Below are 230686 nucleotides of genomic sequence, written 5' to 3' on the forward strand. Positions count from 1 at the left end.
CAATCGAGATTGTAAGGTAGCTTGATAATCTAGGTTAAACCGCTCTCCTTCTACCACCTTGGTGTCTCTAACCGATTCGGACAGCGCCGTTTCGGTTAGGTTGACCAGATAGATAAAGCGGCTCAGCTCAAAGATGGCGAAGCTGGTTAATATCATCAACATAGAGCCGAGGGCAAATTCGATGGAAAACACGCCACGTTGGTTGTAGGCCAATTTCATGAGCGGCTCCTCATAACTGCTGCAATTGAGTGAGTACGCCACTCAATTCCGTGTCTGGATAGAGCTGACGCAGCAGACGATGAGCACGGGACAGCTCGCCACTTTTGGCCCATGCAAGAGCAAGATTGGCTTGAACTTGTGGGTTGTCAGGGTGTTGCTCATAGAGTGGTTCTAACAATTTAGCTGCTTGTTGATAATGTCCCTGGGCCATCTCCACCATGGCAAGGTTGTTCTTTACCATTAGAGGGTCGCTGCCTAGCAGCCGAGCTTGATTGAACGCCTCAACAGCAGGCTCAAACTGCGCCGTTTGGGTATAAGCCATCCCGAGCTGCAACCACAGGTCGCCGCTGTTTTGACCTAAGGCTAGCGCTCGTTGCAGCGCATCGATTCCAGCGGCGTAATCTTGTTTGCGGTTGAGTAGCTTACCAAGCAGAAGTAGGCTTTGCGCCGTTGGCTCTGCGTCAATTCGGTGTAGGTGGTTGAGGTAAAACTCACTGGACTCAAGATCGCCAGCGTCATAGAAACTCTGAGCTAGCGCCAGTAGGATTTGCGGATCATCTGGGTGTTGCTGCAGTTGCTGTTGGTAGTAATCCGCCAGTCCTTGATGGTTTTGAGCCTTAATCAATCGAGTTACTTCGCTGGACTTCGGGGCTTGGGTACTGGCGCAGCCGGTAAGCAGTAGGGGTAATATCAGTGCTGGGATTAGTGCGTATTTGGCGATCATTGGGTTAGCTCCAGACTGAGTTGAACAATGCCAGGCGCCAAAATCAGTACCACGATGGGGAACATGATCAGTAAGATCAAAGGGACGCTCATTTTTGCGGACAGCTTACCGATCTTTTCCTCCATGCTTAGGATCTGCATGCGTCGCATATCCTCGGAAAGATCAGATAACACCTGGGCGATGGAGGTGCCGTATTGCAGGTTTTGAATTAGGGTGAAACAGAAGCTGCGCACCTCTGGCGTTGGCAGCCTTAGGCTCAGGTCATGAAGGGCTTTCTCTAGCCCTTGAAGAGAGGCGGCATCAGAGGTACGGCGAATCTGATAGCAGAGATCTTTATCGAAGCTTTCCAACTCCTCGCCTAGGTAGCGGAATGAGGCTTCGATGGTCATCCCGGTCTGTACGCAGACCGCCATCATGTCGAGCATGTAGGGCAGTTGTCGGGCGGTTTTTTTAATTAGCCAGCGCTTTCTTGATTCTAAAATGAGATCCGGCACCACGATGAAAAAGATCAACAACGTTGGCCCAAGCATCAGTTTTTGCTGCATCTCTAAATCGACGATGGCCAGCAGCAGTAAAGACAGCAGTAGCATGGCGTATTTGGCTGGCATGAAGTATTTGGCCAAGCCACCTTGATAGATGCCTGCTTCCAGCAGTTTCTTCTGGACGTCACTCTCTTGATTGCTGCTTAAGTTACCTATGGTTCGCTGCAACCAAGACAGCTTTGATGGCTGCTGCGAATGCAGATAATGGCGTACGTGAGAGTGTTTGGCCTGTTGGCGAACCAATTTGGTGGTGATCAGTGCCAATAGGACCCCCAGCAAAGTTGCAATGGCGAGATAGGTCATGCGCGCACCCCTCGAACCAGCAGCCAGATAATAGTAAGGCCCAATACTTCAGAGCCCAGCACGTAAAACAGGATCCAGCGCCCCTCTGGGTGAAACAGCACAAATTGCAGGTTTTCAGGGCTGACCAGCTGCATAATCCCCATAAAAGCGAAGGGCATGATGGCAACCAGTTTGGCGGACAGGCGCGCCTCTGAGGTAAGTGCCATCTTTTTCTTCTCCATGGCTCTGGAGTCCACCAACACTCGAATCAGTCTGGCCATCACCTGCTTCAGCTGGCCGCCGCGACTCATGTTGGCGCGAATGGTGACCACAAAGAACAGATAGGATGGGTAGGGGAAGCGCTTAGTTGACCGAGCGAATACGGTTTCCGGAGGCTCACCCAATTTAAGGCGTTGCCCCATGTATTTGAACTCTCGACCGATGGTGTTATTGAGGGTCTCGCCCACATAGATGATCGCTTGGGTAATACTGTCACCGGCGGTGATGGCGCTCATCATGATGTTGAGTGCATCGGGGAAGGTCTGCTCGAATTTGTTTTTTCGACGCTTAAGCAGGAATGACCAACCCCAGATGAAGCCGCCCACGGCAACCACCGTCGGAAAGACGATGGGAGACAGCATTAGCCAGCGCTGATTGACGTAGGCAGCGGCAAAGAACACCAAGGCAACAAAGGCAGAAATCTTGTACCACGCACCATCGCCCAGCAGATCAAGTACAGGGTCGGCTAGGTTGCGTAGCTTCACAATCCAGCGATTATCACTCAGCGCTTTGAGGTTTACCGCCAGAGGCGCGGACTCTTTTTCTGTTTCTTTGACTGCCAGATAAGCCTTTTTGGGATCTGGCTTCTGTTTGTGGTGCAGTATCAAGGCGATGCCGCCAAAGATAAGGGCGAGATAGAGACTCATTTCTGACTCCCGTTAAAGGCCTCAAGCAGTTCATCCTGAAGGCCATAGTAGCTTGCTTGGCGCATCAGCATGGAGCGCTGCATGATCCCCGCAGACAGAAATTGACCGCTGATCTTCTCTTGACTTTGGATGTCATCAGATTGGAAGCGGAACAGCTCTTCCATGACGGGGTTATCGCCCTCAATGCCGATCAGTTCGGCGATGCTGGTGATCTTGCGGCTGCCATCGCGCATACGACTGACCTGAATCACTAGGTGCACCGCTGAGACGATGGTGCGGCGGATGGCAGTCAGTGGCAGGTTGAGGTTGGCCATCATCACCATGGACTCAATTCGAGCTAGGGCATCGCGAGGGGAGTTGGCATGCAGCGTTGACATCGAACCGTCATGGCCTGTGTTCATTGCCTGCAGCATCTCGAACGCTTCTGGCCCTCGGCACTCACCAAGGATGATGCGGTCGGGGCGCATCCTTAGAGCGTTGATCACCAAAGCACGCTGACTGATGGCGCCGGTGTTTTCAATGCTGGGTGCTCGGGTCTCCATGCGTACCACATGGGGCTGCATCATTCGCAGTTCGGCGGCATCCTCGATGGTGAGAATACGTTCATCTTCGGCGATGTACTGGCTCATGGCGTTCAGTAGGGTGGTTTTACCCGAGCCGGTGCCGCCGGAGATAACAATATTGAGGCGGCAACGCGCGGCGATCATCAGCACTCTTGCCATCGACTCTGACATGGTGCCGAATTTAACCATGTCTTCGAGGCTGATTTTTTGTTCTCGGAACTTACGAATGGAGATGGTGGTGCCATCAAGGGAGATCGGCTTGAGCACAATGTTGACTCGGCTGCCGTCATCCAATCTCGCATCCACCATGGGGGAGGATTCGTCCACACGGCGCCCCACTCGAGAGGCGATACGTTGGGCGATCTCAATTAATTGGCGCTCATTTACAAAAGAGAGTTCAGAACGATGCAGCTTGCCGTCGCGCTCAAAGAAGATGTCGCTGGCACCATTGACCATGATGTCGGTGATGCTGTCATCTTCCATCAGTGGTTGCAAAGGCCCGAGACCCAGTAGCTCATCCACTAGGTTTTTAACCAAGCCGTTGCGCATGATCGAGGGCACTGGGCTGTGGTAGTTTTGCGCTAACACGGCTACCGCGGAATCGATCTGATCCGTTAACTGAGCCCGATCCATTTCAGCGATGGCGCTGGCGTCCAGGGCTTCAAAGATGCGCGCTCGAAAATCGGCGTAGATGGTTTTGCTGCTGCTCACCGTCGAAATACCTCTTTAAAGCGGCTTAAAGGGTTGCTACCGGTCTGAGTAACCTGACCGTTAATCAACTTAAACAAGCTGGTAAGCGGTTGCTGCTTGCCTGACTCTTGCTTATGCAGTCGATGGCCCTCTAGCAGTAAGTGGGAGAACTGCTTGTTGTAGGGAAGAATGACATCGACTTTACGGTCCAGGTATTGAGCCATCTCCTCCATGCTGAGAGGAAAGGCAGACTCGGGCCGGTGATGATTAGCCACCAATAACACTCGAGTCTCTTCACTGCTGCCGAGCTTGAAGTTGCTCAAGGTGTTGAGCATCTGCTGGGCGTTTCTCAGCGCACTGACCGACGGGTCGAAAACAAGCACAACGATGTCGCTTCGGTCGACGATTTGATTCAAATTGAGGGAGAAGTCCACCGATGCGGAGAAGTCTTCAATGATGAAGTTGGCGTGGCGCAAAAGCAGATCACACAGGGTGTGGGTGTACTCGGTCAGATCCCCTTGCTCGGCGCTTCCAGTAAGCGCCAATAGATTTAAGTGCTTATTGATGTTGGCTAGGTAACTGTGGGCAGCATCGGCATCCAGCTCGTGCAACTGTAAGCTGATGTTTTTTACATCCTGCTTCATTAGGTTTTTCTTACCGAGCAAGATATCGATGTTGCTGAAGTGGTACTTATGATCGACTAACAGAGTTTGCGATCCCGATGAGGCCAGCGCCGACGCCAGTTCAGTGGCGATAAGGCTGGTACCAACGCCACCGCGACAACCCACCACAGAGATGCGCTTGGCTTTACGATTGTTGCTTACTCCAGAGAACTTCTTTTGGTTTTGGTGTACGTGGCGGAGAAAGTCGGTCAACTCCTGCTTTCCCACTGGCCAGAACAGATAATAGAACCCCATCTCTTTGAGTGAACGCAGGGTGGTGATGGCGTCCTCTTTGCCAATGACCACCATCCCTTTATGGTTAGGCAGTTGACTGGCAAATCGACGCGCGTCTTCAACCACATTGCTGGACTGATTTAGCTCAACGATGATCAGATCGTTGAGTTTGTCGGCTCCCAGTTGCCCTTGGCCCTCTTTGTGGCAATCGGGCTCGGGCCAGCCTTCGAAACGGCACACCTCTTTGACCAATTCCAGACACTGCTGGGTTTGATAGAACAGTGAGCAGCCACTGGGACCATTGCTCTGTTTTTCGGTTTCGTTAGAGACGCTGATCGCTTTGGCGAGATCAAACATGACTATTGCTCCTTGGCCTGTAGAGAGGACTTGGTTAACTGCTTTTCTGGGTTAACCAATTGCGCCGCCAAGTTGGCGTTTGTGCTGCAACCTAGGGAGGTTACCGCACGGTCATAGCGCCAGTTTCCACAGGGCTGGGATTTTGCATGCCACTGACTGATGGACAGCACTCGAAGGCCTTGGGTTTGACTTTGCTCAAACACAATGCGAGCCGGGTCGACCTCTAATGCCAACAGTTGATGCTCAAGCGCTTTGGCCCAAGGGGTTTGCTGCGGACCATGGCGTAGAGTGAGGGTTGCTTGGCTTGAAAAGTGAGTCAGCAATCGAGCCAAGGTTTCATCGCTGGCGCCATTGTTGCCAAATTCGAAGTCTTGAGTTTGTTGATAGATCAGGGTTTCTGCACCCGGTGGATCAAAGGCGTGATCGGCACAGGCGGTCAGCAGTAATGTGCTAAGCAGCGCGATAAAACGTAAAGATGAGCGAATCATTGAATAAATCCTCCGCGCTGCAAGAGATCCAAGGCCAACGCTTGGGATTGGGTATCGTTGGGGTTTTCGGTAACCGTGTTGAGCCAGCGATCTAGGGTGTTGCTGCGGTCAATGTGAGGCAATACGATGTTGCTCGCCTTGGTGGGCTGCACCAGATTGACCGTGGCCACAATCACTAACTCGGTTTTCACCCTTGAGGTTTTTGCATTACGGAACAGGGCACCAAAGTAGGGAATGTCCCCAAGTAGGGGCACGCGTTTTAGGTTCTCCACCTCTTCTGAGCTCATTAAGCCGCCCAGCATAAAGCTGTCACCATCGGCCAGCTCTACTGTGGTCATGGCTCGGCGGGAGCTAAGTTGGGGTACCTCAATGCCAGCGGAGCTGACGTAGCCACTGATGGCGCTTACTTCAGGGGCAATCTGCAACCTAATTTTGTTGGGGCTGTGCACTTTGGCCGTGAGGTCCAAACCAATACCAAACTCTTTAAAGCTGATGTTGGTGGTGTTGTTGTTGGTGACGATGATGGGCACTTCGCCGCCAACGAGGAAGCTGGCGGATTCACCAGACATCACCGTTAGGTTGGGCTCCGCTAGCACCTCGGCAATGGAGTCGTCCCCAAGAGCGGTAACCAGCGCGCTAAAATCCGGTGCCTTCAAATCATCGAAGCGGAAACTGCCAGCGGCATCGCCGATGCTGGACCAGTCAACGCCAAGGGTTTCACCAAACTCATCGCTGACCTGGGCTACGGATACTCGTACGTTAATCTGTTGCGGTGAAAACAGTTCTAGGCCTTCGATTATGCCGGGGTAGGTGTATTTTCGGAAAAAGGCATTGTCTTCACTTTCAATCATGCCATTTTCAAACTCGTAGCTTTCAGATTGCTGATAGCGAAGCTCTTTCTCTCGTCCAAGTAGCCCGGCTACCAGCGCGTAGATCTCATCTCGTTGGGCTTCGGTGAATACGGTGCCTCGTACTGCAACCTGCTCGGCGACTGCATCGAGATGAATGGTCAGCTTGGGGTAACGAAGCTCTATCTGCTTGGTAATGTGAGTTAACGGCAGCTCCACGTGGATCAATCGCTGCTGCAGTAGTTGCCCTTGTTTGTCGTAGATCATCAATCGAGTCTGGCCTGCTGCAAGACCAAATAGCACCAGTTGACGGTCGTTGATCACCTTATAGTCGGCGACGTTAGGTTGGCTGATAAAGACGGTGCCAATGCTCTGCTCAAAACTCAGATTGACGGCATCGTTGACGGACAGTCGCTCTGTTTCAGCGCTCGCCGGTACAGAGAGAAGGAGCAAACACAGCCCCATAAAAATGAAAGCGCGCATTAGAATACGTTTCCTAAAATCGAGATGTCTGAGCCGTTATCGGTATTGCCGCGAAGCTCAACCACACCGTTGTAGTTTTTAATGACGTCGCTGACCTCTGCGCCAGGGATAGTGCTGAACGGTGAGCTGCGGTAGATCTCGATGTGCATAGTGCGCTGAGCCAGCGCTAACCGAGATAGCACCTGAGGTTGAACCTCGATCACTACGGTCGCACTCAACTCGTCTGGAGAAGCAACGCGAGGATTGACGGCGCCGGTTAAGCTCTTGTCCAATGCCATCACCTTGACGTGATTCAGTAATACCTCAGCAGCTACCCCTTCGAAGTCGGTAATGCTGTCGTCGGTTTTGGACAGGTTCTTATTGGGAGAGCTGACGGCCAATACATCGATGTGATCGCCTGGCTGGATGTAGTCATCAATGAGGTTTTTGGCTGAGACCGTCAGCGGATAGAGTGTCATCCCCTTGGTGGTCAGCAGATCAAGGTAGCCATCGTCGCCGGGGCGCCGTAAATCGCTGTTAAACACCCACTCCCCAGGGCTCATGTCTCGAGCAACCAAGGTGGTGTCATCGATATCGAGTTTGACGTTATCACTGACACCAAGCAGCCTCGCTTCGGTTTCCGGCAGGTTGACTGGCGTGAGTTGCCTAGTGTTGATTTTGTGGCCAGCGGTGATGGCCGTTGAGGCTTGCCAAAGCGTGAGCATCTTTACTTCAGGTTTAGCAACAACCTGAACCGGTGGCGGTGGCTCCTGATTTTGGAGTAGGTCTAAAATCCCTAGTAGGCCGAACATGACCGCGACGAAGGCGATCACAAAGGTCATTTTTGAGCTCATAGCGTGGTTCGCTTGTATTATTGTGTCAGGCTTACAATGCCTAATTGCCATCCAAGGCCGAGAATGATGGCGATGCCAAAGGGCAATCCCTGAAGTTGAGGCTTGGGGTGTTTTCCAGTTAGCCGTTGCCAACGTCTTTTTGTTAAGACGCTCAGCGCGACGATACCGCCAAACAGTCCCACCCATACCATGCCGTGAATGAACGTCATAGGCTCAAACAGCAGGCTCATTGCCATCAGTAATTTGGCGTCTCCGCCGCCCCAAATCTGTGTAACCCAAAGTCCCACTCCAAGGAGACTGGCGATGCCAAGGCTCAGTAAAACAGCAGGTTGGGTTAAATAGAGCAGAGAATAGATGCCGCTTAGGCTAAAGATGACCAGCAGCACCGAATTTCCAATGTGGCGCCGCGTCAGATCCGTTGCCATTACCCAGAAGCAAGCGCTAGCAAGCAGAATAGAGAGCGGGATCTGCGCGGCGTTCATGGTTTAGCTACCGCCAGCCGCGCCGCCGTTGTTGTTAGCGCCAAGGGTGGCAGCAATTGAGTCAAATGCTTGCTGAAGTTCGCCTAGGAACTCGCCGTCACCGGTTCCCAATACGGTTGCAAGTAGGGCTGCCATGGCTACGCCAATCAGGCCATATTCAATGGCGGTAATGCCGCGTTGGTCGTTCTTAAAGGTGGTTAGCAAAGCTTGAGCTTGAACAACGTACTTAGTCATGATTCATCCTTGTTACAATTTGTGTTTAAAGTGCATAAGGGATACTAAATCCAGTTAACTAAGTGTGAAAATTACTTACCATTAGTCAGGCTTATGGATGCGAGGGAAAGCAGAGAAATGCCAATGCCCCCTAAAGTTCGGGGGGCGACCCGTCGTGTTAGGCGATGGCCAACTGAGAGGTAGGGGAGAGCTGGGTAATGCGTTTGAACAGCCAGCTGCTGGCATCATGAAATTGGTAGCCCGGTTGCCAGAACATGCTTGCGCGCCAACTGAAGTGGGACACGCGGTCAAACTCAAATTGGATTGGCACTAAACGCCCTTTCTCTATGTCGTATTGCACAACAAATTCAGGAAGACAGCATACGCCAATGCCACCGCGGGCAAACTGCAATAGGGTATTAAGATCTTCTACTTGCCACACGGCAAGGTGCTGAGTGAGAGATTCAATGCTGCCACTAGGAAGGTTGCTGGGCATCACGATTCGGGAATGGTTGAGGCTGGTGTAGTTGATGGGTTTGGGCAGATGCTGCAGCAATTGTGGCGATGCCAGCCAACGGCAATCTACTTCAAACACATCTAAACTGCTCATTTGGGCGCTGTTATTGCCACTATTGATGCCGAGCATACCATCGATCTGCCCCGCTTCCAGTAAAGCAAATAGCGAGGGACTTGCCTGCTGGGCAATGGTGAGTTCAACTTCTGGAAAGTGAGATGAGAACTCGCTGAAAATGCCAACCATCTCCGGCTTAAACACCAAGGGATCGATACCAATGCGAAGTTTAGGTTCAGGCTGATTATCAAGAGTTTGCGCTTGATGAGAGAACTGCTCCACCTGAGCTAACATCAGTTTGGCTTCTTTTAGGAGTCTCTGTCCCCGAGGGGTTAATTTGGGTAGCTTTCCTGAACGGCAGAAAAGCTCGAAACCAAGGTCGATCTCCAAATTTTGAATCTGTTGGCTAATGGCCGCCTGAGTTTTTTTGAGCCTTTTTCCCGCAGCGGTAAATGAGCCAGCCTCAGCGGTTATTACGAATGCGCGAATGGCTTCGATTTGCAGTTTCATCCTTAACTATCCATACGTTAGACAAGCCCTTGTCTATGGGGGGTTTATGTGTGCTGAATGCGATAGCTGTTCAAACACCTAAAACTCAGTTCCATTTTTTGAATTGCATTTTGCAAATGGCCTAAGCACTTTTTACTACAAATTTATATTTATTAGTGACTTATATTGTTGGCATGAAACTTCCTATTGAGCAAGCAGTAATCACCGTTCATGGGAGAGTGCCGATGCGAACTCATTTACTGCCTCTACTGCTGTTGGGAGCCCCAGCTTTCGGGCAACCTTTCAGTAACTGCCCGACAGAAGCTTATCTGTATCAATCCAGCACCGTGGTGTACGGCGTGGATTTGGTGACGGGAGCCTACAACGTGCTAAGCAGCGACTTGGGGATTCCAAACAACGTTAATGGCGTTGGATTTAACGAAACTGACCGCTACATCTACGGCTTTAGTAAAGAGTTTAAAGACGTGGTTAAGATGGGGCAGGACTACCAAGCGACTCGTTTGAATGTCACCGGATTGCCTGCTGGGATTCACTTCTATGTGGGTGATGTGGCCAACAACCATTACTGGATTTACCACAAGAGGCATGGACTCTACTCCATCAATTTAGACAGCAGTGCGCCGAATTTTGCCCAGGCAGAAAAGAAGGTTGGCGCTGACACCAGCATGAACCTCACCGATTTTGCCTTTCATCCTGGCGATGGCGAGCTCTATGCGGTCGACAATACCAACGGCAACCTGTATCAGATCGACACTGGTGATGGCAGTCGTCAAATTGTGGGTAACGCTGGGGTAACTGGTACCTTTGGTGCTGGCTATTTTGAGAAAAGTGGTTACTACTACATCAGCCGAAATCAAGATGGCCACATCTTCCGTTTGGATCTCCGAAATCCTGATCAGCTAAATCCCAATGCAGAATTTTTTGCCTACGGGCCTGCGTCAAATCAAAATGACGGAGCCCGTTGTGCCAGCGCCCCCATTCAGTCATCTACGGTGGATTGGGGCGATGCCCCGCAAAGCTACGGAACTCGACAAGAGGACAATGGCGCTCGTCACGGCATCAACGATTCAGGCCCTCGATTGGGAGCCCTAATTGATGCCGATTACGATGGATTTAGCTCCCCTTGGACCGATGACAGTGATGGTCTGGATGACGAAGATGGCATCGCTTTGGTGACCGATCTCAAGCAGGGTCAAACCGGTTTGATCCGAGTGGATGTGCAGCGAGCGCCTGGTTATCTGCAACTGTTTGTCGATTGGAATCAGGATGGAGATTTCGATGATGGTGGTGAGCAGGTTTATCAGGATCAATGGCTTGAAATTGGGGCTACGGCACTGGCCGTGAATGTACCCAATTCCGCTAATGGCGGCTTAACCTACATGCGAGTGAGATTAAGTTCTCAGGCCGGTTTGGGAAGTGGCGGTGGTGCTGCCGATGGCGAGGTGGAGGACTATCGAGTCGCCATTTCGTCGGTGGATACCACTTATCGTCATTATCCGTCGGAGTCCAGTTTTGCGACCGTGGCATTTGAAGATCGCTGGCCGATGCGTGCTGACTACGACATGAATGACGTGGTGATGAATCTGCGTTTTACTGAAACCATTCGCGAAGGCAAAATCGAAGGACTGGCTGTTACAGGGCAGTTAAAAGCCATTGGTGCTTCTTTGAAAAATGGGTTCGGCATTCAATTGCCGGGCATTTTTCGCGGCCAAGTCAACTCTGAGAGCATCAGCTTCTCGGTCAATGGCGAGTCGCGAAGTTCTGATGGCATTCTAGAGTCTGGCCAAACCCAAGCAGTGTTGATTGTCAGTGAGGATCTCAAGTCAGAGCTCAGCATGAGCTGTCCTTTCTACCGAACCGTTCGTGGTTGTGCCGATGACGGAGTGTTTAATTTCGAGTTGGCATTAGACTTTGCTAGCCCTATCGATCCAGGCGCTATGCCATCGGCCCCATTTGATCCCTTTATCTTTGCCACTCCTGGTTACGCACGGGCTGGGTTTGGGTCGGTACCGGGACGGGGGCTGGAAATTCATCTACCTGGATACCCACCTACGGACAAAGCCAATTTGAGCTACTTCGGTCAACATGACGATACCTCGTCTGCGGCCAGTAATCGGTATTATCTCAACAGCAACGGCTTGCCATGGGCATTGGAGTTTTCGAGCAGCTGGCATTACCCTGCGGAGTATCAGGATCTGCTCAAAACCTACCCAAAATTTGAAGATTTTATTCGCTTTGACGGTGGTCAATTTACCGATTGGTTCTACATCCAGAACGCCAATGGCGACAAACTGTATCAATAGAGAGGGCGGTTGCAATGATTCAATTAACTAATAGTAAGTTGCAAAAACTGATGCTGGTTCTGTTGGTGGCCTTCGGCGTGAGCGCCTGTGGCGGTGGAGGTGGCGGCGGCGGAGATTCTTCGACCCCTGAAGCACCGGCTCCCATCGATGACAGCAGTGGTAACGATGACACCGATACAGACGACAATTCAGGAGGGGAGAGTGAGCCTGAGGCTGAACCTGAAACACCTGGGCTGATTGAGCCGGATATGATTACAGAAGAACTGATTGCATCTGATGTCATGGATTTCAAAGCCAGCGAACCGGTAATGGTGAGCATCAATATGGCTTCAGGTGAGACCGCTTACGCTTCTGTGTATATGGAGTTTAGTGAAACGCCAGAGGGTTACCTACCCAGTTATCAGCAGCGAATGGTTAGCGGCCCGCTGACCAACGGTCAACTTGAGTTGTTAGTTTCTGTAGGAAAAGAGCGAACACACCTTCTGATAGAGATCTGGTTTTATGACCCTCAAATTGCGCCACTTCAAAAAGTATTTGCGCTAAATTCCAACAGGTTGGAGTGGGAAATTTAGAGAACAGACGAGTTAAGGAAATTGAAACAACGGGGTCGATTATCGGCCCCGTTTCGCAGACAATGGAGGATAAGTTTCAGCATAAAAGGAAGTAACATGGCTAAGGTGGCGTTTATTGGACTTGGTGTAATGGGGTACCCCATGGCGGGCCACCTGCAGGTTGCAGGGCATCAAGTTACGGTATACAACCGCACCATCTCCAAGGCTCAGCAGTGGGTTCAGCATTATGGTGGTGAGCTGGCAGCCACTCCTAAAGAGGCTTCTCAAGGGGCTGAAGTGGTGTTTGTATGCGTGGGCAACGATGACGACCTGCGTCAGGTAGTATTAAACGATGACGGCGTGCTTGCCGGTTTAACTCCGGGGTCGGTATTGGTTGATCACACCACCGCCTCGGCAGATGTGGCCCGCGAATTGGCGGCGCTGGCGGCTGAGCTGGGCGTCGGTTTTGTCGATGCGCCGGTATCCGGTGGCCAAGCCGGTGCGGAGAACGGTGTGCTTACCGTGATGGCTGGCGGAGAAGTAGCCAGTTTTGAGCGGGTGGCGCCCATTATGGAGTGCTATGCTCGCTGCGCTGAACGATTGGGTCCAGTGGGCTCAGGCCAACTGTGTAAGATGGTGAATCAGATCTGCATCGCCGGTGTGGTGCAGGGGCTGGCGGAAGGGATGCACTTTGCTCAGCACGCAGGCTTAGATGGTGAAAAGGTGCTGGAGGTCATTAGCAAAGGCGCTGCGCAATCTTGGCAGATGGAGAATCGCGGCAGTACCATGCTCAAAGACGAATATGATTTTGGGTTTGCGGTGGATTGGATGCGCAAAGATCTGGGGATCGCTTTGGATGAAGCGCGAAAGAACCAAGCTCAGTTGCCGGTAACGGCGTTGGTGGATCAGTATTATGCCGATGTTCAGCGCCTTGGGGGCAATCGACTGGACACCTCATCGTTAAAGCTGAGGTTGCCTAAACCCTCAAAACCGTAATCCCAAAACAAAAATGCCGGTCTGTGTGACCGGCATTTTTTATTGGTGTTCAATTAGGAGTTGGCTTTGTAGGTTTCCAGTTCAACCTTGCTCACCGTGCCTAGCGCATCCGCGGAGCTGTGAACCAAGCTGACCTGACCTTTATCGCTTTCCACCAAGATCGCACGTTTGATCTCACTGAAGCTGATGCCCATACGAGCCATGCCATTCAGCGCCATCTGCATTGGCGGCAGGCTTGGGTTGTAGGCGGCGTTTTCCGCATAACGACCCACAAAGACTTGGCCTTTGTTGGTTTCAAGTACGATGGCGGCAGGTGTGTGGCTGTAAGGCGCGTGAGAGGCATTGGCCTCACGCAGGGCCCGCTGAACCAATGCGTCATCATTGTCTAACAGCATTTCATGGTCGTTACCGTCGAGCAAACCGTCTTCGATGTCGAGATCTTTGGGACCAAACGCATATGGAAGGTAATGAGTTAGAGGCTGTGGCTGCTGCTCTGGCAAGCGAATGGTCAGCCCTTCGTTGTTGTTCAGTTCGGTCATGAACTGGCGGCAATGACCACAAGGGGAGTAGTTAACGGTGATGCCCACCAGCTTGCGTTCTCCTGCAAGCCATGCGTGGCTGATGGCCGATTGTTCCGCGTGGACGGAGTGGAACAGCGCTTCGCCAACCAACTCCATGTTCGCACCCATGTAAGCATCGCCAGATACTCCGTGGGCGATGGCACCAACGTAGAAGTTGGAGATGGGGGCGTTAGACATGGTGGCAGCGATAGGGAGCAGAGCCAAGTAAAGCTCAGTGCCCTCTAGCCCAGACTGATCACTCAGGGTCTTGATCTGCTCGGCAGTAAGATGACCGGCAAACTGATCCCTTAGCATCGGCTCAATGGCGGTGGCCAGAGCCGGTGGCAGTTGAGTCAACGCCTTTTGAAAACGAGTACTCATCCTAAATCCTCAAATTATGGAACTGAATTACAGTTTAGGCAGTTTAACAAAATTTGATGTGACCGGGGTCACGCCCATCAGCAAATTTAGAGCATCTGGGCGCAACCGCCATCGGTTATAGGGATTGCAGGTAGTTATAGAGGGCTTTGAGAAGCGACATGCGCTGCTCATCTTGTTGATTTTGTTCGGCCAACTGTTCGAGATGCATCACATAATCGGGATTATTGATGCGTTCGTTACAGTGTTGCTGCCAACGAGCGAGCTCCACTTCCGACAAAGTGTTCGGAAAATTACGAGCTCGATAGCGGAAAAACAGCGTTGGTAAGCGCGGATCGTGAAATTGCGGTTCCAGTGCGGCTAGGTTTTGTGGGGCGGTACTGCGTACCAGCTCCATCTGGCTGCGATCTGCATCGCTGAAAAAGCCACCGTAGAGCTGCTGATCCACGTCGCGGTCGTCTGCTCCGTCCCGCTGCTCGGTATAGATTGCCGTGAGCTTTTCACGAATCTGCTGTTGGTGTTGTCGAAGCAGCTTGAAGTTGTCTCGACAGCGCTGCTTGTCGATGCCCAAACGCTTTGCTTGCTCATCTTCTAAAGTGGCCGCTGGGGCGATAAAGGGACTTTTGTTAAAGTGCAGCAGCTTAATGGGAACTCGTGGTTCGCCAGGCTCCAGATTCTTACTGGGGGTGTATAGCCGCTGCTTAAGTCGCTCTGCATCCCACTCGATAAGTGGACTGATATCTTGATGCATATCGACCACCACAACGGCATTTTTGTTTTCTGGATGCCAAGCCATTGGCGCCACGAGGGAGGCGCAGCCGTGCTCTGCGGAGAAGCGAGAGCTAACGTGCAGCAGTGGCTTGAGAGCCAGAACATCCACCAGCTTTGACACCGCTTGTTTGCGGCGCAGGCTGAAGTACCAATTGAACAGTTTTGGCTGCTTCTCTTTGATGAGTTTGGCCAAAGCGATGGTGGCTTCAACGTCAGAAACTGCATCGTGAGCTTTGCCATGATCCAAGCCATTGGCCGCGGTCAGGTGTTCGAGTTTAAAGCTTGGCTTGCCATCATCTCGAAGAGGCCACTCAATGCCCTCCGGCCGCAGCGCATAACAGGCGCGAACCAGATCAATGATGTCCCAGCGGCTGTTGCCGTTCTGCCACTCTCGAGCATAGGGGTCAAAGAAGTTGCGATACAGGCTGTAACGGGTCACTTCATCATCAAAGCGGATGGAGTTATAGCCAACGGTACAGGTGCCAGCAATGGACATCTGGTCATTAACCTTGCGCATGAACTCGGCTTCCACATCGCCCAAACGATTGGCCCGCTGAGGCGTGATGCCAGTAACAAACATCGCTTCTGGAGCGGGCAGGTAGTCGCCAGGCAGTTGGCAGAAAAGCTCGATCGGCTCGCCGATGGGGTTTAAATCCATGTCGGTACGAATCGCAGCAAACTGGGCGGGGTGATCGCGGCTGGGGTCTGCCCCCCATGTTTCATAATCGTGCCAGAGCAAGGTGGGTTGGTGTTGGCTCATGCTAACCTGTAATTTCAATCATTTGGGCTGAGTATACACCAATCCTGAAGTCTGCTGATGGCGGGGCGCGTGAAAATACGTACCCAATGAACGGCCGTTTTGAGTTGGTGTCGCGTCAAGTGGGAAATGTTGTCCGAAAGTTGATCTGAGTTAATTTGCCTACGTGGTTAAGTTGTTAGTATCAAAAATTAAAACTGTGTAGGTGACATGGATGGAGCACTTTCGAGATATAACCAGCTTTCACTCTATTGGTCGTGTTATTGATGGGCGACCAAAGTCATTAAATGATGTTGTCGATTACCTTAACTTTTTAAGTCAGATTATTTTCTGTGATACGGTATCAGTATCCGTTCTTGGTCCGAAGGAGATCACCGACGGGACACTCGATGTAGTGAATAAGTTGATAGCAATGGGGGTTCCACCAGAATTTGTTTCAAAATATTCTTATCCAGAGCAATCAGAGCGAATTCTTCAGAGAAACAGAATCTCCAATAATTTAATGCATGAGTGGCATGTTTGCTTTCCGATGCTTGAGTCAGCTAAAAAAGAGGAATTCCCAAAGGGATATTTTGAGATGCTGTCTGGTACAGTAGATATTTTTAAAGATGTATTTATTGAAGGGAAACCGGTATCGAATTATAAAAGTGAAATTATCTCTTCACTCGATGACGATGAATATAGCTACATGATTGGACTTATGTTTTCCAACGAGAATTTAGTTAATATAATAAGGAAGAATTTTAAAGAGAGAAACATTCAAGATGAGCATCTGTATGATTTTATTTCTAAATCAAGGAATAAATATAACTTATTATTATCTGAAGATTTAAAATTGGCCTTTACACCGACAGCTGCAAGAATGTTAAAAAATACCGAGACTGCGCATACATTAATTGATTCTTATAAGGAAAAAATGAAGGTTGATCCAAAGCAGGAGATGGAGTCGCTAAAGGTAACCGGTAAACAGTATGAGATCTCAATTCCAAGTGCCATCCATATGTTGTTGTCTCAAAATTCGACATCGGCTAGAGCGCTTATGGATAAAGCATTGAAGACTCGGGAAGCGTTGGGCTGGTATCGAAAGGAGGTGCTATCAGATTACAATACATTGAGGTTCTCGGGTAACCCTGAAGACGAAATCAAGTTGTCGAATCTCTTGAATGCCTCATATCGAGATATCACTTCTATATTGTCTGCCAATCAAGGGATCAGTAAGAGTTCGGTGTTTGGATATTTCTCTGTTGATCTATCTAGCTTTTCGTCAATGACTGGAAGTGGAAAAATGTTGGTAAGCTTTTTACAGTGGGTACGAAGTAAAGCTATATTTAGTCGAAATAAAGAAAGCTACTTGCTTACTCAAGAGCTTATTTACTATATGTCGAAGTCTGAACATGAGTACCAAGTTGCGATTCAGAAGTTGTATGTGGATCTAGGCGGTGACTTTGGAGATCTTATTTTAGGAAATTAGTCTGAATTTGATTCCGTGTTGGTTGGCGGTGTTCCTATCGTAATCACTGTCACCAACACTGAGAATTTCTTCTCTGTTAATCTTTCTATCTCTTATTATTTTTTCAATTATCTCAGATTTAGAGTCATACTTTAACGATGTTGTTATTACACGAATACCTTCAATATCGATATTGCATTTTTTGAGCTTTTCTAATGTCGAGGATAAAAAGTTTCCTGAAACTATGACGATTTCACATCTGGAGTCTTTAGCCTTGGTAAATAGCTTAAATCCGTCTTGATGAGTTTTCCAATCTGTTACCATACTGAAGTCTTCAAGTGCCGACTCTAATTCAGCGAATGCCGTGTTCTTGTTACTATCGTCAAAGACTGTATTAATGACGCTTGCAAAGGTGCGCTCTGAATAATGAACAAAGTTTCTCTGTGTTGGCTGTCCAAGTAATTTTTCTACTTGATCAAAAAAAAATGGGATCTCTTCTGAATTTGAGTGTACGAGAGTGCCATCAACATCGAATACAACAAGTTTTATAGAGCCCATTGCCAAATTCATATCGCCTATCCAATCTGTGCCTCTCGGCTCTATGATAATGATTTTGCGTCGCTTTGCTAGGGTAAGCTCTCCAACCTTAGTTAGGCTGGAGAGGGGGCCCTATTTGGGATTGAATAACAGCGCTTGAGCAGGAGCTGGGGTGATGTGGTAGAAATTACGACGCAGCAGTTCTGGCAGGCGCTCTAGAATCCGTGACTTTAAGGCCAATTTGGTTAAGCGTAACTGCTTTGCCAGTTGATTATCGTCAAAGGAGGCCATGGCTGGCAGGGCCACCGGAGCAAAGCTGAGGTGCCAAGGTTTGTACTGAGAGCCGCCCAATTGTTTGCTGTAAGGACGGAAAAAACCGAATCGAGTTTGGTTGTCTTCTAGCCAGCGTGATAGGCGACCGTTGGTGGCTCGACCCTGGTATTCGCCATGTTCCAACTTCAACCCCTCGCGGCTAATGGCATTGCCGTCGAAGAAGTCGATGTCGGTTCCCCAGTGGTGACGAGACGTGCCGGGTAGTGCAGACCAAGCGAATACGGCTCTGAGCAGCTCGTTATCGCTGATGGTTTCCAGATTGAGTGGATGCCCCTCTTCGTCGATAAGCGGACGCTTGCCCATGACTTTGCCGTTGTAGATGCTGAGCTGATCATCAAAACTGCGCCAACTGTTGGCGCACTGTAGGTCAAAGCCTGCGGTTCGAGCCGCAGCTTGAAGCTGCTTAAATGCCTCAGCGGTGCGAGGTTCAAGCTGATGGCCATCGACGTCGATAAGGTGGCTTTGGTCAAGCCCCATAAGTTGCGGTTGGCTTAGCAATCTCGCCTCTCCAATATTGTTTTCTGGTAGTCTGCCTGAGTTTAACGATTTGGCATAGCCTTGAAGGGAATTGTTTTTTATAAGCCTCTGATTTAATGGCGTTCAGTCTATTGGGGTTGAGTAGAAAAATTCTTCAAAGGGGGAATTCTTGTTACCATAGTGTCAATTTCCTTGTGTTGGTGGAGTCCATGTCTGAGCTGAAGCACTTTATTATTGGCCGCCGAGGTCGTAAGTACTTCGAGTGTCAACTGGACGGTAAGTACAAAGCCAAATTGGTTATCAACCACATCAGTGACGGTTTTGAGTCGGAGCAATCGGTGTTCGTGGAGGTAAATGACCTCAGCCAGTTTACCAAGTTCGGTAACCGTCTAAAGTTTGAGCCCCTGCGGCAGGTGTCGGAGAACGCTGTTGTGGAGTCACAGCGTCAGGCTGAGCTTCGCGCACAGGCCACCAAATGGTTATGTCTAGCAGAAGATGATGCCAGTGATGGCAAGCACAGCACCAATGCAATAACGAAAGCGATTGAGCTTGCCGCAGCCCACCCAGTGCTTGGGGCGCGTTTGGCGCAGCTGAAAAATCAGATTGAGCTGAATCATCAACAGCACCAACAACAGCGTTTAGAGCAGAAACGGCTTAAATTCGCCAAGCGCAGTCAGAGCGCAGAAGATGGGCCGAAACTCAGGGCGCTGTTCCCCTTAGATGCCCTGCCTAAATTTGCTGTGGCCGTGGAGTTTGACGCTCAGCAGGTGGAATTTGTCGGCAAGGGCAAGGCGTTTGAGATTAAGGCCCATCATGTCAATCAACACGGCGCTAGGCTCGCTCGCCATTTAGGCGAACAAGGCTGTTATTGCTACTACCGATTGATCCTTTAAACTACCATTCCCATAAAAAGTCGTGTTAATGGGCACCACTTTTACGGGGCTGCTTCTCTTGTTATCCATCACCACCTGTTATTGAGAACCTTATGTTCAAGTTATTTGAAAGCCTGACACGGCCTTTTCCTGTGGAGGAGCCATCTCAGCCACCGGCGAATCTGTTGGCGTTTTGTCGCCATTACACCAAAGGGTTTGAGTGGCCATTGATTATCATGGCGCTGCTCAGTGCCAGCATCGCCATTGTTGAGGTTTACCTGCTTGGGTTTATGGGGCAACTGGTGGATATGTTGGCCAGCCACAACCCACAGTCATTCTGGGCCGAGGAACGCAATACGCTGATCTGGATGGGAGTGGTGGTGTTGGTGGTGGTGCCAGTGCTGTCGGTGTTTCATTCGCTGCTCATTCATCAAACGCTATTGGGGAACTACCCAATGTCGATCCGTTGGTTGGCTCATCGTTACTTGCTAAAGCAAAGCATGAGTTTCTATCAGGATGAGTTTGCTGGCCGCATCGCCACCAAGGTGATGCAGACCGCGTTATCGGTGCGCGAAACCGTGATGAAATTGCTGGATGTGCTGGTGTATGTGTCGGTGTATTTAACCTCGATGTTGGTGATGATGGGGCAGTCGGACCTGATTTTGATGCTGCCCATTTTGCTCTGGCTATTGGCGTACATCGGCATTCAATGGTTTTTTGTGCCGCGCATGAAGCAGGTGGCGACACAGCAAGCGGATGCCCGTTCGATGATGACCGGTCGTATCGTCGACAGTTATTCCAACATCACGACGGTGAAGCTGTTTTCCCATGCTGACGCTGAGGTGGAGTATGCCGAAACGGGCATGCGTTCATTTTTAAAGACCGTCTATTCTCAGATGCGTTTAGGTACCTGCTTTGGCCTGAGTGTGGATGGCATTAACTATCTGCTGCTGTTCTCGGTGGCGGCGCTTTCCATCGGTTTATGGATGAATGCGGCGGTCAGCATCGGTGTCATTGCGGTCGCGATTAGTTTGGCGCTGCGTCTTCAGGGCATGTCGAAATGGATCATGTGGGAGATCAGTGCCCTATTTGAAAACATCGGTACGGTTATCGACGGCATGAATACCCTATCTAAGCCGGTGGCCATTGAAGACAAACACGATGCCAATACCTTGGTGGTGGGGCAGGGAGCCATTGAGTTTCGTGACCTTAGTTTTCAATACGGTAAAGATGAGAAAGTCATTGAGCACTTTGATCTGAACATTAAGCCGGGAGAAAAAGTGGGATTGGTGGGCCGCTCTGGTGCGGGCAAGTCCACACTGGTGAACTTGATGCTGCGCCTGCATGAGCTTCAGGGAGGCTCAATCTGCATCGATGGCCAAGATATTAAGACGGTCACCCAGCAGTCTTTGCGGGCTCACATTGGCATGGTGACTCAAGACACCTCTTTGCTCCATCGCAGCATTCGTGAAAATATCCTGTACGGCAAACCCGATGCCACTGAGACGCAGCTGGTTGATGCGGTTCGTCAGGCTCAAGCCGATGATTTTATTCGTGGGCTGGAAGATAAAGAGGGCAATCGAGGCTTCGATGCTCAGGTGGGCGAGCGGGGCATTAAGCTTTCCGGAGGCCAGCGTCAACGTATCGGCATCGCTCGAGTACTGCTCAAAGACGCGCCGATATTGGTGTTGGATGAGGCAACCTCAGCGTTGGACTCTGAGGTGGAAGCGGCGATTCAGGAGAGCCTGTATCAGTTGATGGAGGGGAAGACGGTGATCGCCATTGCCCATCGGCTTTCGACCATTGCAGCGATGGATCGCCTGGTGGTGATTGACCAAGGCCGCATTGTTGAGCAGGGCTCTCATCAGGAGCTGTTGGAGACCGGTGGTATCTATGCGCAATTGTGGCATCACCAGACAGGCGGTTTTCTGGCGGAAACCTAAGTTAAGAGCGCTTCCCAAACAAAAAAGCGGCGAGATGATTCTCGCCGCTTTTTGCGTTTAGCCGCTGATTATTGTCGCGTTTGGGATTTGTCCGCAGGCATTGCAATGCACAAATAGAGCCCGGCCAACGACAACACCGATAGGAATATGATGCTGCCTCGAAGCGCGCCGTAGAGGCTAATTAGGCAAGCAAGAGACGCTCCTAGAGGTACAAGTGCCAATGCCCTTCGGGAGTGCTTTTCACTGAAGCTGCCCTGCTGATTAACGATGAGTAAACCGATGATCGCCAGCGCGATGGCGGCAATCATCAAAGCCGTTGTGATCATGTTTGCTCTCCTTGCTGTTGAGGTGCCACATCCGGCTGACTCTGATTGAGTTTACCCACGGTGCTCCAGCGCCAATGTCCCCACAGTAGCAGTGGCGCTAGGCCAAATAGGGTGAGGTTAACGCCCGTTGAAATGTAGTGCTGTGTATCCGCCATATTGAACGGGTGACTGCCACTTAATAGGGCGTCCAAGGGAAGCACCGTGACCAGCAGCAGTGCGGTTAGATTGACCATGATGGTGGTCAGTTTGGCGCTGTTTTTCCACACCATTGCGATCAGGGTGAGCAGTGCCCAACTGCCGAAGAAGCTGCCCATAATTATGGGGTTGGGTGCGGCGTCTATCCAAACGTAATTTAACATTAGCTGTACAGGGAACAGCAGGGCACAGGCAACCACCAACCCACCGCAACTGCCGAGAATAAGCCGGTTGAAGCGTAGGTAGGTATTGCGGCTGTATTTGGGGTTAGCGGCATTAACGCCTCGTTCAAGCCACAACATCAAGCCTGTGATCGGCAGTAGTGCGGTAGATAGCCCCAGTATTGCCCAAAAGACTTTGACGATGATGCCGCCGAAGTTGCCAAAATGCAGCGGTCCCATGAGATCCAGAATCTTGCCCGACACGCCTTCAATTTTTCCAAACTGACCATAGGCGTCTAAGAACTCACCGTTGTTGCCTTGATACTGCATTCGCAGTGGGTGCATCTGCTCGGCTTCAAGCAGATTAAAGTAGAGCATGGCGTTTTCATCACCATAGCCAAGTACGTTGATGTTGGTGACATAAGCGCCTTGCTGGTAATTCTGGGCGTGAGTTAGTGCTTTGGCCAAGTGGGTTGGCTGATGCACGTGAGTTAATACCGGATCCGGCATGGTATTGAAGGTTTGAAGCAGCTTATCCTGATCCCCTTCGAAGCTAACGAAGGCCGCGGCTGGCACCAAAATCACCAAAGCCAAACCTAAAAAGGCTCCGGTAAAGGCGATAACGCCATGGAACAGCATGCCCCATATGCCCATCACCTTATGGCCATCGTTAAGCAGCAGGGTTTTGGTTTTTTTGGTCCGGAAGGTGAACATCTGCTTAAGCACTTTCCGGTGAACCACAAAACCTGTGATGATCGACAGCATCAGCGTAAGCCCCAGTACCCCGGTAGTCAGAAGTCCCCAAGGGCGCCCCATGTGCAGATCGGCGTGGAAACCCACTAAGAAATCCGCCATGTCCATGTCGTAATTTTCAAATAGCGAGCGCAGCTCTCCCTCCTTGCGCTCGATCAGCTCCAGCGTATGGGGATGAATCTTAAACTGAATGGCGACCGCAGGCTGCTGGGGAACCGTGCCCTCTTTGTGATCTTCAAAGCGGATATAAAGCTCGGCAGCACTTCGAACCCCTGGTAGGGCTACCTGCACCATATGCAGGTAGTTTTCCGGTACCTGCTGAGCGTATTTGTCCACCAGAGTTTCAATTTGAATTGGAGTCAGCTGCGCCGGAGTGCGGATGTCGTTATTGGCCCAGATCTTAAGCTCTGGACGACCAAAGACCGAGACAGCACCGGTAAAGGCGATAACAAACAGTAAGATACCGGTTACTAATCCGACCCAGCTGTGGAGAACGTACAACTTTTTAATGTTGATGCTTTTCATATTAAGCCTTTGCCATTAACAGTTGATAGGCGATGAGCGCCCCATGAATGCCCATAAGCCCGAGCATAAGCACCAGAGGCTGCCACCACTTTTTGGCCATGTAACAGTAGATGACTAAGGCACACCAGATAAAAGGAAACAGCAGAATAGGCATGGCTATCTGATCGGCCTTATTCAAAGGCATGTAAACCGTCATGCCCGGAATCAGCACCGTTGCGGTAGCCAGTGATAGAATCACCGCGCAAAACAGCCTGACTCTGGGCCTTGAAAAAGTGGATTGCGTCGACATAGGATTCTCCTTGTTGCGGGTTAGTGGGCGTCCCTGCTCCACTAACCGTTAGCCTTGTTAGAACTGGTAGCTGATGCGGGCACCGTATTCACGTGGCTCGCCAGCTCGTACCAGCCAAGAGTTTCCGTCCAGACCTGGAGCATTGGTGGTCAGGTAGAATTCATCCGTTAGGTTGGTGATGTAGGCGTCAAGCTTGATGTTGTCGCTGAAAAAGTAGCCAGCGGATAGATCAACCAAGGTGCGAGATTCAAGCTTGGCGGTGTTTTCAAAATCGGCGTAGCTTTCATCTTGGTAACTGACGGTGGTGCCAACATAGAGCTTGTCGGTGACAAAGTAGCGACCACCTACAGTGGCGCTGAGCTCAGGGCTGAAAGCAAAACGGTTGCCGCTGTAATCGGTTTGGGTGCTGCCATCTTCAATCACAAAGTTCTTAAACTCGTTCTTCGACAGGCCCATGTTGGCAAACAGCATCAGATCTTCATTGGGGTTGTAGCTTAGCTCTAGCTCGGCACCGTAGATCTCCGATTCGCCCGCGTTTTCAGTGACGCAGTTGATGGTGCTGCCATCGATGCAGCGCGTGACCTGCTGATCGGTCCAATCACCAAAGTAGGCGTTGGCGTTGAATGTCAGGTCGCCGTCTAACCATACAGAGCGAAGTGCAATCTCAAAGTTGTTTAGGTATTCCGGATCGTATTCAGAGCGAGTTCCCGCGGCGTTCAACTCTACTCCACCGGCGCGGTAGCCACGCTTGTAGAAAGCGCTAAGAGACAGGTCGTCACTAAACTTGTACGTGATGCCAAGTTGGGGCAGCAGCGCGTTATAGTCGACACTTTCCTCCGGGTTGACCACGGGCACCAATTGGCTGGCGAGAACCTGATTTACCTGAGTGACTCCCGCTTCCACCAGTGCGCCGCTGCCGGGTTGCAGCATTTCTGCCATCTTACCGGCGGCCACAGGATCGGGCAGGCTGCTTCCCGGTGCCAATGAGTTCATGACCGCAGTGGTGTATTGCTGCTTTTCGTGGTCAAAACGCAGGCCTGCATTGATGGTGATGTTATCGGTGAGGTAGTAGTCCCACTCAGTAAACAGGGCTACGTTTCGGGTTTCACCGTCGTAGGGCTGCAGTACGTTGACCTCAAGCAGTTCTGGGTAGAACGGCAGCAGAGAGCCGGGAACTCCAAGCGCAGCCGGTGCCAAGTTAATTAAGCCGGTGGTGTTGTTAGTCAGATCCACCTCGGTGTAATAGAGGCCGATGACCCCCTGAGCACGGTCACCGCGGTAGTTCAGTCGCAGCTCCTGAGCCCAGTTTTTATCTTCGGCTGTGCGCCCTCGGAAGGCATTGCCGCCCTCTGGGCCTTCATCATCGTCGTCGAACCGGTCGTAATCGCCTTTGATGTAGGAGGTGATGCTATCGAGGCTCAGGCTGTCGTTGATGCGGTAGTCGATGTTGATGGCCGCAGAGTAGGCATCATAGTGCTCTTGGGCGACCAGATTGGCCGAATTTTGACGGCTTTCAAGGCCGGTGAGATCAGCTCGATAGATATCTTGGCCTCGCTCAGATTTGGCGTACTGGCCCATAACATTGATGGCCAGATCGTCAGAGGGCTCAATCAAAAATTGGCCGCGAATGGTTCGGCTTCGGCGAGCATCGTAGTCATCATCACCTAAGGTGACGTTTTCCATGTAGCCGTCGGTTTCGTCGTATTGGGCGGTCAGGCGCAGTGCCATGTTATCGGCTACCGGCAGGTTGAGCATGCCTTCAACAGATTGACGACCATCGTTGCCGCCACCCACACGCACAGCGCCTTCGGTCTCACCGATTACCGGCCGTTTAGTCTGTACCACGATGGCACCAGCGAGGGCATTTCGACCTACGTTAGTGGATTGTGGGCCTCGGAGAATTTCCACTTGCTGAACATCCCACAGCTCTTTGGGGCCAAACCGGTTGGCAAAACCGGTGTAGGCAACGCCATCGATGTAAAGGGTGCCCATGGCACCGCTGCCGCCGCCGGTGGCGGCTGAGTTTTGGGTAATGCCTCGAATACCGAAGTTTTCGCCATTACCGAAATCGTAGGCGTTCGCGGTTTGGTTAAAGATGTCTTGAAACTGAAATAGGGGCATTACCTCAATCATGTCGTCGGTGACGACGGCAATGCTTTCACTGGTGTCTTGGAGCGTACGCTCCAGCTTTTGGCCTATGACGGTAATGACCTCTGGATCATTATTGGTATCAGCCCAAGCAGAAGTGGCGAGTGCTGCGGAAACTAATATGCCAATTTTGCTTTTATTCATGGCTTTACAATCCCTTATGTAAGTTACTTCTTTATAATTTTGATTGCGGAATCTTAATGTAAACGATAAGGGTTTGCACTAGGGTTTGCGGTTTTAGGTGTGAATCGTGTGAGAGAATCGCAATTCTTCTGTTAAGAGCCTGTCCTGATTATGGAAATTACCTGAGTGTCTCTGCTAGCCCTTTATGGGTATTTTCCCTTTTGAATCATGTGCTTCTGGGGTTTTCTTCACAGTTTCTTTGATGCCAAGTCGTGCTTTTCAGCGGCAGGTGCAACACTAATGACAGATCGGATTGATTGTGGAAATGAAACGGGTGAACTTCTCAACACTGATGGCCGCATCGGCCCTATTGATTACTGGTGCTGTGCAGGCATCTTCTGAGCCTGCCAAGTTGACGCAGGCGGTAGACGCCATTACCGCGAGTTGGTCGTCCACTGAAACCAATCTTGAGCGGCATGATCTGCTGGCCGAGCGTCCTGCCCTAATTTGGTTGTGGGCTGGTTCTGGCTACGACAAGCAGTTCAACTCTCCTCGCGGTCACCAACTGGCGGTGAGCGACGTCACCACCATTTTGCGTACCGGTAGCGGCGAAAAATCCGCAAGCTGTTGGACCTGTAAAGGGCCAGGCTCTGCAAAATTGATTGATGAACTTGGGGAGAATGGATTCGCCAGTCGCAGTTTTGCTGAGGTGGGCAGCGACATGACCGTTTCCGTAGGGTGTAAAGACTGCCATGCGGAGGGGGATTATGCGCTTCAGCTGCCTCGTCCTCATGCTCAGAAGGCGATGGCCAAAATTCACATGCCTTTTGCGGAGCAGAATAAACGGATGCAAGGAGCTCAAACCTGTGGTCAATGTCATGTGACCTATTACTTTCAGCCGGAGCAGGCCAATCGAGTAAACATCCCGTGGATTTTTGGTAGCAGCGCCGATCTGATCGAAAAGTATTACGATACTCGGCAGTTCTATGATTGGATTCATCCCATCTCCGGAGCGCCGATGGTGAAAGCTCGCCACCCTGAGTTTGAACATTGGAGTCGCAGTGCTCACGCAGAGTTGGGGGTCACTTGCATTACCTGCCATATGCCGGAGCAGAAAGACGCCAATGGCCGCGCTTTTCACGATCACAATGTGAGTCATACGTGGCAGAACTTTGATGGCGCGTGCAGCGGCTGTCATGACAGCGAAACCCAGCTGAAACAGCAAGTCGCGAACCGAAAGCAGCAGATCAATCAGGCTCGCACTGAAGTGGAAGCGCTGTTGGTTAAGGCTCATGCGGAAGCAGGGGCGTTGACTGAGGCCCGAGTGAGCTTCAGCGAAATGGGGGCGGCGTTAATGGACATTCGTCATGCTCAGTGGCGCTGGGATTTTGCGACCTCCTCCCATGGAGTCCATGCCCACAACCCGAAAGAGGGACTTGAGCTGTTGGCGGTGGCCAAACGACAGGCCACGATGGCCAGAGCCCGTCTTGAGGTGTTATTGGATAAGTATCCTGACGCCAAAGTGGTCTATCCCGATCTGTCCTCAAAGGCGGCCGCCCACAAGGCGATTGGTTTTGATGAGGCCAAAGCCCAAGCTCAGAAAGAGGCGTTTTTGGCTGAGAAGGTGAAGGGCAAATGGCCAAGTGTAACAAGCTTGAGTCAAAGCCAGTCACAATAGAGGTGAGGCCGCATTCGTATGCGGCCTTTTTAATTCTGGTATTTCAGCAGCGTCATTAGTGGTTAATTATGGGGCTGATTTAATCAGCTCTCATACTGCGTTAGTAAACCTCACTTTAGAACCCCTAGAGCTTCGCTTTACTGCCTTGTCTGAGAACCGATTAACTTCAGCTGAATGAGCGGCTCATTAGTGTGATTGGTATTAAAGGGCCGCGATCGACGCGGCCCTTTCTGTTAATGCGGAATGTTGCGTTTAAGCACCAGATAACCAATGACGGCGGAGATGCCGGAGCCCAGCAAGATCCCTAAGCGTGACATGTCTGAGAAATTGAGCGTTCCGGCTTCAAAGGCTAGAGATGAGACAAACATCGCCATGGTAAAACCGATGCCACACAGCATGGCAACGCCAAAGAGTTGTACCCAATTGACGCCCGTTGGCAATTTCGCCAAGTTCAGTTTTACGGCCAGATAGCTAAACCCAAGGATGCCTAAGGGTTTGCCGATCACCAAGCCTAAAGCGATGCCCATAGGCAGCGGTGAAAATAGGTCACCGATGGCCATATTATCGAAATTGACGCCGGCGTTGGCGAAGGCAAAAACGGGCAAAATCAAAAAGGTGCTCCACGGATGTAACTGATGCTCTAGGTACTCCGATGGGCTGTGGCCGCTTTCATCCCTCGGCAATGGAATTGCAAAGGCCAACACCACGCCCGCTAAGGTGGCGTGCACACCAGATTTCAATACGGCGACCCACAGTACGGTGCCCATCAACATGTAGGGCATCAAATTGCGAACGCCCAAGCGGTTCAAAATAAACAACCCTGCGATGGCCACCGCAGCGATCACCAAGCTAATGGTGGAAAGCGGGCCGCTGTAGAATAGGGCGATGATAATGATGGCAAGTAGGTCGTCGATGATCGCCAACGCCAGCAGAAACACTTTAAGTGCCAGAGGTACGCGGCTGCCTAATAAAGCCAGCACTCCCAAAGCAAAGGCGATGTCTGTTGCTGCAGGAATGGCCCAGCCATTGGAAGCGGCGCTGCCTGGGGCATTAAGGCTTAAAAAGATAAGGGCTGGCACCAACATGCCGCCGATGGCTGCGATGCTGGGCAGTGCGGCTTGGCTGACACTGGAGAGTGTGCCTTGCAGCAGTTCGCGCTTGACTTCTAAGCCGATCAACAGAAAGAAAAACGCCATCAGCAGGTCGTTAACCCACAACAGCAGCGGCTTGTGAATGTCCAAATGACCGATACGTACCTGCATCGGCATATCTAAAAAGGCGTTGTAGACCCCTTGCAATGGCGAGTTGGCCATCAACATCGCGAGCATGACCATCAAGATCAGGATGATCCCGCCAGCAGAAGGCTGATTGAAAAAGTTCTTAATTGCAGTGGTCATCAAAGGCTCCTTACTTAAGGCGCTCCAGTCTAACCAGCACATCGCAGAAACAATATCCGAATTTATTTATGATTTAATTCGGGATTTTCGATGTTTAAAGGTTTTGTTATCGGATTAGTCGAGCTCTATAACTGGTAAGCATAGGATTTATTGTAAAAATCTGCTCAATTTTGCTTTTGTTTAGGGCTTGGATTCGAGCAGGAGCTGGAGGTTGAAAGTTTGGGGAGCAGTGCAGTGAGTCGCTTGAAGAACGTGAGTAATCCTTGCCAATGCGCACCGTCAGCACGATACAGTAATTCGTTGAAGGCACTCTCAATATGTTGAAACTCTTCGGTTAATTCTGGCCAGCGCTGCTTGGCCGCGCTCATAACCTGGTTCAGAGAGTCGTTGGCGGGTGTGGTAAGGCCCGCGCTGACCATTGAGCGGTGCAATCGTTGCCAACCAAGGGTGGCCAGGGCTATTATCAGCCTCAGTTTGACAGGCTCAGAGCCTTTAGTGCGTCGATACAGATACAAAAGGGCGCTCACCAGCATCAGTGACAACAGGGCAAGCTGCCAATGGCGAGGAGTGCCAGTTAGCTGGTGCCACAGTGCTTTTAACGGTTGTAGATCTTGGTTTAATTGCTGCCAACTGCTGCTTGAGGTCAGCCAGTGGGAGGCGGAACTGTGGCTAAGCCATTGTTGCCAGCTTTGAGTAAGCTGATGCCAGTCAAAGTCCGCTGGATCGGTTTGTGGTCGATTGATCTCGCCGACGGTGGAGGTTGGGTCCAGCTGAATCCAGCGACCTGTGACCCAGGCTTCGACCCAAGCGTGGGCGTCTTTCTGCTTGACCACGATTTCGTTATCGTTGATTTCGCCGCCATAATAGCCCACGACCATCCTAGCCGGGATTCCACTGGCTCTAAGTAGAACCACCAAGGCGCTGGCAAAGTGCGCACAAAAGCCCTCTCGACTTTCAAATAGAAAATCGTCGATCTGATGGCTGCCCAAGAGCCTAGGGGAGAAGGTGTACTGAAAGTCATTTTGCTGAAAGTAATTCATTAACCACAGCACCCTTTCACTGGTGAGCGGCCGGTTTTCCATGGCGAGCTTCGCCAGAGACAGGGTTTGTGGGTTCATGCCATCGGGGAGTTGCAGATAGTAGTGATCGCTTAATCGCTTTAGGCGATCTGCTTGAGGTAAGTAGGAAAATCGTGGCGATTGTGTGGCGCCATATTGACGCCGCCACTGCTGTCCAATCAACGCAATCGCCGCGTCATTGAGGTTGTGGCTTCCTTTTAGATTGGGGTAGTTGTCCTGACTGTGATCCCAGTGCGTGATTCGGTAGGTCACCGGTTGCGCCTGAGTGGAGAATTGCGGCTTAGGGAGCGGGGCGGCGATGGCCGGCGGTCCATGCCACTGTTTGCCATCGAAATGGGTTAACAGGTAGACCCGCCAATAGAGCTCAGTGGGATCCGGTGCTTGAGTGAATTGGGCAACGAAAGCCAGCTCGTCGGATTGGTTGAGCTGGCTGATGTCACCAAGCTCTAACCGTTGACTCAGGCCTGTGGTTGCCGCGGAGTGTTGTAAGTTAGCTGACCACAACAGCTGCGGCTTGGGCAGAACCATGAACAGCACTAGGGTGAGAGGTACGCTGATCGCCATCAACTTGATGGCAAACTTAAGGTTGGCTGTTGCGCTCTGGGCGCGATGAAGGCTAATGAGTACCGCTAAACTCAGCAGCATCAGCGCCAGGGCGGATAGCAACTTCAGAGCCGAATATTGGTGTATTAGGCTTAGGGTAATCAGGAAAAACGCCACCAACACTAAGGTCAACATATCGCGGCGAGAATTGACCTCAAGGGACTTAAGGCTAAAGCCCACAGCGATCAGTATTGCCAGTGCCGGAGCCATGCCGTGGCTGATGGCGTAAGGCAACAATCCCAGGCTGGCCCCCAAGGTTAAAACAAACAGAGCTGGGCCAGATGGTCTGGGCAGCTTATTGAGGTAGACGCCGAGTTGCCAGCACACGGCACCGTTCATCAGCAGCAGTGTCCACCACGGCGCGATGCCAATGAGGTGAATAATCAGCATCTGCTGAGTCAGTAGCAGCCAGCCTTGAGTCTGGCGATAGGCCCTCATGACTCCGTCGCCTTAGTTGGGATTTTGGCCAACAGGTCAAGGCACTGCTTTAGGTGACCAGCGCCTAGGTTTGGGGGAATCAAAGGCGTCTGTTGGTGGGGCGTTCTCAGGCCGAATGGAATCCCCTGTTGATGGCACTGAAGCAGCTCTGTGGTGAGTTCGCTAAGGTGGCGTTCTAATTGGTGGTGCTCAGTGCAAAGCTCGAACTCCGCAGGTTCAAGGACAGAGCTGAAGGTCTTCGATTGCAGCCCTTTGCCTTGAGAGAAGGGTTTCCAAGCAATGCGACTAAGGGACTCTCCCGGCTTCCAAGGGGCTAAGACATCCAGTTCATCCAATTCATCTTTGGTTTGTTGGGCCAGTTTCGGCGTTGACGATGGGACAAATTTGGGCGATGGCCAAACCCACAGCAGTTGTTCAATTTCCATCAGCACCTGAACTTTGCACAGACCCAAAGGGTATCTGGAACTGACATACAGAGGGCTGGGCTTGAGGGCGCCGCGGCGTATGGTCTGCTGTTTAAGGAGCAAAGGTTGCCAGTGTTTACCTAGCTGGAGAAACCGATTGTGGTACTGCGGGTCGAGCTTAAGTTGGATCTGATGTCCTGTGCGGCGGTGACGTACCGAAAACTCCAACTGGCATGGGGCACCGGCGTGGGGGCTTTGATAGCCAATGAGGCGAATGTGCAGGCCATAAAGGTTGTAAGCACATAGGAACCAACAGCTGATGAACAGGCTAAGCATCAATAGGGCGAGCAGCAGAATCAGTGGATTTTGGTAGCTGCTGCCAAACAGATACATGACGATACTGAGACCCAAAAAGAAGATGCCAAATCGGGTCGGCATGACCTTGAGCTCAAGCAATCCCAAGCGATGTTGCCAGAGCGATGTGCTGTGCATTAGCGTATCGGGTTGACCAGCTCAAGCAGCCCTTGAGCTAGGTGTCCTGAACGGTTGTTGGTTAGGTTGCTTGAGAGGGAGTAATTGGCAGAACCGTTGTCTAGGCGATGCTCGGTAACGGCGACAAACACCGCTTGCACATCATCCGGTGTCACAAAATCACGTCCGTGGAGAAAGGCCCAACTTTTGGCACAAGCAAACAGCGCTCGACTGCAGCGCGGAGACAGTGGCGCGCACTGCTGCTGACGACTGAGCTGAATCAGCTCCAACAGGTAATCGAGTACCGATTCCGCCATGTGGATCTCTGAGGCGGCCTGCTGCCATTGGCGCAACGTAGCAACGTCTATCTGCTGCGTCAGCGTTGTGCTGTGATCTGCAAGATGCTCTCCTTTTAGCAGTTGGCGCTCCGCCTCCACGCTGGGAAAACCAAGGTGAATTCTCATGGTAAAGCGGTCTAGTTGAGACTCGGGCAGGGGGAACGTGCCACTTTGCTCCTGTGGGTTTTGGGTGGCGATGACGAAAAATGGGCTGGGTAACTCTCGGGTTTGGCCTTCGCAACTGACGTTGGCCTCCGCCATGGCTTCCAGCAGGGCACTTTGGGTCTTTGGGCTAGCGCGGTTTATCTCATCGGCCAACACCACCTGATTAAATAGCGGTCCAGGATGAAACTCAAAGGATTGGCTGCTGGGATTGAGAGTGGCAAAGCCGGTCAGATCCGCGGGCAGCATATCGGCGGTAAATTGCACGCGTTGGTGGCTAAGGCCCAAGGTGGTGGCCAGCGCCTGTGATAGGGTGGTTTTGCCTACGCCGGGAAGATCTTCAATCAGAAGATGGCCTTTGGCGATCAAGCACGACAACGCCAAGCGAATCGCCACGGGTTTGTCTAAAAGTACCTGCTCCAACTGGGCGATGACCCTGTCTATCTGCTGTTTCAAAGCATCCTTCCTAAATGGTGAACACAGCTGATAATAAGGGTAGTCAAATTACCGATTATTGGTGAGGGTTGGCCTCTGTTGTGTGGGTGTCATCGGTTTAAATCTAGCTCCGTGATGATGATGGCAATGACGCTGCTGGGCTCATTCGCTTTTGAAACCACTGCTTAACGAACGCCAGAAATAGGGTCAGTCGGTAGGGCTGGTGTTTACGAGTGGAGTAGAGGGCGTAGATCCCTACCTCAGGAAAGCTGGCCAGCTCTGATAGAGGCATAAGTGCGTTGGAGCGCGCCGCCTCTTCGGCAAAGATGCTGGGCACCAGCCCAATTCCCATTCCCATTTTAAGAGTGCTTAGTAGCGCATCGGTGCTGGAGACCACCAGAGACCAAGGTTGTCGATTGCTGATGACTTTGCCATTGACCTGAAGATGCCAGACATCACCATATCGGCCACTCCCCATGTGGATGCAATCGTGTTGGTCTAATTCCTGAAACTGCTTTGGGGTGCCCTTGGCAGCGAGATACTCAGGGGCGGCATAAAGGCCAAAACTGGTGGTGCCCAGTTTGGTGGCGATCATCGACGAGTCTTGCAGGTCAAATGACAGGCGAAAGCTCAGATCGATCTCCTCTTCTATCAAACGGGTTTGGCCATTGTCGAGAATAAGATCGAATCGAATCTGCGGGTGCTGTTGTCGAAACGCTTGAATGATCTGAATCAGGTTGTGGCTAAGGCCATCGGGAGCACACAGACGAATCAGCCCTGAGGGATTTTGCTGGTGGTCGCTGCTCAAAGAGTCTTCTAATTGAGCAATCTCATTGACGATCCTTTTGGCCCCTTGGTAGTAGTCTTTGCCTCCCGGGGTGAGTTGCATGCTTCTGGTGGTACGGCTGAGCAAGATGAAGCCCAGCTCATCTTCCAGTTTGGCGATCTGCCGACCAACGATGGCTGGCGTGACGCCTAGGCTGCGAGCGGCTTTGGCAAAGCTGCCTTTCTCTACCACGCTGCAGAACAGCTTCATGGTTTTGCATTTATCCATTCGATACTTTTTGTATTTTATGAAGTGACTTTTCGCTCAATTGTTGCTCAAGGTTATATTAATTAGGCTGTGCTTTACCAACTTTTGTGAAGCAGGAGCCTAGGATGAAACTCACTAAAGCCTCAATTTTGATGTCAGCGTCGCTGCTATTAGCGACGGCCTCTTCCACCCCATTGGCGGCGGCGCCCGACTTTGATCCAAGTAAACCGGTGATGACAGAGCTCAAATCTGGCGTATATCAATACTCGCAATTTTTTTACAACAGTTTGGTGGTGGTGACCGATGAGGGGGTGATTGTCACCGACCCGTCCGGAGAGGTGCGTGCCGAGGCGATGTGGGAGGCCATCCAAGCACTCACGTCCAAGCCGGTAAAGTACGTGATCTATTCACACGACCATTTTGATCACTCCCGAGGTGGGCAGATCTTCAAAGCCCAAGGGGCGGAGTTTGTTAGCCAAGAGAAGTGTACCGAGCTATTGAGTCGCGATTTAGAGGACCGAGTTGTCGAGCCGGACATCACTTATGAAGATAAGTACGCCATTAAGCTGGGGGACAAGCAGGTGGATCTGCACTATTTCGGCCCTAATGACGGCGACTGCATGAGCGTAATCCACATGCCAAAGGAAAAGGTATTGCTGGCCATGGACTGGCACCTTCCGGGTTACGTCAACGAACCGTATCGGCTCAACACCCACAACTACGTTGCGATATTGAATACCTTTGAGCGCACTTTGCAACAGCTTGAGTTTGATACCGTCATCAGCGGTCATATGCCTAGCTCGTCCCCACAGGCGTTTCAGGAAGACCATCGTTTTCATAAAGCGTTGTTTGATGCGGTTTGGTCTGGCATTCAGGCGGGAAAAACCACGGAAGAGCTAAAAAAGAGCATTAAATTGCCGGAATTTAGCCATTGGCGTGGCTATGAGGAGAACCTGCCCGCTCACATTGAGCGTATGGCGTACTCCATCTGGCATGGCAACTAAGCGGGTGCATTGATGAAATTGTATGTCTTTGATAGTTGTCCCTACTGCACTCGGGTGAGAAGCTTTTTGGGGCTGACTGCGCTTAAGGTTGAGGTTGTGCCCTTGGTTTTTGGCGAGCGGCCATTATTAGCTATGCGCGAGTTGGATCGCTTCACGGTACCGATGTTGGCGAGCTTTGGCGTTGAGGGTAAGCCCGAACTGATGACAGAGAGCCTGGAGATCATTCGGCATCTGGATAATTTGGCAGAGCCGCAGCTTGACCGTTATCAGCTCAGTGGCCCAGTTAGCGTGGCATTGGCGTCGATGCGAGTGGTATCGGCGCGTCTGCTTTATCCGAGAATGCCGAATTATCAATTGCCCGAGCTGGGCTCTATTGATGCCTTGGCCCAGTTTGAGTCCTCCAGGGTTGAGCTGATAGGTCAGAGCTTTGAACAGGCGCTAAACCACACTCACGCCTATTTATCGGAGCTTCAACCACTATTGGAAACGCTGGAATCGGTGCTGAATCTTGAGCCCCTACTGAATCTGCAGCGTGGCGCTACCATTGACGATCTGGCGGTGTTCTCCGAGCTTCGAAACTTAACCATGATTACCGAGCTCCGTTGGAGTTGTGGGCTCAAGGCTTACCTAGATCGGATGAGTCAGCTGACTCAGGTGCCATTGTATGGAACGCTTCTCATACAGGAGGCTGGATGCAAATAAAGAAGCTGATGGCATTGGCGGTGGTATTCGCGCTGGTGCCTTTGGGACCGATGGCGATAGACCTTTATCTGCCGTCGTTTCCCCAAATGATGACCGTATTTGAGGCATCTGAGCCTCAGATTGGGCAGACCATTAGCCTCTATGTGCTGGCCCTTGGTGTAGGACAACTGATCGCAGGGCCAGTTTCTGATCGCAAAGGACGAAAGTTCTCTGCCATGTTGGGGGTGTTCTTTTATGGATTAGGCAGCGTTTTGGTGTTGTTCTCATGGTCTTTAGAGGGGCTTTATGGGGCTCGTATGATTCAGGGGCTGGGAGCGGCCTTTACCATGATTACCGCCATGGCTTGGATTCGAGATAACTATCAAGGCGCAGAGGCGGGGCGCTGGTTGAGCTACTTAGGAGGCGTCACCAGTGCGGTGCCAACGGTCGCCCCGCTTTTGGGAACTCTGCTGGCAAGCTACTGGGGGTGGCAAGGCGGGTTTTGGGTGATGGCGTTATTGGCAGCCCTGCTGTTTGCGATGGCTTATTTTTGCTTCGATTCTCCGAAGCCGTGCCAGCCAACCATCGAGGTGGTCAACTCCCAGCAACTGAAGTGCCGCGTTCGAGACATTCTCAGCGACCGACGCTTTTTGACTTACTCCCTTGCCAATACGTTGAGTTTTGGTGGGCTTTTGACCTACATCTCGGTGGCTCCCATCGTCGGTTTGACTCAGGGTGGCTTGTCTCAATGGACGTTCTCGTTGATGTTCGGCGGCATTGGTGGGCTGCAGATTTTATCCAGCCTATTCGCCCCGTGGGTGATAAACCGGTTAGGGCGTCGGCGTACGGTTCGCTTTGGAGCCAGTGTGATCGCTTTAGGGGGAATCGGGTTGCTGTGGGTGGATGAGGTTTACGGCTTTTTTGTGCTGGCGGCCATGGGAGCCGCAGGCTTTAGCTTATTGTCAGGCTCGGCAACGTCATTGGCTTTGGAGTCGTTTCGACACTGCGCCGGCCTAGCTAGCGCCATTGATGGCTTTGGCCGAATGATTGGGGCGGCGGTATTGGTGGCCCTTGCTACGAGTTTACTGGGCTCTGGTGCAATGACTTTGGCGGCAGTATTGCTGTTATCGGTGATTACGGTGGTGGCGATAACACTTCAAGGGCGCCAGGGTGAACCTGCCCACGAGAGGTAAAACTGCGGCCCCTCGCAGAACGCCTTGGGGCCGCAGAACAGGTCAAATTTCTCTATTTTAGACTGGCTTGATGGTCGGTAATGAAGCGCTCCATGGCTTGTTGTGCCCGCGTTTCGGCCTGCTGATACGCTTCGCCTTGGGCGATGGGCTCAATCACCTCGTAGTAACACTTCACTTTGGGCTCAGTGCCTGATGGTCGAATGATGACTCGGCTACCGCCTTCAAGGTGGTAGATAAGCACATCGCTGGCGGGCAGGTCGATGTTATCCACTTGCCCATCGGAGTGAGTGAGGGTGCCTTCGGCGAGATCGGCAACGGAATCGATGGCTTTACCTGCGATGGTGGTTGGTGGCGACTGTCTGAGCTGAGCTCCGATGGCCGGCGCACTGGGATCCAGCGCGATGCTGCGCTGGGCATTGAGGTGAATGCCGTGTTGCCGATACAAGCTTTCCAGTTGATCCCAGATGGTTTTTCCTTCGGCGGCCAGTTCAGCGGTAAGCTGGGCAAATACCACTTGAGCGGACAAACCATCTTTGTCCCACACGGTGGTGCCAATGGTGTAGCCAAGCGCCTCCTCATAAGCAAATAGGAATTGCGCCTCGGCCGTTTGTTTCTGCATGGCAACGTTAGTCAGCCATTTAAACCCGGTTAAGGTTTGGTAGTAATGTGCGCCATGAGCGGCGGCAATTTTGCTCAGCAGTGTCGAGGAGACAATGGTGTTGCCAACCAACTGCTTGCTGGCGTCGGTTTTACTCAGCAGGTAGTGACCGAATAGGGAACCCACCTGATCACCGGTAAGCATCTTGTAGTCGCCACTTTCGGTGCGCACGGCAACCGCAAAACGGTCGGCGTCAGGGTCGTTGGCACAAGCTAGGGTGGCGTCATGCTGTTTTGCTAACGCCATCACCATGTCCATGGCGCCAGCTTCTTCGGGGTTGGGGAAATTTACTGTCGGGAAGCTGCCATCCGGGTCTCGCTGCTCAGGGACGCTGTAAACCTTGTCAAAGCCAGCGTCAGTTAGAAGGGTCTCTGCCATGTTGGCTCCCACACCGTGCATGGCGCTGTAACTGAGCGAGATCCCTTTCGGATTGCTGTGATGGTTTAGCAAAGCGGAATCATTTAACGCATCACGATAGGCCTGGTAGTAATCCGCTTTTAACCATTGAAGCAGATGTTTCGCTTCGGCATCGGCTTTCGATAGAAGGGGAATGGGTTTGGTGGCCGCAATGTCGATCTGCTCGGCAATGTGCGCATCCTGAGGAGGAATAATTTGGGCACCGTTGTCCCAATAGACCTTAAAGCCATTGTATTCTGGCGGGTTGTGGCTGGCGGTGACTACTACTGCAGCCACGGTATTCAGATGGCGTACGCCAAAAGCGACAATGGGGGTGGCGGCGACGTCGTGGGTGAGATAGCTTTTAATTCCCAATGCGGCCAGTACCAACGCGGTGTCTTCGGCAAATTGCTTGGAGTCTGGGCGGCCGTCGTAGCCGATGACCACGCCGCGCTCTTTGGCGTCGCTAAAGTGGTTCAGAAGGTGTTGGCCTAGACCAGCAGCGGTTTCCTGAATTACCAAGCGGTTCATGCGGTTAGGACCTGCGCCAACCTTGCCCCGTAGGCCTGCGGTGCCGAAGGCAAGACGGCTACTGAAACGGCTTTCAAGCTCCTGCTGTTGGTGGTTGTCCAGAAGTTGTTTTAACTCTTGACGTGTTTTCGGGTCTGGATCTTTTGCTAGCCAGTCATGTACCTGTTGCATTGTGCTTCACCTATAGTCGAATTATCGCGTAAACCTGTGGATCAAGGTCGTCCGTTTTAGTGTAGCGATGTTTCGTGATATCAATTACCTAATTGATAATTATTATCATTATGAGGGGTGTTAGGTAAACAAAAAAATGAGCATTGGGACAATCGCTTCCTTAAATGGGTGAGCGCCGGTTTCCCTTGGGTGATAATACGTTGGCTAGGATAACGGCCTTCAAGCAAGTCAAATGCTTGAATGCGTGGTGGCGCTGTGTTGGCGCTCTTTGGGGTAAACTGGCGCCGAACTGCCTAAAACGTGGCTAGATGTCACCTAAAATACCGACTCAACGACAGTGAGTACGACAACCACTAGTTTTAGGTTCACAGACAATCACGGCACCTCAACAGCTCTTAATAACGGCGATTGCGCTCAGTGTCTGTGGCCAGCACCGCGTCTCGATCATCAAGTTTTTGATAGATAAGCTGATAGCTCAAGATGGCTTTGACGTAATCTCGAGTTTCTCGAAACGGAATGGTCTCAACAAATTGATCCATCTCCAGTCTGCCATCGCTCTGTTTAAGCCAGCGTTTTACTCGATGTGGGCCGGCATTGTAGGCCGCGGCCGCGAGAATGCGGTTGTTGTCGTAGCGCTCTAGGAGCTGCTTGATGTAGGCGCTACCAAGGCGAATGTTGTAGTTAGTTTGATACAGCCCCTTGGCTCCAGGGTACTTAGCCCCAATTTGGCGAGCCACCTGTTTGGCGGTGCTGGGAAGAATCTGCATCAAACCGTAGGCGTTGGCGCCGGAACGGGCCAAGGGGTAGAGAGCGCTTTCTCGCCGAGCGATGGCGCGAAGTAGGGTATCGTCCACACTGCGCATTTCGGCAAATTGGGCAAAATCGTCACCGTAGGCGTCCGGGAAGCGCCACGGCACCGCGTTCCAATCTTTGGCGGTGATGGTGCCCTGTACGCTCAAAAAGTGCCAGCCTCGCTGAAATGCCAGTTGGGTCATGGCTTGTTGAGTAGGCTTGTCTTGACGCAGCAGCTGCCATCGCCATTCGCGTTTGGCTTCCTCGTACCACTCTAGGGCCAGCAGTTCGTCTATTCGCTGTACGCTTTCTAGTGTGGCGACCTGCTGGGACAGTTGTGGTTCGATGGTGGGGAGCTCTTGATTTAGCTGATAGGGCAAGCCCAGTTGCTGAGCCGCGCTAAAGCCGTAAAAGCTGCGCTCTTGGGCCAGACTTTGCAGTTCCGCTTGAGCCTCCTCGGTGAGTCCCAACTCGTCCATGGCTCGGGCGCGCCAATAGCGCCAACTTGAGGCTCCGGTGTCTTCAATTTTGGCTAACCAGAAGTTAATCGCCTTCCAATCGGCATCGGCGATGAGCTGGCGAGTTCGAAGAACAATGAGCTCATCGTTGGCGGCCTCTACCATGTAGGCTTCGATGCGCTCATTCCAGAGGTTGTCGGCCAGAGCGTATTTAATCAGGTAGCGCAACGTAGCTAGGCGCTGCTCGCCTAAGGCGTGTTCCCAACTGGGAAACTGCTTTAAGGCATAAGCGGGATCTTTGCGAGCGATGCGCTTTAGCGCCAACTCAGCCATCTGTACGCCATAATCTTTGTGGCGTTTGATGGTGCTGCGCTGGCGTATCTCTTTGGGGTGGCGATACAGGCGCACCAGCAGGTCGCCACGGTCGCGCCAACTCTTGGAGAGCAGGGTGTTGAGGTAGGAGAGCCTTGACCCTTGGCGATCACGATAGGTTAGCAGCATGCGCTCCCAAATCAGCTCGTTACCGCGCTTTCCGGCTTTGCGCCATTCTCTGATCAGCGGGTCACAGGCTTTGGGTAAACTGCGAGAGGTTAGCCAAACCTCTTCGGCACCTTGCCAAGCCAGTTCAAACTGACCCTGTGAGCGTTTGGCTCGATAGTAATAGCACTTGAGCTCGGTGCTGTGCGGGGGCTCTTTACTTACTGTGAGAAAATCCTGCCACCGTTTTCGCTGCCCCATCGCTTTAAGAAATCGATGTTTGTAGGTGTCGTAAAGGGGACCGCCGGAAAAGTTCGACAACACTTCGATGCCCTGACGGCCGTTAAGGCCTACGAGCTGTTTACTTCTAAGCTCAAATTCGAGATAGGGCAGAAGCGGGTAGTCTTGCAGCTGCTTTTTTAGCTCTTGATAACGGTGGGTTTTGCCTTTTTCTACTGCGCTAATAGCCGCTTTGAACGCATCCCTTTGCTGAGAAGGAGCAAGTTGGGCGTTGGCCAGTATGGGCATCATCAGTAGCAATAAAAACCACATCCGTTGCATTATGACTCCTTTATCTCATTGCCCGCTCTATTCCTTAGCGAGCTCGGTTTCTGCCAGCGCGTTGTCCAGCAGTTGGGTATTTGGTTTTTTGCTCGGGGTGGCCCCTAACTGCTTCATCTGCTCCGCTTGTTTGAGTAGGTTGCCTCGGCCCGAAGAGAACTTCGAGACGGCTTTGTCGTAGCTGCCTTGAGCGGTTTCTAGAGCTCGGCCCACTTTCAACAGGTCGTCAGAGAAGCCCACCAATTTGTCGTACAGCTTGCCCCCTTGGGTGGCAATCTCCTGTGCATTTCGGCTTTGGTACTCAAAGCGCCACAAATTATTGATGGTGCGCAGTGCTACCATAAGGTTAGTTGGTGAAGTCAGAAGAATGTTCCGCTCCAATGCAAAATTTACTAAGTCGGGATCGGATTCAATGGCGGTGATGAAGGCCGGTTCAACGGGAATGAACATCAGCACGTAGTCTAAAGTCCTAACCCCTTGAAGCTGCTGATAGTCTTTCTCGCCCAATCCTTTGATGTGGGCTTTGACCGAGGCCAAGTGATCTCTAAGTCCACGTTGGCGTTCATCGTCGGTTTCGGCGTTGAAGTAGCGCTCATACCCCACCAGAGAGACCTTGGAATCGATGATGACGTCTTTGTCGTCGGGCAGATGCACGACCACATCCGGCTGATAACGTTTGCCGTCTGTTTGGGTCAGCGCCGCTTGCGTCTCATATTCGTGGCCTTCTCTAAGTCCAGATTGGGTCAATAACCGGCTGAGAACGACCTCCCCCCAGTTGCCCATCACCTTATTGTCGCCTTTGAGTGCCTTAGTCAGATTGAGGGCATCCTCACTCATGCGCAGATTCAGCGCTTTCAGATCGTCCAGTTGATGTTTGAGAGCGAAGCGCTCTTTGGCTTCATTGGTGTAGCTGTCTTGAACCTGCTTTTTAAACCCTTCCAGTTGCTGCTGCAGCGGGGTTAATACCGCATTGAGTTGGCCCTGATTCTGGTGTTGGAACTGCTGACTCTTCTGTTCAAAGATGCGATTTGCTAGGTTTTCAAACTGTTCCGACTGGCGCTGTTCGCTCTGTTGCTGTTGAGCCAGGGTGGTGCGCAGTCCCTCTTCTCGAGCTCGGGCGTCCGCCAGTGCCGAGTGCAGGCGGTTAAGCTCGGTCTCTTTGGCTTGCAACTTGTTGTCCAGCAGTGCGTGGGCTTCAGACAACTGTTGATGGCGCGCGAGGGCCTCGACGGCGTGGTGTTCAGCTTGGCGACGCGCCTTGGCCTGAACCGCCCAGCCAAGGGCAAAGGCGATAACTGCGCTGGCGAGTGTCGCCAGAATGAGAGTGGGATCAATTACCATAATGAAGTTACCACCTGAATCGGAACGCCTAATTTGGCATGGGGTGCCAGCGCTGGCAAGGCGTTGGCGGTCAAGCGCTCAAAATCACTGCAACTTATCAAAAATCGTTGGTTAACTGCGCTATCTGTAAAGAAAATTGGAACCTTGTGAAATCCTTTATCGTATTGAAAGGTCTTATGGGTATAGGACTTCGGGCTAAGGATTCGATATGAACAACAAAATTGCGCCTTCGTGGAATAAATTTACCGACAAAGACGTCACCCCTGAGCAGGTGTTTTTGGACCGCCGCCGGATCTTAAAGCAGCTTGGTTTTGTGGGGGCGGGCAGTTTACTGTCGTCTACCGCCAATGCGGGGGCGCTGGATTTTCTTTTCGGCGAAAAAGAGCAGGCCGCCTTCGCTCGCAGTGCACTACAACATACAAAAAACACCCAGTATGACGCGCTGTATACCGGAACCTTAACGCCGGAAGATAAGGTCATCAGCCACAATAACTTTTACGAGTTTGGCACGGCCAAAACCGACCCGAAACGCAACGCGCAGGAGTTTAAGGTCAACCCCTGGGAGCTGGTGATCGATGGTGAGGTGGATAACCCCATCAAGCTTGATTACGACCAGTTGTTTAAAATCGCCCCCTTAGAGGAGCGGATTTACAACTTCCGCTGTGTTGAGGCTTGGTCGATGGTCATCCCTTGGCTTGGCATCACCTTGGCGGATCTGATTAAGGCCGCCAAACCCAATAGCCGAGCGAAATACGTGGCCTTTGAAACCCTGTACGATCCCAAACAGATGCCCGGTCAGGCGTCCAGATTCATGGGAGGCGGCATTGATTACCCCTACGTCGAGGGTCTTCGTATTGATGAGGCGATGCACCCGTTGACCTTCGTTGCAGTAGGCCTCTATGGCAAAACGCTGCCGCCGCAAAACGGCGCACCGATTCGATTGGTGGTGCCTTGGAAATATGGCTTTAAGTCAATTAAGTCCATTACCCGCATCCGACTGGTAGAAAAGCAGCCACCGACCACTTGGAATATATTGGCCAGCAATGAGTACGGTTTTTATGCCAACGTAAACCCGGAAGTGGATCACCCTCGCTGGTCACAGGCTTCAGAACGTCGCATTGGCGAAGGGGGCATTTTGTCGGCGAAACGCATTCCAACTCAGATGTTTAATGGCTATGCCGATGAAGTGGCGTCTCTGTACAAAGGCATGGATTTACGACGTAACTACTAAAGGCACAGTATGAAGTTATTGGCGAGCAGAGGCCAAATGTTGGCCTTTAAAACCCTGTTGCATCTGGCGTGTGGCTTACCCTTGCTGTGGTTGTTTGCCGCCGTGGACCAAGGTGCGCTTGGGGGCGATCCGGTGCAGTACATCATCCATTTCCTTGGGATGGGCACCCTCAATACCCTAGGTGCCACACTGCTGCTGTCACCTCTGGCTCGCCAGTTTAAGCTGGGGGCGCTGCTGCAGGTCCGCCGTCTGCTTGGATTGTGGTGCTTTGCTTATGGTGCCCTGCACGTGGCCGCGTTCATCGCTTTTGATCTTCTGTTTGATTGGATGTTACTTGCTACCGAGGTGGTTAAGCGCCCCTATATTGTCGTGGGCTTTATCGCGTTAGTGGTACTCACTGCGCTGGCACTCACTTCACCCAAAGCCGTGCAGAGGCGCATGGGGCGGCGCTGGCAGAGCCTGCATCGCTGGGTTTACTTGGTGGCAGTTTTGGGGCCGGTGCACTTTTGGTGGTCGGTAAAATCCGGCAATCTTGAGCCGGTTATCTATCTGCTGGCGGGCATCGGTTTGTTGTTATGGCGCCCTTGGGTGCGGCAACGGCTAACCAAGGGAAAACCCGCTGCTAAAGCGGCTCGAAAAGCCCTATGAGCCAAGGCCCCACCAACGGATGAGATCCGATGCCAGCCATCGCGCTGGCATTTTGTTACCAAGGTTAACATTCCCTGTTATCTTGATTGTGATTCTGTTTTACTGAAACTGAAATTTTCAATATCGCATCTCAGGGAAGCAATAATAATGAAAAAACAGCTTATTGCGGTGGCGCTGCTGTCCGCACTGGGGCTGGCTGGATGTCAGTCTCAATCTGTTGAAACGCCTAAACCTGCCCCATGTCTAGCCGAATGCCAATCTCAGAAATTTGATGTGGTTAGCCAAGGATTTGTGGACGACCTTTGGCAGCTGTCTCCAACTTGGGCCATGTACAGTGGTTTCTATAAGTATGCTGATCAGCTTGTGGTGCCAGACGCGCAGGCACGCCTTGCACAGGCCCAGTTTATAGCTAAGTGGCGAGCCCAATTGGCACCCTTCACCAAGGCACCTTTAACCGCCAGCGCCCGCATTGATATGGCGCTGATCACCAATCTTCTCGATAAGATGGAGTGGGAGGCCACCCGCTTTAAATCTTGGCAGTGGGACCCATCCGGTTACAACGTCGCTGGGCCGTTTGCTACCTTGATGAACGAAACCTATGCCGATGAAGATACCCGTCTGCGAGCCATCTTAGGGCGCATGGAGCTGGTGCCTGAGTATTATCAGGCGGCTCGCAATAACATCAGCGACCCTACACTGGAGCATACCGAACTGGCGTTGCTGCAAAACCAAGGCGCGCTGACCGTCTTTTCCGACAAGATGCTGGCAATGGCCAACGCCTCAGGCTTAACGCCGTCGGAGAAGGCACTGTTTGAAACCCGCTATTTCGAAGCTCGTCAGGCATTGCAGAGCCACATCGGTTGGTTGGAAACCAAGGTGGCGGAGCTAAAGCGAGACGGAGCGCGCTCCTTCCGCATTGGCGAATCTCTGTATGAAGAGAAGTTTGCCTTAGATATCCAAGCGGGCATGACAGCCAAGCAGCTCTATCACAAGGCCTTAGAAGATAAGGCGGTGGCGCAAAAGCAGATGGTAAGCATTACCAAGCAGCTGTGGCCTAAGTATTTCCCAAATCAGGCGATGCCAGCGGACTCCCTCAAAGCGGTTCGCACATTGATCGATTACTTGTCGGTTAAGCATGTGAAGCGGGATGAGTTTGTCAGCGAAGTGCGTAAGCAGATCCCTGAGTTGGTGCAGTTTGTGAATGACTCCAAGCTGGTGACTCTGGATCCTGATAAGCCGCTGGTGGTACGGGAAACCCCAGCTTACATGCGCGGTTTTGCTGGAGCATCGATCTCCGCCCCTGGCCCATATGATAAGAACGCCAACACCTACTACAACGTCACGCCGTTAGATGGCATGTCTGATGAGCAGGCGGAGAGCTATCTGCGGGAGTACAACCACTGGATTCTGCAGATTCTCAACATCCACGAAGCGATTCCGGGGCACTATACCCAGCTGGTTTACTCCAATGAGTCACCGAGCCTGATTAAGAGCCTATTTGGTAATGGTGCCATGGTGGAGGGCTGGGCGGTGTACGCTGAGCGCGTTATGTTGGAGCAGGGCTATGGTGGCTTTGAGCCAGAGCTGTGGCTGATGTACTGGAAGTGGAATCTGCGCGTTATCACCAACACCATCATCGATTATGAGATTCAGGTGAAGGGCATTGATGAGCAGCAGGCAATGTCGTTGATGGTTGACGGAGCCTTCCAGCAGCAAGAGGAAGCGGCCCAGAAGTGGCGCCGAGCGACCCTAAGTCAAGTTCAGCTGACCTCCTACTACGCCGGTTTCCGTGAGATCTACGATTGGCGAGAAGAAGATAAGGCGCGTAAGGGAGAGCAGTTTGATCTGCAGCGCTTCCACGAAACCTTCCTAAGCTATGGCTCTGCACCGGTGAAATACATCCGAGAACTGATGTTATAGCATCTAGATGCCCAACCCAAAAAAACCGGAGCCTCAGTGCTCCGGTTTTTTATCGGGAATTATCGCAAACTTTGCAGTGAACGTGCTGCAATTGGGATTAAACCTGCTGGAATGGGTAGACGCTGCCCAACTGCAACAGCTTGGTTAGCTCATCCAAAGCGGTCAAGGACTCATCCAGCAGGGCTGGATCGCGCAGATCATTGATGGTCAGGCGGTCGCGATAGTGGTGTTTCACCCATTGGCTCAAGGCTTGATGGGTGTCATCGCCAATCAGCGTGGCGGAGTTTACGCCGGCCAGTTCCGCTTCGGTCAACGCAACACGTAGGCGCAGACACGCGGGGCCGCCGCCATTTTGCATGCTCTGTTTGACGTTGAAGTACCGTACCTGTTTGATGGGGTGATCCCCTTCAACCAGTGACTGCAGATAGCGGTGTACCTGTTCGTTTTCCTGACACTCGGTGGGGGCAATGATTGCCATCTCATTGCGGCCAGTTTCAATAATTTGGGTATTAAACAGATAACTTCTTACGGCATTTTCGATGCTGACATCGCTGGTTGCCACTTTAATGAAATGCAGTGGGCTTTCACCAAATTTCTGTTTGATTTCTGCCAGCTTACGGTCGCTATCGAGGAAGGCCTGCTCATGATAGAACAGCACATTTTGGTTGCCCACGGAGATTACGTCGTTGTGGAATACCCCTTGATCGATCACCTCTGGGTTTTGCTGAATGTAGACGGTGTGATCATCAGATAAGCCGTGCAGTCGGGCGATGGCTTGGCTGGCTTCCAGAGTTTGACGTGCAGGGTAGCGACTTGGTTTAGGTTTGCTGGCGTCGCTGCCATGCTGACCGTAAACAAACAACTGAACCCCCTGTTTGCCATACTCGGTGCACAGGCGGGTGTGGTTGGCGGCACCTTCGTCACCGAACATTTCGTGGCTTGGCAGAGGCTGGTGATGGGCAAAATACTCAGGGTCACGGAAGGTGGCTTTGAGAATATTTCCGGTGACTTCAGGCTCAATGGCACGGTGGAATTTATTCACCAAATTGGCTGGGGTGAAGTGCACTTTTCCGTCTCGGCTGTCGGCACTTGGTGATACGGTGGCGGCGTTGGCGGTCCACATGCTGGAGGCGGAATAACAGCTCATCAGCAGGTGAGGAGCTTGCTTAAAAGCTTGCTCTAACACCTGACCGTTGCTACCACTAAAGCCTAGGGTGCGCAGCGTTGCGATGTCCGGGCGCTGTTGTGGGGCGAGTACCCCTTGAACCAAGCCAAGCTTGGACACGGCCAACATTTTTTCTAATCCTTGCAGGGCGGCAGCCTGAGGGTTAGAGATGGCGGAAGCGTTAGATTGAGAAGCGACGTTACCGAAGGAAAGGCCCGCATAGTTGTGGGTTGGGCCGACGAGGCCATCGAAGTTTGCTTCAAATGAGCGCATGAACAAATCCTTATTCTAGTTATATTTTTTATCTTCGCTGTGCCACAAAGATGACAAAAATGTGCGGTAAAGAATGTCAACAGTATAAAGGTCAAAATGTGATGAACAAGTGGCAAAATTGGCCTCGAAAGGCACAAATGCATAACTATTGCTTGCGTTGCCGCTCTCATTGCATTAGTAATTTTTTTAGATGCGAATCTAGTCCAAAAAAGTTTTTATTGGACAAATTTCGACTAACCAGTGGCTTCAAAGGGGGCTAAGGCTTGAAACTGACCAGTCTTCCCTCTATATATGGAGCCCATTACATTGAATCCGCTCGCAAATAGGTGCCAAGTCCCCAATCATGGCTAAATCTCTGGTAATCGTGGAGTCGCCAGCAAAGGCGAAGACCATTAACAAATATCTCGGCAATGACTTCATCGTGAAGTCCTCGGTCGGGCACATTCGTGATCTGCCAACCTCTGGCAGTCAGGGCACGACGACCGTGCCTGCAAAACCCGCCGCAGAAGTTCGAAAGATGTCGCCAGAGCAGAAGGCTGAGTACAAGCGTAATCGCGAGCACCAGAGCCTGATTGCCCGAATGGGGATCAATCCCGAGCAAGATTGGCAAGCCAATTACCAGATTCTTCCTGGAAAGGAGAAAGTGGTAAAGGAGCTGCAAACCTTGGCGGCGAAAGCCGACCACGTCTATCTCGCAACGGATTTGGACCGCGAAGGGGAAGCGATCGCCTGGCACCTGCAAGAGGTGATTGGCGGTGACGAGCAGCGCTACCGCCGAGTGGTGTTTAACGAGATTACCAAATCTGCCATCAAAGACGCGTTTGCGAAGCCGATGGAGCTTAACAACGCTCGAGTGAACGCTCAGCAAGCGCGCCGTTTCCTAGACCGAGTGGTGGGCTTTATGGTGTCGCCACTGCTGTGGAAGAAGATTGGCCGTGGTTTGTCAGCGGGTCGAGTTCAATCGGTGGCGGTTCGCCTTCTGGTGGAGCGAGAGCGTGAGATTCGCGCCTTCATTCCCGAAGAGTTCTGGGACATCCATGCGGATCTAACCTGTTCGGCCGATGCCCTGCGCATGCAGGTGGCTCGCTTCCAAGGTCAGAAGCTAAGCCTAACCGACAAGCAGCAAGCCGATACCGCCGTCGCCGCCCTACAGGCAGCTAACTATGTGGTCAGCGGCCGTGAAGATAAGCCAAGCAAGAGCAAGCCTCAGGCGCCGTTTATCACCTCGACCCTGCAGCAAGCCGCCAGTACCCGCTTGGGCTTTGGTGTTAAAAAGACTATGACCTTGGCCCAGCGCTTGTATGAAGCCGGTTACATCACCTATATGCGTACCGACTCCACCAACTTGAGTAAGGAAGCGGTAGCCAATTGCCGTGATTACATCAAAGAGTGGTTAGGTCCTGAATATTTGCCAGACGCACCCAAAGTGTATGGCAGCAAAGAGGGCGCTCAAGAGGCTCACGAAGCGATTCGTCCTTCAGACGTAACGGTGAGCCAAGATACCCTCAAAGGCATGGAGCGTGACGCTGAGCGCCTGTATGACCTTATCTGGCGTCAGTTTGTGGCTTGTCAGATGAACGAAGCCCTGTACGACTCCACCACCTTGACCGTGACCGCTGGCGATTACGAGCTGAAAGCCAAAGGCCGCATCATGCGTTTTGCCGGTTGGACCAAGGTTCAGCCACCGCTGCGCCGTAAGGGTGAAGAGGATCTGATTCTGCCTGCGGTTAAAGTGGGCGATACCCTGAGCCTAGATAAGCTGGATCCAAAGCAGCACTTCACTAAGCCGCCGGCACGCTTTAACGAAGCGTCACTGGTTAAAGAGCTTGAGAAGCGTGGCATTGGCCGTCCATCTACCTACGCCTCTATTATCTCGACCATCGTCGATCGTGGTTACGTGAAGGTGGAAAATCGCCGTTTCTTCGCCGAGAAGATGGGCGAGATCGTGACCGACCGTTTGGTGGATAACTTCGAGAACCTGCTGAACTACGACTTTACCGCCGAGATGGAGCAGACTCTGGACATGATCGCTGACGACCAGCGTGACTGGAAACAGGTACTGAACGAGTTCTACGGCGAATTTACCGACCGTCTTGACCACGCCGGTCTGCCTGCGGAAGAGGGCGGCATGAACGGCAACGAGATGGTATTGACCGACATCCCGTGCCCAACTTGTGAGCGCCCAATGGGCATTCGCACCGCCACCACAGGGGTATTCCTTGGTTGTAGCGGTTACAACCTCCCGCCAAAAGAGCGCTGCAAGACCACCATCAACCTGACTCCTGGTGAGGAAGCGGTGGCAGTAGACGCTGGCGAAGACATGGAAACCGAAGCGCTGCGCTCTAAGCGTCGTTGCCCGGTGTGCAGCACCGCCATGGACAGCTACCTCATCGACGAGCAGCGTAAACTGCACGTGTGCGGTAACAACCCAAGCTGCAAAGGTTACGAGATTGAGAAGGGCAGCTTTAAGATCAAAGGCTATGATGGCCCGATCATTGAATGTGACCGCTGTGGCGCCGACATGGAGCTGAAAAACGGCCGTTTCGGTAAGTACTTTGCGTGCACCAACACCGAAAATTGTAAGAACACCCGTAAGCTGCTGAAGAGCGGCGAGGTGGCTCCGCCGAAGGAAGACCCAGTGCAACTGCCTGAGCTGCCTTGTGAGAAGTCTGAGGCGCACTTCGTGCTTCGCGATGGCGCTGCCGGTCTGTTCTTAGCAGCCAGCACCTTCCCGAAAAGCCGTGAAACCCGCGCGCCAAAGGTAGAAGAGCTGCAGCGCTTTAAGGATCGCATCTCGCCGAAGTTCCATTATCTGACGGATGCGCCAGCCAAAGATCCTGAGGGCAATCTGGCTGTGCTCAAATTCAGCCGTAAAACCAAAGAGCAGTACGTGGCCACCGAAGTAGAAGGTAAAGCCACAGGGTGGACGGCTAAGTTTGTGGAAGGCAAATGGGTGGAGGAGCAAACCAAGAAGCGTGCTCCTGCCAAGAAGAAAGCCGCTAAGAAGTAACGCCTTAGTTTGAATACAAAAAAGCCCGCATTATGCGGGCTTTTCTATTAGTGCTGCTGCCGATAGGCCACGAGGTCTTCAATGGTCAGAAGCGGCATTTGATGAGCCTTAGCAAACTCCACCAGTGCCGGTAAACGCATCATTTCTCCGTCGTCATGGTTGAGCTCACAGATCACCGCTGCGGGTTCTAGGTTTGCCAGACGAGCCAGATCCACCGAGCCTTCGGTGTGGCCTCGGCGAGACAATACCCCGCCAGGCTCAGCGCGCAGGGGAAAGACGTGGCCCGGTCGAGCCAGATGCTCAGGACGAGCCCCTTCTGCCACAGCGGTGCGCACGGTAACGGCCCGATCGGATGCAGAAACCCCAGTAGTGACGCCCTCTTTGGCTTCAATGGAGACGGTGAAGGCCGTCTGGTTGCGACTGCTGTTGTCAGCCACCATTGCAGGCAGCGCCAGCTGTTCGATGCGCTCAGGGCTTAGGCACAGGCAGACAATGCCTGAGCCGTGGCGAATGAGCAGGGCCATCTGTTCTTTGGTGATGGTTTCAGCGGCGAAGATGACATCGCCTTCGTTTTCTCTGTCTTCATCATCCACAAGAATGATGCCTCGACCGTGCTTTAGGGCGTTAATCGCCGCATCCACACGAGAGTGAGGGGTTCCAATAAGTAGAGACTGATTCATGGTAGGTCCTTAAAAATACATTAGTTACCAGAATCAGGGCATCAGGAATAGGACACAGCAGGCGGCTGTGTCCGGCAGACGGCAAGAGGCCATCGTGCGGACGTACTTTTCCCCTAAACGGGGTTGTTACGCCTATCCTCTTTCATCCGGACTGTAACCGTCGGCTCTGGCATCTCACCAGATCTGCTGACCCTGCCCATTGGCAGGCGCTCGCGGGCTCGCTTTGAGTATAAGCATACCGCCGGTGGGGAGTTTCACCCCGCCCTGAGAATAGTTGCCCTAAGGCTCTGGCATGCTAACGCTTGAGGAGAGAGGCGGCAACAATGGCGGGGAAATTTGGTACCGGAGTCTCAATCTGGAATGGGGGCAGAAACAGAAAGGGCCCCGTAGGGGCCCTTGATTACCATTTTTTCTTTGGCTGGAACAGAATGTCGAGGTCGTCGGCTTTCTTTTCTTTCTTCTCGGCTGGCTCTTTGCTGCCTTCGATGATCTGCAGCAGTTGATTGGTCTTGTCCTGCATCTTGGCTCGGTACTCTGGCGAGGCTAGAACCTGGTTGTTCAGGGCCAAGGTGATCTTGGATAGCAGCATCTTGGCTGAGCCAAATTGGCGAGCGTTAACCAAGTTAGTGGCACGTTTCATCAGCACTTCGATGTGGATGCGCAGCTGCAGCTTATCCACCTTCATCTCCTCCTCTGAGAAGATGTCGGCATGCATGCGGCCTTTGTTGTGCTCGAAGCGCAGGATAGGTTTTAGCTTCTTTAGAGTTTGAATCAGTAGTAGCGTCTGTTTCTCGTTGCTAGGCAATTGAAACATATCGATGGTTTCGGTACCGATGTTGTTCTCTTTCAGTACCTTAAGCTGTCCTTCCGTGTGCGCAATTCGACTGTCGATCTCATTCATCTTCGGATTGAGAGACTTGGCGGTTTTCAGCGCTTCAAGGATACGTTGGTTAAGCGTGGTCAGCAGCGCATTGCTCATAGGCAGCAACGCCGCTTGAGATAGGATCTGCTCGGTTTCTTCGATGATTGCCCTTTGGCGCGCCAGCTCCTTGCGCTTAGTGGCTTCCTTGGACTCGTGGTGTTGGTACACCAAATTAATAGCAACGATCACCAATAAGGCGACCAAGGCCATAACCAAAACGGCAAAAATTGACATGCGATAGCAAACAGTTAGAACTTTTCTACATGCTACACTATTGTCCTATTAAGTGCATCCTAACCCCCTCTTTCTGTTCATATTCCATTTGTCATGTAAATTGCTTTACTATATAACTATATGGAATTTAGAAAATAACAAGGAACTCCAACTCATGAAGCTGCAGCAGTTGCGCTACATCGTTGAGGTACTCAATAACAACCTCAATGTCTCAGCTACCGCGGAGAGCCTTTACACCTCTCAGCCGGGGATCAGTAAGCAGGTCAGAATGCTTGAGGATGAGTTAGGCATTCAGATTTTTGGACGCAGTGGCAAGCACTTGACCCATGTCACCCCTGCTGGTCAGCAGGTGATCGACATCGCCTCTGAGGTGCTAGGCAAGGTAGAGAGCATTAAGAAAGTGGCTCGAGAATACACTCAGCCAGACCGAGGTGATCTGAATATTGCCACAACCCATACTCAAGCTCGTTACGCTCTACCATCGGTAATTAAGGGGTTCATTGAGCGTTATCCGCAGGTGAATCTGCACATGCACCAGGGAACGCCGGATCAGATCTGTGAAATGGCGGTTCGTGGCGATGCCGATTTTGCTATTGCGACTGAGGGCATGCACATGTATCACGATCTGCTGATGCTGCCTTGTTACGATTGGAATCGCTCCATCGTGTTCCGTAAAGATCACCCATTAGCGTCCAAAAGCCAGATCAGCCTATCGGATGTCGCCGAATTCCCGCTGGTAACTTACGTATTTGGCTTTAACCGCAGCAGTGCCCTAGAGAAAGCGTTTAACAGCAATAACCTTGAGCCAAGAGTGGTGTTCTCAGCCACCAGTGCCGACGTGCTTAAAACCTATGTTCGTTTGGGCTTAGGGGTGGGAGTGATGGCCACCATGGCGCTGGACGAAGTTGAAGATAAAGACTTGGTTGTTGTGGATGCATCGCACCTGTTTGAAGCCAATACCACGAAGATCGGATTTAGAAAGGGCAGCTTCTTAAGAAGTTACATGTTCGACTTTATGGAAAGGTTCGCACCACACCTGACTCGAGACCGAGTTGAGCACGCGCAGCTGCTTCGGGATCAAAAGCAGGTTGATGAGATGTTCTCAAGCATAGAATTGCCGATGAGATAGTGCGGAAATATTGAAGGAAAAAGGGGCCGTTGGCCCCTTTTTTTGTAGAAATTACTCGCCTCGGTAGCGACAACCTGCGGTGCAGGTTTCCTTAATTTCAACCATGCTAAGTTGTGGAAGCAGCGGTTTTAACTCGTTCCAGATCCACTTGGCTAAGACTTCGCTGGTGGGGTTTTCCAGCCCCGGAATGTCATTAAGATAGTGGTGATCTAGACGGTCGTAAATCGGCTTAAAAGTCGCTTTCAGGTCGCCAAAGTCCATGATCCAGCCGGTATGTGGATCCACTTCACCGCTGATGTAGATGCGTACTAAGAAAGAGTGGCCATGAAGGCGGCCGCATTTGTGCCCTTCGGGTACGTGGGGCAGGCGGTGGGCGGCTTCAAAATAAAACTCTTTGTATATCTCTGTGGACATAACGGACTCCAAGATTTTTTGCGGGCGCAAGTGTGTCAGAAGCGAGTATTTGATGCAACCGCAGTCGGTTCTGATATGCTGGCAAAAGATTAACTAAGGAGAGAAATATGATTCGCAGTACGACGGTTGCTTTGGTGGTTGCCAGTTCATTTTTGACCATGGGCTGTGGAGGCCCTGAGGCAACTTGGGTGCATGATTCTAAAGATAATCAGGCTTTTATGCAGGACAGAGACATCTGTAACCGCCAAACTGATGACAGTGCCGCTGACTTCAATGGCCGATTCGAGACCTGCATGAATGGCCATGGATGGCGTTTAGAAGCCCATTAATCGTTAATTTGTGGAGAGCGATCATGACTAAGCGTGCCAAGTTAACCGATTCTGAGCAGCAGGTGTTGCTTCATCAAGGAACTGAGCGCCCTTATAGCGGTCGCTTTCACAGCCATAAAGCGCAAGGTCAGTACCTGTGTCGCCAGTGTGGCAATCCGCTTTATGATGCCTCCAGTAAGTTTGATTCCGGTTGTGGTTGGCCTGCCTTCGATGAGGCCAATGGGGACGCGGTGTCCACTCGGGAAGATGCCGATGGCCGCCGCACCGAGATCATCTGTGCCAATTGTGAAGGGCATTTAGGGCATCGGTTTGAGGGGGAAGGATTCACCCCAACCAACATGCGCGATTGCGTAAACTCGCTGAGTTTGGCATTTGAGCCTAAGGCCTCTGAACAATCTGAAGAGACGCTGATTGTTGGCGGCGGCTGCTTTTGGTGCATTGAAGCGATATTCCAGCAGATCATCGGCATCAAATCAGTGGTGAGCGGTTATGCGGGTGGCCAGTTAGATAAGCCCAGTTATCGTCAAGTTTGCGGTGGCGATACCGGACATGCTGAAGTGGTCAAGCTCACGTTTGATCCCAATGTGATAGACCTCCAGTCTGTTTTGGAGCTGTTTTTTGCCGCGCACGACCCAACGACGTTGAACCGTCAAGGGGCCGATGTGGGCCCACAATATCGCTCTTTCATTCAGTGCAGCGAGTCTCAATATCCCATCATTGATGATTATATTCAGCGTTTTCAGCGAAGCGGTCAGATTGATGGCACCATAGTGACCGAGGTGGTGGTAGGCGAACGCTTCTTTCCTGCCGAGCAGGAGCATCAAGATTACTACCGTCAGCATCAGCAGCAAGGTTACTGCCAGATGGTGATTGATCCTAAGCTTGGCTCGATTTTTCAGCGGTTTGCAGACAGGATCAAACCAAACCTCTAGTCTACGCTTAATCGTAGGATGCGAAATTAGCTAGGGACGGAATATGCAGGGAATCATCTTTACCGAGTTTTTAGATCTGGTGGACACCGCCTTTGGGCCAGAAGTCACCGAGGCGCTGTTTGATGAGGTTGAATTGCCCAGTGGCGGCAGTTATACCCGAGTGGGCAATTACGACCATGAAGAGATTGTCTCTCTGGTGGTGGCGTTAAGCGATAAAGTGAAAACTCCGGTGCCAGAGCTGCTTTATACCTACGGCTACCACCTGTTTCCAAAGCTGATGGACCATTACTCCGGCCGCATGTCTGGCTGCAAATCTTGCTTTGAATTTTTGTATGCGGTGGAAAACGAAATTCACACCCACGTAAAGAAGATCCATGCCGACGCCGAGGTGCCAACCTTTGAGTTCCCACAAAACAGTGCTGAGGTGATGGAGGTTATCTATAACTCTCCCCGAGGCTTAGCCGACGTGGCCCACGGATTGATCGCTCGCTGTGCGGATCATTACAACGAATCGTTGGGAATCAAGATGACCGATTTGAGCGGAGACAATAAGACTCGAGTCAGCTTTCTGCTAACCCATCAGAGCGCTTAATATGTCCGACATCTGGCGCAAGCGTTATGAGCGGGAACGCCGAGCGCGGCAGGAAGCCGAGCAACTTCTTGAAGATAAGAGCCTTGAGCTTTATGAACTGAATCAACAGCAAGCTGGTGAGATTCGCCTGCGGCAAAAATTCGATGTTTACCTGCTCGGCACTGCGCGCTCCTTGTTGGCCGCCAGCGTCTCCTCACCTTTTGACAGCATCAGAGCCACCTTAGAACAGTTGCTCGCAACCCAAGGCGTTGCCTGGGTTGGGCTCGAATGGGGGCGAGGTCGAAAATTGTGCCTACCCACACCCAATGCAGGCCCATGGCCCAAAATCGACTGTAAACACTTGGATTCCAGCTTCGAGCTACTGTCTCGGCATGGATTTACCCGTGGCCTTCAGGTCGCTTCAAAGGGGGTTCGTTTGATTGTGGCCGATGGCGGTCACGCCCCCTATTCCAAATTGCAGCAGGAGTTCTTCCGAGATTTGGTGTCGCTTTACGGGGCGTTTTACGACAACTGGTTGGCGTTTAACCAACTGCAACAGGCTGAGCAGGAGACCCATCGGATGTCGACCCTGCGCTCACGCTTTTTGGCGATGGTGACCCATGAACTCAGGACGCCGATGAATGGGGTGCTAGGCTGCGCCGATCTGTTGGCATCCAGTAAATTGGATGCGGAACAAGCTCAATTACTCAGGGTACTGACGCAGTCAGGCAAAAGCCTGTTGGCGCTTATTAATGATGTGCTGGATTACAACAAAATTGACTCTGATCAGTTCTGCCTTGAGTCAAAACCGGTAGACATCAAAGCCCTGTGCATGGATTGCATAGAGATTGTTCGTCCATTGGCGAGTGAAAAGAGTATGGAGATTAAGTGCCAGTTTAAAGGCGAGTTTCCCCCTGCGGTGCTGATTGACCCGAGTCGCTATAAACAGGTGTTACTGAACCTGCTTGGTAATGCGGTCAACCACAGCGACAAAGGGGGCGTGACTCTGGGCTTAACGATGAGCCAGGAGGGGCGGCGAGTTCAGTTGATCACCTGGGTGGAAGACTCAGGCCCTGGCATCAGTGATGATTTTCAAAAACACCTATTTGATCCCTTCACCCAAGAGACCAGCTCTAAAAAAGGCACGGGCCTTGGGCTGTCCATCAGCCAAAAGCTGGTTCGCCGTTTAGGGGGTGAGCTGGAGGTATTCAGCGAGTTGGGAATTGGAACCCGTTTCTACTTCGCGCTGGCGCTAGAGCCTGCCACGTTAGCCGCTTCTGAGTCGATAAAGGAATCTTCGACCAAGCAGGGCAACATTTTGGTCGCGGAAGACACCAAAGCAAACCAGTTGGTGGTGCGTTTGATGCTGGAGAAAGCCGGCTGTCAGGTCACCATCGTTGAGAATGGTCAACAAGCCCTCGAGCAAGCTCAGGTTAAGCCTTACGACCTCATTTTAATGGATTGCTCCATGCCTGTGATGGACGGCTATGAAGCCACGCAAGCGCTACGTGACAATGGCTGTGACGTGCCCATTTTGGCATTAACCGCGACCACCACCGCTGAGTCCCATCAGATGTGCATGGCATCTGGGATGAATGACGTGCTTCACAAACCCATTCAGAAAAGCTCTTTGCTACAAGCCATCAATCAATGGCTGTAAAGCCAACTATCCTTAGCCTTTTACTTCGGAGTCCACGCCAATGAAACGCTTTCTTTCAATGTTAATGCTGGCCAGCGCATTGCTGCTGCCCTCCACCTCGGCAATGGCAAATTTGCTGGAAACGCTAACCTCTCAACTGGGTGTCAGTGAGCAGCAAGCGCAAGGGGGATTAGGGGCGCTGTTGGCAACGGCGCAGCCGAACCTGTCTAGCGAAAACCTGTCGGCTCTTGGCGGCATCATTCCTAACATGGATGGGCTTTTGGCTACGGGCACCAAGTTGTTGTCATCGGGTGAGAGCTCGGATTCCGGTTTCGGCAGCATGCTGGGGCAGGTGATGGGAGACAGCGGCAGCTCTCTGCTGGGCTTAAATGATGCCTTTTCTAGCTTGGGTCTCGACAGCGCCATGGTTGGCCAGTTTAGCCAGATACTGCTGGATTACGTCAACTCTGAAGGGGGCCAAGCCTTGATGCAGCAGCTCAAAGGGGCACTGCTTCCTTGATGACGATAAAGGGGCTTTTCGGATGATGCCGACAAAGCCCCTTCAATGAATGCCTGTCTTTTAAAAATTCGTGTCTTTAACACATCTCTCTAGCATCACACATCCTAGCCCTACCTACTTTACCGCTATCGTCCCCCCATTTGTTTACCTGTTCGGCTGGCGCCGTGAAGAGACCGTTACTCTTGGACGGCACTAAATCGTCTGCTTTGTGCCCAAACCTGCCATTCTCACTGAACCCGAACAACGTCTTGCCGGCGAAGGCCGGTATCCAGTGCCCTTGTACTTAAGGACGGTTTCTACGGCTCAGCTCAGAATGGGATTCTATAAGAGATCACTGCGATTCAAGACTTCTATGTTTTACCCTAAGAATGTATGGCGCTTGATCTAAGCCATTGTTTTTTATATCTAACAATGTAAGTTAGTCGCATTGTCGTGCGTTAAGTGACCGTAGACGGTCACCTACAGGATTTGGCGTTTACTGTGAATTCTCAGTAATACACTGTTAGCTGTAAAAGGAGATACCGTGGCAGTTGGTGAAAATACCGTTAATTATATTGAAATCATTAAGGCTACAGGTCCTTATTTAGTGGCTATGGTAGGAATGTTCTTTGGGTTTTTCCAATTTAAAAAAACAATTCAATCTCAGAAAGAATTAGCCAAAATCTCAAAAGAAAAAGATATTGAAATTGCGAACATTCAAAATATATCTGTAAGAAACATGGAAGCCATGAAAAATCGTCAATTAGCTATATCGAAATTACAAGAAGTCTATAGCCCAATGTATGCGAAAATTGAATCTCTTTTGCATGTTTATTGTGGTCTAGTTACAAAGAAACAACCTGCTAATGTGATTAAAAGCGATTTGGAAAAAATGGTAATTGATGACTATCTACTTTTAACAACCGAGAAGCATAAATTAGTTTTAGCTGAAGCAATAGCAATTTGCCAAGTTTTACAAGATCACAAAGCGTATGAATTAGCCGTAAAATTGGACTTTAAAATCATTGAGGTTTTGTCATTATTTGATTTTACGGGTAATTCCTGTGGAAGCGAGCATATAGACAAGCTTCGAGAAGTACAAAAAGATTTGGGGCTTTTATATGTTTCGTTTTTTTACAGAGTCGCAAATTTGAATGAATACAGCTAACAAGTAGTTTAAATGGAATAAAAACAGTTGGCTATCGCTTCGCGATTATAGCCAACCATCTTATCCGCTTAACGAGGCGTTATGTCTTTAGGAATTTATGAGTTTATGAATTTATTAAGTGATTGTATGCTTGGAGGCAATCAGTTGCGTACGTATAACGAACGTGGTGAGCTGTTTCCAGATCCGAACCTTATATTTAACATTGACCATATGTGTGCTTTTGTATCGATGGAGTTGAAACAGTGGCAACTACACGCGAGTAAAGTAGATGAGGATCTACGTTCGAGTAACACTACTCAAAGCACAAGAATCATGTTTGATGAATTTAACATGCGCTTATATCTAAAAAGCTTGTTAAGTGTTTGCACCTACTATGTTGCTTGAGTTGAAGCAATTGATAAGCTTATGCAGCAAATGTATCGAATAAACAATCAATATCGATTTGGGCTAAAAAAGCCCAAGCTAAAGGATAAAGTCGATATGAACTTTCACAATAAAGTAAAGTTTATACGAGACAAATCATTTATTCACCAAGACTCTAAGGAAATTTCTAACCCTATGGATAAGAGAACCGCAATGGACTGGACTTTACGCGTCTCATCTAAGCAGGGCAGTTCTACAACATGTGAGAGTTATCGGTTTGGTGATGGTGGTTGGTTTGTTGAAGTCAATGGATTAAGAACTCAATCTTCAATCGATATTCAAGTAACCGGATTCAGCGACTTCTGTAATAAAGCAATTGAGCAACTTAATGTAAGAAGAAAGCGAGCAAGTGGGTATTTTCAGTCCTTGTCAGAAGCAATGGGTGTGATCAAAGCATAACAAAGGCATCAAGGTGACTTGTTAGATTCGGCAGTTTTGGTATCGAGTTTAGCGCGCTTGGTAAGTTAGTCGAGGCGCACCTCATGCCAAGCGTTACTCCATCCACCCAATGACCGCTGTTGGCCGGTTGTGCCCTCCATGCTTTAACGTTGCTCATGCATTGATAAACGTCTTGGCCTTATTAATTCAGGATGTTGTCAGCCGGATGATGAGGGCTTGTGGTAGGCTTGAATCTGCGTATCCAAGGCGGTTGATGTCACCGTTTCAACCATGGCCGTAGCGAAGGTTAACTTTATGAATAATAAAATAGAGTCAGTTTTAGTCGTGTGCATGGGCAACATCTGCCGCAGTCCTACGGCTGAGGCGGTATTTCGTCAGCGTTTTTCTGAAGCCGGGTTACAGGTTGAGCTCGATTCCGCGGGAACCATCGCCCATCATCAGGGAGAGCGTCCCGATGCCCGCTCCATGGAGGCAGGGCGAAAGCGCGGCTACGATTTTGGCCAGATGCGAGCGCGTCAGGTTGTTAGCGACGACTTTGAGCGCTTTGACCTGATTCTCGCTGCTGACCGCGACAACCTATCCGACCTTAAGCGTCGCTGTCCTGCAGAGCATCAACATAAGTTGGGTCTGATTCTTGGCGACCAAGAGGTTCCTGATCCCTATTATGGTGGCGACAGAGGGTTTGAGCTGGTTTTAGATCTGATTGAAACCGCTGCAGATAACCTAATCCAGCGCCTGCAAAAGTAGGCTGACTAAGTGTAAACATAAGCCTTGTCATTAAAACCAAAAATCCGAAGCCAGTGCTTCGGATTTTTGTTGTGCGTTCGGCGCAGGTGCCGCCAGAGACTGAGGTTTTACCTTTACTCTTCGGTTTCCGCCTTTGGCTGTGGCATGCGGCGAATTTGCACCACCATGCCTAAGCGTGGGTGGTCAAAGTAGTGCACCTCGCGGCTACGAACCCGTCGGCTTTGCTTCATCTCGATGATGCTCAAAAACGGCTCGGTCTCCACCTGCTGTTCCTGTTCGGTCGCCAGCTCTAGGGTGTCATTGACGGCGGAGTTTAAGCTGCTCTGCTCAGCTTCTTCGGCGGTAAGCTGACGAGTAATAGGCCGCTCTATCTCTTCTCTAAGCTGCAGCTTTGTATCGATATAGAGGAAGTGATTCAGGTAGATGCGCAGCCAGCCATCCAATTCCCAAACCGGATCTGTTTGGGCCGAATAGGGCACTAATGGCCAGCTGAAATCGAACTGGGAGAAGGCGCTGTCTTGAGCTGGACGCAGGCGGCCATCGGCAAAGAAGCGCTCGCCGAAGTTGTTGCCACTGTATAACCGGTACGCTTGGCTGTTGCCGCGGCTGTATACCGGTTGCTTCCAGACCGAATGCAGTTTCAGCTTCATGCCTTGGCGCTTAAGTTTGTTGAGCGCGGCGGTAAACTCCAGTTCTGAATCATCCAGCAAAAACGGTTTGCCCAGCAAAGGATCGCCGGGCAAGTTTGAGGTCACCACATTGGGTAATTGAGAGGGAAGCTGCGGCTTTTGCGGCGCGGCTGGCTCAGGGCAGGGCTCCTGATTCTGCCAGCTGTATGGATCGCATTCGCTCAAGGCGCCGGTCAATGAGGTGAGATCAGGCATCATCGCCGGCCCAAGAAGGTCGAACGTGTGGCTGGTCTTCACTGGCGCTTTGTCTTCCGGCCAAGTTTCACTGGAACTTTGTGGTCGCTCAAACACCGCCACTTCAACTTCAAACCAGGTGGCAAGCTCGGCGTTGGCCGGTGCGGCAAGGGCACTGGCCAGCAAGGTTAATGCGACAAACGTCTGTCTAATCATTGATTTCCCAATAAAGTGAGCAGTTGCTCCAAAGTATCTAGACGAGCTTTGGCTTCCTGCTGCTCATCTTGATAACGCAATTTAGTCGGACCATCCATTCGGTAGCGTCCCGGATCTGATTGTAGCAAACCAATGACGATTTCCGGAGTCACTTTGGTGTCTGGGCCGAACTCAATGCTGCCGCCTTTGGTGTGGCCATCGATACGTCGAATGCCCAGGGCCATCGCCTTAAGTTTGAGTGCGGTAACTCGTAATAAGTTCTCGGTGGCGTCCGGCAGTTTGCCAAAGCGGTCCACCAATTCAACTCGGGTTTCCATCAGTTCATCGCCATTGTTGCAGGAGGCGATGCGTTTGTAGATAGCCAGACGGGTGTTGACGTGGGGAATGTAATCATCGGGCAGCAGTGCAGGCAGTTTCATCTCCACTTCGGTCTGCTCGGCGAGAATCTGATCCAGAGACGGCTCTTTGCCCGCTTTGAGGGCGGCAACGGTCTGCTCCAGCATGTCCATGTAGAGGCTAAAGCCCACTTTGGCGATGTGGCCACTTTGCTCATCGCCCAGCAGTTCACCGGCACCTCGAATCTCCAGATCCTGAGTGGCCAACATGAAGCCCGCTCCCAAGTCTTCCAGTTGCGAAATCGCCTCCAGACGTTTCTGAGCGTCTTTGGTGAGCTTCTTGGTTGCGGTGAGCAGATAGGCGTAGGCTTGATGGTGAGAGCGGCCTACGCGGCCTCTGAGCTGGTGCAGCTGCGCCAGACCGAAGCGGTCGGCGCGCTCAATGATGATGGTGTTGGCACTGGGGATGTCGATGCCGGTTTCGATGATGGTGGTGCACACCAACACGTTGAAGCGCTGGTGGTGGAAATCGCTCATCACCCGCTCCAGCTCGCGCTCTCGCATCTGGCCGTGGGCGATGGCAAAACGAGCCTCAGGAACCAGCTCAGCCAGCTCTTTGGCGCAATCTTCGATGGTTTCCACGCTGTTGTGCAGGAAGTAAACCTGACCACCACGCATGATCTCCCGCATCAGCGCTTCGCGGATAAGCTCCCCCTGTTTGGGGCGTACGAAGGTTTTCACCGACAGTCGACGGGCTGGCGGAGTGGCGATGATGGACAGATCTCGCATGCCCGACATCGCCATGTTGAGGGTACGCGGAATTGGCGTCGCGGTCAGGGTTAGAATGTCCACTTCGGCGCGCAGCGCCTTGATCTGCTCTTTTTGACGCACTCCAAAACGGTGCTCTTCATCGACAATCAGCAGGCCGAGATCGGTAAATTTGATCTCTGATTGCAGTAGCTTGTGGGTGCCGATGAGGATGTCGACCTTACCTTCGGCCAGATCCGACAACACCTTTTTCTGTTCGCTGGCGGTCTTAAATCGAGACAGCACTTCGATGCGTACTGGCCAGTCGGCAAAGCGGTCGCGGAAGTTATCGTAGTGCTGCTGCGCAAGCAAAGTGGTGGGCACCAGTACGGCGACCTGCTTACCGCCGCTAACGGCCACGAAGGCGGCGCGCATGGCCACTTCGGTTTTACCAAAGCCTACGTCACCACACACCAGGCGATCCATGGCGTTGCTGGTGCGCATGTCTCGCACCACGGCATCGATGGCGTTGTGCTGATCGATGGTCTCCTCAAAGGGGAAGGAGGCGGAGAACTTGGTGTATTCAACGTCATCCAGCTCAAAGGCAAAGCCGGGTTTGGCTTCACGGCGAGCATAGACATCCAGCAGTTCGGCGGCCACATCACGTACTTTTTCGGCGGCTTTGCGGCGGGCTTTGTCCCAGGCTTCAGAGCCCAGCTTGTTGAGGGTGACTTCGCTGTCTTCATTGGCGTGGTAGCGGCTGATGAGGTGCAGCGCCGACACCGGCACATACAGCTTGGCGTCGTCGCGATACTTTAGCACCAAAAATTCGGTGCTCATGCCACCGGCATCCAGAGTTTGTAGCCCTTGATAGCTGCCCACCCCGTGTTTGAGGTGGACCACTGGTTGGCCGACTTTCAGCTCGGCCAGGTTTCGAATGAGGGTATCGGAGCTGACCGCTTTGCGGGCGCGGCGGCGTTGACGCACTCGGCCACCCAAAAGCTCCTCTTCACAGACGATGGCAAGTTTCTGCTTGTCCAGCACCACACTGTTGGCCAGTGGCGATACCACCAGGCCGATGGGTGCATCACTGTCGAGGAACTGATCCAGATGCTCGAAGGGCTGAATGTTGAGCTGCAAAGGTTTGAGCAGCTCCATCAGCGCTTCGCGGCGACCGTCGGTTTCCACACTAAACAGGGTGCGTTTAACTTCAGACAGGCGGGTTGCCAGTGCTGACGTGGGCTGTTTGAGCTGATGGTTTACGGCGATGTCACCAATGGCGGTAACCCCCGCTTGTGGCTGTTTGGCAATTTCGCTGATCTCGTCGGTCAGCTGAATTCGGCCATGGGGCTTCATCAGTGAGAACAGCTCTTCTGGGCGCATAAACAGCTGCTCAGGTGGCAGTAGCGGCCGCAGTGGGTCGACGCCATAGTTCTCATAGCGGTGCTGAGCGTCCACCAGATACTGTTCGGCGCTGGCCTGAATGTCACCGGTGGTCAGCAGCTGTACCTGCTCAGGCAGGTAATCGAACAGGGTCGCGGTTTCGTCAAAGAACAGTGGCAGGTAGTTGTCTACGCCGCCGGGCATCAAACCTTTGCTGATCTGCTGATAGACCGATTCTGACTCGTTGCTGATGCGGTTGAAGTGCTGACCCCAGTGGCTACGAAAGCGTTCAATGGCTTTATCGTTGGTGGGGAACTCGCGCGCGGGCAGGAGGCGAATCTTATCTAAGGTGCCGCCGCTGCGCTGACTGTCCACATCGAAGGTACGGATCGATTCCAGCTCATCGTCGAACAGATCCAAACGCAAAGGTTCGTCGCTGCCCATGGGGAACAGATCAATAATCGAGCCGCGCACCGCAAACTCACCGTGCTCATACACTTGTTCCACATGGTGGTAACCGGCTTGGGTTAGGTTGTGCTTGAGGCTGGCAACGTTGATGGTTTGCCCGGGCTCCAACAGCAAGACTTGGCTGGCCACGTAATCGACTGGCGATAGCCTGACCATGGCGGTGTTCACAGGCACGATGACCAAACCTGAGGTTAGGTTGGGCAAGTGGTACAGGGCTTCTAAGCGCTGGGATACGATGTCCTGATGAGGCGAGAAGCTGTCGTAGGGCAGCACTTCACGATCTGGGAACAGGGTGACATCCAGATCCGGGCACAGGTAACTGAGCTCCTGCTCAAGGTGCAGCGCACTGGGCGTATCTTTGGTTATCAGCAGACTGACGCCTTGGTGTTGGCGTACCAGTCGGCTGATGGTGAGGCTTAAAGCGCAACCAAGCAGGCCGGTTAGGCGGCGCTTGGTGCCTGGGCCAGCTTTCGCTGGCGACAGTGGGGAGAAACGACTCATATTACAAACTTGTGTTGTTCTCCGGCGAACACCGCCGAAGGCTTTCGAATGTTAATCCGCCTGTTGGCGGCGGGCGGCGGCTCGAGCGCGCAGGTGGCGCTGTTCTACCTGTAAGCTAGCGTGCACTAACTGCTCCTGATCACCATCGCTAATGCTGGTGAAATCCAGGTGCCAGTGGTAGCGGTCTTCAACCTGCTGACAGTCGATCACCTCGGCGATGGCGTAAACGGCGATGTTCTCTTCGCTTACCAGCAGCTTGATCTCCAATACCGTTCCCACCTCGATCGCCTGTTGGTGGCTGACTTTTACGCCACTGCCGCCAAAGCTGACCCCTTTGCAGCGGTAGTGGGCTTCAAGGGAGTTGGCCAGCTGCATCTGCAGGACCAGATCGATTTTTCGATTTTGCAGATTCAGGTATTCCGCTAACTCGGCGGTTTCCTGTTTGAGGTTGCTCATCAGTGGCAACACCCGCTGTTCAACTTGATTGACCTGAGCCATCAACTGGAAGGCGCTGGGCATCATGGCGATCAGGGCATCGTCGTCCACCAGCTTGAACTCTGGTTCGATTGGGTCGGCCAGCAATAGAAAATCGCAGGCAACGCTGAAGAAGTTCTGGTGCTCGTTTGTCATGGCGGCGCTTGTATCCAGTGGGTGAATAACTTTATTATCCGATAACTTATGTATTTGGCAAATGGTTAAATGTCACCCTCGGTCTCCCTGTTCATCGGTTTGCGCTATTGGCGTGCCCGAAAAGATACGCAATTTGTCTCCTTTATTACCTTTTTTTCTGTGGTTGGCATCGCTCTGGGTGTGGCGGCCTTGATCATCGTGACCTCGGCCATGAATGGTCTTGAGGGCCGTCTTAAGCATCGGCTGTTGGGCACGGTACCGCAAGTGGTGGTAACCCCAAGCAAGCCAGTGAGCGATTACCAACCTTTGCTTGACCAAGTGGCGAACCATCAAGGGGTGCGTGGCGGCGTGCCTTTGGTGGCGACCGAAGCGATGTTGCAGGGGGATGGCCAGTTGTCTGCGGTTCAGCTGCTTGGGGTTGAGCCGGCGCAGGAACTTGAGTTTTCTGGCATCGGGAACCACATGCTGCAAGGCTCCTTGGCGGATCTCACCCCAGGGAAGTATGGCATCGTACTTGGCAGCAAGTTGGTGCGGGATCTTAATCTGATGCTTGGTGACCGCATCAAGGTGATTTCCGCTACCGGTGCCAGCTACGGGCCGATGGGGCGTGTCCCCAGCCAGAGAAACTTTACCTTGGTTGGGGTGTTTGAAATTGGTGCTCAGGTGGACGGCGCCTTGGCGTACATCCACGTGAACGACGCCGCCAAATTAACCCGAATCGGCAGTGGTAAAGTTTCGTCATTGCGTCTTTATCTCGATGATGCCTTTGCGGCTCCGCAAATTGCCCAAGAGCTCAAAGCTCAGTTTGAGAGCGCTGCGGATACGGTGAACATCAGCGATTGGCGTCAGCAGTACGGCACCTTGTTCAGCGCGGTCAAGATGGAGAAGAACATGATGGCGCTGCTACTGACGCTCATCATCGCCATCGCGGCCTTTAACGTGGTGTCGGCGCTGGTGATGATGGTAACCGATAAAACCGCCGACATTGCCATCTTGAAAACCATGGGGCTTGGCCGTGCTCAGGTGATGGGAGTGTTCTCGGTGCAGGGGATGACCAGCACGGTTCTCGGGGTACTCATTGGTGGCGCGGTCGGTTTTGTGGTGGCGCTGAACCTGCAAAATGTGCTGTCCGCGCTGGGGATCTGGCTGCTGCCTCCTGGACAGGCGCTGCCGGTGATCATCAATTACGGTCAGATTGCGACCATCATGCTTGGGGCGCTGCTTCTGAGTTACTTGGCCACCCTCTATCCCGCCTGGCGGGCATCTAAGATTCAACCTGCTGAGGCGTTACGTTATGAATAAGCCACTGCTTTGCTGCCAAAATCTGGGCAAAGTTTACAACGAAGGCAAACTGGAAACTCGGGTTCTGACCGACCTGAACCTTGAGGTGCATGCCGGCGAGTTGCTGGCGATTGTCGGCAGCTCAGGCTCTGGGAAAAGTACGTTGCTGCACATTGTGGGAACCCTTGATACGCCAACGGAAGGTAAGGTTGAATTTCTGCAGCAGGACCTGTTTGCCATGGGCGACAGTGCCCGTACCCGCCTGCGTAATCAGAAGTTGGGTTTTGTGTATCAGTTCCACCATCTGTTGCCAGAGTTCACGGCGCTGGAAAACGTGATGATGCCTCTGCTGATCGCGGCCACCAACAAAGGCGAAGCGAAGCGCCGAGCCCAAGGTTTGCTGCAGCGAGTGGGGCTGGGGGAGCGAATGGATCACAAGCCATCGGAGCTCTCCGGTGGTGAACGTCAGCGGGTGGCCATCGCCCGAGCGCTGGTGAATAACCCCGCGTTGGTGTTGGCCGATGAACCGACAGGAAATCTGGATGAGCGCACCGCCGCCGAAGTGTACAGTTTGATTCGCGAACTGGCGAAGGAGCAGGGCACCGCCTTTGTGGTGGTGACCCACGATCGCGAGTTGGCGGCGAAACTGGATCGGCAGCTGATGATGCATGGCGGCCGTTTGCAGGAGTCTCTATGAATCAGTTTGCCTTAGCCTGGCAGCTGGGCTGGCGCTTTCTTCGGGCCAGAAACAACAATCAGTTTATCTCTTTTATCTCCCTGTCTTCGATAGTCGGTGTGGCTCTTGGGGTGCTGGTGTTGATTGTGGTGCTTTCGGCCATGAACGGCTTTGAGCGGGAGCTTAAGCAGCGATTGCTGGCGGTGGTGCCCCATGCTGAATTGGTGGCGGTAGACAGCCCGATTCCTGACTGGCGCGCCATGGCGGCGGATGCCGAGCAGGAGGATTCAGTGGTTGCCACTGCGCCTTTTACCTTGGTGAATGGACTGTTGATGAAGGGCGAAACCCTCAAAGGGATTAGCGTTCGCGGCATTGACCCTGAGCTGGAGTCCAAGGTGTCTGCAGCCAGTGATTACATGAGCGACGAGGCCTGGCGGTCTCTGGCGACGGACAATCGTCCCTTGGTGCTGGGAAAGGTATTGGCGAAAGAGCTTGGGTTGGAGCTGGGTGATAAAGTAACCCTGCTGGTTCCTCGCGCTTTGCATGAGGGGCGCAGGCCTCCTAAGCGGGAGGTGTTTACCTTAACCGGCGTGTTTGATCTTGGCGGCGAAATCGATCGCACCACTGCCTTTACCAACCTTGGCTCTGCGTCCACCATTCGTCAATTTGGCGACGGTGTCGGCGGCGTTCGGCTGGCGCTGGCGGATGTGTTTGATGCCCCATCAACGGTGCGCCGAATTGGCTATCGTCAAGATCACTATCTGTATCTCAACGACTGGACCCGCACTCAGGGGCACCTCTATTCCGATATCCAGTTGATTCGGATGCTGATGTACGTGGTGCTGGTGCTGATGGTGGCGGTGGCCAGCTTTAACATCATCTGCTCTTTGGTGATGTCGGTTCGGGATAAGCGAAGTGAGATCGCCATTTTGCGTACCATGGGCTTGGGACGAAAAGCGGTACTGCTGGCTTTCGTGATTCAGGGGGCGTTGACGGGACTGACGGGCTGCCTTATTGGCGCTGTGCTTGGCAGTGCGCTGGCGTGGCGTTTATCAAGCTTGTTGGCGTATCTGGAGCAGCTATTCGGCATCACCATCCTCTCTGGGGAGGTGTATTTTATCGATTTTCTACCCTCTGAGCTTATCTTAAGCGATGTGCTGACCGTCAGTGCCATCGCCTTTGTGGTTACCCTCATCGCGTCGCTCTATCCCGCGTGGCAGGCGGCCAAACAGGAGCCAGCCAGAGCGCTAAATTGATAATGTTTTGCTTTGTTTAGAGATATAAAAAACAAAGGGCGCCGAATTGGGTGCCCTTTGTCGTTATTGGTTGCAGATTAGCCACCAAAGCGGCGGCGCTGTTTACGGCGTTTGCGCCAGTTAAACAGAATGGAGTACTTCCACAGGCTGTTGATCACAAAGTAGGTGAAGATGGCACTGGCAACGCCTAAGACGAGGCAGCCCAGTAGGAAAGGTTCGCCGATCTGCCCCAAGCTCTGCTCAAGCCACTGCCAGCTCAACTCGAAGTTAAACGCTTGCAGCTCGTTGCCTAATAGTTTGGCTCCCACCACGTAAGCCAGATAGAACATCACCGGCATGGTAACTGGGTTGGTAAACCACACCGTCACCACGGCCAGTGGCAGGTTGACTCCCATCAAAATGGCCGCGCCAGCGGCAAGTACCATCTGGAACGGAACTGGAATCCAGGCCACAAACATGCCCGCCGCCAGTGCACCGGCGGCGCTGCGACGATTGAGGTGCCAGATCCCCGGTCGATCGATAAGGTCGCCGAATATCTTGAGGTATTTGTGTTTCTTGAGTGCGTCCGGGTTCGGCATCAGCCGTTGTAAAGTCTTCTTTGGCATAGTGCTGCAAAATCGCCTAAACAGTGTCAGGTGAATCAATTTCTATTGGGTTGGGTCATGGTGATGGCATCGGCACTGTTTTGGCCGAGGCTGCTGACCCATCCAGAACTCATTTTATTATTGTTGGTTTCAATCTTAACCGTCAGACGCTGGCCACTAGTGGGCGGTGCGCTGCTGGCGGTGTGTTGGTTTAGCTTCCATGCCTCGTCTCAAGTCAAGCAATCGGATGCCTTGGTTGAGGGTGTTTACACCTTTGAGGCCAGGTTGCTGTCGTTGGTGGACAGCGAGGCACTATACCAGCGAACCGATTGGCGGGTCGAGTCTGTTGGTGAACAGTCGCAAAAATTTCACCTACCCAAACACCTAAAGCTTAGCATCGACAGTCAGGTTGATTGGCAGTTGGGGCAGCGATTTCGATTAACGGCGAGGCTGCAGCGACCCAGCACAACCTTGAATCAATATGGGTTTAATGGCTGGCGTCATGCCCTGTCCAAAGGCATTGGTGCCAAAGGGCAGATTATTGCTGCGCAAAGACTTAGTGCGGAGGTGGGGTGGCGTCAGCCGTTGGCACAGCAGCTGCTGACGGCTACCTCAGAGTTACCTCAAGGGGATCTGCTGCGGGCGCTGGCGATGGCTGACCGGCGGGGGATTGATAGCGAGCGTTGGCAGCAGCTTAGGGCCGCGGGATTGTCTCATTTAATCGCCATCTCTGGGCTGCACCTTGGCACCATCGCAATGTTGACCTTGGTTGTGGGTGGCTGGGCCTGTCGGTTAACGCCCTTTGGGCAAGGTGGACGCAGCTGGGCTTGGGTGTTGCTGCTGTCGGCGGTGGCGGTCAGTGCCTATGCGGCACTGGCCGGTCTGAGTATCGCAACACAGCGGGCGCTGGTGATGACGTTGGCTGGACTGGCGCTGGTGGCCAGCGGCCGCTTTAGTCGCCCGTGGGAGCTTTTGCTGCGAGCCTGCGCGTTGTTGCTGCTGTGGCAGCCTCTGGCGGTGCTAAGCCCCGGCATCTGGCTGTCTGCTGGGGCGGTGGCCTCAATTTTGTTGCTGCTGTGGGCGAAGCCGACTTGGGTTCAAGGGCCGGTGCTAACGCTGGTCTGGATTCAATTGGGATTAACTTTGACCCTGTCTCTGGTGCAACAGGCGTGGTTTGGGTCGGTAACTCTACACGGACTTTGGGCCAATTTACTGATGGTGCCTTGGGTGACATTAGTTGCCTTACCATTGACGCTACTGTCCAGTCTTCTGCTGTGGTTAACCCCCAGCGGTTTGGGCCTGTCCGAATGGCTACTGTGGCTGGCAGACTGGAGCCTGTGGCCAGTCGCCAAGGTGGCTGCCGTTGCTGCGAATTTGCCCGGTGCCCAGTTGGTGTTGCCCATTGCCATAGGGGCATTGATGTTGGTCCCCGTAGCCCTTTGGCTCATTTGGCGTCGTCCTTTAGGCGGGGCGGTGTGGTTAGGGGCGGCGTTGTTGTTACCGTCGCTGATTTCCTTACTGCCTGAAGCGCCCCAGCGGTGGCGAGTGCACGTATTGGATGTGCGGCAGGGGTTGTCGGTGGTGGTGGAGCGGGGCGCTAAGGCACTGATTTATGATACTGGAGCTGGGTTTCCCTCGGGCTTTAACTACGTGGATGCGGTGGTGGCGCCGTTTATTAAAGGCCGTGGCATTACGCAGGTGGAGTGGTTGGTGGTCAGTCATGGGGATAATGACCACGCTGGCGGCAAAGAAGCGGCCATCAGGCAGTGGCCGGATATTAAACTGATTGAAGGCCAAGGCTGTTTGTCGGCACCTCAGCGGTGGCAGGGGCTCGATTTACGCTGGCAAAAATCGCCCCTAAAGGGCAATAACGGTTCCTGCGTGCTGCGCATTTCCGGCGCTCACCATTCAATATTATTGCCCGGTGATATCGAGAGAGCCGCTGAAAAGCAGCTGCAGTTTGAGCCAGCAACGGTGCTGGTCTCCCCCCATCATGGCAGTCGCAGTTCCTCTAGTGGGCGCTGGGTCGCGAAGGTAAGCCCTCAAGCGGTGGTGCATCCGGCGGGAAGGGGCAATCGTTGGCAGTTTCCTCACCCACAGGTGGTGGCGCGATATCAAAAGGTGGGAGCAAAGCAGTGGACCACCGGCCAGCAGGGACAGGTGAGCTTTACTTTTGGCCAGCCACAATGGCAGGGACAAAGTTACAGCGAACACCTTGCTCCCTATTGGTACAACAGACTTAACTGGTAGATGGTTGAATTAATGAACAAACGCACCCATTACGTTGGTATCTACCGCCTGAGTCAGTAAAATGACCCCTTATATTTGAATATGGTTAACATTATGAGCGCCAAAGACAACAGCGCAGAGAAGGGCCAGACGTGGGCGAGTTTCAAACGCCTGTGGCCATACGTTTCTCCCTATAAGGCCGCTTTTGCTGTCTCCATCATCGGCATGATCATCTATGGTGGTGTGGATGCGGGCATGATCTATCTGGTTCAGCCGCTTATCGATGATGGCTTGAATTCCGGTCGCAGCGACGTATTGCGAATGGCGCCATTCATTGTGGTGGGGATGTTCCTGCTGCGCGGTGTGGCCAACTTTGTCTCCAGTTACTGTTTGGCATGGGTCAGCCAGAACGTGGTGATGTCCATGCGTCAGAGGCTGTTTGAGAAGTACCTTAGCCTGCCGGTGAGCTTTTTTGATACCCAGAGCCATGGCGATCTTATCAGTAAGCTGACCTTCGATACCGAGCAAGTGGCTCGGGCCAGCAGCAGTGCATTGGTTAGCATGATTCGAGATGGTGCCACCATCATCGGCTTGCTGTTCATCATGTTTTATCAGAGCTGGCAGTTGTCGCTGATCTTCTTCATGGTGGGCCCTGTCGTCGCGGTAGTGATCACCATCGTTAGCCGCCGTTTCCGTAAAATCTCCAAAGCGATTCAACAGGCCATGGGCGGCGTTACCACCGCCTCTGAGCAGATGATCAAAGGCCACAAGAACGTGATTGCGTTTGGTGGTCAGGAGATTGAGTCTGAGCGTTTTGCTCAGGTGAACAATCGCACTCGTCGCCAGAACATGAAACTGTCGGCTGCCCAGGCCATCAGCCAACCGGTGATTCAGATCATCGGCTCCTTCGCCATTGGCGTGGTGCTGTTTGTGGCCAGTTTTGACTCCATTTTGTCGACCTTAACTCCCGGTATTTTTATCACCATCATCGGTTCGATGATGGGCCTGATGCAGCCGGTAAAACACCTAACCAAAGTCAACGCGGACTTTCAGCGAGGCATTACTGCGGCGAATTCGGTGTTTGCGGTGTTGGATCTGGAAGATGCCAAGAACACTGGCACTCACACCGTAGAGCGAGTGAAGGGCGAAGTGGTGTTGGACAACGTGGAGTTTGTTTACCCTAACTCCAACAAAGATGAGCCAGCCCTAAGTGGCGTTTCCATGACCATTAAGGCCGGTGAAACCGTGGCCTTGGTTGGCCGTTCAGGATCGGGTAAGAGCACCATCTCTACTCTGCTTCCTCGATTTTATGACACCACTGACGGTGAGATTCGTATCGATGACATCAACGTCAACGAATACGAACTGGGTAATTTGCGTAGCCACATTGCCATGGTGTCCCAGCAGGTCACCCTGTTTAACGACACCATTGCCAACAACATTGCCTACGCCTGCGAAGGGGTAACCCGCGAGCAGATTGAGGCAGCGGCGGAGGCGGCCTACGTGCAGGAGTTTGTTAACGACTTGCCTGACGGCCTGGATACCATGGTGGGTGAGAACGGAGTCCTGCTGTCCGGCGGCCAGCGACAGCGGATCGCCATTGCTCGAGCGATTCTCCGTGATGCGCCAATTTTGATTTTGGATGAGGCCACCTCAGCTCTGGATACCGAATCGGAACGTGCCATTCAGTCAGCTCTGGATGTGCTGCAAAAAGGCCGGACTTCGCTAGTGATCGCTCACCGACTCTCTACCATCGAAAACGCCGACGTCATCATGGTGGTGGATAAGGGCGAGATCATCGAGCGAGGCTCCCACAGTGAGCTCATTGAGAAGCAGGGCGCCTACTTCCAGCTTCACCAACTGCAGTTTGGTGACAATGACTGATTGGATTCAGCGGGCGTGGCAGCAGGGGCACCCTCTGCTGTGGCTGCTATTGCCGTTTAACCTTCTGTTTATCGCCATCGCGACCTTGCGTAAGTGGGCGTTTGCGTTGGGGCTGAAAAAGCAGCAAAAGCTGCCTGTACCTGTGATTGTGGTGGGCAACCTAAGTGTGGGTGGCAATGGCAAAACGCCAGTGGTTTTGCATCTGGTTGAGCTGCTGGCAAGGCAAGGTCGCCGCGTTGGCGTGATTAGCCGCGGCTATGGCGGCCAGTCAGACAGCTGGCCTCAATGGGTGGATGCCAACAGCACACCGCGTCAAGTGGGTGACGAGCCTTGCTTGATTGTTCAGCGCACCGGCGTTCCCATGGCCGTGGGCCCAGATCGTATTGCGGCGGCCAAGCTGTTGCTTGAGCGTGCTCAGGTGGATGTGATTGTTTCCGACGACGGCTTGCAGCATTACCGCTTAGGGCGAGACATCGAGTTGGTGGTGGTGGATGGTGAGCGCCGTTTTGGTAACGGTTTCCGACTGCCCATGGGGCCGCTACGAGAGCCAAAGGGTCGCCTGAAAAGCGTCGATGCCATCATCTGTAATGGTGGCCAAGCTCCCAGCGGTGAGTTTGCGATGACCTTAAGCCCCAGCGCTTTGACGGCGGTGGATGGTGGCGCGCAGCAGCCGGATCTTACGCAAGGTGCGGTGGCGATGGCGGGCATTGGCAATCCCCCGCGCTTTTTTGAGGCGTTGACCCAGCAGGGAATTACCCTGAATAGCCAACACGGATTCGGTGATCACCATCCTTTCACCGAGTCTGAGCTAGGGCAACTGGCGCAGGCGCCTGTGCCGCTATTAATGACTGAAAAAGATGCGGTTAAGTGCCGCAGCTTTGCGAAAGCTCACTGGTTTTACCTACCGGTAACTGCTAATTTGTCGGAAGAATTTGACCGCTTATTGCTGTCTCGACTAAAGGAAATTGATCATGGCGTTCGACACTAAATTATTGGAAATCATCGCTTGCCCAGTATGTAAGGGCAAGTTGGAGTTTAACTCCGCAGACCAAACCCTGATCTGTAAAGCTGACCGTCTGGTTTATCCTATCGACGAAGGGATTCCGGTATTGTTGGAAACCCGTGCGACCGAGCTAAAGGAAGACTGATTCATGTCATTCGTGGTGGTGATTCCGGCGCGCTACGCTTCGAGCCGGTTACCGGGCAAACCCTTGGCTGACATCGCGGGTAAACCGATGATCCAATGGGTGGTGGAAAAGGCCAAAGCCAGTGGTGCTCAAAAGGTGGTGGTTGCCACCGATGACGTGCGGGTTGAGCAGGCAGTTAAGGAGTTTGGTGGTGAGGTTGTGATGACTCGCGCCGACCATAACTCTGGCACTGAGCGGCTGGCGGAAGTGGTTGAGCTGTTGAACTTGGCTGACGACCAAATTGTGGTGAACGTCCAAGGAGATGAACCTCTGATCCCCGCGGCCAACATCGCACAGGTTGCTGAGAATCTTGCCGCCAGTGGCATGAAGATGGCAACCCTGGGTGTTGCCATCACCGACGGTGAAGAGATGCATAACCCGAACGCGGTGAAGGTGGTGTGTGATAAGTCTGGTAAAGCCTTGTATTTCTCTCGTGCCAGCATCCCCTTTGATCGCGATGGCTTTGCGCAAGATGCCAATGGCGTGAGCCCTGGTGCACTTCGCCATGTCGGCATCTACGGTTACCGTGCTGGTTTTATTCGGCAATACGTAAGCTGGCCAGCCAGTCCGCTTGAAGCGATTGAGTCCTTGGAGCAGCTTCGTGTGCTCTATTATGGTGAAGGAATTCATGTGGCCGAGGCCCATGAAACACCGCCAGCGGGCGTTGATACCCCAGAAGATCTGGCCAGAGTGCAGCGGATTCTTGGCTGATGTTGATGCCGGTTTAGCGAATAAAAAAGGTGACCCTAGGTCACCTTTTTTATTGCTGTGATTATCGCGGCCAGGTTTCTTCGATGGCGTGGTCGAGGCTATCCATAAAGCGAGTGCCAAGACTGTGCTCACCTAGAAAATGAGCGGTGCCGTAGAGGTAGCAAAGGATCAGCACCACGGCGAGAATGGCCCCTCGCCAAAATTTAACGCCGAACAGCAGCTGAAAGGCGATGCCAGAGAGTAGGATGGCAATCAGGTAGCTCCAGCCACTGGATAGGTGATTGAGGGACAGTTCAATCAAGGCTGCCGCTAAGGCGATGGTGAGCAGTGACACCAGCGGCCCAGGAAAGGCCGCACCAATGGCCAGTGCAGCGATGTACACAGGAATCAAACCGATGGCGATGGCGGTAACAACAAAGACGAACAGCTCAATCATGGATACGTTGACGATCTCGATAGAGGGTTTCTACCCAGCGCTCGGTGGTGATAAAGCGCCAGCTCCACTCCGTTAGGCTTGCAGGGAAGGCTGATTGCCACTGTGCAACATCCGCATCCTTGGGTTGTTTTTTAGCCCATACAATGGAGTCTAGCAGCATTTTTTGAAACTTTTTCAGCTCTTCCAATGTGGCCAACTTGCCGTGCCCAGGGATGATTTTGGTTTGGTCATCTAAGGTGGCGATGATGGATGACACATTGTTTAAGTAACCGGTGACGCTGCCGCCGGCATCCAGATCGACGTAGGGAAAGTGGCCGTTAAAGAACAGATCTCCCATATGGATAACCTTGGCTTTCTCAAACCGAACAACGGAGTCGCCATCGGTATGGCCATTGGCTAGGTGCTGCACTCGAATGGTTTCGTCATTGAAGTGAAAGGTAATGCCATCGGAGTAGGTCACCACCGGCAGGTGTTTTGGGGTGAGGTTTGCGTCGTCCAGCAAGCGCATGCGCACGTTGTCATGGGCAAAGATGGTGGCGGTGTCGGCAAAGTGGGCGTTACCACCGGTGTGATCGCCGTGATAGTGGGTATTGAGAACGTATTTGACCGGGTTTGGGCTAAGCGTTTTAAGGGTGTCGCTAATGCGCTCGGCTAATGGTGCGAACTGATCGTCGATGATTAGCAGGCCATCGGCACCGGTACTGACGCCAATGTTACCGCCGCTGCCGGTTAGCATATGAATGCCGCCACCGAGGTGCTCGGTGGTAATGACGACGTCTTTAAAGCGATCGTTAGCGTGGGCGCTTGATAACACCAACGAGAGACAGAGCAAGAGTAAGCGCATGGTTCGTCCTTTTATCGGTTTTTTCTAAACCTCGGAGGTTCACTGGAAAAAGTCAATTCGAACCCAAATGCGGCGGCGATCAAAAACGGGCCGACTGGCCCGTTAATTGTGACGGTTTTAGGGAAAGCTTATCTTAACCTTGGCGACGTTTACGTACCGATTCTGCCAATTGGCGCAGCACGGCTTCTGAGTCTTCCCAGCCGATGCAAGCATCGGTGATGCTTTGGCCATAGGTCAAAGTCTCGATGGACTCCAAATCTTGGCGACCTTCCACCAAGTGGCTTTCAATCATCACCCCAAAGATGTCGTTATTGCCCTGGGCAATCTGTTCACCGACATCGGCGGCCACATCCAATTGCTTCTTAAACTGTTTTTGGCTGTTGGCATGACTGAAATCGATCATGATGTTGGCAGGCAGCGCAGCTTTGTGCAGCTCCTCGGTTATGGTCTTCACATCCGCCGCACAGAAGTTAGGGGCTTTGCCGCCACGCAGAATGATGTGGCAGTCCTGGTTACCCGTGGTGGCAACGATGGCGGAGTGACCATATTTGGTTACCGATAGGAAATGGTGCGGGGCATTGGCGGAGTTAATGGCGTCGATGGCAATTTTGATGGTGCCGTCGGTGCCGTTTTTGAAGCCCACAGGGCAGGAGAGTCCAGAGGACAGCTCACGGTGCACCTGAGATTCAGTGGTTCGAGCGCCAATAGCACCCCAGCACATAAGATCGGCGACGTACTGAGGGGTGATCATGTCTAAGAACTCACCGGCCGTTGGCACGCCCTGCTGGTTCAGTTCCAACAACAGCTGTCTGGCGGTGCGCAGACCGTCATTGAGGCGGAAACTGTTGTCCAAGTATGGGTCGTTGATCAAGCCCTTCCAGCCGACGGTAGTACGTGGCTTTTCAAAATAGACGCGCATGACAATCTCAAGGTCGTCTTTAAGCTCTTCGCGGATTTTTGCAAGACGCTGGCCGTATTCGAGAGCGGCTTTGGGGTCGTGAATCGAGCAGGGGCCGATCACCACCAGTAGGCGGTCGTCCTGACGGTTGAGCTGGTTATGAATGGCTTGACGCGCTTGGACAACGGTACGGGCGGCACTGTCGTCCAATGGAAAGCGCTCGAGAATCGCAATGGGGGGCAATAGCTCTTTGATCTTATCGATGCGTACATCGTCGGTTTGGTAATACATGTGCGACTCCGAAGTGCGTTACCAACTTCACCCTATACTTGGTAAATCAATGGGTTTAGTTAGGTATAACTCTTTATTTATATTTAAAAACATTCCAAGAAAATGATCCCAAATCGAGAGTAAACGGGATGTGTGTTCTCAAGCAAGGGAAAAAAATTAAAATTTTTTTCGTTTTTACTGAACTTTTTAGATTGTGCTCTCTCTAACTTTACAGTTAACGCACATATTGCTTGAGTGTTTTCATCATCATCTCCTTTCTTATACCAGTTTTGGTTCTGCCACCTTGAGACTCTCGAGGTGGCTTTTTTCTTTTTATTGTCATCATTTAGCTGATGGGTTTTGGTATACTCAAATTGAGTGTAAAAGGCAGTCAAGGAGGCACCATGAGCCGCTCTGCAAACTCCACCCTCCAGCATAACCGCAAGCAATCCAAGCTGTGGTCTCGTAACCGCTATTCGCTTCCAAACCGTCTGTTTTATCCCATCGTTGCTGCAATCGTGTGTGGCATGGTGATGGTGGCGCTGATCAGTAATTGGATTTAATCAGTTCGGTGAGCTTCAGGTAGGCTTTACCTGATAAATCAATGGCCTCGATTCGGTGTTACCATAGCCCTCATTGTTTGAATTTGGAGAGCAAACGGTGAGAATTGGTATTGACCTTGGTGGCACCAAGATCGAGGCACTTGCCCTTGCCAACGACGGTACCGAGTTGTGGCGTCAACGCGTAGCTACCCCCCAGGGAGATTATTCCGCCACTTTGGCGAGCATCCAGTCATTGATCAGTGAGCTGGAGCGCCAACTGGGACAGCAAGGCTCAGTCGGAGTGGGAATTCCCGGCACCCTATCACCGCAAACGGGATTGGTGAAAAACGCCAACTCTCAATGTCTGAATGGCCAGCCCTTAGGTGACGATCTGGCTTCGTTATTACAGCGTCCAGTTCGAGTGGCAAATGACGCCAATTGCCTCGCCGTATCGGAGGCAACCGACGGCGCAGGAGCGGACGCAGAAATGGTTTTTGCCGCTATCCTCGGAACCGGTTGCGGCGCTGGTATCAGCTACCAAGGAAAAGTCTGGGCCGGCGGTAATGGATTGGGCGGAGAGTGGGGGCACAACCCTTTGCCTTGGTGTGGACCCCAGGATGTAATCGACCCCTGCTTTTGTGGTCGTCAGGGCTGCATTGAGACCTTTGTTTCAGGCTCCGGTTTTGAGCGCCAGTTCTATCGCCAAACGGGACAGTTGCTAAAGTCTGAGGCGATAATCGCTAAGATGCGCCAAGGAGAGTCACAAGCGACGGCGATATTCCTGAGGTATGTGGATCAACTCACACGAGCTTTAGCTCACGTGGTTAATTTGTTGGATCCTGATTGCATTGTGCTTGGTGGCGGCATGTCGAATATTTCTGAATTGTACCCGCTTTTGAATCAGGGCTTGTCGGCTCAGGTGTTTGGTCAAGAGTGCCATACGCCGGTGGTGAAAAACCACCATGGTGACAGCTCTGGCGTGAGAGGGGCCGCTTGGCTGTGGGAGAGGGCATGAGCGGCTTTCTACTAAAGAAGTTGATCAGCGTGTTTCTGCTGCCGATCGTTTCCTTGAGTCTCATTTTGCTTTGCAGTTGGCTGGTGCGACGGCGGTTACCCAAATTGGCGAGCATCGGTTTTTGGGCAGCGCTGAGCTGCCTAGTTATGTTGAGCAGCAATTGGGGTAGCCAATGGCTGAGTGCGCCATTGGAGAATCGTTATCCAACACTCGACCTCGCTGCGGTGGAGCAGCCCATAAGTTACATCATGGTACTGGGTTCAAGCCATGATGATGAGGTGTCATCCATCGCCACTCAGCAGCTTTCTTCTACCGCTTTGGCACGGCTGCTTGAGGGGATTCGCTGTCATCGCCGCTGGCCTCAGAGTGCTTTGGTGTTCAGTGGCTGGAAAAGCACCAATCAGATAAGTCATGCCGAGGTGATGAAACAAGCCGCCATGACGTTGGGCGTGCCGGAGGCGAAGATAATGACCCTCTCTGAGTCGAAAGATACCGGCGAGGAGGCCCAGGATCTTAGATTGGCCTTATCTGAATCGGAGAAAAGTGGTACCGGGGTATTGGTGACTTCGGCAACTCACATGCATCGCTCTATGGGCATATTTGAAAAGCAAGGATTGTTGGTTAAGGCTGCCCCGACGGACTTTCGAGCCCGTCAGGGTGATTGGTGGCGCTTAACTGCCGATAGCCTTGTAACCTCTCAGCGGGCGCTGCATGAGTACATTGGCACCTTGTGGTATTGGTTAAAAGGAGATCTGTAACCGTTACAGCGGGTGCTGAGCTTGATTGAATTTGGCCCTTAGGTTGCTGCTGACGTCGTCCAAGGGCTGCTCAAACTGGCCTTGACCAAGAATAATGTGGAAGCCGCTCACCTCCGCCAGTTGCTTTGCAAGGCACTGCTGCTGGCTGAGCAGATCCGGTTTGGCTAGCACTTCATCGGTGAATTTTGGGTGATTATGACTCAGCAGTTGCTGCTGGGTGTAGCTGCACCAGTGTCTTAGCTGTTTCTTACTTAATTGTTCCCACACCTGTTGATCTGGTTTTAGTCGAATGCCCAGTTGTTTGTGGCCCTCTATTTTGTCCAATCGTTGAATTTGCTGCCAGCGAATGGGCAAAACCGAATGATCCAGCATGACCAGAAGGCCTCGGTCGTCGGCCACTAAGGTGTGTTTTCCTTGCTGAAGTTGAGCGATGGCGATAGCCAAGCCGATGGCGGAGAGCAGCACCCAACCGAGTAACAGTGGCCACTGTTCACCGAAACGTACCACCGATGCGATGGCAAGCACGATGTTGGCGCCGCTAAGAAGCAGTAAGGTCTGAGTGTAGCGATTGTGTCTGGGGGCAAAGGTTTGAATCTGCATGCTGATGAGTCCGGAAACCTGTGAGCGCTGCTCACTCTCATTCTTTTAGTTGGCTTGGTACCAACCGCATCAGCCTCGTTCCATCCATAGCCGGAAGCATCTCACTAAGAGTAGCCTCTAAATACAAAAACAGCGGCCGGAGCCGCTGTTTTTTTCGCTGTTGAGCGCTTACATCTTAGCAACTACCTGTTTTAGGTAGTTTTTGAATTCTTTACTTAATTGGGGGTGGCGTAAACCATACTCCACATTCGCCATCATATAGCCCAATTTACTGCCGCAATCGTGGCTTTTTCCCTTCATGGCGTAGGCATCAACCTGCTCCTGTGCCAGCAGCATGTCGATGGCATCAGTCAGTTGAATTTCATCACCGGCACCTGGAGGAGTTTTGCTAAGCAGTGGCCAGATTTTATCGGAAAGCACATAACGACCCACAACGGCCAAATTCGATGGCGCTTCCTCTTTCGCTGGTTTTTCGACCAGGGCTTTGATGGCGGAAGATTCGCCCTCTTTAAGCTCTACGCCATTAACATCTGCCACACCATAACTGGAGACCTCCTCCATCGGCACCGCCTCAACCATAATTTGGCTGGCTCCTTCGGCTTGGTACCGTTTAACCATATCGGCTAGGTTGTCGGCTTTGGGGTCGGCAGCCACATCGTCGATGAGCACATCCGGCAGAATTACGGCAAATGGGGCATCACCTACTAAGGGTTTGGCGCAAAGAATCGCATGGCCAAGGCCTTTGGCTTCCCCTTGGCGAACGTGCATGATGGTAACGTCTTTTGGGCAAATAGCTTGCACTTCGTCCAATAACTGGCGCTTAACGCGCTTCTCTAACGTTGCTTCCAGTTCGAAACTGGTGTCGAAGTGGTTCTCGATGGAGTTCTTGCTGGCGTGGGTAACTAAGACGATCTCTTTAATGCCAGCTTCAATGGCTTCTTTAACCACATATTGGATGAGAGGCTTATCGACCACGGGCAGCATCTCTTTGGGGATGGCTTTAGTGGCTGGCAACATGCGCGTGCCTAGTCCGGCAACAGGGATGACCGCTTTCTTTACCTGACGGTTCAGCATACTGAAGAATCCTTAGATTTTGCGAGTTAATACCCAGCGATAGTATGCGTTTTGTGGGGCAATTGCGACCTTTGAGGCCCCATTGCAGCTAATGATGGGGCGATTGATACCTTATTAAACAATAAGAGCCGCAAATGCGCGGCCCCGATGGAGAGTTAAAGTTGAAGCGTGTCCTCATTGAGTTCTAGGGTTCGCTGGCCAATCCCTTTCACCTCGGTCAGTTCTGCCACCTCAGTAAACGGCCCGTGTTGCTCTCGATAAGCCACAATGGCTTTAGCTTTACTTAGCCCGACGCCTTTGAGTTGTTGTGCTAACTCTTCTGCAGACGCGGTGTTGATGTTAATACTCATGCCAGCCTGCGCGGAGGCGTGTACCGCTTGAGGCTCTTCAGCCATGGCCAGTGGCAATGCGAATAGTGTGGCTGATAACAGTAGAACTTTTAGCATAGGGAACTCCTTTCCTGCTTAAGTGGTGTAATCAACGTTCGCCGCTACCCTCAATTGCTTAGCGAACGAGGCAAACTTAGCCGTTACGGCAGCGCAGGGGAGTGATTTTTCGTGATGATCGCGAAGAGCGATCACGTATTGACCGTGAGCTGGTGTGATGAAGATCACTCGGTGCTTGGGGTGGAGTGTGATCATGCTCTTGAATTGCGTTTTTGGGGCAAAATACAAAATTACAGTAAAACAGTCTGTTTGAAAGTAAATCACAGAAGGTTATCAACTTAAACCCTGCTCAAGAAGCCAAGAGTGCTGAGCATTGTTCTGGTTTACTCGCTTTCAATTCTGTTGTTTTTCCGTTGGGGATTGGCGCGATTTGAAACTCAGTTCCAAAATCCCCCTCTTGTGAGATCTCATTATTCGCCCTTAGTCTTGCAAAAAAACTCCAATCACAAAGGGAAAACCATGTCTGATATCACGCAGACTCAGCATATCGAGCCAAAAGGATTTTTTGCCGCTCTTGCCGATCGCAAGATGGCGATTCTGGGTTTTGACATCCTATTGTTCGTGGCGCTGATCTATGGCTTGCCGTTTGAGCCAGAAATCAACAAGGGTTTGGCCATGTTGGTTTGCATTGCCATTTTGTGGCTAACGGAAGCAATTCACATCAGCATGACGGCGTTGTTGGTACCGGTTCTCGCCGTGGCGCTGGGAATCTTCTCTATGCCTCAAGCGATGGGGAATTTTGCCAATCCAATCATCTTCCTGTTCTTTGGCGGCTTTGTTATGGCGGCGGCTCTGCATGCTCAGGGCATCGATAAGCTGATTGCTGCCAAGGTGATTAACCTGGCTGGCGGTCGCTTGGGAACTGCCTCTATGTTGCTGTTTGGCGTGACCGCGCTGTTGTCGATGTGGATCAGTAACACCGCCACTGCTGCGATGATGCTGCCACTGGCGTTGGGGATGTTGTCTCAGCTTGATAGCGAGCGTTGCCACCGAGCCTACGTCTTTGTGCTGCTTGGTGTGGCCTACAGTGCCAACATTGGTGGCATCGGCACCTTAGTCGGTAGCCCACCGAATGCTATTGCTGCGGCTGAAGTTGGCCTGAGCTTCTTTGAGTGGATGGAGTATGGCATGGCCGTGGTGGCGGTGTTGTGGCCGCTGGCCATTTTGGCTCTGTACATGCTGCTAAGGCCGAATCTGAACCAGACGTTTAATTTCCGAGCCAATGATGAAGGGTTATCGCCTCAAGCTAAAGCCACTCTAGCGGTATTTGCCGTGACCGTTGCTTGCTGGATTTTCTCTAAGCCTTTGAGTGCGGCCCTAGGTGGCATCGCAAAGTTTGACACCTTTGTGGCGCTGTCTGCGGTAGTGGCTTTGGGGATGCTGCGATTGGTGAACTGGAAACAGATTGAAACCACCACCGATTGGGGCGTTCTGTTGCTGTTCGGTGGCGGCTTAACGCTAAGTGGGGTCCTTAAGGCCACCGGTACCAGCGTATTCATGGCGCATCAGGTGACGGATCTGTTTGGTTCAACTCACATGGCGCTGTTTGTGCTGGCGACAACGATATTTGTGGTGATGTTGACCGAGTTTGCCAGTAACACCGCCAGCGCGGCGTTGTTGGTACCGGTTTTTGCCACCATTGCGGAAGCATTAGGGATCTCGTCGGTGATGCTGTCGATGGTGATCGCATTCTCGGCCTCTTGTGCCTTTATGTTACCCGTGGCAACGCCTCCTAATGCCATTGTTTATGGCTCAGGCCACATTAAGCAGAGCGAAATGATGCGTGCGGGTATGTTGATTAATGTGCTGGCCATCGGGGTTATCTACCTGGCCTCTTTGCTGCTGTGGTAGCCTAAACCACACCCGGCTTGTTTAAACCCTGAGCAAATGGACAGTAAAGTTAAACAAGCGGTTGCAACCTTAGGGCGCATTAGTAATAATGCGTCCTGCCTTCAGGGCTCATGTCTATGATGCCCCGGTCCTCTCGCAATGCTATCTTGTTTACCTGGTCAGGCCCGGAAGGGAGCAGCCAAGGCAAGGGACGCATGTGCCGGGATGCGGCTGGGGTGTCACCAATAAAAATCTCTTATAAATCAATGATTTAGACCTATTTTGACTGCCGGTGATACACTTGGTGGTACAATCGTGCGTAAATCATCTGAACATTCTGCTCGTAGAGACACGTCTTATCTAATCCAATCTCGACATGGAATTTGGTATGCACGTATCGTCGTTCCTAAAGATTCCCCGCTTAGAAATTCCCGTTCTGAACTTCGACGTTCATTGAAAACTCGTTGTTATCGAGAAGCCATTCAGCGTTCTTGGTCAGTTTTAGCGCAACTAACTGAACAGGTTAGAGAAGGTGCGCTCAATAACCGCCTAGAATCCATTCCTAGCAGCCGCTTTGTTCAAACCCAACTCGTATCAAATCAACCGTCTGAATCGCGCTGTGATAGCAATACAGCGCTTGTATCAGGTTCTAATTCCCAAGAATCTGGACCGCTGATATCTGAAGTAATCTCCATGTTTATCAATGAGAAATTGTTTGCTGATGCATGGGGAAAGCACGAAGATACCTACAGCAAGAAAACCTATAGCCACTTTGTCGAAGTCGTTGGAGATTTGCCGCTCAGTGACATTAATGGCGCGCTGCTCAAATGGGCTAAACCTCACTACGGTTGTGATAATCCTACGGAAGGGTTAACCATCGCCCAAAAGCGCAAGGTTTCTGAACTTCGCAAATCGCTTTCAGATGACCGAGTTCGCCAATTGTTTGCCGTGACTAAGCAGGAGACCGCCAAAGGGATAGCACCGTTTAAGTGTTGGTTACCATACCTAGGAGCCTACACAGGGGCTCGTATTGCTGAATTGGCCCAATTGTATGTTGATGACGTTAAGATTGTTGATGGCATCCCTTGTATCCATTTCCGAGAAGGTAGGCCAGATCAATCCCTTAAATCACTAAGCTGTGCCCGAATCATTCCAATCCATTCGAAACTGATTGAGCTGGGATTTCTTAAGTTCGTTGAGCAGAAATACCAGACGGGCAAGACGCGACTATTCGAAGAGATTCCTTCAGGCAATCCAAGGGGATACGGGCATAAACCGTCACTATGGTTTACTAAGGTTCGAAACAAAATGCGCTGGGGTGATGGTGAGAGCTTCCATAGCCTTAGACATACCGTCATCACCAAGTTGAAGCGCAATGGCGTTAGTGTCGATTTGGTGGCTGGATTGGTAGGGCATAGTCATGGCTCAGTGACATTTGATCGTTATGGCAAGGAGTACAGGCCTAAAGATCTTGTGGCTGTGCTTGAGCAACTAACTAATGAACCATCGCGTAAACCGTAAATCAGCTGTATTTTGATGGGTGAAATTTAAAAACCTTGTCTGGGCATCTATAACACGGGGGAGGTGGGGTATGCTGTTTGCAGATTTGTCTTTCAACTAAATTTTTAAGGAATCGGGCAGGTTTTCAAGCGTTTTAGATATTTGAACTATCTGCCATGCTGTTGATGGGTGGTGGACTAAGAGTTTGGGTAGTTAGAGGGTAGACGTTGACTTGGTAGGGATTTCAATTCAATCTGTAGCTCTTTGCATCTCAAGCTGATGGTGAGATGCTAAGCTTGAGGGCTTTAGCTACGCAATTGCCCCCGATTCTCAAGTTCGAATTTGTAAATCTTTATAGTGTGCTTACAGTTGAGTGAATGTCATGGACAAGGCAAAACAGAATAAATTGCTTGAAATAAAGGATGAGGTAAAGGACTTTCATCCATTGTTGAGAACTCTTTTTAATAAAATTCCAAATATAAAGTCTGTTATATATACGCAAGGGCCAAATGAGATGGGGGCTGATTTCATTCTTACAAAGGATGATGAAATCTTAGGGGAAGAAAATTATATAGGTTGCGTGGTAAAAGTAGGCCAAATCAAACAAGACCATTCAGAGATAGAGCGACAAGTAGAAGAGTGTAAAATTGAGAGGACTATAGAGGGCGGTAAGAAGAGAATAATATTGAATGAGATTTGGGTGATATCTAATTCAAATATAACCCATAATGCACAAAGGAAAATAAGTACGAAATTTGCATCTTCTAATATAAAGTTTATCGCCTATGAAACTCTAGGGAAGTTGATAGATAGTCATTATCCAGCATATTGGGATGACATTGATTTCAAGACTGGCGCATATCTAGAGAGTGTTAGGAAATTTGCTGATAATTTGAGGAGGAGCAACTTAATCAGTGAGGCTGCTGGCACAATTGATTATGTTGAGCAGCGTCTTAAAAAGGAGAGTGTAAATCGGAAGATGTCTGATAAGCAGAGACTTAGGCAATATGGCGTAAAACAAGTTTTAAGTAGCTCTGATTTATTGATGATTGAAGCAGTGATGGGGACTGGTAAATCAACATTACTTGCTAACTTAGCTATGGATATGGCGAGCGTAGTTAGTTTTAATTCTAATGGGAATATTCCAATTTTATTGCCATTTAAGGAGTTTATTTCCGACTTTGATTGTGATGTAAGCAGTCTAATCAATAGCGTGAAGACTAAGATAAGCAAAGATTATGGAAAGAAATTTTTAGTGATGCTTGATGGCTTTGATGAATCAAAAATGGATAGTAGGGAAAAACTAAGTAAAATAGAAAAGATCGTAACAACTAAGCCTGCTGAGTTAGAAGTTGGGTTGGTTATAACCACAAGAGGCTTTGACGATCCTGAGTTGGAGAAAAGTCTAGAAAAAAGTTTTGATCGTTATTCACTATGTCCCCTAACTACTAAGCAAGTAGTCTCTTTGATAGGTCAGGTATGCAAAGTAAAAGTTGGGAACAGGAACTTGATAAAAGATTTGGATAAGTCGCCCTTAATGAAAGTTTTACCCAAGACTCCAATCTCCGCTTTGCTTTTAGCAAAATTGCTGAACGAAAATATTCAAGAAATACCCTCAACCATGACTGACCTTTATGGAAAGTATATGGAATTAAGTCTTGGTAGATGGGACATGGACAAAGGTTTGCAATCTCAGCAGGAATATGACGTTGTAGATAATGTAACAATAGAGCTTGCTAGATTTATGATGGATAACTCCTTGTATGAGGTGTCTTTAGGGGATGCAAAGGAGTTAGTTAATCGATATGTTAACTCTAGAAATCTGAGAATAGATAAAGATGAGGTATTCGAACTTTGGAAAGGAAAAGCAGATATATTTGTTGTAAACAGATATAAGAATACCATTAGATTTAGGCATAGAACCTTTGCTGAATATTTCTATGCCGCAGGATTAGATAAAAATCACAATGCATTAATTTCTGAGCGTATGTTTGACACATATTGGTCTAGTACGTATTTCTTTTTTATTGGATTGCAGAGAGACTGCCCAGATATTCTTGAGGAAATTGGGAAGATAAATTTTAGCTCTGACGCTTTGAGGTTAATGAGAGTTTTTAATTCGGGCGATTATATGCTGGCTGCATACTTAACTCCCTACACTGTGGTAAAGAAATTTTTTAATGACTCAATGGCGGATGCGGCAAGAATCTACTGTGATACTGTTAGTGGTAAAACAAAAGGCGGACTTTCTTCGTTGCCAACAATTTCCCTTCTATGTATTTTGACCCATACATTCTGCGATACACTTGGTTTCGAATACTTTAGTGAAGCTATAGATGAAAGGTCTTTGGAACTTTGCACCAGAGGTGTTTTGAACGATGTTGAATCGGTTGAACTTTTTTGGCTGAATAGCATTCAGCTGTCGATGGGCGACAAAAATGCATATGACAAGATGCTCGAGAATTACGGGGATTCAATACCTTTGGCTTTGCAGAGAGGAATTGTAGAGCATGCAAATGATGTATTAAAAAGTACCAAGGGTCACACGATTGTTGATCGGTTTATCAAAAAGCATGAAAGAAAAATTAAAAAGAATTTAACCTTGAAGCAAAGTGTATATGATCTGTATCTAGAGCCTATTTTGTCATTGGATAAACTAGATTCAAATTCAGATATTGTTGTTAGTTGAAGCTAATGGGGCTTTTAAGCCCTTCTTATTTGTATATGGATTTTTGCTTAACACTATGATTGGTTGGAACTGGCCCGTAAACCTTGGTCAATAGATAGCTAAGCTCGAGGGTGTTCATAACTCTGTGTCACGCTAATTTCACAGGTCGATGTAATCTTCGAGCCGGCCTTCAAAATGAATCGACAGCTGCGACAGCGTCAGATTCCAATTTTGAATCGGGTGTGACCAGCGTTCTGACGCCTTCAATATACCGGCGTAGAGCAGCTTGAGTAAACTGTTCTCGTTGGCGAAGCCGCCCTTGGTTTTGGTCAACTTTCGGAACTGCCGGTGAACGGCCTCCACGGCGTTAGTCGTATAGATGGCCTTGCGCACGTATTCAGGGTACTTGAAGTAGGCCGACAGTAACGCCCATTTATTACGCCAAGACTTAATTACCACTGGGTATTTATCGCCCCATTTGGCTTCTAGCTCATCCAGCGCAATCTCCTCTGCGTTCAGCGTTGCCGCTTTGTACACGCACTTCAGATCGGCCATGAAGGCTTTCTGGTTCTTCGAGGCCACATACTTCATGTAGTTTCGGATTTGATGGATAATGCAGAGCTGAACCTCGGTTTGAGGGTAGATGGTCTCGATGGCTTCAGGGAAGCCCTTTAGACCGTCTACACAGGCGATCAGGATATCCTTGATTCCGCGATTATGGAGATCGGTCAGGATACTCAACCATTGATGCGCACCTTCACTATCCGATAGATAGAGCCCCAGCAACTCCTTCTTACCTTCGACGTTGAGAGCCAAAATAGTGTATACCGCCTTGCTGACGTAACGACCATTTTCTTTGATTTTGTAGTGAATTGCATCGAGCCAGAGGATGGGATACAAGGGCTCTAAATCCCGCTCCCGCCAAGCCTGAAGCTCGGGTAACAACTTATCCGTAATCGCACTGATGGTGCCATTAGAGACCTCGATGCCATACAAATCAGCGATGTGCGCACGAATATCTTGGTAGCTCGTGCCCAGCGAGAACAGAGCCACGATTTTGCGCTCCATCTCGTCGGTAAGATGAGTCTGATGTTTCTTGATCAACTGCGGCTCAAACGAGCCATCACGATCTCTAGGTGTATCAAGCTCAAAGCTACTACTGGGTGTATTCACCGTCTTAGAGCTTTTACCGTTCCTGCGGTTACCAGGTTTTTTATCGCTGAGATGTTCAGTCATTTCAGCGCCAAGAGCGGCTTCGGTTAATTGCTTAATAAGCGGAGTGAGAATGCCATCTTTGCCAGTCAGGTCTTTTCCTGAACGTAGGGCTTCAATGGCTTCTTCCATATCGAAAGTGGGTTTGGTCATTTGAAAATCCTTTTGGATTGATTTTACTCAAATGACACAGAATTCTGAACACTACCGAATAGGGGCTGCAGCTACTATTGGGGCCAGGTTCGAGGTGGAGTGTCATATTCATTGGCTCTGATTGCCTGCGTTTGGCGTCTAGAGGCCTGTTTGTGGGGGGTGAGCTTGAGTGAGTTGAGAGTGGGGCGCAATGGCTGCATCTAACCCTTAGCTCCGATGCAGCCAGCGGCCTTAATGGCTAACCCCAGTAAAAGTCTTTTATGCCCATCAGTAAATTATTAACGGCAACAGCAGCCAGAATCAGGCCCATTACTCGACTGATGATGGCAGCACCGACGCTGCCGATCCATTTATGAATGTGAGTAGCCATAAGCAGTAACAGCAGGGTAACCAACAGCACTCCTATCATGACTGCAGCGGTAATGCTTTGGTCAATTAAAGAGAAGCGGTGATTATCGGTGAGCAAGACAATCGCCATCATCGCGCCCGGAGAGGCAATCGATGGAATGGCAAGAGGATAGACCGCTAGATTGGCCAGCTCTGAGTGATTCATCTCTTCCGATATCTTAGTTTCCTCTTCAGGCTTTGACTCCCCAAATATCATGGTTAATGCAAAAAGGAGCAGCACTAGACCACCAGCGGCCTGAAATGCGGGCAGGGGGATCTCCATTGCTTCAAGTAGAAGCTGTCCGGCAATGAGGAAAAATAGCAATACGCCAGTAGCAATGGCGACGGCCTTTAATGCGACTAAGCGACGTTGCTTAGCGGTTAAGTGTTGGGTTTGCGATAGGTAGACCGGTACTGAGCCGATCGGATCGATCACCGCCCAGAGAACAACAAACTGTGTGATTAGGATACTTAACAAATGAGGTACTCCCTGAGTCAACAGAGGGGGAATCAGGTTGCGGCCTGACGGAGTCAGTCTACCAGAGGGTGAGCGAAAATTCTTTGTTGATGTTGAGTTTGTTGTGGTCTGTCTGATTGTTCAGGTTTACGGTGTTTTTTTAAATCTTTTGGTGGTCTGATTTGCTCTTTTTTTTGTTTTTCTTTTCTGTTGGTCGATTTCATGTCGTTGTTTTACAGGCTCTAATTATTGCTTTTGTATTTTTATTGATTATGAAGCTAATTTATTTGAATTTGGGTGTTTTGCTGGGGTTTTTGGGGCGCTCTGAAGTCAGGCTGTGAGCCTTGTATCCTATGAGCCCGCTGTCGACGCCTGAGCTTTCTGGGCTTCGACCTGATTACACATGCGTAAGATCACCGAACAGAACCTTGCCCTGAGGCAAATGGGAAGTGCTATGGATGATATCTGGGTTATTTTTAGAAAGTGATAGGCTAGGTTGCATAGCATCTATTCACTATTGGGAATAGGGTTTTGGAGTTGAAAGGCGCCCTATGTACGAAAGGGCGCCTTTCGTGGTCTCAGCTTTGCCGATGACTTCCTATCAAGGGGCATTAGGCGCAGGGGTAGTGCTTTTTCAGCGCCCCATAGACCGCTTCGGCGGCAGTGAGATCGTTGACTGGTGGCAGCATTTTTATCTCATTGGCAACGTGGGTTACGATCTGTTTTAGGCGGATGGTACTGCCCAAACAAAATTCCGCGTATTTGGCGGCGCGCAGGTATTCCCCTCGGCTCGGGGCTCGGGTACGAATGGCTCGCTCGGAATAGCTTTCTGACTGCTTCTTCTCAGCCTCCATATTGAGCATCACCCGAGCGTCAGTGGCAACGGCACCGTTGATAAACCCTTGAACATAGAGTGTGCAGGGGTTTCCTGGGGTGGAGAGGGCGGAGGTGTCATCACAGTAGCGGATGAGTTGCTCGGCCATCAGCAGTTGAGCGCCCTGTGCTCCAGCAAATGGGAAGACCAATAGCAGAGTGATCATGAGTACGTTTAATAATTTGAACATTCTACCTCCTACAACCATGTGTCCCTTTAACCTTAGCACCAGATTGCGTTTGCTATCGTGATTTTGCCGTTTTCAGGTGGGCTTAAGGCATTGATTTGAGGCTGACAGTGGGGCTCATGCCATGAGCCCTAACGGCTATGAAGGGGTGAGGGTTAGCTCAGTTTAAGCAGCAGAAATAGCCCCAGACTCACCAGCGTTGTAAGCAAGACATTTTTGGTTTTCCAGGCGATCAGCGCGGCGGCCATCGCAGCAATCAAGTAGGGGTTATGGGGAGAGAGCCACACACTATTCTCCGGCATAAATACAATTGGCGCCCAAATGGAGGTCAATACTGCTGGGCTGGCATAGCGTAAAAACCGCTGAGCCTTGGGGTTAAGCCGAATGGGAAGCCGTGGCTCTAAAAACAGATAGCGACTGGCAAACACCACCAGGGTCATGGCGATGATGGCGGTGAAGATCATTGGCGCTTCTCCAAGGCTGTTTCCACCACATAACCTAGGGTCATGGCAGATAGACTGGCGATAATGAGGCCGGATTCCATGCCCTGTGATTGGCAGAGAACAGACACCACAAGGGCGGTCAGAATGGCAGCGATAACCCCATAGGAGCGGGCGTTTGGCACCACTAGGGCAATAAAGGTGGCGGCGACGGCAAATTCTAGGCCCAACTCATTAAGCTCTGGAAAGAGGTTGCCGGAGAGGATTCCCACCAAAGTAGCAAGGTTCCAGCACAGGTAGAAACTCAGGCCCGCTCCCAATGCATACCAAGGGTTGAATTGGTTGTCGGATTGCTGCCCGCAGATGGCAAACAGCTCATCGGTCAGCAGGAATCCCAGGCTAAGCCGCCAGCGCAGTGGCAGACGGATGATTTTAGAACGCATGGTCACGCTGTAGAGCAGGTGCCTGGAGGTGATAAACAAAACCGCCAGTAGCATGGCGCTAAGGGTCGCTCCAGATTTAAACATACCGGTTGCGACTAACTGGGCTGAGCCTGCAAACAAGATGGCCGACATTGCTTGACTCTCTAGGTTGGTCAATCCGGCATCGATGGCAAATGAGCCGGCCAATATTCCCCAGGGAATGACGGCAATATTCAGAGGCATCATCGCGAGGGTGCCACGCCAAAACGGTGCGGCGCGTTGAGAAGGTGAGGGGTGGGCTGGCGTCATTGAGATCCCTAATTGGCGTAAAAACAGAAGCCATTAAGCCGTGTTCATGGCGAACTGGCTTGTACAAAGTTGCGCTATTTGCTGTTCACAAACTGCTTTGGGGTTACGCCCATGGCGCGTTTGAAATGGCGATGGAAGTGGCTTTGGTCATGAAAGCCAGCTTCTTGGGCGGCCTCAGAGATACTCAATCCATTTCGGAGTAACCCCTTCGCGAGTCGCAATCTGGCTTGTATCTGATAGGCATGCGGCGGCAGTCCAAATTCCTTTTGAAACCGCCGCGTCAGGTAGTAGGGGCTAAGTCCCGCCAGTGAAGCCAGTTCCGTTAGGCTGACATCGGCCTGTGGAAAATCATCCAGAAACTCTTTTACCAGCAGCAGTTGTCGCTGGCTTCGGGTTTGGGGCTGCCAATGAACTGGGGTTTTGCTGTGGCGAGAGATCAGCTTAACCAAAGCCGCGTAGACCAAGCTTTCTCGTAACAACGGGTTATCTGATTGCGCCAAGGTGTTAAATACCAGCCTAAACTGCTGCGCCAGTTCTGGGTCATAGACGACTGGCTCTGGGAAGTAAGGCGCGCCTTGGTTGGAGTCGAGCCCTTGAGTCAGTTGCTCGAATTGGGTGGGGCGAGGGTACATGGCTTTGTACTCCCAGCCCCCTTCAGTGGCGGTTTGACCGTTATGAACTTCGTCGGCATTGACTAAGATGATGCTGTCTTGAGGGGCGATGTGATTGCCGCCAGTTCGATAAAACCGCTGCGCTCCCCGCTCAATAACCCCGACCGTATAACCTTCATGGCTGTGGCGAGAAAAGTTCTGATGGGTGTATTTGGCATCCAGCAGTTCTAGCCCACCTAATTCACGGGCTAACTGGAAACTGGCTGACTCTTTACCGCGTTTGGTCATCGGCCCTCTTTGGTTACTGGGGAATTTCAACAGGTGCAACAGTGTAGCGCGAACGCCGTTTTCAATTTTGTACAAAATTGCGCAGTTCAAAGCCAGAAATAACCCAGTGATTGGGGCTCCTGATGGTGTTTTGCCCAGCCAAAGGCTTGGTTAACTGTAAGAGATGAGCCATGGCATGGCCAATTATTGGCGCAAGATAGGATTCGGCGCTAATTCTATAGATTGCAATGGCAGCGTTGTTATCGGTTTTGGCTGGTCTCTGGTTGCCAACTTTTCCGCCGATGGTGAAACAGGGATGTTTTCATGATGGTCAAAAAACGGATTCCCCTCTTCGTGGGGGCACTGTTGTTGGTGATGCCGCCAATAAGCTATGCCCGAGATATTTTTGGTTTATACATGTCGCGCACCGAGCAATTTTGGGGGACGCTGCTGTGTGTTGTGCTCGGTGCTTTAGTTGGTATGTTCTTTAGTGACCGGTTTCGTAAGTTACGTAAGCTGATATTTATTCTGTTTTGTGCTGCCGTGTTGATGATCAGTTGGTACGCCTTACCTACGTTTGGCATGGGCGCTGCCTTTATCATCTCGGCTGTTATCGTATTTCAGTTACTAAGAAGAACGTCGGTAGCCTCAAAAGATACCACTTTTGGCTCGGCTCAGTGGGCAACTAAAGATTACCTAGAGCGTCATGAGTTAACTGTAGATTCCGGGCTGACTTTGGGTCAGTTTCATTATTTGGATACTAAGGCATCACCGCAGTGGATTGCCGATGACGATGACCCCTGGAGTGGGTCGGTGAAGTCCGTGAAAGCTCAACAGCAGAGTGTACCGCTGAGTTATCAGGGAAATCGTCATCTGTTAACGGTGGCACCCACTCGGGCCGGAAAAGGGGTATCCGCGATTATCCCTAACCTGTTGACCTATGAGGGATCTGCTTTGGTGATTGATCCTAAAGGAGAGAATGCCCTCATCAGCGCGGCAAGGCGTGGTGAAGGCGATGAGGCGAATGGCATTCCAGGATTGGGGCAAGAGGTGTTTGTGCTCGACCCTTGGGGAATTACTCAGTTGCCCCAGGCTTACTTTAATCCCTTGGACTGGCTGGACCCTCGGGATCCGGATATCAATGAAAATGCCAAGATGCTGGCGGATGCCATCTTGGTGGAGCACGGTGGGGCCAATGATCCTTTTTGGCATGCGGAATCTCAGGCTCTTCTGACGGGCATCATTCTCTATGTGGCTACCGATGCCATGGAGATTAATCGGCGTCATCTGGCACGAGTTCGCGACATCATCACGCTCGGTAAAGATGAGTTTAATGCCGTGCTCAAAGCCATGTTTGCCAATAGCAATCGTTTGGTATCGACCACAGCACAGCGAACCGCATCAAAGGACGCCAAGCTGGCAAGCAACGTTATGGCTCACCTGCAGTCACAAACTCATTTTTTGGATAGCGATAGAATTCGCCAATCCTTGTCTAAATCGAGCTTTAAGTTTGAAGACTTTAAAACCAAGCGACAGACGGTATATCTGGTGCTACCTGCAGATCGAATTCATACCTTCAGCCCGTGGTTGAGGCTATTGGTTCAGCAAGCGATCACCATGAACGTTCGCGATATTACCCAGAAGCCGGATAAACCGGTGCTGTTTATGCTCGATGAGATGGCGGCGTTAGGAAAGCTCACCATGGTTGAACAAGCGTATGGCCTGATGGCTGGGTTTGGTATTCAACTTTGGGGCATTGTGCAGGATTTTGGACAACTTGAGCGCCTTTACCAAGACTCCTGGGAGACCTTTATTGGTAATGCGGGGGTAATTCAGTACTTTGGTAGCCGAGACCTGAAGACCGCAGAGTACTTTTCCAAAATGTGTGGTAGCACAACGGTGCAGAAGGTGTCGTTAAGTAATTCCGTGGCCAGTGCCTTTGGTTATGGGCCGTCAACTCAGACTCAAACCGATGGTTACTCTTTGGACGTGTCACAGCGACAGTTGGCTTACGCCGATGAGTTGATGGTACTCCATGGTGATCAGCAACTGCTGTTCGTAGAAAACCATCACCCTATCAAAGCCCAGAAAGTGCGCTGGTATCAGCAGCCGAAATTGGCTAAATGGGGAGTCTCTTTGCAATGACGTCAACCCCTACCTCTCGATTCGAAGATGAGCGTTTTACTCGCGATGATGAATCGCAAAGACAAGCTCCCGAAAAGCTTGGCGGCGCTTATGGTGAGATAAGCCAAGCGGCGGATAAAAAGGGAGTGCAGTTGTTTGATAGCTACCTGCATGCTCATCACATCATCTCTAAGTCGGCGATTGATCTGTCTAATCAGTTCATTGAACGTGCTAATGACACTTATCAGCAGGCGGTGAGTAATTTGGGTGAATCTGCCACTGAAGGGGCAACGCTCAATTCGGATGAGATTCGGCAACAGAGCGAGGAGCTTATTGATGGCATGGATTTGGATGAGCGACAGCGGTCATTACTGAGCGCCGGGGTCGATTGCATTCACAATCAAGAACCTGAGTTGGCAGGTGGCACAAAGCAGCACCCCTATACCGATCTCTTAACCGCTAACAACGCACCGGCGCTATTGATGGCCGAACTGGATCACGAAGAAACGTTTAGCTGCAGTAAAAATCTACTCCATCAATATTCGGACATAGACAATGTGATCTCCGATTATCGTGATATCCAGGCGCATCATTTGCTTTCAGGGAACGCTGCGGATGCCATGACGGTGGACTTGCTGTCGATAAAACAGCATGCGGACTGCGTCATCGGGTCGAGCGAGTACTACGACTCTGGAATTGAGCAGTTACTGGATTATTCTGAAGGAATGGGGGTGGTCTCTCAGGAGCAAAGGCAAGCTATCGACGATAGCTTGTCTAAGCAATTGGAGTTCGATGATGAGGCATCGTTGGATTCAGAGCACGAACTCGATTGGCCTTAGGGCTCAATCAAGTCTTCCTTGACCTGATCGGTTTGGGGCTAAGCCCTCGGGTCAGTGACCGATTTGATGCAAGTAAGGCAGTAAGTAAGCTCGCATCTCATCGGTGACCTCACTGTGCCAATAACCACAGGCTGCAGCGATGAGAGGAATGGCGAACATCATCAGCATCAGAATCACGGCTACGCCTTTTGCGGACAGGGAGATGCCAGTGCGAGTGCTGAGTGTTAGCGCCTCTTTTTTAGGACACGCAGAGATGCAGCGCATGCAGGCCTGACACTCGTCACTGCGAACGGTGATTAGGTTATCCACCTCAATACGAGCAGGGCAGGCGCGGGTGCACTTGTCACAGGCAAAGCCTTTGGATTTCAAGCAGTGCTCATCGCTGCGACGAATCTTAAATGGGCTAAGGAAACTCAGTAGCCCAAGGCCTGCACCATAGGGGCAGAGGTAGCGGCAGAAAGATTGCTGTTGCCACATCGCCATGGCCAACACCAGCACAATGATGATGCCTGCGAGCAGCGATGGGCTGAGGAAAAAGGCGCCCATCTTGGCATCGGAGATCATATGGTAGTTGCCACCGAAATAGCCAGGAAGTGCTTGAGAAGGCATGCCGAAGACAACCAGATAGAGCAGCACGAAAAACAGCAGGTACTTCACCATGCGCAACGGCCAATCCAGCCAAGCCGGTGGTAGGGCATCTCCGGGAATAAAGCGTTTTCTGAGTCGATACAGCTGAGTGCCGAGTAATCCGAGAGGACAGGCCCAGCCACAAAATGCCCGTTTACACACAATGGCACTGACCATCACCGTAAACAGCATGACCGCGGCTGCTGGGTGGTGCTTATCCCAAAGGTTCAAGGTCACAATGGCTTTGAGTTCAAGACCGCCGGCGATGGGGATGAAGGCATCCACCACATCAGGGCGTGTTAGATGACCTCCTAGGCCATTTAACAGCAGCGCGTGATACACCACATATTGCAAACCAACGATCAGCAACGACAGGGCAAAAAAGTGGCTAACGGCATCGCGCACCTCGTCGGCTCGGCCCTCCCCTTGAGTTAACTGCGGTGAGCGGCGATGAACCAGAGCAAACACAGCGGCGGCGATGGCGGTGCCAACCAATAGCGGCCAGATGCTGGCAACGATGACGGCGGCGAGTGCCATGAGAGAGATAAGGGCGGCGCCCCACCGTTTTCCCCCAAAATAGAGCAAGCTAGAGGCGTAGATAAGACCCAGCAACAGCGAGACAGACTCAACTAAGGTCATGGTATTTCCTTAACGAACTAATAATATTCGTTAAGACATTGCTGCTGACTTTTGTTCAACCTGTTTTTGTTGGGCTCACTAAATTGTGAGAGAGGTGGGGTTTTTACTCTAAGGTATATCGGCTGGCTCACACATTGGAACCCGATCTATTGAGGTTAGACTGCCAAGAGGCACAGGCCTCTTGGCAGTTTTAATCATGACTTCAATACAGCGTCGATGTCGGCGGCATTGTGTCGCTCGGCCAACTGCTCAGATTCGTCGCCCCAAACCTTATTAACGATGCGGCCGCGCTGCACTGCCGGTCGTTGAGCTAGAGTTTCTGCCCAGCGCTTAAGGTGAACGTAGCTGTCGACATCCAAGAAGGTCTTAGCTTCATACAGGTTGCCCAAAACCAGGTTGCCATACCAAGGCCACGTGGCGATGTCGGCGATGCTGTACTGCTCGCCTCCCAAATAAGGGCTCTGGGCTAAGCGTTTGTCCAACACGTCCATCTGCCGTTTTACCTCCATTGAGAAGCGATTGATGGGGTATTCGAATTTCTCCGGTGCATAGGCATAAAAGTGACCAAAACCGCCACCTAAGTAGGGTGCGCTGCCATGGAGCCAGAACAGCCAGTTCATGACCGAGGCTCGCTCGCTGGGATTGGTAGGCAGCAGTTCGCCAAACTTATCGGCCAGATAGACCAAAATCGAACCAGACTCGAACACCTTGGTGTCATTGGTGGTATCGACTAAGGCGGGAATCTTAGAGTTGGGATTGGCGTCGACAAAGCCTGAGCCAAACTGATCGCCTTCACCGATTCGAATTAGGTGAGCGTCATACTCGGCACCTTGGTGGCCCAGAGCCAATAGCTCCTCCAACATGATGGTGACTTTCTGACCATTGGGTGTCCCCATGGAGTAAAGCTGCAGTGGATGGGAGCCTACCGAGTGGCCCCGGATACGGGGCGGTTGATGTTGGCAAATTGACCGCCGTTAGGTTCATTGTGAGTCCAAACCTTAGGTGGGATGTAGCTCGACATAAAACTCTCCTTGAACGCCCCACGTATCGGGACAAATTGTATTTGTAACCAAGATAATACCAATTACATTAATGCTCTGTGCAGCTTAGAAGCCCTCAAAAGTTCTGAATCAAGGCAGCGTCGTGAAGGAGTGTAGATACCTTTCGAACAACGCTAACGCAGAGTCGGGGCGTTTGAGCGCTTCCCGGAGGGCTGATTTACTCAGCTCTCATACCGCGTTAGTAAACCTCACTTTAGAACCACTAGAGCTTCGCTTTACAGCCTTGTCAGAGAACCGATTAACTTCAGCTGAATGAGCAGATCATTAGTGTGATTGGTATGACGGTACAAGCAAGGTTTTCTTTCTCATGGAGGGCTTTTTTCTGATGGCGTTCGCCAGCTTTCTTGGGTTGAGCTAGGCTTTCGATCTGCGCTTTTATCAGCAAACCGTGGCAAGGTTCAGGCGGCTGATTAGGGCGAGGAGAAGTTTGAGACGTGTTGGGTTAGCTGAGGCGAGTATGCGCAATCTGCTGAGTGCATTCTTGATCAGCCTGATAGGGTTAGGGTTTTCCCTAAAGGCTGCGCAGTTTACCAGCTCAGATTTCACGGAAGAAAGCGTTGCTCGCCCAGATGGACAGGGCTGGTCTGGTGTTGTTGGCATCACCTTTGATGAGTCTGGTGAGCGCCTTTACGCGTGGGAGCGTGGAGGCAAGCTGTGGGTGATTGATGCCTCTGTGCCAGTGACCTCGCCGGTGCTGGACATCAGCGACGAAGTGTTAGCGTGGCGAGACCATGGCCTACTCGGGTTTGCTCTGGACCCCAATTTCTATCAAAACGGCTTTGTTTACCTAAGCTATGCTGTAGATCGCCACCACCTAGACCATTGCACAGAGCCTACGCCTGCTGGGCCGCCGATATGCGATGGCGATTATGACCCAACTTTTACCGAAGAGAGCACCCAAGCCACCATTGGCCGAATCACCCGTTATCAGGCCATAAAGCCTGCGGAGGATAACGATTTTCGTCGAGCGGTAAGCTTCGACCTGCAATCTCGAGTTGTGCTGGTGGGCGACACTCCTCAATCAGGATTTCCCATTGTTCATCAGTCTCACAGCAACGGCCAACTGCTGTTTGGCAATGACGGCTCACTGTTGGCCGCCTTTGGTGATGCTTCCAGCTTTGTGGGGTATGACGTCGGCAGTGCCGATGAGACCGCGTTTCAACAAGCCTTGGATGACGGCATCTTTACGCCAGAGGAAAACGTTGGCAGTTACCGAGCGCAGCTTATCGAATCTTTAAATGGCAAGATCATTCGTATCGACCCAGCAACCGGCAATGGCCTGCCTTCGAATCCATTCTATCAGCCCCTAGAGCCACGCTCGGCAAGCTCTAGGCTGTGGTCTTTGGGGCTTCGAAACCCCTACCGAATGGCGCTGATGCCGGAAACGGGATCCCACGATATCAGCCAAGGCGACCCTGGGGTGTTGGTGGTGGGGGACGTGGGTAATGACACTTGGGAGGAGCTCAATGTAGTGAACGCACCCGGCCAGAACTTCGGCTGGCCTCTGTTTGAGGGGCTGACTCAAGCTGAGGGCTACGATACTCGTCCTAAAATCCACCTTAGTGCATCGGCGCAACTGGGTTGTGAGGTTCAGTTTCGAGATTTAATTGCTCAGGCCAGCTTGCCCGAAGTGACAGTGGCTAACCCCTGTGACCCGTCCCTTGCCATGACATTCCCCACCTTCGGCCACGAGCGACCTCAACTTGAGTGGCAACATGACGACCCTTTGGTACGCTCCCCTGGGTTTGACGCTGAGGGGCGCGCGGAAGCGGTGGCGATTGGCGAGGCACCCAGCGTGGGGGGCGAGCCTTTGACTCAAGGCGACGCTTTTGTGGGCAACGCTTCTACCGGAGGAGCGTGGTATCAGGGAGACGGCTTTCCCGAGGCTTATCAAGGGCGTTACCTTCATGGCGATTTCGGTGGTCAGTGGCTGAAGTGGATGGACATCAGCCCTGAGGGGCGGGTGACTGAGGTCGAGCCCTTTGCATCCGATGCCGGTGGCGTGGTGTTTGTGGCCAGCCACCCTTCGGATGAGGCGCTCTATTACATCAGTTGGGCCAGTTTTATCTACAAAGTAAGCTACTCCCCTGGGGGCAATCGACCGCCTGAGCCTGTGGCCAGTGCATCCGTAAACTATGGTCAATCGCCACTAGAGGTGAGCTTCTCCTCGGCAGGCTCTGATGATCCTGATGGCAGCATCAGTGAGTTTGATTGGCAGTTTGGTGATGGACAATCCAGCACCTTAGCCAACCCCAACCATGTTTTTGTGGCCGATACCGATGCGCCGCAGCAGTTTGACGTCAGCCTAACCTTGACCGACAACGGCGAGCCGCCTCTGCAGGCAACGGAAACCCTGATCATCAGTGTGAATAACACGCCGCCTCAAATTGAACTGACCTCCCCTGAAATTGATGCGCTCTACCCACTGGATGGCGATTCCAGCTTAGTTTTAAGTGCCAACTTGACGGATGCGGAACATGACATCGGTGAGCTCAGTTGCAAGTGGCAGCTTATCTTGCATCACAACAATCACTTTCATGAAGACCCTCCCATAGCACGTTGTGAGGCGGAAGTGCAGTTGGCCCCAGTGGGGTGCCGCGGTCAAACCTACTTTTATGAGGTGGTGCTTACGGTCACTGATGCCCATGGGCTGTCCACTCAACGCCGTCGCGTAATTCAGCCAGATTGTGCCAGTCTGTCACCGCCTGAGGCCAATGATGACAGCATCACGGTGGTGCTAGGAACTGTCGTGGACGTCGACATTCTAGACAACGATCTGAATATTGATGGGCTGGGCATTGCCAATGTCACCATCATCGAACCGCCCCGATTGGGCCAGCTGATTGTTGAGGGAGAGGCTTTGCGTTACCGCCCCTTTGGCAGTGAAGAGGGCAGCGACAGTTTTCGTTATCAACTGCGAAACGCACAGGGGTTTGTGTCGGAAACAGCACTGGTCTCCATCAATTTAACTCGCGCAGGAGCCGGTGCGGCGTTGGCAACCCCAACCATTTCGCCATCTGGGGGCGAGGTGGTCGTTGGCACAGAAGTTATCCTCGCTGCGGATGCCGATGCATCCCTCTATTACAGCTTAGATGGCAGCGAACCGACGTTTTTGTCCACCCTATATCAAGGCCCCATTGTGGTGACTGGCAGTGACCGCTTTCCCCTTACCGTAAAAGTTCGAGCTTACCGAGTGGGCAACCTGCCTTCGGATGTGGCCACTGCCGAGTTTGCCCTAGATCCGCAGTTACCCAGCCTAGGTTTGGTGGGTTACTGGCCCATGGACGGGAGCTCGTTGTCGGTATTAGAGGATGCCAGTGGTTTCGGTCAGGATGGCGTTTTGGTGGGGGCTAGCCGAGAAGCGGGGCGATTTGGGGGCGGGCTTGGGTTTAATGGCATCAATCAACGGGCGGTGATTCCCACCAACCCTCGGCTGCAGTTTGGCATCAGTGACAGCTTTAGCTTGTCGGTGTGGGTGGATGCCAATGCCGCGCAATCGGGCTGGACCGGATTGGTGGTGAAATCCAGAGACGCTGCGCCATGGTACGGGCTGTGGATTGCGCCTTGGGGCGTGTGGGTGTTTGGTGGGCCAAGCAACGTAAACGGTGAGCTATTTAGCAGTGGTTGGCAACATTTAGCTTTGGTTCAGGATGCGTTGAGTAATAGCCGCCGTTTTTATCTCAATGGGCAACTGATGGCATCAGGAGGCGCTAAAGCCGCTGATGGTATTGGGGACCTGTGGCTCGGGGGCGCCGCCAGTGTGGATGAATTTTTCTACGGCAGCCTCGATGAGCTTCGAATTTATAATCGTGCCTTAGCGCCCGGGGAAGTGGAGGCGCTAGCAAGCTTTGAACCCACGGAGCCGCCCGATGGCGTCACTTTTGTTATGCAGGCCGACAGCGCAGCGCTGTCTGACGGCGGCACGGTGTTGGTGGACGTGCTGGCAAACGACAGTGCGTCGGAGTCAATCAACGCTCAGTCTTTAGAGTTAATCACCTTACCAAGCCACGGCAGCGCCAGTGTTGAGGAGGGGCAGATTCGGTATCAGCACCAGCAAGGGGCATCTCAAAGTGACAGCGTAGAGTATCGAGTGCAGTCCATCACTGGGCAGTGGTCACCGGCGGTCGCCGTCAGCTTCTCCATCAGTGGTGGCAGCGCTCCGAGCCCAAATTTATTGGGCTATTGGAATTTTGAAGCGCTGGATAACGGCCTGGCCATGGACGTTAGCGGCAATGGGTTGGTGGCCAATGTGCAAGGGGCCATATTGAGCGAGGGGCGCTTTGGACAAGGGCTTCGGTTTGATGGCGTGGATGATTGGGCCAGCGTGGCGCATCAGCCCAGTTTGAGCTTTGATGTCGGCGACAGCTTTACCTTGTCTTTGTGGGTGAATCCTGATGCCCAGCAGTCTGGCTGGGCCGGGGTGGTGACCAAGTCGCGAGACAAGGCTCCCTGGTATGGACTCTGGATAGCCTCTTGGGGCAAGTGGGTATTCGGGGGCGCTGCCAATGTGGTTGGTCCAAGTGTGAGCCTGGGCTGGCATCATCTGGTTCTGACTCAAGATGGCGAGGCGGGCACCCGGCAGTTGTATCTTAATGGCCTGCTTGTGAAATCTGGACAGGCACAGCCAGCAACTGGAGATGGAGAGCTGTGGCTTGGGGGCTCCAATGGCGTTGAGGAGTTTTTTGCTGGCGCGCTTGATGAGGTTCGCCTGTTTGACTCAAGTGTGGATGACAGTGAGGCGATGGCACTGTATCGGCTTGAACCTGACGCTTTGGTGGTACAGGCCTCGGACGACCAAATTGAGCTGGAGACTGGCCAGCGGCTGAGCTTTATGCCGCTGGCCAACGATCAAGCCTCCAACGGTTGGGAGCTCTCAAGCTTCAATGTGGTGGTGGCACCGTCGTATGGTAGTTTGGAGTTTGATACCAGCAGCGGTGAGCTGAGCTATCAGCACGACGGCAGCGACAGCGTGGTTGATGGGTTTAGCTATCAGTTGATGGACGTAGAGGGAAATCTCAGTAACCTCGCTGAGGTTCAGGTGACCATTACCCCGCCACAACCGCCCACGGTCACCATCCTTTCCCCTGAGCCGGATCAGTTGATCAGTGGCAGCGTCACCCTACGTTGGCAATTGAGCGGCGATGCCAGCGGTTATGATCATGTGCACTTGCAGCTGGATCAGCAGCCCTACATCCCACTGCACACACTCACTGTGACCGAGTATGACTTTGGTGAGCTCTCCTTGGGCGCTCATCAGTTGCAAGTGTGGTTGGTGGATGCCAATCACCAGCCATTGGGGACGCCAAGCTCCCAAGCATCGGTGAGCTTTGAGGTGCAACAAAGTGGTTCGCCATCAGGATTGATTGGTCATTGGCCCCTAGATGGCGATGTTACGGATCAATCGGGTAACGGCTTTAATGCGGTGGTGGACGGGGCGGAGTATGTTGCGGGTCGGTTTGGTCAGGGATTGGCTTTTGATGGTGTGGATGACAAGGTGGTGGTCGGAGGCAGCAGCGCCTTTAACTTTGTCGAGTCCGACAGCTTTAGCCTATCGCTATGGGTTAATGTGGCCGACAGCCCCAGTGATTGGGCGGGTATTGTGACAGTGTCTAGAGACGCGGCACCTTGGTATGGGTTGTGGCTAGCGCCATGGCGAAAATGGGTCTTTGGTGGCCCAAGTAACGTACAAGGGCCAAGGTATGGCAACGGCTGGCAGCACCTGACCTTGGTGCAGGATGCCGCGATGAGTCAGCGACGACTTTACGTCAATGGCGTTTTGGTCGCCGTTGGGGCGGCTCAACCTGCAGATGGTGGCGGCGAGTTGTGGTTTGGCGGCTCAGCGGGCGTTAGTGAGCCATTTTCTGGCAGCCTCGATGAGATACGTCTCTATGACCGAGCATTGTCTGAGGCTGAAATTCAGGCGCTGGGGCAGTAATCAGCGCCTGCAGAGAGTGGGCGGTTAAGCTGCTAAGGCTAAGCGTCGTAGAGCTGGGTTTTGTACTCGGCGCAGGGCTGCTGCCAGTCGAAGCGGCACTCTTTGGCGTTGGCGCAGATCTGCTGCCAGGTGTCGCTACCTAGCATTGCCATCACTTCATCAAATCGCCTAAGCATCGCCAGACCTTGCTGTTCGAGTCCTTTTCCTTGAAACGCAAAGCCGGTTACGCCATCTTCAACGGTGTCTTTCAGCCCGCCGACATGATGCACAAGACAAGGCTGCCCCTCTCGCATCGCCATCAGCTGACTCAGGCCACAGGGCTCAAATGAACTGGGCATTAAAAACAGCTGCCCTTGCTGGTATACCGCCGCCGACAGTTCCTCTTGGTAGCCATTTAAAAACAGGAAGTTGTCGTGACGAGCCGCAATCTGTTGCAATTGAGATTCGATGGCGCTGCTGCCACTGCCAAGGCAGAGGTACACGCCATTAGGGTGGCGCTGCTTGAGTTTAAATAGCAGGGTTTCCAGAACGGTTTTGCCGCTGGCAAGGGCGTGACAGAGGATCTGGGCTTTCTGCTCTGTGAGCCGAGCCACCGACGACAGAATCACGCTGGGCTGGCGGTTTTGGCTCTGCCACTGATTGATTCGGGCGTGGGCAATCAAGTCGACGCTGCGGGCGAACTCAGACTCGGCCTGCCACAAGCAGATCGACGACAGTGCCTTGGTGAGAAGCTGATTAAAATCGCCCCGCTCTGGGCCGATGTCTGGGTAGGTGAGGCCATTGAGAATGCCGATCAGTTTGCCCTGCTGCTTACAACGGGACAGGTCGTCCTGTAGCCCCTCGCCGCCATAATAGCCAAGGTGAGGGTGGCTGGGTAACAGTACTTCTTCGGCATAACTTGGTGAAACCAGGTGAACTTTGTCACTTAAGTTGATGCCGCAGCGCATGGGATTTAGGCATTCGCTGTAGCGGGGATCCCCGACCTTGGCCCAAGCATCGTGGGGCATGGCATGAAGCAGTTCCGGAAACCACTGCTCTAGCGAGGAGTCGCTGCCGCGATATGGGCGCGGTCCTTGATGGGCCAAGTTGTGGATGCTGAAAACGCAGCGTAGTCCCTGTAATGGCCGATATCTGGGGTCGAATTGACGCAGCAGCGCCAGCAGCGCCGTATGCCAATCATGAAGATGCAGTACTTGATACTCTCCCAGCTTGGCATCACACAGGGCTTTGGCAACGCTGGCACAAAACAGGGCGAATTTGCTGGCATCGACGGCAAAAGGCTCTCCACGCTCGCGGCGGTCGTAGATGCGGCCAACGCCAGCGCTAGCAAACAGAGGGTGATCCAGCAGGTAGAGTTGGCCTTGGGGGTGGCTTGGGTTATCGCAGCGATAGAGGGAGACCGCTTGCATCTGTCCGGCGAAGCTGACGCTAAGCTCACTGATGTGCTGGGCTTGCAGCTCTTGGGAAAAACGCCCGTAACTGGGCATGATCACATCGGCCTCTATCTGCTGTTTTGCCAGTTGCGGTGGTAGGTCGCGAATCACGTCGCCCATGCCGCCGACTTTGCCGCCCACAAAGGCGCCATTCTCGGCGCTGACCATCAATACCTTCGTCATCCCTTAATCCTCATATCCAATGTTGAGCCCCAGCATCTCTCGAGTGACTAACACGCGGCCCTGCTCGGTCACGCGAAAGCCGCGCTTTTTGTCTTGCATGCGGTCGTAGCCGATCACCATCTTTTCAGGGATGACGCAGCCTCGCTCTAAAATGGCGTTTTTGATTTGCGCCCCTTGACCTATCACCACATTGGGCAGGATCACCGAGTCCTCAACGAGGGAGTAGTCGTGAATGTGGACACGATTAAACAGCACGCAGCGCCGCACCGTGGCACCGGAGATGATGCAGCCCGATGAAACGATGGCGTCGGCGGCGGTGCCTCGTCGGCCATCGTCATCGAATACAAATTTGGCCGGTGCCAGCTGCTCTTGATAGCTCCAGATTGGCCAGCGTTGGTCGTACAGGTTCAGTGGTGGGGTGGGCTGGAGCAGCTCCATATTGGCCTGGTAGAAGGAGTCTAAGGTGCCCACATCACGCCAGTAGGGGGGCTCATTATCTAGGGCGCTGCGGTGCCGGTAGGCGAACACCTTGTGGTTGTTGATGATGGCGGGGATGATGTTTTTGCCAAAGTCGTGATCCGACTCGAGGTTACCGGCGTCTTGCTTTAACTGCTCGAACAGAAAGTCGGAGTTAAAAACGTAATTGCCCATGGACGCCAGGCACATCTCAGGGTTGTCGGGCAGAGGTTTGGGGTTAGCGGGTTTCTCCTCAAAGCCGATGATGCGGTGGCTGCGATCCACCTCCATCACGCCGAAACTGTTGGCGGCTTCGGCCACCGGCACTTCGATGCAGGAGACCGTCATATCGGCACCGGTTTCCGCGTGGGCGGCAATCAGCCCTGCGTAGTCCATGCGGTAGATGTGATCGCCAGAGAGCACCATCACGAACTTCGGATTCTCATGGCGGATGATGTCCTGATTTTGGAACACCGCATCGGCGGTGCCTTGATACCAGTCGTCGGAGTAGCGTTGGGAGGCAGGAAGGATCTCAACGGACTCCCCCAGCTCGCGTTTAAAATGCCCCCAACCTCGACTCAGATGGCGAATCAAACTGTGGGATTTGTATTGAGTCACCACCCCAATTCGACGCACTCCGGAGTTGACGCAGTTGGAGAGCGGGAAGTCGATGATTCGAAACTGCCCGCCAAAATAGACCGCCGGCTTGGCGCGCCAGTTGGTCAGCTCATGGAGGCGACTGCCACGGCCGCCGGCAAGAATCAGCGCATAAGTGTCACGGGTGAGGTTACTGACGTAGCGAGGATCAGCCTTTGTCATTCACTTGTTCCTTGTGGGAGTTGGAGGTGCTTGAAGTGCTGGAGCCGGTGGCGTCAGCACAATGCCAGATCTCATCTCGATAGTTGCTGATGGTCACATCGCTGGAGAAGCGACCGCTGGCGGCGGTATTGCGAATGCTCATGCGAGTCCAGTGGTCTTGGTTGGCGTAGGCGTGATCTACCTGCTCCTGAGCACACAGGTAGGCATCAAAGTCGGCCACGGTCATCCAAGGATCGGTGGGGCTGAGTAGGGCATCCAAAATCGGCTGGAATAGACCTGGCTCTAGGAGGCTAAAGTGACCACTTTCCAGCAGCGACAGCACCTGACGTAGGTTGTCAGAACGCTCCACATAGTGGTGGGGGTGATAGTTTGTTCGGGTTTGGTGAACCTGATGGGCGTTGAGGCCAAACAGGAAGAAGTTTTCTTCGCCAACCGCATCCAGAATCTCGATGTTGGCGCCATCTAAGGTACCGATGGTGAGGGCTCCGTTCATCATGAACTTCATGTTGCCGGTTCCTGAGGCCTCTTTACCGGCGGTGCTGATCTGCTCAGACAGATCGGTGCCAGGGCAGATCACTTCCATGGCGCTGACGTTGTAGTCGGGCAGCACCGCCATTCTCAACCAAGGTCGAACGCGGGGATCGGAATTGACCATGTAGGCGACGTTATTGGCCAGCTTTAGAATCAATTTGGCCATGGTGTAACCCGGTGCCGCCTTGCCGCCAATCAGCACGCAGCGAGGGGTAATGCCTTGGGTATCTCCCTGAGTGATGCGGCGATAGAGGTGAATCACGTGAAGAATATTAAGTAGCTGGCGCTTGTACTCGTGGATTCGTTTGACCTGAACATCAAACATCATGCTCGGGTCAAATTCGACTCCGCAACGCGCTTCCACTAGGCGAGCAACCGCCTTTTTGTTGCTGTGTTTTATCTCACGCCAGTGGTGACAAAAATCGCTATCACTGGTGTAGGCGCTGATGGCATTGAGCTGAGATAGGTCGGTGATCCAGCCTTCTCCCATGCGCTCCGTCAACAGCTTGGCCAATCTTGGGTTGGCGTTGGCCAGCCAGCGGCGAGGGGTGACGCCGTTGGTCTTGTTGTTAAAGCGCTGCGGCCACAGCTCATAAAAGGTTTTAAATAGGCCATTGGTGAGCAGTTCGGTGTGCAGCTTGGCGACGCCATTAACAGAGAAACTGCCAACGATGGCCAGATGGGCCATGCGCACCTGTTTGTGGGGACCGTCGCTGATGATAGACAGTTCTGCCAGTTTGCTGCCATCACCGGGCCAGTGGTGGGCAACCTGCTCTAGGAAGCGGGCGTTGATCTCATAGATGATCTCCAGAACCCGAGGCAGCAGCCGCTCAAACAGCTCCACAGGCCAGCACTCTAACGCTTCGGGCAGCAGGGTGTGGTTGGTGTATGCCATCACTCTGTGAGTAATGGCCCAGGCCTCATCCCAGCCCTGCTCATAGACGTCCATCAGCAGCCGCATCATCTCTGCGACGGAAACGCTTGGGTGGGTGTCGTTGAGCTGAATCACGTGGTTGGCGGCAAAGGCGTCGAAGTCGGCGCCGTGGCTGCTGACGAAGCTGGCAAGCATATCTTGCAGACTGGCAGAGCTTAAGAAGTACTGCTGACGTAACCTCAGCTCTTTGCCATTTTCGCTGCTGTCATTGGGGTAGAGCACCATGGTGATCTGTTCCGCTTGGTTCTTCGCGGCCACCGCCTCGCTATAGCCACCCTGATTGAACTGGCTGAGGTCAAACTCATCGGTGGCTTCTGCTTTCCACAGTCTTAGGGTGTTGATGCGGCCGTTTTGGTAGCCAGGAATGGGCAGATCAAAGGCCACTGCCAACACCTCTTCGCTGTCGAGCCACTGATGGTGTAAACGCCCCTGCTCATCGGTGTAGGTATCCGTTCGGCCACCAAAGCGTACCAGTTGGTTATGGTGGGGAACCTTGATTTCCCAGGGGTTACCGTCACGAAGCCAGCGGTCTGGCTGCTCAATCTGGTGACCCTCGCAAAATTGCTGGGTAAACATGCCGTATTCATAGCGGATGCCATATCCTAGAACCGGCATGTCCAAGCAGGCGCAGCTGTCGAGAAAGCAGGCTGCCAGTCGACCAAGCCCGCCGTTACCAAGGCCAGCGTCCTGCTCTTGCTCGGCGATCTGTTCGAGTTCGGCACTGTAATTGAGTAGCGTTTGTTCAACTTCTGGCTTGAGGTTGAGGTTTAAAATGGCATTACCTAGAGCCCGGCCCATCAGAAACTCCAACGACAGGTAGGCCACTTTGCGGGTGCTGAACTGGTTGTTTCGAATTCGAGTGTCACGCCACTTATCCATCAATTGCTCGCGCACGCTCAGTGCCAGCGCTTGGTAGAGATCTCGCTCTTGGGGCTTGTCTCGGCTGAGGCTATAGCGGATGTAATGATCAAAGCTGTTTTTCAGCGAGTCTACGTGGGCTGATTTGTTGCTTTTGGCTCTTGGCATCAAGTTAGTCCTTTAACGAAGCCGACAATACCGCCAGGCTGTGAGGTTGAAGTTCAATCCGTTCTTGCACAAGTTCATTGTCTGGATGGCTGCTGATCTCCAGTTGCCAGCCTCGATGCTGTGAGTTGTCTGGCAGGGTTTGGATGCTGGCCTGTGGTGAGGCGTTCATGGCCAGCAGCAGTGAATAGGGAGCGCGGCTATATCGCATGGCAATCTGGCGTCGCTGAGGTTGTAGCCACTGTTTCTCAGATAGCGGCAGAGCGGCTTCATCAAACCAATGGCAACCGTAGGGCTCAGATTGATGATGCAGGTATTCGTAACTAAATAATCCTTGAAAGCGGCGACGCAGGGCGGTCAAAGAGGCTATCCAGTCTGCCAAAGTGGAATCAGACCAATTAACCCAACCGATCGGATTGTCTTGGCAGTAAGCGTTATTGTTCCCTTGTTGACTGTTTTCGGCTTCATCGCCAGCCAGCAGCATTGGGGTGCCTTGAGACAGCAGCACGCATGCCAGCAAGTTTTTCTGTTGCCTGAGCCGCAGGGCGTTGATATCGGCATCCTCGGTTGGCCCTTCGCTGCCGTGGTTGTGACTTAAGTTATGGCTATGGCCATCTCGGTTGTCTTCGCCGTTTGCTTGGTTATGACGCTGGGTAAAACTGACCAGATCCATCAGGGTAAAGCCATCGTGACTGGTGATGAAATTGATGCTGGCGGTGGGGCCGCGTTGGTCTTTGTCAAACAGAGCCGCGGAGCCGTGAAGCACCTCAGCCAGTGGCCGAAGGCGGTCGGGATCGGCGCGCCAGAAGCTGCGTAGGGTATCTCGGAAACGATCGTTCCACTCTCGCCAGCGGCCGCTAAATTGCCCTAATTGATACCCTTGCTGGCCGAGATCCCAAGGTTCGGCAATCAGTTTGCAGCGGCGCAGTGTGGGGTCTTGGTGTATCGCCTGCAACAGGCCGCTGTGACGAGTAAAATGGGGCGTGCGCCCTAGGGTGGTTGCTAAGTCAAAGCGAAAACCATCCACGCCAACCTCTTCGACCCAGTACCTCAAACTGTCGGTGACCATTCGCACAACCATGGGGTGACTCAGATCAAGGCTATTGCCGCAGCCACTGTGGTTTTCATAAAAGCGAGGGTTATCGGTAACTCGGTAGTAGCTGAGGTTGTCGATGCCGCGAAAGCTGTAGTGGGGGCCATGTTCATTGCCCTCGGCGCTGTGATTGAAAACCACGTCTAAAATCAGCTCCAACCCGTGCTGGTGAAGCACATCGATAACGTCGGCCAAAGCCTTAGGGTTACCATCGTCTAGCAGGGTATTTTGGAAGGCGAAAAACTGCAGGTTGTTGTATCCCCAGTAGTTAGTGAGTGCCTTCGAGACAATAAAGGGTTCGCTGGCTTTGGGGTGAATGGGCAGCAGTTCAATGGTGGTGATCCCTAATCGCTTAAAGTGAGCGATGGCCTCTGGCTGACACAGGGCGGAGAGTTTGCCCCGGTGGGCAGGGGAGATCTGTGGCCACAGTTGAGACAACCCTTTGGGATGAGCTTCGTAGATCACCGTTTTAGGCCAGGGAATTCGAGGGTAGCGATGGCTAAAGCCGAGAGGTTCAACCACCACGGACTTGGGCATGACAGCGGCAGAGTCGATGCTGCAGATCTGCCCTTGCTGCTCTTCGCCTTGGTAACCCAACTGGTGTGGGTGAAACTCAAGGTCGCGACTCAAGCGCCGCGAATAAGGGTCAATGAGCAGTTTGTTAGGGTTAAATCTTTGGCCCTTTTCGGGTTGATATGGGCCGTAGACTCGATAGCCGTAACGCTGACCTGCACCGATGCCCGCAATCCAAGTTTGCCAAATATGACCGGTGCCCTGGGTCAAGTCATGGCTACTTTGATGGCGGTCGTGCTCGTCAAACAGACACAATATGACCCGCTGCGCCCCTTGGGAATAGAGTGCAAAGCGCACCCCGCCATCAACCATGGTGGTGCCAAGTTCAGGGTTTTCCTCAATGAGCGCAGTTGGGGCAGTTTGGGTCACAGGGCCGACTCCCGAGCTAGGTAGACACAACCGAGCGGAGGCACGGTGATCCGGATACTGTGGGGCTGCTGGTGAGCCTCAATCGCTTCGCTTGGATGGGGGACATCGCTGGTGACGCCACTGCCACCAAAGCGGCGGTGGTCGCTGTTGATTAGGGTGGTGTACAGGCCTGCTTGAGGTACCCCAAGGCGAAAGTCGGTATGAACCTGAGGGGTCATGTTGATGATGGCCACAACCGCGTTGCCTTGGCTGTCGTAGCGAACAAAGCTAAATAGGCTGCGCTCGGCGTCATCACAGTCGAGCCAGCGGAAACCCTCGTCACTGTGGTCAAGTTCATAAAGCGCCGGAGTGGCTTTGTAGAGGGCGTTTAGCTCACTTACAAAGCGCTGAACGCCTTGGTGGGTGTCAAACCCCAATAGTGGCCAGTCTAATTGACCGTCGTGATGCCACTCCTGCCACTGGCCGAACTCTTGGCCCATAAACAGCAGCTTTTTGCCAGGATGGGCCCACATAAAGCCATAGAATGCTCGCAGGGTGGCAAACTGTTGCCATGGGTCGCCGGGAATTTTGCTGAGCATGGCACCTTTGCCATGCACCACTTCATCGTGACTGATGGCCAGAATGAAGTTCTCGCTGTAGGCGTAGACCATGGCAAAGTTCATCAGGCCATGGTGGTGGCAGCGGTAGAGGGGATCTTGATTTAGGTAACGCAGGCAATCGTTCATCCAGCCCATGTTCCACTTGTAGCCAAACCCCAGTCCGCCCTGTTCAATGCCGTGGCTGACGCCAGACCAACTGGTGGACTCTTCGGCCACCATCAGTACTCCGGGAAAATTGAAATGGCAGCGCTGATTTAGGGTTTTCAGTAGGCTGACCGCTTCAAGATGTTCATTGCCACCATCAATATTGGGTTGCCATTCATCTGGGCCGCGGCTGTAGTCTAGATACAGCATGGAGGAGACCGCATCGAGGCGCAGGCCATCGAAATGGAACTCCTTAAGCCAGTAGAAGGCATTACTGAGCAGGTAACTGCGCACTTCGTTGCGGCCGTAGTTGAATAGGGCGGTATCCCAATCAGGGTGATGGGCTTTGCTGGGATCGTGATGTTCATAAAGGGCGGTACCGTCGAAGCGCTCCAAACCATAACTGTCTTTGGGGAAATGGGCGATGACCCAGTCGAGCAAGACGCCTATGCCCTGCTGATGGCAGCGGTCAATAAAGCCCTTGAGCTGGTCTTGGGTGCCCAACCTTGGATCCAGCGAATATAGACCGATGGGCTGGTAGCCCCAAGAACCGGTAAAAGGGTGAGCCATGATCGGCATCAGCTGAATGTGGGTAAAGCCCATCTGCTTCACATAGGGAATCAAGCTGTCAGCCAGTTGGTCGAAATTCAGGTGACGATTGTGTTCATCTCGCTTCCAGGAGCCTGCGTGCAGTTCATAAATGCTCAAGGGCTCTTGCCAACTGTTTCCCTCGCCGCGCTGGCGCAGCCACTTCTGATCTTGCCACTGATACGGCGGTTTGGCAGGAACTCGGCCGGCGTTAAACGGGGGTAACGCCATGACCTTGGCATAGGGGTCGGCTTTTTTTCGCCACAGATTGTCGTCGCCAAGGATGTGGAACTGATAATGCTGATTGGCGGTTAACCTGGGAATAAACAGCTGCCAGATGCCGCTGTCACCGCAATGAAGCATGGGGTGGGCGTCGTCATCCCAGTGGTTAAAATCACCGATGAGGTTGACCCGTTTGGCGTTCGGCGCCCATAGAGCAAAGCGAACGCCCTCGATGCCATCTTGACAGTGCCAGTTAGCGCCAAGGTAGTGATAAGCCTGCTCTAAGGTGCCTTCGGCAAACATGAACTGCTGTTCGCTGTCGAGCTCGGGAGCAAACTGATAGGGGTCGATGACCTCGATGCTCTGCTCTGGGTAGCGCACCCGAAATTGATAGCGAAAAGGTTTAAATCGGCGACCTACCGCCCCAAAAAACTCGCCGGCGTCGTTAAGTTTTGGCAGCTCGCAGACGGTTTTACCTGACTGGAGGTGCAGCACCTCCACGCGAACGGCACCGGGGAAATAGCAGCCGATGGTGAGCCCTCGCTTACCTTGGCTAGGCTTCATGCCCCGTTGATTGAGCTCAAGGCGAGGGGCATGGTCGATGTCAGGGGAACAGGTCAGGGTCATGGCTTGGGCGCTCGCTGTTGTCGAATGTGATGAATCTGGTCTAGGCACTCGTTGATGGCGACATCGGCTTGAAGCTGCTCGAGAGAGGCGTCGAAGCGGCGGCACCAGTTGGGGTATTGTTGCCAGGTGCCTGGAATGTTGATTGGGTCTTCACACAACATCAGATCGTCCAGTTGCAGGGCAAAAAGTTTGGCGTGGCTATGGGCAGCGGCTTTGAGGCAATCAAATGCCAGATGTCGGTTCCAATGTGTTGAATCACAATGGGTTGATTGGGAGAGGGTTTCCTGTATCCAACGAAGTAGGGCGGTCCTATCCTTGCGCCTTTGTGCCAGTAAGGCATCGGTATCTTGAGGTAAGCCTAACTGCGCCCGCTGCAGAATGTCTTTGCTTTCAAACCATTGCGCCAGCGGGGGGACGTCGTGATTGGTGGTCATCCACAATTGATCCCGTTGATGATTTTCAGGACTGTGCCAGTTGCCGTGATTGTCTTTGCTGAAGTAGAGCAGGCCACAACCTTGAAGGCCATTGTGGCTGAGTTGCTGATTTACCTCTGGGGGAACAATGCCGAGATTTTCGCCAATCACGACGGCATTGTGTTGATGGCCGTGGTAGCGAGTCAGCTGCATCAGAGGCTCGAGAGGGAAGTAGACAAAGCCGCGATGATCGCCTTGCGTTAGGCTCCACCACTGACGCCGATATCCGATGATGTGGTCAATCCTAAGACCGCCATAGAGGCACAGGTGATGCTCCAGAAGCTGGCGAACAGGGGCATAGTGCTGATGTTGCAGTTGCTGTGGGTTTAAGGGCGCAAGACCCCAGTTCTGTCCTTGGGGCGCTAGCTCATCCGCTGGCGCACCCAATTCAGCGCCGGTGCAAAACTGACTGGCATTTTGACTGACTTCGGCGCTGGTGTGGGGGACGCCAATGGGCAGATCGCCAATTAGGCCGATGGTCATGCCGAGGGTCTGACACAGCTGCTGGCTTTGTAACAACTGTCGCTGGGCTTCAAACTGCAAAAATAGAGGCAGCTCAGGGTTGACCTCCAAATGCAGCTGCTGCCACAGCCAACGGTGCTCTTGTTGGCAATAGGCTTTGAGTTTGCCGCGGTGTTGATGGCAAAAGCGCTCAAACTCAGTGTCTCGAAGGTCGCCGCTGCCTCGTGTGCGTTTTAAGAACTCTTGGTGCAGCAGATCAAATGCGGCGTACTTCAGCTTGGCCACATCGAGATAATCCAGCCATTGCCCCTGCTTCAACTGCTGCTTTTGGCTTTGCCAGGGCAACTGATCCAGCTCCGTTTCTATCCAGTCAAACTCTGGAAACTGGCTGATGTCCAAATACAGCGGGTGAATGCTACGGCGATCACTGGCGCAGTAGGGACTGACGTTATCAGCGATGTTTCTGTCGGGGGTACATAAGGGGTTGAGGCTGATAAATCCGGCCCCTTTGGGGGCTAGCCACTGGATCACGCGGTTAAGATCTCCGAAATCGCCGATGCCCCATTGCTCGTTACTTTTCAGACGATACAGATGCAGGTTGACGCCCCAAGCCCGAGGTGAGTTTTGGGGTTGAGGCAGCAGCAGTAGATTGACCTGAGTACGCTGGTTGCCGCTGTGCAGGGCGAGAGTCAGCTCGCTGGGTTTATTCGGAAGCAGCGCCCTTGGCAGTGGAACTCGATACCTAACATACTGGATTTGCTGATGGTGATAGTCGCCGATGATCTGCTCAGGGTTAGTGGACAGGGTAACGGTACTGTCCCCATAACTGACGACAATGGCGGTCTCAGAATTGGCTTGTTGATGAACGATCAGATGGGGCTGGGCCAGTTCGGTGAGCTGAAACCTTGGGGCTAGTTGCTGCCACGGGGTGACGTCAAGCTGTTCTACCTGTTTTTTCAGTGCGTCAGCTTCATTGGCAAGGGGGGCGATCTGTTCGGCCAAGCGGGAACGAGTTTCAAAGCTGAAGGGCTGACGATTGCCCTGCCAGTCGTGATATTCATTACCTACACCCAGCAGGTAAAAGCGTTTTTCCTCTAACAAATCGAGCCTCGTTCCCTGAGTGCAGATCTTGAGTTGTCTATGACACGCGGTTTGAGTCGCTTTTGATAACTTTAGGTGGTTTCTGTGACGTTGCCATTGCAGTAATGTGCCAGCAGCATGACACCAGTTAGTGATTTGCTTTGCTGGTGCATGCTTAGATAGTTATTTTTATTGCGCTTTCTAAAATCCTTGGGGTAACCGTAGAAGCCAGACTGGAAAAGCGCAAACCCAAGACAGGAATTTCATGTCGTGGTCATAACGTCACTTAGTGGGAGGCGGCAGAAAACTCGGTTAGCTCTACGTGAAGTACTTTGATGCCGAGGCGATGCACGGTCATTTGAATCAATTGATGGTTCAATGCTGGGGCGAACCAGAAGTCGGCAACCCGAGATTTTTTTGGGTGGGTTTGTCTTAGGTGATAGGCCGCATAGGGTTTGCCATTAAACTCGATGGTGTCATCGCCTAACCATTCAAAGGGGTAGTGGCGGGTCTCATCTCCCCAGGTGTAATCGGTGAACAGATCTTGCTGCTGCTCACTGATGGCCAGCCCAAGATTTTGGATCATGGTGGCGGGATCTTGGGTGGCTGGAGCAAACTCGGGGTCATCCAGCAGTTTCCCCTCTTTAAACACCAGCATCTGAGTGCCTGACGGGTTTTTCCCTTGATACTGGTCGTGGCGAAACCAACGTTTTACCGAGGCCTCAAAGCGGATGCTTTGCCAGCGTGTGCTCTGCCACTGGAGTACCACGTCGCTGTCGACTTCACCGCCAAACAGGCAGAAATCTCCTTGGCTTTGCAGTCGATAATGTTGGGCTTCTTGAAACAGCCGTTGCCAGCCGCCGCCGCAGGGAAGGCCTTTACTGGTGGCTTGGTATTGAGCAAAAAATGGCGTGGGTTTGCTGGATTGGGCAAACCCAAGCGGAGACAGTAACAGAAGGCTAATCAGTGCGAGGATGTTTTTCAATGTAACCTTGAGCGCGTTCAATCGCCTGCTCGACATTTTTCTGCATGGCGATCAACTCATCCGTGGAGGCGTAGGCGCTGAGATCAACCTGATGTCTGAAGTAGCGGCAGGGAAGTTGGTTGAGGGTAAGGCAGTAGAGATCCGCTAATTGCTCCTTGGAATAGGCTTGGTGCAATTGACGGTCTTGGACCTCTTGATCCAGTAGAATTTCGTAGTAGTTTCGAATGTCGGCAATCATGACTTACTCCTTTTAATCAGATAAGCCGAAATGGCGCCAGCCTGAGCTGGCGCCACGGAAGCTTACATGTTCTGAATGGCCCAGCTCATGAACTCTTTACGAGTTTTCTCATCCGCTTGTTGCCACCAGTATTTCAGCATGGCATTAGGGTTTAGCTGAGTGTCGTTGCTCAGATCCACCGAGGTTTTGCTCGGCGCCGATGCGGCAACGGCTGAGGTGGTTACCGCAGCGGTGGCCGCTGGTGCAGCATTGGGGTTGGTGGCAGCGATAACCTGCATCTTCTGCTCTTGCTCTGGAGAGACGCCTTTAGTCAGGGTTTCAAACAGGCTCTCCTGCTTGATGGAGGTCATCTCAACACGATAATCGGCGGTTTTGCCGTCGGCGCGAGAGATGGTCAGCGTAGGCTTGTCGGCGAAGGCTTTGGCTTGCTTAACTTCCGTGATTCGCTCGGAAGGGCGGATGGTATAGGTGGTGTCGGCATCCACATTGATATGCAACAGGAATGGCGCGGAAGTGACTTTCTGGTGGCCGTCACCATAACGCTCTTCAATCAGGTCTTTGTAAACCAATGCGACGGTGTGCTGACCCAGGCCAACCTCTAGCTCATCTTTATGACTGAAGAAGTTTGATTCCACTTCTTCACCGTTAACCGCCACAAACTCAAACGAGAGAGGGATGTTTAGTTCGGCAGCGACGGAACCAAAGCTGATGCCTCCGGCTACGAGCGCCGCAAGGATAGAGGCTAATTTCATTTGTTGCTCCTGTTGTTACTATATTGCCGTCTTTCTAGACGAGCGATACGTTCTTCAATATAAGTTATAGCTTGGCGACACTTACCCAAACGCTTATGAGTCGCCAGAATATCATTTTGCAATTGAATTTTCTCTTGGCCATTAAGGCTATTCAACTTTTGTTCAGAAAGTTCAATCTTTTGCTGTAGCCGCTGTGCCCAGTTTTGGTGTTTTCTAAGCTCGGCGTAGGCGCTGTTGCTGTTGTTCATCACCGATTGCGCAATCCACTGATACGGGCTCTCTTTCGCCTTATAATGGCGGCGGCTTTTCAGTTTGGTTCCTGAAACCTGCACTCCGGTTGCAGCCATGGCCTGATTAACCGCCTGATAGCGGTCGCTAAACTTCTGACAAATCAGTTCAAAGGTTTGTCCGTGACTATCTTGGCTGGCTAACTGAGTAAGCCTATCCAGATCGTGCTGCATCTTAGCGATGCACTGCCCCAAACTAGCACCTTCGTAATCAAATAATTGTGAATGAAATCTCGCTTGGTGCTGCAGTGCTTTGTTGGTCTCGGCGTTGAGTTGTCGATCGTAAGCTTCCACTCGTTGCTTCAATTGAAAGAAGCGTTGATGCAGGTGTGCCAACAGATCGGTGCGTTTCATGACCAAGCTTCCCAGGCAAGTTTTCCTGCAATCAAAAGTACCATGGTGATAAACACCGGTCGAATAAACTTGCCACCAAAACGGATGGCGCTGTGGGCGCCAATCCAGGCTCCAAGCATCAAGCACAGTCCCATGGTAATGCCGATACCGAAATTGACATGGCCAAGGCCGATGAAGAAGAACAGCGAAGTGGCGTTACTGACGAAGTTAGTGGTACGGGCCAACCCTGATGACAATAGGATGTTCATCCGGTAGAGCATCATGGAGGATACCGTCCAAAACGCTCCGGTACCCGGCCCAGCAAAGCCGTCATAAAAGCCAAGGGTTAGCCCCTGCAGCCACTGCTTTAGTCGATGACCCATGCACACCTGGGGCAAGCCGTGGTGATCGTCTTTGGGTTGGGGCGCCAATAGGGTGTAGATGGCGATGGCCAAAATCACCAAGGGCAGTGCTTTATTTAAAAAGTCGGCGGAAAATTGATCCACGGCCAGGGTGCCGACGGCGGCGCCGATGAAGGTCGCCAGTAGCGATTGCCACCAAAACTTAGGATCAAATAGCTTCTTGCGATAGTAGGTGACGCTGGCGGTCATTGAGCCAAAGCTGGCGGCTAACTTGTTGGTGCCCAGTGCCACGTGAGGAGGCAGACCAGCGGTCAATAATGCCGGAATGGTCAACAGACCGCCGCCACCGGCGACGGCATCGATAAAGCCCGCAACAAAGGCCACAATGGCCAGCAGGGCAATGAGGTTAGGCTCAAGGGCCAGCTCAAACATAGATTTTAGTACTCAATATGTCGTCGGTATGGGGGCAGAGAATCCAGTAGAGAGCTGCCATAGCGTTTGGTCACTAAGCGGCGATCGAGGATGGCAATGCGGCCATAATCAGATTCGTTTCGCAGTAGGCGACCGCAGGACTGTACCAGTTTCTTGGCCGCATCGGGTACTGCCAATTGCAAAAAGGGGTTACCGCCTTTGGATTTAATGTACTCCGCGTGGGCTTGCTCTACGGGTGATGTAGGCACGGCGAACGGCAACCGAGTGATGATTAGGTTGGTCAGGTACTCCCCGGGAAGATCCAAACCCTCTGAAAAGCTGCTGGTACCGAATAAGATGGAGACCTTGCCATCGTCGATTCTCTGTTTGTGCTCGTTAATTAGCTCAGAGCGTGCCTTTTCACCTTGCACCAGTATGGGCAGCTTTTTATGCATTCTTAAGGTGTCTGCCACCGCTTCCATCTGACGATAGGAGGTAAACAGCACTAAGGTGGCGGTTTCCTCCTCCAGAAGTTCGGGAATTTTTTTGATCAGCATGTCGCCAAAACGATCATCTTGAGGTTCGATATCCAGTTTGGGCAGATACAGGGTGGCGCTTTGTTGATAATCAAACGGTGAAGGCAGTGCGGTATAGCGGGTGCCATCATCGTTACGCAGACCCACTTGGTGGCGGTAGTGATCAAAACTGCCCAGTGCCATTAAGGTGGCAGACAGCAGTGCTACACCGGCGGCCTTACTCCACAGCATCTCTTCCAGCATAAAGCCAATCTCGATGGGGGAGGTGCTAACGTGAAAGTCACTGCGCTGGTTAAATTCGACCCGTTCAATCCAGCGCGCCAGCGGTGCTCCTTTGGGAGAATCTTGTTTCGCCATCATCAGCCACAGCTGAGTCAAGCCTTCCAGTCGCTGCATGTGAAAGCCGATGTCGGCCACCAGAGGCTCCGCTTGAAAGCCTTTTATTTCGCCATCTTTCACCGCTTCCATCAGCATTTGCTGCAGCTTAGTGGTGCGTTTTAGCGCTTGGTTGCAAGCGGTTTTTAGGTTGGTGGACAGAGTGATAAGCACCTCGGGCAGCTCGCCATGCTCAAATCGGTGGCGCAGCTCCGGGTTATCGAACAGTTTTGGATTGGCTTCACAAAAGTCCGCCACTTGCCCTAAACCGTCGGTGATTGCTTCAATATCGTCTGTGAGTTCGCTGGCCTGGTTGGTAGCTCGATCGCTGCGCAGCTCCCGAGCCAGTTTGTGGACTGACTTTTCCAACTTACCTAGCCAGTCACTGGTGCTCTTGACGTTGGCGCTGGCGGCGGAGAAGTCTCGGGTGACCTGAGGCAGGTGGTGAGCCTCGTCGATGATGTAGTACATGGAATCTGGTTCAGGCAGAATTTTACCGCCCCCCAGTTCTAGGTCGGCCAACAGCAGGCTGTGGTTGACGATAAGCACGTCCCAACTGTCCATGTCATCGCGACTTTTGTGAAATGGGCAATCCCGATGGGCGGCCAGTTGCTTGTTGCAGCTGTGTTTGTCGGAGCCTATCTGTTGCCACAGATAGTCAGGCACGGGTTCCGGGACGCTGTCGACTTCGCCGTTCCATTTGCCATGATGATAGGCTTGATGCAGTCGTTTTAAGATGGCGATATCCGCATTCGCAGGTTTTTTCTCCCACAGGGCCTGTTGTCCCTCCTCTTCACCCGCTTCACCGCTGAGTAGCTCCAGCTTAGACAGACACACATAACGTTGGCGCCCTTTGGCTAAGCCAAACTTAAAACTCATGCCGCCGTGCTGCTGAACCAGAGGCAGATCCTTATGCATTAACTGCTCTTGCAGCGCCACAGTCGCGGTGGCGATGCACACCTTACGGCCACTGGCCAAGGCTTGTGGGATGGCACCCAAGCAGTAAGCCAGAGATTTACCGGTACCGGTTCCTGCTTGCACCACCATAATGCGGCGCTGCTTCTGGTACTCGCCGGCTAAGGTTTTGGCGATCTCAGCAATAAGAAAGTTCTGTTCTTTGCGCCGGGCAAAGTTGGGAATCGCTTCGGCAATGCCATTGTAGGCTTGGCGCGTGAGTTTTTTGGTTTTATCACTGAGCATGGATTCTGGTCTTAAAAACGATAAGCTGTACATAATACCAGTGTTTAGTTCAGAATGCCTGTATGAAGCAGACTCCTCTCCCCAATGGCTGGTTATTAAGCCGAAATCAAACCCCCGCCGCCAACGGTTTGACCTTAACTTATTGGTTCAGCACCGATAGCGGCCCAGCCTTGGTGGAAGTGAAAGGCCAGCCCTACACCGGATTTGTGGATGCGCAGTTTGCTCCGCAACTGCTTGACTGGTTGAAACCCTGGCCAACCAGTCAGTGGCAACTTAAGCCGGCGCAAGCGATGAGTTTTAGCAATGCACCTCTACAGGTGCTGTACTGCTATTCCGACAAGCTTTGGCAACAAGTGCAGCAATACTGTCAAGAGCGAGGCCGTCCGCTGCTTGAGGCAGACATTCGCCCCTGCGATCGTTATCTGATTGAGCGCCGCATCCGTGGTGGTGCCCAGTGGCGTCGGCAACCCGATGGCAATTATCAGCTTCGAGCCCATGATTTTCATCCCACTCTCTCTTGGGTGTCGTTAGACATTGAGTGCAGCCGAGACGGCGAGCTTTATTCCATTGGCTTGTATGGCGACAGCGATAAGCGAGTGGTGATGCGGGGCCAAGGTCAACAATGTGATTGGATAACTTGGGTTGATACCGAAGCAGAACTCATCCAGAGTTTGCTGGCATGGTTTAGCCAGCATGACCCCGATCTTATCTTAGGGTGGAACGTGGTGGGGTTTGACCTTAAGTTGCTGCAAAAGCGGGCCGAGCTCAATGGTATTGAATTGCGCCTCGGCCGAGGCGACACCCTGCCGCTTTGGCAACAGCAGGCTGGCCCTGGTCGCGGCTTTGGCCTTGAGGGGCGGCTGGTGCTCGATGGCATCGACTGGCTTAAGGCGGCGTTTTACCAGTTTGAGTCTTTCGCACTGGATAACGTCGCCAACGAAATTTTGGGGGAGGGCAAAGACTGCGAGGATGCCAGCAATCGAATGGCGGAAATTGAACACAATTTTCACCACAACAAGTTGGCATTGGCAAAGTACAACCTCAAAGACTGCGAGCTGGTCTGGCGCATTTTTGAGAAGCTTGAACTCATTGAGTTCATGATGAGCCGAGCCCAGCTAACCGGACTTGAGGCGGATAGACTCGGTGGCTCCGTTGCCGCCTTTGTGAACCTGTATCTGCCGGAGCTGCATCGCAGTGGTTATGTGGCGCCAAATTTGGAGCAGAGCGATCTTGCCCCAAGCCCTGGGGGCTATGTGATGGACTCAAAGCCTGGGCGCTACCAACACATTCTAGTATTGGATTTTAAGTCCCTTTATCCCAGTATCATTCGCAGCTTTTTGATTGACCCCATGGGCATGGTGGCAGCCCAGCAAGCGCAAGATGAAGACCGTGTGGATGGGTTTCGCGGCGCGCAGTTTCACCGAAGTCAGCACCACCTTCCTGCCATCATCTCAACCTTGTGGCAGCAACGGGAGCTTGCTAAGCGCAGCCAGAATGCGCCGCTCTCGCAGGCCATTAAGATCATCATGAACTCTTTCTATGGCGTGCTTGGAGCCCAAGGCTGCCGTTTTCATGACCCTCGATTGGCCAGTTCCATCACGCTTCGTGGCCATGAGATCATGAAGCTGACTCGCCAGTGGATTGAAGAGCAGGGCTATGAGGTGATCTATGGCGATACCGACTCCACCTTTGTGCATGTAGCAAACGCCGCTGACAGCCAAGGGGCTCGAGAGGTAGGGGCTCAGCTGGCTGCGCTCATTAATGACAAATGGCAACGTAAGCTCAGCCAAGAGTATGGTCTGGACAGCGTGTTAGAGCTGGAGTTTGAAACTCATTTTGAACACTTTTTTATGCCTACGTTACGAGGAGCAGCCCAAGGCTCTAAGAAGCGTTATGTTGGTGCTAAAGTCGCCGCGGCGGGGGAGATTCAGCTGATTTTTAAAGGGATGGAAACGGTTCGCAGTGATTGGACGCCGCTGGCGAAACAGTTCCAACAAAGGCTGTATCATGCTTGGTTTAAGGGAGAGCCGCTAACTGAGCTTATTCAAGAGCAGGTGAATTTGCTGCTAGATGGTGGCTGTGATGAGCTGCTGTTGTATAAGAAGCGATTGCGCCAGCCGCTGGAACAGTATCAGTCCAAAGGCCCCCATGTGATCGCTGCGGAAAAGGCTAATGCCAAACTTGGCCGCGCTCGTTACGGTCGTGGCAGTCGAATTGGCTATTTTATGACCTTGGCTGGGCCTCAGCCACAGGTAGCATGTACGGCCGCCATCGATTACCAGCATTATCTGGATAAGCAATTACGTCCTATCATCGAGCCCATTGTCGCCCACACAGAACCACCGATGGATCTGGAGCAGCTCCTGAACGGACAATTGGGGCTGTTTTAGAAAATAGCGTGCACTGATTTACATAAGGTTGCGCTAAATGGTCGGGGGCCGTTGATCTTTTGCGCTCATTGTTGAGCCATACATTGATTTGCCGAGTCCTGAACCTAACCATTTGTGTGGTTCAGACGATAAACTAAGAGTTTCAATGCGCCCTGCGAGGCCAGATTAATGGCGCCTACTTTGTGTCAAACGACTTCGACGTTGAGCCACTGCGCCTTCAATGATTTTCCTTAATCAAAAGCCATTGCCCGAGGCCAAAATTTCATCACCAAAGATAAACAACCCCTAGCATTTTGTATCGCGGTATTTCAGGCATGAATAAGGTAATCACGGTTTATTATTTCAAAACGGATGTTAGTTTTGAGTTTGAGTGAAATTAGTTTCTAATTTGTTAAAAATGCCACTATATAGTGATAACGTTTGTGATTTGAAGTTGTAAATGGCATAAAAATTCAATTCACGGAACTTTTTTGTGATCTAGATCGATGCCCTTGTTTCACCTTCTTGCTAGTCTCCTTGCCCTCATTGGATGAACGCCGCTCGCGATGGATTGGGGAGCAATTAAGAATCAGACACAAGTAAGGTTAAGACTCATGAAAAAGTCACTTTTAGCAGTAGCGATCCCCGCCATCTTGGCCACTCAGGCTCAAGCTGTAGAACTATATAACGACGGTAAAAGCACCCTGACCCTTGGCGGTCACATTACTGTGATGGTTGACGACAAGTCTGGCGATGCCGAACTTAACGACGGCACTTCTCGCATTAACCTTGCTTTTGATACTCAACTGGGTAACGGTTTTACCGGCTACGGTAAAGTTGAACAGGCAGTAAACCTGGTTGAAAGCGGCGACGGTTTCAAGAGCCGTTTGGGCTACGTTGGTGTTAAACACGACGATTACGGTAGCCTGACCATGGGTAAGCAGTGGGGCGTATTCTACGATGCGGAAGTGGTAACCGATTACCCGTTCGCATTCTACGCTGATCATGGCGGCATCTACTCTTTCGGCGCTGATGGTGGCGAATCTGGTATGGGCCGTGCTGATAAAGCCGTGGTTTACCGCAATGGCTTCGATCTGGGCAACGCTGGCGCTCTTGAGTACGGTCTGCAGTGGCAGGGTACCAACGGTGCATTTGACGATCGCTTCGGTGGTAGCTTGGCTTACCTGATTGGTGACTTCCGTTTCGCAACTGCTTACTACGGCGGTGATGTAAACGAAGAAGTTTACGGTATCGCTAAAGGTGAGTCTGTAGACGGCACCGCATTCTCCGTTGCTTACGGTACTTGGGGTAAAGGTTTCTACGCCGCTGCAACTTATTCTCTAGTAGACAACACCGAAGCGGGCTACCGTTTCGTTGGTGAAGGTGAAGGTTTTGAGTCTACCGTTGCTTACGGTACCGAGAATGGCCACATCTTCCACGCGGGCTACCGCTTCATGGACTCTAAAGACGTGATTCAAGAACTGGGCCGCAAGTACAGCGAAGAAGATTTCATCTTCGGTGTGGCGAAGAGCCTGACCAACCGCATGCAAACCTTCGTTGAGTACCGTATCTCTATGGGCGACGACACCGGTTCTGCAATTGGTGTGAGCGACAACGCCTTTGCTATCGGTCTGCGTTACTACCTGTAAGGATTAGGTACTAGGAGCGACGCCTCCTAGCTAGCGAAAATTTCAGAAACCTCGAGCTTTGCTCGGGGTTTTTTTTGATCTTATCGTTCACTTCCCTTGTGAATGCAAAAACACCAAATGTTACGAGCATGTTTCGCTCCTTGGGTTTCCCTATCTCTCCTATCCAGCTAAAAACCTGATTCAGGGTCTTTATTTGGAGTTTTGTTTCACTAATTTCAGTTATCTCCCATGCCAGCCCCTAATGGTTAATGTCAAGGTGTTTTTGTGTAAACGAATTGTATCTAAATGGTTGCAATGAGTGTTTTGCTGTGATTAATATTTGCATGAGATTGGGGAAACCCAATTCCATCCTCGAACTTGGATTTAGTTTGAGTACGGAAATAAAAAAATACACATTGATGTGTCTAGGGAGATAAGAATGCAAAGCAGCACAATTTCGAAAGCTGTTAAGTATGCGCTGGTGGTCGGAGCGACGACAGCCGCTTTTACAGGACAAGCTATCGCCGAAGAAGGCGTTGAACGAATTGAAGTAACCGGTTCTCGAATTCAGCGAGCAGAATTCGCTTCATCGAGCCCTATTTCCAGTTTCGATGCTTCTGATATCGAAAAGTCTGGTGTAGCCAGTGTTGACGAGTTTTTGAAATTCATTCCCTCAACCTCTGGTTTCCAGTTGGGTGCCACAACCAACAACGGCAACGATGGTGCAAAGAAGATCGACGTACGTGGTTTAGGGTTTAACCGCACACTGGTACTGATTAATGGTAAGCGTACCATTGGTGATGTGAATGGTGATGGTGCGGTTGACCTTAACCAAATTCCACTGAGCATGGTTAAGCGTATCGATGTACTGCGTGATGGTGCATCAACCATTTACGGAACCGATGCGATCGCTGGTGTTGTGAACATCGTACTTCAGGATGACTTTGAAGGTATTCGTGTTAGCGCTTCTTACGGTGCGGGCACAGAAGACTGGGATGCTAAGCAAAAGATTCTGTCCATCCTGATGGGTGCTGCCAGCGATAAGGGCCACATCAACGTGGCGATGGAATACAGCACTCAAGACGAATTGCTTCAAGGTGACCGTGACTGGGCTCATGACGCGTTATGGCCAATCGCCTCTTATGATGATGATGGCAATGTTACCGGCTTTGAAGCGCAGCCTTCTGGTAGTTCTAACTCTCGAACCATCCGCTTGAATGCGGCACAGCGTGCAGCCATTGTTGCCGCTGGTGGTCCAGATTCAGGCAACTGGATCGTAGATGCAGAAACGGGTCAGGTACGTCCGTTTACGCCGTCTGATGTGTATAACTACGCACCAGTGAACGCACTGATTACACCAAACGACCGTTATCAGTTTGCGTTGACGGGTTCTTATGAGGTAGCTGATCAGACTCAGGCTTATGTTGAGGCACTTTACACTCACCGTGAATCTCACCAACGTCTGGCACCAGATGCGTCATTTGGTCAAGGCCCTTCAAACCAATTAGTGTGGGATAACCCGAATAACCCGTTTAACGATGCCGCTTCCAACCCGTGGGGTGTGGACTTCTCTGCCGATAGCAATGAAGCAGCGATGGCCGATTCTAAGGATCTTCAAGGTATCTACATCAACCGCCGTTTCACCGAAACTGGTGGTCGTATGTACAGCCAGCGAGCGGATACCTATCGCCTGTTGACCGGTCTCCGTGGTGAGCTGACTGATAGCATTTCATGGGATGTGTCCTACACCTACGCTTACAACGAGCAGCTGGACAACACAACCAACTTGCACCGTAAAGACCGTTGGCAAACCATTGTTAACGAAAGTGCATGTATGGAAGATCCAGCGTGTGCCGCGGTTGGTGTATTGGACCCATTCTCTGACTACGGCACTATCACTGCAGAGCAGTTGAACTACCTAACTGCGAAGTCGCTGAAAGATTTCTATTGGGGTGAGCTGAATCATTGGATTGCGACCATCTCTGGCGATACCTACGATATGGTGGAGCTACCAGGTGGTGCCATTGGTTGGGCTGCTGGTTATGAATACCGTAAAGAGAAAGGTGAATTCATTCCTGATGAATTTAGCTCAGAAGGTTTGACCACCGGTGGTGCAAGCGATCCACAGTCAGGCGGTTTCTCCGTTGATGAGTTCTACGTTGAAGCGTACTTGCCGGTTCTGGACACCTTGAGCTTTGAAGCCGCTATTCGCTACTCGGATTACTCCACTTCAAATGGCGATAGCTTCGATTCTACCAACTACAAGATTGCGTTCGATTGGAACCCAATTGAAGAAGTGAAGTTCCGTGGTAACTTCTCTACTGGTTTCCGTGCTCCGAACATCTCTGAGTTGAACCAGAACCAATCTTCAAGCTTCCCGACCGTAGATGCATTGTGTGAATTCGCTGACATTCGTGGCGACTTGACTCCAACTCAGTTGGCTAACTGTAATGCAGACGCTTACACCGGTGAGTTCGGCTTCGCGTATCAGCCTACGTACACCACCGAAGCTCCGGAAGAAGGCCTGAAGCCTGAAGAGTCAGAGTCTTACACCTTAGGTGTTGTTGTTAGTATTCCTGGCTTCGACAGCTTCAATGTTAGCTTGGACTACTGGTCCATCGAGGTTGACGACCTGATCGGTGCTACTGACTATCAGTTGTTGTACAACAGCTGTATGGATTCTGTTGGTTACACAGCGCCTTCTTGTGCAGCCTTTAATATCGAAGACAGTGGTCCGCACAACAGCTGGGGCGCGCCAGGTGATGCGACGTACAGCTTTGGTAACGTAGGTAAGCTGGAAACTGATGGTTTCGATTTAGAAGTTGATTACCTGACCGACGTGGATTGGGGCTTTGTTAACTCCTTCGGCGTGCGCTTCAGTGGTACTTACTACAACTCTCGCAAAGAGACTTGGACCGAGCTGGGCCTGACTCGCGAGATGATTGGCAAAGCGTACCCGTTCGAAGTTTACCCAGAGTTTAAGGCAACTACCTCATTTAGCTTCTCCGGTGAAGACTGGAATGCGGCGTGGGATGTTCGCTACATTGATGAAACCACTGATGCACTGCGTCCTGCGACGACTACCGATGACAACATCGCAGACTCTGTGTTCTATAACGACTTGAGTGCGAGTTACTCATACGCCAATGCGCGTTTCAACCTGGGTATCTATAACTTGTTTGACGAAGAAGCGCCTCGCTATCACAGCGGCTTCAACGCCAATACCGCACCTGGTACCTACGACACCATCGGTCGTCGATTGTTTGCTAGCGTGACTTTAGACTTCTAATCGCCCTGTCGGCATAAAAGATCTATAGTCAATGAGCATAAAAGAACCTGCGAACCCAGTTTTGCAGGTTCTTTTTTTATTACCGAATAAGGAGATTCGATATGTATAAATGGCTAATTTTGTCACTATTTTTGACTGGCTGTGCGGTACAGAAGTCTGGCCAAGACAGTGCTCAATCCGACCCAGACGCAGAGGACGGCGTAGAATTAGCTCAGGATGACTCCGGTTTTGAATGCAAGATGGAAACCCATGTTGGCTCTAAAATCGTGAAAAGGGTTTGTACTACCGCCGCTGAAAGGCAGACTGCCCTTGAATCATCGCAATCAGCGCTTAGGCGCCGTCAAGATAATATTCGCCCAGTGGGTAAGTAATGTGCTTGTAACAAATGATAGGTAGACTACTGTCGTCTGGCTAGGTTCGGGTCTAGTCGGACGAAAAGAAGTGGATCACAAGTTGTAGGGCCATTGGTTATAGGAAATTCATCCTACCTCAATGGACGTGTTTTGGATGAAAAGCCTAGCCTGTTCGTTTCAGCAACCCCTTTCTCCTACCATTTAAAAAATTAACAATAATCACCTATTCCTATTTAATCTTAAAGAATGTCGTCTTTGGCGCTTTTAGCTTGATCTAGGTTCTGTTTTTACTGGCACTTTTAGTTTTTTAATCTTATTTCGGTGCTTGAATTGCCCTTTGATGCTGCCTGTGGTGGTCGCGTGAGCTGAGATTTTCGATTTAAAACTAGCCTAGGCGTCAATTTCGAGAGGTTATCATTCTTTATATAATAGTTATGACATTCTGCGAACAATAACAGTGTTGACACACCTCGGCTAACTGTGGAAAGATGCTGAGGCGTCCACCTATAGAAAGGTGAAGGCTGCAAGGGATATAAATAAATAGACCAATAAGTAGGACTGGCTCTGGCGCAACGCTGCATATAAATGCAAACGTCTCGGAAACGACGTTTAGAGCCGCACACTCACAACAAGACTGGTTGGGAACTATGTCCGTGATTAGTAAAAGAACCGCACTAGCAACTGCCTTTGCTTTCGCATTCGCAGGTACAAGCGTCGCCAATGCTACCTCTTTAGAGAGCATTCAAAAGGCTGATGCAAATATTCAACAAGATGCTGTGAAATCTCAGCAGAAGATCAATAAGCTGTACGATCAGGCTCAAGACATGCTGTTCGACTACCGTCTGGTGGTTGATGAGTATGAAACTCACAAGTCCTACAACGACTACGTTGCTGGCTTGGTTGCCGATCAGGAAGCTGATATTGCCTCTTTGAAAGAGCAGATCGCTGGCATCGACAAAACTCGCCAAGGCGTTATTCCTCTAACCTTTAAGATGATCGACACCATCGACCAGTTCGTCGAGTTGGACGTACCGTTCCAGCTAGAAGAGCGTCGTGCACGTGTTGCTCGTCTGAAAGAAGTTATGGGTGAGTCTGAAGTCTCCACCGCTGAAAAATTCCGTTTGGTTCTGGATGCATACCAGATCGAAAACGAATACGGCAACAAGATGGCTGCTTATGAAGGTAAGCTGAATCTGGACGGCAAAGAGATCACTGTGGATTACTTCCACTTAGGTCGCGTTATCTTCTTGGCTCAGTCTCTGGACCAGAAGAGTGCATGGGTTTGGGACAATGCTAACCGCTCTTGGAAAGCACTGCCTGATGAGTCTATGCGTAGCGTAGCTGGTGCCATCAAAATGGCTCGTAAGCAGGCCGCACCGGATCTGTTGAAACTGCCTGTTCAGACTGCGGAGGGAGCAGAATAATGAAAAAGTTAATCTCTACCGCTCTGGTTGCTGCAGCCCTGTCCATCAGTGGCGGCGCCATTGCTCAAGAATCGGCGAAAGCGGTTTCTTTGGACCAACTGCTTAACCAAGTTAAGACCGAACGTAAATCTGACGGCAAGCTGAACAAAGCTCGTGAAGCTGAGTTCTCTTCAGAGCGTGCTGACAAAGCCGCCCTGCTGAAAAAAGCAAAGTCTCAGCTGGCTGCTGAGAAGAAACGTGGCGAAGACTTGTCTCGTCGTTTCTCCGATAACGAGCAAAACATTAACCAACTGAACGTTGACCTGCAGACTGCGATTGCAGACTTGGGTGAGATGTTTGGTGTGGTACGTCAGGTATCTAACGATACCGCGGGTTTGATTGACGCGTCTCTTATCAGCGCTCAATACCCAGGCCGCGAAGACGTTATGTTTAAGCTGGCGCAAGCCAAAGAGCTGCCAACCATCAAAGAGTTGGAAGAGCTGTGGATTGCCCTGCAAACTGAAATGACTGAGTCCGGTAAGGTAGTTTCCTTCACCGCACCAGTAACCGACTCCAACGGTAACGTTGCAGAGCAGAAAGTGACCCGTGTAGGTTCCTTTACTCTGCTGAGCGAAGGTGAATACCTGAGCTACAACGCAGAAACCGGTACCATCCTGCAGCTGCCTAAGCAGCCTGAAGGCTTCAAGGTAGCTACTGTTAAGAACTTCCTGGGCGCAGGCGCTGGTGAGTTCACTGACACCTTCGTTGATCCATCAAAAGGTGCTCTGCTACAGGTTTACACTCAGAAAGCTTCTCTGATGGAGAAGTATCACCAAGGTGATACCGTTGGTTACATCATTACCGCTCTACTGGGCTTCGGTCTGTTGATCGCTCTGTGGAAAGTAATTGCTCTGACCATCTCTTCTGCTCAGATTCGCTCTCAGATGAAGAACGTGGATAACCCTGGCAACAACGCCTTGGGTCGCATCCTGAAAGTTTACACCGACAACAAAAACGTTGACGTGGAAACTCTGGAGCTGAAGATCGACGAAGCGATTCTGAAAGAAACTCCTAAGATCGAGCGCGGCATCCCGCTGATTAAAGTACTGGCTGCAATTGCACCAATGCTGGGTCTGCTGGGTACCGTAACCGGTATGATTAAGACCTTCGAAAACATCACCCTATTTGGTACTGGCGACCCACAAATCATGGCCGGCGGTATCTCTATGGCTCTGGTAACAACTGTTCTTGGTCTGATTGCTGCTCTGCCTCTGATTCTGGTACACGCTCTGGTAGCTGGCCGCGCCCGCTCCGTAGTTGACGTACTTGAAGAGCAAAGCGCAGGTATTGTAGCAGCGCACGCTGAAGCAAGAGGTAAGTAATTATGCTTTACCTGATAGAACTCTGGGAATCTGTCAGGGGCTTCATGGCAACCGGCGGTGACGTTCTCTGGCTCGTAGCAATTTCACTCTTTTTGATGTGGGTACTGATGCTAGAACGTTACCTCTACCTCAACTTCGTGTTCCCTAAAGAGCGCAAAGCGGTAGTAGAGAAGTGGCACGCTCGTGAGGATAAAACCTCATGGCATGCTCACCGAATCCGTGAAGCATGGCTTTCCCAGGCCAAAGGACAGTTAACTGCTCGAATGGGGATTATTAATGCACTGGTCGCGATTTGTCCTATGCTGGGTCTACTGGGTACGGTTACCGGTATGATCGCAGTATTTGAGGTAATGGCGGTGCAGGGTACTGGTAACCCTCGTTTGATGGCAGGTGGTATCTCAATGGCAACTATTCCGACTATGTCGGGCATGGTAGCAGCCCTTTCAGGGGTATTTTTCAGCACTCGCTTGAATGCCAAGCTGAAAGTGTCTGCTGAGAAACTGCAAGATAGTTTGTCACACCACTAGAGAGAGTTTTTGTATGGCACGCAAAAAGCATGCAAGCGCCGCTGACGGCGCAGAAGTCGATATGACACCGATGTTGGACATCGTTTTCATCATGCTGATCTTCTTTATCGTAACCACGTCGTTCGTTAAAGAGTCAGGTATCGATGTAAACCGTCCAAAGGCCCAACAGGCCAGCAAAAAGCCATCGGCTAACATCTTTATCGGCATTAACGAAGCGGGTCTCGTATACATGGAGAACCGCGAAGTAGATATCCAACGCGTACGTGCAAACGTGGAGCGCATGTTGGCTGAATCTCCAGAAGCATCGGTAATGATTCAGGCTGACAAAGCGGCCAAGCACGGCATCGTGGTGAAGGTGATGGACCAGGTGAAAGCCGCCGGTATCAACACCATCTCCGTTGCAGCTAAGGAAGGGTAATTATGCTTAGATCACTGTTAGCCCTAATTCTTGGCGCGGCGGTGACCTTCGCTCTGTTCTCTTTTATGGCGTTTTTGATCGACGGTGGCGCCAAGCGCGCCGCCAACAAACTCGACATTCCGCCTATTGAGCTTGTGATGGATCGCCAAGACGCGAAAGCGCAGAATAAAGACCGGCCTAAGCCTAAGCCGCCTAAGCCGCCAGAAAAGCCGCCAGAGCCAGTGGATCTGCAGCCAGAAACCAATGATGTTTCTGATGCCGTATCCATCAGTGTTCCTTCGGTTGACCTTGGTGGTGTGAACGCAGGCATGGGTGACGTGGGTAACGCCATGATGCGTGACGGCGACGCGACCCCCATCGTTCGTATGGATCCTAAGTGGCCAATGAAAGCCCTACGTGAAGGTAAGGAAGGTTACGTAGTGATGAAGTTCACCATTAATGAACTGGGTCAACCAGAAGACATTGTGGTGATTGAAGCTCAGCCTAAGCGTCTGTTCGACAAAGAAGCTAAGCGCGCACTTCGTAAGTGGAAATATAAGCCTAAGATCGTAGAGGGTAAGCCGGTGAAACAACCTGGTATTACCGTTCGTCTGGACTTCACTTTAGATAAGCAAAACGGCTAAAGGAGGCATTTTATGCAAATCAAACGCAAATTTGTGCCTGCTTTATTGCTGGCAGTATTGACCTCAGGCATTAGCTCTACCGCATTTGCAGTAGAGAAGTGCGAGATTGATAAGCGCAAAACTAAGGTGATGTCCGAGCGTGTAGGTAAGAAGGTTGGCAAGGCTTTCGAACTTTACAGTGCGGATCAAGTAAATGAAGCGCTGGCGATGTTGCTGGAGATTGAACCGAAAAAGGAATTCGATAAAGCCTATGTAAACCGCTTTATCGGTAACCTTTATGCGGGCATCGATGGCAAAGTTAGCACCGCTTTGAAGCACATTAAATTGGCCGTTGACGCCGATGTGCTAGGTGGTACTGACCACGCCGCTTCCTTGCGTTTGTTGGCTGACCTGTACATGCAGGAAAAGCAATACAAACCCGCTTTGGACATGTATTCCAAATGGATGGCATTTAGCTGTAAAGAGGATAAAAACGTTTATCTGCGTATGGGCCAAGCTAATTTTGAGCTCAAACAGTACATGGACGTGATTCCTCTAGCTGACAAAGCCATCGCCTTGGAAGAGACTCCCAACAAAAACGCTTATATTCTGAAGATGGGCTCTTATGTAGAGACCAAGCAGTATAAGAAAGCGGCGAAAGTTGTGGAGCAGATGGTTGAGCTATTCCCTAGTGAAGGTCGCCTGTGGGTTCAGTTGTCGCAAATGTATCTTCTGAGCGAAGACTACCAAAAGGCACTGTACACCGCGGACGTTGCCCATCGCCAAGGGCTTCTGGAAAAACCAGCTGAGTTTAAAATGTTGGCTCAGTTGCTTGCCCAGAATGGCATCCCTTTTAAATCTGCTCAAATTCAGGAGAAATACCTGAAGGATGGCTTGGTCGAAAAGGATGAACAATCTCTGTCTATGCTGGCTAACACTTACCACCAAGCTAAAGAGATTAAACTTGCCGCTAAGTACTACGGCGAAGCCGCTGAACTTAGCAATGAATCTAAGCACTTTGCAAAACAAGCGGCACTGCTGCTTGAGATTCAGCAGTTTAAATCTGCGCAAGCCGCGGGTAAGAAGGCCCTTCAAGCAAAAGGCGTTAAGAGTAAAGGGCAGATCCAGATGATTCTGGCCCAAGCCTACTTCTACAACGATGAGTTTAAGGCAGCCTACAAAGCGTGTGAAGCCGCAACCAAAGATAAGAAGACGGCCAAGGCAGCGTCAAGCTGGCTCGGTTACATAAAAGACACCGCCAAGCGGAAGAACGTCTCTATCTAATTTGAAAGGCCCCGCAAGGGGCCTTTTTACATTAGGGACAAATTTAGAATATTAACAAGGAGCCCCCATGAGAGTGGCAAGTGTAGCCACGGCGATCGCCGTAGCATTCTCCATCGCAGGTTGCAGTCAGCCTGAGTCGCAATCCGCGCCGAAATCAGCCCAGCAAAGCCAAGTTGCATCAACTACAACGAGCCAACAGACTGTTGAGCAACAATACTTGGCGTTGGTTGAAGCCTATTTTAACGACAATTTGGCCCTGCATCCGGTGATGTCCACTTACGTTGGCCATACCGATCTCAATGGAAAGTTTGACTTCGAACTGAGTGAAGCCTACCTGGAAGGGCGTCATAATCTAAACAGTAAGATGAAGTCTGATCTCGCTAAGATTGACGTCAGTAAGTTACCACCCCAGCATCAAATTGGCTTTGAAGTGATTAGCTATGAGGTGGATATGGCCTTAGAGGAGGAGACTTTTCCGTTCCGCTGGCTGCCTTTAAATCAGTTTTATAGCCAAGTATTCACTTTAGTCCAGTTGGGAAGTGGTGAGTCGGCTCAGCCGTTTGTGACCGTTCAGGATTACGACAACTTTATCGGTCGCATGCAAGGCTTTTCGGAATGGGTTGATCTGGCCATTATGCGTATGGACGAGGGCATTAAATCCAAAGTGGTTCTGCCTAGGGTTTTGGTTGAGCGGATGATCCCTCAAATCCAATCACAGATCGTGGTTGACGCCAGTGAGTCTATCTTTAGCCAACCTCTGTCGAATTTGCCAAAAGGTCTTGATGAGCAGCAAGCCAAAGCACTTACTGAGCGCTATCAACAGGCGATCATACAGACTCTGATGCCCGCCTTTTCGAAGTTGCACAACTATCTTAACGACACTTACCTAGCGGCTTCTCGTGGCTCTCATGGCCTGTGGGGTGTACCTAATGGTGCCGATTGGTATCAGTACCTGTCTGATCAGCAAACCACCACTAAGATCCCAGTGGATAAGATTCATCAACTGGGTCTGGATGAAGTGGCTCGTATTTTGTCAGAAATGGATAAAGTGCGTCAGCAAGTGGGCTTTGAGGGTGATCTGCAGGCGTTCTTTGATCATCTAGGCTCCGATCCCCAGTTCTTCTTTACAGAGAAGCAGGGCTTGATAGATGGCTATATGGCGCTTAAAACCAAGATTGATGGGGTATTGCCTGGCTATTTTGATGTGGAACCTAAGGCGGATTACGTGGTTAAGCCTGTAGAGCCATTTCGCGAACAATCGGCAGCGGGGGCGAGCTACGACGCTCCGGCTCCAGATGGCAGCCGGCCCGGTGTGTTCTACATCAATACTTATAACCTAAAAGCTCAGCCTAAATGGGGCATGACGACACTGTCACTGCACGAAGCGGCCCCAGGGCATCACTTTCAGATTGCCATCAAACAGGAGCTTGAGGGTGTGCCAAGTTTCCAACGTTTTGGAGGCTACAATGCGTTCGAAGAGGGATGGGCGCTATATGCTGAATACCTAGGTATGGAGATGAGGCTGTTCACAGATCCATACCAGTACTTCGGCAAGCTATCGGATGAGATGCTTCGAGCTATGCGCTTGGTGGTCGATACCGGCTTGCACGCTAAAGGCTGGAGCCGCGAACAAGCGATTCAGTATATGCTGGATAATAGCCCAATGGCGGAATCTGATGTTACCGCAGAAGTTGAGCGTTACATGGCTATCCCTGGCCAGGCGCTGTCCTATAAAGTAGGCCAGCTAAAAATACTTGAGCTGCGTAAATATGCAGAAAAGGAGCTTGGAGATCGATTTGATATTAAAGCATTCCATAATCAAGTGTTGACTTCAGGTTCACTTCCCATGGCGGTATTGGAGCAAAAAATTCACCACTGGGTTGAAACTTTGTAGCAAGCCTCAAAAAAATCAAAAAGGGGAGCGTGAGTCCCCCTTTTTATTATTTTATTTGTGATGCATGTCACAGTTATTGCTTTTGTGGTTGTACATGTTGTTAACCATTCTTGGGAGGTAAATTCTCTGTATAAAGCGCAATTATCCAGATGATGCTGCTGCTTTGTTTGTATTTTGCCCATCTTCAATAAGCTTGCTTTCAGTTTGCATATCTATTTAGCAACATTCTCTTAAATCTTGCCTGCTGCCAGTGCAACATATCGCGCATTGCTATTCACCTGATTGTTTAACAGTATCGATGCAAGCCAATTCAACATGGTGTTGATGAGAAAGGCCAAATAAAAATATAAGAAGCAGTGAGGGAGTTAGGGATGAAGAATCAGACGTTGTTGGCGAAAGCCGTAAGATTCGGATTGATCGCTGGTGCGGTGTCACCAGCAGCCATGGTTAATGTTGCGATGGCAGAAGAGGGGGCGGATGTTGAGCGCATCCAAGTAACGGGTTCCCGTATCCAACGTCAAGATATGGAAACGGCATCGCCAGTTTCTGTTATCGATTCTGCAAGTATTAAAGCCGAAGGTTACACCTCTGTGGATCAGGTGCTTCAGTCTCAGCCATCGATGGCGGGTATGGCAGTTGGCTCTACCACCAACAATGGTGCAGATGGTGTGGCCCAGGTAGACCTACGAGGTATGGGTGCAAACCGCACTTTGGTGCTGCTGAATGGTCGCCGTATGGTGAACTCAGGCTCTGGCGCTGACTCTGCTGTGGATCTGAACGCCATCCCAGTTGCGATGATTCAGCGTATTGAAGTACTGAAAGATGGCGCATCCGCAGTATATGGTTCTGATGCCATTGCTGGGGTAGTAAACATCATCACCAAGAAAGACTTCGAAGGTTTCCAGCTGGACGTGAACGGTGGCATCACCGGTGAGTCTGACGGTGAAAACATCGAAATCTCCGCTCTGTACGGTAAGTCTTTTGATGATACCAACTATACCCTTGGTTTCTCTTATACCGATCGCGGTACGGTTAAGCAGTCTGATCGTGATTGGATTCCACCAGGTAGCAGCTCCTTCATTCCGGGTGGTTCTTTGGGCGGCATGGTTCCAGATGGCAACGGTGGTTGGAAACCTCGTGAAACTGGTTATGACTATACCGATGATTCCTATCTGCAGACGCCAAGCACCAAGTACAGCTTGTTTACCAATCTGACTCACCAGATTGATGATGACACCGAATTCAGTGCCGATTTCCTGTATACCCGTCGTGAGTCCGAGCAGCAGATGGCATCACAGCCAGCCAACTTAATGTTGGACGTTTGCGGCGAGCAGGGCGCGGATCCTGAGAAGTGTTTGACACTGACTGACGAAATGATTGCTGCGGGTATCGAAGCTGACGATACCGGTCGTGTGAACTACCGTCGTCGTATGGTTGAAGCCGGTCCTCGTATCTACAGTCAGGAAACCGACACCATGCGTCTGTCGGCTGCATTAGCTGGTTACGCAGACATCAACCAGGGTATGGATTGGGAAGTGTCTTACACCTATGGCCGTAACCGTGCCGATACCTGGGTAGATAACTCCATCAATGCCGTGAAGATGGCTGATTCCATCTACGCTAATCCAGACGATTGGTTCTCTGGTAACCCTGACGATATCGCTGGCTACGTTGGCGATGTAAGCTACAAAGAGACTACCGATGGTGGTAACGACCAACACACTTTGGCTGGTGTAATCAGCGGTGAGCTATTTGATGTCTCCGGCGGCGCAGTGGCCTTCGCGCTGGGCGCGGAATATCGCTATGAAAGCGGCTTCTATAATCCAGATCCTGTGATCATTGCCGGTGAAGGTACCGCGGCTCAGCAAGATCCGACCGATGGCAATTACGATGTAATCTCCATCTACCAAGAGGTTTCCGTACCCTTTAGTGAAACGGTGACCGCGGAGTTCGCGCTGCGTTACGACGAGTACAACACCTTTGGCGGTGCCACTACTTGGAAAGTTGGCCTGACTTGGGAACCAACCGATGACTTGATGCTGCGAAGTGTGATTGCTACCGGCTTCCGTGCGCCAAACGTGAGCGAGCTGTATGGTGGTAATTCCGGTTCATACGATTACCTGGATGATCCATGGGGCAACGAACTGGACCCACAGATCTTGGTTAACTATACCTCAGACGAAAATCTGAAAGCGGAAGAGTCTGATTCCTTCACCGTCGGTTTGGTTTACTCCCCAAGTTACGTGGATGGGCTGTCGTTCACTCTGGACTACTGGCGCTTTAAGATCGATGACGCCATTGCTCGTCTCGATGTACAAGCTGGTCTGAATGCGTGTTATGAAGGCGATACCACTGCCTGTGAGACCTTTAGCATCACTCCAGATGGTAACCTGGAGAACCTGACTAACCCGTTGACCAACGTGGGCTATCAGGACACCGATGGTCTGGACTTTAACGCTAACTACGGCTTTGAAGCCCTAGGCTGGGATTGGAAGATCAACAACGACCTGACCTATCTGCTGAAATTCGAGCAGGATGGCGTTGACTACACCGGAACCATTGGCGGCATGTTTGGTGGCTACGCGGAAGTGAAGAACAACTTCTCAGTGACGGCCAGCAGCGATAACTTCTCTGTTCTTTACTCTGCCCGCTACTTGGGTGAGATGGATGAGATCAACAGCGGTGACAAGGTAGATTCCATCACTTATCACAACGTGTCAGCGACTTACTTTGTCAATGATCAGGTATCAACCACCTTCGGTGTACGTAACCTAACCGATGAAGACCCTCGCGAAGTGTCCTCTGGTAACGATGCAGGTACGGTACCAGAAGTGTATGAGACCATCGGTCGTACCTTCTTCGCTGGTGTGAACGTTCGTTTCTAACCGCCCCCTAAGTCGATAAAAACAGAAAGGCCTTGCAGCAATGCAAGGCCTTTTTATTTTCAAAATATAACTGCGAGTTTATTCGCTGTTTGCACGTACTTTCACACTTCTATTCATTCCATTGTTGTTCTTAGTCACTTTTGACTCAAATTTCAGATAGAGATTTCTTTGATTCCTTTAATGGCTGATCATGATCACTATTTCCCAGTGTTTAGGCAGTGGATTGTGATGCCTTATGTGTTTTATTTGTTAAAAGATGCCATTTTGCCTGCCACTAAATTGACGCCGTTTTGAGCTATTCCAGCCATGTCAACGTGATTTGCTCACAAATTTTTAAATTTATTTTGTTGCGAAAATGTAAATTAAATTTTGGCCTTATTGGGAAAAAATTGCGTTTAATGCCGTGAATCGATGTTTTTATCTTTGCTTACATTTCATATGTTAAAAATATGTTTTTGGAGTAACGATAAGTAAACATTTGCGGCGTTGACTAACCGCAATCCAATGGGCAGCATCAAATACAACCAAATGGATAACCATTGGCCAACAAATATTAAAACAACATCAACAATTATAAAGGACTCAGTCATTAGGGAGGATATGATGACTTTTAAGACTGCTGTAAGTAAGGCTGTTACGAGTTCGCTGTTAGCGGCGGCCGGTGCCACTGTTGTTACCAGCATGCCAGCAATCGCAGAAGAAGGTGAAAGTGTAGAACGCATTGAGGTGACCGGTTCACGAATTAAGCGTTCTGACATGGAAGGTTCAAGCCCAGTTACTATTATTGACGCTTCCTCTATTGCCGCCACTGGCGCAACCACTATTGATTCCGTACTGCAGACATTGACTTCTGCAGGTGGTGCGATGACCAACCCAGGCATTAACAACGGCTCTGGCGGTAACACTCGTGTCAACCTTCGTGGTCTAGGATCTCAACGTACTTTGGTACTGGTAAACGGTCGTCGTATGATCGCATCCGGTACTGGTGCGGCTTCTACCGTTGATTTGAACACCATCCCTGTTTCCATGGTTGAGCGTGTTGAAGTACTGAAGGACGGCGCGTCTGCTGTTTATGGTACCGATGCGGTAGCCGGCGTAGTTAACGTTATTTTGAAGCGTGATTTCGAAGGTTTCGAAATGAATCTTCAACAGGGCATTTCTGGCGAAGGCGATGCCGAGGTAACCAGCATCGACTTTACCTTAGGTACCGCATTCGACAAAGGTCACTTGGTCATGGGTGTTCAGTACACCAACCGTGGCGAAGCGTCTCAGGCGGACCGAGGCTTTAGTAATTGTCCTCTGAACGAAGCTGGCGATGGCAGTGCGCCATATTGCGGCGGTAGCTCCTATGCCGAGGGCGGTCATATATGGGGTGATTCTAACCACGGTATCGTCGGCAGCGGCCCAGAAGGCGCTTACGCCATTGGTGATTCAGGCCACTACGGCTCCTATGTTGCTAAGTTGGATGATGCTGGCGAGCCTGTTCTGGATGACGATGGTAATCAAATCCCAGTATTCAAATACCACGAAGGCATGTCAGAAGCGGATCTGAGTGGCCGCGGTGGTGAATATCACGACTTCACCAATGAAGATAAGTACAACTACTCAGCGTCAAGCTACCTGTTTACGCCAATGGAGCGTATCAACTTGACCATGAACGGTACTTACGAGTTGACTGAGTCAACCACTTTCTTTGCCGAAACCATGTATACCAAGCGTTGGTCTGAGCAGCAGATGGCACCACAGCCAATCTGGAGCACCAGCGGTTGGGAATATGATCCAATCAGCGAAGGTGGTTGGATGACCGATGACTTGCTGCCGTGGGTTCAGCCAGGTGAGAAAGTAAGTTACGGTCGTCGCATGAGCGACACCGGTAACCGTGTATTCAACCAGACCGTTGATACCGTTCGCGTAGTGTTGGGTCTTGAAGGCGAGTTTGACAACGGTTGGGGTTGGGATGTTGCCTACACCAAAGGCCGTAATGACTCTACCGATACCTTGGCTAACCTGCATAATATCGGTGCAATCAACGAAGCGGTTAAAAACAAAGAGTTTGACCCATTCCTGCAGTCCTCATGGCAGGGCGAGAGCATCGAACCATTCATCTACACTGAGCTGAACTCTGGTAGCAGTGAGATGGACATTTTGTCTGCTACCATCAATGGCGAGCTGTTTGAATTGCCTGCCGGTTACTTGGGCTTCGCAGCTGGTTATGAACATCGCCGTGAATCGGCGAAGTACACGCCAGACTCTTTGACTGCTCAAGGTTTGGCGAACGATCCACCGGTTGAGCCAACCAGCGGTTCCTTCACCGTTGATGAAGCGTACGTTGAATTGTTGATTCCACTGCTGAGCGACGCCTTCTTAGCGGAAAGCGTAGAGCTGAGTACTGCTGCACGCTACTTCGACTACAGCACCTTCGGCGATGACTACACTTGGAAAGTGGGTCTGACTTGGCGCGTAAACGATGAGTTGATGGTGCGTGGTGTGGCATCTACCGCTTACCGTGCCCCAACTGTCGATGAGCTGTATGGCGGTGCGTCTCCAGCATTTGACCAGATCACTCACCCTGCGACTGATCAGACTCAGGCGGAAGTTACCGTTGGTGGTAACGAACTGCTAACCCCAGAAGAAGCAGACATCTACACCATGGGCCTGGTTTACGAGCCGAGCTTTGTTGATGGCCTATCTTTGACTGTGGATTACTATGACATCGATATCACTAACGCGATTAGCTCTGTAGACTCTAACTACATTGCGAACCAGTGTCTGGGTGCTAGCGGCGAGAAGATCAACGTAGGTACGGCCCTGTGTCAGGCGTCTAACATCGCAATCGACAGTACCGGTCGCATTACGTTTGACAACGGTTTGCAGAACCTGGGTGGCGCGGCGACTTCCGGCTTCGACATCAACGTGGCGTATGCGTTTGAAGCTTGGGGCCTAGATTGGCGTGCAAGCTTGGACACTTCTATCCTAGACAGCTATGAAGAGCGTGACCAAGACGGCAACGTGCTGGATTACAAAGGTTACATTACCTCTGGTAGTGGTGCCTATGCAGAGTACAAGACAAACTTTACTCTGACTGCCAGTGCGGATGACTGGAGTGCCAACTACGAGATGCGTTACATCGGCGAAATGGATTCCTTCAGCTGTAAGGATGACACCAGCAAGTGTTACGCACCGAGCGTAGACTCCATCATCTATCACGACATCTCTGGTAGCTACCACGTGAATGACATCGTGACTATCTCTGCGGGTGTTGATAACGTGTTGGATGAAGAGCCTCCTTATTACTCAGGTAATAATGACTCTAACACCGACCCATACACCTATGATGTAATTGGTCGTTACTTCTTCGGTCGAGTAAGTGTTAAATTCTAATTACAGACTCGAGTAATCGATAAAATGAAAGCGCCCCAATCGGGGCGCTTTTTTATTAACATTTCCACTGAAAAATAATTGTTATCATTTGCTGTGCGTCATGAACAGTATTCGCCTTGGCGATAAAGTGAGCAGTTGAAAATTCGAATGAAATTTACATTGTTTATTTATCGTGCATTTAAACTTTGATGAGTTTTAAATGTTATTAATCAATTGCAGGAGTAATGGTGTCTGCAGGTTGCTTTCATGGATTAATGTTCCATTTGTGTTAAATTTTAGTGTTTAATTTCGCTTCATTTTGTGTGATCAAAGTCCTTGCAACTAAATATTAAAAATCGCAGTATTTTTGTTCGAGCGAAGGAAACCGCTCGTTAACAAAAACAAAAATGCTAGCTGATCAAAGCTATTTGGAGATAATAAAAATGATGGTGCAATCAAAGTTGTCACGTGCCGTAAAAGGAGCGTTGTTTGTTTCACTAGCTGCGACTTCCATGAGCGCGCAAGTTGCAGTCGCACAAGAAGATGAAGTAGAACGTATTGAGGTTACCGGTTCTCGCATTAAGCGTACCGATATGGAAAGTGCATCTCCGGTAGTTGTCGTTGGCGCGGCAGATATCGAGAAGGGCGGTTTCAACTCTGTACAGGACGTTCTGGATAACCTATCCCAAAACTCCGGTGGGTCCATGACTCAGCAGGAAGTTCACGGATTTACCCCGTCAGCCTCTTCCGTAAACCTGCGTGGTGTAGGTGCCGGTCGAGTTCTGACTCTGATCAATGGTAAACGTGTTCCTAAATACCCATTTGCAGCAGGTGGTACCGACAACTTCGTTGATACCGCAAACATGCCTTTGGGTGCCATTGAGCGTATTGAGATTCTGACCACGGGCGCTTCTGCGATCTACGGTTCAGACGCCATGGGCGGCGTAATCAACATCATTCTGAAAGAAGAAGTTGATGAAACTACCGTTAAGGTTCGTACTAGCGACACCGACGAAGGTGGTTACTCTCGCAGTAACTTCTCTTTGTTGACCGGTGCCAGCAACGATACGTCCAACCTGACCTTCTTCATTGAGTATGACGATCGGGAAGCGCTGAAATCCAGCGACCGCCCTGATTGGGGTACGGATATGGTTGAAGGCAACCCATACGCTGGCTATAGCTCCTACGGTGCTACCTTGTACAAAGATGTCCCAGGGGCCGATACCCTTATCGAAACCCTGAGCGCGGAAGAGTGTGCCGAGCGTGGTTACACCATGCGTGACGACGGCATCTGTGGTTTTGACCGCTCTACTGCCCGTGACTTCATGCCAGAGCAGCAGCGTTTGTCTACTATGATCAACTTCAGCCGTGAGCTTAACGAAGATCACAAGCTGTATGGTCGCATGGACTACACCCACTCTAACGTGTACCGCGAAATCGAACCATTGGCGATGAAAGACTTCACTTTCACCGTAGATGGCGACGACGTTGTTGTGTCTTCCATCAAGTTCCCTGAGATGAGCGAAGTGATGAAAGGTGCCGCCGCAACCGGTTCTACCGCGTTTAACGGTGACTTCGCTGGCGCTGAAGATGGTGAGTACTACTACACCCGTCGTCTGACCGAAATGGGGCCTCGTCGTGCTGAGTACACCACCAACAACTTTGCTTTCCTTAGCGGTGTTGAAGGTTACTTGACTGATGACATCGAATACGATGCCAGCTGGTCTTTCTCCCGCCAGAAAGTAGACACTAAGAGTGAAGGCAGCCCAACCGTACAAGGTATGTTTAACTACATCACCTCTGACGGCGGTAAGTCGATGCTGGAGACCATCTCTGCAGAAGACGCGGCAGCCATGGCCTATCAAGGTTCTAAGACTGGTGAATCCACTCTGAGTGTAATGAGCTTTGGTATCAACGGTGACGCTTACGAGTTGCCTGCTGGTCCAATTGCTTACGCTGCGGGTGTTGAGTACAGCCGTGAATGGTTCGAAAGCTACGATGATGCCTTCACCTCCGCTGGTGGTGTAATGGGTACCGGTGGTAGCTCCGCTGAAGGTAGCCGCAAGCAGTATGCTGGTTACGTGGAAGTGGCATTCCCAATCTTGGACGAGCTGACTCTGACCACTGCGGGTCGTTACGACTACTACGATGATGCTTCTGATGTAGGTGGCCGTTTCACTCCTCAGGTGGCGGTAGAATATCGTCCTATGCCTGAGCTGTTGGTTCGTGCTCTGTATGCGGAAACCTTCCGTGCACCAGACATGCAGCGTCTGTTCGGCGACCCGACCAGCGCCTACTCAACCGTAATCGATACTCCTCGTTGTGAAGCCGCTGGTAACCCAGATGCGCCTGAGTGTCAGAAGATCGACTCTTTGCCAATCACCATTGGTTCAAACCCAGACCTGAAAGAGGAAACGGGTACTAACTGGAACATCGGTTTCGTATGGGATTACGAAGGTTGGACCGTAAGCATGGATTACTGGAACGTTGAAATTAACGATCTGGTTAACGATCCAAGCGCTCAGTACATTCTTGACCACGCAGACGCGTTTGCGGACAAGATTGAACGTGACGAGAACGGTGAGTTGGTGTCTGTGAATACTCAGGCTATCAACATGTCCAGCCAGGAAACTGCTGGTATCGACTTCAGCTTCACTTACGTGTACGACTGGGGTTCATACGGTGACCTGCGCTTTAGCTTGGACGGTACTTACCTGACCAAGTGGGACACTCAGCTGAACGCAGACTCTGAAGTACTGGATCTGATCGATGGCGAAGACTCTGCACCGCAAATCCGTGCAAACTTCACCACTGGCTGGACCTACGGTGACTTTGGTACCAACGTGCTGGTTAAGTACATCGATGGCTACAATGGTCAAAACCAAGACTACTTCAAAGAGAATGGTCTGGACAGTGACTACGACACCGAGGTTGACTCTCACATCGAAGTTAACTTGATGGCAAGCTACAACTGGGAAACTTGGCGTTTCACCGGCGGTATCAACAACGTCTTTGATGCCGAGCCTGAGATTGATCAGACCCAATCTAGCTGGCCTCACTACAACCGTGGTTACTACAACGTGATCGGTCGTGAGTTCTACTTGTCAGCGGAATACACTTTCTAAAATCTGCTGAAGAGTAAGCTATGATAAAGCCCCGTTTAACGGGGCTTTTTAGTATCTGTAACCATCAATGTAAAGTGTGTCACAGTTCGTTACGAATTCTGTGGAAATGACCGGATCTAGCCACTGCGAATCCCGTAGCTAATTGTTACCCTAGTTCACAATTTAGAGTCGCAATAATAACAATTCGCTCCAGGGCAGGACGACATGAAACGAACCTTACTTGCAATCACCTCACTTGCCGTCGCCATTGGCGGTGCCATCTATTACAAAGAATCCCAACAATCCAGTGCGGCAAAATCCGCACCCAAACGAGGCACGCCAACCGTGGTGGTGGCCAATGTTGCCCAGGAAACCATGCGCCAAGCAGTCGAAGCGCTGGGAACGGTAAAGGCCCGCGAATCAGTGGTGCTCTCAGCCAAAGTCACCGACACCGTGGAAGAGGTGCATTTTGAAGATGGCCAAGGGGTAAACTCCGGTGCCCTATTGCTTACCTTGCGTGATGGTGAGCAGCAAGCCAAGCTACGCGCGGCCAAAGCCAATCTAAAGGAGCAGCAGCGAGAGTATGACCGCATCAAAGATCTGGTGGCTAAGAAAACCGTGGCCAGTTCGGAGCTAGATCGCTTATCTACCTCCATCGACGTGGCGCGGGCCAATCTCGCTCAATATCAGGCGGAGTTAGATGCGCGTTTTGTGCACGCGCCATTTAGTGGCGTGTTGGGCTTTCGCCGAGTCAGCCCAGGAACCCTAGTGACTCCAGGCACAGAGATCGCCACTCTAGATGACATCGAAGTGGTGAAGCTGGACTTCCCCGTGCCAGAGCGATTCCTGTCTCAGTTGCAGCCGGGCCGCAGTGTTGAAGCCAGCAGCCGCGCCTTTCCTGAACGCATCTTTACCGGCAAGGTGGTCAGCGTCGACAGCCGAGTTGACCCTGATACTCGCTCTGTCGTCGTGCGAGCGGAGGTCAGTAACGACGATCTGGCACTTCGTCCCGGCATGTTGATGACCCTGAAACTCATCACCGAGCAGCGCCAGACCACCGTGGTGCCTGAGGAGGCGCTGATTCCGCTTCAAGATCGCCAGTACCTGTTTGTGGTCAACCGCGACAGCAAGATTGAACAGCGGCAGGTGGAGGTTGGGCTGCGGGTTCGCGGCAAAGCCGAGATCCTCTCTGGCGTTGAGGCTGGCGAAACCGTGGTAACTCGAGGCATCATGAAGGTTCGCCCTGGCCAGCAGGTTAACACGCGCGACAGTGAGCGCTTTAGCGTTCAAGGAGTCGGCTAATGGTGTTAACCGATCTGTCGGTCAAGCGACCGGTATTTGCTTCGGTAATCAGCTTGCTGCTGATCGCCTTTGGTTTGGTCTCTTTTGATAAGTTGCCCCTGCGAGAATACCCCAACATCGATCCGCCTATGGTGGAGGTGTCCACCAACTACACCGGTGCTTCGGCGGCGGTGGTGGAAACTCGCATTACCCAGCTGATTGAGGATCGCATTGCCGGCATTGAGGGCATCCGTACCATCAGCTCCTCCAGCCGAGATGGCCGCTCCTCCATCAACCTTGAGTTTAACATCGACCGAGACATCGATGCCGCCGCCAACGACGTGCGTGACCGTGTCTCAGGGCTGTTGGATAACTTGCCGGACGAAGCCGATCCACCTGAAGTGCAAAAAGCCTCCGGCAGTTCTGAGGTGATCATGTGGCTGAACCTACAGTCTTCTCGCATGGATACCTTAGCGCTTACCGACTACGCCCGCCGCTATCTGGTGGACCGCTTAAGTGTGATTGATGGCGTGGCCAACGTTCGCGTGGGCGGTGGCCAAGTGTATGCGATTCGCATCTGGATTGACCGTCAGGCTCTGGCGGCGCGAGGATTGTCAGTCAGTGATGTTGAAAGCGCCCTTAGGGCCGACAATGTAGAGCTACCTGCGGGCAGCATCGAATCTGAAAATCGTCACTTTTCGGTGCGGGTTCAGCGCAGTTTTCTGGAGCCGAAGGACTTTGCCAAGTTGGTGGTGGGACGGGGCGATGATGGTTACCTGATTCGATTGTCCGACGTTGCTCATGTGGAGCTGGGTGCCGAAGAGGAGCGCATCTCTTTCCGAGGTAATACACAGCACATGATCGGCCTTGGGGTGACCCGTCAGTCCACAGCCAACACGTTGGAAGTGGCAAGGTCGGTGCATAAACTGGTGGACGAGCTTAACCAAACCCTGCCCGATGGCATGTCGATTCAGCGCTCTTATGACGCCTCGGTATTTGTGCAGGCCTCCATCGATGAGGTTTACACCACGCTGTTTATTGCCATGAGCTTGGTGGTGGTGGTGATCTATCTGTTCCTTGGCAGTGTGCGCGCCATGTTGATTCCGGCGGTAACGGTGCCGGTTTCGTTAATGGCCACCTTTATCGTGCTTTACGCCTTAGGGTTCTCCATCAACCTGCTGACGTTGCTGGCGATGATTCTGGCCATCGGCATGGTGGTGGATGACGCCATTGTGATGCTGGAGAACATTCACCGCCGAGTGGAAGAGGGCGAATCGCCTTTGAAAGCGGCGTTTCTCGGTGGTCGTCAGGTGGCCTTTGCCGTGGTGGCCACCACCTTAGTGTTGATCTCCGTATTTATGCCGATCACCTTCTTAGAAGGCGACCTGGGCAAACTGTTTCGGGAGTTTGCCATTGCCATGAGCGCGGCGGTGGCTTTCTCCTCATTGGTGGCGCTGACCTTAAGCCCGATGATGTGCTCAAAGCTGCTTAAGCCTGCAGAGCAAGACAGCTGGCTGGTTCGCAAAGTCGATGCCGGTGTTGAAGCGATGAAACGCGGCTATCGCAACAACATCATTCAGTGGATGGCTAAGCCCTATTTGGTGATTGCCATAGTTATCGCGGCGTTCAGCGGCAGTGGCTACTTACTGACTAAGGTGCCGTCGGAGTTTGCGCCGAAAGAGGACCGCGGCTCCATGTTCGTGATGATTAACGGCCCTCAAGGGGCGAGTTACAGCTTCATGAAGGATTACATGGATGAAGTTGAGCATCGCCTGATGCCCTTGGTGGAATCTGGTGAAATTAAGCGTTTGCTGATTCGTGCACCTCGTGGCTGGGGCAGCTTGCAGGATTTCTCTGGCGGCATGGCCATCATCAACTTGGAAGATTGGGGGCAGCGTCGCAGTGCCTTTGAGATCATGGGCGACATCCGTAGCCGTTTGTCGGACCTCAACGGCATTCGCGCGTTTCCGGTGATGCGTCAGGCCTTTGGTCGAGGGGTGAACAAACCGATTCAGTTTGTGATTGGCGGTGGCAGTTACGAGCAGTTGGCCGAGTGGCGAGACCTCATCATGGAAGAGGCCAAGAAAAACCCTAACCTAGTTGGTCTTGACCACGACTACAAAGAGACCAAGCCGCAACTGCGGGTGGTGATCGATCGTGATCGTGCTGGTGACCTTGGGGTGTCGGTGACCGAGATTGGCCGGACTCTGGAATCGATGCTGGGCTCGCGCCGAGTGACCACTTTTGCTCAGGCGGGCAAAGAGTACGATGTGATCATCGAAGGCCAGCGTGAGAATCAAAATACCGCGGCGGATTTGAGTAATCTCTACGTCCGCTCCAGTAGCAGCGGTGAGCTGATCCCATTGGCCAATCTGGTTCGGGTGGAGGAGTACGCCGATGCGCCTCAGCTTAATCGTTACAACCGCATGCGTTCCATCACCATTGAGGGCAATTTGGCGGATGGGTATACCCTAGGCGAAGCGCTGGACTACCTGAACGCCATCGTTGCCGAGCAGCTGCCAGTGGACGCGGTGGTGAGTTACAAGGGCGCATCTCGGGACTATCAGGACTCCAGCAGCGCCATTGTGTTTGTGTTTGGACTGGCGTTGGCGGTGGTGTTCTTGGTGTTGGCGGCTCAGTTTGAGAGCTACATTCACCCGCTGGTGATCATGTTAACCGTACCTTTGGCGACTTTTGGTGCCTTGCTGGGCCTCTATTTCACCGATCAGAGCCTCAATATCTACTCTCAGATTGGCATCATTATGTTGGTGGGGCTGGCGGCGAAAAACGGCATCTTGATCGTGGAGTTTGCCAACCAATTGCGGGACCAAGGGGTAAAGTTCGAAAAAGCCATTGTGGAAGCGGCGGTGCAGCGGCTTCGACCTATCTTGATGACTGGGGTAACCACTGCCGCTGGCGCTATTCCGTTGGTGTTGGCTTCTGGGGCTGGCTCGGAAACCCGCTTTGTCATTGGTGTGGTGGTGTTGGTTGGCATCTCGGTTGCCACGGCATTTACCCTGTTGGTGATTCCAGTTGTCTATAATCTGTTGGCTAGATACACCACTTCTCCAGAGTTCGTGGCTAGGCAGTTAGATCAAGAGTTGGCAGAAGATGAAATTCATCTTCTTAAGCGCCGCAGTTAACACTGAAAAGTTTATCCTTTAGGAAAGGCCAACCCGTAACAGGTTGGTCTTTTTAGTTTTAATTCCTTTAATTTGCTTTGGAGTTGGATATTTGAACTAGCCTTAACTCTTGTCTCCCTAAATTTTGGCTGGGGGCAAGTGTGGAGGTGGCATGAAGTATCCGTTACTGGTTCTGGTGTTCGTTACACTGGTGTCATTCATTTCATTGACCTCGTTCGAGGCAGAAGGCACATCCCTTGAAAACGACGCGATTGTCGATTTTGATAAGTTACGGCAGTGGCAGCACAGGCCAACCCCTTTAATTCAGGCGGCCACAGGTAATCAAGCGGATCTGATTGTATATGTGCCTGATTGGGTGTCGCCGATGCCAAGCTTTGGTTTTATTGAAGCGATGGCAGAGCAGGGCATCGCCGCAACCAACCAAGCGTTTTCAGACTCTCAAATTGATCTGGAGCTAAGGTTAGTTGGCGTGTTGCCCGTCACCCTTGAACCGAGTATGGACTCCAGCGCGCTGTTGACAGAATTTGCCAATAACCAGAGCGTCAACGCCGCCTTGAGTCGATACTACGGAGCCGATCTGGCGCTGCTGTTTGTGCCTTCAATGAGTGATGCCGCCGGAATTGCGTTTTTGCCTGGGAATCACTCGGTTGTTAGTTACTCCGGTTTTCCTGATCAGATCCGTAACGCCATCTTCTCCCATGAGATAGGTCATAACTTTGGTGCCGGTCACGAGGGCGTGGCAACCAGCTTGGCTGATTATGGGCACGCCATCGATTGTGGCTTTGGCGTGACGGTAATGTGGTCGACCGTCAGTCCCGGTACGCTTAACAGCTTCTCTAACCCCAATCTGTCCTCGCCCATTGGGTGTGGAGATGCCGCTGCTGCAGATAACGCCCGAGTACTGCGTGAGTCCACCAGTTTTATCACCAACACCAATGCCGCCAATACGCCTCAGGGCAGCGTCGAGTTTGAACAAACCTCTCAAAGCGTGATGGAGGGCAATGCCGTGGAAGTGGCGTTGACCCGAGACGATTTTAGTGGCCCTGCTGCGGTTACTGTGGCATTGAACCGAGATGATGGCTCCTCGGCGCTGTTTGCGGTTAATTTTGATGCTGGCGAACAGGAGGCGTCTCTGTTTTTCACTGTGGATGGCGATGGGCAGGTGGGCGACCGATTGTGGCGATTGCAACTGCATTATCCATCTGGGGCGTCACTAGGCGCAAATCAGCAACTGAGCTTGGTGGTGTCCGACTCTGGGGATGATCAACAGCCCGGACGAATCGAGTTTGGGCAAGACGATTATCTGGTGACGGCCGGTCAGGTATTGCCGGTGACTTTGGTGCGCCTCGGTGGCAGTCAAGGACCATTGAGCGTACGTCTTCAGACTCAAGATGGCAGTGCGGTCGCTGGTCAAGACTATACGGCGGTGAATCAGCAAGTGACCTTTGCGGATGGGCAGATGAACCTAACAACCAACATCAGTACTGCTCTCTCTGGTGCGAATCGTGACTTTGTGCTGCAACTCATCGCCGCTGACGGCAGTGTGGAGAGCGCGAGAGTGGTGCTGGGTGAGCCAGTGACCCCCACCGACTCAGGCGGTGATGGTGGCGGTGGAGGCAGTCTAGGCTGGGCCGTTATGCTTCTGGCTTGGATGGGGTATCGTCGTCGCCGTCCTCTTTCTTAGGCAAAGTAGGCTTACCGAATTGAGGCATCTTAAAGTTAGCGGTGTGTTTTAACACCATGATATTACTGACAATGACACCAAGAATGAGGGCGATCAGTAACCAAGCTTCCCAGTTTTCCATGTTTTACTCAGGCGGTAGGTTCAATGCCATTAAGTTTACCATAGCCACCGAATTAAGTGATGAACCGGAAATTGGGTAAAAAAAGGGCCGGCATAAGCCGGCCAAAGGTACGGGGAGTGATGCAAAAAGAAGACCCCGTGGAACGAACTTGATGTTATGCGCCTTCCTCCTCGGCTTGGGGGGCGTTGGTGCCCCAAACGCCTCCCAAGGATTTGTACAGCGTCACGAGCAGCTGAGCTTGCTGGGTTTTGGCTTGCAGCAGCGCCGCATCGGCCTGATGCAGATTGACTCTGGCTTGCAGGTAATCCAGCGGGCTGACTAATCCAGCCTGTTCTAGGGTGTGGGTGCTGGCGACCGCATCGGCGACCTTATCTCTGGCGGCTTGCACCTGTGCTAACTGCAACTCGCTATTGCCATAGGCGGTTAGCAAGGTTTCTACCTCGCCAAAGGCATTAAGCAGGGTGCGCTGGTAGTCCATGGCCGCAATGTTCACTTCCGCTTCGGCAACCGCTTCTAATGCGTCACGTATCCCGCCGTCAAACAGGCTCCAGTTCATGCCCGCGCCAAAGGTCCAGGCGCTGCTGCCGCTGGCAAACAGTTCGCTGAAATCCGATGACACCACCCCTGGGGTTCCTGTCATGTAGAAGCTTGGGTACTGGCGAGCAATGGCGACGCCCAGTTCCGCGTTGGCGACTTTCATTTGGCGCTCGGCGATGCGAATGTCTGGGCGACGGTTAAGCAGCTCAGATGGCAAGCCCACGGGGATAACCCCTTCCACTTGAGGCAGAGGTTTGACTTCACTGAGCTCCTCAAGCAGCGCCGACGGTGATTGGCCCACCAGTATGCTCAGGCGGCGAGAGTGCACATCGATAACGCTGTCCAGTTGGGGCAGCAAGCTGCTCACACTAGCCAGTTGTGATTCAATTTGAGCCTGCTCAATGTTGGACGCGAGACCGCTGGCGTGCAGAGCGTCAACCTTCTGCTTAAGCTCCAGCAAGTCTTGCTGCTGCAAGCCGATCAATTGCTTTTGCTGCTGAGCACTGCGCAGTTGCAGGTAGTTATTGGCCACGGCACTGACCACTAGAAGCCTGGTGCCATCGGCGAGAATCTCGACCTGTTCGGCACGGGCATCTGAGGCTTCAATAAGGCGCGCAGTTTTGCCGAATAGATCCGGCTCCCAGCCAACGGATGCGCCTAGGTAGGTGGCATCAAAATGGCGCGACACCAAGGGCATCCCCAAAGGTTGTCCCCCCACCATTGGGTTTCGCAGAGGCCCTCCCACAGGACCTTGTTCGCTGAGCATGCCGGCGGTGTAGCCCATGCCTAGGCCCACTTGCGGCAGATTGGTGGCGGAGACCGCTTCGCGATAGCTGCGTGCTAACTTAACCCGCTCTTGAGCTGACAGCAGCATGAGGTTGTCACTCATTGCTTGGTCAACAAGACGGGTGAGCATTGGGTCTTCAAACTCCTGCCACCAACTCTGTGTTACCGCACCGGCGCTTTGGTTGTTGGCCAGTTGCCACTGTTCTGGTTGCCATTCGGCAGTCTCTGGGGCTTGGTAATCTGGGCCAACCATGCAGCCGGTCAACGCCAGTGATAAGCTTAGGGCGATAAGGTTACGCATCAGCTTGCTCCTGATTTTGGACGCGATACAGCACGGCGTAAATAACCGGCATGATCAGCAAAGTTAAGAAGGTGGCGACGGTCAAACCGCCAATGATTGTGGCAGCCATAGGCCCAAACAGAGGGTCCCACCACAGGGGAATCATCCCCAGTACCGTGGTTAAGGCAGCCATGCTGATGGCCAAAGTACGGTTCACGGCAGACTCAACCAGAGCATCGAATGGGGAGCGACCTTTGGCCAGCTCCAGATTGATCTGATCCATCAATACCACGCCGTTTTTAATGATCATCCCAGTCAAAGAGATGAGTCCCACCAGTGCCATAAAGCCATAGGGCATATCCGCAATCAGCAACATAGGAACGACTCCCATCATTGCCAAAGGGATGGTCAGAACGATTACCATTGGCTGTTTAAGGCCATTGAACATGGCGACCATGAGAATCAGCATAATAATGCCGGATTTTGGCAACTGAGTCAGAATGTCGATGACAGTGCGCTGTTCTTCGTAAAATTCGCCGCCCCACTCAAATTGATACCCAGTAGGCAGCTCGATGGCTTCAATTTGCTCGGCGATCTCTTGACGCGCTTGAGAAGCGAACATTCCCTCTACATCGGCTTGAACCGACATGGTGCGCAGGCGGTTTCGACGCCAGATTTGACCCTCTTCAAAGCCCAGTTCGAAGCCGTCAACCACCTGACCCATGGGGACTGAGGTTGGCCCTAACAGAGGCGTTACAGGTAGGGTAAGCAGATTGCTGAAATCGTTACGCTCAGAGTCCGGCTGACGTACCAATACCGGCAGGCGGTCGTCACCATCATAGATGTTGGCCACCAGCAGACCGTCGGTAGCGCGGGACAGCGCCAGATTGACATCGTTGCGGGTCACCCCGGCAAGACGGGCTTGTTCCTGGTTAAATTGCGGTACCAATACCTTACTCGGTTGACGCCAGTCATCGCGGATGTACTGCAGGTTAGGGTGGGCTGCCATGATGGTTTTGGCTTGCTCAGAGAGTTGGCGCAAAACCACAGGATCGGGGCCGGAGAAACGGGCTTCGATGTTGAACTTGTCAACGGTGGCCAGTTTCAATGGGCGAAAGCGAGGGTCCGCATGGGGAAACTGCGCTTTCAAGAATGCGTTGCCACGGCGACGCAGTTCAGGGATCTGCTCAAAGTGCTGCAGGTTCACCAGAATTTGACCGTAAGCGGGGTCGTTAGGCTCTGGTTCATAGGTTACAGTGAAGCGAGGTGCACCACCGCCAATGAAGCTGGCAATGCTTTCCACTTCTGGCTGTTGCAGTAGCCAATCCTCAATTTTTGCCATGTCGGCAGCGGTTTGCTGAATGTCACCGCCCTGAGGTAACCAATAGTCCACAAAGGTGATGGCGCGATCGGAGCTTGGCATAAAGTTCACGGTGACCTTGGTGATCAGTATGCCCGTTAGAGCGAGGCCAGCAGCAATCACCGCCAAAGCTTTAAAGCGATGAATGATGATGGTGGCGATTACCGATTTGGCTTTTAACTGCCACGCCGGAACGGCATCGGCGTTGTCGCTGAGTTTGAAGAACTTCCAGCACATCAGCGGCGTGATGGTGATGGCGATGATCCAGCTTAGCATCAGGGAAGATGCCATGATTTTCACCAGGTCGATGGCAAACTCGGCCGCTGCGGTTTGGCTCCATAACACTGGCATGGTGGAGGCGATCGCAATCAGCGTTGCGGCCAGCAGTGGCACCGCGGTCTCTTTGACGGAGTCCACAGCTGCTTGAGTGCGCTCGATTTGCTGACGCAGTTTGGCGATAAACAGATCGGTAATCACGATGGCGTTGTCCACCAACATACCCAGCGCCAGAATGAAGGCACCAACGGAAACTCGGTGCAGATCAATCTTGGCTATCAGCATGTACACCAAGGTCAACAACAGCGTGATCATCAGGCTCATGCCTACAATGCCAGCGCTGCGCCAGCCCATGAAGATCCACAGCACCGCCACCACGATCAGCACGGCGCTGATGAGGTTGCCGGTAAAGTTATTGACCGACTTTTGCACCTCATCGGGCTGGAACACGATGGTTTCTACTTTTACGCCTTGAGGCACCTTGGCTTCAAAATCCGCAATCGCTTGTTTCAGACTTTCACCAATGGCCACCACGTTGATGCCATCTCGAGGGTTGACGGCAACGGTGATGGCACGGTCTCCGTTAAATCGGCTCATGGACAGTGGCGTTGGGCTGTCGGTCTCATAGACTTTGGCAACGTCCCCAAGGCGGATGCGACTCTCATCCAAAGAGCCAATGCCAGCACGAAGAATGAGGTTTTCCACCGCGTTAACCGAGTCCAAGGTGTCGGTCTGAGCGAGGCGAATGCGTTCGGCGCCTAGGGTCATCTGCCCGGGGTGGCTGACTAGGTTCTGGCTTTGAAGTTGATCAAACAGCTGAACTGGCGTGAGGTTGTATTTGGCTAGATCCGCTTCGCTGACTTCCACATAGATTGAGCGCTGCAACTGCCCTTGAAGGATCACCTTGTTGACGCCGTCAACGGACTTTAGGTCACGCTGGAATATTTCCGCGTAGTGGTTGAGCTCACGAGCTGGGATGCCATCGCCAGTTACGGCAAACAGCATGCCGTACACTTCGGAAAACTCATCGATCACAACGGAAATTTGCGCCTCTAGGGGCAGCTCCAATTTGACGTCAGCCACTTTTCGGCGCAATAGATCCCATTGCTGAGGGAGTTCCTCACCGGTGGTGGTTTCAATTAGCTCCACAAACACCATGGATTGACCGGGACGACTGACCGAGCGTAGCTTCCACAGCAGGCCCATCTCCTGAAACTTTCGCTCCAGTACATCGGTGACTCGGGTTTCGACCTCTTCGGCGCTGGCACCTGGGTAGAGGGTGACCACCGCTGCGGTTTTAACGGTAAAGGCGGGATCTTCCAGTTTTCCCAGCGCAAAATAGCCATACAGGCCTAAGATACACAGCAACGTCGTCAGAAAACTGGCGAAGAAGCGTTTATTGATGGTTAAACTTGCTGGATTCATAAACAGGCTCTTACTACAGCTGCGGACGTAGGTTATCGGCAATGATCTGACCAATCGGTTGGCCGGGCTTCATGTAAGCGGCACCCGCCGTGATCACTTGATCGCCAGTTTTGAGTTGACCTGCCACACGGATCCATTGTCCCTCGTAGCCCAGTACTGACACCCTCACTTGATGGTTGACCTGATCTGCGACCACATTAACCCAAGCGTGTTTCTCATCCCCTTGCAGGGCGCTGCTCGGCACAAGGAAGCCTCTTTGGCTTTGGGTTGGCAGCTTAAGCGTCAGGTTGCCAGATTGTTCTGGCCAAGGGTTGCTGGGCTGCTGGCTCAGCTGTCCAGTCACGGTAAAGCTGCGAGATAGGGTGCTGGCACTGCGAGCCACTTCGGTGATGGTCAGCGAAAGTGGCGCGGGCTCTCCGGCAATGGTCAACTGGGCGTTGGCGCCAAGGGTCACTTGAGAAGCCAATTGATTTGGCAGGCTGAACTCCACCTGATAGCCATCTTGCCCATGAAGTGTCATGACTGAGATGGCTGGAACCACTTGCTCGAAAGTGTCGATATACACACTGGCAACCACAGCATCAAATGGGGCTTTGAGAGCACTGTATCTCAGGGCATCTTGCATCATCTGCAGTCGTTGGCGTACCACGGTAACAGAGGCTTCGGCGCGCTCGACTGCGGTATTGGCACGGTCCAGTTCCACCTTGGCGATGGCGTTGCCCTGATTGGCTTGCTCAACGCGAGCACGCTCTTGACGCGCTTGGCGGGCTTGGGCTTTGGCTTCAATCAGGCGAGCTTGATATTCGGCGATCTGAACCTCGAAATCGTGCGGGTCGAGGTTCATCAGTGGCTGACCTTTGGTAACCAACTGACCCTCTTCCACCTCGATGTTGGCGAGGGTGCCGGGAACTCGGAAAGACAGCTCCGCGTGCTGCTTGGGGACCAGCTTGGCGGGAAAGGAAAGAGACTGATGGTTTTGAGCTTCCTCAAGGGTGATCACTTTCACCGGACGAGGGCTTTTGTCCGCCTGGATGTCACCTTGAGGCTGACATCCTGCGAGTAGGGCGACGCTCAGGGCGACGGCGCTTAAAGAGTGTTGGAATTTCATAAATCGCATCTTCACAGATTGGGTGATGATGTAATGTTAAAATTCCTCTGTATTCTGATAAATCGTCTTCAAAGAGAATGAGTTTTACAAAAAATGATAAAAAGCGGGATCCAGTCGAGCTTCTTCCATGATGTAGTCAACAAAATCACTCACTAAACGGCTGACTCCTTGACGGTTTGGGTACACCAGCCAGATGGGTTCGCCCTGTTCGTCACTGTGTTCAAACAGTTGCACCAGCTCTCCAGATTGGATCAGTGGCGCGGCGAGAATGCTGGGTTGAAACGCTATTCCATGACCGCTCAGCACCAGCTCGTCAATCATCGATTGTTGATTGACGATGTAATCGCCGCTGACTTTTACTCTTGATTCTTTGTCTACCTGCCAATGATCATCGATTAGGCCATTGGGCATACGGAATAAAATGCAGTTGTGATTCGGCAGATGCCAGGGGGTTTCTGGGTGGCCGTGGGTTTCTAGGTAGCTGGGAGAGGCAACCACAAGGCGGCGAAGTATGCCCAAGCGGCGGGCCACCATGCTGGAGTCTTTAAGCTCTCCAATGCGAACCCCGAGATCAAAGCCGTTTTCCACCAGATCCAGTTCGCGGTCGGAGCTCACCAGATCAAAGGTTACCCCAGGGTTGCGTTTCTGGTAGCGCTGCAGGGCGGGAAGCAGCAAGTTAGAGTCGGGGAACAGCTGAATTCGCAGGCGGCCTCGCAGTTCCGACTGTGCCCCTTGAAGGTGCTGCATGGTCTCGTTTAGCTGCACCAACAGCGCGCGAGTGCGGTTGTAAAATAGCTGACCAGAATCGGTGATTCGCAGTTGGCGGGTGGTGCGTTGAAACAGCAGAAAACCGATCTCCTCCTCAAGCAGTTTGATTCGGCGGCTGACGTTGGCCACCGGCAGATCGCTGATGTTGGCGGCTTGAGTAAAACTCTGGCAATCGGCAACCAGATGAAACAGTTCAATGTCTTGAGTTTTCATAGTCCGGAATCGTTAAGGTAGGATAAGCAGCATCATAGACATTAGTGTAACACCCGAAGCTGTTTGTTTACTGAATATCAACGAGGTTTTACACAGAGTTCATCGGTTTTGAGAGACTGAATTTAATAAGAAAAAACGGTAACAAGGAGAGTTTTTAAGGTGTCACTGCTCGAACCCATCAATCAATTTTTGCACTGTTCAACCCCCAAGGGCTGGTTGCAGTATGCCGCTGAGCCTGAGCAGCTGCCGCTTATCTTGCGGGATCATCTGATGTGTGAGCTGAAAGCGGCGCAGTCAGCAGCCTGGTTACTGCGGCGGTATGTATTGGATGACGCTGGAGCCGATCATTTGCAGCGGGTGATGGACAGCTACAGCCAGTGGCTATTTAGCGACAAGCGCGCCGATGGGTTATCGCCGCTGGCGCTGGATTCTGCCACACTTCGATGCCGCCCTCAGGGCAATTCGGAACTGCTGGAGAAGATGCTAAGGCTAATTCGAGAGGAGCTGCACCACTTCATGCAGGTGCTGGAGATCTTGGAGAGCAAAGGCATTGAACCTGAGCCCATGGGGCCCTCGGGTTACGCTTCGGGGTTGATGAGTCTGGTACGTACCTATGAGCCTCAAGCCTTGGTGGATAAGCTCATTATCGGTGCCTTTATCGAAGCCCGTTCCTGCGAGCGTTTTGCGGCCTTGGCTCCCCATCTTGAACCTGAAATTGAACGCTTCTATATGTCGCTGCTGCGCAGTGAAGCGCGCCATTTTCAGGATTACCTGACGTTGGCTGAAGCCATTGAAGGTGGCCCTATTGATGAGCGTATCGCTGAAATTGGTGCGAAAGAGGCCAGTTTGATTCAATCATCAGAAGATAGATTTCGGTTTCACTCTGGTGTTCCAGCGTAATCTGGATGCGTTTTAGAGCTTTTCTAAACGGAAAAATAAGTAAGGTGATCATTTAGCCTCCGGCGGGCGAGGGGCTAGCCCCTCTGCACTCCCCTTTGCCTCCAACGGGACGTACTTCCTCATTCTCGCAAAGATACCAACCGTACCCATGACTTACTCCTTCAGCAGGAGCTAAACCGGTTTCAGACAAGGCAGTTACTTGATGCTTCAGTGGATCTGAAGTGAGAGTGACTAACGCAGTATGAAGCCGGTTTGGGCCTGCCCAAAGGGAAGCCATTAGAAGCATCGACTCGTCGTTGTGATTACTTCAAAGGGCGCACCATTCGTTCGTAATCACGTCTAGATTCAATGCTTCTACTGTCTTCTGAAGGGGATAACTCACGGGTGTGGTTGGTATTGAACGCTACAACATCGGCACGATGCGTCGTCCTTGACTTAGCGTGCCTCTCGGACGTCCTGTCCTCGGTCTAGCGGCATCGCTGCGTCATTTCGGCGTCCCGAGTCGGCGATTGGCGCCCGAATAACAATTCGTTAAAGCCGACAGCCATCTATTTTCGGTTCAAGTCGCACTAGCCTTGTCAGTTTGAGATTACTTTTGAACGCTTTCCGATTTCAGTGGCAGTATCGCTCTCTTGCGAAGCGTGGTTAAGGGCATCCACTAAGCCGTGGGCCAACAAGATAATGGCGGTGAAATAGGTAGCGAAGATGGTGCTCATGCCAAGCTGTGAGTGCCAAACAAAGGTATCGATGGCGATGAGGCTGTCGGAGATCAGAAACAGTAGGGCACCGACTTGTGTGCGTTTATTGAGGTTGGCTCGAAACGCCATCATCACCATCAGCGTCAGCAGCACGCTGTAGGCGGCCAGCAGTGGAGCGCGGTCATCCAGGTAGGGCCAAATTAGCCACAGGAAAATGGGCGTCCCTGGCGCTAACGAGGTCCATTGCCATCGGGGTCTGTTGGCTGGAAATTGACGCATTAGATTAATGAGCGCCAATTGGGTTAGGGCAAACACCATCAGCCCCTGCGCCAGCATTGGAAAATGACCAAAATCTAAAATGACGTCGCCAATGGCTGCGAATACAAATGCGCCCATTAACCACATTCGTTTGGGATGGCTGGTGTTGCTGTATACCCACAGCGCGAGTGCGATGGCGGGGGTGGCTTTTATGGCGTAACTCAGGGGAAACGGACGTAAAAATTCGCTACCCAGATAGGCTAGGGAGGCGATAACTGCCAACAACAGAAGGAGTGAGTGCCGCGATGTCTGAGTCATGATTGAAAGGCTGCCAGAATAAAAATAACAAAAACAAACTGATATTTAATATCGCCAGCGGAAATAGCTCAAGTTACCGGTCGCCTGTGATGTTCAGTTTTGCACAGTAAATGAACAATAAATGGCGAATATTTGTCGGTTTGATCGACAAATATGTCGGATTTGAGGTGTGGATCCAGTACAATGCCGCCAGTTTTCAGCTGTATCCGGAAAATAATAATGAAATCAGACATCGCCATTTCACAAGCTGCTGAGCTTCGCCCAATCACCGACATTGCCGTTGCCGCCGGCATCCGCACCGATGAGTTAATTCCTCAAGGGCAATATAAAGCCAAACTGCATCAGAAACTGTTAAAACGTGCCGCCACGGCACCACAAGGTAAGTTGGTGCTGGTTACCGCCATCACGCCAACGCCTTTGGGTGAGGGAAAGACCGTGACCACCATTGGTCTATCTCAAGGCCTGAATACCATCGGTCAGAAAGTGATGGCGTGCATTCGTCAGCCCAGTATGGGGCCGGTGTTTGGTGTGAAAGGCGGCGCTGCCGGTGGCGGCTATAGCCAGGTGGCACCGATGGAAGAACTGAATCTGCACCTGACCGGCGATATTCATGCGGTTACTGCGGCTCATAACCTCGCGGCGGCGGCCATCGATGCCCGTTTGTTCCATGAACAGAAGCTGGGGGACGGGTTTGAAGAAAAAAACGGCATGAAAGCGCTGAATTTCGATGCCGACTCAGTGGTGTGGAATCGCGTTGTTGACATGAACGACCGTGCGCTTCGCCGCATTCAAATCGGCATCAATGAGCCTGGCAAAACCGTTAACGGCATCGAGCGTGAGTCGGGCTTTGACATTTCAGCCGCCTCTGAGCTGATGGCGATCTTGGCGCTGGCTTCCGATCTTAAGGATCTGCGTCAGCGTTTAGGGCAAGTGGTGTTGGCATACAGCCGCAGTGGTGAAGCGATTACCGCAGAGCAGGTTGGCGTCGCCGGTGCCATGGCGGCCATTTTACGTGATGCGGCGCAGCCGACGCTGATGCAGACCTTGGAAGGGGTGCCAACATTGGTGCATGCCGGCCCATTTGCCAACATTGCCCACGGTAACTCCTCCATCATTGCCGATCGCATGGCGTTGGGGCTGGCGGACATCGTGGTAACCGAAGGCGGCTTTGGCTCCGACATGGGCTTTGAGAAGGCCTGTAACATCAAAGCCCGCGCCGCTGGAAAAGGTCCTGATGCGGCGGTGGTGGTTGCCACGCTGCGAGGTCTTAAAGCCAACTCCGGTCGTTATGACTTGCGTCCCGGTCAGGCGCTGCCAAAAGCCATTTTCGAACCGGATGCTGAGGCGTTGGAAGCGGGATTTGCCAACTTGAAGTGGCACATCGACAACGCCAAGCGTTACGGAGTGCCTGTGGTTGTGGCACTAAACCGCTTCCCGGATGATACCGACGCTGAGCTAAACTGGCTGGCGGACAAAGTGGCTCAAAGCGGCGCCAAAGTGGCACTGTCTGAAGCCTTTGCCAAGGGCGGCGCAGGTGCCACCGAGCTTGCCAAAGCGGTTGTGGAAGCTCTGGCTGAACCCGCTGAATTTACTCACCTTTATGATGCTGAGCAACCCATCGAAGCCAAGCTGTTGACCATGGCCGAAGTGGGGTACGGCGGCCGTGGCATCGATTTGAGCGAGCAGGCCAAAGCCGACATCGAGCGATTGACTAAGTTGGGTTATGGCCACCTGCCGGTGTGCATGGCGAAAACGCCGCTGTCGATCAGTCATGATCCTGCCCTTAAAGGGGTTCCGACGGATTTTGTGGTACCAGTGCGTGGTCTGCGTTTGTGCGCTGGGGCGGGCTTCATCTATGTGCTCACCGGCAATGTGATGACCATGCCCGGTCTGTCAGATAAGCCTGCGTATCTCAACATCGACATCGATGAGGATGGCAACATCACTGGCATCGACGAGTAATCGACGCAATGAATAACAAAACGCCTCCTGCTGGAGGCGTTTTGCTTTAGAGGGGATTTTGGTAACCTAGCGCCATAACTTCCGATAAGAGCGAACGCCATGCAATACCAAATCATCCCTGTGACACCATTTCAGCAAAACTGCAGCCTAATCTGGTGTTCGGACACCAATAAAGCGGCGGTCGTGGATCCTGGTGGTGACCTCGAACGAATCGAAGCGGCCATCGCTGCGGCTGGGGTTGAAGTGGAGCAGATTCTGCTGACTCACGCTCATATCGATCACGCTGGCGCTTCTCGCCAGTTGGCAGACAAGTTAGAGGTACCTCTGGTGGGCCCAGAGAAAGCGGATCAAGCTTGGCTGGATCAGTTGCCGCAACAGGCGCAGATGTTTGGTTTGGCTTTGTCCAATGCGTTTTCGCCAGATCGCTACCTGAATCAAGGGGATAAGGTGCAAGTGGGCAATCAGACGCTGGAGGTGATCCACACCCCTGGTCACACCCCTGGGCATGTGGTGTTCTTCCACCAAGACTCTCAGCGCGCTTGGGTTGGTGATGTGCTGTTTGCGGGTTCCATTGGCCGCACCGATTTCCCGATGTCCAACCACGACGATCTGATCGCTTCCATTACCGAAAAGCTGTGGGCATTAGGGGATGAGGTGGAGTTTGTGCCGGGCCACGGTCCGAATTCAACCTTTGGCGCCGAGCGCAAATCTAACCCATTCGTCGCGGACCGCGTATTGGGCCGCTAGCCTAATACTCCTGATTTGGCTTTACAAACAGCTCATGTTCGAAACCGGCGTCAGGCCGGTTTTTACGTTTAGGAAGGACGGATGAAAATACTAGTGACCGGCGCAACCGGCCGGGTCGGGCGAGCAATTGCTATCCATCTTATGCATCATCATGAGGTGGTTGGGCTGGATAGAGCCCCCAGCTCAACGGCAGATTTTGTTGGGGATCTTCGGGATGAAGCCCTGCTGAGGCAAGCGTTGGCTGGCGTGGATGTGATCGTCCACGCTGGTGCGCTACACGCCCCCCATGTGGGGCGGGGCAGCGATGAGGAGTTTGAGTCGATAAATGTGGATGCTACCTTAAGGTTGGCAACGTTGGCGGTGGAGTTGGGGGTTAAGCGATTTGTGTTTACCAGCACCACCGCGCTTTACGGTAAAGCGTCTACACCGGAAGGCCGCAGTGGTTGGGTGGACGAAACTTTGATTCCCAAACCAAGAACCATCTATCACCGCACTAAGCTGGCGGCAGAGCAGGGGCTGGAAGCGCTGTCGACCCGGCATGACTTGCCCGTCACGGTACTGCGTATGTCTCGCTGTTTTCCTGAACCTGCAGATTGGATGGCGGTATATCGGCTAACCCGAGGCATTGATGCTCGAGATGTGGCCCTCGCACACAGATTGGCGATTGAGACCGACTTACCGGGCTTTGAGCGCTTCATTATTTCCGGCAAAACCCCATTTCAATCTAAAGACTCGGACACGCTTTATGGCGGTGCGAGAGAGCTTATTCGATTAAAGTGCCCCAAACTTGCTACAGAGTTTGAACGCCGAGGTTGGCACTTACCTGAGACCCTGGATCGGGTGTACGACTCATCCAAGGCGCAGCGACTGCTTGGCTGGCAGCCTCAGCATGGTTGGGAGTCGGTGTTGCAGATGCTTGACGAGGAGGTCTCTGAAGTGTTGCCGGTGAGAGCTTGAGACTAAAAAGGCCAGCGGATGCTGGCCTTTTTCATGATGGGACGGGCTTACAACTGGTAGTTGAACGACAACATCACCATATGGGCGTTGTAGTCGCTGTTTAGATCACCCAAGGTCACCAGGTTGTTCACCTGCTGCGCTTCAATCACCGCGTAATCGGCATCCTCGTAACCTTCAAAGCGGTAGTCCAGACGTAGGCTGGCTTGCTTAGAAAGGGCATAGGCACCGTACAGGTTCAGATTGTGGCTGGTGGCGAAGTAGTCGTCATACTCGCTGAATCCAGACACGGTGTTGCTTTCGGAGTCGGCGTACACATAGTCGCCACCTAGAACCAACTTATCTGCCATTAGACCGGTGTAAGTAAAGCCAAAGCCGGCGTTGAAGAAGTCATCTTCCACAACCGCATCCCAAGTGGCAGGGCCGGAAACAGAACCAGACTGCTCAGAGGTGATCCACTGCTGGCCAACAAACAGGTGCGTGTTGAAACGCTCTGTGTGGGCAAAGCCGATGGTCAAATCGTAGCTGTAGTCTTCTGCTTCGGTCAGGCCGATCTCAGAATCTTTGTAGTCATCCAGAGCGTAGTGACCGTTAAGGTCGACGCTTAGGCGCTCGGTTGGGTTGTGGCTGATGCGGATGCTGGCTTCGGTGCGATCGCGGTCGGCCAGGTAGTAACGACGAGTCAGATCGTTGTCACTGCCCTGAACTTGATAGCTGGAACCGTCACGGCTGTTGAAGCCACCTTTAATGGCAACATCGAACTTGTCGAACGCGGTCACGCGCAGACGAGCCCAGACGCCGTCATCGGTGGTCTCTTCACGGTCTTGACCTGAGCGAGTCACCTCTTTGCGGTCGTAGCCACCGTCAACACGATAGCCAGAAGCGATGCGATAGCTGGCGCCCACTTTGTAGGTGGTGCGTTCGGTATCGTACGCGGTGTACTCGGTGGCGTTACCGGAAGCGGCATCAATTTCAACACCTGGGGTGTAGAACACTGAGGAGCCCACATCGCGGTCACTGTAATCAAAGCTGGCGGTGAGGCGCAGTTTGTTGGTGACCAGAGAGGTTAGCTTCAGATCCACATCGGTGGTGGTGACCTTGCCATCGAAACTGCTAATGCCGTTGCCGTAGTTGAGCAGGCTGTCGTCTTGGGTCATCTCACCGGTGGCGAAGCGACCAGCGATGTTAGTGCGGCCAAAGCCGTATTGGCCATTAGCAATCACCTGGTAGGCTTCGTTGCTTGGCGCATCTTGGTAGGCGCCCATGGCACTATCGAAGTTGAACGCACCAAGGTTGTTGTCGTAAGCGGAAGCCAAGTAGCTTAGGCTGGTAAACCAACGTTCGCCATTGACCTTAACCCCAGCTTCCCAAGTGTCGGTAGTGCTGTCGATAGGCTTGGCGAAGTTGACGTGACTTTGAGTACCACCATAAAAGGACGCAGCTTGTTTACCGGTCTTATCTTCGCGTTTGAAGTTGGCCCAGGTTTGCCACATCTCGCCGCCAAAGCTCAGCTCGGCGCCGTAGCGCTCGCGCTCAGTTTGCAATGACTGCTTGCTGAGATCACCTTTCACCAAAGTATTGCCAACGAAGCCGTACTCAGACTCGGCGTTGGCGTAGTTCACGTGAACCAGCTTGCCGTAATCCAGAGCCACGCCCCAGGTATCACCGTGGCCAGCTTCTACGTGCGCTCGGCCGTTGTCCATGCCTAAGTTGTCAGCGGTAAAGCTTGCGCCATAACCGGCGTCGCTTAGGTAGGTTAGGTCTGCATTGACGGCACCAACCGCGCCATCTTCGCCACCAAAGGCGTTGGCGGAGCGTTCGTTGTCGCTGTCGATGACACCCGCGGCTAGGCCGACGGTACCGTTAGCCCCGGTTTGAACGCTGCATCGTTTGCAGTTCCACTTGTCGGTATTCACCTTGTCTAGGTTAGCGTCTTGCAGGCTGTAGCCACCGGCCATAGCCATGCCAGATACGCCGGCCAACGCTAGGGTGATCAGATTTAAACGAAAGTTCATCCTATGTCTCCTTAGCGTTGCAACGCTTGGCCGTCAGGGTGGTTAGACCCGTGAACCTGAGTGTGGCAGTTCAAGCAGCTTTGGCCGCCGGTGAACACACTTGGTTTGCCATTGATGCTGTTGCCGCTGTGCGCATTTGTGTGGCATTGCTGACACAGTTGCGGTGCGCGGTTTTTCAACATGCTTTCATTAACGCTGCCGTGGGGGTTATGACACGCTGAACAGTCTTCGGCAACTGGGGCGTGTTCCCATAAGAAAGGGCCGCGCTTCTCCGCGTGACACTCATAGCAGGTTTCGTTGGTTGAGGTGCGGTTAAGCGCGGCTTCCGACATTGAACCGTGAGGGTTGTGGCAGTCAGAGCAGATCATGTCAGACCATTTGATAGGGTGAGCGCTGCGCTTGTTCATGTCCGCTTTCTTGCGGGTGTGACAGCTTACGCAGGTATCCACTTCAGTATCAGGGTCTAGGATAGGATCTTTTTCGGCGTGAACCACGTGGCAGGAGGCACAGGCCACCTCTTCCAAGTTGTGGCTGCTGGCGTGCCATGCCATGCGCTCACCGTCTTGGTGACAGGAGAGACAAACGCTGTTTTGCTTGTCTGCTGGCAGTGGCGACTCAGCGCCAAATTGGATCATTGGCTCCTTACCACCACGGTTGTGCTTGCCTTGCGGGCCGTGACAGGCTTCACATTGAAGGCCAGACATAGGGCTTTTGCTGTGAGACGTTTGGCCGTGAACCCCTTTGAAGATCTCCATCACTTCGCCGGTTTTCTTGTGGCACATGATACAGCCGTCGGCACCTTTCTTGGAGTACTCACCAGCTGCGAACTTGGCATCAAGAATCTGCTCAATCTCTTCAGCGGGCTTGTTGTTCCACTTGGCCGCGGTTGCACCAAAGCCCACCATCAGCGCTGCGGCTGCAAGTAGGGGGGTAACCCAGTTCATCTTTTTCATAAGATTTCCTACATTCAGGTCAGTGAGGGGAGGGCGAGCCTCCCCTTAGTGACTTAGAAGTTCAGTGCCTTGTGGTTTTCCAGAGATGGTGCGTGACAGATGAAGCAGTTTTCTGCGGCAACTGCATCTTGAGCAACACTCTTCTCTACGTTGTACTTACCGTTACCGAAAGTACCACCGGTCATGTGCTCAATCGCGGCATCGTAGTTGTGGCAGCTGCCACAGGTTGCAGCGATTGGGGTGCCGTAGGCGGCATCTGCTGGGTTGTATGGGCTACCGCCATCAAGAACGCCAGTATTGATGGCGCCTTTGTTGGCGAAAGCACCTAGGTTGAAGCTGGAGTGACACTCGGCGCAGTCCTGAATGATCGCTTCGCTACCGTGGCGAGCGTGCAGTTTCTGCTCGATGGCGCCTAGGTTAGTGGAAGCGTAGGTGCCCGCAGGGGTGTGACAGGACACACAACCGTCCAAGCCAAAGTCAACCTGTTCACCCATGACGAAACCTGGGTGGTGAGTGCCTTTGTGGATTTCGAAGTTGTCGCTGTGACATTCCGCACAGGCTTTGGCACTCACTGAGTCGGTGTGACGCTTGCTAGGCTCAGCACCTGATTTGGTGGTGAAGGCTAGGTTAGCGTTCATGCCGGTGAAGTGCTCGTCCAGAGTGTGGCCGTCAGCGTCGGTGGCAACGCCTTCACAGGAGATGATCTTGTCGCCTTCAGAGCAAACAGACAGACCCGCGAAAGTGAATGCGGTGTCGGCATCGGTACCTTCGCCGCCGAAGTCCACATTGGTGATGGCCACAATGGTGTTACCGACGATGGTAACGTTGTCAGCCAGCTCACCACGCTCAACGGCGTTGAAGCTGTTGTAGCCGTATCCGTGGATAGGGAAGTTCGGACCAACGTTGGTGGTCAGTTCCAGACGCTCGATGTTGCTAACGATGGCGTTAGGATCCAGAGCGACACCAGCCTCGTCCAATACGGTAACCGAGATAGACACGTTGTCAGAACCGGCGTTGTAAGCCATCTCTACGTCGGTACCCCATTGGCCAATAACCGCGTCGGTTTGCTCGTGGGATAGGGTGTGAATGTTGCTGATCTGCTCAGGGGTGTGGCAGGTAGCACATTCGGAATTATCCTTCTGCGCAATGTGAGTCGCAGATGGAATTGGGAATTTGTTGTCGTCGTAGCCCTTGTTGTGACAGCCGGTACAGGTTTCCTTAGTTGGAACGCGATTCCAGTTGCCCCATTCAGCTAGCTCAGCAGATTCCACGTGACAGGTGCGACAATCGTTACCGATCAGCGCCTCGGCCGCTTCACCACTGTACAGGTGATCTTTCTTATCAACGAAAGAGGTTTCGCTGTTGTGGATGGCGTGAACCAGGTGCTGGAAGCTGGTGCGCTTGCCAGTCAGCTTAGTTTCGCTGTGACAGGCGATGCAGGTTTCCACTTCGGTATAGGCGGAGTGGCGACCGAAGGTCAGCAGCTCACCCTCGAGGTGACACTGAGCACACACTTCGTGGGAAACCACATTTTTGGTGTACTGAGGTGCAGCGCCGTCACCGTTGAAGTCAACGCTGATCTCTTGGGCTGGAATGGCCGTGCCATCAGGCAGCGCGCTGGTACCGGCCACAACGTTGAAGCGTTGGGTCAGGTTCAGGTTGGGAGTGGTGTCGGCAAAGGTAAAGGTGTAGTAACCGTTGCCTTGGTCAACGAATTGTGACTGGGAGCCATTGGATTCCCACTTGGCGGAATCGCCGATGGCCACTTCGTCAGAGCCTTGAGGGTACAGTTGGTACTGTTTTACCTGCAGGCTTTGTAGGCCGACAATAGACTCGTCGTCTTCGTTGGTTGCCAGTACGGTAACTACTGGTTGACCATCGGTATAGTTAACATTGGTCACCTCAAGGTTGAGGGTGTTAACTTCCATGGCGGGTTCACCACCAGGTCGACCTGGGTCACCATCATCGCCGGAGTTACCATCGCTTCCGCCACAGGCGGAGAGGGCGGAGCTCACTACCACAGCGGTAGCCAGCAAGCGCCAGTCTTTAGGTTGTTTCATCATCATCATTATTTCCCTGCTTTTCAGAGAAAGGGATTCCCCAGTCTCTTCGAATGTCTGTTGTTTTATACATCAGAATCAATTCATTCAAGGCGATTTATATCAATTTAGGGGTAGATAGTCTGTGACCTGCATCGCCGATTGAATAAGGTTTCACTAATGGAAACGTAAAGCTTTGTAAAGTGATAAAAGAAATGAAGGATTGCTTGAGTTTAGTTCATTTTGTGAAAAGAAAAACCGGCCACAAGGGCCGGTTTTTGTTGCTAAGAGTTTATCCCTTAGTGACCGTGTACAGTGGTCAATTGCTCAGGAGAGTGGCAGGTTGCGCAGCTCTCTTTCGCGTTGGTGCGAACTTCGTCTGCGGTTTCTGCACCCACAACCGCACCATAGGTGGTCATGTGGGCCAGAGCTGATTCACCTAGGTACTTCTGGTGACAGGTAAAGCAAGTACCGGCATCGGAAGAGACGAAGATGTCTTTGGCACCGCCGGTGGAGTTGTCACCGGTTGCGAAGCGCCATACGCGATCTGGGCTACGACCTAGCTCAATGCCGTTATCGGTGTGACAAGTGGCACAGTCGGTCTTCAGCACAGTGCCTGAACCTACGCCTGCATACTTGAGGTAGTGGCCGTCAGCTTTGTGAGCCTTATAGGCAAAGCTGGTGCTCTTCTTGGTGCCTTTATCGGCATCATCAGTCTTAGTGGACTTGTCTGCAGTGTGGCAGGCCTGACAGTTAACGCCGTTGGAGTCGTGGTAGTACTCAGCACCGTGGCAAGATTGACACTTAGCTTCGTCGATGATGTCACGACGCATGGCAACGTCAGCATTGGCGTCGACACCGTTGTTCCAAACAAAGCGCTTAGGCTCATCTTGGATGTAAGCGGCTTTAACGCTGTCAGAGTTACTGCCATCGGCTTCGTAGCAGCTCTTTGGTTCAACCAGTGGGCGACCGTAACCGCCTTTCTGGAAGCAGGTTTTCACTACAGGAAGCAGTTCCATGGTTTTGCCGTTGATGTCCGCAGGCAGAACGATGTTGGCACTGGAGACGCTAAAGGTCTTAGTCGCTGCATCGTAAGTCACCTGAGTGTCGTCATACAGATCGATGCGACGCTCGGAGTACTTGCTGCCATCTTCGTAGGCTGGGTAATCTTTGTCGATATCCCAAGAAACCACGATGTATGGCTTGCTGTAACCTTCCTTATATACGAACTCTTTGGCAATGGCTTCGCCAGCGTCGTTAAACAGCTGAACGTCAAACGCGATACCGTTGCTGCCGTTAGAAGCGATGTTGGTGAACTCAGCGCTGTAGTCTTTGCTGACGTCATACGGCTTGGTGTAATCGCCGTGTGCTTCTTCAGCGCTGCGGCCGTAACCTTCAGGCTTGTGGCAAGACATACAGTCGGTGCTTGAGTGCATGTATGAAGGTGTTTCTTCGTGACAGCTGATACAAGCGGTGTTGCTCTTATCGGCTTTGAACAGATCCGCGTCTGCAGGGGCGTTGTCGCCTTCTACGTGACAGGAGCTACAGTCGGCCGCAGGCTTTTGCGGGAACATCACCTTACCGTAGTCGTGGATGCCACCACCGTAACCGATGATCTTGTACGGCTTGGCCACGGTGACTTCATTTCCATCGGCATCTTTTTCGATGACGTGGCGAGTTTCACCTTTGTGGATAGCGTGGATCATGAAGCCAAAGTCAACGCTGTTACCAGACTCTGGATCGGCAGAGGTTGGGGTGTGACAGGCAACGCAGTTTTCGATGTCGGTACGACGGCCACCGTGGAATGCCAAGCTTTCTGGCTGGTGACAGGTGTAACAGGTTTCCAGAGAAACCACATCACGAGTCTGCAGATCGGTAGTGGCACCGGTTGATGGCTGGAAGTCGTAGTGAGCATTCTCAACAAACGAAGGGTGCTCAAGTTCCATGTAGATGCGCTGGGTTGCATCGGCGTTGTAGGTTACGGCAACGGGAGCCGTTACATTGGCAACGTTAGCGGCGAAGGTGTAGCTGTAGGTGCCGTCTTTGTTGTCAACCAAGCAGTCGGTACACGCTTTTTCAACGTTTGCTTGAACCGTAGGACCAGGGTTCAGACCGGTCATGTCGTCTGGCAACCAGTCTTCGTTAGGCTGTTTGGCATCGTTGATAAAGGACTGCCACTGGAAGCCGCGATCGTATTCGGTGTCATCAATGGTTTCAGAGACTTGCGTCAACTGAGAGATACCAAAGCGCAAATCGTGATCCGTGGTTAGGCCATAAACGGCAACGCCATTGGCGTTTTCTAAGGTGAAGTCTACCTTGACTTGGCCATCGGTAATGGTGGCGTTAGTAAAGGTGGCGGTAACTGACTTTTGTTCGTCAATATGCACGCCAATAGGACCTGGTTCACCAGGTTCGCCTGGCTTGCCGTCGTCACCATCGCTGCCGCCACAGCCCGCTAGGGCAACGGCACCTAAACTGGCAAAGGCCATAGCCCGCCATAGTTTGGATTGTTTCATCATCATTTCTTTTCCCTGCATAATAAGCATTTGTATGCTCTCAAGAATCTATCCCTAAAGGGGTAGTTTCTCAGCAGCTTTAAGATACAGTTAGTCTAGTTGACCCGTTGTGATCCATTTCAATAAAAACTAATGTTCATACAAAATTTACATATCGCAGTTTTGGTTTTGTATATGTGATCAAAGTATTGATTCCGATGCCGATTTTGATGCCTCTATAAACATATTTTTTACTTGCGAATGAGTCTTAAATCGATCTTGAGTTGGAATGGGGTCAAAAAATTGATCCAGATCCCGCTGGTCAGTTAAATAGTTCTTAAAACTCGTTCATTTGTGATTTGGGTCATCTTTTGTGTAGGTTTGGATGAGTAGAATTCTCTATTGAGAAATTAGCGGCCCTGTTGGGCCGCACTGCTTTATGAGATGAGGATGAGAGATGGTAGATAATAAAAAGTCTGCTTGGGCTAAATTATGGCAGCAGCCTAAAGCCAAATGGATGCTAGGTATCCCTGTTGGTGCATTCCTGGCTGTTGCTGTAGGTGCAATTGGTTTCTTCGGTGGCCAAACTGTACTTCACGCAACCAGTTCCGATGCGTTCTGCATGAGCTGTCACAGCAACCACTCGTTGAAAGACGAAGTGATGGCGTCTGCTCACGGTAACAACAAAGCGGGCATTACTGTTCAGTGTCAGCAGTGTCACCTGCCGCCGGATCCAGTTCGTTACTTGGTTAAGAAGATCATCGTATCTAAAGACCTATACGGTTACTTGACCATCGACGGTTTCAACACTCAAGAGTGGCTGGATGAAAACCGTAAAGAGCAAGCTGATCTCGCTCTGGACTACCTGCGTTCTATTGATTCTGACACCTGTCAGAGCTGCCACACTAACGTGTATGAGAACCAGCCTGAGTCCATGAAGAAGATGGCGAAGAAGATGCACGCAATGAACTTCAAAAAGCTTCAAACCAAGCCTGAGAAGTACAAGACCTGTGTTGATTGTCACAAAGGCGTTGCTCACCCTTACCCTAAAAAGTAAGCGGCTCAAAACCCTTTGATAAAAACCTCGCTTAGGCGAGGTTTTTTGTGTCTAAATTATAATTGTTCTCATTTGGGGTCGGAGATATTTAAATAGAGACCGATCTTTTTGTTATTATTTTTTACTTATTCGTTAATTGGTTTGTTGATGAAAACGTATTTATCTCTATTGCCTCTATTATTGATTGGCTGCACTGACGTATCACCAAGAGCCATTGGTTATATTGGCTTTGTAGATCATCGGCCTTGGGCAATCCCATTTAATGATTGCATCGCATACTCGTTAGAAACCGCAGAGCCATACCGCTGGTTTGATCGACGTTTGCCCTCGGTCAGTTGTTACTTCTTTACTACCAAGCCATCGTTTGGATTGATTAAGGTTTACGACAGCCCTACCGTCGATGCCAATTATGAAACCATCGGCCGTTTTCAGGAGTTTTCCGTATCCGAATCTGGTTGGGGAAGTTTCCCGTGGGTGTATGAGAGAGCCAATTCCGATTGGTACCGCGTGGCTGAAGGTTGGTTGCACCTTAGCGAAGCAGATAGAGGCGTTGTTCGTTTCTATTCAGGTGAGCAGGATAGTGAGGCGAAACGCCGACACGATGAGTATTATCAAAATCATTAAAGGCTGCGACCCAAGAGCTCAAAATAGCTGAGGGTGGCGTTACGAATTATCCGTAGGTGCTCAGGGCTAGGATAGGCGCCTGCTTTGGCTAAGTCACTTTGCTTGGTGCCACTGACCAGATACTGATTTTTGATGCGATTATCCCCTTGAATACAGGCTTCGAAAGCTCGAGCCATTAACTCCGTGGGCAGGGCAAAGTAAGTGCGTCCTAACTGCTTGTCCAATGCCATCGCCTGGGTAAGGTACTCCCCATGGTCGTCGGTATTGGGGGCAAACACCGCTTCAAATAACTGTGACAACGCGTGATTAATAGGATGAGCTCGCAGCGGCTCATGTTGCAGCCACAGGTGGCTAGCAAAGCGAATACCATGATGACGCTGCTCGAAGGCTTTCTCGGCAACATGATGATCAAAGGCATGCCAGAACTCGTGGGCGAGGGCTCCTGAACCGGCATTTTTCGCCAGTGCTAGAGTTTTGGAAGCCGGAGCATAGTGAGCCTGAACGCCCGGCTGTCCGCCGGTGCCAAAGGCCAAACTCAGTTGCCCGCGAAGACCTAAGGTTTGCGGCGGCACATTGAGGATAAACGCCAAGTCCGCTAGGGCATCAAAGATGAGGTTGGCCGCTTGCTGGCGTTCTGCCTTGTCGACCCAGCGGCCTACCTTGACCCCAGATAAGCCAAATTGGTCCCGAATGTCGCCAAAGGAGACGTCGTCTCCAAAGCGGTAGTCCGGACCCTGTCGGTAGTGAGGTTGCCATAAGCGGCTGGTGTTACTCGAGTGCATCGGCGAACTATGGCTGACACCTTGGCGCAGTGCAAGTGATTACTAAGGCGTTTAAAGGGAAGCAACCTTAATGTTCTTGGTAAACCCAGGAGCTGATCTTTTTATCAAGTTGTGAGTAACGCCTATCACTGGTGATGAACATGGTACCGATGACGGTGCCTGCTGCGGCGGCCAAAAGCAGAAACTGAACCGATTCAGAGAAGCCTAGCTCGACGATTTTGTCATGCAGATTTAGCACCCAAAGCCCCAGTGCAAGGCAGATCACCAGAGGTATGCCAAAGCAAAGGTAGAGCTTGGCTTTCGTTCTTGGGTGCTTAATTAAGGCCGCTTGCATGCGGCACATCAGCTCGATCGCTACGGCGAATACGGCGGCGGAGGTGAGTACGTAAGTCAGAATAGACAGCATTGGCGATTGGATTTCTGTTGGCGCGAATTTGAAGATGATTAAGAGTTAACTCGGCTCGTCGTCATCTGCTGGACAAGCAGTGAAAGTAAAGTTGACCCCGGTAGCTAAGGCTAATTTCATCATCGACTGGGTCAGGCTGTAGCTAGCTGCAAACTGCGCTTGTTGACCAACAAAAAGCCGATGTCCAGTTCATTATCAAACTCCCGTTACTGCGAGGTTTGGGTTTGCTGGCGATTTTGCCATTGAGGTTTGACCGCATGATTGAACTTATCCAGAAGCGATTGGCCCTTGTCTTGATTGTGAAGTTTAATCAGGTCGACTTTGAGTTTGCCATCGGGATGAAACTGGCTGACATAGCTGCCCATGGATTCCATATCCCACTGCCAATGGCTTAACCTTCCAACCACTTGATTGGCAAATTGGAACGCTTCGTATTCGTTGGCCAAGGTCATGAAATCGGAGAATGAGTAATCCGTTAACTGTTTTTGAGCTTCAAACGCGGCGCGATAAGTGGAGGCCATGATGCCATTGTCATCAAACGCCAATTGGAATTGCAGCGAATGACGGGTTTCATGAATCATTAAGGCCAACACGGTCCAGTTATCCATCTGTGCTAGCTTCTCAGAGTTGAGAAACACCGTTCCCCTATCTGGGTTGTCTGGATCAAAATCGAAGTAAACCGTTTTTCCCGGATAGCTGTGGCTGTCGATGATGAGCTTGGGCTCGCCGATGCCAACCAGACGACATTGAAGCTCAAAGATGTCCACTAAATAGGGCAGCATCTCATCGAAACTGAGGGTTGGCCAACTCTCTAGCATCGCCTCAATTTCATCATCTTTGACGATGGCCATCGTTAAGCTGTTGGCTTCTTCTTGGGTGATCCGCATCGCTTGGCGCACAAACTTTAGGCTTTGAGGCTGCAATACAAACGCTTTAGGCGCCTGGGATTGAACCTTGGCGTTGGCGTAGAAAGGGTCTATTTCTGCCAAGGCGAAAGGGGCATTTAACAGCAGAGGCATCCCAAGGCTCAAGAGTGTGTTAGTCAGCTTTTTCATCATGGATAACAGTATCTTTGCAGAGCATTGGGCGCCATCATACCGATATCAGTTGACTAGTCCACCATCAATTTGGCGGCAGTGAGTACTAACTCTGGTTCCACTCTCACCTTGTAGTTGGGGTTGAGATAGCTGAAGTGCACCAAGCCTTTGCCGTCCACTAAGTAGACGGCGGGAACTGGCAGCGCTGCTCGTTGGCTGTCTTTATCTTGAACCAAACGGGAACCCAATTTGTTGATGTAGGCTTTGGACAGTTTGGGGGAGAGCAGGTAGGCGATGCCGAACGCTTCTGAGGTTGCCAGTTGAGTGTCAGACAGCAGTTGATAATTCAGTTCATCTCCCGCTTGTTTTAGCTCACTTGGGGCATCGGGGGAGATGGCGATGATCTGTACTCCAAGACGATTTAGCTGCGCCTCAATTTTGGCGAGACCAGCCAGTTGCGCGTTGCAGTAGGGGCACCAGCCACCACGATAGAACACCAACAGGCTGGGTTTACCATCGGTCCACTGGCCAAGGGATTGGCGTTGGCCATCGGCATTGGTTAGTTGGGAATCGGGAATGGTCATGCCGTTTAGAAGTGGTTGGATTTGGGTCTCGGATGGGGCGATGGCGGCACTGAGAGTAAATGATGACAGTGCCAGCAGCAGGGTAATGATCTTGTTCATTGGGAAGTCCTTTTAGAATATCAGTCTTAGGCGATAGACCACCTACCGACTCAGACGAGTAATAGACCGGAGGCCGCGTGGATGCATTTCACCTGAAATTGCGGTATTTCAATCTTTCTGGTGGCCTGTGAGCTGGAGTCACAGCGGGGCACTGAGAAGGTTTGCTACAATGCCTGCCACATTAAGTCTTTGAATAGATTCGAGCGATGAATAACTATTTCGATTCGCCCTTTGCCGGAAAGCCCCTTTCTGAGCAGGTGACCAACCCCAACATCATCGTTGGCCGACATAGCTACTACTCCGGTTATTACCACCAGCACAGTTTCGATGACTGCGCCCGATACTTAAGCCCTGAACGAGATGACGTGGATAAACTGCGCATTGGCAGTTTTTGCTCTATCGGTTCTGGGGCGGTGTTTATGATGGCGGGCAATCAAGGCCATCGCCACGACTGGGCCGCCACCTTCCCATTTTTCTACCAAGACAACCCAGACTTTGCTGGGGCGAAGGACGGCTTTAAACGAGCGGGAGATACGGTGGTTGGCAACGACGTTTGGATCGGCGCTGAAGCGATGATCATGCCTGGGGTTCGTATCGGAGATGGAGCCATCATCGCCAGTCGGGCGCTGGTCACCAAGGACGTCAAACCCTATGAAGTGGTGGGCGGTAACCCGGCAAAACTGATCCGATTGCGGTTTGAACCTAAACAGATTGAGATGTTGATGACCATGAAATGGTGGCAGTGGCCTGATGAGCAACTGAAAGGGGCGATGACGCTGCTTTGCTCCGGTGAGATTGAGGCGCTATTTGCCTATTGGCAGGCACAGACTAATCAGTAACAAAGCGCCAGCAAAGAAGCTGGCCCTTTGTTATCTGTCAACACGGGTTAGCTCTGTACCAGAGTTTGGCACTGCTGTTTGTATTGGTTCATCAGCGGTCCGATGGAGCCTGGATTGGGCAACATCCCTTGTTGGCGAGAGGTCTCTTCGCTAAGCATCTCATCAAACTCGTCGCCAACCTCCTCTTGAGCCATTTGAAAGGCCAGCTTCTTCGCCAGTTGCAGACGAATGATTACCTGCTTCATTTGCGGGGCATTGAGCTTACCTAGGGCGGTTGTGGCAATGTCGTAATAGGCGGCGCACTGCACCGTCATCGGTGGCGGTCCCTTGTCACCGGAACAGCCCCCAAGGGCGAGAAGGGCAGAGACTAGGGCGATCTGAGTCAGTTTGACCATTCAAACTCCATGTAAGAAATGGGAAATCACTGTTATTCACGGTAACCCAGCTAGGGGGATTACGCAATCTGCCCAATTTAGAGAATAAAAAGCCCGGCGCAGTGCCGGGCTTGATTGTTTAGGGCTAAGACCGTGTTCTAGTCTTGCTCTTTCTCGGCCGCTTTACAGGCGGCGGCAGTAAAGATCACGTCGGTGGAGCTGTTCAGCGCAGTTTCGGCGGAGTCTTGAACCACACCGATGATAAAGCCAACGGCGACTACCTGCATGGCGATGTCATTGGAGATGCCGAACAGGCTGCAAGCCAGTGGGATCAGCAGCAGGGAACCACCGGCGACGCCGGAGGCACCACAGGCGGAAACCGCGGCCACAATGCTAAGCAGCAGTGCGGTTAGGATGTCTACTTCTACGCCCATGGTGTGCACCGCCGCTAGGGTGAGCACAGTGATGGTGATCGCTGCGCCGCCCATGTTGATAGTGGCACCCAGAGGGATAGACACTGAATAGGTATCCTCGTGCAGATCGAGACGCTTACACAGGTCAAGGTTAACTGGAACGTTAGCGGCAGAGCTGCGGGTAAAGAAGGCGGTTACGCCGCTTTCACGCAAACATTTCAGCACCAATGGGTATGGGTTCTCATGGGTCTTGATGAACACCATCGCTGGGTTCACCACCAGAGCGATAAACGCCATGGCACCTAGCAGTACGAGCAGTAACTGACTGTAGCCGGCCAGTGCACTAAAACCAGTTTCGGCAATGGTGTTGGAGACTAAGCCAAAGATACCAATGGGCGCAAAGCGGATCACCACTTTAACGATGCTGGTGATGCCGTGAGACAGGTCTTGGAATACTTGCTTAGTGGCGTCGGTGGCTTTGTGCAGCACCAAGCCCAGAGCCACAGCCCAAGCCAAGATGCCGATGAAGTTACCGGTCATCAGCGCGTTGATTGGGTTGTCGACAATCTTAAACAGCAGGGTGTTTAAGACTTCGGCGATGCCCTCAGGCGGCGTTACGGTGGCGTTATTGGTCACCAGCGCCAGCGAGGTTGGGAACATAAAGCTGGCGACCACCGCGGTCAGAGAGGCGGCGAAGGTACCAATCAGATACAGAGTAATGATTGGGCGCATGTTGGTGTGTTCGCCACGCTTTTGGTTGGCAATGGACGCTGCGACCAGTACGAATACCAAAATTGGGGCTACCGCCTTAAGGGCGGAGACAAACAAGCCACCGAGGAAGCCGATGCTCTTGGCGGAGTCTGGGGAGACTACCGCAAGGGCAATACCGGCGAGTATGCCGATGAAAATCTGGAGAACCAGACTGCCATTGGCCAGTTTAGAGATTATTGATTGCTGAGTTTTCATAATTTGCCTAGTGCATTATTTTTATAATCGGCGGTCAAGCCACCATTAATGCGACTTTTAACAATTGTCACCGGCAGTGTCCACTGCAAATTGTCATTAGCTTGATATCGTCCCACTAATGGGCTGATTTCTCGCCACAGGCCCGATTATCACTATGGTTGGATAGCGAAACTTTATCGACTGGTCATACTTCTTTACCCCACTTTTAACCCAATTGTGCGGCCTTGTTCTTCTGTTGCTGTTTTGGGGTTGAGTGACCAAACCGGCTTATTGGATAATGCGCTCCATTTTAATGAAGTTAGAACTCCAACTAGAGGCGCCATGATCGACGATACCGTACTGTTTGAAGGGGAAGATCGCTTCGGTCCCATTCGTGTCACCGAGCAGCCAAGTTTGATGGGACCTTTGAGAGTGTTGGGGTTTGGCCCCGCCGATGAGCAGAGTCGGACCTTAGTCAAAAAGCCGTGGGTACTTCAGCACGAATACACTCAGGCGATGATGTTGTCATTGCTGTTTTGTACTCCCAAGCGCGCGTTGGTACTGGGCGTCGGGGGCGGCTGCTTGATCAGTGCGCTGGTCAAAGGAGTGAAAGGGATCAAGGTAACTGGGGTTGAACTGCGACCTTTGGTGACCGAGTTGGCCCATAAGTACTTCGGTTTGCCCCAGAGTAAGCGCATCGAATTGGTGCATCAAGATGCCCAAAGTTACCTCGATGAAGGTGGCCATAAGAAGGTGGATCTGGTGATGGCAGATATCTACGGTGCCGATGCGGTGGCTGAAGATCAGTTGAAAACGGACTTTGTTACTCAAGCCGCCGCTCAACTTAAAAGCAGTGGCGTACTGGTTCTCAACTGCTGGGCGGAACACCAACGTCATCCACAATTGATGGCAGCACTGGCGATCCACTTCGTGGATTGTCGCGGTGCCCTGTTAAGCAGTGGAAATTACGTCATCATAGCCAGCAAGGTTGAGGATACTCAAAGCGGCAAGCAGCTAAGAGAAAAGCTGTCCAAAATCAGCGATGTTTTGGAGGTGAACTTAGGCCACTGCTTAAGTCGACTTGAAGCCTTTGACCCGCAAAGTTTCTAAAACTGATCAAAACTGAATCAGTTGCATCTTTTTTCCCTGTGCCATTGGGCGTTTGGCGTGGTTTGCAGTTGTTTACCCTCCTACGCCTAAGGTAATCTACAGGGTTCTAACCATCCCGCATTTTTTAAGGTAGCCCTATGTCCGAACAGGCGTATCGACTGCGTCGTATCATCATCATCGACAGTTTCTGGAAAGGCAGAGTAAACGAAATCGTCTTTGATGGTCACACCCAGTTGGAGGGCACCAACGGCGCCGGTAAAACCTCGCTGATGCGTTTGTTGCCGCTGTTCTATGGCATGCGTCCCGGTGACATTGTCAGTAAGGTGGATCAAGCGAAAAACTTCGTTGATTACTATCTGCCGCGAGAGTCGAGCATGCTGGTGTATGAGTATGAGCGAGTGGACGCTTACCAACAGCAGACCTGCTGTATGGTCGCCAGTAGCACCACCGGTCGTACCATTCAGTACAAGCTTATCGATGCGCCGTATCAGCAGGATCACTTTATTGGCAGCGATCACCGCCCTTACAAGATGGCGGAGATTGAGCGCAACTACGGCCGCAACTGTTTTAAATCCAACTACCTTAATGTCGCCAAATACCGTCAGGTCATTCAGAACCTGAGGGAAGGGCGGACCAGCAGTGACGTGCGCGAACTGCAAAGGCGTTTCGCATTCAGCCAAAACCCGATGCCCCATGTGGATCGGGTGATCAACGGCACCATCGAAAAGAACCTTGATTTCGATGCGGTGAAGAAGATGCTGGTGGCCATCACCGCCGATTACCTGGCGCGGGGTCAGGGCGGCGACCATCGCGAGCCGATGCAGCTCAATAAAGATGAGATCGGCAGCTGGCTTTCGGACATTCAGGCCAGCCGCGAAGTGCATGGCATTGCGGAAAAAATTGCTCGCTGGCAGCGAGAGTTCACCGAACTGGAACAGCATCTGGTGCAACTGAGTCATCTGCTGGCGCTACTGAAAACTCAGCAAGTGGCACTCGATGATCAGCAGCAGCAGCAAGATGCCGCCATCAAGGTCATTCGAGCCAATTTGAAACAGCTCAAGACCGATTTTAATCTGCACCGTGATGAGTTGCAGGAGCAATTGACGCTGGCCAAAGACGATTTGAAGGCCAAGCAGCAAGAGTGCGATCGTCTGGACGACCAAAAGGCCGATTTCGATGAGGACGATGCCGCCTCTTATCAGCTTAAAGCCGATGAGAAACAGCGCTTTACCGCAGAGCTTCAAGACGTTGAGCAGATTCTTGCTAGCCTAGAAGGCGACGTGGCCAAGATTGCCGATAAGTATCGCGACTTGCTGCACAAAACCGAACTGCAACTGTCCAAAGGCGAAGGCGAGATCAACGCTCAGTTGTCGAGCATTCGAGAGAAAGCCAGTGAACGTTTGAGCGAGATTGATGCTAAGTATCAGCAGCAGCGCCGCCAACTGGAACAAAGCCAGGATAATCGCGCGCTGGAGCTGAAAGAGCAACTGATGACCGAGCAGCATAAGCTTAAGGTCAACAGCGATGCCCGAGCTAACCCTCAATCCGATCCAGAGCTGGAACAGGCTCTGCAGCGCTCCTCTCAGCAGCTTGCCGAAGCTCAGTCTCAGCGCAATCAGCACCTGATGGCGCTCAACCAGATTGCCAAACATCTGAGTGACCTTGAGCGTCAGCGAGATCATCAGCTGTCAACCCGAGCCAGTGAGCACAAGCGGTTACAGGAGCTACAAGCCCAGCGAGACACCCTGTCACTGCAACTGAACCCCAAGCCAGGCTCGCTTCAGCAGTTCTTGACTGAGCAAGCTGGCGTGGATAACTGGAAACAGACCATCGGATGCTTGTTGTCACCGCAGCAGTTAGCGCGTACTGACTTGAACCCAAGTTGGAGCGGCGAAGGGCTGGATAGCCTGTATGGGGTGCGACTTGATTTGGCGCCGCTGCAGCACAACAATCCGTTGGCTCGAAATGAAGCCCAATTGCAGGAGCAGCTGGCGGAACTTGATCAACAGGTCGAAGCCTGTCAGCAGCTTAACGAGCAGCAAGACCAACTGCTTAAAGAGATGGGCAATACCATCGCCGAACAGCAGCAGAAGCAGTCGAGCGCACAACAGCAGGAGGGACGTTTTGCCAGTCAAATCGACCAACTGCAACAGCAGTTGGAGCGTCAACAGCGTCTGCGCGACGACAGCGTGAAACAGAAGCTGGCGGAGCTGGATCAGGAAGCGCAGCAGCTGCGCAAGCGCATCGAGCAACTGCAACATCAGCAGACAGAGCAAGCGGAGCAAGCCCAAGAGCAGCAGCATGAGCTGCACAATCTATCGATGGAAGCTCGAGCAGACGTCGAAACCGATCGTGACAGTCAGATGGACACGCTGCGTGAGCAACTGCTTACTCTTCAGGAAACCTGCTCAGAGCGCCGCCGCGACTATAAACGTCAGCAAAAACAAGCGCTAGAGCAGGTGGATCCCGATGGCGAAATTGAACGTCGCCACCAGCAGCGTAAAGCGTTAAACGCCAAGCTACTTCGCTGTACCGAATTCCAGCAGAAAGCCAATGACTACCGCTTCTTCATTGAGCAGCAGTTTTGCCATCGAGAACAGTTGGGTCAGCAGCTTATGGATCTGCAGCAGCAGGTGTCTCAGTTGGACAACGCCCAGAGCAAACTCAAAGCGGATTTTGATGCCGATTATGGCAAGCAAGATAACGAACTGGGCAAACTGAAAGAGAAGCTGGAGCGCACCGTTGAGTTGCTGGAGCATCTGGCTCGAGCGGCGGCCAGCTGTGACGCTTTAGAGCTGGAAGCGGCCATCGACCCTCAGTTGCCAGAATATCAGGCTCAGCTGTTGCCGGAATTCGTTAAGCAAAATCAGCAGAAATTTAGCCAGTTGGAGAAGAGTCTCAATCGCGAGATCAACAATTTCTCTAGCACGTTACGCACTAAGCATGGCAAGAGTAGCCTGTATGAGTCCTGGGTGAAGTTGGTTGCGGATAACGATCACTATCAGGGCAGCGAGGCGGTGCTTAAGTACCGCGATCCCATTGGCGATCTGCTGGCCAGTGCCGGTCAGCTTAAGGCGTCAACGAGCCTATTGATTCAGACCAATGCCCAGATGATCAATGAGTTCTATCAGCATCTGGAGAACTTTGATCGCCGCATTAAGGGCGTTGGGCGCCGGCTGTCTGAGCGCGTCACCGCCTTGGCTCAGTTTGAAGCCTTCGCCGAGATCAGCGTTGGTACCGTCACCAAGCTGGATCAGCTCGAATACTGGAGCCCTCTGAAAAGCTTCTCCGAGCGCTATGAGATGTGCAAAGACAAACTGCAAGACATCAACAGTGACATCCCTGAAGAGCTTATTGAGGCGATGCAGTCACTGGCTCGGGTGCTGCCTTCGGAAGGGGTACAGCTGGAGCACAATGACCTGTTTGATTTGGAGTTTGTGATTACCGAGAAGGGGCAAGTGAAGCGGGCGCGCAATGCCAGACAGTTGAAAAAGGTCAGCTCCACCGGGTTGTCCTACCTGGCGATGCTATCGCTGTTTGCCGGGTTGTTGGCGATGCTTCGTGGTGACAGCAAGTACCCAAGTTCCATCATCTTACCGGTGGATGAGTTGGGTGAATTAGCGGCGGAGAACATTAAGTTGCTGCTGACCATGTTTGATGACAACGCCATTCAGATTTTGTCGGCGTCACCGGCCACGGATCGTCAGGTACTGGCGCTGTATCGAAACCACTACAAGCTCAAAGACAGTAAGATCTATCAGGCGTACGTGCCGATGTCGAAACTGGAGCAGTTGATGGCGGCTCGGGCCGAGGCCAAACACAATCAAGAGGCAGCTTCCCATGTTTAAGCACACCGTTGAAAAGCTCCTGGCAGGGGAAGTGATCTGCCAAACCGCATTTAATGATGAGTTTGAGTACCTACAACTGGAGGCCAATCGAGCTCGAGTGGATGAGTTTCTGCAGCAGCTTGAGCGCAGCCTGACTCACTTTGAAACCGCCGACGCTTTTTACTGCACCTACAACAGCGTTGATGATAGCAACCGAAAGAAGATAAGCGAGCTGTTCAGCAGCATGCGCAGCCATTTTCGCCCTCTGGTGGAGTGGCTAGATATGTTACTCCAAGCCACCGGCAGCGATGCTCCGCTGCGGGCGAAAGACAGCATCAAGTTTACCTCGCTGCTGGAAGCCTTTGAGCATGACCAAACTTTGGCTGAGCAGCTGCGCCGCCTTACCAATATGGTGCCGTTTAAAACCACCAAGGTGGAGCTGCGAGATCAGTTGGGCACCGTGTTTCAGCGTCTGGAGGAGATGGGGTACTTGGTACGTCATGCTCAAGGCAGCAACAGCTATTACGCCACGGCGCGCTTTGACCTTATCTATCTGCTCATTGAGTTCTTAAACGACAGTGAAAAGCTGGAGCTACCGGAAGTGCAGCCGGAAGATCCTCAAGCGGAGCTGCTGCTGTAATGGGGCTGTACGACCGCGACCAAGTTGCCAAGCTGCTAAGGCAGATTGGTCAAGCCGATGAGCTGCTGAGCGCCGCCTATGTGGATGGCAGCATCAGCAGCCGCAGTGACAACGACAGTCAGCTTCGAGCCTTGCACAAGGCAAAACTGCTGCGGCCAGAGGAGGAGCTGGGAGATTATCGGCTGACCTCGGATCTTAAGCGCCTACTCAATAAGTTACTGCGTCATCAAAGCAGCTATCGCCAGCTTACCGACATGGGTAAGGTGATGGATGCCCTTGAAGATGCAGGTCGAGACTATGAAGAGTCCTACAAAGCAGAGCAGTGGGACGACGCCGAGCACTACCTCGACCAGTTTGACGACTTGGCTTATGAGGCCAGAGACAGCCTCAACACCAGCTTGGATAACATGCATTACGCTATCTCTAGCCAGTTTGGTTTTGTGGCCACCTTGAATGCCAAGGTGCGCGAAAACGAAAAAGCCTTGGCCTATGCGCAAAAGCTGCTCAATGAGCTGCAGCAGATTGAACCGGAGATCTGCTATGACTGGATCTTCGATGCGGCACCCACGGAGTTTGCGCGCAAGGTGACTGGCTTTGTGCGCTGGTATCGAGACGCCCTAAAGCGCTTGGCCCACGTGATCGACAAGATGCGTCAAAGCTTGTTCCGGTTGCGTCGTCAGGTGAAACAAGCCAACCAGCTTAAAGGAATGGCGCGGTTTCTGCGTCAGCACCCTGAGTATCAGCTCAGCGAGGAGCTGCCTTTCAGTGACAACCTTCCCCAAGCCTTAAAGTTGTCACCGCCACTGACCACCGCTGGACACCCTGATGTGCGCAGCAGTGCCCAAGAGGAATCTCTGGTTGCTATCGTTCAGCACCTTCGTAAGCTCAGTCAGGCCGCTCCTGAAGCTCGAGGCCGCGACGGCGTCGAGGTGGAATCCGAGGCGCTGGAGATTTTGGGCTACATCAGCGACTGGGCCTTGGATGAGGTGGAGCGCTATTTTGAACAGGCGCTAGAGACCCCTCTGAGTGCCTTGGCATTTTGGCAGCAGCAACAGAGCCGTTGGCTGGAACAAGGCTGGGAGCTGCCGCCACAAGCCTGGATTGAGCTGGTGTTTGGTTACTACTGCAGCTTGAGTATCGATTTGCAGCGCAGCCTAGATCTCGAGCTGGAAGAGGCGCTGGTGGATGGCACCAACAACAACTTCACCTACAGCAACATTACCGTGGGATTTCGCTAAGTGAGCATACAGCCTGAGACTCGCATTGATTGGGCCAACACCCACAACAATGAGAAAGAGGGCGATCAGGCGGTGCGTAAATACTGGCTTCAGTGCCGAGCCATAGGCGAGCTTAAACTCAATGGCGAGCAGCTCCCAAAGCTGCCGAAAGGCAGTGCAGGCTTGTTGCTGGATTGGCGTGAAATCCACTCCATTGAGCACCCTGTGGTTGTGATGGTGGAAAACCTCAGCGTCATGGCTGCCCTTGAGCAGATTCATTGGCCTCAAAGTTTGCAACACGCTCTGTTTGTGTTCCGGGGCGATGCTCGGGATGTGCAAACGTCGTCGGCCTATCATTTTTGCAGGCAGCTAAAGTGTCCCGTTGTCGCCTTCGCTGATTTTGACCCTAAAGGCGTTGAGATTGCCTTAACCTGTGGCGCCGCGATGGCGCTGCTTCCTAAGCGCGAATTGTGGGATCAGATCTGCCATCCAGATTGGCAGTCGTTGATCGGACCTGAAGTCCGGTGGCAGGACCAAGAGCAATCTCGGCAGGCGCTCGCGGACCGAGCCCATAAGCCGGAGTGGGTTGATGAGGCGTTGAGGGTGATGGGAAAGCATGGCCGGACTCGAACTCAAGAGCATCTGATTGCCCATCAAGTTCCGCTGGAGTTACTGCCGTTATAAAAATAACCCCGAAGCTGAGATTCGCTCCGGGGTTGTTTCGGTTTGCCCTGTTGCTGATCACTTGTTTTGGCAGGAGAGCAGCTCAGACAGCGCTTGCGATAGTTCCTCTTGTGAGGTAATCACGCCTTCGGCGGCCAAATCATCCAATGCCAGCACCATCTGATCTCGCTCCGGTGCCTTATGCAAGCATAGGGCGTCGTTTGCCTGCTTAAAGCGCTTACCACTGCGGTACTTTAGCGCGCGATCACTGATGCTGTCGGTGGACAGGGTTGTCGATTGCTGAAGGTTCATTAGCGCCAGCGCGCCATCCACGGTGCCTTCAAGATAGCTTAAACACTCCTGACTGCGGGGGGCCTCTTGGCACTGAGCAAGGTTAATGTCGTTGGCCATCGCCGGTGCGCAGGTTACGGCTGCGATCACTAAGGGCATGATTTTTTTCATGGTTATCTCCGTGTTTACGATTTTATGGTCGACTTCAGCACCAGATAGCCACCGATGGCGGATAGGGCTGACCCTAAAAGAATGCCAAGGCGTGACAGGTCACCGTAGTTCATGACTCCCGCTTCAAAGGCCAGTGACGCCACGAACATCGCCATAGTAAATCCGATGCCGCACAGCAGTGAGACACCAAACAGCTGAGTCCAGCCGATGCCCTGTGGCATTTTGGCCAGTTTCAGTTTCACGGCGATGTAACTAAAGCCCATGATTCCCAGTGGTTTACCCAGCAGCAGGCCCAGAGCAATGCCCAAAGGTAGCGGCGAGAATACGTCGCTTAAGGACAGGCCTTCGAAGCTGACTCCGGCGTTAGCAAAGGCGAAAATCGGCAGAATCATAAAAGTGCTCCACGGGTGCAGAGCGTGCTCTAGATGCTCACTTGGGCAGTGGCCACCTTCGTCTTTGGTCAGTGGTATGGTAAATGCCAAGACTACGCCCGCCAGAGTGGCATGCACGCCGGATTTTAATACCGCAACCCACAGCACCAGACCGACGAGCATATAAGGCATCAGGCTGCGCACGCCGCTGCGGTTTAAAATGAGCAGAGCAACAATGGCAACACTGGCGACCAGCATACTGGTGATGGACAGCGAGCCACTGTAGAACAGGGCAATAATGATGATCGCCAGCAGGTCATCGATGATGGCCAGAGCCAAAAGGAATACCTTCAATGCCACGGGCACTCGGCTTCCCAGCAGCGCCAGTACCCCTAAGGCGAAGGCGATGTCTGTGGCAGCTGGAATGGCCCAGCCGTTGGCAGCAGTGCCATTGGAGGCGTTGAAGGCCAAAAATATTAATGCGGGCACCATCATACCGCCGATGGCGGCAATGGTTGGCAGCGCCGCTTGGCTGGGGCTAGACAGTGTGCCCAATAGCAGTTCCCGCTTGACCTCCAGACCGATGAGGAGGAAGAAGAATGCCATCAACAGATCGTTGATCCACAGCAGCATCGGCTTGTGCAGATCCAACTCACCCACCCGAATTTGAACCGGGGTGTTCAGGAAGGCGTCATAGAAAACATCCAGCGATGAGTTGGCCATTGCCATCGCAAGGGCCACCATCACCATCAAGATGATGCCGCCTGAGGACTGTTGGTTAAGGAAGTTTTTTATGACGGTTTTCATGTAGTTGCTCCAATTAATCGTGGATGCAGTGTAAGGGTACCTAATGTTTCTGGATAATCGTTTCTACAGCCTTTGTAGCTCGGAATTACCGAGTTTAAGCGGTGTTTGCTTGGATAATTCCTAAAATTGTATAAAAGGTTATCTTACTGTACTGCTTAAAAAAGTGATGAGCTAATCATCGGTAATAATGACGTCAGAAGTTATAGTGCACACAGTAATGGTCAATCTCGCTAGAATGGTGACAGCGACAAGTTTCGAAGGTCTCACTATGAAAATGACACCCCTTTCTCTATTTGCTTTGTGGAATCTCTTTGGTATCGGCACTGCGATGGCTACGCCCTCTTATGATTGCTCCAAAGCCCAAGGGCAGGTGGAGGAGCGTATCTGTGAAGATACTCGGCTTCAGGAGTTGGATAACAAACTCCATTATGCGTATCGCTCAGCATTGGCCATGACAACGGCAGAGTCGCGTTGGTATTTGCGAGCCTATCAACGGGGATGGATTAAGGGACGAAATGCGTGCTGGAAGAGCAGCGACCTGAATCAATGCATCGAAGCCAATTACCGCACGCGGATCTCAGAGCTTGAGGTGCAAGGCCAATTGGTGAAGCCTGACCAAGAGGTTCGCTACCTTTGTGGCGAGCAGAGTCTACAGGTGGCCTTTTATAACGACACTGAGCTATCTTTGGCGGTTATTCAAGGGCTGTCTACATCAACGGAGCCGGTTTACGCCTTTATTGACCCCAGCGCTTCAGGGGCCAAATACCAAGGGCAAAATCTGGTGTTCTGGACCAAAGCCGATGAAGCACTGCTGAGTCAATATGGTCAGCAAGATCAGCAATGTCGAGTTCAATCGTTAGAGTGAACTTGAATGTGTTTGCTGTTGTAATCTGCAGGGCCAAGGGAGACAACCACTTCTCTGGCCTCCTCTAGGGTGTTGGCGTAGCCTTTCCAGGTTGGGCGATCCAACTCTTCGCCATCCAGTACATAGATTGAGTAGCCATCCTCTTCGTTGCCTCGGATAAAGGGCAAATCCCACCACTCAATGGTTTGCATAGGTGGGCGCAGAGACACCGCACAATAGAAGAAGTCAGCTGGCAAATGCGGATTAATTAAGTAGCCGTCATCATCATATTGTGAAAATGGCGAGTGTTGGTTTTGATAGCGCCAGCCAACGTGAACCACAGAGACCTTACTTAATTGATCTAAGCAGTTGGCACATAGACACACAAATTCAATGCTGTCACTTGATACCGTGTCTTTTACGGCTTGAGTATGCAGCGCCTTAAAACTGGTGAAGGCCACGTTGTTGTCAGAGTCAAAGTCGCTGGTTCCGTATTGTTGAGAAAACAGAGATTGCAGTTGGCTTTCGGCAATTTCAGTTAACGCTACAGGCCAAAGGCGTGCTTTTTCAGATGTGATCAGTACTGGCTTACCTGCATGAAGGCATTCCAGGCAGATCATCTCATTATCATGGGAGTCAAACATCGCTTCTAACGCCCCTTAAGTCCTTGTGCCCACTAAGCTTAATTCGGGCACTTTGATGTAACCCCAGCTAGCCGAGCAGCGAATTAACATCACAATATTCGGTTACCGAATAATGTGACAGGGAAACGCCTCTTAGCCAAGGTGTAACAGTTAGAAACAATATTATAAGCCCAGCTAAATAGGGTGGTTTGTTAAGCAGATCTCAGATTGTTCCTCTATTTACTATTACTTATCAGTGTATTGATTATTTTATTGGCCAAATTACTGGTGGATCTGTTGTTTTGATAATCTTGGCCCGATTTACTTCGATAACCCCAAGTTATCGAGGTGTCGGAGACAGTTCCGCTTAAGTTGGCCAAATGAGAGAGCTGCATCAGGTCAGTGGCTTAAAACGGCGAGTGCAGCTCGGATAGGCTGCCCATCTGTGAAGTAAATAGGTTTTGGTGCAGACGAGCCGCAAAGGCATCGGTCATGCCGGAGATGTAGTCGGCGATGATGCGGTGGCCGTTTCCAATCTGTTGCGCCTGTTGCCAGCGCTGCTGAGTCGCTCGGGGAAGCAGCCGCAAAGGATCGGACTCAAAAGCTTCAAACAGCTCCATCACTATCTGTTGCCCCTTGTATTCCAATATCTGCACCTCTGGTTTTCGAATGACGAACTCAAACACAAAGTGCTTGAGAATACTTAGGCAGCGCTCGTAGGAGGGCTCCATAACGGCATTGTATTTCAGCAATGGCGATTCGAAGGCGTCGTTGTCAGCGATGTGAGTGTGGGTTACAAAGGCGTTGACCAAAGTGCCGATGGCATCTTTTCTCAAGTGGTGCTCATCGCTAAACAGTTTTGCTCCAATCTCATCAATCTGATCAGCCAGGTAGCAGCCGTCAATACCACTGATGGGGACTGCGACCTGCTCCTGCCAGTGACTCTTGCTGACGATGCCCATGACAATGGCGTCTTCCAGATCATGAACTGAATAGGCGATGTCGTCAGCCAGCTCCATGATGGCGCAATCCAGCGAATGGTGGAGGCTGCGTCGTTGATTCTTCGAGTTGGTTCCTGTGGTTTTCAGCCGCTGTTTGTCAGAGTCGCTAAAGGGGGCCAGAACCCACTCTAGGGTGTCGGCATCGTCGTCGAAAATTCCTTTGGGTGGCAGCCATTGTTCAGCTTGAAGCTGGCGGAAATTGGCCAGAGGCGTCTTAGGTGAGTCCTCTTGCAGCTCACTGAAGAGCATTGGGTATTTAATCAAACCTAAGAGTGTGCGCCGAGTTAGGTTCATACCATGGTGGCGGGTATAGGGCTCCAGCCGAGTGAGGATGCGAAACGTTTGGCCATTACCCTCAAATCCACCGTGATCACGCATCATGTAGTTAAGAGCCACTTCACCACCATGGCCATACGGGGGGTGGCCCAGATCATGGGCCAGACACAGGGATTCAATTAGGTTGTCGTCGCCAATCACTTCGATAAGTGCCGGGTGGTTTTGTTTTAGCCGTGCGGCGATTCCGGTGCCAATTTGAGCGGCTTCTAGGGAGTGAGTGAGGCGAGTCCGGTAGAAATCATGCATGCCGACCCCCAATACTTGGGTTTTTGCTTGCAGTCGCCGAAAGGCGGCCGAATGCATGATACGCGCTTTGTCACGCTGCATCGGTTTGCGTTGATCATTGTGTCTTGGCTGCTGTTCGGCCAATTGCCTAGCGAGCCATTGGGGATCGTTCAACATGGTCACTCACTCCGGAGGGTTTTAGACAGTGTTGAGTAGGATGGGGCGAAGGGTCAAGTAAAATCCCCGATAGCTCAGGGAGTTCTCTATCAAATGGTCAATAGGAGGCCAATTGGGCCTCCCGATGGTTTGGGTGTTAACCGGCGTTGACGATTTTGATCTCTTGCCCAGAATTGGGATTGGCAGCCACTTTCTCAGCCATAGAGTTGATGGCCATGGCAAAGCTAGAAAGGCCTGAGTTTGGCAAGAACAGATATGGCTTGTCGTTGGCTTTACAGAAACGCTTGAGACGGTAGTAGGCGTCGTGGCTGACACAGTCAGTGGCGCAGACGATCACATCGGCGGCGTTTAGCATAGACTCTAAGCGTTTACGGCTGTCCTCTTTGCCACCATCGTGGTGACTAAACTCTCCATTACAGCGGTTTACCAGCTCTTTGTAACTGCCGGTCATCTTGTGCTGGCCACCAACACAAAGTACTTTTCGACCATTGAAGTCGGGGTTTTTGTGACAGTCTTGATTGTCGCACCCTTCACAGCTGTCGGATCTTGGCATCATCAGTTGTTCGAGGGCGGTCATCTGCTCAGACTGTTGCTGCAATTGGGCGGTGAGTTTTTCCACTCGACGCTCGCTGAGCTTGTATTGTTGACGCCAGTCGCTGCCTTCGACAATCAAGGCTTGCTTGGGCTGTTGATTGCCGGCATGACGCAGAGAGTGGTTTTCACGTTTTAAGGTGGCGTTATCCGCTTGTAGCTGCTCCAGTTGCTGCTGTAACTGATGAATCTGCTGCTCTTTATTGGCGGCTGACTTTAAGTGTTTTTTCTCCTGCTCTTCAAGCCTTTTTGTCAGCAGTTTCACCTCATCTTGTGAGTCGGCTAGGCGCTTTAGATCAGCACGCTGTCCGGCTCCAATCTGGTGTGACAGCATGTGAACTTCTTCATAGAGGTGTTCTTGAAGCTGGTAGCTGGAGTGGGGGTGACATAGGGCGGCCCAAAAGGCTTCGGCCACCTTGCCTTGTTGTAGGTGCTCCTTCCACAGCGCCATTACCGCATCGTCACTTTTCGCTTTGGAAAAGCGCTTGATGGCTGCGGCGTACTTTTTGTCTAGGTGCTTTTGCAAGGCCAGAGCAATGCGATTCTTATTGCTACAGTGACTCACCATGTAGGTGTGTAGCCAGTAATCTCCCTCTCGAGCGATCTCTTTGTCGCCCAGCTTAGCCGCCAGTTGTCGAATCTCTGTCGGCATCAGACAGGTGCCGATAATTGGGCAGTGGAAACGGGCTGGCAAGTGCCATAACTTGCTTTTCGAGATAGAGGTAGAAACCCTTGGGGTTGGGATGAGATCGCACATAGATAACTCCTTGCTTCAGAGCTTAGTGTATGACGAAGAATTCAATTGTCAATGAGAATTATTATCAACAAGTGATAATGTGTGCTATTTAGGTTGCGGTTTCATGGCCGTTGTTAGGAAGCAGTGCGAGCAAGAAAAAAGCCCCACACTAATGGTGGGGCAATCATGGCTGGGTCAATCAGGATCAGCTACAGGTGCGAAGGTGTGTGATTACCGCTGATCCGTCGGTAATCGCCATGACTGAATGGTATGGGTTCAATCATGGGCATAGCGATGACTCATCCTTAAGTGCGTCCCTCCTTGGTTGCTTAGCGAAGTGATGTTTCCATAAGCGGTGATGAGCTGGGATGTGGATCGCCGTAAACGGAAGGTGTTGGGCAATTCAAACTCATCATGTTGCCTGGTGGAGATAATCACTATCGCCTTGATGATTTTTAGTATAATTCACCATCATGGTGGCGATAGTTCGATTTGTTATATGATTACCCAATGATATTAAAGCGAATTATGGTCATTTGTTCGTCAGTGACGGGAGTTTGACGGGCTAGCAATCCATGAGCTTAAGGAAGGTTATAAGAGCAACCCAAAGGCCGTAGTGACGACAGGCACGGCCATTAGGCTAGTAAAGCTAGTTGTGAGGGGTGGTAATTAAGTGGTCAACACTGCAATCGCTGTCTTCCCCAAACCAGCGGTGAAGGGTATCGATTTCTGGGAATCTCTGGCACAGATCGTCAACGGCCGTTTCCATGCGAGACAAAGCATCGCCAAACTCAACCTGATTACCAAAGGCGACTTCGAGTTTGCATTTGAGGTAAGCGGAGTAAATATCGCATGCTTTTACTAACTCCTGCTCGATGCCGCCAGGGCTAAACGCCTCCTCAATGGCACTGCGCAGGGGTTCTGGTGCCGTCAGTAAGATCCGTTGTTCGGCAATTTTTTCAAGCTGCTTAAACTCTTGATAGAGGGTATTGTTAGCTCGCTTTACTGGGGTAACCACATCACCAGTGATGGTTTCTGACATGTCATGCAACAGGGCGTGAGACAACATTTTACTCAAGTCGATATCACGGCCGTTGAGCTCGGCGGTTTTTCCCACTAAGAAAGTAAGAATCCCTACGATGGCGGAGTGCTCTAGCACCGACTCCGGTTGCATGGAGTACATTAGGCTCCAGCGTTTTAAGAGGCGCTGTCGTAGCGCCAGATTCAGAAATTTGTGGCTCATGAACTCTCCTACTGGCGATAGCGGCTTAAAAAGGCTTCGAATTTGTCCATCGCTCGGTCGAGATCTTCGATGTGGGGCAAAAACACAAACCGCAGGTGGTCAGGCTCTGGCCAGTTAAAGGCAGTGCCTTGTACTAGCAGAATTTTTTCCTGCATCAGAAGATCCAGTACCAGCTTTTCATCGTCAATAAGATTAAAGCGTTTCACGTCCAATTTCGGGAAGGCATACATGGCGCCTTTAGGCATGGCACAGCTAACCCCGTCGATGGCATTGAGACGGTCAACCACTAGATTACGCTGCTCCAGCAATCGTCCTCCAGGCAGAATCAGCTCGTTGATGCTCTGATAGCCCCCCAGTGCGGTTTGAATCGCATGCTGAACCGGTACATTGGCACAAAGGCGCATGGAGGCCAGCATCTCCAGCCCTTCGATGTAGTTTTTGGCTCGGCCGCGATCGCCGCTTAGCATCATCCACCCGGCGCGAAAACCTGCCGCACGGTAGGTCTTTGATAGCCCGTTGAAAGTGATAATAAATAGGTCGTCAGCCAAGGTGCAGGTTGGGATATGCTCGGCGCCATCGTAGAGGATTTTGTCGTAGATCTCGTCAGAGAACACCACTAAGTTGTGTTCACGGGCGATCTGCAGTAGGCCCTCCAGCACCGCTTTGCTGTATACCGCACCGGTTGGGTTATTGGGGTTGATCAGCACCAGAGCTTTGGTGCGAGGGGTGATCTTGGCGCGAATGTCGTCCAGATCTGGGAACCAGTCTGCTTGCTCATCACAGCGATAGTGGCGGGCAGTGCCTCCGGCCAGATGTACCGCGGCGGTCCAAAGTGGGTAATCGGGAGCTGGAACCAGAACTTCATCACCATTGTTCAACAGACCCTGCATCGCCATGACGATGAGCTCTGATACGCCGTTGCCGATGTACACATCATCAACGTCAATATCGTGAATGCCCAACTGCTGATAGTACTGAACCACCGCTTTACGGGCTGAGAAAAGCCCTCTGGAATCGCAGTAGCCCTGGCTTTCTGGAAGGTTGTGGATCACATCCCGCACAATTTCGTCAGGGGCTTCAAAGCCAAATGGCGCAGGGTTGCCGATGTTCAGTTTGAGTACTCGGTGGCCTTCATCTTCCAGGCGTTTGGCTTCTCGAGCCACTGGCCCACGGATGTCGTAGCAAACGCTACTGAGTTTGTCGGATTTAAGAATTGCGTGCATGGCCGCGAATACCTCTGCGGGGCAAAAGTGAGCAACAAGGAATCTCGATTGTACGGTCAAATTCAGCCTAAGGATAGCGAAATATACTGTCTTTCAAAGTGTCGAAAAATAAGGTTTTTCAGCGAATGATTGATGTCTTTTGTGATTTTGGTAGTGCATTAAACTGCTTTGGCGTGGGGTTTAGGTAACTTGGGGAGCCAATTGTTGGTGCTGCAGGGAATGACACTATAATAAGAAGGTTATTCAAAGGTGACTTTCTTGTCACGCTTAGGTATAAATGGCCGAAAATTAGAAGGTATGACCAGTTTTTATTATGGCAATTCCCGTATCTGCGACCTTTGCGCGCCGCATCATGAACCTTTGGCCACCATTGCTGTTCAGCAGCATTCGAATTGAAAAGTTGGCGAAAGACTACAGCTACTGCAGAGTGTCCCTGAAAGAGCGACCTTGGAACCGCAATGTCAACAAAAGCCATTACGGCGGTAGCCTATTCTCCATGACCGATCCGTTCTACGCTCTGTTATTGATGGGTAAGCTAGGCAGAGGCTATCGAGTGTGGGACAAATCAGCCGACATCGAATTTGTGAAGCCAGGTAAAGGCAAGTTGACGGCGGAGTTTATCTTGACCACCGAAATGGTTTCCAAAGTGCTTGAAGCCACTGAAAACGGCGCTAAATATCTACCTAAGTTTGTGGTGGAAGTGAAGGATGCTAAAGGCGATGTAGTGTGCCGTCTCACCCGGGAGCTCTACATTCGACGAGTGTTTGCTAAACACAAGCAGGCTGCCTAAGCGCGAATTTAGCGTTGCATCAGGTTCGACCCCCTCGGCCTAGTGAACCAAGACGTTGTTATCAAAGATAAACTGAACCTAAAAGAGGCGCCCCAACCGGGCGTCTTTTTTGTTTGGACCCATTCTGAAGTGCGGGCCGTAGTGTTAGTGGATAAACACTAAGTCAGTCGCATTAGCGTGAGGTTAGTCATGGCAAATATTGTGGTGGTGCTTGGGGATCAACTGTCGTTGAATCTGCCCAGTTTACAAGCGGCCAACCCCCAGCAAGATCTGGTGGTGATGGCGGAGTTGGCGGAAGAGGCCAGCTACGTCGCCCATCACAAACAGAAGCTGGCTTTCCTGTTTTCCGCCATGCGCCACTTTGCCGAAGAGCTGCGCAGTGTAGGGTGGCGGGTGAGCTACTATCGGTTGGACCCAGACTGCCCACACTCCGATTTTCAATCTTTGCTACAACAGGTGGTCACTGAAGAGGAGGGCGAGCGCCTGTTGGTGACTCGGTGTGGCGAATGGCGACTGCAACAGCAGATAAACCGCTGGGCCCAGGTGCTTGGCATTGATGTTGAGCAGTTTGAGGATAGCCGATTCTTCTGTTCACTTTCGGAATTCCAGCAGTGGGCCAAGGGGCGAAAGCAGCTCAGGCTGGAGTATTTCTATCGTTACATGCGCCGCCAAACCGGGCTGTTGATGGAGCCTAGCGACAAGCCGGTGGGAGGCAAGTGGAATTTCGATGCGGACAATCGCAAAAAGTACGACGCCAAAGTGGGCATTCCTGAGCTGCCGGTGATCGAAAAAGACCGCATTACCGAGGATGTGTTGGCGCTGGTTGAGTGTCATTTTAGGGATAACCCAGGCCAACTCGACCACTGGTGGTTGCCAGTAACTCGGCGCGATGCAGAGCTGTGGTTCGATGCATTTTTAGAGAGCCGCTTGGCTCACTTTGGTCGCTACCAAGACGCCATGGTCACCGATGAGCCTTTTATGTTTCATGGCATGGTGTCGGCGCTCATTAACGTGGGATTGCTAGATCCCATGATGGTATGCCAAAAAGCGCAGTGGGCTTACCACCGCGGCGAGGCACCATTGAATGCCGTTGAAGGCTTTATTCGTCAAATACTGGGGTGGCGGGAGTACGTACGTGGTTTGTACTGGTTGTGGATGCCTGAGTATGGTGATCTGAATGCGCTGGAAGCCAATCAGCCTTTGCCTGCGCTGTTTTGGGGAAAGCCCACTAAAATGCACTGCTTAAGCCAGTCCATCGGACAAACCCTTGAATATGGTTATGCCCATCACATTCAGCGGCTGATGGTGATTGGGAATTTCGCGTTGATGGTGGGGGTCAGCCCCAAGCTGGTCTGCGATTGGTATTTGGCGGTGTACGTGGATGCGTTTGAGTGGGTTGAACTGCCCAACACCCTCGGCATGGCGCTTCACGGGGATGGGGGGCGCATGGCTAGCAAGCCCTATGCTGCGTCAGGCCGTTATATCAATAAGCAGTCTGATTATTGTAAGTCCTGCTCCTACCAGGTTGAATTGGCCGTAGGCGATAAAGCCTGCCCCTTTAATTCACTCTATTGGCACTTTATGGATAAACATCGGCAGCGCTTGCAGCAAAATCCGCGCATCGGTGTGATCTATCGCAGCTTCGATGGACGAGATGAGTCCGAGCGCCAAGGCATTTTAAGTAGAGCTGCCACCATCATTGCCAACCCAGATGAGTTTTAAGGGGGAGAGATGAAACCATCATTAGCTTGGCCTCCATGTCGAACCGATGCGTTGCAGCGGCTGCAGGCGTTTGTTCCTAAAAGTGGCCGTTCCTACGCGGCGCTGCGTAATTATGTGCCGGAATATCAGCAGCTTCAGAGCAATGAGTCCGTAAAACCTAGCCCAGTGTCGAGGCTCTCTCCTTACCTAAGACATCGAATCTTGCTTGAACATGAGGTGGCCTTGGCGGTGCTTAACGCCCATGGTCCGAGTCAAGGGCAGAAGTTTCTTCAAGAGCTGCTGTGGCGAAGCTATTGGAAAGGTTATCTGCAGCAGCGGCCTCAAATCTGGCGAGATTATCTTACGGGCTGCGAGCACGCCCAAAGGGGCTTGAACCTTGAGCAGGGGGAGCTCTATCGCCGAGCGGTTCAAGCTCAGACGGGCCTTACCTGTTTTGATGCTTGGGCCAGTGAGCTCATTCAGAGTGGATACCTTCATAACCACGCTCGGATGTGGTTTGCCAGCATCTGGATTTTCACCCTCAGATTGCCATGGCAGCTGGGAGCACAGTTTTTTTTGGATCATCTGCTGGATGGTTGCCCGGCGTCCAATACCCTATCATGGCGCTGGGTTGCGGGACTGCATACTCAAGGAAAGCACTATGTGGCTCGGGCGGATAACATCGCGAAATACACCGACGGGCGGTTTGCTCCCTATGGGGAGTTAAATGAACGGGCTCAAGCGCTGCCTCTGGATAAGGCTTACCAGAGCGAACCAGTGACGTTTGCGCTATCTGAGCCTGTGTCTGGAGGGAAAGATAACGAGGCGCTACTGTTAGTGACCGAGGATGATCTCTATCTGCAGGAATTCCCGCTACCTTGGCACCAGATCGGCGAGGTGGTGCTGGTGAGAAGCGACTGGTCTCGGTTGTCAGCGCCTGTAGCCGAATTTAAAGCTTCGGCTTTTGAAGGCGGCGCAACACATTTGTCGCGGCAACTGGGTAGGCCGGTTGAAGTGATTGATGCCAATCAACTGACGCAGAAGATCATAGCTACCGGCTCCAATCGAGTCATTCACTGCCAACAAGGAGTTGGTCCAGCGCTTGATGGAGTGGGCGCGCCCCTGTCGCAGTTGCAGCAACATGGGGTTGAGATAATAGGGCAGTGGCGAGACTGGGATCGTGTTCTTTGGCTTTTGGAAAAAGGCGCAGCCCAGACTGGCTGAATTGGGGGCGAGATAGGGGTGAAAGGATTTAAGGAGAGTTTACCTATAAAAACCTGCCCAGTCTGCCAGCGACCGTTTCAGTGGCGTAAGCGCTGGCAACGAGTGTGGGATGAGGTGAAGTATTGCTCCAAGCGTTGTCAGAGGGAGCGCAGGCGGCAATCAGAAATCAAACAGGCATAAAAAAATCCAGCGTCGAGATGCTGGATTTTTTGTATTGGCGTTACGAATAACGGGAGTTATGCCCTTAGCCAAGCTCGGCTAGGCACATCTCTTCGTAAATCTGCTTAACCCAAGCGTCTACGCGGGCTTCGGTCAGCTCTGGTTGACGGTCTTCGTCGATGCCAAGGCCGACGAAGGTGTTTTCATCAACAAGCGCTTTGGACGCTTCGAATTCAAAGCCTTCGGTGCTGGTGTGACCAACAATGATGCCACCACGGTCGCGAACGATGTCACCCACCATGCCCATGGCGTCCAGGAAATACTCGGCGTAATCTTCCTGGTCACCACAACCAAAGATTGCTACTAGGCGATCAGTAAAATCGATCTGCTCCAGCTCAGGGAAGAAGTCATCCCAGTCGCATTGAGCTTCGCCGTAGTACCAAGTTGGGATACCGAACAGTAGCAGGCTAAACTCTTCAATCTCCTCTTTGGAGCTTTTGGCGATGTCTTTTACATCACAGAGTCCACCCAGTTTCTTCTGGATCATCTTGGCGACGGCTTCAGTGTTACCTGTGTCGCTTCCGAAAAACAGACCTACGCTTGCCATTTTCTTACCTATCTTTGGGTCAATTACTTGCCTAACGAAGTTAGGCCTTACCAATGCTGTCTAACTGTTCCATCAAGATGGACTCTATAAGGTGGCTGCGGCTGATGCCATTAGCAGCAGCGTGCTCATTTAGCGCATTATAGAGTGTGTCAGAAACTTTAAGTTCAATTCGCTTTAGCCCCAGGGTGCGGTCACGCTGAATTTGATTGCGCTTATTGACTCGCAGCTGCTCTTTACGAGGCAGGGGATTGCTTCTTGGCCTGCCACGACGTTTCTCAGTCGCAAACAGATCCATAGTGGTTCTATCTGTTTTTTCTACTGCCATGCGCTGGTGCTACTTAACCTACCCCGGCTCCTTCCCACACCAATTGAATCACCCCTTTGGCGATAAAACCGGCGCAGCCTAAAAAGAGCACAAGCCAAACAATGTACCGACCAAATTTGGGCACATTGCCTTTATTTAAGACGTCCCGGATCGACATCCCGATCAGAAAAAATACTGCAGCAAAAAATAGGTTTAAACCAACCGCTTCGAGCTGAGCTACATCACTGACTATCATCTGCTTACCATCCTGGTTCAACCGGCGGGCTACTATATCACAGCAGCAAGCCCTGAGTAATGGTTTTCATCTCTGTTATACCTCGCCGGCGCGATATTTGATCACTTAGGGAGGCAGTCCGTCATGATTCACCCGTTAAGCAGTTAGTGAACCTTGCCCGTCATGCAGATCGTCAATGTTGATAGCGTGGCATTATGCTGCATGAGTTTTAAATGAGAATCAATATCAAATAATTACTGGGTTGCTGTTAATAGATGACGACTGAAAAAGCTCACGCAGTGACGGTTAAAGATCTGCGGTTGCTCTGCGTGTAGCCAGTGGCCAGTATTTGGGATAACGCGGGCTTTGGCGTTGGGGAAACGCGCCTCCACATCGAGTCGGTGTTCTGCGGTCAGGTAATCGGAACGCTCACCTTTAATGAACTGAACTGGGCCAGTGTAAGGAGCACGAAAAGGAACCGCGCCAAGAATATCCCAATAGTGTTTAATCACTTGAGCGCTGTCCATTAACCAGCGGGGCTCGGTTTCATCTGGGTGAGTGCGGAAGTTTTTTAGCAAAAATCCGGCGGTGGCCAGATCGATGCCTTCATCGGTCAGTACCTGCTTAGCCTGCTGACGGTTTGCTGGTGGTTGAGCGTTCATTCGTTCAAATGCCCGCAAAATATTTTGGTGACGTTCCACCTTGTAGGCGCTGGGGGCGATGTCGGCCACGATCAGCGCACTGACGCGTTCTGGATAGGCAAGCGCGTAAGTCATGGCGACTTTACCGCCCAAAGAGTGTCCCAGCATGGCGATGCATTCTAATTGAAGGTGCGCCCGAGTCAGTTCAACAAGTTGAGCCATGTCAGCCAGTTGCATCGATTGGCTCATGGGCGATAGACCATGGTTTGGCAGGTCACAGCGGATCACCTGAAATCCGGCTTCCAGTAAGGCATTGCCGACACCGGCGAGGTTGTCTTTGTTCCCAAAAAGGCCGTGGAGTAGGAAGATGGCAGGGCCTTGACCCTCAACAGAGAAATCTAGCATTGACGTGGTCCATGTCGGTTTTGACGGCGATTGTGCAAGGCTGAGTAGCAAAATGCAAACCGAGCCGTAGCCTCAGGCTTTGGCCTGTGGTTATAATGCCCCTTGATATCCACCCCGGCGATCGGAAAGCCTATGAAATACATCGAAATCGACGACGAACTGTACAGCTACATTGCAAGCAATACCCAGCAGATTGGTGAGAGCGCTTCAGATATTTTGCGCCGCTTGTTAAAACTGCCTACTGATGCCATCGCGGTAGAAAAGCCGAAGACCATCAGTGAGCCAAGCTTAGAGTCCTGTTCTAACGTTGAGGTCGATGAGGCTGAACCAGAGAAAGTGGAAGTGCGTTCTCGCATTGCTGAGTCTGGTCAATTTAGTGAGCTGTTAGAGGATCCGATGTTGGCCCAGCAAAAAGGCGCGGTAGGTCGTTTCCTGTATCTGCTTGATGCCCTGTATCGTCAACAGCCCCAAGCCTTTGCCCAAGTTTTGGAGATCCGTGGTCGAGATCGCCTCTATTTTGCCTTGAGCAAAGAGGAGCTTCTCAAAGCCAGTAAAACCGCCAACCCGAAACAGATTGGCCTAAGTGATTACTGGGTGACCTCCAACAACAATACCGCCAAAAAGCGCAACTTACTCAAAGAAGCTGCGGTGAAGTTAGGGTGCTCCGAAGAGCTTGCTGTGGAAGTCGCAGATCGCATCTGAGGCACGGCTACTTAATTTAGATATAAAATAAGCCATCAATGTGATGGCTTATTTTTATTTTACTGATTAACTATTTATACCGATTCTATGAGGAGCTTTGTCATTGGTTAGCTGAAAGGCTAATGGCAAGAACATAAGACCCTCGACGCAATTGGTGTTATACCTCTGTGTATTGGCAAGGACGCGAAAGGTAGGAATTGATATGGCATTACACCCAAGAGCAGGCCGGCCTGCTACGCCGTCTGATGTAGTAGACATCAGCCATCTTATTAGCTGCTATTACACCGATAAACCCAATTCAAAGCAGCCGTCCGAACGAGTGAGCTTTGGTACCTCTGGCCATCGTGGCAGCGCATTTAATCGCGCCTTCAATGAGCAGCATATACTCGCCATCACCCAAGCCACTGTGGACTACCGTAACCAACAAGGTTTCGAAGGCCCAATGTTTGTGGGGTTTGACACCCATGCGTTAAGCCAGTGCGCGTTCAGTTCGGTGCTGCAGGTGCTTGCCGCAAACGGCATCCAAGTTCGAGTTCAGCAAGAGCGGGGCTTTGTGGCCACGCCGGTGATCTCCCACGCCATTTTGGACCATAACCGCCAGTCCCAAGCGTTAGCGGACGGCTTGATTTTAACTCCGTCCCACAACCCTCCTCAAGATGGCGGTATAAAGTACAACCCGCCCCATGGGGGGCCGGCAGATGTGGACGCGACCGACTTTATTGCAGAGCGTGCCAATGCCTACCTTCAGGACAACTTGGCTGGAGTGCAACAGGTAAGCCTTGCGGTGGCCATGGCAACCGGTTTAGTTGAGCAGGTTGATATGATTGGCACCTACGTGGAGCACCTCGGTGAGGTGGTTGATTTTGAGGCGATTGCTCAATCCGGCATCCGTATTGGAGCGGATCCTTTGGGTGGCTCAGGCGTGCACACCTGGGAGCGCATTGCTAAGTGTTATGGCATCAACTTAACCGTGGTTAATCCCTGGGTGGACCCTGCGTTTGCCTTCATGCCTTTGGATAAAGATGGCAAGATTCGCATGGATTGCTCGTCACCATCGGCCATGAGCAACCTATTGAAGATTAAAGACGACTTTGATATCTGCGTGGCCAATGATCCAGACTTTGATCGTCATGGTATTGTGTGCCGAGATGGCGGTTTGATGAACCCAAATCACTACTTGGCTGTTGCTATCGATTATCTGCTGGCTCATCGACCAAAGTGGTCCTCCGAACTGCCAGTGGGTAAGACTTTGGTATCAAGCGCCATCATCGATAAGGTGGTGGCCAAGCATCAGCGCACTCTGTTTGAAGTGCCTGTGGGCTTTAAGTGGTTCGTGTCAGGCCTGCATCAAGGACAGCTTGCCTTTGGCGGTGAAGAGAGTGCCGGAGCCAGCTTTTTGGATAAGCAGGGCCAAGCGTTCTCGACGGACAAAGATGGCTTTATCTTAGCGCTTCTGGCGGCAGAAATTCAGGCGGTTACGGGAGAGTCCCCAGCCAGCCACTACCGTAAGCTTGAGGCCCAGTTTGGTCAGGCGTTCTATCGTCGCATCGATGCTCCAGCCGATAACGAACAGAAAGCCAAACTCAAAGCCTTATCTGCAGAGCAGGTCAGTTCCGATACTTTGGCCGGTGAAGTCATTACCGCAAAACTCACGCGCGCTCCAGGTAATAATGGTGCCATTGGCGGCCTAAAAGTGACCACGGAAAATGGTTGGTTTGCGGCTCGTCCGTCGGGTACCGAAGCGATCTATAAGATCTATGCAGAAAGCTTGAACAGTGAAGCGCATTTGGAGCTGTTGTTAGAGGACGCTCAAAGGTTGGTTTCCGAGCTGTTTAGTGCTGATTAGCACCTGGTTTGGTAATGGCGTTGGCAAGATATGAAAAGGGCAGCCTAGAGGCTGCCCGTCCTTTTTAGCAACTCACTCGGCAAGCTTTGTACTCGTTTTCGCAGTAGCGTTCGCTAAACTGGCCAGATTCAACGCAGGCCATGTGATTGTCGATACAGCGCCATGCGCAGCTGTCAATCGCCTTACTGGGCAAGCTGAGACCTAAACCGATGGCAAAGGCGGCAGAGGCTGCCAAGGTTGTGAATAGTTTCATGAATAAATCCTATTTATTTTAAGGTGCTTAAGTAACTATTGAGGTACGCCACAATTGTTGCGACATAGGCGATATAAGCGATCGCAATCAGAGGGATTGGCACCTGCATTCAGACAGATAATTCTTTTATCAATGCATTCAAAAATACAGATTTCATAAGGGGAGTCTGCGGCGGCATTGAAGCTGGCACCAATGGCGATGGTGATGGTGAATAGTGCGGCTTTAACTTTTGAAATCATTTGATATTCCTTGTTTAAGTCACTAATTAATATGATTTTTTACATCATTGATAAACATCGGCTCAAAGTTCGGTACTGACAAGCCCCTTTCTGTGTTCGGCGTGGTGAGTAAATCTCAATTTTTTGAACCAGTTAAGAGAGGATTGCTGGGTAAGGGGATAGCTTGGCTTTATGTGGGCATGATGATTATGGGGTTGTGCACTGTTCGCCATTGGGTACTGGAGCGGCCGAAATTCCATGTAAGGTGGGATAAGTCCTATTTGGTTGTGCGATAAAGTCGTTTTTGCAGCTTGCAGAGTTAATTTAGATGGCACCAACTGCAATAGTTGATTAGCTTTATCTGATACTTATCAATTTAGGATGTTACCAAGGATGGCAACGCCACATTTCATTTGTCAGATGGTTGAAGAAGCTGACGCCATGATTCGATTTGCTGCCGGTCAGGGCCTCGCTCTGCCGCCGGAGGTTCCGGTTCATATCAATCAATTAAAGGTGAGCTACATTATTGATGGTGAGCCCAACTGGGAGCCCATCAGCAGCCATGAACTGACGATGTTGATTGAGTGTCATGGCAAATTGGCTAAACTCATTGAGCCCGCCAAGCCAAAGTCCATTGCGTTAATGAAGCGGGATGCGGATGATCCCAGCGTGTTTCATTTTTTGGGGCCGGTGCAACTGATACGAAAGCTCTCCATCGTAGCAATTCTGTGCTTACTGTTGACCATTTTGGTTTCGACTTCTCCTCATGTAAATCTCACTACCATTAATCAAGGGTTGTTTAATTCTCAGGGGCTTACTTTATTGCTGAATCAGGTGTTTTTGCTGAGCTGTGCTGGTCTTGGAGCCACCTTTGCCAGTTTGAATAAGGTTAATGAGTACATCAAGGTGGGCAGTTATGATCCGAAGTTTGATTCCACCTATTGGACGCTGTTTATTATGGGATTGATGGGAGGCGTAATCATTGCTGAGCTGATTCCAGTCAGTCAGTTCGCAGAGGGCAGCTCGGCAGCGGCAGCCAGTTTTCATAAGCCCGTGGCTGCACTACTTGGTGGTTTCTCTGCGGACGTTATCTATCGAATATTAAGTCGTTTAGTGGACGTATTGGGTCAAGCCCTTGGACTTGAGACAAAACAAAGAACTGCTCGCTTAAAACGCGGTATTGCCTTCCAGGAGCAAGAGCATCGACTTGAATCATCGGCGGCGCAGCCAGCATCGATATCAACACCCAAGACTAAACAGGTTGAAAAAATAAAAAAGGAGTTGAGTCTTGATTGAACCTAGGCTGACTTTAGAACCTTTGTGTTATGCAGACAGCATGTGGCTGTTTGAATTAGAGCGTGACCCTGAGGTGATGCGTTACACCGACCGTGGGCCGCAAACCCTGACCAATATCGTTGAGCAGATGCCAGAGTTGGTCCGTGGCTATGATAAAGAGGATGCTCTCAAGTTGTGGTTAGTCTGCCATCCTGATTTGGGCAGAATTGGTACTGCCGCCTTTTATGTCAACCCACAAGGTGAGAGCGAAGTTGGGTACAAATTGCATCGTCAGTTTTGGGGACAGGGACTCGGTAAGGCAACACTTTGTGCGCTGCTTGAATGGGTTGCAAAACATCGCCCAAACGAGCCGTTAGTGGCTGAAGTGTTTAAAGAAAATATCGCATCTACTAAGGTGCTGCAGCGGTTTGGCTTTGTGGTGGTGAAGGAGTACTGGAATCATGAGCATCAGCTTTGGGATCAACACTTAGAGCGAGCTTGTTTATCAAAAGCGCCACTTTCTTGTTGATCCGTTTAAGTTCTTTAAAATTATGGTCGCTATGTGATTTAGCACCGAGATTGAATTTGAATCCCACGTCAGAAGAAGCATTAATGATTGGGGTTGTAACTTGGTGGTGTATTTAACTTTCTTTCGGCATATCTATAGTGAAATGAGTGTTGGTAGCGTTGGTTATCAAGGGTGAAATTATCTACGCTTGAATATGAAATTTTGTGAACTGAATATATTCACTGTTTTATAATTGACACTGCCAATTTCATGACGCTGCTCGATATTGCCTATCTACAGGGATTTAGAAAAGGAAAGACGCGAAATCTAATTCGGTAATGGATCTCTCACAGGCTAGTAGCTAGGCGGCTTTAGGTCACATTTCTTAAAGTTAGCAATGTCTCAAATATGTCATAAGTCACTATGGCATATAACTTTATGTTGCGCCTGTAGCCCCATTGAACATATACTCGGCACAATCTCGAAATTTGGCCAAGTATAAGGGCTTAGATTGATTATGTTGCGACCTCTACATTTATCTCTTCTTGTTACATCCACTCTGTGGGCCCCTCTTAGCTTGGCAGAAGATAACGCGTTAAACACTGAAGCGAATGCGGTTTCACCGTCATCAAATATTGTTGCATCTACCGATAGAGTTGATGTGACATTATCGAATGTGGAATCAAAAGAGCGTGAAATTGATCGACAGATTTCCGCGTTATCCCAACAACAGAATCTGCTTAATGGATTAAAATTGGAGTTGGGTGAACTTGCTGACCGTGAAGTGTTATTACAAAGCGAGAAAAACAAAGCTAAAGCGAATTTAGACAATGAGTATCGCCGTCTTGATGAGAACCCAAGTCTTGATCTCAGCGTGGTTCAACGTACTTATCAAGCGGCTTGGGCCGAGGTGAAAGAGAACCTTAGTCAACAAGCAAACAAGCGTGAGTCTATCGAAGCTGAGATGTTGGAGTTGGCTCGCATCGAGCAGCAAAAGTTAAACCTGCAAGCTGAACTGGTAAAGCTTAAAGAGGCACATACTGAAGCTCGGGTTCAGCGACTGGCGGTCGAGCTCACTAAGCGTAATGTGGTTGAGGTTAGTCACACTGAGAAGTGCTCTTTGGACATGACCCTGCGTCAATGCAGCAAACGTGCCCATGAGCAGGCAAATCAGCAAGCATTTAATGTGCTTCGTGACCGAATTACTGCAGCGCTGACAGAAAAAGAGCTGCTCGAGAATAAGATTGAAAGCCTGTCTATGACGGTTCAGGTTTCTGATAACCAAGTGGTTAAAAGCACCTTTATCGATGCAACTCGCTTCATGACCGACGTGCAGATGCAGATGCAATTGGTTCCTAACAAGCACACGCCTTGTGAACTGCTGGAAGTGAGTAACAAATACTGTAGCAAGCCATTGGTGACCGTTTCCAACGACAAAGATAAAGAGACTTGGGTTGAGCTAAAGGTTCGCTCCAACAAGCATCAAGATCGCGTGTTGGTTGATAACGTTTATTACGGCAACAGCCCCGTTCGTGTATACCTGCCTAAAGGCATTCACAACGTGACTGTGGAGAAGGGCGGTTATGAGTCCTACTTGCGCACTTTAAACCTGAATGAACACCAGAAAGTTTGGGCTGAACTGCTGCGACGCAGTGATGTGGCCTCAAAGCCGGTTGCTACCACTAAAGTGCTTCCACAGAAACAGTCTAAGCCACAGGTTGAGGCCAGCGTTGTGAGCTATCAGGATAAAGTTGAGCCAGTAACTGTGCCTGATGGTGTGGTTAAGGCAAGTGTTGGTCAGACTCAACCGGCGGCGACTGTGACCGTTGCTGAGCCATCCGTTGCTTCTAGCCCTGCACCAACTCAAACGACTACTGAGCCTCGCATTGACCTTGATGAGAAAAACTAAGCTGCCGTTTAACCAACGGAGCTAACCGAAAAAGCCAACGCAATGCGTTGGCTTTTTTGTGTGGTATTACATAGTGCCAATTAGTACAGAGCAATATGGCAGCTCGGCAGATCGTGCTTGTCGAAATAACCTTGATGGTACTCTTCGGCGACGTAGAAGGTCTGCACTGGCTCAATTTCGGTAACAATGGTTTTGTCTTTCCAGTAACCAAAGTTTTGTTGATGGGCTTTGGAGAGCTGGGCTTGCTGTTTTTGAGCATCATTGTGATAGAACACCACGCTGCGATACTGACTGCCGTGATCTTCCCCTTGCTGATTAACTGTCGTTGGGTTGTGGAACTGCCAGAAGGTCTCCAGTAACTGCTCAAAGCTAACGATGGTGTCATCAAACTCCACCTCTACCACTTCAGCGTGGCCAGTATTGCCAGTCTTTACCTCTTGGTAGCTCGGATTGTCTGACTCGCCGCCCATGTAACCACAGGTCGCTCGCTTGACTCCTTCAACTTCTTTGAAAAACTGCTCTACGCCCCAAAAACATCCGGCGCCAAAGGTTGCGATTGCCATGATTATATCCCTTTAGATTTCTAGACGGCTAAACGTCCATTTAATCTATCATGACCTTTTCCAATTGCAAACAATAAATTTCAACACCCTGTTAACTGACTGATAGAGCATTTACAATGGCGGAAAAATACCAGCAAATGGAGTGCATGGTGCTATTCGAACAACAAGACTTTCTCGCACAAACCCTCGCTAACCCAACCAATTCTCTGCCTTTTGAGCAGCGCACCTTAGACAACGGTACTCAAATTCGATTGCTTGATACCGGCATTGTTGAAGTTCAGCCTGCCGCGCCTCAAGGCAAGAATATCGTGCTGTCCTGCGCCGTTCATGGCAATGAAACCGCGCCCATTGAGATCGTCAATCAGCTTCTTAATGACATCCTATCGGGTAGCGTAGTGTGTCAGCATCGGTTACTGCTATTGATGGGCAACCCTCAAGCGATGGTGGCGGGGACTCGCGGGATTGAGGAGAACATGAACCGCCTATTCAGCGGCGCACACTCAAAGGGCGTTGACAGCTTGAATCGGGAGCGCGCTCGGGCAAAGCAACTGGAGCAGGCGGTAAAATCCTTCTTTGAAGCTGGGGAGGGAGAGCGTTTTCATTACGATCTTCACACCGCCATCCGCGACTCCAAGCGGGAGAAGTTTGCCGTCTACCCGTTCCGTCACGGTAAGCCATGGCGTAAAGAGCAGATTCGCTTTTTAGCGGGCTGTGGCGTCAACACCATCTTGTTGTCTCACTCGCCAACCACCACCTTCAGTTACTTCTCCTCCAACGAGTTTGGCGCTGACGCTTTCACCGTGGAACTGGGTAAGGTCAAACCATTCGGTCAGAACGACATGAGCCGCTTTGAAGCCTGTTTGGCGCAGCTAAGATTGTTGGTGGCTAATGAACCGCTGATGATGCCCGAGCTATCTGAGTCAGTGGTGTTTGATGTGGCTCAAGTGATTAACAAGCACAGCGAAGACTTTCGTTTCACCTTCAGTGACGATGCCGCTAATTTCAGCGAGTTTGCGCCGGATACGGTTCTGGCTAATGAAGATGGAAACGCGATCCGAGTGGGGGACAAGGCAGAATCGATCATCTTCCCCAACGCCAATGTGGCCATTGGTCAACGAGCCTTGTTGACCGTGGTGCCGACGGAAATTGGCACTGACTTTGAATAAATACTCAATCTGACTGCAAACGCCGTTTGTAAATTTTCCGATACAGACGGCGAACTGTGATCGCCGTCAAACTTGGTTCGGAAGTTGTCCCCCGTCTGTCTTGCCCGTACCCTTAGCCTGACTCATAACAGTTGTTGAAATAAAAAAGAACAGCAATAACAACGGCCAGGGATGCTGGCCTTAAGCACAGACGGAAGCGACAGATGAGCCTAGAACCCCAACATCAAGTCCACGAGGCGGTGATGACCTCGGGACACGCCTTGAAAATCCCGGTTCTCAAGATTTTGCAGGCCGATGGCACCCTTTATCCAGGAGCCAGTCTGCCAAGCATAGACAAAGAACTGGCGCTTAAAATCTACGACACCTTAGCCTTTATTCGCGTTCTTGATGAGCGCATGCTGGCCGCCCAGCGCCAAGGCCGCATCAGTTTCTACATGACCTGCATTGGCGAAGAAGCCGCAGTGACTGGCAGTGCGGCTGCACTGAGCGATGACGATATGATCATGGCCCAGTATCGTGAACAAGCGGCCTTGCGATTGCGTGGTTTTACTACCGAGCAGTTCATGAACCAGATGTTCTCCAATGAGAAAGATCTGGGTAAAGGTCGCCAGATGCCAATTCACTACGGCAGTAACGAACTTAACTACATGACGGTGTCCTCGCCCCTGGGTACTCAGATCCCGCAAGCGGCAGGCTACGCCTATGGCCAAAAGCGTGCTGGCAAAGACGCATTGACCCTGTGTTACTTCGGTGAAGGCGCCGCCTCGGAAGGGGACTTCCACGCCGGCCTGAATATGGCAGCCGTCCTCAATTGCCCAACCATCTTCTTCTGCCGTAACAACGGTTATGCCATTTCAACACCGGTAGAGGAGCAGTTTGCTGGTGATGGTATCGCCCCTCGTGGCGTGGGCTATGGCATCGATACCATCCGAGTGGATGGTAACGATCTGTTGGCGGTATTAGCGGCGACTCAGCACGCCAGAGAGGTGGCGCTGGCGGAGAACAAACCGGTATTGATTGAAGCCATGAGCTATCGCCTTGGGGCGCATTCCAGCTCCGATGATCCAAGCGGTTATCGCTCCAAAGAGGAGGAAGCCAAGTGGCGTGAACACGATGGTGTGCACCGCTTTAAGCTGTGGATGATGGCTAAGGGCTGGTGGGATGATGCCCAAGATGAAGCCTTGATGGAGGGCTATCGCAAAGAGGTGCTGGCGGCGGTGAAAGTGGCTGAAGTGATTGAGCGGCCCGCCTACAACACCTTGGTAACCGACGTGTACGACACGGTTCCTAAGCACCTTCAGCAGCAGCTCGAACAGACCAGAGCGCACATGGCACGCTACCCAGACGTGTACCCAGCCGACACGGACAAGGAGGCGTAACCGTGGCTCAGATGAATCTATTACAGGCGATCAACTCCGCCATGGACGTGGCCATGGCCAGTGACGACACTGCCGTGGTATTTGGTGAAGACGTGGGTCACTTCGGTGGCGTGTTCCGAGCTACCTCTAAGCTGCAAGAAAAGTATGGCCGTGAGCGCTGTTTTAACACCCCGCTGACTGAGCAAGGCATCATCGGTTTTGCCAATGGCCTTGCCGCCCAAGGCAGTACCGCCATTGCGGAAATTCAATTTGCGGATTACATCTTCCCAGCGTTTGATCAGCTAGTGAATGAATCAGCCAAATTCCGCTACCGCAGTGGTAACGAATTTGATGTGGGCCGCCTTACCGTGCGCACTCCTTATGGCGGCGGCATTGCTGGCGGTCATTACCACTCTCAGTCACCGGAAGCCTACTTTACCCACACTCCGGGCCTAAAAATTGTGGTACCTCGTAATCCTTATGAAGCCAAAGGCTTGTTGCTGGCCTCCATTCGTGACGACAACCCGGTGATCTTCTTTGAGCCAAAACGCCTCTACCGCGCCGCAGTGGGTGAGGTACCAGAAGGGGATTATCAGATTGACCTGTCTCGCGCCGACGTGGTGAAGCAGGGCACGGACATCACGCTGCTGGGCTGGGGCGCCCAGATGGAGCTGATTGAAAAGGCGGCGGCAATGGCCCAGGAGAGCGGCATCAGCTGTGAGATTATCGACCTGCGTACTCTGTTGCCTTGGGATGTGGATACCGTGGCTAAGTCGGTGTGCAAAACCGGTCGCTTATTGATTAGCCATGAAGCTCCGTTGACCGGCGGTTTTGCCGGTGAAGTGGCCGCTACGATTCAGCAGGAGTGCTTCCTGCATTTGGAATCTCCTATCGCTCGAGTTTGTGGCATGGACACTCCCTATCCGCTGGCGCTAGAGCAAGCCCACATGGCTGATCACCTCAAGATCTTTGAAGCCATCAAGGCCAATGTCGAGTTTTAAGGAAGTCGAGAATGATTAAAGAATTTATCCTGCCTGACATTGGCGAAGGTGTGGTTGAGTGTGAGCTGATGGAGTGGCGAGTCCAAGAGGGCGAAACCATCAGTGAAGATCAGGTGATTGCCGAGGTGATGACCGACAAAGCGGTGGTGGAGATCCCTGCGCCCTACGATGGCGTCATTGCCAAGCTTCACTATAACAAGGGTGATATCGCTCAGGTGCATCAACCGCTGTTTGCGGTTGAGGTGGCAGGCTCAGATAGTTCAGAACCAACCTCGGCTCCTGCAGCGGCGCAAGCTGAACCTCAGCCTACACAAACCGCAGAGCCAAGCGTTAACGTCGGTTCAGCCGTTAATGTGGAAGAGTTTATTTTACCGGATATCGGCGAAGGCATTGTTGAGTGTGAGATTGCCAAGTGGCTGGTGGCCGAAGGCGATGAGGTGGTGGAAGACCAACCTATCTGCGAAGTGATGACCGATAAGGCCGTGGTGGAGATCCCCGCAGTGTCAAACGGCACCATCCATAAGCTGCATTTTCAGCAGGGCGAAATCGCAAAGGTTCATAAGCCGCTGTTTGCGTTGGCGGTATCCGCTCCTGAGGCCAGCTCCGCAGCCAAGCCCAGCACCAGTGAAACCGTGGCTGAGGTGACTCGAGAGGTGAAAACCGGCGTGGCGACGGCATCAGCCCCAACCGATGGCGACAATACAGCTCCGGTAAAATCAAAAGGTAAGGCACTGGCCAGCCCTGCGGTTCGCCGTATGGCTCGCAGCCTCAATGTGGATATTGCCGAAGTACCAGGCAGTGGCAAAAGTGGCCGAGTTTACAAAGAGGACATTGAGCGCTTTGTGACCAAGGGCAGCGCGCCGCAGCTGGTGGAAGCACAGGCGCCAGCGGCCGAGTCTAAGGATCGGGTTGAACCCATCAAGGGCATCAAGGCGGCCATGGCCAAGCAGATGACCGCCTCGGTATCGACCATTCCACACTTTACCTACTGTGAAGAGTTGGATCTGACTGAGCTGGTGGCCTTGCGGGCAAAGCTTAAAACCCGCTATGCAGAGCAGGGCGTTAAGCTGACGTTGATGCCGTTTATCATCAAAGCGATGTCGGTGGCGGCGCTTAAGTACCCGGTGCTCAATAGCCGAGTGAATGACGATTGCAGTGAGCTGACCTATCTGGGAGATCACAACATCGGCATGGCGGTGGATGGCAAGATGGGTTTGATTGTGCCAAATATTAAGCAGGTACAAGAGAAATCGATCATCGAGGTTGCCAATGAGGTGACTCGCCTGACTCAGGCGGCCCGCGAAGGTAAGGTTTCGCCCAATGACCTGAAAGATGGCAGCTTGTCGGTGTCTAACATTGGCGCACTTGGCGGCACCGTAGCCACCCCAATCATCAATAAGCCAGAAGTGGCCATTGTTGCCCTGGGTAAGCTGCAAACCCTGCCTCGATTTAACGAACAGGGCGAGGTGGAAGCTCGCACCATCATGCAGGTAAGTTGGTCTGGCGACCATCGAGTGATCGATGGCGGCACCATTGCTCGATTCTGTAACCTGTGGAAATCCTTACTGGAATCCCCAGCTGAGATGATGTTGCACCTAAGCTAGGTCAAAGAGTTTTATCGATTTAAATTAAGCGTTTGTTGCCAGTTAGATGGCAGCAAGCGCTTTTTTCGGTTTAGTCGATGCCACTTTGCGAGGTATAATACCAATCTATTACATGAAGAGGCCGTAGTAACAGCAATGATGGAAGCCCCAGTTCTGGATAACACCCACTACCCATTTCCGCCAAAGCCCGCCAAGTTGAGCGATGCGGAAAAAGCCGATTACCGTGAGCGCATTAAAACGCTGCTGAAGCAGAAAGATGCGGTTTTGGTTGCCCACTACTATACCGATCCTGAGATTCAGGCGTTGGCAGAGGAGACCGGCGGCTGTGTGGCGGACTCACTGGAGATGGCCCGTTTTGGTAATGAGCATCCAGCCAAAACGTTGATTGTTGCTGGTGTGCGCTTCATGGGCGAAACCGCCAAGATTCTTACGCCAGAGAAGCGGGTATTGATGCCCACTCTGGAAGCAACCTGCTCTTTGGATCTGGGCTGTCCTGCTGACACCTTTGGTGAGTTTTGCGATAAGCACCCTGATCACACCGTGGTGGTGTATGCCAACACCTCGGCAGCGGTAAAAGCCCGTGCTGATTGGGTGGTAACCTCCTCTATTGCACTAGAGATTGTTGAGCACCTAGACAGCGAAGATAAGAAAATCATCTGGGGGCCAGATCGTCACCTTGGCGGCTTCATCGCCAAGCAAACGGGCGCTGAGATGCTGATGTGGCAGGGCCACTGCGTGGTGCACGATGAGTTTAAATACCGTGCCCTAGTTGATATGAAAAAGCAGTATCCGGATGCGGCGGTACTGGTTCATCCTGAGTCTCCAGATTTTATCGTGGAGATGGCCGATGCAGTGGGTTCTACTTCACAGCTGATCAAGGCCAGTCAAGAGCTGCCTAATGAGCGTTTCATCGTGGCTACCGATCGCGGCATTTTCTACAAAATGCAGCAATTGTCGCCGGAGAAGACCTTTATGGAAGCGCCAACTGGCGGTGACGGCGCAACCTGTCGCAGCTGCGCTCATTGTCCTTGGATGGCGATGAACGGTCTACAGGCCATTGAGCGCTGTCTGAATACCGACGACCTTGAACAGCATGAAGTGTTCGTTGATGAAGCCTTGGCGGAAAAAGCGATGATTCCCCTGAATCGCATGCTGGACTTCGCAGCCGAGCTGAAGATGAAGGTAAAAGGTAACGCGTAGGCTTTGCTGTTTTGCTGCCAAGCCGCCCTTTGAGGCGGCTTTGTTGTTTCTGGTATTGGGTTTTTAACCCAGGTTCAGGTAACGATGTTTTTGCTCTCTTTTGTTGTGACTTTTCTATGCTTAGACCTGTTGCGTGACTGCGGGAGCAACCCATGGGCATTCGAGTGGAAAAGGCACTTCAGCAGAGAGTCGAGCTTTGTTATCGTGCGGCCATCGATTGTGGCTGGCAGATAAACCTTGATGGGGATACCGAGCCGCTGCATCACTATCGGGTGGGGTTGAGAAAATGTCGAGCGTTACTGAAACTTTATGGCGATTGGCTAGCCCCAGAGCTGGCGCAAGCGTTGGTTGCTTCAATCGGTCAACAAGCTCGAGTGAGCAATCGAATGCGGGATCTCGATGTATTGGCGAAGGCCCATTGGCTGCCACAAGAGGCCACTGAGGAGGTTGCCAATTGGAGGCGGCAGTGTTTCTCTCGACTGCTGATTGCCCTTGGGGAGTTAACGCGAGAGCGTCAATTGGTGTTTGCGCTACTGGCATGTTCGTGGAAGTCTCCTAGTGGTGGTAAGCAGAGCTTTAAGAGAGTCACCGATAAAGTTGCTATGCGAGTTGAGCGACGCTGCGATAAGCGTCTTAAGTCCGCCCAAGCGAGTCAACGGGCCGAGGATTGGCACAGGCTGCGCATCAGCATTAAGTATCGCCGTTACCTGAAAGAGCTCTGTTTGCCAGAGCTGGATTGGCAGCAAGATAAACGGCTTCAGGACGCTTTGGGTGAGTTTAATGACAGCTGTGCTCAGTTAGCGATCATCGACGAGCTTGGCAATCAAAATCGACGTCAGTGGTTACAGGATGCAAAAGAGATTTTGAACACGCGAGTGAAAACCCAGTTGCAACAGCTGAATAATCTGCAAATCGTTTAAAATCGCAGCGAACGCTCACAAACTCCGAAAAAGCGGTTGCAATCTAAAGGGCTCCTCCCTAATATACGCATCCGCAGCAACGACGAACTGCTGGGTAAATAAGTATTCGACAATTTGGTTAGGTGTCCGAGTGGCTGCCAAGATGCAGCAAAGAGTTACGCACAGCGTGCGATTCAGCCACCAACCAGCGAGTTAGATTCAGGCTCGTAAAATAATGAATTAGATATCTGGTTAGGTGTCCGAGTGGCTGAAGGAGCACGCCTGGAAAGTGTGTATACGGCAACGTATCGAGAGTTCGAATCTCTCCCTAACCGCCATATAAGAGAAAGGCTCAATCGCAAGATTGAGCCTTTTTCGTATGCATCTAATATGGTGATTATATTCAAGAAAGGCCACTGGACCCTGACGTGCGTCAGGGAGTCATCTGAGAGTGTTGTCGGTGACGATGGTTTCCGATGTATTTAACACCTCCTGCTAACGCTTTGCCGGCGAACGCCGGTAGCCAGTGGCTTTGGGGTTTTATCTAGGCCACAGTCTCCCATGTGCGCCAGAGAGTTGTCTGATAGTCAGCATTTTCAAGATAAGAAAGGCTGCGAATTGCCGCGAGGGTGTACCGTCTATTTCAGATGGTGAGTTTTGAGTGTGTCGAAGAAATTAACCTTACGCGGCAGGAGAGCTTTCATCTAAAAAGGAAACCAGCGCCCCAAATGGCTTAAAGGAGGGGCGCTGGCAGGATAGAGTTGATGATGAAAACACTCTAAAACTGAAGATGCACCGAGGAGTATCAGTGTTCATCTTGATGCCAGTATAGAGCTGTTGAGCTCACCTTTTTAGGCGGAGATTCCCTATTTGTTTGTTAGGTAAAATCAATTAGTGTATTGAGTGTTTGCTAGGATTCACCCTATGGCTCTTGTAGGGACAATCGTGAGAGCAACCCGGTGGCGGCGATGATGAAGGGGACAGCCCACTGACGTTACAAGTGAGCTGTCAAAGGCAACACGCTAACCTTGGTTTTCAATCTCTTGCTTGGCTTTCTCTAACTCCTTCTCAGCGGATTGCTGGGCTGAGCCAATCGCCTCATTGACCGATTCTTTGGTTGAATTCAAGGTTTCTCCTGCGGAAGCTTTTGAAGCTTGCCACTGCTCCTGAGTTGAGTCCACCGCATCTTGAGCCGATTGTCGGGTTGAGTCCCATGCGTCCGATGCGGCATCCTTACTGGCATCCCATTGCTCTTTGGTTGCGCCTACGGCATCGTCTACAGAGTCTCTCGTTGCCTCCCAGGCATCTCCGGCGGCCTCTTGAGTGGCATTGGCTGCATCCTCGGCGGCATCTGAAAGCGCTTCAGTACCGTCCTCTATCGCCTTCTGGGTGGCAGCTTTCGCTTCCTCTAATTTTGCTTGTGCATCCTGTTTGGCTTTTTCTGCATCCTCACAGCCCATTAGCGCCAAAGCACAGCACAGCATTGGTAACCAAGTTCGCATCGCCTAACTCCTCGTTACTGTCCAAGTTGTATGTTGTGAATCAAGCATAGCAGGCGCCTAGACTGGATAAGGTTTTCCTTCGCCGTCTAGGCGCCTTGTGCGATTGCCTGTTAGGCGGCAACTATCTCTTTGAGAATAAACTCTTTGCCGCTCAACAGTCCCCACTGCTCACTTTGGCATTCTGGGCAGTGGTTGCCATGTTGGATGATATTAAATACCTGTTGGCAGCCGTGGCACAGGGCATTGGCGGGAATGATCTCTATTTTGAGTTCGGTTTGCTCCAATGGTGTGCCGTCGATGGCCGCGGGGTAGCAGGCCTCCACGTAGTGCGGGATCATCGAGGAAAGCTCACCAATCTGCAGCACAATGGTGTCTACCTGCTCTAGCTGGTGCTCCTTCATAAGGTCCTGAACCTGCTCAGTAATTGCCATCACTACCCCGAGTTCGTGCATCTGAATCTCCTTAACTGCGGCTGGTCAACAGTGACTTAATCTTGCGAATCGGCTTGTTGACGGTGATGTTGAGCTTGCGTTTGAGGGCATGCTTGATGATCACCTTCTTCACCTGTTTCAGTTCGACCCCTTCGGCATCGAAGTTTTTCACTAACGAAACCGCGTCGAAGCGACACTTCATGGTACAAGCGCCGCAACCCACGCACATGTATGGGTCGGCCACCACCACACCACAGCCCAGACAGCGCTCAGTCTCCTTTTGCACCTGTTCGGCGGTAAAGGTACCTCGAAGATCTTTGAAGGTCGTGCGGGAGGTTTTGCCGTCGGCGTGACTTATCTGCTGGCGCGGTGCGCGATCGTAGCCACTGAGATGCAGCTCCTGTTTGTTAAACGAGGTGTAATTACGCTGTACTCGGCCAATAACCAAGCTTTGCCCGTGCTGAACAAAGCGGTGAATGGAGATGGCTCCCTCTTTGCCTTGAGCGATGGCGTCGATGGCGAAGTTAGGACCGGTGACAATATCGCCACCACTGAAGATCTCCTCCTGGCCACTTTGGAAAGTAGTGGGATCCACAATCAGCGTTTGGTTACGGTTAAGCTCCATCTTGGTATCGGCCAACAGCTCGCCCCAGTCCATGGCTTGTCCGACAGAGAGGATGACGTTGTCGGCGGCGACCTCAATGCGCTGATTGGCATCAAAGGTTGGGTTAAACCGCCCCTGGTCATCGAAGGTAGAGAGGCAGCGCTGGAATTCAACGCCGGTGACGTTACCGTCGCGGGTGAGAATTCGAGTGGGTCCCCACTCGTTGAAGATGGCCACTTCTTCGTCAATGGCTTCCTCAACCTCACTTTCATGGGCGGGCATCGATTGTCTGGACTCCAAACAGTAGATAGACACTTGATCGGCGCCTAAGCGGGCAGCGCTACGGGCAACGTCGATGGCAACGTTACCGCCACCGATCACGATGGTGTCGCCTTTCAGCTGCTCTCGCTGACCCAAGTTGACTTCGCGTAGGAAATCCACACCGGACTCAACCCCAGTGGCATCTTCCCCTTCTAGGTTCAACATACGACCTTTTTGCGCGCCAATGGCGAGGTAGAAAGCGGCGAAACCCAGCTCTTTGAGCTCGGCCAGACTTAGGTCTTTGCCCACTTCGACGCCGGTCTTAAATTCCACACCTAGGGTTTTAAGAACGTCGATCTCGGCATTGATTACCTCTTTTTCCAGTCGGTAAGAGGGGATGCCTAGGGTCAGCATGCCGCCCAGTACTGGCTGCTTTTCAAACACCGTTACTGGGTAGCCTTCAATGGCTAAGAAGTAAGCGCAGGAGAGGCCCGCCGGGCCGCTGCCAATGATGGCAATGGGCTTGTCGTAGCGGTTTTTGATGGTAGGTAGGAAGCGATTGTCGGCGTTGAGATCCTGCTCAGCGATGAACTTTTTGATCTCGTCGATGGCGATCGGGTCGTCGATGTCGCCCCGCGTGCAATCGGACTCACATTTTCGAGGGCAGATACGGCCACAGACCGCTGGAAGTGGGTTCTCTTTTTTGATGAGCTCCAGCGCTTCTTGGTAGCGCCCTTGCGCCGCCAGTTTGATGTAGCCTTGGATGCCGATGTGTGCGGGGCATTCCGCTTTACAGGGGCTGGTTCCTTCTCCCTCAACCACCTCTTTATTGGTGCGATATTCAGGGTTCCACTTGTCTGGGCCCCAATCCACATCGAACGGATGTTCAAAATCAGGCTTTTTCGACTCGCTGCTTTTGCAGAGCTTTTTACCCAATCTCAGGGCATTGGTTGGGCAAGCTTCCACGCATTCGCCACAGGCAACGCAATTGGCTTCATCAATTTGGACCTGATAATTGGAGCGAACCATATCTGGGTTGCGCCACATGTTGGCCAACCGCATGGCAAAACAGCCACAGCCACAGCAGTTACAGATGGCGTGGGTTTTTCCTGAGCCGTCCAGGTTGGGAATTTGGTGCATGAGACCATTGGCTTCGGCGCGTTTTATCACCTCAATGGCTTGTTCTTTGGTGATTGGCTTACCACGACCGGTACGGATGTAGTACTCGGCGGCGTGGCCCATCTGGATGCACATGTCCTCTTTCAGGTGTCCGCAACCTTCGCCGATGGCTTCACGAGAGGCGCGACAAGCGCAGTCAGACAGAGAGAAGACGCTGTTGTCATTAAGATACTTGGAGACCTCTTCGAAGGAGGCGCTGCGGGTATCTCCGTCAATGGCTCTCTCGATGGGGATAACTCGCATGGGGCCAGCGCCAACGGGGATGTTACCGGCGGCCATGGGGCCTTTTTTCTTACCGTATTCATCAAAGGCGGCACCCAGCTCTGGGTATTGGGCGATGAGCTCTTTGTTGTTGACGATCATCTCCATGTGGCCTGGAACCCAGATGTCGAGCCAGTACTTATCGACGCCATCGATTTCATTTACGAAGGCGGCGCCCACTTCGGCACTGCGCCACAGCAGTGCCTCGGTGGTCGCAAGATCTTTGCCACAGAGTTCGGCCACTTCTGCAGCCGATTTGGGCTGTTTGAGCTCCAAGCAGAGGACGGCTTCGGCCATCTCATCGGTCATGATGGGGGCCAGAATTTTGTATTCGGGATCGGCAGTCGTAATTTCCGAACGGCTACCACGTTTCACTCGACTGATCTTATTGGCCAGATCCAGCACGCGTTCCTTAGTCATAATTTTTCCCTACGTCATGTTCGCTTTAAGCGGTCGCCTGTTGTAACCACTGTACCCATGAATCAACCCCTTCCCCGGTTTTGGCGCTGATGGGGAAGACTTTGGCTTTGGGGTTGAGCTTGGTGATGCGAGCCGTAGCGGCATCAATGTCGAAGTCAAACATTGGCTGTGCATCGATTTTGTTGATGATTACTGCATCCACTAAGGAGAACATCAGTGGGTACTTCAGAGGTTTGTCGTCACCTTCTGGCACACTTAGGATCATTACATTCAGATGCGCGCCGGTATCGAACTCGGCGGGGCAAACGAGGTTGCCGACGTTTTCTAAAATCACCAGATCCAGCTCATCGGTACCCAGTGCATCCAGACCTTGCTGAGTCATGTCGGCGTCGAGGTGACACATGCCGCCGGTGTGCAGCTGAATCACCTTGGTGCCAGTTTCGGCAATGGCGATGGCGTCCACGTCGGATTGAATGTCCGCTTCCATGATGCCGACGTGGCGCTCGGTAAGGCGTTTTAATGTTTGGATCAAGGTGGTGGTTTTTCCTGAGCCAGGAGAGGACATCAGGTTCAGCAGTGTCAGGCCTTTTTGGTTCAATCTTTGTCGAAGTTCGTCGGCGCGTTTATCGTTGTTAGCGTAAACACTCTCTTTAATTTCAATAACTTTTACCGGTGAGCTAGTCATATTTACCTCGGTGACAAATGGTGCGCGGTGCGCGCTGATTGACACTAGTAATACCGGAAAAATTAGAGTAATAACTCGATTTTGGTCACTTTTTGAAAACCATCAGGCGTTAATTTGGTCACTTTTTCAGGGATTTATTCGGCGTAAAAATCGGCGTGTTGATGGGGGTCTCAACTTGGCTTTAGTTAGAGTAGGGATTTTGTTAGCATTCGCGCTCTCTCAAAAAAGGGCGCTCCTCATGAACCAACCTCAAGTCATCATCGGCCTATCCAATCCGAAAAGTCCCACCAATGTTGGCGCGGTGATGCGAGCTGCCGGGTGCTATGGCGCCACCGAAGTGCGATACAGTGGCGAGCGCTACGATCGCGCCGTGAAATTTCACACCGACACCAAAAAGGCCAGCTCTCACATTCCGCTTCGGCCCAGTGACGATCTGCTTTGTGGTGTGGACACACCATTGAGTGTGGTGTGCATTGAGCTGGTGGAGGGCGCGACGCCACTACCAGAATTTGAGCATCCAGAGCATGCCATCTATCTGTTTGGTCCTGAAGATGGGTCTTTGGATAAGCATCTTGTTGAGAGGGCCGAACACGTGGTGTATGTGCCCACTAAAGGCTGCATGAATCTAGCGGCAACTGTGAATGTGCTGCTTTACGATCGCATGGCCAAATCCGACTATGCCCGTGGTGATGAGCTTATTCGTCGTAGCCGCGACACTCGCAATCGTCTCAAGCTAGAGCCGGTAAGCGACCCTGCTTAGGAGTTTGGCAGCAACTCAGCAATGATGGGGCCGCTGTTTTCAGGGTAGAGCACATACTCGCCATGGTATTTAACCAGAGATTTATAGTCGCTCTGCTTATGCAGCAGCATTTGATGTTGGTGAGCTAGGGCGGTCAATGCGAGGTGATCGCCTCGTACAAACAGAGACAGTGGTTTAGCTAAAAGATCATCTTCAAAAGCGCCTTTTAGCTGCTGCGCAGCAATCACCAATGAGGGTTTGCCGCCGGTGGCGTGATTCACTTCGGTATTAAACTCCGACTCGATATCCAGTACCCAACCTTGTGCGTTAAGTTGGCTCAATAACTCATCGAGCTGACGTTGGTGGATCTCCGGCAATCGGTTTGAGTTCACCATCAGGCTTCGGTAACTGTGTTCAATACGCTCAAATTCCTGCTTTAACCCCGCATTTACCCCTTGTGCTCGCGAGCGCTGCTGCCAGGCTTTCAAATAGGGCGCCGTGGCTTTGCCAAATCGTTGCTGCTTAATGGCTTGAGTCACCCAACGGCTTAGGAATAGGGCTTCGCTGTTGGGCGCTTGAGCTACCCGTTTGTTGGCAATGGCATTGTTCAGATCGGCAAAGGCGGCGTCGGTGAGCTGAAGAAGTTGTTGATAGAAAGGCTGAGGCACGGTATTGGTCTCTTGAGCAGGGCAGTCGAGCCTTGGTACTATCCGAGGCAATTACTAAATATTATAGGGATTGCCTGTGTCTAAAGTCATTATTATCGTCGCCTTGTTAGCGTTGGTTGCTTACTTTCTGTTTAAAGGAGCGGGCAGCAGCAAAGATGCGCCAGAAAACATCCGCATTGGTGATGAATTTTTGGCGCAAAATGCCGACAAAGAGGGTGTTAAAACCACCGCTTCAGGTTTGCAGTTGAAGGTGATGGAGCCAGGCACCGGCACCGAACACCCAACGGCTAAAGATAAGGTAACGGTTCACTATCATGGTACGCTGCTTGATGGCACCGTATTTGATAGCTCTGTAGAGCGCGGCCAGCCAATCGACTTTAAGTTGAATCAGGTAATTCCTGGCTGGACAGAGGGTTTGCAGCATATGGTCGTGGGCGAAAAGACCCGTCTTTACATTCCGGCCCGCCTTGGTTACGGCAAGCGAGGTGTGGGCAAGATTCCTGCGGGTTCACTGCTGATTTTTGATGTGGAGCTGATTGCGATCAATTGATACCAATTGGGTTAATCAGTTTGTTACTGCCGTCGTGTCGGTTGCAAGATCCGAGGTTGGTTTTACCGCCTCGGATTTTTTATGGCTTGACTGCAGTTGGCTACTGGCCTTAATGCAGCGGTTACGCCCTTTGGCTTTGGCCTGATACAGCGCGTAGTCGATGCTGCGTAGCAGCGCATCCAGATCTTCATGCTCGGTGAATTCGCCGTAACCAACGCTGATGGATAGTGGGCCGATGTTATCAATCTCAATACTCTCAATCGCTTGGCGCAGACGCTCAACCACCTCATGGGCTTGATCAAGACGGGTATTGGGAAATACTACTAAGAACTCTTCACCGCCATAACGGGCGCAGCAGTCAATTTTTCTGAGGCTGGCTTTTAGGGTATTTGCTACTGAGATCAGTGCCTCATCTCCGAGTTGATGGCCCAGTTTGTCATTGACCATCTTGAAGTGGTCGATGTCGATTAACGCGGCACAAAACGGTTGTTTGTGGCGCAGAAAACGCTGGTGCTCATTCTCTAGACGTTCCAAGGCACAGCGACGATTCCCCAGATTGGTCAATGAGTCGTGATAGGCAGAGTGTTTCAACTGTTGTGACAGCTGGTTACTGCGCCACAGTAGAAGTAGCAGCGCCCCTACGGAGATGAATAGGCAGGCGGCAATCGTCAGAGTGACTCGATATTGGGCCTGGGTTTGGCGAAAGGCGTTTTGCTGAGCGTTGAGGTGAGCTTCAAGCAGTTGCATCTCTTTGCGTTCAAAGCTCTTTTGGAATTCGGCTTGTTGGCGGGCGATCTCTTTGTTCATTTCAAGGGCGAACAACTGTTCAGACAGTTCGATTTGACGATCCTGCATGGCCAGAGCCAATTGAACGTCGCCGCGTTTTCGGTGGATCTCTGCCAGTGCTTTGGCACTTTTTGACAGTCCCAAGGTGGTGTCCGCCACCGAAAACAGCCTCTGAGCCTCTTGGGCATACCTGAGCGCTAGGTGGTAGTCGTCAAGCTTTGAGTACCATTGGGATTTTTTCAGTTGAAGATTGGCTGAGGCGACGTTTTCTTTGTAGCGATTAAACATCAGCTCAAGGTTCTCAGTGGCTGCTAGCGCCTCTTTATAGCGACCTTGCTCTGCCAAGCTCGATGCAATAATGATGCTGGAGTAGCCGGCACCAACGGGATCATTGATCTCGTGAGAGAGCGCTTGAGCCTGATGGGCCAGCTCTTTGGCTTTGTCGTACTGACCTCTTTTTAAGTACAGTGCAGCGGTATTATGGGTGGCAACGGACTCTAAACGTTTGTCCCCATATTCCTGTGCCTCTTTTAGGGTCAGTTGGGTTTGCTCCATCGCAAGTTCAGTCAGGCCAAGGTAGTGATAGATGTTAGACAGGTTGTCGCGCATGCTGATCTGGTGATAGTGGTTTATGCGGCCGCTGGTCTCCAGCAGTTTCATTGCGAGGGTTAGGGCCTCCATCGCCTCGGTAAACTCGCCGCGATAGTTGTGCACACTGGCCTTGGTGCTGAGCAAAAAAGAGACCCCATAAGGTTCAGCGTCGGCTTCATATTGCTGAAGCATATCGTCAATAAGACTTAGCGCCGAGCGAGTGCGCCCTTGAAGCTGCAGAGCGGAGCTATAACAGGCTGTGATTCTTAGCGCCTCTTCGGCGTGGCCGGAAAACAGTGGCTTGGTGGTATCAAAGAGTTTAGCGACCTCATCGTAACGGCTTAACTCTTTTAAGGCGTTACATCGAAATACCGATACTTGAAGGCGCTGAAGATCTGACAGGGGAATACTAAGGTAGATCTTAGTTGCGGTAATGGCTCTTTCACGATCTTGAGTGGACTGGCGTTCGAGGCGATCTAGCTCGGTTTGAGAGAGTGCTCGCGTGGTTGTGGCCAGGCCGGAAAAGCTCAGGATTGACAGCAAAAATACAGCTAAAAATCTCATAGTGAATAAATGATACCGCCTTCACACAACAACCCCGCAAGATTACGCGTTTTTATTGCAAAACGACACATTTGGTTAATCAATTAGTGGGCTAACCAAGATGGTAACTTTATTTCAGTGGCTGCGAATTTTGTTTGAATGTTGGTTTTTGTTTGTCATGTGGTGATTTCTCGGACTTAAACACTGCTGAGTGTCAAAATTTTAGATGGTTACCGCCTAATTTAGCTATGTGTACTATGGGAGTTTAGCGAGATGAAATATTAAGATTTGTAGAAGAGATCTCTTCTACAAATACAGGACTTTTGTTAGATAATCGGATTAATGTTTGTAATTTAACGAAAAGTCTAATAGCCAAAATTGTTTAACTCGGTAGACTAGGAATTTGCTGAGTGAGAAATTTGGAATCAGAATTTGCAGCCTCTTTCGGCAAGATAAGGATATCTACATGACCTGCATACAGATAATGCGGGCGAGGCTCGACTGGGGATTTAGTCATGCAATTCATAGACAAGTTGATCATCGCTGATGATCATCCGTTGTTTCGCCAAGCACTGGCCAACGTTATTGACGCTCGATTTCAAGACGTATCCATTTTCGAGGCCGACGGCATCGATACCTTGGATGCGGTGCTGAGCTCGCATCCAGATGCGGAGCTGCTGCTGCTCGACCTCAATATTCCTAATGCCCATGGCTTAAATACCTTAATCAGAATTCGCTCTGAGCACCCTAATCTGGCGGTGGTGGTGGTCTCCGGACAGGAGGACACCAAAACCATTTCCCAGGCGATGCGTTGCGGCGCGTCAGGCTTTATCCCTAAATCCAAGCCGGTGCCGCAGATGATGGAAGCCATCGAGGCGGTGGCAAGTGGTGGTCAGTGGCTACCGCAAGGCATGGAGTTGGAGTGTGAGGCGGAGGATGACATGGCCGACCGCATCGCTCGCTTGTCACCTCGTCAGCATCGTATTTTGTTGATGTTTGCTGACGGTCTGCTCAATAAGCAGATTGCCGCTGAATTGGGGCTGTCGGAAGCCACAGTCAAAGCCCATGCCAGTGCGCTATTTCTTAAACTTGGGGTTCGTACCCGCACCCAAGCGGTGATTGCGATGCAGCAGCTGCAGACTTCCCGCACCGTGGTTGAGATTTAATCCAGTAACTTGGCAGATTCGGTGTCCAATAGGTAGTTATGCTGCCAGCTCTCCACCAGCATGGCGCTGATCATCGCCCTTAGGGTGATGGGCTTAATGAGCTTTTTCAGGTAACCAAAGCCCGCTTGTTTGGCGCGTTCTTGCAGCTGAGCGTCGGTGGTGGCGCTAATCAAAATACCGGGGATCTGCCGTCCGGCTTGTTTATTTAGCGCCTGCATCAGGCTTAGGCCATCCTCACCGTTATCCAGTTGGTAGTCCACCAGCATGATGTCGCATTCAAAGTGGCGCTGCGCCAGTTTCCTCCGTGCTTGCGACAGACAGGTGGCTCTGATCACCTGACACTGCCATTGGCTGAGCAGTTTCTCCATGCCAGCCAAAATGTTGGGATCATTATCCACACACAGCACCTGAACTCCTTCGAGAGAGGTGGTTTGAATCGGCTGACTTGGCAGGCGCAGCTCCGGCTCTGTGGCCGCCATCGACACAGAAAAGCAGCAGCCTTTGCCCTCTTGGCTATTAAGGCTTAGCTCATGGCCCATCAGTTGGGCGAGGCTTTGAGCGATGTTAAGCCCAAGGCCTAGGCCCAACCCGGTGCCATGGCTGCTGTGTTCTAGGCGGTTAAATTGGCCAAACACCCAATCTTGTTTCTCTTTTGGAATGCCGGGGCCGGTATCGACTACCTGAATGCGAACCAGAGCTCCATGGCGACACCCCAACAGAATGCGACTGCCACTGGCGTAACGACAGGCGTTACTAAGAAGGTTTTGCAGGATGCGTCGCAGCAGTGCTTTATCACTGCGAATCCACAGGCTACTGGGGATGTATTCGAGGCGAACCCCATGTTCATGAGCCGTAGCGGCGAACTCCTGATGGAGACTGTCCAGTAGCTCAGCGACGGGAAACGCAGTGATTTTTGGCATTACGTTGCCGCTGTTGATGCGAGACACCTCATTGAGATCCACCAACAGATCGTTGGCCACTTTGAGGCTGTGATCGATCTGCTTTAGCTGCACCCGCACTGAGCTGGGCAGCTGCTGGTTCTCCATCAGGGCGGCGGAGAACAGCTTGGCAGCAGACAGTGGCTGCATCAGATCATGACTACAGGCTTTAAGGTAACGGCTTTTTTGCCGGTGGGCCTGCTCTGCCTGCTCTCGGGCCTGAGCCAACTTTGCATTGGAGCGAGCCAGCTGCTCATTAGCTTTGGCGAGGTTTTGCGTACGCTCCGATACCAAGGACTCCAGATCGAGGTTTTTGGCAGTCAGCAGCGCCTGGGCCTCTCGGTAGGCGGTGATGTCGGAAAACAGCATCACAAAACCGCCGTCGGGCATGGGGTTGCCCTCAATGCGGATGACGGTGCCATCATTAAGTTGTCGCTCTGAGCTGTGGCGGCTACCTAGGCGCAGAAACTGCAGCCGTTTTGCCACCTGCCTTTGAATCTCCTCTTGGTCATCAAGGCTGTGGCTTAAGTTGTGGGCGATGAGATCTGCCACTGGGCAGCCGGGGTAGATCAGGGCCTGTGGGTACTGGAACAGATCCAGGTAGCGCTGATTCCATGCCACCAGACGGAACTGATTGTCGGTGACCGAGATCCCTTCCGACGCATTCTCTATGGCACTTTTGAGTAGCTGGGCACTGGCGGCGCTTCGCTGGCTGCTGACCTCCTCCATCAGCTCAACCACTTCGTTTAGGGCAATTTCCCGTCCCTGCATAGCACAGTCGAGCACCAATCTGGCGGAAGCTGAGCCCATTACCGTCGCCAATAGGTCTTCGGTAAACAGCACGAGCTCCGCAGGGCTGGTGGTTTTGTCGTACTGCACATTGGGATGGGCTGTGGCGAACTGGCTAAACCCTTGTGCCGCTTTGTCGGCACCCACGAAACGAGCGGCCAGTAGCTGCAGCTCTTTAGGGGCGATTTTACTGGGCTTTTGCGACTGGGGCTGGTCGCCGGAGGGGCGCTCAAAAAAGTGCTCAAGCTGCATCTGCTCGGTCACGGTCTGGCGACTGAACTTAGACACCACCAAAATAAGCAAGGTGTTCAGGGTTAGCCCCAGCAAGGTCGCCAGGGTGGTGGCGGTATAGTCGCTGTTGGCAAATGGGTGGGGGTAGAGTCCAAGCTGGGGTGCCAAATTGAACAGAACCCAGATGCCAAAACCACAACTTAGACCGCTGATGACTGCGGTGAGGCTGACTTTACGCCAGTAGAAGGCGGCAAACAGCGCTGGGCCAATTTGGGCGATGGCGCCAAAGGCCACTTCGCCAAGGGAAGCCAGGGTATCTGGCGGTGCCGCTAGAAACATGGTGTAACTGAGCGCAATCACTATCAGTACCAAATATTTGCGAACCTGCAGTAATCTGGCGCGAAATTGCTGAAAGTCGGTTTTATTAACATCGCTTTGCTTAAACAGCGTTGGGAACACCACCTCGTTGCTGAGCATGGTCGACAGGGCGATGGTGGAGATGATCACCATGGCGCTGGCGGCAGAGATGGCGCCGAGAAAGCTCAGCAAGCTGAGCCAGGTCTGGCCGTGAAAGGCGGGCAGAAACAGCACGTAGGAGTCTCGGGCGAGGGAGTCGCCGTAAAGCAGATTACCAGCGAGGCCCAATGGAGCGGCGAAAAAGGCAAACACCAACACATACAGGGGAAACAGCCAACGGCTCTTTTGGGTATGCTCCAGGCTTTTCGGCTCGGCCATGGTGACCTGAAACTGACGAGGCAGACACAGAAAAGCGCACAGCACAATCAGCGTCAGCCCGAACAGCGACAGCAGTTGGTCGGCATCGAGGAGAAATGCCTCTGGATTGCTGGTTTTGGCTTGCTGCCAGATCTCCGCTGGGGAGTCGAAGGCGATAAAGCTGACAAACAGGCCCACCACCAAAAAGGCCAGCAGTTTCAGCAACGATTCAAAGGCGATGGCCACCATCACGCCCGGATGACGCTCGGTAACGTCGATGGCTCGCACCCCAAAGATGATGGTAAATCCGGCTAAGACTGCACTGACTATCAGCCCAAGTTGCCATGAGGTTAGGGTTTGGCTCTGACGCAGAATTTCATAGGAGTTCACAATGGCTTTTATCTGCAGTGCCAGATAGGGCAGGGTGCCAAATAGCGCCACCAGAGTGACCAACACCGCCAGTTTCTGAGACTTACCGAACCGGGCGGCGAGCAGATCGGCGATGGAGGTGATATTCAGCCTAAGGCTGACTCGAATCAGTCGCTGGATAAAGGGCCAGCCGAAGAGAAACAGAACAATGGGGGCCAGATACACCGGCAGATAGGAGAAGTCTCCCACCGACGCTTGGCCGGCGGTGCCGAGAAATCCCCAGGAGGTGCAGTAGACCCCTAATGAGAGGGCGTAGATCCATTGATGTTGGTTGGCGGCGATGCGATGACGGTAGCGGTCGCCAAAAAACGCGATGGCAAACAGTAGGCCAATGTAGCCAATGCTGACCACCACCAACAACCAATTGGGAAACATGTTACGTC

The 230686-nt window shown here is 51.8% G+C and carries 187 protein-coding genes, 1 tRNA gene, 1 other RNA gene, 1 pseudogene and 1 riboswitch (1 of these 191 only partly in view); of the genes and pseudogenes, 90 read left to right on the forward strand and 100 right to left on the reverse strand.

Annotated features, from left to right (window positions below):
- From FCL42_RS01630 to FCL42_RS01685, 12 genes are all read right to left on the reverse strand, one after another.
- Positions 1-219, reverse strand: partial view of a TadE/TadG family type IV pilus assembly protein gene (locus FCL42_RS01630; RefSeq protein WP_136861620.1) — the beginning only. It extends 252 nt beyond the left edge of the window; only the first 219 of its 471 coding nucleotides appear in the window; it begins with the start codon at positions 217-219; its stop codon lies off the left edge, out of view.
- Positions 220-229: 10 nt separating this feature from the next.
- Positions 230-943 (reverse strand): tetratricopeptide repeat protein, encoded by a 714-nt coding sequence (locus FCL42_RS01635; protein WP_136861621.1) that lies wholly within the window; start codon positions 941-943, stop codon positions 230-232.
- On the reverse strand, positions 940-1788 hold the full coding sequence (locus FCL42_RS01640; RefSeq protein WP_136861622.1) for a type II secretion system F family protein: 849 nt from the start codon (positions 1786-1788) through the stop codon (positions 940-942). Before FCL42_RS01640 ends, FCL42_RS01635 begins: the two co-directional genes overlap by 4 nt.
- Positions 1785-2693: a type II secretion system F family protein gene (locus FCL42_RS01645; protein ID WP_136861623.1), complete on the reverse strand. Its 909-nt coding sequence runs from the start codon at positions 2691-2693 to the stop codon at positions 1785-1787. The genes FCL42_RS01640 and FCL42_RS01645 overlap by 4 nt, the downstream gene beginning before the upstream one ends.
- Positions 2690-3967 carry a CpaF family protein gene (locus tag FCL42_RS01650; RefSeq protein ID WP_136861624.1) on the reverse strand — a complete coding sequence of 426 codons (1278 nt, stop codon included), beginning with the start codon at positions 3965-3967 and terminating at the stop codon, positions 2690-2692. The genes FCL42_RS01645 and FCL42_RS01650 overlap by 4 nt, the downstream gene beginning before the upstream one ends.
- Positions 3964-5199, reverse strand: a complete 1236-nt coding sequence (locus FCL42_RS01655; RefSeq protein ID WP_136861625.1) for an AAA family ATPase — start codon at positions 5197-5199, stop codon at positions 3964-3966. Before FCL42_RS01655 ends, FCL42_RS01650 begins: the two co-directional genes overlap by 4 nt.
- A 2-nt stretch (positions 5200-5201) precedes the next feature.
- Positions 5202-5687: a CpaD family pilus assembly lipoprotein gene (locus FCL42_RS01660; protein WP_136861626.1), complete on the reverse strand. Its 486-nt coding sequence runs from the start codon at positions 5685-5687 to the stop codon at positions 5202-5204.
- Entirely contained in the window at positions 5684-7018 is a 1335-nt protein-coding gene (locus FCL42_RS01665) for a type II and III secretion system protein family protein (protein WP_136861627.1), read from the reverse strand. The genes FCL42_RS01660 and FCL42_RS01665 overlap by 4 nt, the downstream gene beginning before the upstream one ends.
- Complete coding sequence (cpaB, locus tag FCL42_RS01670; RefSeq protein WP_169308247.1) at positions 7018-7851, reverse strand: Flp pilus assembly protein CpaB; 834 nt, start codon at positions 7849-7851, stop codon at positions 7018-7020. Before cpaB ends, FCL42_RS01665 begins: the two co-directional genes overlap by 1 nt.
- A 17-nt stretch (positions 7852-7868) precedes the next feature.
- Positions 7869-8333 carry an A24 family peptidase gene (locus FCL42_RS01675; protein WP_136861629.1) on the reverse strand — a complete coding sequence of 155 codons (465 nt, stop codon included), beginning with the start codon at positions 8331-8333 and terminating at the stop codon, positions 7869-7871.
- A 3-nt stretch (positions 8334-8336) separates the two neighbouring features.
- A complete protein-coding gene (locus tag FCL42_RS01680; protein ID WP_136861630.1) occupies positions 8337-8567 on the reverse strand; it encodes a Flp family type IVb pilin in 231 nt (76 codons plus the stop codon).
- Positions 8568-8724: 157 nt separating this feature from the next.
- Entirely contained in the window at positions 8725-9627 is a 903-nt protein-coding gene (locus FCL42_RS01685) for a LysR family transcriptional regulator (protein ID WP_136861631.1), read from the reverse strand.
- Between the two features lie 224 nt (positions 9628-9851).
- Here FCL42_RS01685 and FCL42_RS01690 point away from each other — a divergent pair, with 224 nt between their 5' ends.
- The 3 genes from FCL42_RS01690 to FCL42_RS01700 all read left to right on the forward strand — a co-directional run bounded on the left by FCL42_RS01690 (position 9852) and on the right by FCL42_RS01700 (position 13477).
- Positions 9852-11930: an LruC domain-containing protein gene (locus tag FCL42_RS01690; protein ID WP_169308248.1), complete on the forward strand. Its 2079-nt coding sequence runs from the start codon at positions 9852-9854 to the stop codon at positions 11928-11930.
- 14 nt (positions 11931-11944) lie between these two features.
- The gene (locus FCL42_RS01695) at positions 11945-12502 is read left to right on the forward strand and encodes a hypothetical protein (protein WP_136861633.1); all 558 of its coding nucleotides are present in this window, start codon (positions 11945-11947) and stop codon (positions 12500-12502) included.
- 96 nt (positions 12503-12598) lie between these two features.
- Positions 12599-13477 (forward strand): NAD(P)-dependent oxidoreductase, encoded by an 879-nt coding sequence (locus FCL42_RS01700; RefSeq protein ID WP_136861634.1) that lies wholly within the window; start codon positions 12599-12601, stop codon positions 13475-13477.
- A 53-nt stretch (positions 13478-13530) separates the two neighbouring features.
- On the opposite strand, the gene cdd is transcribed toward FCL42_RS01700, so the two are convergent.
- A complete protein-coding gene (gene cdd / locus FCL42_RS01705) occupies positions 13531-14418 on the reverse strand; it encodes a cytidine deaminase (RefSeq protein ID WP_136861635.1) in 888 nt (295 codons plus the stop codon).
- Between the two features lie 115 nt (positions 14419-14533).
- Positions 14534-15946 carry an exodeoxyribonuclease I gene (sbcB, locus tag FCL42_RS01710; protein WP_136861636.1) on the reverse strand — a complete coding sequence of 471 codons (1413 nt, stop codon included), beginning with the start codon at positions 15944-15946 and terminating at the stop codon, positions 14534-14536.
- A 211-nt stretch (positions 15947-16157) separates the two neighbouring features.
- Here sbcB and FCL42_RS01715 point away from each other — a divergent pair, with 211 nt between their 5' ends.
- The gene (locus FCL42_RS01715; RefSeq protein WP_136861637.1) at positions 16158-17414 is read left to right on the forward strand and encodes a hypothetical protein; all 1257 of its coding nucleotides are present in this window, start codon (positions 16158-16160) and stop codon (positions 17412-17414) included.
- Here the strand turns inward: FCL42_RS01715 and FCL42_RS01720 are convergent.
- A complete protein-coding gene (locus FCL42_RS01720) occupies positions 17403-17963 on the reverse strand; it encodes an HAD family hydrolase (protein WP_136861638.1) in 561 nt (186 codons plus the stop codon). The two genes, FCL42_RS01715 and FCL42_RS01720, sit on opposite strands and share 12 nt — an antisense overlap.
- 99 nt (positions 17964-18062) lie before the next feature.
- Entirely contained in the window at positions 18063-18761 is a 699-nt protein-coding gene (locus tag FCL42_RS01725) for a M15 family metallopeptidase (RefSeq protein WP_136861639.1), read from the reverse strand.
- 188 nt (positions 18762-18949) lie between these two features.
- Here FCL42_RS01725 and FCL42_RS01730 point away from each other — a divergent pair, with 188 nt between their 5' ends.
- Together FCL42_RS01730 and FCL42_RS01735 are read left to right on the forward strand one after the other, a co-directional pair.
- On the forward strand, positions 18950-19633 hold the full coding sequence (locus tag FCL42_RS01730; protein WP_136861640.1) for a hypothetical protein: 684 nt from the start codon (positions 18950-18952) through the stop codon (positions 19631-19633).
- A gap of 92 nt (positions 19634-19725) precedes the next feature.
- Positions 19726-21555, forward strand: a complete 1830-nt coding sequence (locus tag FCL42_RS01735) for an ABC transporter ATP-binding protein (RefSeq protein ID WP_136861641.1) — start codon at positions 19726-19728, stop codon at positions 21553-21555.
- A 68-nt stretch (positions 21556-21623) separates the two neighbouring features.
- Here the strand turns inward: FCL42_RS01735 and FCL42_RS01740 are convergent, their stop codons facing one another.
- From FCL42_RS01740 to FCL42_RS01755, 4 genes are read right to left on the reverse strand one after another with little or no spacing between them, the layout of a single operon-like run.
- Complete coding sequence (locus FCL42_RS01740; protein WP_136861642.1) at positions 21624-21881, reverse strand: hypothetical protein; 258 nt, start codon at positions 21879-21881, stop codon at positions 21624-21626.
- Complete coding sequence (locus FCL42_RS01745; RefSeq protein ID WP_136861643.1) at positions 21878-23515, reverse strand: PepSY-associated TM helix domain-containing protein; 1638 nt, start codon at positions 23513-23515, stop codon at positions 21878-21880. Before FCL42_RS01745 ends, FCL42_RS01740 begins: the two co-directional genes overlap by 4 nt.
- A gap of 1 nt (position 23516) precedes the next feature.
- The gene (locus FCL42_RS01750) at positions 23517-23804 is read right to left on the reverse strand and encodes a hypothetical protein (protein WP_136861644.1); all 288 of its coding nucleotides are present in this window, start codon (positions 23802-23804) and stop codon (positions 23517-23519) included.
- A 57-nt stretch (positions 23805-23861) separates the two neighbouring features.
- Positions 23862-26096, reverse strand: coding sequence for a TonB-dependent receptor (locus tag FCL42_RS01755; RefSeq protein WP_136861645.1), 2235 nt, complete (start codon positions 26094-26096; stop codon positions 23862-23864).
- A 304-nt stretch (positions 26097-26400) separates the two neighbouring features.
- Here FCL42_RS01755 and FCL42_RS01760 point away from each other — a divergent pair, with 304 nt between their 5' ends.
- On the forward strand, positions 26401-27753 hold the full coding sequence (locus tag FCL42_RS01760) for an ammonia-forming cytochrome c nitrite reductase subunit c552 (protein ID WP_136861885.1): 1353 nt from the start codon (positions 26401-26403) through the stop codon (positions 27751-27753).
- 233 nt (positions 27754-27986) lie between these two features.
- On the opposite strand, the gene nhaA (FCL42_RS01765) is transcribed toward FCL42_RS01760, so the two are convergent.
- From nhaA (FCL42_RS01765) to FCL42_RS01785, 5 genes are all read right to left on the reverse strand, one after another.
- Entirely contained in the window at positions 27987-29150 is a 1164-nt protein-coding gene (gene nhaA, locus FCL42_RS01765; RefSeq protein ID WP_136861646.1) for a Na+/H+ antiporter NhaA, read from the reverse strand.
- A 164-nt stretch (positions 29151-29314) separates the two neighbouring features.
- Positions 29315-31270: a transglutaminase family protein gene (locus FCL42_RS01770; protein WP_136861647.1), complete on the reverse strand. Its 1956-nt coding sequence runs from the start codon at positions 31268-31270 to the stop codon at positions 29315-29317.
- Complete coding sequence (locus FCL42_RS01775; RefSeq protein ID WP_136861648.1) at positions 31267-32166, reverse strand: hypothetical protein; 900 nt, start codon at positions 32164-32166, stop codon at positions 31267-31269. The genes FCL42_RS01770 and FCL42_RS01775 overlap by 4 nt, the downstream gene beginning before the upstream one ends.
- A complete protein-coding gene (locus tag FCL42_RS01780; RefSeq protein WP_136861649.1) occupies positions 32166-33101 on the reverse strand; it encodes an AAA family ATPase in 936 nt (311 codons plus the stop codon). The genes FCL42_RS01775 and FCL42_RS01780 overlap by 1 nt, the downstream gene beginning before the upstream one ends.
- A 103-nt stretch (positions 33102-33204) precedes the next feature.
- A complete protein-coding gene (locus FCL42_RS01785; RefSeq protein WP_205729203.1) occupies positions 33205-34134 on the reverse strand; it encodes a LysR family transcriptional regulator in 930 nt (309 codons plus the stop codon).
- 104 nt (positions 34135-34238) lie between these two features.
- Between FCL42_RS01785 and FCL42_RS01790 the strand changes: the two genes are divergently transcribed.
- From FCL42_RS01790 to FCL42_RS01800, 3 genes are read left to right on the forward strand one after another with little or no spacing between them, the layout of a single operon-like run.
- Complete coding sequence (locus FCL42_RS01790) at positions 34239-35117, forward strand: MBL fold metallo-hydrolase (RefSeq protein ID WP_136861650.1); 879 nt, start codon at positions 34239-34241, stop codon at positions 35115-35117.
- A gap of 12 nt (positions 35118-35129) precedes the next feature.
- Positions 35130-35819 carry a glutaredoxin 2 gene (gene grxB / locus FCL42_RS01795; RefSeq protein WP_136861651.1) on the forward strand — a complete coding sequence of 230 codons (690 nt, stop codon included), beginning with the start codon at positions 35130-35132 and terminating at the stop codon, positions 35817-35819.
- Positions 35810-36991: a multidrug effflux MFS transporter gene (locus FCL42_RS01800; protein WP_136861652.1), complete on the forward strand. Its 1182-nt coding sequence runs from the start codon at positions 35810-35812 to the stop codon at positions 36989-36991. Before grxB ends, FCL42_RS01800 begins: the two co-directional genes overlap by 10 nt.
- Positions 36992-37043: 52 nt before the next feature.
- Here FCL42_RS01800 and FCL42_RS01805 read toward each other — a convergent pair whose 3' ends face one another.
- The 3 genes from FCL42_RS01805 to rmuC all read right to left on the reverse strand — a co-directional run bounded on the left by FCL42_RS01805 (position 37044) and on the right by rmuC (position 42376).
- On the reverse strand, positions 37044-38747 hold the full coding sequence (locus tag FCL42_RS01805) for a phospho-sugar mutase (RefSeq protein ID WP_136861653.1): 1704 nt from the start codon (positions 38745-38747) through the stop codon (positions 37044-37046).
- Between the two features lie 395 nt (positions 38748-39142).
- Entirely contained in the window at positions 39143-41035 is a 1893-nt protein-coding gene (locus tag FCL42_RS01810) for a transglycosylase SLT domain-containing protein (RefSeq protein WP_136861654.1), read from the reverse strand.
- A gap of 27 nt (positions 41036-41062) precedes the next feature.
- Positions 41063-42376 carry a DNA recombination protein RmuC gene (gene rmuC, locus FCL42_RS01815; protein ID WP_136861655.1) on the reverse strand — a complete coding sequence of 438 codons (1314 nt, stop codon included), beginning with the start codon at positions 42374-42376 and terminating at the stop codon, positions 41063-41065.
- 208 nt (positions 42377-42584) lie between these two features.
- Here rmuC and msrP point away from each other — a divergent pair, with 208 nt between their 5' ends.
- From msrP to FCL42_RS01830, 3 genes are all read left to right on the forward strand, one after another.
- Positions 42585-43607: a protein-methionine-sulfoxide reductase catalytic subunit MsrP gene (gene msrP, locus FCL42_RS01820; protein ID WP_136861656.1), complete on the forward strand. Its 1023-nt coding sequence runs from the start codon at positions 42585-42587 to the stop codon at positions 43605-43607.
- 36 nt (positions 43608-43643) lie between these two features.
- Entirely contained in the window at positions 43644-44255 is a 612-nt protein-coding gene (msrQ, locus tag FCL42_RS01825; RefSeq protein WP_229359749.1) for a protein-methionine-sulfoxide reductase heme-binding subunit MsrQ, read from the forward strand.
- Between the two features lie 147 nt (positions 44256-44402).
- Positions 44403-46175 carry a DUF885 domain-containing protein gene (locus FCL42_RS01830; RefSeq protein ID WP_136861658.1) on the forward strand — a complete coding sequence of 591 codons (1773 nt, stop codon included), beginning with the start codon at positions 44403-44405 and terminating at the stop codon, positions 46173-46175.
- 97 nt (positions 46176-46272) lie between these two features.
- On the opposite strand, the gene astB is transcribed toward FCL42_RS01830, so the two are convergent.
- Positions 46273-47613 (reverse strand): N-succinylarginine dihydrolase, encoded by a 1341-nt coding sequence (astB, locus tag FCL42_RS01835; protein ID WP_136861659.1) that lies wholly within the window; start codon positions 47611-47613, stop codon positions 46273-46275.
- A 343-nt stretch (positions 47614-47956) separates the two neighbouring features.
- Between astB and topA the strand changes: the two genes are divergently transcribed.
- The gene (topA, locus tag FCL42_RS01840; protein WP_136861660.1) at positions 47957-50623 is read left to right on the forward strand and encodes a type I DNA topoisomerase; all 2667 of its coding nucleotides are present in this window, start codon (positions 47957-47959) and stop codon (positions 50621-50623) included.
- A 47-nt stretch (positions 50624-50670) separates the two neighbouring features.
- On the opposite strand, the gene ribB is transcribed toward topA, so the two are convergent.
- Together ribB and FCL42_RS01850 are read right to left on the reverse strand one after the other, a co-directional pair.
- A complete protein-coding gene (gene ribB, locus FCL42_RS01845; protein ID WP_136861661.1) occupies positions 50671-51303 on the reverse strand; it encodes a 3,4-dihydroxy-2-butanone-4-phosphate synthase in 633 nt (210 codons plus the stop codon).
- A gap of 130 nt (positions 51304-51433) precedes the next feature.
- A riboswitch (FMN riboswitch) is annotated at positions 51434-51579 on the reverse strand.
- Between the two features lie 124 nt (positions 51580-51703).
- Positions 51704-52459, reverse strand: a complete 756-nt coding sequence (locus FCL42_RS01850; protein WP_136861662.1) for a hypothetical protein — start codon at positions 52457-52459, stop codon at positions 51704-51706.
- A gap of 154 nt (positions 52460-52613) precedes the next feature.
- Between FCL42_RS01850 and cysB the strand changes: the two genes are divergently transcribed.
- Entirely contained in the window at positions 52614-53588 is a 975-nt protein-coding gene (cysB, locus tag FCL42_RS01855; RefSeq protein WP_136861663.1) for an HTH-type transcriptional regulator CysB, read from the forward strand.
- 51 nt (positions 53589-53639) lie between these two features.
- On the opposite strand, the gene queD is transcribed toward cysB, so the two are convergent.
- Positions 53640-54002 (reverse strand): 6-carboxytetrahydropterin synthase QueD, encoded by a 363-nt coding sequence (gene queD / locus FCL42_RS01860; protein WP_136861664.1) that lies wholly within the window; start codon positions 54000-54002, stop codon positions 53640-53642.
- A gap of 107 nt (positions 54003-54109) precedes the next feature.
- On the opposite strand from queD, the gene FCL42_RS01865 reads away from it, so the two are divergent.
- The 8 genes from FCL42_RS01865 to FCL42_RS01900 all read left to right on the forward strand — a co-directional run bounded on the left by FCL42_RS01865 (position 54110) and on the right by FCL42_RS01900 (position 60709).
- Positions 54110-54331 carry a hypothetical protein gene (locus FCL42_RS01865; protein ID WP_136861665.1) on the forward strand — a complete coding sequence of 74 codons (222 nt, stop codon included), beginning with the start codon at positions 54110-54112 and terminating at the stop codon, positions 54329-54331.
- Between the two features lie 23 nt (positions 54332-54354).
- A complete protein-coding gene (locus FCL42_RS01870) occupies positions 54355-55263 on the forward strand; it encodes a bifunctional methionine sulfoxide reductase B/A protein (RefSeq protein WP_136861666.1) in 909 nt (302 codons plus the stop codon).
- Between the two features lie 43 nt (positions 55264-55306).
- Entirely contained in the window at positions 55307-55855 is a 549-nt protein-coding gene (locus tag FCL42_RS01875; RefSeq protein WP_136861667.1) for a heme NO-binding domain-containing protein, read from the forward strand.
- Between the two features lies 1 nt (position 55856).
- Complete coding sequence (locus FCL42_RS01880; RefSeq protein ID WP_136861668.1) at positions 55857-57494, forward strand: response regulator; 1638 nt, start codon at positions 55857-55859, stop codon at positions 57492-57494.
- A gap of 40 nt (positions 57495-57534) precedes the next feature.
- The gene (locus FCL42_RS01885) at positions 57535-57993 is read left to right on the forward strand and encodes a DUF2780 domain-containing protein (RefSeq protein ID WP_136861669.1); all 459 of its coding nucleotides are present in this window, start codon (positions 57535-57537) and stop codon (positions 57991-57993) included.
- Between the two features lie 523 nt (positions 57994-58516).
- Entirely contained in the window at positions 58517-59140 is a 624-nt protein-coding gene (locus FCL42_RS01890) for a hypothetical protein (RefSeq protein ID WP_136861670.1), read from the forward strand.
- A 405-nt stretch (positions 59141-59545) separates the two neighbouring features.
- The gene (locus FCL42_RS01895) at positions 59546-59962 is read left to right on the forward strand and encodes a hypothetical protein (protein ID WP_136861671.1); all 417 of its coding nucleotides are present in this window, start codon (positions 59546-59548) and stop codon (positions 59960-59962) included.
- A gap of 294 nt (positions 59963-60256) precedes the next feature.
- Complete coding sequence (locus FCL42_RS01900; protein WP_136861672.1) at positions 60257-60709, forward strand: low molecular weight protein-tyrosine-phosphatase; 453 nt, start codon at positions 60257-60259, stop codon at positions 60707-60709.
- Positions 60710-60822: 113 nt separating this feature from the next.
- Here FCL42_RS01900 and FCL42_RS01905 read toward each other — a convergent pair whose 3' ends face one another.
- The 3 genes from FCL42_RS01905 to FCL42_RS01915 are packed head-to-tail and all read right to left on the reverse strand — an operon-like array spanning position 60823 to position 65852.
- Entirely contained in the window at positions 60823-61788 is a 966-nt protein-coding gene (locus tag FCL42_RS01905) for a CsiV family protein (protein WP_136861673.1), read from the reverse strand.
- A complete protein-coding gene (gene mfd, locus FCL42_RS01910; RefSeq protein ID WP_136861674.1) occupies positions 61785-65222 on the reverse strand; it encodes a transcription-repair coupling factor in 3438 nt (1145 codons plus the stop codon). The genes FCL42_RS01905 and mfd overlap by 4 nt, the downstream gene beginning before the upstream one ends.
- Positions 65223-65273: 51 nt before the next feature.
- On the reverse strand, positions 65274-65852 hold the full coding sequence (locus FCL42_RS01915; protein ID WP_136861675.1) for a PilZ domain-containing protein: 579 nt from the start codon (positions 65850-65852) through the stop codon (positions 65274-65276).
- Positions 65853-65921: 69 nt separating this feature from the next.
- Between FCL42_RS01915 and FCL42_RS01920 the strand changes: the two genes are divergently transcribed.
- The 3 genes from FCL42_RS01920 to lolE are packed head-to-tail and all read left to right on the forward strand — an operon-like array spanning position 65922 to position 69065.
- Positions 65922-67154, forward strand: a complete 1233-nt coding sequence (locus tag FCL42_RS01920) for a lipoprotein-releasing ABC transporter permease subunit (protein ID WP_136861676.1) — start codon at positions 65922-65924, stop codon at positions 67152-67154.
- Positions 67147-67830, forward strand: a complete 684-nt coding sequence (gene lolD / locus FCL42_RS01925; protein WP_136861677.1) for a lipoprotein-releasing ABC transporter ATP-binding protein LolD — start codon at positions 67147-67149, stop codon at positions 67828-67830. The genes FCL42_RS01920 and lolD overlap by 8 nt, the downstream gene beginning before the upstream one ends.
- Entirely contained in the window at positions 67827-69065 is a 1239-nt protein-coding gene (gene lolE, locus FCL42_RS01930; protein ID WP_136861678.1) for a lipoprotein-releasing ABC transporter permease subunit LolE, read from the forward strand. The genes lolD and lolE overlap by 4 nt, the downstream gene beginning before the upstream one ends.
- Before the next feature lie 77 nt (positions 69066-69142).
- On the opposite strand, the gene FCL42_RS01935 is transcribed toward lolE, so the two are convergent.
- On the reverse strand, positions 69143-69670 hold the full coding sequence (locus FCL42_RS01935; protein ID WP_136861679.1) for a DUF2062 domain-containing protein: 528 nt from the start codon (positions 69668-69670) through the stop codon (positions 69143-69145).
- 30 nt (positions 69671-69700) lie between these two features.
- On the opposite strand from FCL42_RS01935, the gene FCL42_RS01940 reads away from it, so the two are divergent.
- From FCL42_RS01940 to kdsB, 5 genes are all read left to right on the forward strand, one after another.
- Entirely contained in the window at positions 69701-71899 is a 2199-nt protein-coding gene (locus FCL42_RS01940; RefSeq protein ID WP_136861680.1) for a DNA internalization-related competence protein ComEC/Rec2, read from the forward strand.
- 93 nt (positions 71900-71992) lie between these two features.
- Positions 71993-73762 carry a lipid A ABC transporter ATP-binding protein/permease MsbA gene (gene msbA, locus FCL42_RS01945; protein ID WP_136861681.1) on the forward strand — a complete coding sequence of 590 codons (1770 nt, stop codon included), beginning with the start codon at positions 71993-71995 and terminating at the stop codon, positions 73760-73762.
- Positions 73755-74750 (forward strand): tetraacyldisaccharide 4'-kinase, encoded by a 996-nt coding sequence (gene lpxK, locus FCL42_RS01950; protein WP_136861682.1) that lies wholly within the window; start codon positions 73755-73757, stop codon positions 74748-74750. Before msbA ends, lpxK begins: the two co-directional genes overlap by 8 nt.
- Positions 74734-74910 (forward strand): Trm112 family protein, encoded by a 177-nt coding sequence (locus FCL42_RS01955; RefSeq protein ID WP_136861683.1) that lies wholly within the window; start codon positions 74734-74736, stop codon positions 74908-74910. Before lpxK ends, FCL42_RS01955 begins: the two co-directional genes overlap by 17 nt.
- 3 nt (positions 74911-74913) lie before the next feature.
- Complete coding sequence (gene kdsB / locus FCL42_RS01960; protein ID WP_136861684.1) at positions 74914-75660, forward strand: 3-deoxy-manno-octulosonate cytidylyltransferase; 747 nt, start codon at positions 74914-74916, stop codon at positions 75658-75660.
- Between the two features lie 61 nt (positions 75661-75721).
- Here kdsB and FCL42_RS01965 read toward each other — a convergent pair whose 3' ends face one another.
- The 3 genes from FCL42_RS01965 to aroG form a co-directional block, all read right to left on the reverse strand.
- Complete coding sequence (locus FCL42_RS01965) at positions 75722-76096, reverse strand: hypothetical protein (RefSeq protein WP_136861685.1); 375 nt, start codon at positions 76094-76096, stop codon at positions 75722-75724.
- Positions 76089-76940, reverse strand: coding sequence for an MBL fold metallo-hydrolase (locus tag FCL42_RS01970; protein ID WP_136861686.1), 852 nt, complete (start codon positions 76938-76940; stop codon positions 76089-76091). Before FCL42_RS01970 ends, FCL42_RS01965 begins: the two co-directional genes overlap by 8 nt.
- 133 nt (positions 76941-77073) lie before the next feature.
- Positions 77074-78129 (reverse strand): 3-deoxy-7-phosphoheptulonate synthase AroG, encoded by a 1056-nt coding sequence (aroG, locus tag FCL42_RS01975; protein ID WP_136861687.1) that lies wholly within the window; start codon positions 78127-78129, stop codon positions 77074-77076.
- Positions 78130-78512: 383 nt separating this feature from the next.
- Here aroG and FCL42_RS21655 point away from each other — a divergent pair, with 383 nt between their 5' ends.
- The 3 genes from FCL42_RS21655 to FCL42_RS01985 all read left to right on the forward strand — a co-directional run bounded on the left by FCL42_RS21655 (position 78513) and on the right by FCL42_RS01985 (position 80423).
- Positions 78513-78671, forward strand: a complete 159-nt coding sequence (locus FCL42_RS21655; protein ID WP_169308249.1) for a hypothetical protein — start codon at positions 78513-78515, stop codon at positions 78669-78671.
- 97 nt (positions 78672-78768) lie between these two features.
- Entirely contained in the window at positions 78769-79665 is an 897-nt protein-coding gene (mak, locus tag FCL42_RS01980; RefSeq protein WP_136861688.1) for a fructokinase, read from the forward strand.
- On the forward strand, positions 79662-80423 hold the full coding sequence (locus FCL42_RS01985; protein WP_136861689.1) for a YdcF family protein: 762 nt from the start codon (positions 79662-79664) through the stop codon (positions 80421-80423). The genes mak and FCL42_RS01985 overlap by 4 nt, the downstream gene beginning before the upstream one ends.
- A 3-nt stretch (positions 80424-80426) precedes the next feature.
- On the opposite strand, the gene FCL42_RS01990 is transcribed toward FCL42_RS01985, so the two are convergent.
- From FCL42_RS01990 to FCL42_RS21660, 4 genes are all read right to left on the reverse strand, one after another.
- A complete protein-coding gene (locus FCL42_RS01990) occupies positions 80427-81023 on the reverse strand; it encodes a hypothetical protein (RefSeq protein ID WP_136861690.1) in 597 nt (198 codons plus the stop codon).
- Positions 81024-81191: 168 nt separating this feature from the next.
- Entirely contained in the window at positions 81192-82097 is a 906-nt protein-coding gene (galU, locus tag FCL42_RS01995) for a UTP--glucose-1-phosphate uridylyltransferase GalU (protein ID WP_136861691.1), read from the reverse strand.
- 155 nt (positions 82098-82252) lie between these two features.
- Positions 82253-82543: a ComEA family DNA-binding protein gene (locus FCL42_RS02000; RefSeq protein WP_136861692.1), complete on the reverse strand. Its 291-nt coding sequence runs from the start codon at positions 82541-82543 to the stop codon at positions 82253-82255.
- Positions 82544-82561: 18 nt separating this feature from the next.
- A complete protein-coding gene (locus FCL42_RS21660; protein WP_169308250.1) occupies positions 82562-82738 on the reverse strand; it encodes a hypothetical protein in 177 nt (58 codons plus the stop codon).
- 264 nt (positions 82739-83002) lie between these two features.
- On the opposite strand from FCL42_RS21660, the gene FCL42_RS02005 reads away from it, so the two are divergent.
- The 4 genes from FCL42_RS02005 (at position 83003) to FCL42_RS02020 (ending at position 88562) form a co-directional block, all read left to right on the forward strand.
- Positions 83003-84394, forward strand: coding sequence for an SLC13 family permease (locus FCL42_RS02005; RefSeq protein ID WP_136861693.1), 1392 nt, complete (start codon positions 83003-83005; stop codon positions 84392-84394).
- A 122-nt stretch (positions 84395-84516) separates the two neighbouring features.
- Positions 84517-84613: signal recognition particle sRNA small type (gene ffs / locus FCL42_RS02010), an RNA gene on the forward strand.
- A 75-nt stretch (positions 84614-84688) separates the two neighbouring features.
- Positions 84689-85894 (forward strand): site-specific integrase, encoded by a 1206-nt coding sequence (locus tag FCL42_RS02015; RefSeq protein WP_169308251.1) that lies wholly within the window; start codon positions 84689-84691, stop codon positions 85892-85894.
- Positions 85895-86255: 361 nt separating this feature from the next.
- Positions 86256-88562, forward strand: a complete 2307-nt coding sequence (locus FCL42_RS02020; RefSeq protein WP_136861695.1) for an NACHT domain-containing protein — start codon at positions 86256-86258, stop codon at positions 88560-88562.
- Positions 88563-88700: 138 nt separating this feature from the next.
- On the opposite strand, the gene FCL42_RS02025 is transcribed toward FCL42_RS02020, so the two are convergent.
- From FCL42_RS02025 to FCL42_RS02050, 6 genes are all read right to left on the reverse strand, one after another.
- Positions 88701-89906, reverse strand: coding sequence for an IS256 family transposase (locus tag FCL42_RS02025; protein ID WP_136861696.1), 1206 nt, complete (start codon positions 89904-89906; stop codon positions 88701-88703).
- Positions 89907-90144: 238 nt separating this feature from the next.
- Positions 90145-90771 carry a MarC family protein gene (locus tag FCL42_RS02030; RefSeq protein WP_136861697.1) on the reverse strand — a complete coding sequence of 209 codons (627 nt, stop codon included), beginning with the start codon at positions 90769-90771 and terminating at the stop codon, positions 90145-90147.
- A 590-nt stretch (positions 90772-91361) separates the two neighbouring features.
- Positions 91362-91814: a Rap1a/Tai family immunity protein gene (locus FCL42_RS02035; RefSeq protein WP_136861698.1), complete on the reverse strand. Its 453-nt coding sequence runs from the start codon at positions 91812-91814 to the stop codon at positions 91362-91364.
- 152 nt (positions 91815-91966) lie between these two features.
- A complete protein-coding gene (locus FCL42_RS02040) occupies positions 91967-92275 on the reverse strand; it encodes an AzlD domain-containing protein (protein ID WP_136861699.1) in 309 nt (102 codons plus the stop codon).
- Positions 92272-92982: an AzlC family ABC transporter permease gene (locus FCL42_RS02045; protein WP_205729204.1), complete on the reverse strand. Its 711-nt coding sequence runs from the start codon at positions 92980-92982 to the stop codon at positions 92272-92274. The genes FCL42_RS02040 and FCL42_RS02045 overlap by 4 nt, the downstream gene beginning before the upstream one ends.
- 74 nt (positions 92983-93056) lie before the next feature.
- Positions 93057-93881, reverse strand: a complete 825-nt coding sequence (locus tag FCL42_RS02050; RefSeq protein WP_136861700.1) for an AraC family transcriptional regulator — start codon at positions 93879-93881, stop codon at positions 93057-93059.
- 303 nt (positions 93882-94184) lie between these two features.
- Here FCL42_RS02050 and FCL42_RS02055 point away from each other — a divergent pair, with 303 nt between their 5' ends.
- Positions 94185-96005 (forward strand): type IV secretory system conjugative DNA transfer family protein, encoded by a 1821-nt coding sequence (locus FCL42_RS02055; RefSeq protein WP_136861701.1) that lies wholly within the window; start codon positions 94185-94187, stop codon positions 96003-96005.
- A complete protein-coding gene (locus FCL42_RS02060) occupies positions 96002-96823 on the forward strand; it encodes a hypothetical protein (RefSeq protein ID WP_136861702.1) in 822 nt (273 codons plus the stop codon). The genes FCL42_RS02055 and FCL42_RS02060 overlap by 4 nt, the downstream gene beginning before the upstream one ends.
- A gap of 51 nt (positions 96824-96874) precedes the next feature.
- On the opposite strand, the gene FCL42_RS02065 is transcribed toward FCL42_RS02060, so the two are convergent.
- Together FCL42_RS02065 and yghU are read right to left on the reverse strand one after the other, a co-directional pair.
- Entirely contained in the window at positions 96875-98089 is a 1215-nt protein-coding gene (locus FCL42_RS02065) for a 4Fe-4S binding protein (RefSeq protein WP_136861703.1), read from the reverse strand.
- Between the two features lie 194 nt (positions 98090-98283).
- Positions 98284-99110 (reverse strand): annotated as a pseudogene (gene yghU, locus FCL42_RS02070) (glutathione-dependent disulfide-bond oxidoreductase).
- Between the two features lie 497 nt (positions 99111-99607).
- On the opposite strand from yghU, the gene FCL42_RS02075 reads away from it, so the two are divergent.
- Positions 99608-105085: a LamG-like jellyroll fold domain-containing protein gene (locus tag FCL42_RS02075; protein ID WP_136861704.1), complete on the forward strand. Its 5478-nt coding sequence runs from the start codon at positions 99608-99610 to the stop codon at positions 105083-105085.
- Positions 105086-105123: 38 nt separating this feature from the next.
- On the opposite strand, the gene FCL42_RS02080 is transcribed toward FCL42_RS02075, so the two are convergent.
- The 12 genes from FCL42_RS02080 to dinG all read right to left on the reverse strand — a co-directional run bounded on the left by FCL42_RS02080 (position 105124) and on the right by dinG (position 122173).
- Positions 105124-106701, reverse strand: coding sequence for a glycogen synthase (locus tag FCL42_RS02080; protein ID WP_136861705.1), 1578 nt, complete (start codon positions 106699-106701; stop codon positions 105124-105126).
- 3 nt (positions 106702-106704) lie between these two features.
- On the reverse strand, positions 106705-107976 hold the full coding sequence (gene glgC, locus FCL42_RS02085) for a glucose-1-phosphate adenylyltransferase (protein ID WP_136861706.1): 1272 nt from the start codon (positions 107974-107976) through the stop codon (positions 106705-106707).
- A complete protein-coding gene (locus FCL42_RS02090) occupies positions 107963-110467 on the reverse strand; it encodes a glycogen/starch/alpha-glucan phosphorylase (protein ID WP_136861707.1) in 2505 nt (834 codons plus the stop codon). The genes glgC and FCL42_RS02090 overlap by 14 nt, the downstream gene beginning before the upstream one ends.
- A gap of 4 nt (positions 110468-110471) precedes the next feature.
- A complete protein-coding gene (gene glgX / locus FCL42_RS02095) occupies positions 110472-112499 on the reverse strand; it encodes a glycogen debranching protein GlgX (RefSeq protein ID WP_136861708.1) in 2028 nt (675 codons plus the stop codon).
- Positions 112496-114679: a 1,4-alpha-glucan branching protein GlgB gene (glgB, locus tag FCL42_RS02100; RefSeq protein ID WP_136861709.1), complete on the reverse strand. Its 2184-nt coding sequence runs from the start codon at positions 114677-114679 to the stop codon at positions 112496-112498. Before glgB ends, glgX begins: the two co-directional genes overlap by 4 nt.
- Positions 114676-116715, reverse strand: a complete 2040-nt coding sequence (locus FCL42_RS02105; protein WP_136861710.1) for a 4-alpha-glucanotransferase — start codon at positions 116713-116715, stop codon at positions 114676-114678. Before FCL42_RS02105 ends, glgB begins: the two co-directional genes overlap by 4 nt.
- A 265-nt stretch (positions 116716-116980) precedes the next feature.
- Positions 116981-117679, reverse strand: a complete 699-nt coding sequence (locus tag FCL42_RS02110) for a DUF3108 domain-containing protein (RefSeq protein WP_169308252.1) — start codon at positions 117677-117679, stop codon at positions 116981-116983.
- Complete coding sequence (locus FCL42_RS02115) at positions 117654-117917, reverse strand: late competence development ComFB family protein (protein ID WP_136861712.1); 264 nt, start codon at positions 117915-117917, stop codon at positions 117654-117656. Before FCL42_RS02115 ends, FCL42_RS02110 begins: the two co-directional genes overlap by 26 nt.
- Before the next feature lie 62 nt (positions 117918-117979).
- Positions 117980-118669, reverse strand: coding sequence for a YccT family protein (locus FCL42_RS02120; protein WP_136861713.1), 690 nt, complete (start codon positions 118667-118669; stop codon positions 117980-117982).
- The gene (priC, locus tag FCL42_RS02125) at positions 118666-119310 is read right to left on the reverse strand and encodes a primosomal replication protein (protein WP_136861714.1); all 645 of its coding nucleotides are present in this window, start codon (positions 119308-119310) and stop codon (positions 118666-118668) included. The genes FCL42_RS02120 and priC overlap by 4 nt, the downstream gene beginning before the upstream one ends.
- Positions 119307-120083, reverse strand: coding sequence for a TSUP family transporter (locus tag FCL42_RS02130; protein WP_136861715.1), 777 nt, complete (start codon positions 120081-120083; stop codon positions 119307-119309). Before FCL42_RS02130 ends, priC begins: the two co-directional genes overlap by 4 nt.
- A 5-nt stretch (positions 120084-120088) precedes the next feature.
- A complete protein-coding gene (dinG, locus tag FCL42_RS02135) occupies positions 120089-122173 on the reverse strand; it encodes an ATP-dependent DNA helicase DinG (protein ID WP_136861716.1) in 2085 nt (694 codons plus the stop codon).
- A gap of 62 nt (positions 122174-122235) precedes the next feature.
- Between dinG and FCL42_RS02140 the strand changes: the two genes are divergently transcribed.
- The 17 genes from FCL42_RS02140 (at position 122236) to FCL42_RS02220 (ending at position 152779) form a co-directional block, all read left to right on the forward strand.
- A complete protein-coding gene (locus FCL42_RS02140) occupies positions 122236-124563 on the forward strand; it encodes a DNA polymerase II (RefSeq protein WP_136861717.1) in 2328 nt (775 codons plus the stop codon).
- A gap of 593 nt (positions 124564-125156) precedes the next feature.
- Positions 125157-126191: a porin gene (locus FCL42_RS02145; protein ID WP_169308253.1), complete on the forward strand. Its 1035-nt coding sequence runs from the start codon at positions 125157-125159 to the stop codon at positions 126189-126191.
- Between the two features lie 418 nt (positions 126192-126609).
- A complete protein-coding gene (locus FCL42_RS02150; protein ID WP_136861719.1) occupies positions 126610-129459 on the forward strand; it encodes a TonB-dependent receptor plug domain-containing protein in 2850 nt (949 codons plus the stop codon).
- Between the two features lie 101 nt (positions 129460-129560).
- Entirely contained in the window at positions 129561-129830 is a 270-nt protein-coding gene (locus FCL42_RS02155) for a hypothetical protein (protein WP_136861720.1), read from the forward strand.
- Positions 129831-130459: 629 nt separating this feature from the next.
- Positions 130460-131236, forward strand: coding sequence for a DUF3450 domain-containing protein (locus FCL42_RS02160; RefSeq protein ID WP_136861721.1), 777 nt, complete (start codon positions 130460-130462; stop codon positions 131234-131236).
- Positions 131236-132597 (forward strand): MotA/TolQ/ExbB proton channel family protein, encoded by a 1362-nt coding sequence (locus FCL42_RS02165; RefSeq protein WP_136861722.1) that lies wholly within the window; start codon positions 131236-131238, stop codon positions 132595-132597. Before FCL42_RS02160 ends, FCL42_RS02165 begins: the two co-directional genes overlap by 1 nt.
- 2 nt (positions 132598-132599) lie before the next feature.
- Positions 132600-133124 carry a MotA/TolQ/ExbB proton channel family protein gene (locus FCL42_RS02170; protein WP_136861723.1) on the forward strand — a complete coding sequence of 175 codons (525 nt, stop codon included), beginning with the start codon at positions 132600-132602 and terminating at the stop codon, positions 133122-133124.
- A 13-nt stretch (positions 133125-133137) separates the two neighbouring features.
- Positions 133138-133542, forward strand: a complete 405-nt coding sequence (locus FCL42_RS02175; protein WP_136861724.1) for an ExbD/TolR family protein — start codon at positions 133138-133140, stop codon at positions 133540-133542.
- A 2-nt stretch (positions 133543-133544) separates the two neighbouring features.
- On the forward strand, positions 133545-134165 hold the full coding sequence (locus tag FCL42_RS02180; RefSeq protein WP_136861725.1) for an energy transducer TonB: 621 nt from the start codon (positions 133545-133547) through the stop codon (positions 134163-134165).
- A gap of 12 nt (positions 134166-134177) precedes the next feature.
- Complete coding sequence (locus tag FCL42_RS02185; RefSeq protein ID WP_136861726.1) at positions 134178-135428, forward strand: tetratricopeptide repeat protein; 1251 nt, start codon at positions 134178-134180, stop codon at positions 135426-135428.
- A gap of 67 nt (positions 135429-135495) precedes the next feature.
- Positions 135496-137322 (forward strand): DUF885 domain-containing protein, encoded by a 1827-nt coding sequence (locus FCL42_RS02190; protein WP_136861727.1) that lies wholly within the window; start codon positions 135496-135498, stop codon positions 137320-137322.
- A gap of 371 nt (positions 137323-137693) precedes the next feature.
- Positions 137694-140207, forward strand: coding sequence for a TonB-dependent receptor plug domain-containing protein (locus FCL42_RS02195; RefSeq protein ID WP_136861728.1), 2514 nt, complete (start codon positions 137694-137696; stop codon positions 140205-140207).
- Positions 140208-140810: 603 nt separating this feature from the next.
- On the forward strand, positions 140811-143588 hold the full coding sequence (locus tag FCL42_RS02200) for a TonB-dependent receptor (RefSeq protein WP_136861729.1): 2778 nt from the start codon (positions 140811-140813) through the stop codon (positions 143586-143588).
- A gap of 491 nt (positions 143589-144079) precedes the next feature.
- Positions 144080-146692 carry a TonB-dependent receptor plug domain-containing protein gene (locus FCL42_RS02205; RefSeq protein WP_229359750.1) on the forward strand — a complete coding sequence of 871 codons (2613 nt, stop codon included), beginning with the start codon at positions 144080-144082 and terminating at the stop codon, positions 146690-146692.
- 204 nt (positions 146693-146896) lie between these two features.
- Complete coding sequence (locus tag FCL42_RS02210; RefSeq protein ID WP_136861731.1) at positions 146897-147973, forward strand: efflux RND transporter periplasmic adaptor subunit; 1077 nt, start codon at positions 146897-146899, stop codon at positions 147971-147973.
- Positions 147973-151095, forward strand: a complete 3123-nt coding sequence (locus tag FCL42_RS02215; protein ID WP_136861732.1) for an efflux RND transporter permease subunit — start codon at positions 147973-147975, stop codon at positions 151093-151095. The genes FCL42_RS02210 and FCL42_RS02215 overlap by 1 nt, the downstream gene beginning before the upstream one ends.
- A 151-nt stretch (positions 151096-151246) precedes the next feature.
- Positions 151247-152779 carry a Calx-beta domain-containing protein gene (locus FCL42_RS02220; protein ID WP_136861733.1) on the forward strand — a complete coding sequence of 511 codons (1533 nt, stop codon included), beginning with the start codon at positions 151247-151249 and terminating at the stop codon, positions 152777-152779.
- On the opposite strand, the gene FCL42_RS02225 is transcribed toward FCL42_RS02220, so the two are convergent.
- The 5 genes from FCL42_RS02225 to FCL42_RS02245 form a co-directional block, all read right to left on the reverse strand.
- On the reverse strand, positions 152730-152900 hold the full coding sequence (locus tag FCL42_RS02225) for a DUF2897 family protein (RefSeq protein WP_136861734.1): 171 nt from the start codon (positions 152898-152900) through the stop codon (positions 152730-152732). The genes FCL42_RS02220 and FCL42_RS02225 overlap by 50 nt on opposite strands.
- A gap of 154 nt (positions 152901-153054) precedes the next feature.
- Positions 153055-154524, reverse strand: a complete 1470-nt coding sequence (locus FCL42_RS02230) for an efflux transporter outer membrane subunit (protein ID WP_136861735.1) — start codon at positions 154522-154524, stop codon at positions 153055-153057.
- On the reverse strand, positions 154517-157564 hold the full coding sequence (locus tag FCL42_RS02235) for an efflux RND transporter permease subunit (protein WP_136861736.1): 3048 nt from the start codon (positions 157562-157564) through the stop codon (positions 154517-154519). The genes FCL42_RS02230 and FCL42_RS02235 overlap by 8 nt, the downstream gene beginning before the upstream one ends.
- A gap of 13 nt (positions 157565-157577) precedes the next feature.
- Positions 157578-158672 (reverse strand): efflux RND transporter periplasmic adaptor subunit, encoded by a 1095-nt coding sequence (locus FCL42_RS02240; RefSeq protein ID WP_169308254.1) that lies wholly within the window; start codon positions 158670-158672, stop codon positions 157578-157580.
- Between the two features lie 84 nt (positions 158673-158756).
- Positions 158757-159653, reverse strand: coding sequence for a LysR family transcriptional regulator (locus FCL42_RS02245; protein ID WP_136861738.1), 897 nt, complete (start codon positions 159651-159653; stop codon positions 158757-158759).
- Positions 159654-159812: 159 nt separating this feature from the next.
- Between FCL42_RS02245 and miaE the strand changes: the two genes are divergently transcribed.
- On the forward strand, positions 159813-160553 hold the full coding sequence (gene miaE, locus FCL42_RS02250) for a tRNA isopentenyl-2-thiomethyl-A-37 hydroxylase MiaE (protein ID WP_136861739.1): 741 nt from the start codon (positions 159813-159815) through the stop codon (positions 160551-160553).
- Between the two features lie 578 nt (positions 160554-161131).
- Here miaE and FCL42_RS02255 read toward each other — a convergent pair.
- Positions 161132-161827, reverse strand: a complete 696-nt coding sequence (locus FCL42_RS02255) for a lysoplasmalogenase (protein ID WP_136861740.1) — start codon at positions 161825-161827, stop codon at positions 161132-161134.
- A 219-nt stretch (positions 161828-162046) separates the two neighbouring features.
- Here FCL42_RS02255 and FCL42_RS02260 point away from each other — a divergent pair, with 219 nt between their 5' ends.
- The 3 genes from FCL42_RS02260 (at position 162047) to FCL42_RS02270 (ending at position 165493) form a co-directional block, all read left to right on the forward strand.
- A complete protein-coding gene (locus tag FCL42_RS02260; protein WP_136861741.1) occupies positions 162047-163789 on the forward strand; it encodes a formate--tetrahydrofolate ligase in 1743 nt (580 codons plus the stop codon).
- Between the two features lie 99 nt (positions 163790-163888).
- Complete coding sequence (locus FCL42_RS02265; RefSeq protein WP_136861742.1) at positions 163889-164536, forward strand: MBL fold metallo-hydrolase; 648 nt, start codon at positions 163889-163891, stop codon at positions 164534-164536.
- A gap of 81 nt (positions 164537-164617) precedes the next feature.
- Positions 164618-165493 carry an NAD-dependent epimerase/dehydratase family protein gene (locus FCL42_RS02270; protein ID WP_136861743.1) on the forward strand — a complete coding sequence of 292 codons (876 nt, stop codon included), beginning with the start codon at positions 164618-164620 and terminating at the stop codon, positions 165491-165493.
- A gap of 47 nt (positions 165494-165540) precedes the next feature.
- Here the strand turns inward: FCL42_RS02270 and FCL42_RS02275 are convergent, their stop codons facing one another.
- The 4 genes from FCL42_RS02275 to FCL42_RS02290 form a co-directional block, all read right to left on the reverse strand.
- On the reverse strand, positions 165541-167505 hold the full coding sequence (locus FCL42_RS02275; RefSeq protein WP_136861744.1) for an MtrB/PioB family decaheme-associated outer membrane protein: 1965 nt from the start codon (positions 167503-167505) through the stop codon (positions 165541-165543).
- Between the two features lie 11 nt (positions 167506-167516).
- Positions 167517-168458: a DmsE family decaheme c-type cytochrome gene (locus FCL42_RS02280; protein ID WP_136861745.1), complete on the reverse strand. Its 942-nt coding sequence runs from the start codon at positions 168456-168458 to the stop codon at positions 167517-167519.
- A gap of 53 nt (positions 168459-168511) precedes the next feature.
- The gene (locus tag FCL42_RS02285) at positions 168512-170524 is read right to left on the reverse strand and encodes an OmcA/MtrC family decaheme c-type cytochrome (protein ID WP_136861746.1); all 2013 of its coding nucleotides are present in this window, start codon (positions 170522-170524) and stop codon (positions 168512-168514) included.
- Positions 170525-170796: 272 nt separating this feature from the next.
- The gene (locus FCL42_RS02290) at positions 170797-173019 is read right to left on the reverse strand and encodes an OmcA/MtrC family decaheme c-type cytochrome (protein WP_324612844.1); all 2223 of its coding nucleotides are present in this window, start codon (positions 173017-173019) and stop codon (positions 170797-170799) included.
- Positions 173020-173509: 490 nt separating this feature from the next.
- On the opposite strand from FCL42_RS02290, the gene FCL42_RS02295 reads away from it, so the two are divergent.
- Together FCL42_RS02295 and FCL42_RS02300 are read left to right on the forward strand one after the other, a co-directional pair.
- Positions 173510-174049 (forward strand): NapC/NirT family cytochrome c, encoded by a 540-nt coding sequence (locus FCL42_RS02295; protein WP_407644361.1) that lies wholly within the window; start codon positions 173510-173512, stop codon positions 174047-174049.
- Between the two features lie 147 nt (positions 174050-174196).
- Complete coding sequence (locus FCL42_RS02300; protein ID WP_136861748.1) at positions 174197-174673, forward strand: hypothetical protein; 477 nt, start codon at positions 174197-174199, stop codon at positions 174671-174673.
- On the opposite strand, the gene FCL42_RS02305 is transcribed toward FCL42_RS02300, so the two are convergent.
- From FCL42_RS02305 to FCL42_RS02320, 4 genes are all read right to left on the reverse strand, one after another.
- The gene (locus FCL42_RS02305) at positions 174670-175455 is read right to left on the reverse strand and encodes a CLCA_X family protein (RefSeq protein WP_136861749.1); all 786 of its coding nucleotides are present in this window, start codon (positions 175453-175455) and stop codon (positions 174670-174672) included. The two genes, FCL42_RS02300 and FCL42_RS02305, sit on opposite strands and share 4 nt — an antisense overlap.
- Before the next feature lie 67 nt (positions 175456-175522).
- Positions 175523-175861, reverse strand: coding sequence for a hypothetical protein (locus FCL42_RS02310; RefSeq protein ID WP_136861750.1), 339 nt, complete (start codon positions 175859-175861; stop codon positions 175523-175525).
- A 206-nt stretch (positions 175862-176067) separates the two neighbouring features.
- Positions 176068-176919, reverse strand: coding sequence for a hypothetical protein (locus FCL42_RS02315; RefSeq protein ID WP_136861751.1), 852 nt, complete (start codon positions 176917-176919; stop codon positions 176068-176070).
- Between the two features lie 53 nt (positions 176920-176972).
- On the reverse strand, positions 176973-177581 hold the full coding sequence (locus FCL42_RS02320; protein WP_136861752.1) for a peroxiredoxin-like family protein: 609 nt from the start codon (positions 177579-177581) through the stop codon (positions 176973-176975).
- A 206-nt stretch (positions 177582-177787) separates the two neighbouring features.
- On the opposite strand from FCL42_RS02320, the gene catB reads away from it, so the two are divergent.
- A complete protein-coding gene (catB, locus tag FCL42_RS02325; RefSeq protein ID WP_136861753.1) occupies positions 177788-178420 on the forward strand; it encodes a type B chloramphenicol O-acetyltransferase in 633 nt (210 codons plus the stop codon).
- A gap of 47 nt (positions 178421-178467) precedes the next feature.
- Here the strand turns inward: catB and FCL42_RS02330 are convergent, their stop codons facing one another.
- Both FCL42_RS02330 and sstT read right to left on the reverse strand, forming a co-directional pair.
- Positions 178468-178815 (reverse strand): hypothetical protein, encoded by a 348-nt coding sequence (locus FCL42_RS02330; RefSeq protein WP_136861754.1) that lies wholly within the window; start codon positions 178813-178815, stop codon positions 178468-178470.
- 137 nt (positions 178816-178952) lie between these two features.
- A complete protein-coding gene (gene sstT / locus FCL42_RS02335; RefSeq protein ID WP_136861755.1) occupies positions 178953-180173 on the reverse strand; it encodes a serine/threonine transporter SstT in 1221 nt (406 codons plus the stop codon).
- Positions 180174-180494: 321 nt separating this feature from the next.
- Between sstT and FCL42_RS02340 the strand changes: the two genes are divergently transcribed.
- The 5 genes from FCL42_RS02340 (at position 180495) to FCL42_RS02360 (ending at position 187630) form a co-directional block, all read left to right on the forward strand.
- Complete coding sequence (locus tag FCL42_RS02340; RefSeq protein WP_136861756.1) at positions 180495-181262, forward strand: spermidine synthase; 768 nt, start codon at positions 180495-180497, stop codon at positions 181260-181262.
- 137 nt (positions 181263-181399) lie between these two features.
- Positions 181400-185110, forward strand: a complete 3711-nt coding sequence (locus FCL42_RS02345) for an ATP-binding protein (protein WP_136861757.1) — start codon at positions 181400-181402, stop codon at positions 185108-185110.
- A complete protein-coding gene (locus FCL42_RS02350; RefSeq protein WP_136861758.1) occupies positions 185103-185729 on the forward strand; it encodes a condensin complex protein MksE in 627 nt (208 codons plus the stop codon). Before FCL42_RS02345 ends, FCL42_RS02350 begins: the two co-directional genes overlap by 8 nt.
- The gene (locus FCL42_RS02355; RefSeq protein ID WP_136861759.1) at positions 185729-186967 is read left to right on the forward strand and encodes a hypothetical protein; all 1239 of its coding nucleotides are present in this window, start codon (positions 185729-185731) and stop codon (positions 186965-186967) included. Before FCL42_RS02350 ends, FCL42_RS02355 begins: the two co-directional genes overlap by 1 nt.
- Entirely contained in the window at positions 186968-187630 is a 663-nt protein-coding gene (locus FCL42_RS02360; RefSeq protein ID WP_136861760.1) for a DUF7281 domain-containing protein, read from the forward strand.
- Positions 187631-187687: 57 nt separating this feature from the next.
- On the opposite strand, the gene FCL42_RS02365 is transcribed toward FCL42_RS02360, so the two are convergent.
- Together FCL42_RS02365 and nhaA (FCL42_RS02370) are read right to left on the reverse strand one after the other, a co-directional pair.
- Positions 187688-188071: a hypothetical protein gene (locus tag FCL42_RS02365; protein ID WP_136861761.1), complete on the reverse strand. Its 384-nt coding sequence runs from the start codon at positions 188069-188071 to the stop codon at positions 187688-187690.
- Between the two features lie 14 nt (positions 188072-188085).
- On the reverse strand, positions 188086-189249 hold the full coding sequence (gene nhaA / locus FCL42_RS02370) for a Na+/H+ antiporter NhaA (RefSeq protein ID WP_136861762.1): 1164 nt from the start codon (positions 189247-189249) through the stop codon (positions 188086-188088).
- 268 nt (positions 189250-189517) lie between these two features.
- Between nhaA (FCL42_RS02370) and FCL42_RS02375 the strand changes: the two genes are divergently transcribed.
- Positions 189518-190114: an MliC family protein gene (locus FCL42_RS02375; protein WP_205729205.1), complete on the forward strand. Its 597-nt coding sequence runs from the start codon at positions 189518-189520 to the stop codon at positions 190112-190114.
- Here the strand turns inward: FCL42_RS02375 and FCL42_RS02380 are convergent.
- The 5 genes from FCL42_RS02380 to FCL42_RS02400 form a co-directional block, all read right to left on the reverse strand.
- Complete coding sequence (locus FCL42_RS02380) at positions 190099-190737, reverse strand: hypothetical protein (protein WP_136861763.1); 639 nt, start codon at positions 190735-190737, stop codon at positions 190099-190101. The two genes, FCL42_RS02375 and FCL42_RS02380, sit on opposite strands and share 16 nt — an antisense overlap.
- Before the next feature lie 386 nt (positions 190738-191123).
- Positions 191124-192455: an anti-phage deoxyguanosine triphosphatase gene (locus tag FCL42_RS02385; RefSeq protein WP_205729206.1), complete on the reverse strand. Its 1332-nt coding sequence runs from the start codon at positions 192453-192455 to the stop codon at positions 191124-191126.
- A gap of 136 nt (positions 192456-192591) precedes the next feature.
- Positions 192592-193803, reverse strand: coding sequence for a DUF2325 domain-containing protein (locus tag FCL42_RS02390; RefSeq protein WP_136861764.1), 1212 nt, complete (start codon positions 193801-193803; stop codon positions 192592-192594).
- 628 nt (positions 193804-194431) lie between these two features.
- On the reverse strand, positions 194432-195025 hold the full coding sequence (gene yfbR, locus FCL42_RS02395; RefSeq protein WP_136861765.1) for a 5'-deoxynucleotidase: 594 nt from the start codon (positions 195023-195025) through the stop codon (positions 194432-194434).
- A gap of 8 nt (positions 195026-195033) precedes the next feature.
- A complete protein-coding gene (locus tag FCL42_RS02400) occupies positions 195034-196248 on the reverse strand; it encodes a pyridoxal phosphate-dependent aminotransferase (protein WP_136861766.1) in 1215 nt (404 codons plus the stop codon).
- A gap of 313 nt (positions 196249-196561) precedes the next feature.
- Here FCL42_RS02400 and FCL42_RS02405 point away from each other — a divergent pair, with 313 nt between their 5' ends.
- The 4 genes from FCL42_RS02405 (at position 196562) to FCL42_RS02420 (ending at position 200143) form a co-directional block, all read left to right on the forward strand.
- Entirely contained in the window at positions 196562-197038 is a 477-nt protein-coding gene (locus tag FCL42_RS02405) for a DUF4442 domain-containing protein (protein WP_136861767.1), read from the forward strand.
- A gap of 189 nt (positions 197039-197227) precedes the next feature.
- Positions 197228-198760, forward strand: a complete 1533-nt coding sequence (locus FCL42_RS02410) for a cryptochrome/photolyase family protein (RefSeq protein WP_136861768.1) — start codon at positions 197228-197230, stop codon at positions 198758-198760.
- Between the two features lie 9 nt (positions 198761-198769).
- A complete protein-coding gene (locus FCL42_RS02415) occupies positions 198770-199963 on the forward strand; it encodes an FAD-binding domain-containing protein (RefSeq protein WP_136861769.1) in 1194 nt (397 codons plus the stop codon).
- Between the two features lie 18 nt (positions 199964-199981).
- Positions 199982-200143 carry a DUF2256 domain-containing protein gene (locus FCL42_RS02420; RefSeq protein ID WP_136861770.1) on the forward strand — a complete coding sequence of 54 codons (162 nt, stop codon included), beginning with the start codon at positions 199982-199984 and terminating at the stop codon, positions 200141-200143.
- A gap of 64 nt (positions 200144-200207) precedes the next feature.
- Here FCL42_RS02420 and fldA read toward each other — a convergent pair whose 3' ends face one another.
- The 4 genes from fldA to FCL42_RS02440 all read right to left on the reverse strand — a co-directional run bounded on the left by fldA (position 200208) and on the right by FCL42_RS02440 (position 202314).
- Entirely contained in the window at positions 200208-200729 is a 522-nt protein-coding gene (gene fldA, locus FCL42_RS02425; protein WP_136861771.1) for a flavodoxin FldA, read from the reverse strand.
- Positions 200730-200769: 40 nt separating this feature from the next.
- Positions 200770-201054, reverse strand: a complete 285-nt coding sequence (ybfE, locus tag FCL42_RS02430) for a LexA regulated protein (protein WP_136861772.1) — start codon at positions 201052-201054, stop codon at positions 200770-200772.
- A gap of 13 nt (positions 201055-201067) precedes the next feature.
- Positions 201068-201289, reverse strand: a complete 222-nt coding sequence (locus tag FCL42_RS02435; RefSeq protein WP_136861773.1) for a DUF2788 domain-containing protein — start codon at positions 201287-201289, stop codon at positions 201068-201070.
- 233 nt (positions 201290-201522) lie between these two features.
- Positions 201523-202314 (reverse strand): alpha/beta fold hydrolase, encoded by a 792-nt coding sequence (locus FCL42_RS02440; RefSeq protein WP_136861774.1) that lies wholly within the window; start codon positions 202312-202314, stop codon positions 201523-201525.
- Between the two features lie 132 nt (positions 202315-202446).
- Here FCL42_RS02440 and seqA point away from each other — a divergent pair, with 132 nt between their 5' ends.
- A complete protein-coding gene (gene seqA, locus FCL42_RS02445; RefSeq protein WP_136861775.1) occupies positions 202447-203016 on the forward strand; it encodes a replication initiation negative regulator SeqA in 570 nt (189 codons plus the stop codon).
- Positions 203017-203218: 202 nt separating this feature from the next.
- Entirely contained in the window at positions 203219-204862 is a 1644-nt protein-coding gene (pgm, locus tag FCL42_RS02450; protein ID WP_136861776.1) for a phosphoglucomutase (alpha-D-glucose-1,6-bisphosphate-dependent), read from the forward strand.
- Positions 204863-204926: 64 nt separating this feature from the next.
- Here the strand turns inward: pgm and FCL42_RS02455 are convergent, their stop codons facing one another.
- A complete protein-coding gene (locus tag FCL42_RS02455; RefSeq protein ID WP_136861777.1) occupies positions 204927-205115 on the reverse strand; it encodes a hypothetical protein in 189 nt (62 codons plus the stop codon).
- A 35-nt stretch (positions 205116-205150) separates the two neighbouring features.
- Positions 205151-205354 carry a hypothetical protein gene (locus tag FCL42_RS02460; RefSeq protein WP_136861778.1) on the reverse strand — a complete coding sequence of 68 codons (204 nt, stop codon included), beginning with the start codon at positions 205352-205354 and terminating at the stop codon, positions 205151-205153.
- A 372-nt stretch (positions 205355-205726) separates the two neighbouring features.
- On the opposite strand from FCL42_RS02460, the gene FCL42_RS02465 reads away from it, so the two are divergent.
- From FCL42_RS02465 to FCL42_RS02475, 3 genes are all read left to right on the forward strand, one after another.
- Positions 205727-206629, forward strand: coding sequence for a hypothetical protein (locus tag FCL42_RS02465; RefSeq protein WP_136861779.1), 903 nt, complete (start codon positions 205727-205729; stop codon positions 206627-206629).
- Entirely contained in the window at positions 206622-207137 is a 516-nt protein-coding gene (locus FCL42_RS02470) for a GNAT family N-acetyltransferase (RefSeq protein ID WP_136861780.1), read from the forward strand. The genes FCL42_RS02465 and FCL42_RS02470 overlap by 8 nt, the downstream gene beginning before the upstream one ends.
- A 640-nt stretch (positions 207138-207777) precedes the next feature.
- Positions 207778-209025 (forward strand): PEGA domain-containing protein, encoded by a 1248-nt coding sequence (locus tag FCL42_RS02475; RefSeq protein WP_169308256.1) that lies wholly within the window; start codon positions 207778-207780, stop codon positions 209023-209025.
- 80 nt (positions 209026-209105) lie between these two features.
- Here the strand turns inward: FCL42_RS02475 and msrA are convergent, their stop codons facing one another.
- On the reverse strand, positions 209106-209588 hold the full coding sequence (msrA, locus tag FCL42_RS02480) for a peptide-methionine (S)-S-oxide reductase MsrA (protein ID WP_136861782.1): 483 nt from the start codon (positions 209586-209588) through the stop codon (positions 209106-209108).
- A gap of 116 nt (positions 209589-209704) precedes the next feature.
- On the opposite strand from msrA, the gene astE reads away from it, so the two are divergent.
- The 7 genes from astE to FCL42_RS02515 all read left to right on the forward strand — a co-directional run bounded on the left by astE (position 209705) and on the right by FCL42_RS02515 (position 217154).
- On the forward strand, positions 209705-210754 hold the full coding sequence (gene astE / locus FCL42_RS02485; RefSeq protein WP_229359751.1) for a succinylglutamate desuccinylase: 1050 nt from the start codon (positions 209705-209707) through the stop codon (positions 210752-210754).
- A gap of 203 nt (positions 210755-210957) precedes the next feature.
- Positions 210958-212133 (forward strand): thiamine pyrophosphate-dependent dehydrogenase E1 component subunit alpha, encoded by a 1176-nt coding sequence (locus tag FCL42_RS02490; protein WP_136861783.1) that lies wholly within the window; start codon positions 210958-210960, stop codon positions 212131-212133.
- A gap of 2 nt (positions 212134-212135) precedes the next feature.
- Positions 212136-213113, forward strand: a complete 978-nt coding sequence (locus FCL42_RS02495) for an alpha-ketoacid dehydrogenase subunit beta (protein ID WP_136861784.1) — start codon at positions 212136-212138, stop codon at positions 213111-213113.
- Between the two features lie 11 nt (positions 213114-213124).
- On the forward strand, positions 213125-214717 hold the full coding sequence (locus FCL42_RS02500) for a dihydrolipoyllysine-residue acetyltransferase (RefSeq protein WP_136861785.1): 1593 nt from the start codon (positions 213125-213127) through the stop codon (positions 214715-214717).
- Between the two features lie 135 nt (positions 214718-214852).
- Entirely contained in the window at positions 214853-215917 is a 1065-nt protein-coding gene (nadA, locus tag FCL42_RS02505) for a quinolinate synthase NadA (RefSeq protein ID WP_136861786.1), read from the forward strand.
- Positions 215918-216069: 152 nt separating this feature from the next.
- The gene (locus FCL42_RS02510; protein WP_136861787.1) at positions 216070-216837 is read left to right on the forward strand and encodes a CHAD domain-containing protein; all 768 of its coding nucleotides are present in this window, start codon (positions 216070-216072) and stop codon (positions 216835-216837) included.
- Between the two features lie 229 nt (positions 216838-217066).
- Positions 217067-217154 (forward strand) — tRNA-Ser (locus tag FCL42_RS02515).
- Between the two features lie 684 nt (positions 217155-217838).
- On the opposite strand, the gene FCL42_RS02520 is transcribed toward FCL42_RS02515, so the two are convergent.
- From FCL42_RS02520 to hypB, 4 genes are all read right to left on the reverse strand, one after another.
- Positions 217839-218318: a hypothetical protein gene (locus FCL42_RS02520; protein WP_136861788.1), complete on the reverse strand. Its 480-nt coding sequence runs from the start codon at positions 218316-218318 to the stop codon at positions 217839-217841.
- A 110-nt stretch (positions 218319-218428) separates the two neighbouring features.
- Positions 218429-218770 carry a hydrogenase maturation nickel metallochaperone HypA/HybF gene (locus FCL42_RS02525; RefSeq protein WP_136861789.1) on the reverse strand — a complete coding sequence of 114 codons (342 nt, stop codon included), beginning with the start codon at positions 218768-218770 and terminating at the stop codon, positions 218429-218431.
- A gap of 10 nt (positions 218771-218780) precedes the next feature.
- On the reverse strand, positions 218781-221474 hold the full coding sequence (locus FCL42_RS02530; RefSeq protein WP_136861790.1) for an FAD-dependent oxidoreductase: 2694 nt from the start codon (positions 221472-221474) through the stop codon (positions 218781-218783).
- 25 nt (positions 221475-221499) lie between these two features.
- A complete protein-coding gene (hypB, locus tag FCL42_RS02535) occupies positions 221500-222159 on the reverse strand; it encodes a hydrogenase nickel incorporation protein HypB (protein WP_136861791.1) in 660 nt (219 codons plus the stop codon).
- 238 nt (positions 222160-222397) lie between these two features.
- Here hypB and FCL42_RS02540 point away from each other — a divergent pair, with 238 nt between their 5' ends.
- Positions 222398-222919, forward strand: coding sequence for an RNA methyltransferase (locus FCL42_RS02540; RefSeq protein WP_136861792.1), 522 nt, complete (start codon positions 222398-222400; stop codon positions 222917-222919).
- On the opposite strand, the gene FCL42_RS02545 is transcribed toward FCL42_RS02540, so the two are convergent.
- Positions 222916-223566, reverse strand: coding sequence for a DUF2913 family protein (locus FCL42_RS02545; RefSeq protein ID WP_169308257.1), 651 nt, complete (start codon positions 223564-223566; stop codon positions 222916-222918). The genes FCL42_RS02540 and FCL42_RS02545 overlap by 4 nt on opposite strands.
- A 91-nt stretch (positions 223567-223657) precedes the next feature.
- Here FCL42_RS02545 and FCL42_RS02550 point away from each other — a divergent pair, with 91 nt between their 5' ends.
- On the forward strand, positions 223658-224116 hold the full coding sequence (locus FCL42_RS02550; protein ID WP_407644362.1) for an FKBP-type peptidyl-prolyl cis-trans isomerase: 459 nt from the start codon (positions 223658-223660) through the stop codon (positions 224114-224116).
- A gap of 15 nt (positions 224117-224131) precedes the next feature.
- Here FCL42_RS02550 and FCL42_RS02555 read toward each other — a convergent pair whose 3' ends face one another.
- Complete coding sequence (locus FCL42_RS02555) at positions 224132-226057, reverse strand: GGDEF domain-containing protein (RefSeq protein ID WP_136861795.1); 1926 nt, start codon at positions 226055-226057, stop codon at positions 224132-224134.
- Positions 226058-226551: 494 nt separating this feature from the next.
- Between FCL42_RS02555 and FCL42_RS02560 the strand changes: the two genes are divergently transcribed.
- Complete coding sequence (locus tag FCL42_RS02560; RefSeq protein ID WP_136861796.1) at positions 226552-227202, forward strand: response regulator; 651 nt, start codon at positions 226552-226554, stop codon at positions 227200-227202.
- On the opposite strand, the gene FCL42_RS02565 is transcribed toward FCL42_RS02560, so the two are convergent.
- Positions 227199-230678, reverse strand: a complete 3480-nt coding sequence (locus FCL42_RS02565) for a hybrid sensor histidine kinase/response regulator (RefSeq protein WP_136861797.1) — start codon at positions 230676-230678, stop codon at positions 227199-227201. The two genes, FCL42_RS02560 and FCL42_RS02565, sit on opposite strands and share 4 nt — an antisense overlap.
- Positions 230679-230686: the final 8 nt, after the last annotated feature.

The sequence above is a fragment of the Ferrimonas aestuarii genome (assembly GCF_005116665.1).
Lineage (GTDB): Bacteria > Pseudomonadota > Gammaproteobacteria > Enterobacterales > Shewanellaceae > Ferrimonas > Ferrimonas aestuarii.

Excerpts from the sequence above, each read along its gene's own strand:
- FCL42_RS01635 (WP_136861621.1), bottom strand. The coding sequence starts at position 943 with ATGATCGCCAAATACGCACTAATCCCAGCACTGATATTACCCCTACTG.
- FCL42_RS01640 (WP_136861622.1), bottom strand. The coding sequence starts at position 1,788 with ATGACCTATCTCGCCATTGCAACTTTGCTGGGGGTCCTATTGGCACTG.
- FCL42_RS01645 (WP_136861623.1), bottom strand. The coding sequence starts at position 2,693 with ATGAGTCTCTATCTCGCCCTTATCTTTGGCGGCATCGCCTTGATACTG.
- FCL42_RS01655 (WP_136861625.1), bottom strand. The coding sequence starts at position 5,199 with ATGTTTGATCTCGCCAAAGCGATCAGCGTCTCTAACGAAACCGAAAAA.
- FCL42_RS01660 (WP_136861626.1), bottom strand. The coding sequence starts at position 5,687 with ATGATTCGCTCATCTTTACGTTTTATCGCGCTGCTTAGCACATTACTG.
- FCL42_RS01665 (WP_136861627.1), bottom strand. The coding sequence starts at position 7,018 with ATGCGCGCTTTCATTTTTATGGGGCTGTGTTTGCTCCTTCTCTCTGTA.
- cpaB (WP_169308247.1), bottom strand. The coding sequence starts at position 7,851 with ATGAGCTCAAAAATGACCTTTGTGATCGCCTTCGTCGCGGTCATGTTC.
- FCL42_RS01675 (WP_136861629.1), bottom strand. The coding sequence starts at position 8,333 with ATGAACGCCGCGCAGATCCCGCTCTCTATTCTGCTTGCTAGCGCTTGC.
- FCL42_RS01680 (WP_136861630.1), bottom strand. The coding sequence starts at position 8,567 with ATGACTAAGTACGTTGTTCAAGCTCAAGCTTTGCTAACCACCTTTAAG.
- FCL42_RS01685 (WP_136861631.1), bottom strand. The coding sequence starts at position 9,627 with ATGAAACTGCAAATCGAAGCCATTCGCGCATTCGTAATAACCGCTGAG.
- FCL42_RS01690 (WP_169308248.1), top strand. The coding sequence starts at position 9,852 with ATGCGAACTCATTTACTGCCTCTACTGCTGTTGGGAGCCCCAGCTTTC.
- FCL42_RS01695 (WP_136861633.1), top strand. The coding sequence starts at position 11,945 with ATGATTCAATTAACTAATAGTAAGTTGCAAAAACTGATGCTGGTTCTG.
- FCL42_RS01700 (WP_136861634.1), top strand. The coding sequence starts at position 12,599 with ATGGCTAAGGTGGCGTTTATTGGACTTGGTGTAATGGGGTACCCCATG.
- cdd (WP_136861635.1), bottom strand. The coding sequence starts at position 14,418 with ATGAGTACTCGTTTTCAAAAGGCGTTGACTCAACTGCCACCGGCTCTG.
- sbcB (WP_136861636.1), bottom strand. The coding sequence starts at position 15,946 with ATGAGCCAACACCAACCCACCTTGCTCTGGCACGATTATGAAACATGG.
- FCL42_RS01715 (WP_136861637.1), top strand. The coding sequence starts at position 16,158 with ATGGAGCACTTTCGAGATATAACCAGCTTTCACTCTATTGGTCGTGTT.
- FCL42_RS01720 (WP_136861638.1), bottom strand. The coding sequence starts at position 17,963 with ATGAATTTGGCAATGGGCTCTATAAAACTTGTTGTATTCGATGTTGAT.
- FCL42_RS01730 (WP_136861640.1), top strand. The coding sequence starts at position 18,950 with ATGTCTGAGCTGAAGCACTTTATTATTGGCCGCCGAGGTCGTAAGTAC.
- FCL42_RS01735 (WP_136861641.1), top strand. The coding sequence starts at position 19,726 with ATGTTCAAGTTATTTGAAAGCCTGACACGGCCTTTTCCTGTGGAGGAG.
- FCL42_RS01740 (WP_136861642.1), bottom strand. The coding sequence starts at position 21,881 with ATGATCACAACGGCTTTGATGATTGCCGCCATCGCGCTGGCGATCATC.
- FCL42_RS01745 (WP_136861643.1), bottom strand. The coding sequence starts at position 23,515 with ATGAAAAGCATCAACATTAAAAAGTTGTACGTTCTCCACAGCTGGGTC.
- FCL42_RS01750 (WP_136861644.1), bottom strand. The coding sequence starts at position 23,804 with ATGTCGACGCAATCCACTTTTTCAAGGCCCAGAGTCAGGCTGTTTTGC.
- FCL42_RS01755 (WP_136861645.1), bottom strand. The coding sequence starts at position 26,096 with ATGAATAAAAGCAAAATTGGCATATTAGTTTCCGCAGCACTCGCCACT.
- FCL42_RS01760 (WP_136861885.1), top strand. The coding sequence starts at position 26,401 with ATGAAACGGGTGAACTTCTCAACACTGATGGCCGCATCGGCCCTATTG.
- nhaA (WP_136861646.1), bottom strand. The coding sequence starts at position 29,150 with ATGACCACTGCAATTAAGAACTTTTTCAATCAGCCTTCTGCTGGCGGG.
- FCL42_RS01770 (WP_136861647.1), bottom strand. The coding sequence starts at position 31,270 with ATGAGGGCCTATCGCCAGACTCAAGGCTGGCTGCTACTGACTCAGCAG.
- FCL42_RS01775 (WP_136861648.1), bottom strand. The coding sequence starts at position 32,166 with ATGCACAGCACATCGCTCTGGCAACATCGCTTGGGATTGCTTGAGCTC.
- FCL42_RS01785 (WP_205729203.1), bottom strand. The coding sequence starts at position 34,134 with ATGGATAAATGCAAAACCATGAAGCTGTTCTGCAGCGTGGTAGAGAAA.
- FCL42_RS01790 (WP_136861650.1), top strand. The coding sequence starts at position 34,239 with ATGAAACTCACTAAAGCCTCAATTTTGATGTCAGCGTCGCTGCTATTA.
- grxB (WP_136861651.1), top strand. The coding sequence starts at position 35,130 with ATGAAATTGTATGTCTTTGATAGTTGTCCCTACTGCACTCGGGTGAGA.
- FCL42_RS01800 (WP_136861652.1), top strand. The coding sequence starts at position 35,810 with ATGCAAATAAAGAAGCTGATGGCATTGGCGGTGGTATTCGCGCTGGTG.
- FCL42_RS01805 (WP_136861653.1), bottom strand. The coding sequence starts at position 38,747 with ATGCAACAGGTACATGACTGGCTAGCAAAAGATCCAGACCCGAAAACA.
- FCL42_RS01810 (WP_136861654.1), bottom strand. The coding sequence starts at position 41,035 with ATGCAACGGATGTGGTTTTTATTGCTACTGATGATGCCCATACTGGCC.
- rmuC (WP_136861655.1), bottom strand. The coding sequence starts at position 42,376 with ATGGTAATTGATCCCACTCTCATTCTGGCGACACTCGCCAGCGCAGTT.
- msrP (WP_136861656.1), top strand. The coding sequence starts at position 42,585 with ATGAACAACAAAATTGCGCCTTCGTGGAATAAATTTACCGACAAAGAC.
- msrQ (WP_229359749.1), top strand. The coding sequence starts at position 43,644 with ATGTTGGCCTTTAAAACCCTGTTGCATCTGGCGTGTGGCTTACCCTTG.
- FCL42_RS01830 (WP_136861658.1), top strand. The coding sequence starts at position 44,403 with ATGAAAAAACAGCTTATTGCGGTGGCGCTGCTGTCCGCACTGGGGCTG.
- astB (WP_136861659.1), bottom strand. The coding sequence starts at position 47,613 with ATGCGCTCATTTGAAGCAAACTTCGATGGCCTCGTCGGCCCAACCCAC.
- topA (WP_136861660.1), top strand. The coding sequence starts at position 47,957 with ATGGCTAAATCTCTGGTAATCGTGGAGTCGCCAGCAAAGGCGAAGACC.
- ribB (WP_136861661.1), bottom strand. The coding sequence starts at position 51,303 with ATGAATCAGTCTCTACTTATTGGAACCCCTCACTCTCGTGTGGATGCG.
- FCL42_RS01850 (WP_136861662.1), bottom strand. The coding sequence starts at position 52,459 with ATGTCAATTTTTGCCGTTTTGGTTATGGCCTTGGTCGCCTTATTGGTG.
- cysB (WP_136861663.1), top strand. The coding sequence starts at position 52,614 with ATGAAGCTGCAGCAGTTGCGCTACATCGTTGAGGTACTCAATAACAAC.
- queD (WP_136861664.1), bottom strand. The coding sequence starts at position 54,002 with ATGTCCACAGAGATATACAAAGAGTTTTATTTTGAAGCCGCCCACCGC.
- FCL42_RS01865 (WP_136861665.1), top strand. The coding sequence starts at position 54,110 with ATGATTCGCAGTACGACGGTTGCTTTGGTGGTTGCCAGTTCATTTTTG.
- FCL42_RS01870 (WP_136861666.1), top strand. The coding sequence starts at position 54,355 with ATGACTAAGCGTGCCAAGTTAACCGATTCTGAGCAGCAGGTGTTGCTT.
- FCL42_RS01875 (WP_136861667.1), top strand. The coding sequence starts at position 55,307 with ATGCAGGGAATCATCTTTACCGAGTTTTTAGATCTGGTGGACACCGCC.
- FCL42_RS01880 (WP_136861668.1), top strand. The coding sequence starts at position 55,857 with ATGTCCGACATCTGGCGCAAGCGTTATGAGCGGGAACGCCGAGCGCGG.
- FCL42_RS01885 (WP_136861669.1), top strand. The coding sequence starts at position 57,535 with ATGAAACGCTTTCTTTCAATGTTAATGCTGGCCAGCGCATTGCTGCTG.
- FCL42_RS01895 (WP_136861671.1), top strand. The coding sequence starts at position 59,546 with ATGCAGCAAATGTATCGAATAAACAATCAATATCGATTTGGGCTAAAA.
- FCL42_RS01900 (WP_136861672.1), top strand. The coding sequence starts at position 60,257 with ATGAATAATAAAATAGAGTCAGTTTTAGTCGTGTGCATGGGCAACATC.
- FCL42_RS01905 (WP_136861673.1), bottom strand. The coding sequence starts at position 61,788 with ATGATTAGACAGACGTTTGTCGCATTAACCTTGCTGGCCAGTGCCCTT.
- mfd (WP_136861674.1), bottom strand. The coding sequence starts at position 65,222 with ATGAGTCGTTTCTCCCCACTGTCGCCAGCGAAAGCTGGCCCAGGCACC.
- FCL42_RS01915 (WP_136861675.1), bottom strand. The coding sequence starts at position 65,852 with ATGACAAACGAGCACCAGAACTTCTTCAGCGTTGCCTGCGATTTTCTA.
- FCL42_RS01920 (WP_136861676.1), top strand. The coding sequence starts at position 65,922 with ATGTCACCCTCGGTCTCCCTGTTCATCGGTTTGCGCTATTGGCGTGCC.
- lolD (WP_136861677.1), top strand. The coding sequence starts at position 67,147 with ATGAATAAGCCACTGCTTTGCTGCCAAAATCTGGGCAAAGTTTACAAC.
- lolE (WP_136861678.1), top strand. The coding sequence starts at position 67,827 with ATGAATCAGTTTGCCTTAGCCTGGCAGCTGGGCTGGCGCTTTCTTCGG.
- FCL42_RS01935 (WP_136861679.1), bottom strand. The coding sequence starts at position 69,670 with ATGCCAAAGAAGACTTTACAACGGCTGATGCCGAACCCGGACGCACTC.
- msbA (WP_136861681.1), top strand. The coding sequence starts at position 71,993 with ATGAGCGCCAAAGACAACAGCGCAGAGAAGGGCCAGACGTGGGCGAGT.
- lpxK (WP_136861682.1), top strand. The coding sequence starts at position 73,755 with ATGACTGATTGGATTCAGCGGGCGTGGCAGCAGGGGCACCCTCTGCTG.
- FCL42_RS01955 (WP_136861683.1), top strand. The coding sequence starts at position 74,734 with ATGGCGTTCGACACTAAATTATTGGAAATCATCGCTTGCCCAGTATGT.
- kdsB (WP_136861684.1), top strand. The coding sequence starts at position 74,914 with ATGTCATTCGTGGTGGTGATTCCGGCGCGCTACGCTTCGAGCCGGTTA.
- FCL42_RS01965 (WP_136861685.1), bottom strand. The coding sequence starts at position 76,096 with ATGATTGAGCTGTTCGTCTTTGTTGTTACCGCCATCGCCATCGGTTTG.
- FCL42_RS01970 (WP_136861686.1), bottom strand. The coding sequence starts at position 76,940 with ATGCGCTTACTCTTGCTCTGTCTCTCGTTGGTGTTATCAAGCGCCCAC.
- aroG (WP_136861687.1), bottom strand. The coding sequence starts at position 78,129 with ATGTATTACCAAACCGACGATGTACGCATCGATAAGATCAAAGAGCTA.
- FCL42_RS21655 (WP_169308249.1), top strand. The coding sequence starts at position 78,513 with ATGAGCCGCTCTGCAAACTCCACCCTCCAGCATAACCGCAAGCAATCC.
- FCL42_RS01985 (WP_136861689.1), top strand. The coding sequence starts at position 79,662 with ATGAGCGGCTTTCTACTAAAGAAGTTGATCAGCGTGTTTCTGCTGCCG.
- FCL42_RS01990 (WP_136861690.1), bottom strand. The coding sequence starts at position 81,023 with ATGCAGATTCAAACCTTTGCCCCCAGACACAATCGCTACACTCAGACC.
- galU (WP_136861691.1), bottom strand. The coding sequence starts at position 82,097 with ATGCTGAACCGTCAGGTAAAGAAAGCGGTCATCCCTGTTGCCGGACTA.
- FCL42_RS02000 (WP_136861692.1), bottom strand. The coding sequence starts at position 82,543 with ATGCTAAAAGTTCTACTGTTATCAGCCACACTATTCGCATTGCCACTG.
- FCL42_RS21660 (WP_169308250.1), bottom strand. The coding sequence starts at position 82,738 with ATGATCACACTCCACCCCAAGCACCGAGTGATCTTCATCACACCAGCT.
- FCL42_RS02005 (WP_136861693.1), top strand. The coding sequence starts at position 83,003 with ATGTCTGATATCACGCAGACTCAGCATATCGAGCCAAAAGGATTTTTT.
- FCL42_RS02020 (WP_136861695.1), top strand. The coding sequence starts at position 86,256 with ATGGACAAGGCAAAACAGAATAAATTGCTTGAAATAAAGGATGAGGTA.
- FCL42_RS02025 (WP_136861696.1), bottom strand. The coding sequence starts at position 89,906 with ATGACCAAACCCACTTTCGATATGGAAGAAGCCATTGAAGCCCTACGT.
- FCL42_RS02035 (WP_136861698.1), bottom strand. The coding sequence starts at position 91,814 with ATGTTCAAATTATTAAACGTACTCATGATCACTCTGCTATTGGTCTTC.
- FCL42_RS02040 (WP_136861699.1), bottom strand. The coding sequence starts at position 92,275 with ATGATCTTCACCGCCATCATCGCCATGACCCTGGTGGTGTTTGCCAGT.
- FCL42_RS02045 (WP_205729204.1), bottom strand. The coding sequence starts at position 92,982 with ATGACGCCAGCCCACCCCTCACCTTCTCAACGCGCCGCACCGTTTTGG.
- FCL42_RS02050 (WP_136861700.1), bottom strand. The coding sequence starts at position 93,881 with ATGACCAAACGCGGTAAAGAGTCAGCCAGTTTCCAGTTAGCCCGTGAA.
- FCL42_RS02055 (WP_136861701.1), top strand. The coding sequence starts at position 94,185 with ATGATGGTCAAAAAACGGATTCCCCTCTTCGTGGGGGCACTGTTGTTG.
- FCL42_RS02060 (WP_136861702.1), top strand. The coding sequence starts at position 96,002 with ATGACGTCAACCCCTACCTCTCGATTCGAAGATGAGCGTTTTACTCGC.
- FCL42_RS02065 (WP_136861703.1), bottom strand. The coding sequence starts at position 98,089 with ATGACCTTAGTTGAGTCTGTCTCGCTGTTGCTGGGTCTTATCTACGCC.
- FCL42_RS02075 (WP_136861704.1), top strand. The coding sequence starts at position 99,608 with ATGCGCAATCTGCTGAGTGCATTCTTGATCAGCCTGATAGGGTTAGGG.
- FCL42_RS02080 (WP_136861705.1), bottom strand. The coding sequence starts at position 106,701 with ATGACGAAGGTATTGATGGTCAGCGCCGAGAATGGCGCCTTTGTGGGC.
- glgC (WP_136861706.1), bottom strand. The coding sequence starts at position 107,976 with ATGACAAAGGCTGATCCTCGCTACGTCAGTAACCTCACCCGTGACACT.
- FCL42_RS02090 (WP_136861707.1), bottom strand. The coding sequence starts at position 110,467 with ATGCCAAGAGCCAAAAGCAACAAATCAGCCCACGTAGACTCGCTGAAA.
- glgB (WP_136861709.1), bottom strand. The coding sequence starts at position 114,679 with ATGACCCTGACCTGTTCCCCTGACATCGACCATGCCCCTCGCCTTGAG.
- FCL42_RS02115 (WP_136861712.1), bottom strand. The coding sequence starts at position 117,917 with ATGATTGCCGACATTCGAAACTACTACGAAATTCTACTGGATCAAGAG.
- FCL42_RS02120 (WP_136861713.1), bottom strand. The coding sequence starts at position 118,669 with ATGAAATTAGCCTCTATCCTTGCGGCGCTCGTAGCCGGAGGCATCAGC.
- priC (WP_136861714.1), bottom strand. The coding sequence starts at position 119,310 with ATGAAACGCACCGATCTGTTGGCACACCTGCATCAACGCTTCTTTCAA.
- FCL42_RS02130 (WP_136861715.1), bottom strand. The coding sequence starts at position 120,083 with ATGTTTGAGCTGGCCCTTGAGCCTAACCTCATTGCCCTGCTGGCCATT.
- dinG (WP_136861716.1), bottom strand. The coding sequence starts at position 122,173 with ATGCTCAGTGATAAAACCAAAAAACTCACGCGCCAAGCCTACAATGGC.
- FCL42_RS02140 (WP_136861717.1), top strand. The coding sequence starts at position 122,236 with ATGAAGCAGACTCCTCTCCCCAATGGCTGGTTATTAAGCCGAAATCAA.
- FCL42_RS02145 (WP_169308253.1), top strand. The coding sequence starts at position 125,157 with ATGAAAAAGTCACTTTTAGCAGTAGCGATCCCCGCCATCTTGGCCACT.
- FCL42_RS02150 (WP_136861719.1), top strand. The coding sequence starts at position 126,610 with ATGCAAAGCAGCACAATTTCGAAAGCTGTTAAGTATGCGCTGGTGGTC.
- FCL42_RS02155 (WP_136861720.1), top strand. The coding sequence starts at position 129,561 with ATGTATAAATGGCTAATTTTGTCACTATTTTTGACTGGCTGTGCGGTA.
- FCL42_RS02160 (WP_136861721.1), top strand. The coding sequence starts at position 130,460 with ATGTCCGTGATTAGTAAAAGAACCGCACTAGCAACTGCCTTTGCTTTC.
- FCL42_RS02165 (WP_136861722.1), top strand. The coding sequence starts at position 131,236 with ATGAAAAAGTTAATCTCTACCGCTCTGGTTGCTGCAGCCCTGTCCATC.
- FCL42_RS02170 (WP_136861723.1), top strand. The coding sequence starts at position 132,600 with ATGCTTTACCTGATAGAACTCTGGGAATCTGTCAGGGGCTTCATGGCA.
- FCL42_RS02175 (WP_136861724.1), top strand. The coding sequence starts at position 133,138 with ATGGCACGCAAAAAGCATGCAAGCGCCGCTGACGGCGCAGAAGTCGAT.
- FCL42_RS02180 (WP_136861725.1), top strand. The coding sequence starts at position 133,545 with ATGCTTAGATCACTGTTAGCCCTAATTCTTGGCGCGGCGGTGACCTTC.
- FCL42_RS02185 (WP_136861726.1), top strand. The coding sequence starts at position 134,178 with ATGCAAATCAAACGCAAATTTGTGCCTGCTTTATTGCTGGCAGTATTG.
- FCL42_RS02190 (WP_136861727.1), top strand. The coding sequence starts at position 135,496 with ATGAGAGTGGCAAGTGTAGCCACGGCGATCGCCGTAGCATTCTCCATC.
- FCL42_RS02195 (WP_136861728.1), top strand. The coding sequence starts at position 137,694 with ATGAAGAATCAGACGTTGTTGGCGAAAGCCGTAAGATTCGGATTGATC.
- FCL42_RS02200 (WP_136861729.1), top strand. The coding sequence starts at position 140,811 with ATGACTTTTAAGACTGCTGTAAGTAAGGCTGTTACGAGTTCGCTGTTA.
- FCL42_RS02205 (WP_229359750.1), top strand. The coding sequence starts at position 144,080 with ATGAGCGCGCAAGTTGCAGTCGCACAAGAAGATGAAGTAGAACGTATT.
- FCL42_RS02210 (WP_136861731.1), top strand. The coding sequence starts at position 146,897 with ATGAAACGAACCTTACTTGCAATCACCTCACTTGCCGTCGCCATTGGC.
- FCL42_RS02215 (WP_136861732.1), top strand. The coding sequence starts at position 147,973 with ATGGTGTTAACCGATCTGTCGGTCAAGCGACCGGTATTTGCTTCGGTA.
- FCL42_RS02220 (WP_136861733.1), top strand. The coding sequence starts at position 151,247 with ATGAAGTATCCGTTACTGGTTCTGGTGTTCGTTACACTGGTGTCATTC.
- FCL42_RS02225 (WP_136861734.1), bottom strand. The coding sequence starts at position 152,900 with ATGGAAAACTGGGAAGCTTGGTTACTGATCGCCCTCATTCTTGGTGTC.
- FCL42_RS02230 (WP_136861735.1), bottom strand. The coding sequence starts at position 154,524 with ATGCGTAACCTTATCGCCCTAAGCTTATCACTGGCGTTGACCGGCTGC.
- FCL42_RS02235 (WP_136861736.1), bottom strand. The coding sequence starts at position 157,564 with ATGAATCCAGCAAGTTTAACCATCAATAAACGCTTCTTCGCCAGTTTT.
- FCL42_RS02240 (WP_169308254.1), bottom strand. The coding sequence starts at position 158,672 with ATGAAATTCCAACACTCTTTAAGCGCCGTCGCCCTGAGCGTCGCCCTA.
- FCL42_RS02245 (WP_136861738.1), bottom strand. The coding sequence starts at position 159,653 with ATGAAAACTCAAGACATTGAACTGTTTCATCTGGTTGCCGATTGCCAG.
- FCL42_RS02255 (WP_136861740.1), bottom strand. The coding sequence starts at position 161,827 with ATGACTCAGACATCGCGGCACTCACTCCTTCTGTTGTTGGCAGTTATC.
- FCL42_RS02260 (WP_136861741.1), top strand. The coding sequence starts at position 162,047 with ATGAAATCAGACATCGCCATTTCACAAGCTGCTGAGCTTCGCCCAATC.
- FCL42_RS02265 (WP_136861742.1), top strand. The coding sequence starts at position 163,889 with ATGCAATACCAAATCATCCCTGTGACACCATTTCAGCAAAACTGCAGC.
- FCL42_RS02270 (WP_136861743.1), top strand. The coding sequence starts at position 164,618 with ATGAAAATACTAGTGACCGGCGCAACCGGCCGGGTCGGGCGAGCAATT.
- FCL42_RS02275 (WP_136861744.1), bottom strand. The coding sequence starts at position 167,505 with ATGAACTTTCGTTTAAATCTGATCACCCTAGCGTTGGCCGGCGTATCT.
- FCL42_RS02280 (WP_136861745.1), bottom strand. The coding sequence starts at position 168,458 with ATGAAAAAGATGAACTGGGTTACCCCCCTACTTGCAGCCGCAGCGCTG.
- FCL42_RS02285 (WP_136861746.1), bottom strand. The coding sequence starts at position 170,524 with ATGATGATGAAACAACCTAAAGACTGGCGCTTGCTGGCTACCGCTGTG.
- FCL42_RS02290 (WP_324612844.1), bottom strand. The coding sequence starts at position 173,019 with ATGATGATGAAACAATCCAAACTATGGCGGGCTATGGCCTTTGCCAGT.
- FCL42_RS02295 (WP_407644361.1), top strand. The coding sequence starts at position 173,510 with ATGCTAGGTATCCCTGTTGGTGCATTCCTGGCTGTTGCTGTAGGTGCA.
- FCL42_RS02300 (WP_136861748.1), top strand. The coding sequence starts at position 174,197 with ATGAAAACGTATTTATCTCTATTGCCTCTATTATTGATTGGCTGCACT.
- FCL42_RS02305 (WP_136861749.1), bottom strand. The coding sequence starts at position 175,455 with ATGCACTCGAGTAACACCAGCCGCTTATGGCAACCTCACTACCGACAG.
- FCL42_RS02310 (WP_136861750.1), bottom strand. The coding sequence starts at position 175,861 with ATGCTGTCTATTCTGACTTACGTACTCACCTCCGCCGCCGTATTCGCC.
- FCL42_RS02315 (WP_136861751.1), bottom strand. The coding sequence starts at position 176,919 with ATGATGAAAAAGCTGACTAACACACTCTTGAGCCTTGGGATGCCTCTG.
- FCL42_RS02320 (WP_136861752.1), bottom strand. The coding sequence starts at position 177,581 with ATGAACAAGATCATTACCCTGCTGCTGGCACTGTCATCATTTACTCTC.
- catB (WP_136861753.1), top strand. The coding sequence starts at position 177,788 with ATGAATAACTATTTCGATTCGCCCTTTGCCGGAAAGCCCCTTTCTGAG.
- FCL42_RS02330 (WP_136861754.1), bottom strand. The coding sequence starts at position 178,815 with ATGGTCAAACTGACTCAGATCGCCCTAGTCTCTGCCCTTCTCGCCCTT.
- sstT (WP_136861755.1), bottom strand. The coding sequence starts at position 180,173 with ATGAAAACTCAGCAATCAATAATCTCTAAACTGGCCAATGGCAGTCTG.
- FCL42_RS02340 (WP_136861756.1), top strand. The coding sequence starts at position 180,495 with ATGATCGACGATACCGTACTGTTTGAAGGGGAAGATCGCTTCGGTCCC.
- FCL42_RS02345 (WP_136861757.1), top strand. The coding sequence starts at position 181,400 with ATGTCCGAACAGGCGTATCGACTGCGTCGTATCATCATCATCGACAGT.
- FCL42_RS02350 (WP_136861758.1), top strand. The coding sequence starts at position 185,103 with ATGTTTAAGCACACCGTTGAAAAGCTCCTGGCAGGGGAAGTGATCTGC.
- FCL42_RS02355 (WP_136861759.1), top strand. The coding sequence starts at position 185,729 with ATGGGGCTGTACGACCGCGACCAAGTTGCCAAGCTGCTAAGGCAGATT.
- FCL42_RS02365 (WP_136861761.1), bottom strand. The coding sequence starts at position 188,071 with ATGAAAAAAATCATGCCCTTAGTGATCGCAGCCGTAACCTGCGCACCG.
- nhaA (WP_136861762.1), bottom strand. The coding sequence starts at position 189,249 with ATGAAAACCGTCATAAAAAACTTCCTTAACCAACAGTCCTCAGGCGGC.
- FCL42_RS02375 (WP_205729205.1), top strand. The coding sequence starts at position 189,518 with ATGAAAATGACACCCCTTTCTCTATTTGCTTTGTGGAATCTCTTTGGT.
- FCL42_RS02380 (WP_136861763.1), bottom strand. The coding sequence starts at position 190,737 with ATGTTTGACTCCCATGATAATGAGATGATCTGCCTGGAATGCCTTCAT.
- FCL42_RS02385 (WP_205729206.1), bottom strand. The coding sequence starts at position 192,455 with ATGTTGAACGATCCCCAATGGCTCGCTAGGCAATTGGCCGAACAGCAG.
- FCL42_RS02390 (WP_136861764.1), bottom strand. The coding sequence starts at position 193,803 with ATGTGCGATCTCATCCCAACCCCAAGGGTTTCTACCTCTATCTCGAAA.
- yfbR (WP_136861765.1), bottom strand. The coding sequence starts at position 195,025 with ATGAGCCACAAATTTCTGAATCTGGCGCTACGACAGCGCCTCTTAAAA.
- FCL42_RS02400 (WP_136861766.1), bottom strand. The coding sequence starts at position 196,248 with ATGCACGCAATTCTTAAATCCGACAAACTCAGTAGCGTTTGCTACGAC.
- FCL42_RS02405 (WP_136861767.1), top strand. The coding sequence starts at position 196,562 with ATGGCAATTCCCGTATCTGCGACCTTTGCGCGCCGCATCATGAACCTT.
- FCL42_RS02410 (WP_136861768.1), top strand. The coding sequence starts at position 197,228 with ATGGCAAATATTGTGGTGGTGCTTGGGGATCAACTGTCGTTGAATCTG.
- FCL42_RS02415 (WP_136861769.1), top strand. The coding sequence starts at position 198,770 with ATGAAACCATCATTAGCTTGGCCTCCATGTCGAACCGATGCGTTGCAG.
- fldA (WP_136861771.1), bottom strand. The coding sequence starts at position 200,729 with ATGGCAAGCGTAGGTCTGTTTTTCGGAAGCGACACAGGTAACACTGAA.
- ybfE (WP_136861772.1), bottom strand. The coding sequence starts at position 201,054 with ATGGCAGTAGAAAAAACAGATAGAACCACTATGGATCTGTTTGCGACT.
- FCL42_RS02435 (WP_136861773.1), bottom strand. The coding sequence starts at position 201,289 with ATGATAGTCAGTGATGTAGCTCAGCTCGAAGCGGTTGGTTTAAACCTA.
- FCL42_RS02440 (WP_136861774.1), bottom strand. The coding sequence starts at position 202,314 with ATGCTAGATTTCTCTGTTGAGGGTCAAGGCCCTGCCATCTTCCTACTC.
- seqA (WP_136861775.1), top strand. The coding sequence starts at position 202,447 with ATGAAATACATCGAAATCGACGACGAACTGTACAGCTACATTGCAAGC.
- pgm (WP_136861776.1), top strand. The coding sequence starts at position 203,219 with ATGGCATTACACCCAAGAGCAGGCCGGCCTGCTACGCCGTCTGATGTA.
- FCL42_RS02455 (WP_136861777.1), bottom strand. The coding sequence starts at position 205,115 with ATGAAACTATTCACAACCTTGGCAGCCTCTGCCGCCTTTGCCATCGGT.
- FCL42_RS02460 (WP_136861778.1), bottom strand. The coding sequence starts at position 205,354 with ATGATTTCAAAAGTTAAAGCCGCACTATTCACCATCACCATCGCCATT.
- FCL42_RS02465 (WP_136861779.1), top strand. The coding sequence starts at position 205,727 with ATGGCAACGCCACATTTCATTTGTCAGATGGTTGAAGAAGCTGACGCC.
- msrA (WP_136861782.1), bottom strand. The coding sequence starts at position 209,588 with ATGGCAATCGCAACCTTTGGCGCCGGATGTTTTTGGGGCGTAGAGCAG.
- astE (WP_229359751.1), top strand. The coding sequence starts at position 209,705 with ATGGCGGAAAAATACCAGCAAATGGAGTGCATGGTGCTATTCGAACAA.
- FCL42_RS02490 (WP_136861783.1), top strand. The coding sequence starts at position 210,958 with ATGAGCCTAGAACCCCAACATCAAGTCCACGAGGCGGTGATGACCTCG.
- FCL42_RS02500 (WP_136861785.1), top strand. The coding sequence starts at position 213,125 with ATGATTAAAGAATTTATCCTGCCTGACATTGGCGAAGGTGTGGTTGAG.
- nadA (WP_136861786.1), top strand. The coding sequence starts at position 214,853 with ATGATGGAAGCCCCAGTTCTGGATAACACCCACTACCCATTTCCGCCA.
- FCL42_RS02510 (WP_136861787.1), top strand. The coding sequence starts at position 216,070 with ATGGGCATTCGAGTGGAAAAGGCACTTCAGCAGAGAGTCGAGCTTTGT.
- FCL42_RS02520 (WP_136861788.1), bottom strand. The coding sequence starts at position 218,318 with ATGCGAACTTGGTTACCAATGCTGTGCTGTGCTTTGGCGCTAATGGGC.
- FCL42_RS02525 (WP_136861789.1), bottom strand. The coding sequence starts at position 218,770 with ATGCACGAACTCGGGGTAGTGATGGCAATTACTGAGCAGGTTCAGGAC.
- FCL42_RS02530 (WP_136861790.1), bottom strand. The coding sequence starts at position 221,474 with ATGACTAAGGAACGCGTGCTGGATCTGGCCAATAAGATCAGTCGAGTG.
- hypB (WP_136861791.1), bottom strand. The coding sequence starts at position 222,159 with ATGACTAGCTCACCGGTAAAAGTTATTGAAATTAAAGAGAGTGTTTAC.
- FCL42_RS02540 (WP_136861792.1), top strand. The coding sequence starts at position 222,398 with ATGAACCAACCTCAAGTCATCATCGGCCTATCCAATCCGAAAAGTCCC.
- FCL42_RS02555 (WP_136861795.1), bottom strand. The coding sequence starts at position 226,057 with ATGAGATTTTTAGCTGTATTTTTGCTGTCAATCCTGAGCTTTTCCGGC.
- FCL42_RS02560 (WP_136861796.1), top strand. The coding sequence starts at position 226,552 with ATGCAATTCATAGACAAGTTGATCATCGCTGATGATCATCCGTTGTTT.
- FCL42_RS02565 (WP_136861797.1), bottom strand. The coding sequence starts at position 230,678 with ATGTTTCCCAATTGGTTGTTGGTGGTGGTCAGCATTGGCTACATTGGC.